This window comes from Mucispirillum schaedleri ASF457, assembly GCF_000487995.2.
GTDB lineage: Bacteria > Chrysiogenota > Deferribacteres > Deferribacterales > Mucispirillaceae > Mucispirillum > Mucispirillum schaedleri.
Window position 1 is genome coordinate 1,766,098 of record NZ_CP097562.1, and the last position, 230,686, is coordinate 1,996,783.

The window sequence follows — 230,686 nt, forward strand, 5'->3', positions numbered from 1 at the left end:
GCAAAGAAGAAAAAACAATTTTTGTTGCCTGTATGGTCAGGGGTGACCATGAAGTAAACCTTACAAAAGTTAAAAATATAGTTAAAGCAAAATCTGCAGAATTTGCAGAGCATTATGAAGTGCAGGATATGACGGGATGTGCAGTTGGTTCTCTTGGTCCAGTAAATATGCCTTTAAAAGTGTATGTTGATAATGCTTTAAAATATGTGTCAAATATAGTAGTTGGTGCAAATAAAGAAAGTTATCATATTAAAAATGTAAATTTAGACAGAGATGCAAAAATAGAAGGTTACTTTGATATCCGTAATGCTTTATCAGGGGATAAATGTCCGTTATGTGGTGCAGAGTATGAAGAAACAAGGGGTATAGAAGTAGGCCATATATTTAAGCTTGGCACAAAATATTCTGAAAGCATGGGTGCAAAAGCTCTTGATAAAAACGGTAAAAATATTCCTATTGTTATGGGCTGCTATGGTATAGGTATTGGCAGAACTGCAGCCAGTGCAATAGAGCAGAACTATGATGAATCAGGTATTATATGGCCTAAGGCTGTTGCACCTTTTGAAGCAGTTGTTGTGCCTGTTAATACAAATGATGAAGAAGTTATTAAAAAAGCTGACGAAATATATGAATGTCTTTTAAATATGGGTGTAGATGTATTAATAGATGACAGAAATGAGAGAGCAGGTGTTAAATTTAATGATGCAGATTTGATTGGATATCCTTTAAGGGTGAGTGTTGGTAAAAAAACACTATCTGATGGCAAAGTGGAAGTATTAATACGCAGAACAAAGGAAGTTATATTAATAGATGCAGATAATAGTGCTGCTGAAAAAATAAAAGAAATATTAGATACAAAAGTTTTATAAACATAAATATAAGCAAAGTATTTTCGTTTATCCTTTTTCTGCATTGTCATACTGAGCTTTAAAGGTGAAGTAATTTAATATATCCTTTATTAAAAATACTGTCCAGCTGCGGACTTTTAATTCCATCGCTACTTGCTTGGAAAGTCCTTGCTTCGCAGAAAACGCTCCCCCTGTATTTTTTAAATTACGCTCTGCCGAAGCAGGTTTGGCTATCGCTCACTTTCAGATGTCTCGTCCTGAGCCTGCTTCACTGCCATACTGAGCTTGATTTATAAGCGAAGTATCTAAACAACTAGATACTTTAAATATATTATGCACTGCTGCAATACATATAATTTAGATTTTTCGCCTGTAAAATCAGGCTCAAAATGACTTATGGTGTGAAAATGGTATGTCAATACTGAGCTTGCAATACAGCAAAGTATCTGTCATATAAACATTAAACAGTATATATAACTATTTTAGTTTATACATTATATAAACTGCACATTATATAGTGCAGTATAAACAAATTATAAATAACTTATACATTTTAAGATTTTTTGCTTGATTATTGTAAAAAAATCTGTCATAAGTAAAATGTATTGTGTTATGCTTTATAAGTAGTATGTTTTATAGTTATGGTAAGCAGGCAGTTTAAGGATATATATTATTCTCAATAAATAGTTTTTTTGAGCATAATTTTTGTAATGGCTTATATACAAGGGAGAATATAATGGCAAAAAAATATACAGTAATGATTTTTGACCCTGAGAAATATGGTAAAAGTAAAACTATTTTTATATCTAAAAGACCATTCTGGGCAGTAGGTTTTATTATATTTTTCCTTTTAGCATCTACTGGTATATCATCTTACATTGCTTATAGTTTTTACAAAGAAAGCCGTATGCAGCAGGCTGCAGTAGGCAGCGACAGCAAAAGTGCTGTTTTTAATGTGCAGTTTGCTAATTACATTCAGCAGCTTGATGAATTAAATAATAAAATGAACTCATTAGATGAGCTTGAATATAAAGTCAGGGAGCTTGTTTCCTATCAGGATGGCAGCCGTGTTGTAAAACAAGTGGCAGTTGGCGGTAAGGAAGTAGATATATTAAGAGAATATTTTGCTTTTTCAGACAGAAGAGAGCAGGAATTTTTTGACAGCTTAAATGAAACATTAGATGTAATGCGGATAGAAATCAATAAAAGAGAAGTAAGCCTTGCAAAACTTGTAGATTTTTTAGAAGAGCAGCGTCTTGTTATGCTTTCTACACCTACTATATGGCCAGTGAGAGGGTGGGTATCTTCTAAATTTGGTTTCAGGACTTCCCCATTTTCAGGAAGAAGAGTTTTTCATGAAGGTTTAGATATTGCAGCAAGGTATGGTATTCCAGTCCGTTCTACTGCAAAAGGTATAGTTTTATATGCTGGAGAAAAAGCAGGCTATGGTAAAATTGTTACTATTGACCATGGCTATGGTTATATGACAAGATACGGCCATAACAGCTCATTAACTGTAAAAGTTGGTGATAGGGTAGAAAAAGGTGATGTGATAGCCAAAGTAGGCTCTACAGGAAGAAGCACAGGTCCCCATGTTCACTATGAAGTGCTTGTAAACGGCATACCTGTAAATCCACAGAAATTTATTATTGATGAAAATGAAACTGAAATATATTAAATATAAAGCCTTATGTATACAACATAAGGCTTTTTTTTTATAGACTATCAAATTTTCTTAAATCATTCTTTATAACATGTTGTTCTGTATTTTTATAATATAGTAATGTAATTTGCAAAAAAAATATTTTAACATATAGAATGTCTATGTCTTTTTGTTATAAAATATTTTAGATTTTTGTTTTAATTTTTTGATATAACAAGAAATTTTTACTTTTTTTTAATATTACTATTTACATTTATATAAAATCATTTTATAATTTAAATAAATTAATCGAGGAGGATTAAGGATTATGAAAAAGGTTTTATTAACTTTGATTGCTGTCTTAATGGCAGTTCCTGCTTTCGCTATTGAAGTTTATAACAATGGCGAAAATGCTGTTGATATTTATGGCACACTCCGTGGCTATATTGGCTATGGACATGGTGTAGATGGTGTATCTGACACGACTGATGATAACTTTCTTTACGGGATACAAGGAAACTCTCGTATAGGTGTAAGATTAAAAGTTGGTAATTTTTCCGGACAGGTAGAATTAGGTGCTGTAGAAGCTACTCTTTATGGTCGTTCTACTGGAAGTAATGTTGGTTTAAGGCAGGCTTGGGGTGCTTATTCATTTGGTAATGCAGGTGCTCTTCTTGCAGGTAAAACTGATACTCCAACAGCAATGGGCGGTTTTATTTCTGATATTATGGATACTGACGGTGGCTTAAACGGTTTTGGAGGCAGCACTACTGGGTCAAGACGCTTTCAAATACAATACAATGTTGCAGGTTTAAGCATTGCATTAATTGAAAACGATATGGCATATGGTCCTGGTGTTAGTTACGGCTATACTGATGGCGGTGAAACTATTCCTCGTCTTGGCTTAAGTTATACATATAAAAATCCTTCTTTATTAGTTAAAGTAGCTGCTACTTACAGTGCATTAAACGGAACTATTAATGCACCTGTATCAGATACTCGTTGGGCAACTGTTCATGCTTTTGGTGTAGCTCTTGGTTTAAAACCTACTTTTATGGATGGTAAAATGTGGTTATCTGTTCTTGCAAGATATGGTATGAATGAAGAATTATATGGAGAAGCTAAAACTGTTTATAATGGCGGTTTAATGGCTCACAGCTCTATTGGTAATTATGTTGGTGTTCAAGCAGATGGAACTGTTGATAATGTTCAAAGAGCAGCTGTAGCATTAGAGTTAGGTTACAATGTTAATGATATGATAGCTGTTATAGTAGGTGGCGGTTATCAGCACAGTATGATTGATGCACTTACATATGATGTAGGCTCTTATGCAGTATTCTTACAAGCACCAATCAAAATAAGCGGTAATTTTGCTCTTATCCCACAATTTACTTATACTGGAACAAGATTAGACAGCGATAACAAAGATTCTCTTGTTTTAGCTATGCAGGCAAGAATTACTTTCTAATTTAATATTAGTTTAGTGACATAATATATAAAAGCTGCTTTTTATAAAGCAGCTTTTTTTTATGTAATAGTTATGTGATTATATTTATTATGTTATTATGAATATAGCTAATAATATATTAAGTTTAAATACTTTGCCATTATATAGCTTTAAATGATTAGATATGGTTAGAGTAGTAATAATTAAGTTTCCAGACTTATCAAAAATTTTGGAAATTGTAGAATAAGCAAAATAACTTCCAGTAAGAAATATTTTTATACTGTATTATAAAAAAGGACTTGCAGAAATTATATTCTTTAAGTATATTAAAGGCACGGGAAGGCTGGACTGATCAGCCCCCGATTCTGGTTAAAAATAACCGTTCATCTTTGGTAGTTGGGCGGTTATTTTTTTATATAAAATAAAATTATGCTTTCAAGTATTATAAAGATTATATACAAATGATATACTTCTGTTACCATAAGCACCTCCTTTCTAAGGAGGCTACCAGCCACAGCCAAACCGTGCTTATATCTTATAACACCAAAAAATAAAAAAATACAAGTAAAAATACTTATTTAACTTACCAAAAAATTTTAGGAATTGTAGAATAAGTAAAAGGACTGCCAATAAGAAATATTTTTATATGGTGTAGTAAAAAAGAACTTGCAGAAATGGCATTTTTTGATTATATTAGAAGTAGCACAGGGGACTGGTATGGTCAGCCCCTTAGTGTGAGATTTTAAAGAAATATCTTAAAATAACCACCTGCTGGGCAAAACAAGGTGGTTATTTTTTTATGTAAAAAATTATGGTTGCCGTTACCAGCACACATAATGCAAATGTGATATGATTTTCATATACCATAAGCCACCCCCTTACTTATTCCGAATGGTTAATCCTAATGGATAAAAAGAAAGGTAGCCAACCACCAGCCCGCACTGTGCTATTAGGCTTAAAGCCTAGATAGAATAAACACCAAAAAGTAAAAAAATACAAGTAAAAATACTTATCCCCAGATAATCCACAATGTTTTTTTAGTATTTTCAAGTATTTATGTTGAGCTGCTTAATGATTAAGCAGTCAAGCAGATATATAAAATTTCAGCTGCTAAAATTATATATGTTAAATTTTGCTTTTATCTGCTCTAACAGCTGCTTTATTTCCTTTTTGATTTTCTTATTTTCATTTATAATCTGATTAATATTTTTTATTAGTTACATTAAGCTTTTTTTGATTTCTTGACTTTTATAATCAACCATAATATACTTTTTATTATGAAAATTACAGTTAACGGCAAAGAATTATTTATAGAAAAGCCTTTATCCATTAAAAATTTAATACTTGAATTGAATGTAGATTCAGATATATTTATAGCAAACTCCTTCCCTGTTTCATTGTCATATAACATAAAAAATAATGATGTTATTACTTTAATAAAAAAAGGCAGCATACCTGATAAAGATTATTTAGAATATCAGCTTATCAGCAGGCAGGGTTTAAAAGAATATAATATATTAAAAAATTCATCAGTTGCAGTATGTGGACTTGGTGGGCTTGGAAGTAATGCTGCCATAAGTCTTGCAAGAGCAGGGGTTGGCAGTTTAAAACTTATTGATTTTGATATAGTTGAGCCGTCAAATATAAACAGGCAGGCTTATTTTATAGAGCATATTGGTAAAAATAAAACTGATGCCTTAAAGGAAATAATAAATAAAATATCACCTTATATTAATATAGAAACAGCAAATATTTATTTAGATGAAACAAATATTATAAATGAACTTTCAGGTTTTAATGTAATACTTGAATGTTTTGATAATATTTCTTCTAAAATGATGTTAATAGAAAAATGTGTAAATAATATGCGTGACAGTTATATTATAGGTGCATCAGGTGTGGCAGGATATTATAATACAGATAAGTTTACAAAAAAATCTTTAGGCAGTAATTGTATAATAATAGGTGATTTTGAAAATGAAGCAGGCTTTAATCAGGGGCTTTATGCTCCGCGGGTAACAGCTGCTGCAAATATTCAGGCAAATGAAACCATAAGATATTTATTAAAGGATAAATAATGCAGATAAAAGTTAACGGCATATTATATGATTTTGATGATAATATTTCACTTGAAAATATTATAAATCAGCTTAATATTTCATCAAATAATATTATAGCAGAAGTAAATGGTGAAGTAATAATAAAAAGTAAATTTAGTGAAACAATAATAGAGCATAATGCAGTAATAGAGATTGTTAAATTTGTAGGCGGCGGTTAATGGTGATAATATGAAAAAAATACTTTTGATACTTTTACTTATTCCAAATATTATAAATGCAAAAGAAACTTTTGACAGTTTTGCTGCTCGCACAGAAAGCTGGGCAAAGGGTTTAAATGGATATATTGTTTCATCTGGTCGTGATGTAACTATTGATTTAGGTAAAAATGCTAATGTGATTAAAGGTATGGAGTTTACTGTTTCAAAAGATGGTCAGGAGCTTCTGCACCCAGTAACAGGTAAATCATTAGGTAAAAAAAGAGTAGAAACAGGTAAGGTTGTAATAAATAATGTAGAAGACAAATACAGTATATGCAGTATAAAAGAAAATAAAGGCATAGTCAGGGGAAATTACATATCCCATATTTATCCTGTCCCTGTAAGTATTAAAACAAATCTTTTAGAAGAAAGTGAAACTGCTCAGTTAAGATATGCTTTATTTAAGCAGGGTGCACTTGTAGAAAATGGGTCATCTGATTACAGTATTGTATGCAGCAGAGAAAAGCATGGTGCAAACACTGCAAAATGCAGCCTTAAATTTAAAGATAATGAAATATTTTCAGATGATATAGCAGTAAAAGGTGTTAAAATCATAACAACAGCGAAAAATGTAGATAACTTAAAATCATATAAAATAGAAACTACAGCTTATAGTATGGCAATAGGCTATTTTTTAGGCAAAGAAAATGGTTATTTAGTAGCAGTTAATGAAAGGTCATCAGTAATAGTATATGAGCTTAAAAATGGTCTTCTTGTAGAAAAAACATCAGTTAATTCTATTGGAGAAAAAATAGTAAATATAGAAGCTGTTGATTTAAATAATAATGGCAAAGATGAATTATTTGTTTCAGCAGTAACAAAGAAAAATCAGCCTGTATCATATATATTTGAATATGATAACGGAGAATTTAAAATACTGCAGAAAAAAATCCCTTACTTTTTCCGCACATATTATGTGGCAGGCAGAAAACATATTATATGTCAAAGTTATACAGAAGGTGCAATGACTGGTATGATATATGGTGTGGAATATAATAAAGATGAAAATAAATATTTATTTTCAATACCTTACAGCCGCAGCTATGGTGCAGCAATATATGGATTTGGCTTAATCAAAGGCAGTGAAAACAGAGATGATGAAATAATGTTTTTTAACAGGCACGGAGAGATTAGTTTAAGTGATGGAGAAAATATTAAAATATATAAAGAATTAGACTGCGGTAATACTCCAAACTACCTTGAATATTCAGAAAAATTGAATACTGGTGTAAATGTTGCAGCATCAGGGGAAAGTGCAGGCTTTTTTGTATATGATGAGCAGAGTATAATAGTTCCTGTATACCAAAGAATAATACAAATGCCTGACGGTTCAATTATGCTTTATTCAAATAAACTTGCTAAAATGAATGTAATAGGTAAATATAAAGCTGCAAAAATTGGTTCATATTTTTTTACAGATAAAATGGTGCCTGTGTGGGAAAAAAATCTATCAGGAACAGCAGTTACAGATATTGATATAACAAGTGACGGCAGCTATTTAGCTTATATAGTATCTAATAATAAAAATGGTTTAAACAAATCATTTTTATATGTGATAGACAGCAATCTTTAATATAGAAAATACTTATATATTAAATAGATTAGAAGTAAAAAATACTACAAGGCTAAATATTTCTATTCTGAGCAAAGCGAATAAAATAAAAAGGTATATTATTATATAATACACTATAAATTTATATTTATTATTTTATAGTTCCTTCGTTTGCATAGCAAACTCAGGAAGACATTATCTAGTGTATTAAAAATTTTATAAATTAATCAAATTTTTATGTATTAATAATATATGCTATTCAATAAATTACGATAACGATTTAATGTCTATTCTGAGCAAAGCGAAGAATCTGAAAAATATTCTTGCTTTTTATTGCAATATAAATACAATATGCAAATGGAAGATAAGTTTAAATCAATAATTTTATCACATAATCAAACAGCTTCAAGTAGGAATCAATATTATATTTATATTATTACTAACTACCATAATACAGTGTTATATGTTGGTGTTACAAGCAACCTTATAAAAAGAATATATGAACATAAAAATAAGGTGGTAAAAGGTTTTACTAATACTTATAATTGCAATAAACTTGTATATTTTGAAATATTTTCAGATATACAGGAAGCAATTAAAAGAGAAAAATATATTAAAGGTAAAAAAAGAAGTTTTAAACTTGATTTAATTCAGTCATTAAATCCAAACTGGCTAGATTTATATGATATGATTACTCAATAAATATTTTATAGATTCTTCGCTTTGCTCATAATAGACAATGTTGTGGTTTGAATATTTTATCAGTTTTATTTATCTTTAATTTTTTATTTACTAAAATATTTAATAACAGGCATAGTTTTTTTGAAAGATTAATATATGTCTTCCTGAGCATGCTCCCGTGTCTTACTGAGCTTGACTTATAAGCGAAGTATCTAAAAAAATAAGATATTTTAAGTATATTATGCACTGCTGCAATATATATAATGCTAGATTTTTCGCCTTTAAAAATCAGGCTCAAAATGACAGTAGTCTAAGTTTTTCGGATAAGTCCAGATATATAATTATTACAGCATAATTAATTTAGGATACTATTTATTTCAAAAAATTTCTGTATCTGTCTAAAATACTCAAATACAATTTTTTCATAAGCTATATAGAAAAGCTGCATAGATGCAATCAGCATAAGCACACCTATTGTAATTTTTACAGGAAAGCCTATCACCATTATATTCATTTGTGGAACAAGTCTTGCAAGTATTCCCATAATTACATTTGTTATCATAAGGGCAATAAATACTGGTGCTGTAATCTGTATGGCAATAACAAATATCTTAATAAATGTAGTTAAAATAAACATTAAAGCATCTTTGTTAAAAGTAAAATCACCAACAGGCATAAAATCAAATGACTGCCCAACTGCCCGTAAAAAAATATGGTGTCCATATATGCCAAGGTATATTAATGTGCCTAAAATATTATATATCTGCCCAGTAAATGACACATTTGAGTTAGTAGATGGGTCTATAACACTTACCATACTAAAACCTATTTGATAGTCTACAAGATAACCCCCAAGCTGCAAACCAGAAAAAAGCAGGCTTGTCATACCACCTATACATATTCCTATTAATATTTCTTTTGCAACGCTTACTATAAGCCACAAAATATTAGGGTCTGTAATAGTAACAGGGTTCACAACAGGAAGTAAAAGCAAAGATATTATCAGCACTAAAATCATACGGACAGGGTTTAAAAGTGATGAACTGCTGAATACTGGTGCTGTAAAAAATAAGCCACCCATACGCATTATTATTAAAAAATATGTAAGCAGGTGGCTTGGCTCAAAAAGGTCAGTAAACCCCATAATAATTACCTAGAAATTATTATATTTCGATATATATTCCTTAATACCGTCATATATACCTTTTGCCACTTTTTTTCTATAAGTTGAAGATTTTAATTTAGAAGCATCATCATTATTTGACAAAAAGCCAGTTTCTACAAGTATGGCAGGCATAGTTGCACCAACAAGCACATAAAATGGTGCCTGTTTAACTCCAAGATTTTGTTTTGATGATGCACTAACATTTTTTACAAGACAGCTTTGCACAGAACCTGCAAGTGATACAGATTCTTCTAATTTAGAATATTTTAATATATCTTTTAGAATACCCTGCAAATCTGAAATAGATTTAGTAGTTGCCTGATTTTCAAGAGCTGCTACTTCTAATGCTGCTCTGTCATTTGTTACATTAAATACAAATGTTTCAAGTCCTGATGCAGCTTTATTTTTAGCTGCATTTGCATGGATTGATACAAAAATATCAGCTTTTAATTTATTAGCAATAGCTGTTCTTTCTTCTAATGGTATAAAAACATCTTTATTTCTTGTTAAATGTATATTCAAATCAGGGTCTGATTTTAAGTATTCATAAAGATATTTACCAATTTCAAGAACAATATCTTTTTCTTTTAATCCGTTATATACTGCTCCGGGGTCTTTTCCCCCATGCCCTGGGTCTATAACAATTGTTCTTATTTTAAGCCCTAATGCAGCACCAAGAGTAATGTCTTTTGGCAGGTCATCTGGGCGTTTTGTTTTCATATCTTTTGCTGCATTGTTTTTAGCGGTCTGGTTATTAGAAGCAATAACAGGGCGTTTCACATCTTCTTTTCTTTCAGATGAAAATACATCAACAACTATTCGGCTTGGGTTGCTCATTTGAAAAACTGTAAAATCTTTTACATTTGCAGAATCAAGCACAACACGAGTTCTTTTATCCTGCGGATGATACCCAAGACGGACAGCATTTAAAAGACCATCTTTAATAGACAAATTTTTTGAAACATTATTTCCAAGTATTGAGTTATTAATATCAATAGTTAAGCGTGGCGGTTTATGAAGTGCTGCATCTGCTTTAAGCCAGTGGCTTGAATATTCTGCATTGTTAGATAAATCTATAACTATTCTTGTATAATCTTTATCAGAAAAATATCTTATTCCATGCACATTTACTGTTTTGCCTGATGCTGTAGCTCCAGAATCCTGCCCAGCTGATACTGATACCACATCTTTATCATCTTCTTCTGCAATATTTTTAACAGGCTCTTTTAATGGCTTATTATCTTGTTTTTTTACCTGATTATCTGCTGTAATAACTGGATTTGGTCTTGTAATAGTAGAGCGGTTATTAGTGCCAAGAGAAGCAAGCTTTTTTTCAGCTTCACGGGCTTCTGCACTGTTAGGATGTTTTTGCATAAGTTTATTAAGTGTAAATTTTGCAGAAGCACTGTCGCGTCTTGCAAGAAAAATATCTGCACTTTCTAAATAAGCCCGTCTTGCAGCAGCAGAAGAAAAAGCACCCTGCACCATTCTATAATAGTTAAGGGATTTATCTAAATCTATCTGCATATTAAAACGCTCAAAAGAACGCCTGTATGCCCTTGCAGCACCTAGAAGTGCATCATCTGCATATTTGCCTGATGGATTATCTGCATAAATTTTGTAAAACTTATCACCTATTGTAGTATAAGATTTTCTGCCAATTTGAGCAGTTTTGTCAAGGAGAGTTAAGTCCTTATACATATTATCAATCTGACTGGCATACACAAAAAATGATGAAAACATAAGCCAGAAAACTACAAAAAATGGTAACTTAAATCTATCTATAATATACATTTACACCTGCATTAATACTTGTAAAATTAAATATTTATATTATCAATATTATATGAAAATATCAATTATTTATTTTGCAAGTATAATATATTTTTGCTTTATTGTAAAAGTAAATAATCAAAAAAAGTTCTTTTTCTTAAAAAACCATGCAAGCATAAATGAAACTGCAAACATGGCAAATACACTTACTGCAAACCCATGTGGAAATGATGAGAATGGTATTTTATTAAAATTCATTCCAAAAATTCCGCCTATAACCATAGGGGGCAGCATTAATGTGGAAAGCATAGTAAGTATATTTATAAATTTATTAGACTTTAACTGCATTCTTGACATATTTTCAGCATATACTGAGTGTATAGAGTCTTTACAGTATAGAACAGCTTCATTTAAATATACTGCATGCTCACACAAGTCTTCATAATAAGGCACAATATATATATTATTTTCGCTGCTGTGCTCTATGGAAAGTTTTAAAAGCTGGTTTACTACATCATAAGAAGTTCTTGTGTGCTTTGACAGGAAGTTTACATATCTTTTTAATGTAAAAAGCTGAGAAGTATCACATGGACATGTAACATCCTGTGTCATAGTATCTTCTATACTGTCAACTGATAAGTTAATATTGTTTAATATCATAATATAGCTGTCTATTACTGCATCAATTAAAGCATACAAAAGATAATCACTTCCGCGTGTATAAAATTTATTAAAATTCTTATGTATCCTTTGCAGAACAATATTAAATTCGTCACAGTGATATTCTTCAAAAGTAATTAAAAAATTATCTTTATGTATAAAAGAAATCTGGTTATCCTGCATAGTGGCATTAATGCTTAATGAACGCATAATGATAAAATTATAGTCAAAAGTATCATCAAATTTAGGGTTGTGGTATGTTTCAAAAACATCTTCTAAAGTAAGGCTGTCAATATTAAATGGCTTTAATGTTTCTATAACCTTACTGCTGTCTGAAAGACCTGTTACTCTAATCCATGTAACAGATTTATCTTTATTATCATAATCTATAACATCACTTTCTTCTACTTTGTCATGCATAATTTTACAGCATGTAATATTAGTTTGGACTGGTGCAGTATCGCCTTCATAAATTATTGTGCCGGGTGCTGCACCTTTTGATTTTAAAAAAAGTTTTTTATCCATACTGCCTGCTCTCTTACTTTAACAATAATAAGTTAAAGTGATTTAAATAATATATAAAATTTACAATATGATTTATAGTAAAGTCTGATAATAAAGTTACAGACTGTAAAAGCAGGATAAATATATTTTATAACTTACTATTTAACCTTTGGTTTAGGGGTAAAATGCATACACTGACTGCCTGAGTTTTTAAATACTTCCATTGATGGTATTATTTTAGATTTAAACCCGATAGCCTTGCAGGCATAAGGTGTTGCAGGCTGCCAAGTAATCTGTAAATGTATGCAGTCAAAACAGTTTATTCGTTTTTGATTATTTTCTTTCATACTAGGTATATAAAATAGTTATAGAAAAATTGCAAGCAGTGAATTTGAACTACGAATAAATAATATAAAATCTCTGCTGTAATCAAAACAGCAGAGATATATTTGCACGGATTATTATAATTTAAAGAAAGATGCTTCTTCCTTTAACTGCATAGAAATTGTTTCAAGTTTTTCAACTTCTTTAACATTTTCCTGCATCATACTTTGAGTATTAGATGACATATCAGCCATTTCTGCTAAATATGTTTCAATAGTATGTATACCGTTTTCCTGTTCAGTAGAAGATGTGCTTACATCTTGAGCCATAGCAAGAGAATCGTTTGCCTGTGTTTGAATTTCACTTAATATTTCACTTGTAATACCTGCAAGCTCTAAGCCTTTTTCTACCTGCGGCAGGGTCTGCTCCATAGCAGATACCGCTATTTCTATTTCTTTTTGTATTTCAGTAATCATATTAGTAATTTGTGCAGTAGTGTCGCCTGTTCTTTCTGCAAGTTTTCTCACTTCGTCTGCAACAACTGCAAACCCTCTCCCGTGTTCACCTGCTCTTGCAGCTTCAATTGCAGCATTTAATGCAAGCAGGTTTGTCTGGTCTGCAACTTCTGCAATTAAGCCTGCACTGCCGCTGATTTCTGTTGATTTATCTTTAAGATTTCTAATTTTTTCAGCAGTTTCAAGCACTGTAGAGCTTACTTTATTAATAGCTTCGGTAGTATTATTCATAGCTTCATTGCCTTTTTTAGAAAGCTCTAATGTTTTTTCAGAATTATGCTCTGTCTGCCTTGCAATTTCTGCAATTTTTGCTGTGCCTGCACTTATTATTTTTATCTGGTCTACACTTCGCATAGATGCTGCATGCTGTTCTTCTGCTGCATGCTGTGCCTGATTTGAAGAATCTGCCACAACATGAGTGCTTTTGCCTAATTCATCAGCAGAATGCTGGATATTTTTAATAACATTTCTTAAATGTCCCTGCATAAATACAATGTGGGAAAGCATACTGTCTGCATTTTTTTTGTTAGTTTTAATTTCGCGGGATAAGTCACCTTGAGAAATTGCATTAAAGCTTTTTGAAGCATCCTGCGGGTCTCCACCTAAAAGTTTAACAAGGTATCTGATAATGAAAAATGCAATAGAAAAGCCAAGTATTAAAGCTATGAAAGAGTTTAATATCATCATAAGTTTAAAATTAGCAGTGCTTTTTGTAACTATTGGAGTTACTGCTTGATTTTTTGCTTCTTCTAAGTTAATAAATTCATTAATAAATTTTAACCAGTCTACAAATAATGGACGAACTTTACTTAATTTTTCCATCATTTCTATATTGCTGCCATTCTGTTTATCATCTATTATGCCTTGAATTAATGGCATAGCAGCAGTTTCTGTATTATTAATTTTATCTAAAATAGCTTTTTCTTCACTTGTAAGCATATTATTATTAACAAAATTTTCCATCATGCGTTTTTTTGCATCTACATAAAACTGTTCTTCAAAGCGTATTTCTTCAAGATACTTGTTTAATTCTGCCTGATTATTATCTGCAAGAACTACATCTCTAACAGAGATAGAGCGGTTATGCACAGAACCCCTGTAATCAATAGCTACTCTTTGTTTTGCTGAGTTTACATTATTAATTTCAGATAAATTTCTATCAATAAAGCTTATTCTATTGATTGAAAGAATGGATATACCTAATATAATTAAAACAAGAACACCATAGCCTGCACCAATTATATTAAATATACTAATTTGCAGTTTTTCATTATTCATACTCTGCTCCAAAGTAATATTAATTCATTACTATAAACAAGTAAAACAGATAAAAATAAAAAATAATCACTTGAAAATAGTAATGATTACTACTTACTATATTTACATATATAAGTCAAGGCAAAATATATTTATCTTATACAATAAAATACTTTTCTTATGTAAAAAAATAATGTATATATAAAATATTGAATTAAAGTTTTTATGCAGACAAACTGCCATATACAGACTTATATAAGGGTTATGAATGAATAATATAAAAAGAATTTCTTTTCAAGAAGGTGTTGACTTATACAACAATGCAGATATTTTAGAGCTTGGCAGAATGGCAGATAATATCCGCAGAGAAAAACACCCAGAAAATATTGTAACATTTGTTATAGATAGAAATATTAATTATACAAATATCTGCACATGTAAATGTAAATTTTGTGCCTTTTATAAAAATGAAAATGAAGAAGGCGGATATGTCATATCAAAAGAAGAGCTTGCACAGAAAATTCAGGAAACTCTTGATTTAGGCGGCTCACAGATTTTATTACAGGGCGGTCTGCATCCTGAATATCAAATTGATTTTTATGAAGATATGCTTAAATTTATGAAAACTTTTCCTGTTTGGCTGCATGCGTTTTCGCCGCCTGAAATACACCATATTGCAAAAAAAAGCGGTTTAACTGTTGCAGAAACTATAAAAAGGTTAAGGGCTGCAGGGCTTGATTCTATTCCCGGTGGTGGTGCTGAAATATTAGATGATGAAGCCAGAAAAAATGTAAGCCCTAATAAGATTAACTCTGCTGCATGGCTTTCTGTTATGGAAGAAGCTCATAAACAGGGGCTTAAAACTACAGCAACAATGATGTTTCGTAAGCAGGATGCGGCAGAGATAATTATTGGTCATTTTGATAAAATACGCTCACTGCAAGATAAAACAGGTGGTTTTACTGCTTTTATCCCTTGGCCGTTTCAGCCGGGAAACAGTGAATTAGATGATGATTCAGTTACTGCTATAGAGTATTTGCGGGTGCTTGCTCTTGCTAGAATTTATCTTGATAATATACCAAATATTCAAGTGTCATGGGTAACCCAAGGTGCAAAAGTTGCTCAAATTGGTCTGTTTTTTGGTGGTAATGATTTTGGCAGTGTTATGATAGAAGAAAATGTTGTCCGTGCAGCAGGTGCCAATTTCCGCCTTAAAACTGAAGAAATTAAACATATTATTAAAACAGCAGGGTTTATTCCTAAAATTCGTAATATGCAGTATGATATTATAGGAGAATAATATAAACTAAATTTATTATATGGAAGTGTCATTTGAGTGGGCCGTTATTAAGTGCTTTAATTAAAATTTCTGCAGAAATAAACTCCACTATGGAGCTTGATACTCTGCTGCCTGATATTATTAAAATCACGGGCGATTATCTAAAAGTCCGCAATGCTTCCATTATGCTTATTGACTGGGATACTCTTACAATTAACTGCTATACAGAAAACTCTCTGCACCATAACTTTTTATCTGTTAAACAAGGTATAATAGGTGATGTGGCAGGCTCAGGCACAGAATATATTGTCAATAAAAAATCTTCTTCAAAATCAAGCAAATCTTTTCTTGCACTGCCTTTAAAAGCTGGCAGTAAAATATTAGGTGTTTTTTACTTAACAGATAAAGAGAAAGACTATTTTAATGACAGTGATGTTAAAACAGCAAAATATATTGCTTCTCAGTGTGCTTTAGCAATAGAAAGGCATAATTTATATAATAAAATGAGAGCTAATGAAAACCTGCAGGCAATAGGGCTTTTAAAATCTTCTGTTGCTCATGATATGTCTAATTTATTAGCTATTGCAGATGTTTATCTTGGTCTTATGGAAGAAGAAGTTGATAAATCATCTGCAATGTATGAATATGTGAAAGCTGTTAAAAGAGAAATGAAATACATAACTATACTTGCAAAAGATATGCTTGATTTATCAAAAGATAAGTTAGTGGTTCACAAGACTAAATTTAAAGTAAGTGAACTTGTTAATGAATTAAAATTATACAGCGAAGCATTTTCTAAAGATTCTAATGCTAAATGTGAGTTTAGTATAAAATATGATGATGAAATAGTGGCAGATAAAAACAGGCTTTTCAGAGTATTCTTTAATCTGCTTAATAATGCAGGGGATGCTGCAAAAGAAAATGGCAGAATAGTTTTTTCTGTTAAAAAAACAGGCACAGATGTCAGCTTTTTAGTAGCAGATAATGGCAAAGGAATACGAAAGGAAGATATTTGCAAACTTTTTCAGCCGTTTTATACATCAGGAAAAATTAAAGGCACAGGTCTTGGTCTTTCAGTAGTTCATGACATTATAGAAGCACATAATGGCAGCATTCGTGTCCGCTCTATACTAGGCTTGTATACATGTTTTCTCATAAGGATACCAAAAGATGGATAAAATAACAGTCCAGGCAGAAAAGCCACAGGAAAGAGCAAAAGATATATGCAATAAAGTATATAACCTGCGTGCAGGCGAATATGAAATAGAAGGCGGCACAGAAGACAGGGCGACAGTAATCTTTAAGTGCGATAGTAAAATTGTCAATTCAAAAGTATATCTTACAACAGATGATGGTGCTTTTACTGGATTTCTTTTTATGTATCCAGCACTAAATGAAGGCACAACCCATACATTAGAAGAAATTCTTGATTATTTAGCTGGAGAAGAGATAGAAAATATTGATAAAAATCAAATCAGCAGCCTTTTCCAAAGATTTGCAAACGGGGAAGTTATTGAAAATGAAATTATTGCTTCAGGCATTCGTCCCACTGCGGGAAAAGATGCAGAAATAACTTTACACTTTGGCACTGCTGATAAAAAGCCAAAAATTAAAGATGGTAAAGTAGACTTTAAAAATCTTGATAATATAGTAATGGTAGAAAAAGGTGATGTACTTATCACTAAAAAACCAGCAATACATGGCAGCCGTGGAAGAAATATTAAAGGTGAAGAAGTTACTCCTATACCTGCAAAAGATATTGTTATACTTCCGGGAGATGGTGCAACAGTTAATGAAGCTGGAACAATCTTTTCTGCAACAACTGACGGCTATGTAGATTTTGGAAACAAGCGTCTTGGAGTATATCCTGTTTATATGGTAAAAGGCAATGTGGATTATTCCACAGGCAATATCAGATTTAATGGCTCTGTCCATGTAAAAGGCGATATTCTTTCAGGCTTTAAAATAGAAGCTGATAAGCATATATTAGTTGACGGCATTTGTCAGGACTGTGAAATTATTGCAAAAGGCAATGTTATTTTAAGAACAGGTATAAAATGCACAGGCTCTGGGCTTGTAAGAGCTGGCGGAACTGCTGTAATAGGATATGCAGAAAAAGCAAAAATATATGCAAGAGAAAGTATAGAAATAAGAAAATATGCTTTTAACTGCGAGCTTTTTGCAGGCACTAAAATAGATGCTATGAATGGTGATGGCATTATTGCAGGCGGGCTTATTAGAGCATTTCAGGATATTTCAGTAAAACAGCTTGGAACAAATGGAAACTCTAAATTTAATGTAATTATTGGTATGAAATACTACATAGAATTTGAACTTGAAAAACTTCGCAGAGAAAAAATAAGAATTGGAGAAACCATTGAAAGAGTAGATACTGCATTATCAAGATTTAATTTAAAAAGACCAAAAGTTGCAAACCATCCTAAAATTGTAAAAATGCTTGAAGTAAAAACATCATTAAGCGATTTGATTGATGAGCTTGATAAAAGAGCAGCTAAATTAATAGAAGAAAATAAAGCTAAATCCCCTAGAATGAAAGTAAAAAATAAAGTATTTGAAGGGGTTACAGTTATGTTTTATAATGTTGGTGCCGTTGTAAAAGAGCCTATGGAAAATATGGTATTTTACTATGATGAAAAATATGGCGAAGTTGCATGGATAAGCCTTAAAAATGCCAACGCACTTGATTAATATATAATAATGAGTAATAAAATGAAAAACAGTATAATTATCCGTGGTGCAAGACAGCACAATCTTAAAAATATAGATTTAGATATACCAAAAAATTCTCTTGTAGTAATAACCGGGGTCAGTGGCTCTGGTAAATCAACACTTGCTTTTGATACTCTTTATGCAGAAGGTCAAAGAAGATATGTGGAAAGTCTTTCTTCTTATGCAAGGCAGTTTTTAGAGCTTATGGAAAAACCAGATGTGGATTTAATAGAATATTTATCTCCAGCTATCAGCATAGAGCAGAAGTCAATAAGCAAAAATCCCCGTTCAACAGTTGGCACTATTACAGAAATATATGACTATATGCGTCTTTTATTTGCAAGGGTTGGCGATGTATTCTGCCCAATCTGTAATAAAAAAATACAGTCATACACAGTGCAGAAAATAGTTGATAATGTATTAGCTTATGGGGATGGTGCCAGAATAGAAATACTTGCACCAGTTATCAGAGGGAAAAAAGGCGAATTTAAAAAATATTTTAAAGATATGCTTAAAAATGGATTTGTGAGAGCATACCTTGACGGAGAAAGTGTCCGTCTTGAAGATGATATAGAGATAGATAAAAATGTTAAACACGATGTTTCTATTTCAGTAGACAGGATAGTTATAAAAAATGATGTATCTAGAAGAATAACAGATTCCATAGAGATAGCTTTAAGAAATGCAGATGGATTAGTTGAAATATTATGCAATGGAGAAAAAACTCTTTACAGTGAAAAATTTGCATGTATTGACTGCGGTATAAGTATAGCAGAAGTAGAGCCTAGAATATTTTCTTTTAATAATCCTTTTGGAGCCTGTCCTGCATGCGAAGGCATAGGAGAACGCTCAGTATTTGATGAAGATGCTGTTATCCCTGATAAATCAAAAAGTATAAGAGATGGTGCCGTAAAAGTATGGGAGCAGTATGACAACTTCCATTTCTATAATATATTAAATGCACTTTCAGCAAAATATAATGTAGATTTAAACATTCCATGGCAGAAACTTTCACAAAAACATAAAGATATTATACTTCATGGAGTGGATGAACCTTTAGAACTTTTTACATTTAAAGGGGATAAAAAAGTTTTTTATGAAAAACATTTTCACGGTGTTTTTGGCGAGCTGCAGCAGATGTTATCATCAGGCATAATCAGTGAAATAGAAACTGCTAAAAAATATATGACATTTCGCCCATGTGAAAAATGTGGCGGCACAAGGCTTAAAAGTGAAAGCCTTTCTGTTAGAATTAATGGGCTTAATATTGCAGAAGCTGCTAAATTTAATATTAAGCAGGCAATAGGTTTCTTTTCTAAACTGGAATTTGACGGCTTTAAAAAAGAAGTGGCAGATAAGATTATTAGAGAAATATTAAGGCGTCTTAATTTTCTTAATGATGTAGGCATAGATTATATTACAATGGATAGGAAAGCATCTACCTTATCAGGTGGTGAAGCTCAAAGAATAAGGCTTGCAACACAGATTGGCTCAGGGCTTACTGGTGTGCTTTATGTTCTTGATGAGCCATCTATCGGTCTGCATCAGAGAGATAATGATATGCTTATAGCCACTCTTAAAAATTTAAGAGATATAGGCAATAGTGTAATCGTTGTTGAGCATGATGAAGATACTATTATGCAGTGCGACCAGATTATAGATATGGGAGTAGGAGCAGGCAGAAAAGGCGGGGAAGTAGTATTTCAAGGCACGCCAAAAGAATTAATGCATTCAGAGCAATCATTAACAGGCGGGTATCTTTCTGGCAGACTTAATATTGAGGTGCCAAAAGAAAGACTGAAAGTTGATAAAACTAAAATTATCTCTATAAAAGGAGCAAAAGAGCATAACTTAAAAAATATAAATGTAGATATTCCTCTTGGTTTAATCACATGTGTTACAGGTGTCAGCGGCTCAGGTAAATCCACATTAATATTAAATATATTATACCCAGAGCTTATGCGGCAGCTTTATGGTTCTACATATAAAGCAGGCGAGCATAAAGCGGTAACTGGTGTATCTTTTATTGATAAAGTTATAGATATAGACCAGACCCCAATAGGCAGAACACCGCGAAGCAACCCTGTTACTTATACAGATATATTTAAGGATATAAGAGAGCTTTTTGCAGTTATACCAGAAGCTAAAATGCGGGGATATAATGCTGGCAGATTCAGCTTTAATAAAAAAGGCGGCAGATGTGAAATATGTCAGGGGGAAGGATATATTGAAATAGAAATGCACTTTCTGCCAGATATGTTTGTAAAATGTGATGCCTGCAACGGCTCAAGATATAATAGAGATACACTTGATATTACATATAAAAATAAAAATATTGCAGAATGTCTTAATATGACAGTAAACCAGTCAGTAGAGTTTTTTGATAATATTCCAAAACTGAAAGCAAAGCTGGAAGTATTAAGAGATGTGGGGTTAGGCTATATTAAGCTTGGTCAGCCAGCTACAACATTATCTGGTGGTGAAGCTCAAAGGGTAAAACTTGCAAAAGAGTTAATGAAACGCTCAACAGGCAAAACATTATATCTTTTTGATGAGCCAACAACAGGTCTTCATTTTGATGATATTAATAAACTTGTTAAAATATTCCAAAGACTGCGGGATAACGGCAACAGTATAGTTATTATTGAGCATAATCTTGATGTCATAAAATGTGCTGATTATATAATAGATTTAGGTCCAGAAGGCGGTGACGGCGGCGGAGAAATTGTTTTTGCAGGAACACCTGAAGATTGTGTAAAATGTAAAAAATCGTATACTGGTAAATATCTAAAAAGCAAGCTGAAATAAAGTTTGTTAATATAATCATATATTTAAGGTGTAGGCAGATATGGCAGAAAATCAGGACGGAGCAGAAAAGAGCGAAGAAGCCACTTCCAAGAAAAAGGAAGATGCCAGAAAAGAAGGAAATGTCGCTAAAAGTATGGACTTATCTTCTGGTGTGCTGCTTGTAGCTGCAGTTGCAGCTATGTATGTTTATGTGCCATATATGCTTGATAATTTTGAAAATCTTGTAGAAGAATTTTTTAAATTTAATAATTTTACTATCACTAAAGAATCAGCTTCTGATTTATTTATATTTTCCATTCAGTTTATGGCAAAAACAGCACTTCCTATATTTGCTCTTTTATTTGTCCTTGCAATAGGAATAAATGCTTATCAGGTAGGGTTTTATATTTCAACAAAAGCAATAGAGCCAAAATTTAACAAGCTTAATTTCTTTGCTAATTTTATGAAAACATTTTTTAATAAACGCAAAGTTGTAGAGCTTATAAAATCGCTTTTAAAAATCTTTGTGCTTACTGCTTATGCCTGGTATCTGGTTCATAATGAGATTGATACTATTGTCAGAATGACTGATGCAGATTACAGAGACCTTATGGTATATCTTGGTCATTTAGTTTTTGATGTTGCTATTCGTATTGCTGCATTAGTGCTTGTAATAGGTATAGCAGACTATGCTTATCAAAAATGGCAGCATAATGAAGATTTAAAAATGACAAAGCAGGAAATAAAAGAAGAATATAAGCAGATGGAAGGGGACCCTATTGTAAAAAACCGTATCAGGCAGGCTCAAAGAGATGCCGCAAGACAGAGAATGATGGAAGAAGTCCCTAAATCAGATGTGGTTATAACAAACCCTACTCACTATGCTGTTGCCATAAGGTATGATATGGATGTAGACAGAGCACCAAAAGTTGTGGCAAAAGGACAGCGGCTTATGGCATTGAAAATAAAAGAGATTGCCCGTGCCAGTGGTGTAAAGATAGTGGAAGACCCGCCACTTGCTAGAACATTATATAATTCTGTAGAAGTTGATGAAGAAATACCAGAAACACTTTATAAAACTCTGGCACAAATTCTTATGACACTTGATAAGTTTAGAAAAAGATAATATTTTTTTATAGATTTTGCATATATTTATGCAAGGCATCTATTTTAAACAGATTAACAGCAATTTTTTGTTGACATTATTATCTTAATTATCTTATTATTTTATACAGTAAAATAAATGTTTTTATAGTCCTGTCAAAAAGTATATAAAAAAATATCTGTATTTTACAAAGGAGAAATCTATGAATAAAATCCATCTATCATTAAGAGCAAAACTCTTAATAGTATCTGCTGCGGCATTAATTATGACAGTATTAGTCTTAATCTCTTTTAATTATTTCAGTATGCATACAAACTTTATGAATCTCTATAAAAGTATTCAAAACAGAGTAACAGATAATATTGCTGCAATATTAGGTAAAGATTTTGATGGATATACAAGTGGAATTACTATGCTTGCAAAATCAATGAATGGATCAACTCCTGAATATTTAGTAAGAAGATATAAAACTGCTTTTGAAGAAACTAAAAATACACTTGGCGTATCAAACATTATGGCAGCATTTGATGACGGCACATTTTATTCTGTTAATGATTTAAAACTTGGAGCAGATTATGACCATAGAGTCAGGGACTGGTATAAAAATGGCTTAAACTATAATGGTGTCTTTGTTTCAAAAGCATATACTGACCAGGTTCGTCCAGATGTGCTGTGTATTACAATTAGCCATCCCATAACAGCAGAAAATGGTGTTAAAGGGCTTATTACTTTTGATGTATATCTTGATTTTACTGAACTTTATAAAAAAATGGCAAATTCAGCTGTTGAAGGAAAGTTTTATTTAGTGGAAAGTGATACAAGAATTATTTCTGCAAGTGAAAGTGACATATTAACAAAAAGGGCTGACAGTGTATTTGCTAAAGAATTAGGCGACTTTCTTAAAGGTGTTATAAATGGCTCTGTATCTTCAGACAGTTATGTATCTTATATAAGCCGCTCTGGTGACACCCGTATGGCAACAGTTTATAAAATTCCTGATTATGATTTATATATATTTTATACAATAAGCAGCAGCCTTGTTACAAAGCAGATTAGAACTGTTGCTCTGAAAAGCACTGTTTTTGGGCTTATTCTTTTAGCAGTATCACTTTTTATAGTGCTTTTTATATTAAGAATATCACTTAATTCTTTAACAGTATTTCAGCAGCAGATAACAAAAGCTGCAGAGGGAAGAGATTTAACCACTCGTATTGAAGCAAAAACTGATGATGAGTTAGGTCAGATAGCTAAAGGTGTAAATATATTTATCGCTTCTATGGAAAGTGTTATAAAAGAAGTAAGAGATTCTGTTGAAGAAGTAGCTTCTTCTAATAATCAGCTTGCAGCAACTATGGAAGAATTATCAACAACTTTTGATAATCAGGCACACCAGGTATCAGAAATGGTTGACGGCATGGGTCAGATAAGTAATATTTCTAAAAATACAAGTAATGCACTTGAAACAAATATGCAGTTTTTAGAAACTACTGCTGATAATACAAGAAAAGAAGCTGAAAATTTAGATGATGTAAGCTGTGATATGGGTGATATTGAAAAAGATACAATATCATTATCAGAGACTATCCGCCACTTATCAGAAAGCTCTGCACAGATAGGTAATATCTTAAATGTTATTAATGATATAGCTAACCAGACTAACCTGCTTGCATTAAATGCAGCAATAGAAGCAGCAAGAGCAGGTGAAGCAGGCAGAGGGTTTGCAGTTGTTGCAGATGAAGTGAGAAAACTTGCAGAAAGAACTCAGCATGCAATAGGAGAAGTAGAAACTATTATTAATGAATTATCAAAAGATTCTGAAAATGCATCTAATGCAATGAATAAATCAGTAACAAGTGTGCAGGAAGGTGCTTCTAATATTCAAAGTGTTACTGGAGAAATCAAAAGAGCAGTTGAAGATGTTACTAATCTTTATAATGATATGAAGCCTATTTCTCAGTCAGTATCAGACCAGTATGTTACAATCCAGTCAGTTGTTGATAATGCACAGGTAGTTGCAGCAGGTATTGAAGAAAGCAATGCGGCAGTAAATGAAGTGAATAATACTGTAAGCCATTTGCAGCAAAGAACAGAAAGACTGAAAAACTTAATAGAACAGTTTAAAGTTTAAAAATATTTATATAAATATTTTTGAGCTTTAATATAAACATATAAAATTTTAAATGATATTTTTATAAGTCTATAAAAACCTGTATATTTTAAATATACAGGTTTTTTATTAACTTAGACTTACCAAAAATTTTTAATAAATTCATTGTATTTTTATTCACCTGTTACAATAGTGGTTTCTTTAACATATAAACCTAAAACAGAGCTTCTTTTCTTATCAACTGTTTTAATGGCTTTAATACCACCTTGTCTGGCTGCTTCATCTATGGAACAGTTACCAGCAGCTACAATTCCAAGAACATTAATACAAGATGCTTCTCCTTTTTTACTTCCTTGAGCAGCATTTGTAGCATTGACAGGTTCTGTAACACCTGTGTATAACCAGCCATTCATACCAGTTGCAGCACATCCTGATATAGAAGCTGCAAATAGAATTAATAAAACGATTTTTTTCATACAACATTTCTCCCAATTATTTAGTGCAGCTGCATTATAAACGGGGGGGGGGATTTGTCAATAGTTTTTTAAAATATTAAGAATTATATTTTTTGGCATATTGTTTGCTAATGAAAAGATGGGTAGAGAAACAATCTCGCCTGGGAGATGGAGCTCTCGTGTCAAGCGGACAGGATGTCCGCTATTTTTTTAATATAAACTAATTAACTGTGAGCCTGCTTCTATGTTATACTGAGCCTAAAAGGCGAAGTATCTAAAAAAGCATATAACTTAAATGTATTATACATCACTGTAATATAAATAATTTAGATTTTTCGCCTTTAAAAAATCAGGCTCAAAATGACTTAATTGTAATATTTTTATTTTTCAGCGTTTCCACAGCACAATGTCTATTCTGAGCATAGCGAAGAAGCTAAATTTATCCTTATAATTTCAGTGTTTTATAATATTCTTTTAAGTCATTTAATGTAATATCATTCCATTTATCAAGGTTATTATTCCTTATTAAATCCTTTGCTGCTAAAAATGCAAGGCTTCTAGCAGTAACAGTATAATATGGATTTTCTACAACCTTTATATTATTAGAATAGCTTAAAGATCTTAATAATTTTTTTGTTTTATAGAAAATTGTTTTTATTTTAAGCATTTTATTATTTTTATCCTGCAGCACAACACCTTCAATATCCATATCTAAACTGTTATTATAATATTCAGCAGTTTTTAATAAGTCTTCTTCATTATAAATTGTATCAAGCAGTTCTTTTTTATTAAAAAGGTTTCCTGCCAAGCCATTTTTATAAACTAAATCTTCACTATTTTCTACTATATCAAGCAGCACTATTTCTGATTTTTCAGCTTTTATTGGGTGTTCATTATCTTTTATATGGATACATTCAAAAAGAAATGTTACATTATGCTTTTTGCTTATTTCTTTTATATATTCTTTCTGCTCATTATTTAATAATTCTTCAATATATCTATTATATTTTTTTCCATAAGCTATTGATTTTGTAGCATATTCTAAATCTTTTGTTGTTTTGTTATAAAATACAATACCTAAAAAACCATTATATTTTTTATAAACATAAACAGGATATTCTATATCTTTTACCCAGTTTTCTATTTTTGTATCTTCTTTTTCACCTATATTAAAAAATTTAATATATCCCCTGCCTGCTATTTCGCTGCTGTCTATATATTTATATAATCCACGGGCTTTGATTGTTATATCATTCCATATTCTTTTATGGAAAACATTTCTGGTAAAGTTTATAGATTTTATATTATGTTCTTTAAACTCTTTTTCCTGTATTATATTTTTTAGATTATTTTCTATTTTTTTATTTTTCTTAGCAGGGTTGTCATACATTTTTACTGCTTTATCTTTTAATGAAAATACTATAAGCGGGTCGCCATATTCAATATTACATTCAAGGCAGTAAGCATTATCATTAATTTTTATGCCATTTTCCAGTTTGTCAGGAAAACAATTTCTATGCCCAAAAATCTGTATAATATCAGGATGGTTTGCCTGCCAGATACCAGCAACTTTTATATAGCTTTCATAAGTATCATTATCTTCTTTATAACCATAAGTTTTTTTGCCGTTTAAAAAGCAGGCTGGAAAATGATTATCCATATATTCAATGCCTGCATGATTTAAAAAATATTTCTGTCCGTTAAATTCAAAATAAATATAGTCTTTTACAGTATTAGAGATTTTTCTAATAGATTTTTTCATATTTTCAATTTCTTTTTCACTTTTCTTTTTCTCTATTTCTTCAATAGTTTTTTTAAAATTATTACCACCGTATGGTTTATCAAAAGCCCAGTAAAAAAGTCTTAAATCATGGTTACCCATTATAAGATATACATTTTTAAGAGAAGCAAGCCATATTAATGCTTCTATCATTGATACATTATTTTCGCCTCTGTCAATATAGTCACCTAAAAATATATATGCCTTTTTAGTATCCTGCAGCATATCATTATCTTCTAAAAATTTGGAAAATACAGTATAGCTTCCATGTATATCAGGTATAACAGTTATATCTTCATACTGTTTAAATGTTTCCTGCTGTAGATAAAAAGTATCCCATTTGGCAACAGCAGAATATAAATCTGTTTCATAATCTTTATGTTTTTTCTTAAATTCAATAAGCCGTGCCTGATATTTTATTAATACATCATAAGATATGCTGTTATTATATTTCCTTGAACGAATATTATTATAACATTCATCAATGCTGTATTTATCATATACAACATAAACTACCCTGTATCTATATGCTTTTGCCATATCTAATATATTGTTTATATTATAAAGCCCAGTAGTATCTAAAATAGTTGTCTGCCCATATATCATTCTGTTTTCAAGCATCTGCATAAGCTGCTCAAAAACTATGCTGTCATAGAAACTGTCAATATTACTGCTTTTATCAATATAAGGAAATAATGTGCCGTTCATAATACGCAGAGTATCTGCAGAAATAGTTAAATGTTCTAAATTCAGTCTTTTAATATCATAACTTTTTCCAGAACCGGGAATACCTGTAAGCATAAAAAGTATTTGCATAAATCACCTTTTTTATATGATAAAATGTGTATAATATAAAAAGCAATAGCACAAATGACTAAAAAAATAAAGAAAAGATTAAAAACACATCTGTATAATTATGCCTTTCTGTTTATAATATTAATTACAAGTAATTATTGTGTTTCTATGCTAAAATACATTCAAAAAAATATGTTTTTTATAAATATTTTTAATTGACAACAGCTTTTATCAGTATTATATAAATCTCTTGTTTAAAAATATAGTGAGGTAGTATGAAAACTGCAGACATTAAAGAATTAAGTAATTTTTTACTTGATTATGCTGTTATGTTAATGCGTTCAGGAGCAAATACTGAAAGAACTGTCCGCAATGTTACAAGGATAAGTAAATCCTTTGGCTATGAAGCAGCCATAGCAATCTTTCAAAGAAATATTACAATGACTATTAAAGATACAGCAGATACTTCTAAGGGATGCACTTCTGTAAAGCAGCAGATGCAGCCCCATTTAAGCTTAAGCATAGTAAATGATTTAAGTGCATTAAGCTGGCAGTCATTTGATACTAATATGTCTTTAAAAGAAGTGAAAGAAAGGTATAGTGAAATTGTGTCAAAGGCACATTCATCTAATTTTATAGTATTGCTTTTTGCATCATTTGCCATTGCTGCATTTTGTGAGCTTTTTGGCGGTGATTATTATGCTATGCTTATAGTTTTTCTTTCTACACTTGTGGCTTTTTCTTTAAGACTTTTTCTGCTTAAATTAAAATTTGATGTAAGAGCTATGATAACAGCTGTTTCATTTACTGCATCGTTTACTGCATATTTAATTGGAACATTTCTTATATCTACAAATACATTAAATGTAGCAGTATCTACAAGTGTATTATTTTTAATACCCGGAGTTCATATAATAAATTCTGTTACAGATATACTTGACGGCCATGTTATGACAGGTATAGCAAGGGCAGTAAGCTCTATAATACTGGTTATATGTATAGCAATAGGTCTTTATGCAACATTATCTTTAACAAACTGGTTATTTTTATGATACATACAATATTATACTCATTAAATGAAGCACTTTTTGCAGCCATTGCTGCTGTTGGTTTTGCATTAATCAGCGACCCGCCTAAAAGGCTTATTATATATACAGCCATTTTGGCAGCAGCTGGCAGAGGATGCAGATATTTTTTAATAACACATTATGGGATAGGAATATCAACATCTACATTAATTGCAGCTGTTATAATAGGCTTTTTAGGGCTTTATATGGCTAATAAATTAAGATGCTCTATGGAAGTTATTTCATTTCCTGCACTTCTTCCTATGATACCGGGACTTTATGCTTATGAAACTATTTTATCCATAGTAAAATACAGTCAGGCATCAACTATTATTGCCAAACAGGAAATACTTATAAATATTTTTGATAACGGTATTACTGCATTGTTTATTATTACCGCACTGGCAGTAGGGGTTACTATCCCTCTTTTAATTTTCTATGAAAAATCATTTACAATGACAAGGAAAAAGAAAGAGAAATAATCTTTATTATTTTGGCACATCTCTTGCTAATAAATAAGCAAGTGAATTTAAAAGTGGCATTTGTATTGCTTACTAAAAAGTAAGAGGTGTGAAATGATAGGGATTTTTGATAAAACAAAAGTAAATGATTTAAACTTTGCTCTTGATACTTTATCAGTAAAAAACAACGGTATATCAAGAAACATTGCAAATCAGGATACTCCAAAATATAAAGCTGTTAAACTTGTTTTCAGTGAAGTTATGGAAGAGTATTACTCTAATGCAAATAATCCTGTATCACTTAAACGCACTAATTCAATGCACATGCCATTAGGTGACGAAGAATTAGACCCTAGGACATTAGTTCGTTTCCAAAATAACCCATCTATAAAAAATGACGGAAACGATGTTAATCTGGATTATGAAATGAGCCAGCAGGCAGAAGCAGAGTTAAGATATAAACTGCTTTCTCAAATAGCCGGCAAAAAAGTAACAGGTCTTGTTGAATTAACAAGAACACAGGCTCAGTAAGAAGTGAGAGGTAGAAAATGAGTTATTTTGATGTATTAGATGTGGCAGCCACAGGGCTTTCTGCACAAAGAATAAGAATGAGTGTATTATCTTCAAATATGGCAAATGCTAACACTACACGCACAGAAGACGGCGGACCATACAGGAAGAAAAATGTTATATTTAAACAAGTTTTAACAGGCGAGCATAAAGGCGGTGTTCAGGTGGATAAAATATATGAAGATACTAAACCACCTCGTTTGCAGTATGACCCAACCCATCCAGATGCAAACGAAGAAGGTTATGTTGCTATGCCTAACATAAGCCCTGTTGAAGAAATGGTAAACCTTTTAGAAGCAGCAAGAGCTTATGAATCAAACTTAACTATTTTGCAGTCAGCTAAACAATTATCTAATGCTGCACTGGAAATTGGACGACAATAATATAAGGAAATTTTTTCCTGATATTTAAAAACAGGAATTTTATACCATTTATATGTGGTAAAATTTTCCTGATATAGATTTATGTTGATAAGTAATTAAAAAGATTGTATATTATATATAGAAAGATAGGAGCAGAAAATGGCTGATATTAATAAACTGGATATTTTACTTCCAAACAGTCTTGAAACAAATTACAGCTCTACACAGCAGCCTTCTGTTGTGGAAGGGGACAGTTTCTCTGATATTTTGAAAACAGCACTTAATAATGTGGATTCTGCTCAGCATAATGCAACAGCAGCTATTCAGCAGGCACTTAATGGTGAAAATACTGATGTGCATGATACAATGATAGCTATGCAGAAAGCTGATACATCACTTAAAATGATGATGGAAGTCCGTAATAAATTATTATCTGCTTATCAAGAAGTTATTAAAACTCAAGTGTAGTATATAAATTTTTGCTGCACTTGATTTTCTTATCCCTTTTGTAGTATGCTGTCTTTTAACAGTGTAACTGTATAGTTACTATCTTTATATAAAAAAATAATAATGTCTTTATAAATACTTAGGTGAAAATATTGGATAAAAAATATAACTCTGAAAAAGAAAAAGTATCCTCATTGAAATTATTATGGAATTTTCTGCCTTTAAATATTAAAAGGTTTGCTGTGGTTGTTTTTATTGTTTTAATATGTTCTTCTTTTTTTGCAATATTTTTTGCAGGTGATGCAGTTAGTGAATTAAGGTCTATAAGCAGGCAGATAGATAATTATACAAAATAGTATTTGTCTTATATAAAGTTCTGCATTTATTTTAATGATATAATATAATGTGGAAGTTTTTACTGCTATTATAACAGTATATGGTTAAATTTAAAAAAATACTTGTAACTGTTAAAGAAATTTTATATATTGCAGTATATGTCACTATATTTGTGCATAGTGTAATTTTATATATAGTATAGGAGCGACCATATATGGCGGTGCGTAATTTATCCACACAGTTTTTAGATATCTGGGCAAAGCTTACAACACTTCAAAAAGTGGCGATTGGTGCTGCATCTGTTGCAGTGATTGCTGCTGTTACTGTTCTGCTTATCTGGGCTAATAAGCCAGCTTATAAACCACTTTATACTGATATGACTCAGGAAGATGTTCAGGCAGTCAGTAACAAGTTACGCCAGCAGACTGTTCCTTTTAGAGTAAACGGCACATCTATAGAAGTTCCACAAGAAAATGTATATAATGCTAGAATGATGCTTGCAGAGCAGGGGCTGCCAAAAACTCCACCTGCTGCTGGATTTGAGCTTTTTGATAAATCAAGTTTTGGTAAAACTGAATTTATGCAGAATGTAGACTATCAAAGAGCATTGCAGGGCGAATTAAGCAACACTATCGCTGCAATGGATAAAGTTTTAGAAGCAAAAGTCCATTTAAGCATCCCAAAAGAAAGGCTTTTTATTTCAGAAGAGCAGCAGGCAAAAGCATCTGTTGCATTAAAATTAAGGCAGGGGCAGGTTTTAAGCGAAGATGAAGTCCGCTCTATCAGCCATTTAGTTGCAGCAGCTGTAAAAGGGCTTGAGCCAAAAAATATTCAGGTGGTTGATACTGCTGGTAACCTGCTTAGTGCTTTTATGACAGAGGCAAATGAGCCATACAGACTTACTCAAAATCAAATAGCTTATGAAAGAGACCAGGAAAAATATATGGAAGACAGGCTTAAAAATGCACTTCTTCCTATGCTTGGTGCAGATAATCCTTTTATTGTCCGTGTAAGTGTTGCTATGGATTTCTCTCAAAGAGAAGTTATTAGTGAAAAATTTGGCGAAACACCAGTGACCCGTTCCCAAAGAACATTAGAGATTAATTCAAGGCAGACTGGTAAAGGTCCGCAGGGCATTCCCGGTGTTGAATCAAACCTTGCAGAGCCTGATATATTAGTAGATGGTATAGTCAGTGAATACAGCAAAACTGATGAAACAACTAATTATGAAATAGATAAAACGGTTACAAGGGAAAATAAAGTTGGTGGTGAGATAAAAAGGCTCACGGTTGCAGTAGTTGTAGACGATAGACAAACTATAGAGACAGTAGACGGTGCAAGACAGCTTGTGCGTAAACCTTGGACAGAAGATGAAATGACAAAACTCCGTGCTGCTGTTGCAGCTGCCGTTGGATATGATGCAGGCAGGACAGATGTTATTGAAGTAACAAATATATCTTTTGATACTACAAAAGATGAAATAGATTTAATGGCAGAAGAGAGTGCTAAGCGTATGGAAATGATAAAACAAATCGCATCTTATGTAAGTGCTGTTGTAATTATTTTTATGTTTTGGCTGCTTATTTTACGACCTATCTTTAAAAGGCTTGATAAATCTAGAGAAATTGATGAAGAAATGCTCGGAGAATCTGCTCTTGATGCTCAAATGTCAGGGCTTGATATTTCTGTTGGCGATGAAAGTGGTTTCCCTAAATCTGTTGAAGAATTAGAGCGTGAAATAGAGGCAGAGTTAGAAGAATCTACCCCTATTGATGTTGAAGCAGTAAAATCTAAAGTGATGTTGAAGAAAATTGAAGAACAGGCAAATGAGGACCCTGAGATGATAGCAAACTTAGTAAAAGCTATGATTAAAAGCGGTGGTAATCAAGGGGGAAGTAACTAATGGCTAAAGAAGATACAGCTGCCATGATGGCTGCCCTTACGGGCTTGCAGACATCACAGGGTATGAAAAAAGCTGCTATTTTAATGGTTGCATTAGGTGAAGAAATATCTTCTAAAGTTATGGCATTTCTTGATGATGAAGAAGTTTCTGATTTATCAAAAGAGATAGCTTTAACAAGGGTTGTCCCACCTGAGCAGATAGATGAAGTTGTAGAAGAATTTTACAACATGATGCTTGCGAAAAAATTTATTTCCAAAGGCGGTTTAGAGTATGCTAAATCTATCCTTGTTAAATCATTAGGACCAGAACGGGCAAGGAAGATTATTGACAGGCTTACTAAAATGCTTGAACAGTCATCTGGTTTTGAATTTTTAACTAAGATTGACCCTAAACAGCTCGCAAAATTTATTATGAATGAGCACCCGCAGACTATCGCTTTAATTCTTGCCCATTTAGACCCATCTCATGCAGCAGAATCTATGGCACAGCTGCCAGAAGATTTAAAAGCAGAAGTAGCTGTAAGAATTGCAAATCTGCAGGATATTTCTCCTGCTGTAGTTAAAACACTTTCAAAAGTATTAGAAGAAAGGTTTGAAGCCTTATCATCATATAATGTTGAAGTTGGTGGTGTGAAATCTGTTGCAGAGATATTTAACCGTATGGACAGGGTTGCAAGTAAAACTACTCTTGACAGATTAGAAAAAGATGCTCCAGAATTAGTTGCAAAAATCAGAGATATGATGTTTGTATTTGATGATATTAAAGTGCTTGGAACAGCAGCTATTCAGGAAATACTTAAAAAAGCTGATAAGAAAGTGCTTACATTTGCTCTTAAAGGAGCTGATGAAGATACTAAGAAAAAATTCTTTGAAAATATGTCTAAGCGTGCTATGGAAACCATGCAGGAAGAAATGGACTATATGGGACCTGTCCGCTTGAAAGATGTTGAAAAAGCTCAGCATGAGATTGTTGCTATCGTTAGGGAGCTTGATGAAGAAGGTGTTATTAGTATTGGTGGCGGTGAAGAAGAGCAGTTTGTTTAATTTATATATAAAATATTTTATAAAATTTATTATTGCAGGCAGGTTATTTGTCTGCAATAATTTTATAAAGAGCAGGCTTTTATTATGCTTTTTAAAGTTTGCAGGATAGGAAGTATTATTTAACTTTTTAAAATTTTAGACTAATATATAGTTTTAATTTTTCTATTAATTATGGAGCAGTTATGTCATCAAAAGTTATCAAAGAGGACAGGTCAGAGGGTGTATTTAAGATGAGAGAGTTTGCCACAGTTGAGCGTGGTGAAAGAGATTATAATTTACGCTCTTTTGCTGATGATGAAGAATTATCAGTGCAGGATATGTTTAGTGATACTGGTGAAGATGAGCCTGACACAATAGAAGAATATGAAGATGAAATTACAGAAAAGGATTACTGGCCTCCGTCCCGTCTTGCAAAGGCAGAAGACGGTATTGTTGGCGAAAAAGTAGACCTGCCTGCTGGAAAACTGGGACAGGGCTTTGTAGAAGCACCAATGTTTTCTGACGGGTTTGATAATGAGCCAAAATCTCAGGCAGTTGTGCATTCAAGAAATACTGAAAGAGAAGAAGATGATTTGCCAGCAGAAGATATTCCTTTAATGCAGAAAGTATCTGATGATAATATGCCGCATATAGAAAATAGTGGAAGCAGTATAGTTTTAAATGATGAATTTATTCCTAATCCTGAAATGTCGCCATTAATCAGTGAAAGTGAGCTTGCAGCACTGAAAAATGAACTTACATCATATAAAGAGCAGATTGAAAGCTATAAAGCACATGCAGAAGAAATGGAAGCATTAAAGCTGACTGTTGAAAAAGCATTAATGGAGCGGGATAAACAGCTTGATACAGCTAATGCAGAGCTTGAAACATTAAAAAATACAATGCCTGAGCAGCTTGCAGCAGCAAAAGAAGAAGGCAGGCAGGAAGGATTTGAGCAGGCTCGTGTAGAGTTTGAAAAACAATATGAAGCAGAAAAATCTGATTATATGGCAAAACTTGATGTATTTTATCAAGATGCACTTTCAAAAATAGAAGAAGTAAAATCAGCAGTTGATGCAATAGATGAGCAGATACCTGCAACAGTTATAGGTTTTGTAAAAACATTGATAGGGCAGGAAAGAAAAATAAATGACAGTTTTGCACTAAATATTATAAAGCAGAATTTATCAAGATTACATGAGTTTAGAGATATAAAATTTAAAGTAAATCCAGAAGATGTGGAAATAACTAAGGCAGGGCTTCCTGATTATGAAGTGATAGGGGATGTTTCTGTTGCAAAAGGAGCAGTTATTGTTGATTCTAAATCTGGCGAAATTGCTTTAAATGTAGATACTATGATTAATGATTTGGAAAAAGAAATAAATGCGCAACTTACAGCTGCTAAAAGCAGTCAAACCTAAAACTAAAATAATACTTACAGGCAGAGTTACTAAAATCGCGGGGCTTGTAGTAGAAGCTGATGGACCATTAATAAGTATTGGCAGCCGCTGCACTATTAGAACTGTTACAGGCACAGATATATATGCTGAAATCATAGGCTTTCGTGATGACAGAGTTGTGCTTATGCCTTATGGTGAAAATGAGGGTATTGCACCCGGAAGTATTGTAAGTGAAGTAAGCGACGGCAATAAAGTATTTGTAGGTGAAAGCCTTTTAGGCAGAGTTCTTGACGGATTTGGAAACCCTATGGATGGAAAAGGTCCCTTAATAGATGTGCATCCTGTTCCTATTAGTGCTGCACCGCCGCCGCCATTATTAAGGCGTGTTATTAAAACACCAATATCTACGGGGGTAAAAGCAATAGATGGTCTTTTAACATCAGGCAGCGGTCAGCGTGTTGGTATATTTGCAGGTTCTGGTGTTGGTAAAAGTGTGCTTTTAGGTATGATAGCAAGAAATACAAGTGCACAGGTAAATGTTATTGCATTAATTGGTGAACGGGGCAGAGAAGTAAGAGAGTTTATAGAGAGAGATTTAGGGGAAGAGGGTTTAAAACGAAGTGTTGTAGTTGTTGCAACCAGTGACCAGTCTGCCTTGGTGAGAAGACTTGGAGCATTTGTATCTACTGCAATAGCAGAATATTTTAGAGATAAAGGCAAAGAAGTTATGCTTATGATGGATAGTGTAACCCGCTTTGCTATGGCTCAAAGGGAGATAGGCTTAACAGTTGGCGAGCCTCCTACATCAAAAGGCTATACACCTTCAGTTTTTGGTCTTTTGCCTAAACTTTTAGAAAGAGCAGGCACAACAGAGGGTGAAGGCTCTATTACAGGGCTTTACACAGTTTTATCAGAGGGTGATGATATGAATGACCCTATTGCAGATACTGTCCGCTCTATTATTGATGGTCATATTGTTTTAGATAGAAGTCTGGGAGCAAAAAATCATTTTCCTGCAATAAATGTAATGGTGAGTGCGTCGCGTCTTATGACAGAAGTTGCTTCCCATGAGCATATTGCAATGGCTGGTAAAATCCGCGATTTAATAGCTACATATAGAGAAGCAGAAGATTTAATTAATATTGGTGCATATTCCAAAGGCTCTAATCCTAAAATTGATGAGGCAATAGCGAAAAATAATGCAGTAAACAGCTTTTTAAAACAGGGTAAAAATGAAAAATTTACTATGGAAGAAACACTTGGCATTATGCAGTCAATATCTGGAAAAGTATAAAATAATATATGAATAAAAAATTTAAACTTGAAAAAGTATTAGAATTAAGAGAAAAAGCCCTTGAAAGAGAAAAAATAACATTGGCAGATTTACAGTTAAAAGAAAAGCAGGCTTATGAAGAGATGTATGCTGTTATGGAAGATATAAAAGCAAAAAATATTGAGCTGGAGCAGGATAGAGCAAAGGGTATATTTGATTTTATAGAAATGTATAATAAATATATCGCTGTAAGGCAGGATGATTTAGCACTATGCGAAGCAAAAGTGCAGGCGGCAGTAAGAGAAACTGCAAAACAAAAAGAAGTATTAAAAAAGCATTAAATGATGTAAAGGTAATGGAAAAATTAAAAGAAAAACATTTGCTTGATTATGCTGAATATGTAAAAAAACAGGAAATGATGCAGATAGATGAAATAAATATCACAAGAGGATATAAAGAAGAATAAGGAGCAGAAGTATGAAAAAAATATTTATATTATGCCTGATATTTTTATCTGCTTTAAGTGCAGCTTATGCAGATGAGCAGAATAATAAAGTAATAGATACAACCACAATATTAAAAGAATTAAGAGAGAAAGAAAGAAATCTAAATATCCGCGAAGCAGATTTAAATGCAAAAGAGGCAAGGCTTAATGCTATGGAGCAGGACCTTCTTTCAAGAGAAAGCGATATTAAAAAGATAAGAGATGAAGTTTCATCTCAGCTTAAATCATTAAGCGAGCAGCAGAATAAAGAACTTGATAACCTTGTAAAAATATATTCCACATCAAAACCAAAATCTGTTGCTAATATTATTACTACAATGGAGATTGATACTGCTGTTGCAATTTTCAGCAGAATGACACCAAATGTGGCTGGTAAGCTTTTAAATGAGCTTGGCAAATCAAACCCAGAATATGCTTCTAAAATGGCAGAAAGGCTTACATATCAGCCAGTTTTTGGTGATGATAAAAGAAAACCTCAATAGAAATATTTTATGAATGTGTCATTTTCACCTACAATTTGCGAAGATTTTCTAAAAAATTTAGGCTCTAATGCAGATTATGAAATTTTAAGGCAGGCAGCAGAAAGAATGGGGGTGCCATCATTAGAGGAGAATGCCTGCACAGCTGTTACTAATATAGTTTCTATAAAACAGCCTGCAAAAAGTATAGATATTGGCTGCGGTATAGGGGTATCAAGCCTTGCAGTATTAAAAGGGTATCCAAATACAAATCTTACTGCAGTTGACGGCAATTTAGAAAGAGGGCTTTTTTTTCAAAACTATTTTAGAGATTATAAAAATGTATCATACTATCAAATGCGTGGAGAGCAGTTTTTAAAAACAACTGATGAAAAATATGACTTTGCATTTATTGATACAGTAAAAAGAGAATATTCTGGTATTTGGCAGCTTTTAAGACCAAGGCTTAATAAAAATGCCTGTGTTATTTTTGATGATATATTAATATACGGCTATGTAATGTGTCAGGAATGCGAAACGCCGTATAAATATCAGTCAAACAGGCGGGAAGTATTAAACTTTATATATGAAATATTTGAAGATGCCACACTTAACACTCAACTCATACCTGTAAATGGCGGTATGCTTTGTATATCTTTAAAATAATAAAATATACTGTTTAATTTTAATTTATAATAGATATAAGAAAGGCGGAATTTAAATTCCGCCTGTATTTTATTATATTAATTAAAACTATTGTAAGATTTAGTTTACAGAAAAAGGTTTTTGTATTGCATTTTCAAGTGGAGTTGTGCTGTCATTTTTCTTTTGCATTATAACAGTAGTTTTTGCATCAACAGTTATTATGCCCATTCTCATAGCATTAACAGATTTACCAACTAATGTTAAATCTATCCTTACAGAGCCATCATCTAATACTGATAAACTGTATGGACTATTTGGAAAGTCTAAAGGCTGTGCTGATGGCTTATTATTATCTGCATCATAATTCCAACCCTTTACTCCTTTTCCAGATAAACCTGTTGTTTCATAATATTCTGTAAATTGATACTTGTCGGCAGGTGCAAAAGTGTCCATTATTTGTCCTGCCAGCTGAACTCTTGAAGACATCTTTAATTTATTATTTTCTATGGATACAACAGCAATACCATCTAAAAGCTCAGCTATTCCTTTCTGAGGATTACCATCATTATCTTCAGTTGGGCATTGGTTTTTCATATTAATATCAATTATGTCAGGATATAATTCTTTAGCTTTGGCACAGTCATTTGATATATACATTAAATCTGCCATGCCTACTATCGTTTCATTATTTCCTTTTGCATTTGTAACTTGTGTTCCAAAAAAAGTAATTTCATAAGTTCCTGTAAGCTCTTTGCTATAATCAAGTGTAGTATTGCCACCTTCAGTTCCAGTGCTGCTGTTTCCACTGTTATTGTCAGAATCTTCTGAACAGCCAGTAATAATAAAAGCGGCTAACATACATGATAAAATAATAAATAAAGACTTTTTCATATCCTTACCTCCTAAAAAAATTTTTCTGATTATATCAGGGGGGGGAAATGTCAAGTATTATTTAAGGGTTATAAATAAAATTGATAATTATTGCAGCTTATACTGCATAAATTCTTTATTGTGTTTAGAATAGACAGTGTGTAGATTAATATAAAAACTGTTACAGTTATGTCTTACTGAGCCTTTTAGGCGAAGTATCTAGAATGTAAAACTGCAACGGTCTTAAAACAGCATTGATAATTGTTGAAACATATACTGTATAGATTATTCGCGATGCTCATAATGACAAATGGGGTTAAACAAAAATTTTAGATTAATCCACTAAATAAATTTTTTTCCTGTAAAAATGTAAATCCATTTTTTAGTTTTCTATATCTATTAAATTAAATTTCAACCTTATATATAATAAACAGGGGCATAAAGCCCCTGCAATACAGAGCGAGTTAAATTGTTTCGTTTACTAATTGTTTTTGAGATTGCCTGACCTTAGTTAATAAATTTAAATAAAGGTCTGAAGGATACTGCCCAATAACATGGTCCGTTTCTGTATTGACTATCTGCAAAACTGATATTTGAGTATTTTCATCAATATAATGATTTCTTTCAACATACTCTTTTCTTAAATCTTCTACCAGTTTTGATAATGCTTCTTTTTGATAATCAACATTATCTGGGTTATTCCCACTTGTCTTATCAGCAGTTTGAGCATGAAAGATGGCTGTATCTTCCTGCATACTATTGTCATTTGATACTGTGCTTTCTGCACTTGTATTAATAGCAGCATTATTTTGTGCTGTCAGACTTGCTTTATCTTTTTTTTGCGGAGCATTATTAGGCGTAGATGTTACTGCGGTTTGTCCGCTTATAATGTTTATCATATTCTACCGCCTTTAATAAGCGTATATGCTTATTTATTAATGCAAAAAAATTGTCCTTATAATATGAGACTTGATTCGCATTTGTGCATCCATGCTTTTTCTGCCCTTTAATATTTACGCACAGGCAGTTAAAGTGTTTTTTGAGATTATTTCTCTAAAATTTAGGTATGGTGCTAATATAGACTGGTGTTGTTCACCTGGACATAGATAGTCTTAAATCTTCCCTGTATTCAAGGACATCGTCACTTATAAAAGTGTATTAGCCTGCTTCCATGCAGCCAAAGGCATAAATCCATCTAAGCCATATACCTAAAGTATCATTGTTTAAACCAGACCCTCGCTCCAAAGCCTGCAATATTTACAAAAAAAGCCAAGAGAATATTATATATCCCTTGGCTTACTTATTGCAATACCTTAAACAACTTTACAATTTAAATTATATAAAAATATGTATAAAAGTCAAGAATATTAAAAAATATTTTGCAATTTTTTTATTTTATTATAATAATACTAAAATTATATTATTTTGGAGAGCATAATGGGGTTTTTTGATATTTTTAAAGTTAAAGATATTAATGGAGAGCTTGAAAAAGCAAAAACTATTGAAGGAAGTGTTATATTGGATGTCCGCACTGTTTCAGAATATAAAGGCGGTCATATCCCTAAAAGCATTAATATTCCAGTTGATGAAATAAGTAAAGTCTCTGTCAAATATCAAGATAAAGCAACGCCGTTTTTTGTTTACTGTTTGAGTGGTGCAAGAAGTGCTGGTGCTGTTAGGATAATGAATCAAATGGGCTATGAGAATGTTGTAGATATGGGCGGCATATCACGCTATTATGGAGAGATTGAACACTAAAATTTTTCTAAAATGGTAATTATTTCTTCACAGCTTTTATCTGTATTTATATCTAATATTTTTAGCCGTGAAACATGACCTGATGATATTGTAACATCAGATTTTGGTATATTTAAAAGTTTTGAAAATATTTTAATAATTTCACTGTTTGCTGCACCATCTACTGGTGGTGCTGTTATTTTTATTTTTGGCAGTCCGTCATAAAGCCCTGCATAGCCTGATTTTTTAGAATTTGGCTGTATATATACTTTAATTTTCATAATAATATCCTTATATGTTTTATTTCAAAATTCGTTTATGCTCACTAAAGAAGTCTTATCCTAAGGATTATATGTCATTCTGAGCATAGCGAAGAATCTAGAATATACAAATTTCTACTGCCAGCATCAAATTAGAGTGTGATAATTATATGCAGTATTTACAATCTAGTTCCTTCGCCTGTCTGTCAGGCTCAGGAAGACATATTTTAGTATTTCAAAAATTTATGCAGTATAAAAATGTTACTTCATTAAAAAATATACAAAGTTAAATAAAGCTCTCATACACTTCAACTTATGTCTTACTGAGCCTGAAAGGCGAAGTATCTAAAAAACAGATACTTTAAATATATCATATACTATTGCAATATATATAATTTAGATTTTTCGCTATGCTTAAAATGACAATATATTAATTATTATAATAACTATATGTAGTTTAATATAATGACTATAAGTATAAAACAACTTATTAATAATAACTATTACGGATTATTTCATACTGAGCATTTATGCGAAGTATCTAAAAAGCATACAATTTAAATATATTATTCATTATTATAATATATGTAATACAGATTTTTCGCCTCCAAAATAATTATAATATGATATTATAAATTATTGACCTTATATTTTCACAAAATGTATTATTTGCCGCACTTAATTCTATATATGCTGTATTGGATAGTTTCTAAATCTTTTGGAGTAAATTTATAGCCATTAGTGCATCTGCCACTGACAACATAGTCATTTTCAAAATTAACAACAGCATATATTTTGCCATCAGCAGAATATTTTACGGCTTTACCATGTTTTATGCCTTCTACAAAATCTACAAATAAAAAAGGTCTGCCAGTTTCTTCATCAAATACTTTTAATGTGCCATTCACAATGCCATCATTAAAGGGTATTTCTTCTGTTAATATACCTTTTTCTGTATATGACCTTTCATATCCGTGTTTTCTGCCCTGCTTATACATTCTTTCTAATTTTAATTTGCCGTTATGATAATATTTTTTGGCAGTTCCTTCTTTATAATCATTTTTGTATACAAACCTTGCACTTAATATGCCGTCCATATAATAATCTTTTCTTATACCTTCTACTTTGCCATTTTTATATGGTATTTCAGATTCTACACCACCTATTTCATAATACAATCTTTCAATGCCCTCTATTTTATCATTTTTATATGGTGTTGCTCTTAATAATGCACCGCTTGGAAAATATCTTTTTTCTATCCCATCTCTCTTGCTGTTTTTATATATGGTAGTTTCTTCTATAAAATCATCATAATAATACATAACAGCTGTGCCTTCTATTTTTCCATTTTTTATTGGGAAATAAATATTTCTGTTATCATAGTTTTTAAGGCAGGCTGTGCCAGTTGTGTTTATAGAATTATATAATTTACCTTTTCGCATTCCTGATAAGTCACTTTTAGTTATAATAAAATCACATTTTTCATCACTTAGAGAAACATTAGGATATATAAAGAGAGAAAAACATAATAAAAAGATACCAGCTAGTTTAGAGCAGCTCATCACTGCCCTTTGTTATCATCATTTTTAATTAAAACTGTGCCAAGAGAATCTATCTGAACATTATCTGCCACTTCCGTATGCGCTATAATATTAAGGCTGGGGGAATATTTTTCCACAAAGCGTCTCATAGCAAAGCGAATAGGCTATGAAACAAATAAAACTGGTGGTATACCTTTTGCTGTAACTTCTTCTGTTTTATCCATAAGCCCTGTTAAAATTTTTCTAGCAGTGGCTGGGTCTATTACAATCTCTTTGCCCTCATCTGATGGGTGCATATTTTTAATAATAAGCTGCTCAACAGGCTGCGGCAGAGCAAATACATAAAGTTTGCCATCTTGTGCTAAAAGGCTTTCTGTAATCTGTTTACGCAGTGCAAAGCGGACTTTTTCTGTTAAATACTCTATATCTTTATTCATAGTGCCATAAGTTGCAAGTGCTTCTAAAATAGTCTGTAAGTTTCTAATTGAAACACGCTCTTTTAAAAGATTTTGCAGCACTCTGTTTAATGTGCTTAAATCCAATATTCCAGGCACAACATCTTCCACTATTTTTGGATGTTTTTCTTTAAGTTTATCAAGCAAATCTTGAGTTTCCTGTCTGCCTAAAAGTTCAGCAGAGTTTTTCTTAATAACTTCTGTTAAGTGTGTAGCAATAATAGTCGCAGGGTCAACAATAGTATAGCCAGCAATTTCTGCTTTTTCTTTTTCTATTTCATCTACCCATTTTGCAGGCAGACCAAATGCTGGCTCTTTTGTAGGGATACCACTAATATCATCCATTGGACCTGCAGGGTTCATAGCCATATATCTGTCTGGCATAACACTGCCTTTTGCAGTGCGGACACCACGGAGCAGCACCACATATTCATCTGCATCAAGCTGTAAATTATCCCTTATTCTAACAGGTGGAACAATAAAACCCATTTCAAGAGCTATTTGACGCCTGATTGACTTAATTCTATTTAAAAGTGTGCCACCTTGAGCTGCATCAACAAGTGGGATAATACCAAACCCGATTTCAAGTTCCATAGTATCCATTTCAAGCAGCTCTTTAACTTCTTCTTCCTCTGGTGCAGGTGGTTTTTCTTCTTCATTTTCACTGCCTTCTTCATCATCAAGAGTATCGCCTTTTTTCTCTTTACGCAGCATAAGATAACCAACACCAACAGCAACTAAACCAAGAAAAATAAAAGCAAGTTTTGGCATACCCGGCACTATTGCAAAGAAAAGCAAAAGACCACCAGTTATAAAAAGCACTTTTGCCTGTGGAAAGAGCTGTTTTGTAAGCTGTTTTGCTAATGAGCCAGAATCGTTGCCTGCCCTTGTTACAATTATACCTGCGGATGTAGAAATAATAAGAGCAGGAATTTGACCAACAAGACCATCACCAATTGTTAATATTGTATATGTAGAAGCAGCTTCAGAAACAGAAAGCCCATGCTGTAACATACCCAGTGCTAAACCACCTATAATATTTATAGCTGTAATAATTAAACCTGCAACAGCATCACCGCGGACAAACTTAGAAGCACCATCCATACTTCCATAAAAATCAGCCTCTCTTCTAACATCTTCCCTGCGTTTTCTTGCCTCATCTTCATTAATTATACCAGCATTTAAGTCTGCATCAATAGCCATCTGTTTACCAGGCATAGCATCTAATGTAAAGCGGGCAGCAACCTCTGCAACTCTGCCGGAACCTTTTGTAATAACCATAAAGTTAATTAAAACAAGTATGATAAATACAATAATACCAACAGCATAGTTACCACCTACAACAAACTGACCAAATGCACGGATAATTTCACCTGCTGCATCTGGACCTTCATGACCATGGAGAAGAATTGTTCTTGTGGTAGATACATTTAATGAAAGCCTGAAAAGTGTTGTTAAAAGCAGCACAAATGGAAAAGATGAAAAATCAAGTGGTCTTTCTGCATATAATGATACAAGCAAAATAATTATACTTAAAGATACACTGACAGTAAGAAAAAAGTCTAATAAAATAGATGGTATAGGTATAATCATTATAACAAGTATAAACATTACACCTAGTGCCAAAGCAATATCTGTCTGCTTTGCGATTTTTTTTATAATGGAAGATGCTGTGACTTTTGTATCTGCTGCCATATTTATCCTTAAAATATTTAATTATGGATATAGTATATATATTATAAAGATTATTATATCCATACCCTTTTGATATTATATAAAATTTATATTATTTTTTCCATAAGAAAATAAAAAAGGCGGGATATAAATATACCCCGCATAAAAAATAACTGAATTATTTATTTGTTTTAAACTGCTCAATTAAGTTTTTCAGCTTTTCTGTTCTCTGCTGAATATGGCTTACTGTATTATTTACTTCATTTACTGCCGCATTACTTTCTTCAATACCTGCAGCAATTACCTGTGTATTATCCACAACTGTCTGAATTGTTGCATACTGCTCAGATACTGCGTCTGATACTGGGCTCATTGCCTGATAAAGAATTGTAACATTTTCTACTGCTTTTTTAATTTCAGTTGTAACATTTGTAATGTTCGTTGTTCCTTCATGAACACTTGTTACTGATTTATCCATAGCATTAGAAGCATTATCTGCATCTTTTAAAAGCTCACTGATAATGTTTTCAATCTCTTTTGTAGCTCCTTGAGTTCTTTCTGCAAGTTTTCTCACTTCATCTGCAACAACTGCAAACCCTCTGCCTGCTTCCCCTGCCCTTGCTGCTTCTATCGCTGCATTTAATGCAAGCAGGTTAGTCTGGTTAGCTATATCATTAATAACATTTAATATATTGCCTATCTGTGCAGAGCTTTCTGATAAGTGGCGGATAGTTTCTGAAAGATTTACTGTATCCTGTTCAATTACTGTCATTTTTTCACTTACATTATCAAGTTTTTCAGTTTCATGTCTTGTTGCATTTGCAGTAGTTTCAAGTGACAGCATATTTTCTGAAAGTGCATCACTTGTTCTTTTTGAAATACCGCTTACATTTTCCATTCCCTCTACCATAGAAGATACTTGTTGTGACTGAGAGTTAAATGTAGCTGATAATTCTTCCATAGTAGCTGCAAGCTGATTATTAGCAGAAGCTACTTCTATAATAGATGAACGAACTTCGCTTACAACATCCTCTGTGGACTGATTAAGGGTATTAATAGCTTTTAAGATAAAGCCAAGCTCATCATTATTATGAATTTGCAGTTTTACAGATAAATCTTTATTTTCTGCCATTTTATATATTTCATTAGCAAATACACCAAGTGGATTTAATATTTTACGCAGTAAGAAGTAAAGAACTATAACACCCATAATTGATATAACAAGTATAATTATTGCTATTTCTAAAGCTAAAAAAGCAATATCTTTTGCAAGAGTGTTTTTATCCACACCGTAAAGAATCACAAAATCATAGTCTCTTACAGGCATTACCTGACCAAGCCTTGTAGAGCCGCTGACACTGTTATATTCCTGTGGTTCACTAAAAGCCATTGAGCGTGTTTGAATTTTTTCATTAATATAATTTACAAGTGCAGTGTCATATAATTGTGTAACATTTTTCATTAAATGCTCTTTATTTAAAGCAGAAGCAATAATACCGCTGTTATGAACAACATATAAACGACCATCTAATCGTTCATTTGGAAGATTTTTTAAATACTGGTTTACATTTAGAACAAAGTCCACACTCATTAATCCTTTAACTCCACCTTCTTTTTTAATAGGGTATGTTAAAGTTAAACATATTTCACCAGTTGTTGTATCCTGATATGGCTCAGAAAAATATATATCAGCAACTTTCATGCCCTCAATATACCAGTCTCTCACTTTATGGTCATAATCTTCTGAAATTGAATTAATTGATGCTGTATCAACAGTAAACTCACCATCTTCATAGGCAAGTGATACATTCAGCACACCATTAATGCTTTTAAATTCTTCTAAAACAGCACTAAGTTTTACTCTGTCTTCGTTTGGATTAAAACTATTAACAAATGATTTGACAGCTAAACTTCTTGACCTTAACTCTTCATAAACAATATCAGAAAGAAATGATGCTACTCTATACTGTGTTAATTTAGAAGTTGCAAAAATGTTCTTATAAAAAATATTATAACTTGAAATAATTGCAGCAATAGTGATAATTGCAATAATAACTGAAACAACAATTATTACCTTGCTTTTAATAGTAATGTTTTTGCCCATGATAATCTCCGCATAACATATAATCAAAAATTTATTCAAATTATTTAATAACTATTATATAGACAGCTGTAAATGGCTTTATTAAAATATATACTTAACTGATATATGTCAAGCTATATTATGAAAAAAATTAAAACATCTATTTTTATCTTAAATATTTATATAACTTATCTTAATTTATACTTTATTAAAAAATACATTCATATATTTTTTAAATCAAACTCTGCTGAAGCAAGTTCATTTCTTAAGGCCTTATTAAATAAGTTTTTTTCTATAAATCATGAAGCAGAAAATTATCCTTTTCATATACTTAACTTATAAGATATAATATGGCAAATAAAAAGCAGTATATGCTGCAATAAAAAAGATTATTGTATTTAACTATTTTTTCATTAAAAATATATGGAATATTTTAGTATGCATGTCAGGATAAAAATCATTTAAATATATTCATGTTAATATAAATTATTGATATTAAAGGTTAAATCAAATAATTTTAAAAAATATAAAAAAATATTAAAGTATTACTTTTTACTTCCGATAACTATTATACAAGGGGCAGAGAAAAAGAAAAGCCCAAAAATAAAAAAGATAAGTTTTAAAAAAATGTTAAAGTAAATTAAAACTTATCCGATAAGAAAAATGTGATAGAGATTAGGAAACAAAAGCTTACTTAAAACAAGGAGCATTTCCTAAAACACATTTAAAAATTTAATAAGATGTATAAAGTGGAAATTATATATCTTAAATTATTATAAGGTATCAAAATAGTTGAGCCCATAAGGAAATATCCTTGTGGGCTTTTTTTATTACCTTATTAAAAAATTAAAATTTAGTATATTAAAAATAAGTGTATATATTTTTAATGTAACAGCTTAAACAGGTATCAAGATAATTGAGCCGATAAGGATATACTTATCGGCTTTTTTTTGTTCCTGAAAGGCTTTATGCAAGGACGAATAATTTTGGTTATATTTTATTAATATAGTTGTGTAAAAAGGAAGTGGAGAGCCTGCAATCGTATTATAAAATTCATAACCGCACAAAACATTAACTTTTTAAAATGGTGCAAAATTTTAACAATAGAATTGCATCTGAAAAAAGAAAAAACAAAATTAAAGGCACAAAACACTTATCTATAAATTGTTTGGAGAGATAATTTATAGTAAAACTGGAGGAAAATTATGGCACTTTCAATCGTTAACAACCCAACAGCAATAGGCGCACAAGGCGGCGTAAACAGCGTAAACAGCAAACTTGCAAAAACAATAAAATCATTATCAACTGGTTTAAGAATAAATACTGCAGCAGATGATGCATCAGGTTTAGCAGTATCAGAAAAATTAAGAGCACAGATTTCTGGTTTAAACAAAGCAGCAACAAATGCTCAAGATGCAATAAGTATGTTACAGACAGCAGAGGGAGCAATGGGCTCAATGACATCTATGGTTCAGCGTATAAGAGAACTTGCAGTTCAGGCAGGCGACCCAGCTTATACAACTAATGACAGAGCAATGTTACAGCTTGAAGTAGACCAGTTAAAAGAAGAAATAGACAGAGTTTCTAATTCAACAGAATTTAACACTAAAAAACTTTTAAATGGTGATGCAGCTGCATTATGGTCAGCATCTACTGATAATATAGAAGCAGTAGTTAAAGGCACAGCAGTAGAAGGCAACTACAAATTATCTTATGATGTAGACCCTGGCAAAAACTCAGTATATAAATCAAATATTATGCGTCTTGGTGAAGGTGCAATGTCTTATGACATAAATACAAACGGCACAAGCATAACTAAATTTGATAATATTAAAGGTATGATGCGTGAAAGCAACACTCAAATTAAAGTTCAAGGCACAGCAGCAACAACAGCTTCAGCAGCATTTACTGGCGGAACAGGCGGCATGAACTCTGCTGCAATGACAGCAGCTGGCTTTGAAACAGCAAGTGCAGCAGCAACTGGTGCAAACTCATATTCAATAGAGTTTGAAGCAGTAGGCGACAGGACAGCAAGCGGCACAGGTCAAATCCGTTTCCGTGTAATGAATACTAAAACTGGTGAAATCAGTGAGTGGGCAACAGCAGCAGTAAATAGTGCAGGGGCAGTATTAAATGCATCAGCCATATCAACTGGTTTAGTAGGTATTAGTAAAGCAGTGTTGTCATCAGCTGCTGCAACTTTTACAGCAACAGCAGCTTGGACAAATGGAGATAAAATGCTTGTGAGTGTTGCAGGTGCAAGAGCAGCAAACTCAGCTGGTGCATCAATACAAATAGGCTCAACAGGCTCTACTTTACATATTACTGCAGGTGCTACAAGTGAGGATAAACAGCTTACTCATGTAATACACACAGCACAGATGGATAAAGCTGGTAATGTATACTATGGACAAATGGATATAACTCTTGAAAGAGGCAAAGTGGTATCTGGAACAGGAACAATAGATATTCTTGGCACAGGTGATGTTGCTTCTAAATATACAAAACTTTCTCAGCTGGCACAGTTTACTAACTCAGATGGTAGAATGATTTTAAGTAATACACAAGAAATCAGCATATATGCAGGCAATGGTAAAACAGCAAAAATTACTCTTGAAGGCAGCGATACAATAGCAGATTTAGAAAGCAAATTAACAGCAGCTTTAGTTGAACAGTTAGATATGGGGGCAGATAATACAAATACAGCAGCAACTACAGTTAATAATAACTTAGTAAAATATGTAGAAACTCCAACAGGTGGAGACCATGCAGTAGAAGGCACATTTGTAATACAAAGTGCAGTGCTTGGTGAAAAATCTAACTTAACATTTGTAGGTGATGAGGCTGTGTTATCAGCATTAGGTATCACTCAAATTCAGGAAGCTGCAGACTCTGCATTAAATGTAAGAGTAACAGATGCCCACACTGGTGAGTTTATTGGCGAAGATGTAGTTACAGATAACAGATTAAGAAATGTTATACAAGGTGTAGATGTTATCATTAATCCAGAATCTGCTGCAGATGTAAACTTTATAAATGGTAAAATGGTGTTTACAGATAAACTTGGTGCAGAAGAGGCATTCCTGCATATTAAAGATAACTCCACAAAAGCAGCAGTTGGTGCAAATGAAGGACAAGTGATTGATATATCAATAGGCAGATTAGACACAGTAGGTATGGGAATTGATGGCATAAATGTAGCAACATTTAATGATGCACAAAAAGCAATAACAAAATTAGACATGGCATTAGAGCAAATCTCAGCTGCAAGAGCGATAGCTGGTGCACAAATGAACAGGTTAGAGTATACAATTACTAACTTAAATACAACAAGAGAAAATATGGTATCAGCAGAAAGCCGTATAAGAGATTTAGATATAGCTCAAGCATCAAGCGATTTAGCAGCACAGCAAGTATTACTTCAGTCTGCAACAGCAATGCTTGCACAAGCTAACCAAATTCCAAGCTATGCAGCACAATTATTACAATAACTATAAAACTCCCCCTTTTAAAAGGGGGAGTATAAAAAAACTTTGGCTTTTGCAAAATAGTTTTAAGAAAATATTTTACAAAATCCAAAGATATACAAAGCATCTCTCCACAGCTTTGTATATTCCATAAAAAGTGTAGTGCCAATACACAAAAAAAATGGTTTAGGTCCTCCAGCCTAAACCATTTTTTTATTTTCATGTATGCTTATATGAAAAAATTTATTGATTATTTATCCAAATATCTGCCCAATTATTTTTTATGTATTGTTTAAATTCAAATACTGCTTTATTAATATCATTCATATTTTCCTTAAACATAGTGCATTTGGCTGGTATATTATCTTGACAGTATTTAGGATTACCGCATTTTTTATATAGTATACATATAGGTGGTTCATCCATTAAATCATTTTTTGCCTGCCATTTGCAAAGCTGACAACTTTTCTTTAAATACCCAGCATGATATGCCATGGCTTGTCCCATAGTGTAAAGCGAACCACAATCAAAAAACATTGGTATACAGTCATCATATGGAATACTTATTTCATATATTCCTTTTCTTATTTTATCATAGTTTTTACAAGTATATGAAACTTTATCAACATGACTTTTAAGTGAAGGAAATAGTATATATTTTTGTATATCTTGTTTAGTATTATATGTAGTATCTTCTTGTCTTTTAAAATTGTATAGTTGAATATTTTGGTTTTCAATTAATTCTGATGAATTTATAATATTTATTATATCTTCTTCTGATTGTATTCGCAGCTCAATAATATGAATTCCTGAATTTTTCTTTTCTAGACTACATTCATGTGTTACATATATTTCTATAAAAATAGGAGCAGACTTATGTTCACAATATATATCTGCAACAAAACCATTATATTTATGTTCAAGTATACATTTTTTGTAATATTTTTTTAAATCAAATGTTTTTTTTATTGGTATACTGCAAATATCTTTATTATATATTTTACATTTTTCATATTTTCTACATTTATTTTCACAGTTCAATTTCAATGTGATATGCTCATTATTATTAAACCAATCAGCAATCATTTTTTTTGCAATAGAGTGTAAATAACTATCATATGAACATTTATTTGTTTTATGGGCAAAGTGCCATTGGCGTATTTGTCCGCGTTTTAATATCATTTTAGCATGACAATTAGGACAATAATACTTATTATTATCAACTGTATTTTTTATATCAACAATATTATTATCTTGGTCAAGTGCAAAATGTTGATATTTATGAGAATTTCTTTTCATAACAAACTTTTATTATATAGAATAATTTCCTTTATATTATAGTCAATAATATAATAAATCAATATAGTTTAATTCTTTTGGATAAGTTCATATAATTTAAATATATCATACACTGCTGCAATATATATAATTTAGATTTTTTGCCTGTAAAAATCAGGCTCAAAATGACTTAACAAATTTATATTAAAAAATACTTTCCAGCTACGGACTTTTAATTCATTGCTACTCACTCGGAAAGTTCTTGTGTCGCAGAAGATGCTCCCCATGTATTTTTTTAATAATGCTCTGCCGAAACAAGTTCGGCTATCGCTCACTAAATATTGGACTTCCTGTCCCTGTATTAGTCATACTGAGCCATCTAGGCGAAGTATCTAAAAAATAGATACTTTAAATATATTATTCACTTTTTTATATATATAATTTATTTTTTCACCTTTAAAATCAGGCTTAAAATAACTGCTGCACAGAATTTTGGATACTTCTATATTGTTTCAAAAAATTTGCTTATATTTTAGTTATCTTTTTCTCTGATTTCTACACGCCTTATTTTACCACTTATTGTTTTAGGCAGCTTGTCAACTATTTCTACTATTCGCGGATATTTATAAGGTGCAGTAGTTTTTTTCACATAGTCTTGAATATCTTTTATCATTTCTTCATGGTGGCAGTTTTTATATTCATCTGCAAGCACGACTGTTGCTTTAACTACCTGCCCCCTTAATTCATCAGGTGCAGCAGTAACAGCACATTCTACAACTGCTTTATGTGTCATCAATACACTTTCTACTTCAAAAGGGCTTATTCTGTAACCTGAGCTTTTTATAATATCATCAGCTCTTCCAACAAACCAAAAATAGCCGTCTTTATCACGCCATGCAATATCTCCGGTATAATAAATATCATTATTCCACACAGCATCTGTTTTTTCTTTATCTTTATAATATTCTTTAAAAAGTCCAAGTGGTTTCTTTTTATCTGTCCTTATAATAATCTGACCATGTTCACCAACATCTGCCACTTTGCCGTCACTTGTAATAATATCTACATTATACTGCGGGTTAGGAAGCCCCATAGAGCCCGGTTTTGGCTCAATCCATGGCAGAGTAACAACAGTCAAAGTTGTTTCTGTTTGTCCAAACCCTTCTCGTAATTTTATGCCTGTCATTTCATAAAAGGTATCATATACAGCAGGGTTTAATGCTTCACCTGCAATAGTGCACCATTTAAGAGAAGAAAGGTCGGTATTCATAATATCTTCCCTTATTAAAAAGCGAAAAACAGTAGGGGGGGCACAAAAAGATGTTATTTTATATTTTTCAATAGCTTTTAATATTTCTGCTGGTGTAAATTTTTCATGGTCATATACAAAAATATTAGCACCTGCTATCCACTGTCCATAAAGCTTACCCCATACAGCTTTTCCCCAGCCAGTATCAGATATAGTTAAATGCAGACTGTTTTCATCAAGATTATGCCAGTATTTGCCTGTTATAATATGTCCAAGTGGGTATAAAAAATCATGAGCTGCCATTTTAGGGTTTGCAGTTGTGCCTGATGTAAAATAAATTAATGATATATCATCATTATTATTAACATGAGCAGGACGCTCAAATTCTGGTGCTTCATTTATTTCTTTATGAAAATTTTCCCAGCCATCTGGTATTTCTGGACCAATAGATACAGTATATTCTAATGTAGGGGATGCATGTTTTGACTTATTTACATGCTCTATAATTTGCTTATCTCCACAGGCAACTATCATTTTAACATCAGCTGCATTATTTCTGTAAATAATATCTTTATCAGTTAAAAGGTGTGTGGCTGGTATTGCTATTGCACCAAGCTTATGCAGACCAAGCATAGAAAACCAAAACTCAAACCTTCGTTTAAGTATCAGCATAACAGTATCGCCTTTTTTTATACCAAGTTTGGCAAAGAAAGAGGCTGTCATATCTGAGAATTTTTTAAAATCAGCAAATGTAAAATCAAACCGTTTGCCTTCATCATCTGTCCACAGCATTGCTTTTTTATTTGGTTCTTCTAACGCCCATGCATCTACCACATCATAGGCAAAATTAAAATTTTCAGGAACAAGAACTTCATAATTATCAGCAAAATCCTGCTGTGAAGTAAAAGAAATTTGTTTTAAAAATTTTTTAAGCATTTTTTCACTTCTTTCCAAGAATAATAATTTATAGTATACTAATATAACTTTTTTCTTTCAAGTTATTTTTTGATTTACTCTAATTTGTTGTAATGAATATATGCTTTTGCCTTAATTTTTAATGTAAAATAAATATGAAGAAAGTATGTAAATAAAAAGTTTATATATTGAAGAATGGATGTAATTTAAATAAGATAATTTTGGTATAAAATAAAAGAGGTGTGTAATGAATACAGTTACATTTAAAGGAAATGTGTTTCATTTAGAAGGTGAAATGCCTGCACTTAATTCTAAAATTAAAGCTTTCTCATTACTTGCTAATGATTTATCTGCTAAAACTCAAAAAGATTATGAAGGTAAAGTATTAGTGCTTGTTGCTGTTCCGTCACTTGATACTGGTGTATGTGATATGGAAGTCAGAAAATTTAATGAAAAAGCAGCATCTTTATCTGATGATGTCAGGATAGTTGCTGTAAGTTTAGACCTTCCATTTGCTCAAAGCAGATGGTGTGGTGCAGCTGGTGTGAAAAATGTTGAAACTTTATCAGACCATTACAGTGCAGAATTTGGTAAAACTTATGGTGTATTAATAAAAGAATTAAGGCTTTTAGCAAGAAGTATATTTGTTTATGATAAAACTGGTATGTTAGTTTATTATGAGCTTGTGCCTGAAGTAACTAATGAACCAAACTATGATGCAGCAATAGATGCTGTAAAGAAAGCATTATAATAAAAATATTAATCATTTTAAGGGCAGTGTAAAGCTGCCCTTTTTAGTAAAATAAGTATTGATAAAATTTATTATAATATCTATATGTTTTATTAAATTTTTTACTTTTTTGAACATATTTCATTTTTTATTTTATTTTAAAACTTTTTTATGATAAAAAAAGTCATTTATAATATATCACAGTAAAAGGGTAAATATGAAATACTTATGTAGTGCATTAATAATAATTTTGCTTTCTGGCTGTATTCATACAATAACTGATGATGAAATAAAATCATCATACAACATGCCTGAAAATTTCCGAAATGCATTATATATTAAAGATTTAAATGACAATAAAACAATATCATCATATAAAGAGCCTTTGGAAGAGATAAAATCTATGCTTCCAGATAACAGCTTTATTTCAATTTTAGATACTGCATCAAAAGAAAACCCTGATTTACTTATACTTCTTTCAAAAATAAAGCAGGCACGCTATCAGCTAAAAAGTGCAACAGGTGCTATGATACCAAAGATTTCAGGCTCTCTTGATTATTCTTATGGAGAAAATAGTGACGGCTTAAACGGCAGCCTTAGTCTATCATGGGAAGTAGATATTTATGGTAAACTTGATGCTCTAAGAAAATCTAAAAAGGAATTAATCAAATATGCAGAAGAAAATTATGTAAATGGTCAGGTAACTTTGGCAGCAGATACTGCATCATATTATTTTTCCATTAGAAAATCAGCAGCACAGCTTTTTTTTGCAAATCAAATACTGAAAAATCATAAAACAATAGTGGATATTTATACGCAGATGCAGAATTCAGGTCTTATGGATGAATCAGAGTATATTTCTGCATCAATGGATTATTTAAATGCTCAGAATAGTGTTCAGCAGTATCAGGTGGAAGTGGAGCAAAATAAAAATGCACTATATGCACTTATTAATAATAAAGATATAAATATTACAATAGATATGGTATATGACACATCGTTTGCTCCAACTATTCCAAAAATAAATGATATACCAATGGATGTAATATTAAACAGACCTGATGTCCGAGCATCAGTTTATACATTAAACAGTGAACTTTATAACCATTATAATAAAAAAATGTCTCTGCTTCCAAGCCTTTCTATTAATGGAAACTTAGGGCAGCTGCTTGCATCATCAACTGGTATTGGTGATTTTATCTGGCAGATTGTTATGTCTCTTACAGCACCTTTATTAAACAGACAGGAGCTTTATGCTCAGCTTAAAATACAGGAAGAAACTGTAAATCAGGCAGAGTTATCTTTGCAAAAATCAATAAACACTGCTGTAAGTGATATAGAGAATACAAGTTTTGCTATGCTTTCATCTAATAAATCTTACGGCAATACAAAAGATATTTTAGAAAGTGCAAAAATATCCATGGATATATTAGAATCTCGCTGGAAAGCAGGCTTAATAGATGATGTGGAATATTTAAAAGCACAAAATGATTTTTTAAATGCATATATATCATTTTATTCTGCATGGTATGAAAATATTTCGTCATCAATAATGCTTTATAAAGCTTTTGGCGGAAGTTTTTCACCAAAGCAGTCAAATGGAGAATTATAATGCTTACTACAGAAGAAATGTATAAAACACTTCGTCCTAAAAGGACTAAAAAATCTATTATTATTACTTTATTTATTGTTGTTTTAATAATATCTGCAATTTTTTATTATATATTCAGAGATAAAGGCCCTGCATATATTTATACTACAGAAAAAGCAGGCATTGGCAATGTGGCATCACTTGTAAGTGCTACTGGCACAATTTCTGCAACTAATGAAGTATTAATAGGCAGTCAGGTTTCAGGCACAATTTCTGCTGTATTTGTAGAAGAAAATGATGCAGTGAAAAAAGGCGATATTTTAGCAGTTATCAACCCAGATACAATAAACCAGACAATAGCACGATATGAAGCACAGCTTAATTCTGCAAAAGCATCATTTAATGCTTCAAAAGTGCAGTATAATAATAAAAAGTTAAATTATAACAGGTTAAAGCATGTTTATGATGCTACTGGTGGTAAATCACCGTCAAGAACTGAGCTGGATAATGCTCAAATGGAATTTTCTACGGCTCAGGCTGAGATGTATGTAAAAGAAGCATCTATTTTAGAAGCGGAAACAAACTTGAATAGTGCAAAAATTGACTTAAAAAATTCAATTATTACAAGCCCTATTGATGGAGTTGTCCTAACAAGAAGTATAGATGCAGGTCAGACTGTTGCAGCATCATTTTCTACACCAGAACTTTTTGTAATTGCAGAAAATTTAGAAAAAATGAAGCTTGTTGTTAATATATCAGAAGCAGATGTGGGAAAAGTTGCAGAAAATCAAAAAGTTCGCTTTACTGTTGATACTTTTCCAGATGATGAGTTTGTATCAACAATATACAGGGTAAATAAAGGCTCTACAAAGTCAAATGATAATATTGTAAGCTATGAAACAACTATTTATATAGATAATAATAATTTAAAACTTCGTTCAGGAATGAGTGCAACAGCAGATATTGAAACAGACAGTGCAGAAAATGCTGTGCTTATACCTGTTGCTGCTCTATTTTTCCAGCCACTTATAGAAGATACATCTGAAGCTGGCAAAAGACCTGCTATGCTGCAAGGTCCACCGGGAAGAAGACCAAAGTCTGCTAAGGAAGTAAATACTGATATTTCAAAAAACGCTTCAATTTATGTGCTTGTCAATGGGAAACCAGAACTTAGGCATATTGTTACAGGTGTAAGCGATGGTAAAAATATACAGGTTATTGAAGGCATCAGTAGTGAAGATGATATTATTACAAGTATGAAAAGAATATGAGTGATTTTATTAAGCTGAGAAATATTGTAAAAGTATATGGAAGTGGGGCAAATTCATTCCTTGCATTAAAAGGTATTGATTTAGATATTAATAAAGGTGAGTTTGTTGCACTTATGGGTCCGTCAGGCAGTGGCAAATCTACTATGGCTAATATTTTAGGCTGTCTTGATAAAGCAACAAAAGGCTCATACTTTTTTAATGGTGTAGATGTATTTTCACTTAACAGGAATGAAACAGCACTTTTAAGAAGAAACTATATTGGGTTTATTTTTCAAGGCTTTAATCTGCTGGCAAGAACTACTGCTCTTGAAAATGTGGAGCTTCCATTATTATATAGGGGTATGCCTAAAAAGCAAAGGCGGGAAAAAGCAAGACAGGCTCTTAATATGGTAGGGCTTTTAGAATGGGAAAAGCATACAAGTGCCCAGCTTTCAGGTGGACAGCAGCAGCGTGTGGCAATAGCAAGAGCTATTGCATCAAACCCATTATTTTTACTTGCTGATGAACCAACTGGAAACTTAGATACAAAACGAAGTGTTGAGATTATGGATATACTTTCTAATTTAAATAAAGAGTTAGGCATTACTATTTTAATGGTTACTCATGAGCCTGAAATGGCACAGTATGCATCAAGAGAAGTGCATTTTAGAGATGGAGAAGTAAATGCAGCGGAGGCTGTTTTAAGATGATATTTAATGCTGTATTTTTGGCTTTAAGGCAGATAAGCAGAAACTATTTAAGAGCATTTTTAACCATGCTTGGTGTAATTATTGGTGTTGGTGCTGTTATTATTATGATTAATTTAGGTAATGGAACACAGGCTATGATTAAATCAGCTATTGAAAGTTTAGGCAGTAATCTTTTAATGATACATGCTCCGCCGCATTTAAATCCGGGCGGCACAACAAAAAGCCGTTATTTTACTATGAAAGAAGTAGAAACCATTGAAGACAGAGTGGCGGGGATTAAGGCTGTTGCTCCTACTAATATGTCATCAGTAGTTGCAAAATATATGAATAAAAATGTGCAGACTTCTATATCAGGTGTAACAGAGGGTTATTTTACTGCAGTTGACTGGAAAATAGCAGAGGGTAGAAGTTTTGAAAATAAAGAATATATAGCAGGCACAAATACATGTATTATAGGGGAGAGTGTCCGTAAAAATCTGCTTGGCAGCACCCCTGCTGCTGGCACTAGATTAAAAGTAGGCTCAGTAGTATGTGATGTGGTAGGTGTTTTAGAAAGCAAGGGACAGGGTGGCAGAGGAAATGACCAGGATGATATAATACTTATGCCATTAAAAGCATTCCAAAGAAGCATAAGCCCAAGTAATCCTATATATAATATTAAAATTATAATGGTATCTTTGAATGAAGATGTTGATTATAAGGCAGCATCAGAGCAGATTGCTGTAATATTAAGACATATGCGTAATATTTATGATAAATCAAAAGATACTTTTGAAATACAAAGCACAAAAGAAATACAGGAGACGGTAGAAAAATCTATTGGTAGTCTGACAGTATTCATTGGTGCAGTGGCAGGAGTAAGTCTGCTTGTTGGCGGCATTGGTATTATGAATATTATGCTTGTATCAGTAACAGAAAGGACAAGAGAGATAGGCACACGGCTTGCAATTGGTGCATTAGAAAAAGAAGTCCTTTTACAGTTTTTAGTAGAGAGTGCAACAATTAGTGCTGTTGGCGGGTTTATCGGCATAATATTTGGTTTTTTTATGACACTGCTGCTTTCTGCAAAACTGCATATCCCATTTACATTTGATGTAAAAATTGCAACAGTATCTTTTATTTTTTCAGGATTTATTGGCATAGTTTTTGGCTACCTGCCTGCAAGAAAAGCATCACGCCTAAACCCAATAGATGCATTGCATCATGAGTGATAAAAAGAACATAATTTAGTAATATTCGCAGGTAACTTCTACTCCGTTTTCCCAATTTAGAAGTTCAGCTTTTGTCCATTTTCTACCGTTTCCACAAATACCGCTGACTGGTTTATCATCTTTATATGTTATTGTAGCCCATAATGCACCTTTTTCACTATATCGCTCAGTATTTCCATTCCTAAGACCATTTTTATAATGTCTTTCTTCCTGTAATGCTCCACTTTCAAAATAGTATCTTGCTATACCATCTATTATACTATTTTTAAATTTTGCTTCTAAGAATAAATTGCCATTATCATAGTAATATTCAGCTGTATTTTGTTCTAAATCAGTATACATATTTATATGATTTTTAATATAATGACTCATTGTTTTAAATTCATAATCTATTGAATATTGACTATCACTTGCATAGTGTGTGTATGTATCTACTTTACCGTTATTCACCTTACAAATACTTGTTAGTTTGCCATTTGTTTTATTGTTCTCTATTATATTTCCGTGAATTACTCCGTTAATAATATCAGCATAAACTTTTGAACTGTTTGTTTCAAAACATGCTGTTCCTGTTATATTATCTTTAATGGGTAAGAATGAAATATTTTCTCTATCTAATACAGGCAACATTTTATTTACAAGTATATCTAATGATGATAGCATCATAAAATAGGCTAATTCGTCTGCAAAGCTAGAAAAAGAAAGATTATCTTTTGTATATAAATTATCAATGATAATATCACATTTATAATTTTGTTTACTTTTATATATTTGATTTTCCGTGAGATTAGTATAAGTACAACCATTTATAATTGTAATTGTTATAAATGATAAAATAAATAAATAATTTCTCATTAATTCGCCTTATAAGATTTTGTTTTCAAAGATTAGCATAGTTATACTAATAAATCAAACAAAAATATTAGTTTTTTGCTAATGTTTATATAATACAGCTTTCACATTATAAGTCATTTTGAGCCTGATTTTTAGGCGAAGTATGAACTTACCCAAAAATTTTGAACTAAGCCACTAAATAAATTTCTTTTTCCTGTAAAGGTGTAAGTCCATTAGCTTTTATTCTGTAATTATTATAGAAATCAATATATTTTTCAAGTTCATATTTAAACTGTTCTATATTTTTGAATTTGTTAATATAAACCAATTCACATTTTAAAGTAGCAAAGAAACTTTCCATAACAGCATTATCATAGCAGTTGCCACGCCTTGACATACTCTGCTCTATATTATTTTCCTTTAATAACTTTCTAAATTGATTAGCCTGATATAATATACCCTGGTCTGAATGTATCATTAACCCTGTTGTATCTTTTGTTTTATCTATTGCCTGTTTTAAATTATCTATTACCATTTCTTCATTATTATATTTGCTTACACTGTATGCTGTTATTTCTCTGTTATACAAATCCATTATTGCTGATAAATACACCTTTTCATTATTAATTTTTATCTCTGCCACATCTGTTACCCATTTTAAACATGGTTTCTCACTTGTAAAGGCTCTGTTTAATTTATTGCTGCATATATGACTTACTCTGCCTTGTTTATACCTTTTCTTAACCCTGATTATTGATGAAATATTTAATTCCTTCATTAATTTTGCTACTGTCTTCCTGTCATAAGTATAACCCAGTTTCTCTAATGCCTTTGTTATTCTTGGATAGCCGTAAGTCTTGTTAGATTTTTCATATATTTCTAATATATATGCCTTGACTTCTGCATATTTATCTAATGCAGCAGGCTTTTTAACATTATAATAGTAAGTGCTTCTTTTCATATTACTCACAGACAACAGGATATCCAAACTGTAATACAGCCTTAATGCAGTTATTATTTGTGCTTTTTCTGTTGAACTCTCTGTTCCTTTGACTGCATTAAGGCTTCCAGCTTTTTTAAATATGCATTCTCCGCTGACTTGTAATAAAGCTCTTTTTCAAGCTCTGATATTCTCTCTTTTAATTGTCTTACTTCTTCACTATCATCTGATTTAGTGAGTTTAATATCAGTAGAGTTTGAGTGTTTACTCTTTTTACTGTTCGGGATATTCTTATCTGACATATTATCTCCAATAAACTTACTGCAAAACTTATTCCAGTCATATATTACTGATGCTGATGGTATATTAAAATATAGTGCTGTCTGCTCATAACTTAAATTATTTGATGCCTTATAAGTTAACACATTTAATTTAAAATCTCTACTATATTCATTGCGGGTAAAGCTATGATGTAAACTTGATTCGCCTGAATGCTTATATCTGTTATAGATATTACATATTACTCCTTTATGAATTTTACAGCATCTTGATAATTCACTGGCACTCATTATTCCATTTTCTATGACTGTTACTAGATATTTCTTAAACTCATAGCTGTATTTTCTTGCCATATACACTCCTTATATGGTTAGTACAACTTTTTCGGGTAAGTTCATTTAGATACTTCGCCTTTGGCTCAGTATGACTAGAATAGGGACAGGAAGTCCCGCTTGAAAGTAAGCGACTGGAGCATTTACTGCGACCAAGTGTGTTTTTTCAAATTCAAGGGTAGTGTTTTTTTGCGACACAAGGACTTTCCGAGCAAGTAGCGATGTAATTAAAAGTCCGTAGCTGGATAGAGTTTGAAAATAAAGTATATATTAAGATATTTCTCTATAAATCAAACTTAATATTATACAGCTTTCACAACACTTTATTTTTTATCCTAATTAATTATTGCATACATATATTATATAATATATAATCAAGACAAATATCATTTTAAATATTTTAATTAATAACTATATTTTTTGTTACGAGGGTAAGATGTTCTTTTCTAAAAAAAGTTATACTGTAAGTATACCAGACAGAAATATTGTTTTAGAAGCAAAATCAGGCACAAATCTGTATAAACTTCTAATTGATGAAAATCTTATAAACCCTACATTATGCAATGGTGCAGGTCAGTGCGGCAAATGTAAAATGCGTTATATCAGCCCAAATATTCCAAAACCTGTATATAAAGAAACACTGATACTTGCAAAAGTAAATATTGATGCTGGCTACCGCCTTGCATGCCAGCAGGTAATAAAAAAGAATATTGAAATAGATATAAGTGAAATATCATCATCTGCTAAATTTTTTAATACTGAAAATAAATCAGAAACTAAAAAAGATGAGACAGAAAATAATAATACAGTGGAAAATAATCAGAATTTAACAGCAGAAAATGCCAAGCTGCATGAAAAAATAGATGAAACGGTATCTATTAATGATTTCAGTCCAGAGCAGAGTTATAAAAGCTCTTTTGATATAAGAAAAGAAGAAGGACCTACTGACGGCATACTTCTTATTCAGCAAAGAAGCGGCATTAGATATTACTGCTATTCTGCAGCTATTGATAACATTGTATCTGAAGGCACCCATCCGTATAATGAGCCTTTAAGAGATATTATAGATAATGATATGCTGCCAGATTTTTTATATTCTGAGCTTAAAATAAGGGATATAGAAAGGGTTATGGTGCTGATTGATGGCAATGACAGCTACGGAGCAGAAACAAAAATGGATATGTTTAGGTATCTTAATTTTGAAATAGGCACACAGCAGTATGAAATGATTATGCCACGAGGCAGCAAAAGCTATGATATTGCACACTTTTTCAGGCTTTTAAATGCAGATAAGGCAAACCAGTTAATTTTTTCTCTTGATATGCTTAACCGCTGCCACTATGCAACACCAAAACTTTTTACTGATATGCACTTTCCATTTTTAAGAAATAATAATCTTGTAGCAGTAAAACCAAGGGGATTAAATCCTATTACATCTTTTAATGATAAATTAGAGCCTGCAGCTACCCAGAATAAAGAAAAAGATATTGACGGCATAACATTAACAGCACTTCTTCAGTTTGTAAAATTAATGATGAAACAAGGTATTATTAATAATAAATTTCAATTAAAACCTAGAAATGAGCTTTCAAAACAAAATGTGCCACTTGGCTTATCAGTAAGAGTATATGGTCAGGAAACTCCAGAAGGTTATTATATATACAGGGATAGATTTGCAGAAATTGTTATTACTCAAAATGAGCTTAATGAACTTTATCAAATAAGGTCATATATCCGCTCTGTAATAGACTACACAAGAGAGTGTATAGGTGTTGTAAACGGGCTTATTTTTTATACTACTCAAACCCATGATGATTTAATAAATTTAATGTTTGACTTAGAGTTTATACCAAAAGAATTTGCAAATAAAGTAATATACCGCCCCGGAGAAGCCACTGTGCAGGCAATTAAATTATTTAAGGAAAAAGATGTGCCTGCATTTTTACATGTCCATTTTAATAATATAAAAAGAATAGATTTACTTGAAGATGCAGACTTTCAAAAAGCTGCTGTATCAAATTTTTTAGAAGTATAAAAAAAGGAGTTTATTTATGAGTAACCCAGTATTTAGTGAAACTACATTTGAGAAAGCTGGTTACAGTCCTAATGCAGACCATATGACTGTAAACGGCTCAATTATGAAAACTTTTATTTTAGGACTTGTGTTTATCATGACAAGTTTTGCAGTTATCGCTTATGCACCTAATTTTTATGGCTCTATAAGGGAAGTAATTATAGTATCTGTCATAGCTGCTTTTGTTGTTGGAATGATTATATCTTTTAAGCCGACAACTGCACCAGTTTTATCTGTAGTATATGCAGTATTAGAAAGTATTTTTGTTACTGTGCTTTCAATACTTCTTAATCAGCAGTATAATGGTATTGTTTTTGAAGCAGTTACTTATACAATGATTGCATTTTTTACAATGCTTATTCTTTATAGAATAGGTGTAATTAAAGCGACAGAAACATTTAAATCAGTTATAATTACAGCAACTGCTGCAATAGCGGTATCATATCTTATTTTATTTATATGTTCATTTTTTGGTATCCGTCCATATTGGTTTTATGGCAATTCTTCATTAAGCATTGGTATTAATGCTGTTATAATAGTTGTGGCGGCTTTAAATTTAATTCTTGATTTTGATTTTATAGAAAAAGGCTCATCAATGCAGATGCCAAAATATATGGAATGGTATGCAGCTTTTGGATTAATTGTAACAATTATATGGCTTTATCTTGAAATATTAAGAATATTAAGCAAAATAAAAAGCAGATAATATTTATTTAATTAGGATATTTGTAAAATAAAATATCATATAAATAACCCAAATTGATAATTATATCAGTCTGGGTTATTTTTTACAAAATCATTTATAATATAAGTAATTACTTATGATATACTGTCTGCTATTTGTTTTGCACTGCCTATATCTAATGGTTTGTTATGATTTTTATAATATCTTGCTGATTCTTCCGGGTCTAAATGAAATTGGGCGATATTTTCAGGTGTTTTATCTATTTCCATAAATCTATCTAATAACTGCTGATACATATTATTTTTATATTCTTCACTTAAACTGTCGTCTGCCCACATTCTAGCATTTAATAAAATAATATCGGTTAAAGAATCTACTGATTTAATGTAATTTAAGCCTTCTTCATAATTCATATTTGCAGTAATATCAGTATAACACATTTCTTGTGATTTCTGCTCTGTCTGCATAAATCTTACAGCATCTTCTATTGTTACTTTTACATATTCTCCAGCATGTGCTGCAAAAGCTCTCATTGCAGCTATTTCATTATAGCCATTAGCATATAAATCATCTAAATTTGGATATTTATTTTCTATGTCTATTTGCATACTTTCTAACTGATGTAATAATGCCTTATTTTCAGGTAATACACCATCTTTATGTGGCAAATCTCCATTTATTCTTCCATTTAATAATGCAAGCATTTCTCCTTCTGTATAATCACTTGCTTTATCTGATTTCAAAATTTCATTTGTTGATTTTATTTCTTTTGCATCACTATTATTAGAGATTTGAGCAAGCTTTACTGCTTCTTCTGATATATTTATTTTATCCATATCAGAAGACTGATTTTCATTTTGAGATACTATTTTAGTGGAACTTTTCTCCACACTATTCACTGAATATAATGCATATAATGAATTTAAAGAATTTATTTCCATAATATACCACATAATGTATGATATATGTTTTGATACAGCAATGAATATGCCAATATTTTCTTTGTTGTTTATGTTAGGTTGTTTTATATCAGCTGTTTTCGCGGAGACTCCTGCGATATTTGCAAATATATCTAACACTGATGGTGTTTCTGTTATGACTGATGAAGATATGTCTAATGTATCTGCTATAATATAATAAATATATTGCGATGATGTCATACATAGCCTGTAAAGCGAAGTATCTATGGACTTTATTTACATGCTTCTTTATATCCTAATTTACATGCTTTATTAAGGTAGCTGTGTGCCATATCATGATTTTTCATAATACCATATCTGCCTGTATTTAAAAGGTATCCGATAGTATAGCAGCCTGAAGCATAGTCCATTTTGCATGATTTTTCAAAGAAACTGACTGCTTTACTTGTATCATGCGGCACTCCCCTGCTGTATAAATATAAAGCTCCAGCATAAAGGCATGATTCAGGATTTCCTGCATTACATTCTTTTGTAAGTATTTTATTTGATTTTCTGTAATATGCTTCTGACTGGTCAATATCTTCTGGTATAATTCTGCTTTCAGAATAAAGCTTTCCCATCATATAACATGCTCTACCGTTTCCTATTTCGCATGATATAATATAGTATCTTGCAGCTTTTACATGATCTATATGATGAGAAAGCCCCATATAATATATATTTGCAAGAATATAGCATGCTTCGCCGTTTTTTTCTCTGCATCCTTTTTCTGATAAAGCAAATGCTGTAATATAGTCTTTATTTTTATATGCAGAAATACCATCATCTTGATTATTTTTATTACATGCTGATATTAAAGAAAATAAGACAATAATTAAAATACACTTTTTCATTTTATCACCATGTATATTACTTTAAAGTGCAGGCGGCAGTAAAGCCCAGCTGGCATGCTTTATCATAATATCTTAAAGCAGAGCCTTCATTTTCTGCAACACCATAGCCAATAGAATACATATCCCCAAGCAGCTTGCAGCCATAAGGGTTATTAAAATCGCATGAAGAGAAAATATAATCGTAACTTTTTTCTTTATCTATTCTTGAAATTCTAGTGTATCGCTTATACATATTGCCAAGATATACACACAGATTAGATGCACCGCTTTTACACATTTTTTCTGACTGAGCAATAATATTTTTAGCATTATTAAGCTCTGTAAATTTGTAAGTATTATACATATCTATTAATTTCAAACAGCCTTCAGGATTATGGTTTGCACATGCTTTTTCATAGAAAGAAAATGCTTCTGTTTTATTATCCATATTATAAAAATAATAATCACCTGCAGCAGCACATCCTTTTCCATAACCCATAGAGCATGATTTTTTAATATAATTTAAGCCTTCTTCGTAAGGGTCATATATATAGTTGTTTAGATACATAAGACCAAGCTGCATACAGTCGCTGCTTTTATTATCCTGACAGTTTTTTAAAAAATCAGTAGAAGCCATTTGATAATATGTATCTCTTTTTTTATCATTTATATTTACAGCTCTGCCTTCATCATACATTTTACCAAGATATAAACATGATGCTGGGTATTTATTAACACACCCTTTTGCAAAAAGCCTTAATGCAGTGCTGTCGCTTTGGCTAGTATATTTTCCTTCAAGAGACATTATACCCAGCAGATTACAGCTTTCAAAATCTAAATTATCGCATTTTTTTTTGGCAATCATTAGTGCTGCAGATATATTGCCATTATCATAGGCAGATTGTGCACTGTTTAAATAGTATTCTGGGATATATAAATAGGCATCAGCACCTTTAAATTTGGCACAGCTTGAAACAAAAACAATAAAAAATATTAAAAATATAAAAATTTTACTTTTCATTTTTCCTACTTTTGGTTAAAGATATATAATAAGTGTATAATAAAAGATATAATTTATCAATTATAAAGATTGCTTTATAGAAATTTTTGAGGAGCTGATGAAAAAAATAATTGTAATGATTGTATTTGTTTTATTTTTTAATCCAATACAGTCATTTTGCAAGCCAATTTTTAATATTTTAGACAGTGAATGTATTGTATTTATTCAAGGCTCTAAACTTGCAAGCAATATCAGTGCGCCTTTAGAAGTATTTTTAAATACAGTAAATAAAGCTAATCTTCAAGTGTGGTATATTAAAAGCGACCAGTATTCTCGCATAAAATTTAATAATAATACATATTTAGAGCTTGATAATTATCCAGATAATGTATCAAATATCTTTTTGTATAAAAAAGGCAGGTCTTATTACAATGTGGATTTAAATGATGAGAATTTAGATGTAAAAGTAAATAAATACTTTGGAAGACAGGTATTTCCTGTATTTGATAAACGAAGTAAAATAATATATGAAAAAGAATATCAGGGTGCAATTTATATAGATTACAGTGAGCAGGAGATTTATGAACTTTCTAATGGATATCTTGATGAGCAGGAGTATGAAGTTTATATGCAGGCTCAAAGGCAGATGAAAAATAAATTAAGAACTAATATGCAGATATTAAAAATTCCATATAAAGAAGTTCAAGGAAATGTTAAAACTATTACATTTCCAAACAGATACAGTGTAGATTTAGAAGCTAAGGGCGGTAATGTAATATTATTTATTCAAGGCAGTGAGCCTTTTATTATGCCGCTTTCATCTATAGATATTACAACCTTAAATCAATTTTTCAGCAAGGGCAGATAGTATGGTATCTTTATTTAAAATGAGTAAATCAGTAAACCATTTTGTAAAAGCACATTGTAAAGATGGTGAAATAGTTACAGGGTTTGTTGTGTCTTATACAAGACCTGAAGATAATCCTAATGAAAGAACCGGCTATATAGAAGTTGATAAAAAAAGCCACTATATAGTTTTAAAACAGTATGAACTAGATATTCTTGAAGTCTATGATTCAACAGGCAGAGCTGTAAATACAGAGCCTGCTGCATTTGATAAGTTGAAATATTTTATGCTTGGTAGAGATATAAATAAATAACAAAAGGAGTTATAATGAAAAAAATTATTGTTATGGGAGTTGGCAACTATATATTATCTGATGAAGGTGTAGGTATACATGTTATAAAAGAGCTTGAAAAAATGCAGTGGCCTGAAAATGTAGAAATATACGACTGTGGAACTACTGGTATATTATCTTTTCATAAATTTGTAGAAGCAGATATTTTAATAGCAGTTGATGCGATAGCTTTAAAAGAAGAGCCCGGCACAATTAAAGTATATAATAAAGATGATATTATGCTGTCTCGTGTGCCAATGAAAATATCACCGCACCAGATAGGCTTTCAAGAAACACTTTTTCAGGCAGAGCTTCATTCCCATGCTCCAGAAGTTGTTACATTAATAGGTGTTGTGCCAGAATCTTATGCAGCAGGAACAGAACTTTCTGAATGTATTGCAGAAAAACTGCCCGAAATCATAGAAATAACTGCTCAATATATTAATAGATATATTGAAGAATATAAGGTATGCTAATTTTGAGCAATATATACAGCATTAACTGCCTTCTGCAGTTTACTATATTCTTTTAATACTTTATTGCTGTATGCTTTTGGCAGTCTGTTTTCTCTTTTTGCCCTAAACATATTAGCAGGTCCCATATTATAGGCAGCAAGAGCATATTCAAGATTGCCTTTTGTTTTGTTTAAAAGGTATTCCATATATGCAGTGCCAAGAGTAATATTTGTTTCTGTATCAAAAAGATTACTGTTTTCAGGCATACCCTGACCAGTTTTTTTATTAATATATCGTGCAGTATCTGGTAAAAGCTGCATTAGACCTTTTGCCCCTTTATGAGACTGAGCATAAGGATTAAAAGTGCTTTCAACCTGTATAAGTGCAATAATAAGCAGTGGGTCAAGGTTATGAAGTTTTGCCTGCTCTGTAATTATAGAAGCAAGCTCTATACGCTCTTTAGAGCTTAATCTTTTTGCAGAACACTGCCGTAGAGCATAGTCAGTCATAAGTATTGTTTGCTGGTCTGTAATAGTTTTGTTTTTCTCATATATTTCAAGAGAAAGATTGTTAAGACGCATAGTTTCCTGCATAAGTGAGATTTTATATTCGTCATTTTTTTTATCAATATATGGCGAAATAAGCATAGGCAGGACTGTTAAACAGCCAAGTATTACAGCTGTCAGATAAAATGGCGGAGTAATATGAAAGAAAAAATTTTCTAATTTTGATAAAAAGGATTTAATTTTCATAATCATATAAGTTAATATAAAATCATTTAGTGTCAAGTGAAAATGTGAAGTATTAGACTAATTTACACATTTTATATATTTTTTAAGGAGCAGCAGTGGAATATACATTTAACAGTATGATTTTTAATGATGTAACAATATGTCAGCTTAAAAATAATGGCTTTCGCTTTGGCTGTGATTCGCTTGTGTTAGCATGGTTTACTCATGCAAGGCAAAAGTGGCATATAGCGGATGCAGGCAGTGGAAGTGGTGTTATTGCTGCATTAATTGCAAAAGCATATAAATCAAAAGTAACTGCCATAGAAATGCAAAATGAAATGTTTGAATGCTTAAAGCAGACTGTATCATTATGCAATATGCATGATAAAATAACACTTGTTAATCAAGATATAAGGCAAATGAAAAAAGAAAAACTTTATGACGCAGTAGTATGCAACCCGCCATACAGACATGCAGGTACAGGCAGAACAGCTGAAAATGAAGTAGCAAATAAAGCACGCTTTACAATAACTATGAATATAGAAGATGTTGTAAAATTTGCAAAAGGCAGTTTAAAGCATAATGGCAGGCTGTTTTTTTCATACGATGCAGATATGCTTATAGAAGCACTGTATATATGTAAAATAAATAATTTACAGCCTAAAAGAATGTTATATCTGCATAAGGATATATCATCAAAAGCAAAACTGGTTTTTGTAGAATGTATTTTGGCAGGTGGCGAAGAACTGTGTATTGAGCCGCCACTTTTTCAGCAGGGAAAAGAAGATGAAACAAAAAGATATAATGACATATTTAAAGGAATATGGGAAAGTTAGAGAAAAATTTTAAAAAAATATTCTAATCAATTATAGACATGGCATTATAGAAAAGCAGGATTTAAATGAGAATGCAGTTATTTTGCAAAAAATAGATTTAATAAATAATGATTTTAAAACAACTTAAAATATTATTATATATTATGCAATATATTATATATTTATACTTCATATTTTTGGATAACTGCTTATGAAAAATTGTATATAAAAATATTTATTGCTTGACAAAAATCATATAATAAGACTAGTATATAATAAACCTAAAATATCGTTTTATAATTGTAAAAATGGGGGCTTATATGCGTGGGGAAAAAAATAAAATTAAAAGAGAAAAGTCTGAGTATGCTGTTCAGGCTGTAAGCAATGCAATAGATATTTTAGAGCTTTTAGGTAACTGCGAGCATGAGCTTTCCATGAGTGAAATAGTCTCTACATTAGAGCTTACAAAAAGCAATGTTAATAAACTTTTAGCTAATCTTGAAAGATATGGTTATGTGGAGCATAATAAATATACAGGCAACTTCCGTCTAGGTGTTAAAACATTTCAGATTTCGCAGGCATATATTAATAAGTTAAATTTAATAGATATTTCTCATCAGGTATTAACTGATTTAAAAAATAAATTAAATGAATCTACATATATAGGTGTTCTTCGTCATGGTAATGTGGTTTATTTAAATGTTATAGAAACAGATGAGCCTGTCAGAGTAATGCCAAGGATTGGTAATGTAGGTCCAGCTTATGCAACTGCTATTGGTAAGGCACAGCTTTCCACACTTGGTAATAAAGAGATTACAGCACTTTATGAAAATAAAGAGTTTAGAAAGTTAACTGATAAAACTATTTCTGATATAGATGCACTTTTAAAAGATATTTCAAATGTGAGAGAGTGCAGATATGCTCTTGATATAGAAGAATATGAAAATGATGTTCATTGTGTAGCTGCTCCAGTGCTTGATTTTATGGGTAAAGTAATTGCAGGTATTAGTGTATCTGGTCCAAAAGTCCGTATGAGTATGGAAAGAATAGAAAATGAAATAGCACCGCTTCTAATAGAAGCAGCTCAAATCTTATCAGGTAAGTTTGGATATATGGGGTATGATGCATCAGCAGAATAACCATAAAGCTGTAATATAAAAATTATAATTTTTTTAAACTTATGCCTTATAAAGAAAAAATACATTTATTTAGTGGCTTAGCCATAATTTTTGGGCAAATTCATGTTTTGTCACTGCATAGTCTTACTGAGCCTTTTAGGCGAAATATCTAAAAATGATATAATTTAAATATATTATACATTTCTGTAATTATATAATCTAGATTTTTCGCCTTTAAAAAATCAAGCTCAAAATGATTTATGGTATGCAAACCTGTATGACTGCAATACATAATTTTAGTAAGTCCAAAATAGTCATATATTAATATAAACAATAATACTTTTATCTAAAAAGTATCTGTTTTAAAATAAATGTTTTATTTAATTTAATTAAAATTCAATGTTATAAGATATAATTTTTAGTGAAAAAAGTTTTTTTATGTATTATATGTCTTAATATGAAATAAATATTCTTTCATACATCTTGAAAAATACTAATAAATTGTTAAAATGTGTAATATTGTCTGCTTTTTCTTGTATATTATAAAATATAACAATGTTTTATAATATTTAAAAAAATAAAAATATGTTTATAAATAAAAACGAAATTTATGGTATAATATATTGATAAATAAGCAGTTATAATGAAAGATATATATTTTTCTATATATAATGAGACTAATTTTATCTTGTAATAATAAAAAATATGTGATAATATAGAAATAAGGAAAAAGATTGTTTTTGAATATTTATACAGCAATCAGATTTTCTACCTTTATTGAAGTTAAATATGCTAAGCATTCTTTTATCCAAGTAATATTGGGAGGTGCTACTTTGAAAGTAAGCAGAAGAACATTACTTAAAACTACAGCTGCAGGAGCAGGTCTTTCACTGGCAGGCTTTGGTTTTAATATCCCATCTGTAAAAGCAGCAGTCAAAGGCTTTAAGCTTGATGATGCACAAGAATACACATCTATTTGTACATTCTGTGCCTGTGGATGCGGCATGGTTGGTTATGTTAAAAACGGAAAAATGATTAATCTGGAGGGTGACTCTGACCACATAGTTAATGAGGGCGGTCTTTGCAGTAAAGGTGCTTCAATGTCTGTAATACCAAACTCTGAAAACCGTAATTTAACTCCTAAATACAGAGCTCCAAAAAGCGACAAATGGGTTGATATTTCTTGGGATGAAGCTCTTGACAAAATCGCATCAAAAATTAAGCAGGTTCGTGATGATAACTGGATATCTCAGGAAACAGAAAATGGCAAAACTTATAATGTAAACAGGTGTGATGCTTTAAGTTTTGTTGGCGGAGCACAGGTGCATAATGAAGAATGCTATCTTATTGCTAAAATGACAAAAATGCTGGGTGTTGCTTTTTTAGAGCATCAGGCTCGTCTTTGTCACTCATCAACAGTGCCTGCATTATCAACAGCTTTTGGCAGAGGGGCTATGACAAATACATGGCAGGATTTAAAAAATGCTAAAGTTATTTTGATAGAAGGCTCTAATGCTGCTGAAAACCACCCAATGAGTGCTAAATGGATTATGAGAGCTAAAGACAAGGGTGCTGTTGTTATTCATGTAGACCCACGATATACTAGAACATCAAAATTAGCAGATATTCATGCTCAAATCCGTCCTGGAACAGATATTGCATTTCTTGGGGCAATTATTAACTATATTCTTGAAACAGAAAGCTATGATAAAGATTATCTTTTAACACATACAAATGCAGCAATGCTTGTTTCAAAAGATTATGATTTTAATGATGGCTTATTTTCAGGCTATAATGAAGCAACACATTCTTATGATAAGAAAAAATGGGCTTATCAGCTTGATGCTAATGGTAAACCTGTTGTTGATTCTCTTACTCATCCAGACAGTGTTATGATGAAAATGCGTGAGTTTTATAAACGCTATGATTTACAAACTGCTTCAAATATTACAGGTATTCCTGCAGAAGATATTAAAAAAATTGCAGAAGTTATGATAAATAACCGTCCTGGAACAGTTATGTATGCACTTGGTATGACTCAGCATACAGTTGGTGTTCAAAATATCCGCAGTTTTACAGTTATGCAGTTTTTACTTGGCAATGTGGGTAAACCGGGCACAGGTATTAATGCTCTTCGTGGTGAGCCAAATGTTCAAGGTTCTACAGATTTTGCTGTTTTATTTAACTACTATCCTGGTTATTTAAACACTCCAAACCACAGACAGCAGACTTTATATGACTGGACACAAAGTTCAGGAACTTTCCGTAGAAAGTTTATGGTAAATTTAATGAAATCATGGTTTGGTGAAAATGCAAATGCTGAAAATGATTTCTGCTATCCTCTTTTACCAAAAATAAATGCAGGGCAAAACTATTCTATATATAGGATTTTTGAAACAGCTTTAGAAAAGAAAATGAAATTCTTATATATTACAGGTCAAAATCCGCTTGTTACAAGCCCTAACTTAAATATTGTTCAAGCTGGTCTTGAAAATTTAGAAATGCTTGTTTGTGCTGACCCATTTGAAACAGAAACTTCATGTTTTTGGCAGAAAAGAGAAGGTGTAGACCCTAGCACAATAGATACAGAAGTTATTTTACTGCCTGCTGCATCATTTTTAGAAAAAGAAGGAACATTGATTAACTCAAGCCGTCTTGTTCAGTGGCGTTATGCTGGTTTAAAACCACTTGGTGATGCTAAACAAGATATAGAAATAATTGACCTGCTTTTCCAAAAAATCAGAGAAAAATATGCTGATTCAACAGAAGAAAAAGATAAAATCTTTAAACTTGTTAAATGGGATTATCCTGCTGATAACAGGTCTGATTCTGTATTAAAAGAAATTAACGGATATAATCATAAAACTGGTGAGCTTCTTAAAAGCATAGGCGAAATTCAGGCAGATGGTTCTACTTCAACTGGCTGCTGGGTATATGCAGGAATTTATGCAAACGGAGAAAACCAGACTTTAAGAAAAGATTTTCAAACAGACCCGGGCAATCTTGGTATATTCCCAAGATATGCATGGACATGGCCTGGCAATATCCATATTCTTTATAACAGAGCATCATGTGATAAAAATGGCAGACCTTATGATGAAAATAATAAACTTGTATGGTGGGATGAAAATGCTGGAAGATGGACAGGATATGATGTTCCTGATGTTCCATCAGCAGTAGACGGCCCTGATACAGCAAATGGTCAAAAACCTTTCCGTATGTCAGGTGAAGGTGTAGGGCGTATTTTTGGTGCTGTTTATGCGGACCCTGAAGCACAAGGATCTTTACCTCGTGATGTATCATATACTCCGGGTGATGGTCCGTTCCCTGAATTTTATGAGCCTGTAGAAAGTCCTACTAAAAATATTCTGCATGAAAATGTGGCATCTAACCCATGCTTGATTTATCCTAGGGTAAAAGGATTTCAAGAAATAGGCGATAAAAAAGATTTCCCTTATGTTCTTTGCACATCAGCAGTTTCTGAACACTGGTGTTCTGGTGCATATACAAGAAATGTGCCATGGCTTAATGAGCTTGTAAAAGAAACATTTATAGAAATGCCTGTCTCTTTAGCAGAAAAACTTGGTGTAAAAAATGGTGAAAAAGTTAAAGTTAATTCTGCAAGGGGTGAAGTGGTAGTTAAAGCAATGGTAACAAACCGTATCCATACATTAAATATTAATGGTGAGGAATGCACTGTTGTTTGGATGCCTTATAACTGGGGCTTTAAAGGATTAAGCAGTGCTGCAAGCACAAACCTTTTAACTATTGATGCAGGGGACCCAAATACCTGGATACAGGAAACTAAAGCATGCCTTGTTAATGTAGTAAAAGCAGGAGCATAGAAATAATGGGAAATGCATTAGAAGCAGTAGAAAAATGGGTGAAAAGCCATCCTTATTTAGAAGATATTGCTGCTTTAAATACTGTTTTTGAAAAAATGCTTGAAAACTGTGATACTTTAACGGAAGTGCATAATATGGATTCTATTAAAGAGCAGTTTATGTCAGGCACACCTTTATTTTTAACCGATATTGATTTTGGTATAGAAAATAAGGCTGGAGCAGTATTTTATACAATATGTAAAAACAATGATAAAAGCCTTACTGCTGAGCTTCCTGAAGAAGTGCAGAATTTTTTTGAAGCTGTAAAAGAGTTATCTCAAGATAAATGCAGCAGCATAATAAAAGCAGTTCTTGAAGATGATGACAAATTTCTTAATGAAATGGCAGAGAATTTAGGTGCTGCAAAAGAGCAGCTTGAATATTTTGCATGGGTATCAATAAGGAAAGCATTAAGTGGAATAAAGGCAGACATTGAAAAATTTATCAGTGATAATCTGTGGCAGAAAGGAATATGTCCTGTATGTGGTAAAATGGCATCTACTGCATTTTTTAAGCATACTAAAAGGGGCAGACAGCGTTTTCTGCACTGTGACCACTGTGGCACAGAATGGGTTTATAAAAGAATAGGCTGCCCATACTGTGAAAACATTGACCAGAAAAAGATGAGTATAAAAGACAGTGATGATGAACCTGATATGCGTATTGACTTATGCCATAAATGTAACAGTTACTTAAAAACATATATTGGCGAAGATAATAACAGTGCAGGTAAAGAAGGCTGGGCATCTATTCATCTTGACATATTAATGAAAGATACAGGCTTTGCTGCAAAAGGAAGCCTCGTGAAACCATAATGATATACTTAGATAATGCTGCGACAAGTTTTCCAAAGCCTTTTAATGTAGGCAGGAAAGTAATAGAAATACTTTCAGAAGGCACTGGCACACCAGGCAGAGGCAGCCATAACACAGCTGCAAAAGCATTAAATGGAGTGCAGGCAGTGAGAAAAGGTTTTATAGATTTTTTTAACCTGCTGGAAGATTTTCGCATAATATTTACTTACAGTGCAACAGATGCTTTAAATATGGCTTTAAAAGGTTTCCTAAATAAAGGCGACCATGTAGTCATAACATCAACAGAGCATAACTCTGTATCAAGACCTTTAAAGGCAATGGCAAGGGATGGTATCATAAGTTTAGATATAGCCCCTTGTGATAGATATGGTTATGTGATAATTGATGAATTTAAAAAACTTGTAACTGAGAAAACAAAACTTGCAGTAGTATGTCACAGCTCAAATGTAACTGGAGCTTTGCAGCCTGTGGAAACATTAGGGCAGATAGTCAGAGAAAAAGGCGGCTATTTGCTTTTAGATGCAGCCCAGACTGCAGGAATTGTGCCTATTGATATGCGCAATATGCCAGTAGATATGCTTGCAGCAGCAGGACATAAAAGCCTGTATGGACTGCAGGGAACAGGAATATTAGTGCTGGGAGAAAGAATATTTAAACTTCGTCCTTTTAGAGAGGGCGGCACAGGGTTTGATTCCAGTTCTGAATATCAGCCTGTAAACTGGCCTGAAGCCTTTGAAGCAGGCACTCATAATGTTCCAGGTATTATCTCTATGGGAGAAGGGCTGAAATTTATAAATGAAACGGGCATAAAAAATATAGCTGAAAGAGAGCTTTATCACATTGAAAGACTGTGGGAATATTTATCTCACTTTGATAATATAACACTTTATGGTCCAAAGCCTGATATGGCAAGGACTGCGGTGCTTTCTTTTAATGTGTCAGGGTGGGATGCAGAAGATGTTGGGGCAGTATTAAACCAAAACTATGATATACAGACAAGGTCTGGACTGCAATGCTCCCCTTTAACTCATCAGTTTTTAGGAACTTTTCCGCAAGGGACAGTAAGGCTTAGCCCGGGATATTTTACAACAGATAAAGATATTGATACATTTTGTAATGCAATACGCCGTATAGCACAGGTTGATGTGCCGGTGTATGAATAATTTAGGAGGATAATATGGCCGTAGAAATTGCTATGCTGCATGATGTGGAGAAATGCTCTGCATGCAGAGGCTGCTCAGTAGCCTGCAAACAGTGGAAAAACCTGCCTGCTGATAAAACCCCTTTTGATGGTGATTATCAGTCACATAAGGATTTAAGCAGTAAAACATACACTTTAATCCGTATGAAAGAAAATATGGTAAATGACAAAGTAAGATGGGATTTCCTTAAATTTCAGTGTATGCACTGTGGTATTGCGGGCTGCGTTCTTGGCTGCCCAACAAATGCACTTCAAAAAGAGGAAACAGGTATTGTTTCTCATGATATAGACAAATGCATAGGGTGCGGATATTGTGAAATAAACTGCACTTTTGGTGTGCCGCATGTAGATAAAGAAACTAAAAAATCTACTAAATGTAACTTATGTATAGACAGGGTTGCAAAATATATTGAAAACGGATATGACAGGAAATATATGCCATCATGTTCTAAAACATGCACAGCAGATGCTATACTTTTTGGCACTCGTGAAGAGATGGTGAAAATAGCTAATGAAAGACTTGCAGTATTAAAAGCAAAATATCCTGATGCATGCACATATAATGTAGAAACTGATAATTCTATAAAAGGCGGAGCGATGATGTATGTGCTTCCTTATAAACCATCTGTTTATGGTCTGCCTGATGAGCCTCAGCTTGCTCCAAGCTTAAATGTATGGAAAGATAAAATACAGCCTGCTGGCAAAGTATTAATAGGAGCTGCTGTTGTGGCAGTTGCTGGTGCTGCTATTGTAAATACTGTAACAGGCGGCTCAAAACATGGAGGAGATGACCATGAGTAATGAAAGATATATACAAAGATTTAGCAAATTTATTGTGATAGCACACTGGACTAATGCAATCAGTTTCATTATGCTTGTATTAACAGGGCTTCCATTATTTTTAGGAGTTAAAGTGCCTGAAATTCTTCAAATAGTGCATAGAGTTTTTGCTGTTACTTTTTTACTTCCAACACCTTTTATGATATTAATGGATAGAAAAGGCTTTTTGCAGTGGACTAAAAGTGCATTTAGCTGGAGTAAGCGTGATTTCCAATTTTTAGCAGTTTTTCCATTAGAATTAATTGGTAAAGCTAAAAATATTCCTAAACAGGATTATTTTAACGGCGGTCAAAAACTTAATTCTGTCCTTACTATTTTTGGTGCTGTTGTTATGGTTGTTACTGGCTTCATGATGTGGTTTAAAGAGCTGTTCCCAGTAGAGGTTGTAAGGTGGGCATACCCTGTGCATGATGCTGGCATGGCAATAATGGTTGCAGTCATTATCGGACATATTTATTTAAGTGTAGGTCATCCTGCAAGCCGTCCATCTTTTATGGGTATGACAAAAGGAGTTGTTCCTGAAAGCTATGCAAAAGCGCACCATGGCAGATGGTATGATGAATTAAAAGAGAAAAAAGAAATATAATTATTAAGAGCGGGTTAATACCCGCTCTTATATTATTTGTTACATTTGAAATATTCATATTATCACCTAACCAAATTTTATATTTTTTAAAAATTAAATGCAGCTAAATCTATAATAATTAGTGTGTTTTCATATTGTAACTATGTATATTGCTATAATAGTTTTACACTATTTATCAAGAATATTATTTCTGTATTACAAACCCCGACTGTTTTTAATCACTACTTTTATATTATAATTTTGCTGCTGAAAATATGAAAGTGAATCGGCATTACTTATTTCATATCTGAATAGATTATAAAACTATTTTTAAAATACAATACATTTATGAATAATTTGTATACTGTTTCAGCCTTTACAAATATAAAATATAATTTTACAATAAATGATTATATTAATTCAATAATATTAAGCTGGATTAATGCTATTTCACTTAATATATTTTAAAAAACTGTTTAATATTTATCTTATTTTTGAGTGTAAATTTTGTATAAAAAAGTAATTTCATATAATTTCAGCCTGTTTTTTATGTTAATTTTTTATGTCAGTGCAGAAGCATCAGAATTCATACCTTATAAAAAACATACTATCTATGGTATGTGGGAAAATGATAAAATAAGTTTTATACATACCGATAGAAATTATACAAATGGTATCCGCTTTGGATACACATCTAAAGAATATGATTATTTTACAGAAGATAATAAAATGAGCTGGGCAAAAAATGTATCCATTGTTAATTATAATAAACTGCACTTTACAAGATTTCATTTAAGTATAAATCAGGAAATGTATACACCAGACTATATAGGCACTTATGTGCCTGAAAATGAGCACCCATACGGAGGTTTTCTATATTTTAATGCGGGTATTTATAACAGAACTCCAAATACATTAGAGCATATAGGTATAAAAGTAGGTATTACAGGACCTTATGCACTGGGGGAAGAAGCCCAGTCATTTATACATATAATGTTTGATAAGGGTCTTTTTTATGGCTGGGATAACCAGATAGGCACAGAATTTATCATAAATCCATATTACCAGTGGACAGGCAGAGCATATATATTTAAAACTGATTATTTTTCAATGGATTTTTTAGGCACTTTGGATGTGGCTCTTGGAAATGCAGATACTCATATAGGGGCTTACGGCACATTTCGGATAGGGTATAATTTAGATAATGATTTTGGAGTGCAGAAAATTAATGCTTTAACAGATGCAGCACCAGTGCACAGCGATAAATTATCTGTATATATTTTTGCAGGTGGCGGACCAAGAGTTGTGCTTTATAATCTTTTTGTATCAGGTAATAACAGCACAAGTGATTTTGGATATAATACTAATATATTAAGGTGGGATGCTGCCTGTGGTATTGTGGTATCATATTATGGTATAAGGGCAGGTTATATATGGACAGTCTATACAAAGGAATATACTACTCAGCCCTACGGACATACTTATGGAAACTTATTTATAGAAATCGCTTTTTAAAAGCATTGTGTATCAGTCTTTGTGCCTGATTTTAAAGGCGAAAAATCTAAATTATTTCTTATTACATCAGTATATAATATATTTTAATTATATGTGTTTTTAGATACTTGGCCTTATCACTTTCAATATGATATTAATAAATTTGATAAAATTATAAAAACTATAATATAACACTATTATAAATAATACTGAATTAAGTTTTTAATTGATATAAAAATAGTAGGATTTATAAAATTAAAAGTCATAGTTAAAGGGTAGAATATATCTATAATAATGCAAATATTTCTTGATATATATAGTAAAAAGCTATGATTAAGGAATTATAATAATGTATTATTTTATATTGATTTTTATTTCAAAAAAGAATAAGTTAAATAAAATGATAGATGGTCTACAACATTTATCCACTTTCTACATTATCAAGACTTTAATACAGTAGAAGTTTATATGCAGTTTATGTTCTAATCAGCTAAAAATATAAGGAGTAGATGCTCCATAAAATATGATGAGGTGAATTATGAAAAAAATCGCACTTGTAGTATTAGCAACATTTGCAGCTGCCAGCTTTGCTTTCGCAGCTCCACAATCAGGAACAGTAGTTTCTGTAGATGGTGACAAAGTTACTATTGAAGTAAAAGGTAACAAATTTAAAGCTGGTGATGCAGTTTCTGTTGATGCAGAAAAAGCAAAAAAAGCTAAAAAACCAAGAGTGTCTGGCTGCTAGTTTGCAGTAGTTTTAGATGTTTATATTTTAGGGGGAAGCAGCGCTTCCCCTTAGAAATATTATACTTTGCAGTTTATTTTAATAAGTAATTAATATCAAGTTTTAAAATAATGTTTATTCATTCAAAAATTAAATTTAAAGTCTTTAAAATTATACTCTTTCTTACATCTATATTTATATTATAGTAAAAAATACTATTGCTTAATAAATGGTTGTAAAATGATAATTTTTAATGAAAAAAATATAAATTAGTAGTATTATTAATTATGAAAAAAATAGTGTTTTTAATATTAATGCTGCTGTTTGTTTTTGCAGTTGTTTATTATTTTTTTATTGATAATAATAAAGAAATATCGTCATGTATATCATGCCATGATGGCATAGAAACTGTTTCATCATCCCATCTTGATTTATCCTGCACAGACTGCCATGGTGGCAGTTCTTTAACCATGGATAAAGATAATGCCCATAAAAATATGTATGGAAGAAATAATCCGTCAGACCCGTCTGTATGGATGCAGACTTGCGGCAGATGCCATGAATATGAAGTAAAAAGAGCATCATCTTCTTTAATGCTTACAAATACTGGTATTATAAAAAATACCCTTGCTGCATGGGGTGAAGAAAATGGCAGGCTTTATTCTCAAAATAATAATGATAAAGCATACGATAAACACGGAAATATTATCACAATAGATAATATTTCAGAATATGATACAATTTCTGCAGATATGTATAGAAAATTCTGTTCTGCATGCCATGTTGGTCAGGCAGCAGATATGGGGTATCAAGGAGTTCATTCATCAGGCTGCTCCGCATGCCATTTTCCTTATGGGGATTTTGGAGAATATTCTGGAAATGATAAATCAATGCAGGGAAAAAGCATACATTCTGTTACTCATGAAATGAAAACTCTGCCAGATGATACAGTATGCCTTGCATGCCACAATAGAAGCGGCAGAATTGCCTTATCTTATAAAGGAGAGTATGATGGTAATAATGCACTTGTGCCGTTAAAAGATGGTATTCCAGGACCAAACCTTACAAGCGGTTTAAGAAACACCCGTCATTTCCAAGATGATATTCACCATGCAAAAGGTATGGAATGTATAGACTGCCATACAACTATGGAAATAATGGGGGACGGATATTATTATGAAAATATGTATGAGCAGATAGAAGTAAGCTGTGAAAGCTGCCACGGCTCTTATACTGAAAAACCAGAAACTGCCCCTGCTGTTAAAGAAAATATGGTGCCTTATTTAAAAGGCACATCATATATTGATAAAATAGAATACGGCAGCAGTATGGTGCTTACAGATAAAGGCAGACCTTATTCTAATGTATATGAAAAAGATAATAAAATAATATTAATGAGTAAAAGAACAGGTAAAGAAAGAGAAGTAAAAGTAATTACAGGAACTATGGAGCATAATATTGCAGGACACAGTAGAATGGAATGTTATACATGCCATTCTGCTAATGTGATACAGTGCTATGGCTGCCATGTGGAATATAATGAAACTAAAACTATGTATGACTTTGTTAAAAATAAAGAAACAGTTGGACAGTTTGTAGAAACAGAAGATTTAAGAACATTTTATCCGTTTCCTTTAGCCTTTAACCAGAAAGGAAAAATAGCCCCTGTTACTCCCGGCTGTCAGACATTTTTAACACATATTGATAAAAACGGCAATATTGTATCAAATGATAAAATGGTAGATTTCAGGGGAAAACCACAGATGAAATATGCTCCATTTTATGGTCATAATACAGGTAGAAAAGCAGTCCAATGTGAAAACTGCCACTCTACACTGTTTTTCTATGGATTTGGTGACGGGCTGTTTTCAGCTCAAGATGACACTTTAACATCAGCTGTAAGGTGTGATAACTGCCCAGTGCCGCTAAATTCTATATATGCAGTGGAAAATGGTAAGTTTAAATCAAAATCAGATATTGTGCGTTCTGGCTCAAGCCCATTAAGCAGAAATGAAATAGTAAAGGCAGTAGATGTAATGAAGTGCATTGTATGCCACAGTGAAAAAGACAGTAAATATTATCAGCAGGATATAGATTATGAAAAAATACTTAATGATGATGTTCATAAGCCTTTTATTCGCTAGTGCAGTTTATGCAGAGCATCCAGAATATAACAAAAAACAGGTATGTTTAGACTGTCATACAGAATGCAGTATTGATGATATAGTGATGACTGGTAAAAATAAAGAAAAAGCCTTTATAGATAAAACTTTTCGCCAGTTTGATGAGGAGTTTGGTGAAAAACACTGCTATAATTCATGCCATATATCTAAATGCGAAGACTGCCATAAAGGAAGCGGTAAAAATATATCAAAACCTAAAATTGATGACTGCCTTACATGCCATAAAGATACATATACAGGGATAGAATATACAGGGCTTGGAATAAGGGAAGACCATGAAAGATATAAAAGAGGTATACAAAAAGATGGCGAATACTATTTAAAAATGCTGACCGATGTTCATTATGAAGCAGGCATGCAGTGTATAGACTGCCATTCAAAAAATAATATACAGGGCAGTGAAAAAGCAAAAGACTGCCTTTCCTGCCATACTTATGATATAAGCATTATAGAGCACAGCATAAAAGGTCATGATAAAGTTGCTTGTATTTCATGCCATGCAGCTTATTCCCCTATGGAGCTTGGTACATTTTATTTAAGGTTTAGAGAAAGCTCATATTCTGAATTTGTAAAAGAGCTGCCACAGATAAGCGAAGAATATTTTAAAAGCAGCTTTATGCGTGTAAATGAAAGACCGCCGCTTGTGATAGATAATGATACTGGAAAATATATGCCTGCAAAACCGTCTAAAATTATATTTACTACAAATACATATAAAGATTTAGTTACAGGTCAGGAAAATAATATGATTGCAAACAGATGGAAAGTAACTTATCCACATACTGTCCGAAAAGAAACTGTTTTATGCTCATCATGTCATGATAAAGAAAGAGCATTCTTGTTAGAAAGTGATGAAAATAGAATATTATACCCAGATAAAGACGGACTTGCTGTAAAATCATTTTATAATAGTTCTGGTTTTTCAATAGATAATGCCCGATTTGTTACAAGAAAAGAATATGAAGAAAAAATAAATATTAAATCAAAAAAATATTTGCAGAAATATTTTGAAAAATTAGACCAGTTAAAAGCACTGATTAATAAAACAGTGCCTTAAAAGAAATAGTGAGAGCCTGTGAAACAAAGTCTGTAAATATAAATTTATTTAAGAAATTATATATATGTTATGATTTTATTTTTATTGTATCGTTTTATAATGGTTTAATAAAGTTTGGACTGACCTAAAATTTTGTGCCATAGTCATTTTGAGCCTGATTTCACAGGCGAAAAATCTAAATTAAATATATTATATATTAGTTTGTAATATATTTAACTGATATTTTCTTTTAGATACTTCGCCTTTCAGGCTCAGTATGACATGATAATGTATAATTAATATTGAATTTTTCGTTGTGTTTTTTTGTCATATATATTAATTTAGTTGTAGTAGTCAATATGGAGTTAATGTGGTTAAAAAGTATATAATTTTAATAATATCTATTTTTTTATATGCAGGCAGTAGTTTTGCTCAGAATATTTCAGATGATTATTTTGAAGAAGATGACGGTTATACAGCAGCACATCAGGAAATATCAGCAAACCATACAGCAGAAGATGCTAGTGGTGGTTATCAGTTTAAAAATGATACTTTACTAACAGACAAAGAAAATCAGCTTGTTCAAGCAGTTTTTAATGGAGAGCTGGATATTGTAAAACTTCTACTTGATAACGGCACTAATCCAAATATTTTATATAGTGTTATTAAAGATAATGAAACTATAGGTAAAACAACTCTGATGCACATTGCCATTGCAGGCAGAGAAAATGATATATTTAAACTATTGCTTTCAAGTAAAGACATTAATATAAATCAGCTTGGATTAGTTTCTCTAAAAGAAAATAATATTAATAACTATAAAGAAATTACACCACTTGCTTATGCATTTTACTTAAATCATATTGATATGGCAGAAGTGCTTTTAGAAAAAGGGGCAGACCCAAATAAATATCCTGCAGTATTTTTTGCATCTAATGAAAATGCTCTTAATCTTTTAAAAAAGTATCGTGCAGATATGAATATATTAAATGATAACGAAAGCCGTCCGCTTTTTGAAGCTGTGAAAGCAAATAAAAGCCAGCTTGTTTCTCTGCTTATAAAAAATGGTGCAGATATTAATAAACCTGATGGCAGTAATAACACATTACTCTATACTGCTATTTCCCTTGGTTATTTTGATATGGCAAGGTTTTTAATAGATAATGGTGCAGATATTAATTCTCATTCTGGAAAGGATAAGATAACACCATTAATGGCTGCTCTTGCAAGACCAGACCATGATGCTGGTTTTTTAAGATATATTTTATTTAAAGGTGCAGATATTTATAGAAGAGATGCAGGCAAAAGAACACCGCTTTTTTATGTATATCAGTATACTGATGCAATAAGTATGGCTAATGTAAAAGAAAGTATCAGCATATTAATGGAAAATAAAGCAGATATTAATGCAAAAGACAGTAACGGCAATACAATTCTGCATATTAAACCACAGGACTATTATCAAATATATTCTTCCTATAAGCCTGATATTAATATTCAGAATATAGATGGTGATACACCACTACATATTGCAGCTGCAAAAGATAATGTTAAATCTATTTTAACAGGCAGTCCTGATAGAAAATTGAAAAATAAAAAAGGTATGACAGCATTAGATATTGCAAAAGCAAATCATTTTGATAATACCACTGCTTATTTAGAGCTTTCAGATAAAGAAAGCCTTTTAATGCTTGGTGCAGAATTTGGAGATGCTGGACTTGTAGAAAAAGCAGTCGCAGCTAATCTTGATGTTAATAAAAAGATACAGGGACATTATCCAGTTTATTATGCAGCAATAGGCGGCAATCCTGATGTATTTATGAAACTAATATTAGGTGGTGCAAAAATAAGCCTTGAGCCTGATTTAATATATTATGTAATAAATAGTTTTGACCAGTCAAAAGACCAGACAAACAGGGTGCGGCTTGCAAATATTTTCATAGAAAAGCAGGCATCCCTTAACTGGGATAAATATAACAGCCTGCTTCACATACTTGTAAAAGAACAAAGTAATGAAAATAAAGGGCAGGGTTATATTCGCAGTGTGGTAAACTTTGCGATAGCTAATAAAGCAGACCCAAATGTAAAAGATAATGACAGCAGAACACCTTTACATATTGCAGCAGGTGGCAAATATGAAAGTTATGATTTAGTGCTTGAATTAATAAGCGGTGGAGCAGATGTAGATATTAGAGATAAAGATAATAATACAGCACTTTTTTATTGTGCCAGTGTTCCTTATAATAAAAATGATGTATTTGCAGCACTGCTTGATAATACACAAACAGATATTAATGCACGGTATGGGGATAAGCATAATACTCTTTTAATGGAAGCAGCAGCAAATGGAAATAAAATAATTACAATGATGTTAATTGCTCGTGGAGCTGATGACAGCCTTGTAAATAAAGATAATAAAACTGCTTTAATGCTTGCAAAAGAGAAACTTGCTTTATTTGATACATCATTAGTTGATGTGCAAAACAGTATTGATTTTCATAACTATAAAGATATTGCAGATAAATTTTTATCAGATAAGAATGTGATTGCAGAATGCAGAAGTGGTATTAATGAAGAATGTAAAAAATATTATAAACCTGTGGAAATAATCAAAACCAGCGAATAGATATGGATACAATTTGATAAATATATAATTTTTGACTGCTGTAATAAGGGGTAATTAAGATTTTTGGATAAGTTCAGTATCTTAAAACTATACAATTTAAAATATATTATGCCCCCTTGCAATATGTATAATTTAGATTTTTCACCTTATAAATTCAGGCTCAAAATGACTGCAATGTGAGAACTCTATTTCATACTGAGCTTGAAAAGCGAAGTATCTAAAAATAAATAATTTAGATATATTATGTGCTAATGTTATAATATTTGAATATATGCTAAATCTGAAAAATAAATCTTTGATATAAATTAGTATTCAATATACCTTTTTATGCCTATTATACCTTTACTTTTTTATTGTATTTTTCTTTTGCATATTCATAAGATTCATTAATAAACTGCTTTATATTATAAAAAGAATTTTTATCAGGGTTTAATATGGATACCCATGCCATCCATGCATATACTGGGTGTGGAAGAAGCATATTTAATGTTGAAAAATCATACTGCATATCAACAGTATTCCCTTTTAAAGGTCTTGCAGGTATGAAGCCAAATTTATTTATAAATGTATTTTTTGTAACTCCAAAATTTATACGGAATATACCTTCTCTATTTAGATTAGAGCTTTTATCATTATTTCCGTCTTTTTCTTTTATGGTTAATACATATATTCCATGTTTCAGTTTATTTTCAGGATTATAAAATATACATTTTTCTCCGTAACAGGAATGAAAAACTGTTCCAGATAGATTTTCAAGACAATATTGTAATATTTCATCTGATGTAAGTTTATCCATAATAATTATACCCCATTGCAGCAGTGCCTAATATATTTAAATCATCGGTTCACTCATATTATACTGCTTTTTTATAATATTATCTTAATGAAACCTGTATTGTAAAATCTCCAATTTCTGTTGAAAATGGAACACATATATATGGTGCATATTCTACTTCTTTAAAAAGTCTTGTTCCTTTTCCTAAGATAAATGCAGGTGTGCTTAGTTTGAAAGTAAATCCAAGCTCTGTAAGTTTTCCTTTTGCACTTCCTGAAATCATATTAATAATTTCACCAATAGCATCCATAACATCTTTATCAAGAAACTGCTTCTCTTCCATGATTAAAGCACTTGCCATTTTTTTTGCATCATCTTCACTAAGTGCAAGAACAAATGCCCCTTTTTTATCTCCAGCCATTCTGATAACAGCAGAAAGATGGTTTAAGTTTATATCATAATGATACACATAAGGCTTGCCTTTTTTACATTCTACATGAAAGCACTGGTCTATCACATCTAATACACCAGACATTACACAGTTAAGGTATTCTGCTTTCATACAATTTACTCCTTCATTAATATGTTTCAGCATACAGTAACATCAAACCCGGCTTTTTTCAAGGAAATAACAATCTGCTCTATATGCTCCATACTTTTTGTTTCAAGCTCTAAATTTACCCTTGAAAATCCAATGGGAAGTCCAGCCCCAAACCTGTCATGGCGTATGTCTAATATATTGGCACCAACATCAGCTAAAAAGGTAGTAATGTGGGCAAGTGAGCCGGGTATATCTTTAAGATTAAGTGTTATTTCCAAAAATCTGCCTGATGTAGACATACCTTTACTGATAATTCTTGAAATCATATTAATATCAATATTTCCGCCTGAAACTATCAAGACATTCTTTTTATTATTATAGTCAATACTTCTAGACATAATTGCAGCAAGTGGAGCAGCACCTGCACCTTCTACAACAAGTTTAGCTTTTTCCATATATTCAAGGATTGATGCTGCAATAATATTTTCTGAAACTGTAACTATATCATCAAGATATTTAGAGCATATATCATAAGTAATATCACCGGGTGTTTTTACAGAAATACCTTCTGCAATAATTGATGAGCCAGTAACTCTTACCATTCTTCTTTTGCGAAGTGATGCAGCCATACCGCTCACTGCTTCAGACTGGACACCTATTATTTTCGCAGAACTTCCGCATTCTTTTAAATATGCAGCAATACCAGAAGCAAGACCACCGCCTCCAACTGGTATAATAATATTATCAGCATCCTGCATTTCTTTTAAAAATTCTACTGCAATAGTGCCTTGTCCAGCTATAACATCAATATTGTTAAAAGGATGTATTAAATAAAGCCCTTTTTCTTCTGCAAGTATTTCTGCCATAGTTGCTGCATCATCATAAGTATCTCCATGAAGCACAACTTCTGCACCGTAAGATTTTGTATTATTTATTTTAACAAGTGGAGTATGGACAGGCATAACTATCACAGCTTTTACACCAATTAATTTTGCACTAAATGCAACACCTTGTGCATGGTTTCCTGCACTGGCAGTTATAACACCATTTGCACATTTTTCTTTATTTTTCAGTATTGCATTTAATGCTCCACGCACTTTAAAAGAGCCTGTTCTTTGTAGATTTTCAAGTTTAAAATAAATATCTGCTCTATAATTTTCTGAAAATGAAGCAGAATGATAAAGCGGAATATTTTTTATATAAGGAGAAACTGCTTCATAAGCTGCTTCAATATCTTTTTTTAGATTATTAACCATATTTTATACCTTATTCTTACTTTTAATGCATTATAATATTTGAATTATTATTTAAATTAATATTTATTGCATCACCATTATTATTAATTTGTGGCTCATCTACTACCATATACTGACGAAGCAGAGCAATAATATGGTCATGTCCAAATTTTCTTGCATGGTCTAATACATTTTCTCCACTCTTATCTTTAATAGAAGTATCTGCCCCGTTATCTAAAAGCAGCTTAGCTGTATTATATCTTCCACTTTCTGAAGCAAGCATTAGTGCAGTTAAGCCGTCATTATTCTGGCTGTTTAAATCTGCCCCATAGTCTATAAGCATGCCAAGAGCTTTCTGGTTGCCGTTGATAGCTGCTTTCATAAGTGGTGTGTTGCCATAATTATCTTGTATATTAATATCTGCCCCATAGTCTAAAAATTTTGTCAGCACATCAATATTGCCGTCAAAAGCAGCTGCAGAAACAGGTGTTTCTCCATCATTGCCTACTACATTTATATCTGCGCCTTTTGAAAGAAAATAGTTTACCATATTTGCATTGCCATATTTAGCAGCATACATTATAGCAGTATGTCCCCATCTGTCTTGAAAGTTAATATCAGCACCTTTATTGATTATCACTTCTGCAATGCTTGTATCATCTCTAAAAGCTGAATACATAAGGGGAGTTCTGCCTGTAACATCAAAAATATCAACATTATCAGTAGATTCTATGGCTTTTAATATATCTTCTTTTGTTCCTTTTCTAAAAGCTTCAAAAATAGGGTTGTCATTTGATACATACTGAGAATCAAACTTAGTAACAGGCACATCAAGAGGGGCACCAAGCTCATCAAAATCTTTTGATGCATTATAATCTGCAGTAATATACTTTTTAACTTTTTCAGGAATTTTTGACATTACAGTTTCTGGAATACGCGGTGTAATGTATTTTTTTATAAGATTAAAATCAGTAAAATATAAATAAGCACCGCCGCCAGCTAAAAGCCCTAAAAAGAATAATAAAAATAAAATTTTTTTCATAACCTACCAGTGTATTTTATATAATAAATTCAGTATAAATCAACTATTATTTTTTATTTAGCAAAATTCGTGCCTTGCATAGAATTATCCCAGTCTTTTAATACTGGGTCAAAGCCAAGTTTTTTTACTGCACTGCAAAATTCTTCAACAGACCTGTTATCTTCTATGGAAAACTGAGCAGCATCATCCTGAGCAGCACTGTATCCGCCGGGCTCTGTTTTTGAGCCTGCACTCATTATTGTTGCACCAAGGTATATAAGTTTATCTCTTAATACGGCAGGCTCTCTTGTAGATATATTTATTCCTGCATCATGGAGAAACATTCTGTATGCAAAAATAAGCTGCAATAAATTTTTATCACTTACATTATATTCTGGCTTATATTCTCCAGCTGCATGCCTTATACGCGGAAAAGATGAAGATATATGGCTCCGCCAGTATTTTTTTGATAAATACTCTGCATGCAGGCACATATAAAAAGTATCTATTCTATAATCTGTTAAACCAAGCAGTGAACCAAGACCAATAGAACGCATACCAGCCTGAGCAGCTTTTTCTGGAGTTTCAAGCCTGTATAAATAATCTGCTTTTGGACCAGTCGGGTGAAATGCAGGATATAAGTTTTCAATATAAGTTTCCTGAAACATTGTAAGCCCGTCCGCTCCTGCATTATGCAGCTCTTCATACTGTTCAAAAGTAAGAGACGGAACTTCTATTGAAATAAATGGAAAATATTCTGTGCATAGTTTTACAGACTGCAAAAGCATATCAAAAGAAAACTTTTTCATATTATCCCCGGTTACAAGAATAATATTTTTTATACCAGATGAGGCAACTATTTCAGCTTCTTTTTTTATACTATCTAGTGATAATGCAACCCGCGGTATACTGTTTTTACGGTTAAAACCACAGTATATACAGCTGTTTGTGCAGAAGTTTGAAAGATATATTGGTGCATATATCCTGATAGTTTTACCAAATCGCTGTAAAGTAATATTGTGGGAAATTTCTGCCATTTCTTCTAAATAACTTTCTGATTTTGGGCTTAAAAGATATGCTAAATCTTTCTCTGTAAGTTTTTCTTTATAAAGAGCATTTTTTATATATTTTTCATCAGCATTATATATTAAATCTTTTACATATTCATACGAGTATTTTTTAATAACTTCATAAAAACTCATTATAATATATCCTTTAATAATCCTTTAACAGGGCTTGATGGATTTGCATAGTTAGAAACAGGGGCGGGGCATGCACTAACAGCAAGGCAGGCAGCCTGCACAGCATATTTAAAGGCTTCTGCCATTTTTACAGGGTCAGCAGCAGCTGCTATTGCAGTATTTACAAGAACAGCATCAGCACCTAATTCTATTGCTTCTGCAGCATGGCTGGGAAGACCAAGACCAGCATCTATGACAACTGGAACAGACGCATTTTCTATAATTATTTTTACCATTTCTATAGTTTTTATTCCTTTATTTGTTCCAATAGGGGCAGCAAGCGGCATAACTGTAACACATCCTGCTTCTTCTAAATGTTTTGCTAAAACTGGGTCTGCATTGATATAAGGCATAACATTAAATCCATCTTTTACAAGTATTTCTGCAGCCTTTAAAGTTTCTACTGGGTCTGGCAGCAGATGATATGGGTCTGGTGTTACTTCTAATTTTATCCATGGCTCGCATCCTGCTGCACGGGCAAGTCGTGCAAGACGCACTGCTTCTTCTGCATTAGATGCACCGGAAGTGTTTGGTAAAAGCAGATATTTATTTTTATCAATATGGTTTAATATATCATCATTATCGTCATTAATATCAACACGCCTTAGTGCAACAGTTACAATTTCAGCTTCTGAAGCATTTAATGCCTGCTCCATTATAACAGATGACTGGAATTTGCCAGTTCCAACCATAAGCCTGCTTTTAAACTGTCTGCCAGCTATTTTTAAATTATTCATAATATCCTCAATAAAACATAATCAATCAATTATAATTTAATACATCTATAATAAATTGTCTGAACTTACCCAAAAATTTTGAACTAAGCCACTAAATAAATTTCTTTTTCCTGTAAAGGTGTAAGTCCATTAGCTTTTATTCTGTAATTATTATAGAAATCAATATATTTTTCAAGTTCATATTTAAACTGTTCTATATTTTTGAATTTGTTAATATAAACCAATTCACATTTTAAAGTAGCAAAGAAACTTTCCATAACAGCATTATCATAGCAGTTGCCACGCCTTGACATACTCTGCTCTATATTATTTTCCTTTAATAACTTTCTAAATTGATTAGCCTGATATAATATACCCTGGTCTGAATGTATCATTAACCCTGTTGTATCTTTTGTTTTATCTATTGCCTGTTTTAAATTATCTATTACCATTTCTTCATTATTATATTTGCTTACACTGTATGCTGTTATTTCTCTGTTATACAAATCCATTATTGCTGATAAATACACCTTTTCATTATTAATTTTTATCTCTGCCACATCTGTTACCCATTTTAAACATGGTCTCTCACTTGTAAAGGCTCTGTTTAATTTATTGCTGCATATATGACTTACTCTGCCTTGTTTATACCTTTTCTTAACCCTGATTAGTGATGAAATTTTTAGTTCTTTCATCAATTTATACACTGTCTTCCTGTCATAAGTATAACCCAGTTTCTCTAATACCTTTGATATTCTTGGATAACCATAAGTCTTGTTAGATTTTTCATATATTTCTAATATAGATGTCTTGACTTCTGCATATTTATCTAATGCAGCAGGCTTTTTAACATTATAATAGTAAGTGCTTCTTTTCATATTACTCACAGACAACAGGATATCCAAACTGTAATACAGCCTTAATGCAGTTATTATTTGTGCTTTTTCTGTTGAACTCTCTGTTCCTTTGACTGCATTAAGGCTTCCAGCTTTTTTAAATATGCATTCTCCGCTGACTTGTAATAAAGCTCTTTTTCAAGCTCTGATATTCTCTCTTTTAATTGTCTTACTTCTTCACTATCATCTGATTTAGTGAGTTTAATATCAGTAGAGTTTGAGTGTTTACTCTTTTTACTGTTCGGGATATTCTTATCTGACATATTATCTCCAATAAACTTACTGCAAAACTTATTCCAGTCATATATTACTGATGCTGATGGTATATTAAAATATAGTGCTGTCTGCTCATAACTTAAATTATTTGATGCCTTATAAGTTAACACATTTAATTTAAAATCTCTACTATATTCATTGCGGGTAAAGCTATGATGTAAACTTGATTCGCCTGAATGCTTATATCTGTTATAGATATTACATATTACTCCTTTATGAATTTTACAGCATCTTGATAATTCACTGGCACTCATTATACCGCTTTCTAAGACTGTTACTATAAACTTCTTAAACTCATAGCTGTATTTTCTTGCCATATACACTCCTTATATGGCTCGTCCAACTTTTTTGGGTAAGTTCAATTTGTAAACTGAGTTAAATCTGATAATTTTGTGTCTTTTGTTGCCGGACCGCTGTCTCTTACATTTACAGTAGTAACTCCAGAAATAAGTAAACCTGCTGTTGGGGTAGTTACTCCTGCCTGTTCTTCTCTAAACTCTACTGTTAAGCTGCCATAATCTACAACACCTGTTTTTGGGTCCATTGTAGCTATATGGTATTTTACTTCATTATAGTCAATTTTTTCATCACCATTATCTGCTTTAACTAAACTGCCTGCTGCAGAAAATGTTAATACTGGTCCGTTATCTATCTGTAATGAGCCAGAGCCACTTGCTGCCCCATTAAATGCTGTAGAATTTGCATCAAATATTGATACTATTTTATCTCCCGGCTGTATTGTTGAACCAGCACCCGGAAATCTTAATGTCATTTGTGCACTTGCACCACCTGCTGGAACATCACCAAGGTTTAAAGTAACTATTGCTGTATCACTAGCTGTAGCTGTTGCTTCTACCCATGCACTCATTTTACCAGTTTTACTATCCATATAACGATAGCGATATGTAAAACCAGCACTTACTGTGCCATTTGTAGTATCTACAATTTCCATTTCATAATAGCCAGACATTATGTTGTCACCATTTGTAAATGTAGCTGATGATACTCTCCAGTTAGACTGAGTGCCTGCTGCACCATGATAAGTCTGCATAGCAGATAATGTATGAGCAGCGTTTGATGCGTCATCAATTGTATCTGTCTGACCTTTCACAGTTATTGACATACCAGCAGTATTTGTAACAGGTATATTGTTTGGCTCTCTTACACTTGTAACAGATGCTGAAGCTGGGTTTGCATTAGTTACTTCTGATACTAATACACCTTCTTTTACCTGCATAATTTGTGATTTATATACATTATTTTGTCCCGGCTGCACTGATGAATCTACTTTATAGTTACCTTCTGCAACTTCTGGACCTTTAATTACTGCACCTAAATATTTTTCTGTGGAGCTCCATAAAGCGGTGCCGCTTCCGTCAAGCAGTTTTTTAGTATTAAATTCTGATGTTTGAGAAATACGGTTTATTTCATCTTTTAACTGGTCTACTTCTAACTGTAACATTTCTCTGTCGTTAGTTGTATAAGTGCCATTACCTGCCTGAACTGCAAGTTCACGCATACGCTGAAGCATAGAAGTAACAGATGCCATTGCACCTTCAGCAGTTTGCAGGTAAGAAATACCGTCTTGAGCATTCATACTTGCTCTTTTCATACCGCTGATTTGACCGCGTAATTTTTCTGATATTGCCAGTCCTGAAGCGTCATCTGCTGCTGTATTTATTCTTAATCCTGAGGATAATCTTTGTAATGATTTCGTTTGTGCATTATTTGCAATGTTTAAATATTTCTGTGCACCTAAGCTGGTCACATTATTATAAATTGATAAAGCCATGTCATACCTCCGTGTAAGTGCTTTACTGCGGGGCTTCCTTGCCCGAAATTCCTGTTGTAACTCTTTTTAATTTAAAATTTGTCCTTGCATTTTGGTCGGTTATGATTTCTTGGATTTTTAAGAAATCTTATAAATCGCTTTTCTCATAATGTCTTCTCCTTGGTCTTATGACCAGTTTGTCGACATACGATTTAAAAGATTAGTGATTTTTCGTCATGCCGACCTGATTGTTTCAGTATCTTCTTTTTATAAGGAAGCTTCTCTTAAGTCTGCTGATGCCTTTGGAGGTCAAAAGCGACCTGTTTGTTAGAGTAAGCTCCTTCATAAGCTATATCGTCAAATAGATTATAAAACTTTAGAAAAAATTTAATATTTTTTAAATTTCTTCTTTTTATTCTTTTTCTAATGCTTTCTTATAGATATTATCGGCATAATAAAAAATATCTTTATATAAAACTATCATTTTTCTAGAATATTTTTTTTATATATAGTATATAGATATATTATGAGGTGATATATGCTTACTGTTATTATACTTGCAGCTGGTAAAGGCACTAGAATGAAATCAGAAAATCCAAAAGTTTTATTTAGTGCTGCCGGCAAACCTATGATAGATTATTCAATAGATTTAAGCAGACAGTTAAACCCAGAAAGAATTGTTGTTGTAACTGGTGCCGGTGCTGAAAAAGTAAGAGAACATTTACAAAATTCATCAGTTGAATTTGCCACTCAAAAAGAGCAGCACGGCACAGCTGATGCAGTAATGGCAGCTATTGATTTTATTTCTGATAAAGGCAAAACATTAATTTTATGCGGCGATATGCCTTTGATGAAATATGATACTTTAAATAATTTCATAAATACTGTAAAACAGGATATAGCTTTTATAAGTGTAAAAATGAAAAACCCAAAAGGATATGGCAGAATTGTCCGCTCATCAAACGGCTCTGTTTTAAAAATAGTTGAAGAAAAAGATGCCAATGACAATGAAAAGAAAATAAATGAAGTAAATACTGGTGTTTATTTATGCTCATCTACTGAATTAAAAAAACGGCTTATGAATATAAATAATAATAATGCTCAAAATGAATATTATTTAACAGATATTGTTAATGGCGGTGCAGAAGCATTTTTAGCAGATAATGAAATGGAGTTTTTAGGTGTTAATGACAGAGTGCAGTTAAGCTTTGCTTCAAAAATACTCTGGAAAGAACGAGCAGAATCTTATATGAAAGATGGCGTTTCTATTATAGACCCATCATCAGTATATATTGATTTAGATGTTATCATCGGCAAAGATACTATGATATATCCAAATGTATTTATAGAAAACGGCTCTCGTATAGAAAAAAATGTTATTATTCGTTCAGGATGCAGGCTTAACAAAGCTGTTATAGAAGAAAATGTTGAAATTAAAGATAATTCATTAATAGAAGATTCTTTTGTAGGTGCATTTTCATCAGTCGGACCTATGGCTCATCTTCGCCCCGGCTCTCATTTAGCAGGTGAAAATAAAATAGGCAATTTTGTTGAACTTAAAAAAGCCACTATGGGTAAAGGCTCAAAAGCAAGCCATTTAACTTATTTAGGTGATTCAGAGTTAGGCGAAAATGTAAATATTGGCTGCGGCACGATTACATGCAATTATGATGGCTTTAATAAATATAAAACTATCATAGGTAATAATGTCTTTGTTGGCAGTGATACTCAGTTTGTAGCACCTGTTACTGTTGGAGATAATGTATTAATCGCAGCAGGCAGCACTATCACAAAAGATATTAATACAAATGATTTAGCAATAGCCAGAACACAGCAGTTAAACATTGAAAATAAAGGCAAAGAAATAATGGAAATAAATAAAGCCAAAAAAAATAGTAAAGGTAAATAAACCTTGAAAATAAGAAGTTATTTCAGCTTAAAATTCAGCAGCCTGATTACAAAATATGAAGATGTTGTGATAATTGCTGTAGCTGTTGCAATAGGTATGGCAGCAGGTGTTGGAAATATAATATTTAGAACACTTATTCATTTTCTGCAGAAAAATCTATACAGTGTTGAAAGTGAAGTTATGCTTTATAATCTGCAGGATACTGCTAAATGGAAACTGATATTAATTCCAGCATTAGGCGGCTTGGCTGTTGGGCTCATTACTACACTTTTTAAATCGAATGTTCATTCTGTGGCTGATGTTATAAAATCAATATCGCTGCATAGAACATTATCTCCCGTAACTGCTGTGCTGAAAACTATAACTTCTGCTATAACTCTTGGCACAGGCGGTTCAGCTGGCAGAGAAGGTCCTATTGTGATGATTGGTGCCTCTCTTGGCTCTGCTGTTGGTCAGTTTTTCAAATTTTCTCACACAAGAATAAGCAGTGCAACTGCATGCGGAGCAGCCGGTGGTATTGCTGCCACATTTAATGCACCTATGGGTGGAGCAATGTTTGCAGCAGAAGTGCTGCTTGGAAAATATGGTGTTAGAACATTCAGCCCGCTGATTATTTCTGCTGTCACTGCCACAGTTATAAGCCGTGCTTATTTTGGCGATGAAATAACTATTCAATCCCCAGATTATGTTTTAAAAAGTGCAGCAGAACTGCCCCTTTATGCCATTATGGGTATATTTATTGCATTAATAAGTGTGTTTTTTATAAGATTTTTCTATAAAGTTAGTGATGCTTTTGCATTTCTGCCTCTTCCAAAATGGCTGAAACCTGCCATAGGCGGACTTTTAATGGGCATACTTGGTGCATTCTGCATAAATATTATGGGTGTAGGTTATGGCACTATTATTGAAATCCTGCAGAATAAAATACCATGGTATATATTAATAGTATTCGTATTTTTAAAAATTGTAGCAACATCCCTTACACTAGGCTCTGGCGGTTCAGGTGGTCAGCTTGTGCCAAGCCTTTTTATAGGGGCAGCAGCTGGCGGCTTTTTTGGCGGACTTATGCAGTATATTTTTCCAAGCATTGCAGGCAACCCTGAAACATATGCACTTGTTGGCATGGGTGCTATGCTTGCAGCCGTTATTCGTGCACCTATTACATCTATATTAATACTTTTTGAAATAACTCAAAGTTATCATATTGTGCTTCCTGTAATGATTACATGTATTATAGCTAATATGATTTCTGCCAGCATTGAAAAGGATAGTATTTTTACATGGACTTTAACCCGTGCAGGCTTTAATATTAACCATGGTATAGACAAAAGCATACTTGAATCAGTAAAAGTAAAAGATATTATGCTTACAGATATTATTGCATTTAATGATAACACATCTATTCTTGATATAAAAAAATCTATTGAAAAAAAACCACATGCTTATTTTCCTGTTGTAAATGATGAAGGATACTTAACAGGTGTTATATCCTTAAATGATTTAAAGGAAGAGATTTTCAGCGGAAAAAATTTGGAAACTACATTAGCAAAAGACTTTGGTGCAAGACGGAATATAATCACAGTATCACCTGAGGAAACTCTGGAACAGGCAATGAGAGATTTTGGTATTAAAGAAGTTGGCGACCTGCCTGTTGTAGAAATAGAAGAAAAAGGTATGAAACTTGTAGGACTTTTAAGAAGAAGCGATATTATTATTGCTTATAATAAAAAAGTTGTAGATTTTGAGCCTGATAAATAAGGAGGCATAATATTCTTAATATTGATGAAGCATTAAATGAAAGGCAGGCAGAAGCTGTAAAAACTACGGAAGGACCCGTTTTAGTGCTTGCTGGTGCTGGCACTGGCAAAACAAGAGTTATTACTTACCGCATAGCCCATTTGATTGTTAATAAAGAAGTATCAGCTGGAAATATTTTAGCTGTTACTTTTACTAATAAAGCAGCAGGCGAAATGAAAAGCAGACTGCATGAATTAATAGGCGGACTTGCAAATGGTGTATGGATGGGAACATTTCACTCAATATGTTTAGGTATACTTCGTAATGAAACAGAATATGCAGGACTTCCAAAATCCTTTTCTATTGTAGACCAGGAAGACAGGCTTGCAATCATCAGGCAGATTATAAAATCACTGAATATTGACCCTAAACAGTTCAGCCCAAAATCTTATCTGCAAGCTATAAGTTCATATAAAAATACAGAAAATTATGTGAAAAATGAGCCAATAGAAGAAACATTTCATCTGCTTAAAACTGTTTATGAAACATACAAACGAGAGTTAGAGCTGCAAAGGCTTGTAGATTTTGATGATATGATAGCTCTCTGTGTCCGCATTTTTGCAAACTATCCTGATATACTGAAAAAATATCAAGATATTTATAAATATATATTAGTTGATGAATATCAGGATACTAATGCTGTGCAGTTCAGGCTTTTATATATGCTTGCAGGTATAAGCGGCAATTTATGTGTTGTTGGAGATGATGACCAGTCAATATATGGCTGGCGTGGAGCAGAAGTCCGCAATATATTAGAGTTTGATAAAGTTTTTGAAAATGTAAAAGAAATTAAGTTAGAGGGAAATTACAGAAGCGGCAAAAGTATATTATCTATTGCAAACAGATTAATAGAAAATAACACATACCGCAGGGGTAAAACATTAGAAGCAAGTGCAGATAAACAATCAGAAGTTAAAAAATATGAATTTTATAATGATTTAGAAGAAGCCAGTTTTACAGCAAAAACTATACTTGATAAACATGATGATGGTATAAGCTATGATGATATGGCTATACTTTACAGAACAAATGCTCAGTCATTAAATTTTGAAAGAGCATTAAAAATGGCAAATATTCCGCACAAGGTAATAGGCAACATTGGTTTTTATCAAAGAAGAGAAGTTAAAGATATTTTAGCTTATTTAAAATTTTCTGATAACCCAAAAGATGAGCAGGCATTTTTTAGAAGTATATCTGTGCCAAAAAGGGGTATAGGCAACTCTACTAATGATAAAATAATATCTTATGCAGAAGAAAATGATATTACTATACTTGAAACACTGGAAACAGACTTAAAATTTCTTTCAAAAAGCAGAGCAGCTGTTGACAGATATATTCAGCTTATACATGATATTATAAAATGCGAAAGCATTAGAGATAAAATAGAACTTATACTTAATACTATAAAATATAAAGAGTATCTGCAAAGTTTAGGCGAAGAGCCAGATATAATAGATAGAAAAATGGAAAATATTGATGAGCTTATTTCAGATGCTGTGCGTTTTGAAGAACAAAACGGCTCATCACTTTCTGACTTTTTAGCTAGTGCTGCCCTTGTTTCTTCTAACGATGAAGAAGATATTGAAGGGTCTGTTAAATTAATGACTATGCATGCTGCCAAAGGGCTTGAATTTAAACTTGTTTTTTTAACAGGTCTTGAAGAAGGTCTTTTCCCACTTGGTAATGAAGATGGTGAAGCAAATATTGAAGAAGAAAGAAGACTTTGTTATGTGGGTGTTACTCGTGCTATGGAAACCCTTTATATAACAAGAGCAAGAAGCAGAATTCGCGGGGGCAGGCATAATCAGTCTCCAGAATCTAGATTTTTAAGCGAATTACAGTTTGGCAGGTCTTTTAAATTTAATAAAGGCTCAACAAATAATACATTTAAAAACAGGTCTGGAAATTATGCAGATTATATTAAAAATTCTTCCAATTATGAAAAGAAAGAGTATAATGATGACAATACTGCATCTTTTAAAGCATCATCAAAAGTATATCACTCAGTTTTTGGGGAAGGAACAGTGCTTTTCAGTGAAGGAAGCGGAGAAAATGAAAAAGTAACTGTTCATTTTAAAAAAGAAGGTGTTAAAAAAATAATTGCAAATTTTTTAGAAAAAGCATAATTACATATAGATTTATTTAAAGCAGAAAAACTTATATTGCAGGTTTATATTTTTTATTAAATAACCTAAGAATATATAATAAAATTATATTATAAATTTTTGTAACAGATAAAATAAATAAAAAATGGAGGATATTATGTTACTAAACAAAATTAATCACATAGGCGTAGCAGTGAAATCAATAGAAGCTGCTCTTCCTTTTTACAAAGCAATGGGTGCAGATATTAACCATATTGAAGAAGTTCCAAGCCAGAAAGTAAAAACTGCTTTTATTAAAGTTGGTGAAACTACTATTGAGCTTGTAGAAGCTACTTCTCCAGAAAGCCCTATTGCTAAATACCTTGAAAAAAATAGAGAAGGCTTACATCATATTTGCTTTGAAGTAGATGATGTGGCAGCCTGCCTTGCAGAGCTTAAAAAAGCAGAAGTTCCGCTTATTGATAATGAGCCAAAAGTTGGTGCACATAATATGCTTGTAGCATTTGTTCACCCAAAAGGCAATAATGGTGTATTAACTGAACTTGCACAGTATCAAAAATAATGATAATTAAAAAGCGGTAGAAATTATCATTTTTACCGCTTTAATTATTTTAATATTCTTCTAAACAACTCTTAATTTATTATACAACACTACTGCTGTTATTATGATTATAAGTATAAAACAACTTATTCACAATAATAACTATTACAATTATGTCTTACTGAGCTTGATTTTTAAGCGAAGTATCTAAAATATACAAACTGCAATAATAATAAAAATAGTATGTATAGTTATTGAAAATTATACTATATAGATTTTTCGCCTTTAAAATCAGGTTCAAAATAACTGCAATATAAAATTTTTGGATAAGTTCAGACTATACCATAGCCATTATAAGCAGAGAATAAATTGAAATGATATAATTTTATGACACTATCTATTTATTCTCAAATGCTTTATTTATTGTTTCAAGCATTTGGTTTCTGCTTTCTTCTATGCTTGAAGTAATTTCTTTTTTATATTCTTCTCTGTTTACTGTTTCTTCTAATTTTAAAAGCCCTTTATCTATAGCAATTCCTGCGGCAGTTCCAATGGCTGCACCGCCTGCTGGAGAAGTAAAAACTGATGAAACAATACCAGCAGCAACTCCGGCAGCTGCACTTACTGTCTTTCCTGCCGCCGCTTTTGCTGCTGCTTTTGCAGCTGTTTTAAATCCAGTTTTTGCGGCAACTTTGCCTGCTATTGTGCCAACTATTGCACCAGCTGCTAAACCGCCTCCAGTTGAAGCTATTACTCTCTTTTTTAAATCAATAAGTGGCTGAATTTCTGCCAGACTGTATATATTTTCTACATTAATATTTGTTTGAACTGAATAAACAGCATTTTTCTCTGTTATTTTATTCTTATCTAGTATTTTATTTATATCATTTTGCAGTTTTGCAATATTCATATCTGCTGCATTAAAGTTAAGATTAGCTGAAATATTATCCATAAGATTTTCTTTTAATTTATCTGCCATATATTCTTCAATAGAGCCTGTTATTAGTTTAAAAAGTCTGCTGTATTCTGCTGATAAACTGTAATACCAGTCCAGATATTTATCAGTATTTAAAAGTATCTCATCATACATTTTATTTACTTCTTTTATCATGTCATCTTTTGCAGCACCGTATGCAATATCTGATGCAATCTGTATCTCATTTAATGTGCCTGCTTTATACATTATGCCATTTATAACTTCTACTGCAACAGTATTTGCCTTAACAGTATTTTCTACAATTTCCTGTTTTGCAGCAGCAATATATGTAACAGCTGCAAAAACAGATGGATATATAAATACTGCAAGCAGAGTAATAATAAATGATGCAATAAATTTATTAATTTTAGTTGTTTCGTCATTTTTAACTGGCATAAACACTTTTGCAAGATTTTCTTTTTTTATAAAGAAAAAACTTATAAAGCTGATTATACCATAAAAAAGAAATCCACCGCCGCTTAATACTATTAAAAGCATACCAACAAACCAAAGGGGAGCAGATTTCACCACTTCTGCATCAAGTATTGTATTTGTTATAGTATCAAAAAAATTTAAGAAGCTGCCTGTCATATATGCGGCATAGTTATACTGTAAAGATATTAAATCATTATCTAAAAATGGGATATGTATATTAATATCTTTTAAGCTGTATGAAAGAACAGGGAAAATCACAGCTGTAAAAAAAGCTGTTAAAATATATACAAGGCTTTCAATTTTATATGGTGCAAACTTGTTATTATATATTGCAAGAATTATTTTTGTGCTTAAAAACCTTGAAAGCAAAAGCAGCGGGAAAATAATAAGCAGGCATAAAAACTCCATACTTGAAAATAAATATATTCTTACTGGTATAATAAAAGCAAGTATTAATGCAGTTATAATTATAATAATATATCCAAAAGTTTTACCAGAAAGAAGTTTATAAAATTTTTTACTTTCTTCATATTCTATTAACTTTATTTCTTTTTTCAGGCTGAAACGAGCAGCATTATTTAATACTATTGGCACAGCAATAATTAATACACTTAAAGCATATATAACCATACCAAAAAGGTTAATAAATACTGAAACTAAGTATAAAGTAATAAAACCTGTTAAAAACTTTAAAAATAGTAAACTTATCTTTTTCATAAATATAATGTAATAAAGATGAATAAATATGTCTAGTCTAATTTGTTATTGATATTTTAAATATGTTATGCAGTAAGTTGTGTTTTTTTATGAGACGGGAGCAGGAAATAATAAGCATGCAGTTATAAATATGGGCTTATCCAAAAATTTTGTTTTAAGTCATTCTAAGCCTGAATTTATAAGGCGAAAAATCTAAATTATCTTTTCTTACTTATCAATCATGCACAGTGTGATATTATTTCAATTTAAAAAAGGGGATTTTTTGTATATTAAATATATTTCTATTGCTTTTTTTCCAGTGAATAAATATTATATATTAAATATTTTAATGGAGTATATTATGAAAACAGCAGAAAATATGTTAGAATTAATAGGCAATACCCCTATTGTGAAAATCAATAAATTAAACAATACTGATGCATTTATATATGCAAAACTGGAATCATTTAATCCGTTTTCCAGTGTAAAAGACAGGGTTGGGCTTGCTATGATAGAGCAGGCAGAGCATGACGGATTATTAAAAAAAGGTGGTGTTATTGTTGAGCCAACAAGTGGAAATACGGGTATTGGTCTTGCTGGTGCTGCCGCAATAAAAGGCTACCGATTAATACTTACTATGCCAGAAACTATGAGTATAGAAAGGCGTAAACTTCTTAAAGCATTTGGTGCAGAAATAGTGTTAACAGAGGGCAGTAAAGGTATGAGCGGAGCTGTTGCAAGAGCAGAAGAACTTGTAAAAGAAATAGATGGTGCATTTATGCCGCAGCAGTTTAAAAACAAGGCTAACAGCAGTATTCATAAAGCATCTACTGCAAAAGAGTTATATAATGATATGGATGGAAAAATTGATATTTTTATTTCAGCAGTAGGCACAGGCGGCACAATTACTGGAGTTGGTGAATATTTAAAGGAAAAAAACAGTAATATAAAGGTTATTGCAGTTGAGCCATCGTCATCGCCTGTTTTATCTGGCGGCAAAGCAGGACCACATAAAATACAAGGCATAGGTGCAGGTTTTGTGCCTGATGTATTAAATACTGAAATATATGATGAAGTAGTGCAGGTTACAGATGATGAAGCATATAATATGGCAATAGATTTGGCAAAAAAAGAAAGTATTTTAGCTGGAATATCATCAGGTGCGGTAGTGGCAGCAGCTTTAAAAGTAGCAGCAAGGAAAGAAAATGCAGGTAAAAATATTGCTGTTTTATTAGCAGATACTGGTGAAAGGTATCTTTCTGTTTTAGCAGAATAGTTTAAGGATATTATTTTGGATAATAAATTACGAAGAAAAGCATTAAGTATATTAGTAAAATTTCCAAGTATTTCTTCTTATGAACTTGCAGGTATTTTATGTATTGATGAAAGACAGGCTCGCAAACTTATTAAAAATCTGCCACAGGATATTATTGAAGAAAATATAAGAAAAATAAAACAAGAAAAGAAAGAAGAAAAGCAGGAAGATAAAGCAGATAAAAAAAGCCAGATTGGAGCAACACTTAAAGGCTCTGTCTCTATACATAAAGATGGATATGGTTTTTTTGTACCTGATGATAAAAATATAGAAGATGCTTTTATTCATCCTAAAAAGTTGAAAGGTGCAAGCCATAATGATGTATGCCTTGCTCGTATTGGTATATATAAAGGCAGGCGTGAAGCAGAAGTTATGCAGATAATAGAGCGTGGTATAGAGCAGGTAGTGGGAGTAGTTGAAAAATACAGAAATAACTATCGCATAATACCTTTTTCTAGAAACTTTCAAGGCCATATTATAATCAAAAACAGCAGTAAAGAATTATGTAATGATGATGTTGTAATCTGCAAAATAGAAAAATATCCATCGCAGAATAATTTTGCAGCTGGCAGAATAATAGAAAAAATAGGCACTTTAAGCGATAAAGATATAGATAATAAAATAGTAATGTATAAGTATGCTTTGTCTCATGAATTTCCTGAAAAAGTAATGCAGGAATGTGAGAGCATTGAAAACGGCACATTTAAAATCAGTAAGAAAAACCTTACTGATTTTAGAGAGCTTTATACTGTTACAATAGACGGGATGAGTGCAAGAGATTTTGATGATGCAATAAGTATATCTAAAAAAGGTCTAAATTATGAGCTTTATGTGCATATTGCTGATGTTTCAAGATATGTAGAGCGTGGAAGTTATTTAAATAAAGAAGCTGTAGCAAGGGGCACAAGTGTATATTTTCCAGAGTTTGCAATACCTATGCTTCCAGAAGTGCTTTCAAATGGTGTATGCAGCCTTGTGCCGCATGAAGACAGATATACTGTTACATGCAGAATGGTTTTTGATAAATCAGGCAATAAAAAAGAAGCTGAGTTTTACCGCTCTGTAATCAATTCTAACCACAGGCTTACATATAACTATGTTAATGATATATTTGATAATATGGCAGAAAGCGAAGATAAAGAACTTTTGCCTTTTCTGAATACAGCTAAAGAATTGACTAATATACTGCTTGTAAAACGGGAAAAAGATGGTGTTATTGATTTTGATTTACCAGAAGCTGAATTTTTCTTTGATAGTAAAGGCGAAATTATAGATATTAAGCCAAGAGAGAGGGGCTATGCAGAAAGGCTTATAGAATGTTTTATGATTGCAGCAAACGAATCTGCAGCAGAATATTTTGACAAGCATGATTTAAAAGGCATATACAGAGTGCACGGAGAGCCAGATGTTAAAAAAATAGATGACTGGATAGAAATGGCAAGAAATTTTGGCTTAAAAGTGCCTCCTGTTGAATACCCAGTTACACCAGAAACTGTATCAGAATTAAGTAAAATCGCATCATCGTCAAAGCATGCAGACCTTTTAGGCTCTTTGCTTATCCGCAGCATGATGCGTGCAGAATATACAACAGAAAATCAGGGACATTTTGGACTTGCTTCCACTGCTTATACACATTTTACAAGCCCTATTAGACGCTATCCTGATTTATTAGTCCACAGGGCATTACTTTCTGGGCTTAAGTTGGGAAGCATAAGTGAGCCGCTTGAAGAATTAAAAGAGCTTGCTGCCCACTGCTCAAAAAGAGAAAGGCTTGCTCAAGATGCAGAGCATGATATAAGTGTTTTTAAAAAACTGGAATATATTTCAAGCCATTATGATGATGTGTTTACTGGCTATATTAATAGAATTACAGGAAACGGCATATTTATATATATAGAAAAACTTATGATGACAGGATATATTGATTATTCATATATTGATTTTGATATTTTTTATAAATATGGAGAATCAGCCATAGGGGACAAAAGCGGTGAAAGATACAGAGTGGGGGATAAAATAAGAGTAGTTCCTTACAAGCTTGATATTTATTCTTTGCAGGCAGATTTTACAATATACAGAAAAAAAGTCAGAAAAAAGTAATAAAGCTAAAAAATATAACTGAATTATCCCTGCTTTATTATAATAGTTTTTCATAATGAGTCATTTTGAGCCTGATTTTTAAAGGCGAAAAATCTAAATTATTTATATTGCAATAGTGTATAATAGATTTTAAATTAAATGCTCTTTTATATACTTCGTTTAAAAGCTTAGTTTGACATATAAGTTCATATCTTGCTATAATTTTATTATTTTAATAATAAAAAATAGGGATAATGTAGAAAACATAAGATTTTGAAATCAAATAAATATAAATTCTATCTTATTTCAAACCTTTCATCTGCATTTACTTCAAATATAGGAATCATAATTTCATCAGCATCTTCTAAATCTTCTATTTTTTTGCCTTCAGCTATTATGCTGTTAATAGAAAAACTCATACTGATAAATTTATTATAAATTATATCTCTTTTTTCTGTATCTTCATAACTGTCAAATATTTCCCATACAGCTCTGTATATTCTGCTGTAATCTGCAAACTGAGTATAGTTAATAGATAAAGGCTCTTCTTCATCCTGCATATAAATAATTATACTTTCAGGAAAAGCAATACCATCATACAGATTAGCTGCAAATATTTCAGGAATAAATATTAAAGCTTCAATACATAATGTAAAATCATGAACCATATCATCAAGTTCGTTTATAAGATAAAAGAAAGCGTCTTCTATATCTTCATAGTCTTCTTCATCAAATGGTTTTAGGTCATAAATAACATCGCATATTTTTTTCAGGTTGTTTTTTAACTCTATATATCCTTCTTTGTTTTCATATTTATAAGGCAGCCTTGTGTCTTCATGCTGTGTAAGTATTATATACTGCCTGATAGTATAAAAACTGTCTTTGGTATTAAGTGAATTATCAATATAGTCGCCTATTATATTGCTAAGTTCATTGATATAAATATCATCAATACAGCATTCACTGATAATATTGCCTGCAAATTTTGCAGCATATATTTTTATACAGACAGATTTTTGGTTGCCAAGATATTTATGCAGTATGTTTTCTATCTGATTCCAGAAAATTAAATCATCCAGCCTGTCAGACTGCATTTCATCTCTTGCAACAAGAAGTGGATTGTAATATACATTCCAGTTATGATAGTGGCTGTTAAATTCAGAAGAATATGTAAATTTTGCAGGATTATTTGATAAGATATTTTTTACTGTTTGCAGTAAAGAAGCAGTAAAAGTGCCAACAGCAATAAAAACAGCTTCATATAAATTTTCACCAGCTCCAAAAGTTAATTCTTTTATGCTGTTATCAAACACAGGGCAAGTAATATTCCATTCTATTTCTATTTTTTCATTATCAAAATCAATAATTAAAGGTCTGATAACAAGCATCCATTCAGGAATATATATACTGTTATCTGTAACAAAATCTTCCTGAGGCAGACTTCTATGCAGCAGATTAAAAAGAATGAAATTAAGAGTGTCTTCTTTAGATGCCTTTTTTCCAGTGCCAAACTTATCTTTTATTTTTTTAGCTTTTAAAATATCTTCACATTCGCCTATGAAATATCCAATATTAAAGTCACGCCATTTTACAGCACTTTCTTTTGTTTTTGGTATAAGTTCAACTGCTTTTTTGAAATGTATTAATGCTTCTTCTTCCTTATCTGCATAAAAATATGCAAAACCAGTGCGATAATGCCAAAGTGGGTCATTTTCTCCCATATCTTTTACAGAAAGTAAAAGAGAAAGCCCTTTATTTATATAATCATTGTCATTATTTGCCATAACAGGCATATTGCAGTATGCTCTTGCTAAAAGGCATGTAAGTTCATAATCATGCACTTCATTAGTCTTTTCAAGAAAACTTATAATTTCTGCATGTCTTTCTTCAGCATGCAGCTTTTCAATTTGTTTTAAAATAGTTTTTTTCATAGAGCTATTTGCAGTGCTCCATAAAATCTTTGTTAATTATACATACAAACTTATTAATAGCATCAGCAATACCATTTTCATAGGTATTTGCATCTCCGTCTATATGGTATGTCTGATAGTAGTTATCAGGATACATTATTTTAAAAAAGAGTGTTGCACCGCTTCTATGAAGATGATTTATTTCAATTTGTAATTTAATATCATATTTTGGAAAAAAGACTTCAATATTATTATCTTTTATATTGCTTATAGATATTTTATCGTCTTTTGAAGCTTCTTTTAAAGTAATAAAAATAACTGCTAATGCTCTTTCATATAAATATTCTTTGCAGCTGTCTATAAAATACTGCATATTTATTAATTCTTTAAATTCTTTATCTTTTTTAAAAATTCTTGCTATTTTATCAAAATATTCAATAGCATATTCTTCCTTATTGATTGTAAAATAAATTTTACCAATTAGATAAAGCCATTTTAAATCACACTCTCCCTGGTCAGCTATTTTTTTAAGTATTTTTAGTGCATGATGCTGGTTATCATCATCGTTGCCTTCAAGATTATAACTATAAGATAGTGCAAGAAGGTAAAGAAGATTATAAGTTTGCTGTTCTTCTGGAAGTGACTGTATTAGTGAAATAATCTGGCTATATTCTCCAATATTATAAAGAGTTTCTGCTTTTGTAAGTAATTCTTCTTGTGTCATAAATAAACCTGATAAAATTTTTATATTTTAGTGATTATAGCGAGTATTAAGAAAAATGCAATAGTTGATTAATTGTTTTAAACTTTTTCTTTCCTGCCTGCATATTTTTTGTATGCAGGCAGGAAAATATATATATACTTTAAATTTAAAATTTTAATATTAAACTTTAAACTGACCTACAAGTATTTTTAAAGCTTCTGTTCTTTCCTGCAGGTGGTCAACAGTAATAGAAATTTCATTTACAGCCGCATTACTTTCTTCAATACCACTTGCAATAACCTGTGTTTTATCATTAACATTTTGCACTGTCTGGTGCTGAATATTAAAGCCTTCCATTAATTGATAAGTAGTATTAGCCACATTGCTTACACCATTAACTACTTTAGAAAAAGATGTTGTAGTTGTTTCTATTACTTCTACACCATTTGTAACACTGATAGATGCTGAAGACATTTCCTGAGAAGCGCGTTCTGATTCGTTTTGCAATGTAGAGATAATATTTTCTATTTCACTTGTAGCTTTAGTAGTTCTTTCTGCTAATTTTCTAACTTCATCAGCAACCACTGCAAACCCCCTGCCTGCTTCTCCCGCTCTTGCAGCTTCTATTGCAGCATTAAGAGCTAAAAGGTTAGTCTGGTCTGCAATATCATTAATAACTGTTAATATTTCTCCAATCTGTGAGGAGCTTTCTAAAAGTTTATTAATAGTATCTGATAAATGTGTAGTTTTTGTATTAATATCAAGCATAGTATTTTTAATTTCACCTAATGAGTTCTGCCCCTGTGTAGTGGATTCCGCAGTGGTATTAATAACCTGCAGTGCAGAATTTAATTCATTAGTAGCATCCTGAGACTGGTTTGTAATGTCATTCATATCTACTACAATACTGTTTACCTGCTCAGTTTGAGAGTTAAATGTAGCAGAAAGCTCTTCAATAGTTGCAGCAAGCTGACTGTTGCCTGAAGCAACTTCATTGGTAGAGTTTCTTACTTCAGTAACAATTTCCTGCACATTAATAATAAAATTATTGAAACTTTTTGCTAAATCAGAAAGCTCATCATTATTAATTGTTTGCAATCTTATAGTTAAATCTCTATCACCGCTTGTTAAGTCTCTTGAAGCAGCAACAAAAGAATGTAAAGGTTTTATTATAGATGTATAGGTAATAAGAATTGCTGCAGCAATAACTGCTACTGTAATAAGCAGTATTGTAATAATAACATAAATAGCTGAAGTTAAAGAAGTCTCTGCATAAGCAGTTTTTTCTTGTATAATAGTATTAATAGAATTTGAAGTTTGCTGAGAAATACCTAAAAAAAGGTTTGTGGCGTCAACTCTTTGTTTATTAACTGAAGCTCGTGATTCATAAGCTGCTACTATTTCTTTATATATTTTCTCGTTTTTTGCTATATTATCAAGCATTTTATCAATTATATTAAGAGAAGCTCTTTGCACAATATTATTTTTTATAGTTACCAGTTCATTATTTACTTCTACCATTAATTTCTGTATCTTTGCAAGCTCTTCAACATTTCCTGTATATCTTACAGTTTGAAATATTTCATATACAAGTGCAGTATCTACTGAAATAGTTGCAATGCGAGAATAGTTTTCAAAATATCTAAGAGTTACTTCACTGTTATCAATATTATTTTTAATTACATTTGTAATGGTTTTTCTTAAATTTTCAGATTCTGTTAAAAATTCATCTACAGCCTTAATAAATTCCTTTTCTTTAGGCACTATATTATTACGAACTTCAACTTGATGTGTTGCAGCAGTAAGATATGTATTAACTGCTTCTTTATATTCAGGAAAAATAGCTGTTATTTCTGGCACAATAGAGGCTTTATATTTGTCTGCAAGAAGTGTTTCCAGTTTATTTAAGTTATCTTCTGCATCAGTTTTTAATTGTTTTAAATTGTCATATTTATCTTGTGAAGGGCTTAATACATAGTCTCTAAAAGATATACGAATCTCTGCTATTTTACTGTTTAGGGAATTATCATATTGATATAAGTCTAAATATACATTACTAATATCTTGAGCAACTTTTCTGCCATTCTTAATGGCAACAAAAGAATAAATACCCATAACAAAAGCAGCTATGGTTATTACAGACAATATAGCTAATATTTTTGCTGTAATGGTAATCCTAAGTTTAGAACGCATAAAATACTCTCCTTAACATGCTGAAAAAAGTGACAAAAAAGAAAAAATATTAATATCTTTTTTATACACATAAAAATATGCAAAATATATTACATTATTATATCTTATCTTAATAATATGTCAAGAAAATAAATTTGCAGGATAAGTTATTTAAAGTTTTATTTATCCTTTTTCGTGTTATACTGAGCCTAAAAGGCGAAGTATTTAAAATATACAAACTACAATAATCATAAAATATAGTATGTATAGTTATTGAAACTCATACCATATAGATTTTTCTCTTTGCTCAAAATGACAATGTGTGAATTATTATAATAACTGTTATAGTTATGTCATACTGAGCCTGATAAGGCGAAGTATCTAAAATATACAAACTACAATAATCATAGAATATAGTATGTATAGTTATTTTAAACTCATACCATATAGATTTTTCGCTTTGCTCAAAATGATAATATGTGAATTATTATAATAGCTGTTATAGTTATGTCATACTGAGCCTGATAAGGCGAAGTATCTAAAATATACAAACTACAATAATCATAAAATATAGTATGTATAGTTATTTTAAACTCATACCATATAGATTTTTCGCTTTGCTCAAAATGACAATGTGTGAATTATTATAACAGCTGTTACAATTATATCATCCTGAGCTTTTAAGCATATCCTTTGATTTGGTCGTAAAGAATACTTTTTTGGTTACCAAAAAAGATAATTTAAATATATTATACACTGCTGCAATATATATAATCTATATTTTTTGTCTTTAGAAATCAGGCTCAAAATGACTGATACACAAAATTTTTGGGTAAATTCAATCATTTCTATAATGTATTACATATTTACTTTATAAAAATTATATATTATAAACAGTTTTAAGGACTTATCTATGAAAAATAATAATCGTAAAATTGACGGCAGATTTTGGCTTACAAATAATGGTGAATATTTTGCAGGCAGAGGTCGTATAGAGCTTTTAAAACATATTAAAGAAACAGGCTCTATTGCTCGTGCTGCAAAAGTTATGAAAATGAGTTACAAAGCAGCATGGGACAGTGTTGATGCTATGAATAAAATGACTGGTCAGACTCTTGTGATTAGAACAAGCGGCGGCAGAGATGGAGGCGGAAGTAAAATTACAGATGCAGGTTTAGAATTTATTGAAAGATATGATAAATATACAGAAACTTTTGAAAAAGTGCTTTCTATTATTGATAATAATCCTGATATTGAAAGTTTTGTTAACAGCTTTGATATAAAATCATCTGCTGATAATTCTTTTAATGGTAAAGTATTAAGTATTAATGAGGGTGCAGTATATTCAATAGTAGAGATAGACGGCTTATCTTTTAAAATATATGCTTCTATATCAAAGAGCAGTATAGAGCGAATGGGGCTTTTAAATGGTGATACTGTTACTGCATTAATTAATTCTAACCAGCTTGTTTTATCTATTGATGAAAGCATACAGTTAAGCTGCAGAAATAAGTTTACAGGAAAAGTTAATTCTGTTAAAAAAGGTGCAGTAAACAGTGAAGTCTTTATTAATTTAGATAACAGTAATAAGTTATGTGTTATGGTAACTAATGAAAGTATAGACAGTATGAATATTACTTATGGAAGCAGAGTATCAGCTTTTTGTAAAGCATCATCTGTTTTAATAGTAAAACGAGTATAAAGTGAAAAAATATATTATTTTGTTTTTTTGCATTTTTTTATCACTGCAAAGCTTATCGTATGCTGAAATATCTATAGATAATAATGATGCTGAATATTTAAAGCCATATAAAAAGCATAAAGTTGTGCTGCTGTCTGATAATGATGCTTATGTGGATATATACAGTGATAAATATTATTCAGCTGCACACAGAATATCATATATTTCTCCAGAGTGGAATTTCCATGGTGAAGATAATGAAAGCAAGGCATCATGGCTTGGCAAAATATCAGTTTATCCTAAAAATAATGTAACAAGTTATTTTGTAAGTATTTCTCAGGAAATATATACTCCAGATGATAAATCAGAAAATGTAAGCCCATTAGACCATCCTTATGCAGGCGGACTTTATTTATCTATTGGTGTAAACCAAAGACGAGATATATCTTTTGAGCGTATATGGCTGGATATTGGGGTAGTTGGTAAATATTCTTTTGCACAAAATGTTCAGAATGGCATTCATACATCAGTGAATACTGACCATAATTCAGTTCTTCCATGGAGTAATCAGGTAGGTGACGAATTTATTATGAATCTGCATTACAGCTGGACAGGAAAGCTGCGTGTAATTAATACAAATATCATCAGTGCCCATCTGCTTCCATCTGCTGCCATATCATTAGGGAATGGCTCCACATTTCTTGACTTAAATATGCGTTTAAAAATAGGTCATAATTTAGATGCTTCTTTTGGCACTCCAAAAATGAATTTTGGTCAGGATTTTAACGGTGTTATAAGTGATGATTTTTCTATTTATGTGTATGGCGGCATAGGATACCGTTTCACATTAAGAAATATATACATTCAAGGTAACACTTGGGAAGACCCTTTCAGACAGGATTTAGACCCATTTGTTAATTATTTTGAAGGCGGGCTGGCTTTAGCTTATAAAGGTTTTGAACTTTCATACAGCGTAACTTATAAAAGCAGGGAATATATAGGCCAGCCTTTAAACCATACTTTTGGCTCAATAATGATTAGCTTTGCAATATAGCTATTCATTGTAGATGATAATATTTATATTGCATATAATTGCTAATTATAATAGCATACTTTATATATTATTAATAGAGAGCAGATAATGACTTTTATAGATTTTTGTGCTGGTATTGGTGGAGGAAGACTAGGATTAGAGTTAAATGGTCTTCAGTGTATAGGATACAGCGAAATAGATAAAGAAGCAGTTAAAACATATAAAAAGTTGCATGATGCTGAAAATGAAATAAATTTTGGCGATATAACAAAAATTAACCCTGCTTTACTCCCTGATTTTGATTTACTAATAGCAGGATTTCCTTGTCAAACATTTAGTATTGTTGGAAAGAGAGAAGGGCTAAAAAATGACAAAGAAGGACAGATAATATATTATTTAGCTGAAATACTAAGAATAAAACAACCTCAATATTTTATTTTAGAAAATGTTAAAGGTCTTGTAAATCATAATGGTGGTAAAACTTTTCAAGAAGTTTTAAAGCTACTGGAATATGCAGGATATAATGTTTATTTTGATGTTATTAATTCTATAAATTTTTTGCCACAGAGTAGAGAACGAATATATTTTATAGGTATAAAACATAGTGCTAGAATAAAATATTCTTATTCTGAATTAAACAATATGTTGTTTAGTAATATTAGTAGTAAAACAGAATATAGTTTAAAAACATTTTTAAATCCTACAGAAGAAAATTTATTTGCAGAAGTATCTGCTTCTTATAAAACTTTTTTAAAATATCTAAATAATAAGTATAATAAGGGTAAATTTTGTATAAATGAACTTCTACGAAAAGACTATTTAATTATTGATATAAGGCAAAGTGATTTAAGATTATATGAAAATAGAGTTCCAACTTTGAGACGCAATAGACAAGGTATATTATATGTATATAAAAATCAATTTTATACATTGGGTGCTTTAGATGCATTAAGGTTGCAGGGATTTGATAAAATAAAAAATTTGGAAAATAAAATAATAGGTCTAAAAAAGCAAGATATTTTAAAACAGTGTGGTAATGCTATGAGTGTAAATGTTATTGAAAATTTAGCTTTTAATTTGTTGAGGATATGAAAATGAATTCAATTGAATTAGGCTCAAAAACTGCAAAAGATGGATTTAATAATGAATATTTTGTTGTAAGTATTTTCAATGATTGGAAAAATAATGAGCTTGCTAAAAATTGGTTGAAAGCTATGGGATACAAAATAGATGAAATTGAAGAAGTTAATGCATATAAAATAAAGGGCAGTTTTAAAGCTGATGTTCAAGTTGTAATTCTTATTCAAGTAAAACTTCAACAAATACAGGATATTCAAAATATACAAGTAAAATTGGTATCTAATGCTAACGGATATAATCAAATAGATAAACGATGGCTTAAATCATATAAAGAGTTATGGACTATACCAGATAATGTATATACTACTTTACAGTATTTTACTGGTGAAATGGAACCTAAAATAGATAATCCAAAAGATGCAAGGCGTATGTTTTTTTATGAATTTGATGATTTAGAGCAAAAAAATATTTTAAATTTTTTTCATGAAAATCAGCCATTGATTGTAAGTGATATTATAAAAGGTAGAGGTAAATTTGCAAGTGAATGGTTTTTAGTGATTTTAAGAAAAAAAGAAAAAAGTGAAGTTAAATGGATATTAAAGCCAATAAATGAAGTAATTAATTTTTACAGTGGTAATGTAGAATTTAGTCCGCAGGGTAGTTTAAAAATTGGAAAAATAACTATGCAGAGAAAAGGTGGTGATGGAGGAAGAGATACAGCAAAAATGCTCCAATTTAAAATTAACCCGTGCGAATTATTTTATTAGCTTTGCAATATAGCTATGAATGGTTTATAATAAGCACATCATCATTTTCAATAACAGTATTGCCCCGTGGTATAATAACAGTATTATTTCTTTGTATCATCACTATAAGCATATTTTCCTCTGCTTTTAATTCTGCAACTTTTTTGCCTATAAGTCCACTTGTTTCATCAATATGTTTTTCAGATATTTTAACACCTTCTATATTATCGCCAGCTTTTGCACAAAGTATTAAAATATCATCAGTTTTAAGGACAGTAGAGCCTTTTGGCACTATTTTTTTTAAGCCTCTTTGCAGCATAGCAATAATAGTATCAGGCGGCAGTGTAATATCTTTTACTGCCTTTTCATTCCAAGGGTGTCCTTCAGATATGGAGCTTCTAATAAACTTAACAGGCACTTCATCTGAATAGTCGGTAAATGTTTTCATAACATCTTCACTGTTATCTATCATATTCAGCTTTTTAGCAGCATAAGGGATAAGTGAGCCTTGAAAAAGGATAGAAAAAAGAACTATTAAAAATACAATATTAAGTATATCATTACCTGCATATTCTGTATTTGAAGCAAGTCCGTTTTTTGCCATTATCGCAAATACAATAGATGCAGCCCCCCTAAGTCCTGAAAAAGCAACAAGAGACTGCTGGTTAAAACTTGCTTTAAGTGGAGTAAGCAGTGCAAAAACAGATGCAGGTCTTGCGATAAATGTTAAAAATAAAGCAATAATTAAGGCAGGCAGTATATATTTTGGAAACTGTGACGGAAATGATAAAAGCCCAAGCAGGAAGAAAAGCAGCATCTGCATAAGGTCTGTTACACCATCAAAGAAATATACAAGTGGTTTTTTATCATTAAATTTAGTATTGCCAAGCACAATGCCTACAATATAAGCACTTAAAAAACCATTGCCGCCAATAAAGGCAGGCAGAGAATATGAAAGCAGTGCAACTGCTACAACAAAAATCATTCTCATTCCGCCTGAAGAAAAATGATATTTTTGGATAACTTTCACTGCTCCATACGATATTGCAGCACCAGCAGCAATGCCATAAACAACCTGAGCAAAAAGCATATATACAAAAGAGCCTGCATTAAAATCGCCAGTAATCATAGTGATAAGTATAATAGTAAGCATATAGGCAGCAGGGTCGTTACTTCCGCTTTCAAGCTCTAATAATGGGGCAGTGCCTTCTTTTAAGTTCAATCTTTTTGAGCGAAGTATGGAAAAAACAGAGGCAGCATCTGTTGAGCTGATAACTGAGCCAAGTAGAAAGCTGACAAGAATTGACATACCTATTACATAATGGCAGAAAAGCCCAATAAGTGCAGCAGTCATCACAACACCAAGTGTTGAAAGTATTGCAGCTTTTGCCACCACAGGTTTTGCTGTCGCCCATTTTGTGCCAAAACCGCCATAAAATATAATAAAAATAAGAGCGATTGTTGCAATCTGCTCCATAATAACATAATTATCAAAAGGAATTTTAAAAATACCATCAGAGCCAAAAAGCATACCAAGAATTATAAATGCCAGCAGCATAGGCATACCAAGTCTGCTGGATACTTTTGTAAGCATAATACATAATATTAAAACAAATGATAAAATTAAAAGTGTTGATGTCATAATATACCTTATTTTATAGATTTTTCATAAGTCTTATCATATTTTTTAAAATAATTCCATTATCAATAACTGGAAACTCATAATTTTTTACAAAAAAATCTTTTATTGTTTTATTATATTTATATCCTAATTTTTCATAATATTTTACAAGATGTTCTGTAGTGCCTATTTCTATACATTTATATCCGCAAAGCAGAGCCTGATTTTCTGCCATAGAAATAAGTGATTTGCCAATAGATTTGTTTTGATATTTTTCTAATACTGCCAGATTAATAATTTCAGCAGTATTTTTATGAAAGATTAAAAGGCATTCTCCAGCAAGCTCTGCATTATAGAACGCACCAAATAATATTCCGCAGGACAAATATTTATCAACTAACTTTTTAGAAGGGTCAGCATCAAGCAGCAGATGATAAGGTATTTCCATTTCATGCGGGTATTGTTTAATTATAAGCATTATTCATCTACAAGCTGTTTTTTATTCTCTTATCTTTGATATAAATCTGTTTAATATTTGGTGCTCTTTCATCTTTTCTTTCATCTATTTCAAAAAGCTGTATAGATTTTACCAAATCTTTAAGTTTTGCATATCCATAGTTACGGGCATCAAATTCTGGTGACTGTTTTGTAATATGCTGTCCAACTTCGCCTAAAAAAGCCCAGCCGTTTTCATCCATTGATGCAATTACAGCAGAACGAAGCAGATTTACAAGGCGGGTATCCATTTTAAGCTCGTTTGTAGTTTTTCTTTTTACATGCTGCTGTTTTTTATCTTTATCATTATTTTCACTGTCTGTTTCGTCATCTAATTCCTGCAGGATTTCTGTATATATAAATTTATCACATGCACTGATAAAAGGCTGTGGAGTTTTCTGCTCTCCAAATCCGTAAACATTTAATCCACCTTCTCGTATGCGGGAAGCAAGGCGTGTAAAATCGCTGTCGCTTGATACTATACAAAAGCCGTCAAATTTGCTGCTGTATAGTAAATCCATAGCATCAATAATCATGGCACTGTCTGTTGAGTTTTTTCCTTTTGTATAGCCAAACTGCTGCACTGGCTGCAAAGCATGTTCTAAAAGAATATCTTTCCAGCCTTTTAGATTAGGGCTTGTCCAGTCGCCATATATTCTTTTAACATGGGCAGTGCCGTATTTTGCAATTTCTGCCATAAGTCCGTATATTATACTTGGAGATGCATTATCTGCATCTATTAAAACAACTAATTTCTGCTGTGAGTTATTAATATCTTTTGTCATCATATTTCATTTAAAAATTTCACACCATAGCTTGTATATATTGTTGCAAACTGCAGTGCTCGTTTTAGTTTCTCCTGATAAAATAGTGATAATGAAGCAGGTGAAATGTAACTTGTTACTTTCTGGTTATTTACTGACTGATTTACCTGCTCATTTATTAAAGTTTCTGTAATAGTATCAAAAGCAATAATTGCCTGAGTAGCAAGTTCTTCTGATATAATTTTTTTTCTTTCTAAATGTTCTATGCGTTCTATTGTTCCCATATCTGTAATACCTGCATAGATTGCTAAAAGCCTTGTAATATTTACTATATAAGAAAGAGCTTGTGTTTTTAAGTTAAACATTCCTTCATATTCACCATCTTTTTCCACAATAAAACTGCCAAACTGGGAAACTGGTATTTTAATTGCAGGATACTGTTTAACTAGTGCAGAAAGAATAGCAGGTCTGTCGGCTGCTTTTCTTAATATATAGTTTCTAATAGACCATGCAAGTTTAATATCCCCTTCAAGGGCAGCAATATCAATAAGCATTGCAAAAGCATATTTTTTATCAGACTTATTGCTTTTTGATGCCCAGCCATCTATTTCTTCTATCCATTTAGAATATTTAAGCACCATATTTATAGTCATCACATCATCATTACTGTTATGTGGATAATAGCCTATGTTAACAAGATTTTCATGGTATTTAGCTGCAAATTCTATAAATATTTTTTCTGCTTCTTCTGGCACATCATCTGCTAAAATGAAAGCATTGTTTATCTGTGGACGCAAATCCATTTCACGCCTTGCACCTGCTCCTAAAAGCAGATAGCAGTATGAATAATCAGTTAATTTAAAGTTTTTTTCAGTCTTAAAAGCATCACTTGTAAGCTGGAATGCTTTTTTATGTATAGCTCTGTGTATAGATGACAGTGCAGTTAATTCTTCCCGTGATACTCTTGATGATGTAGCAAGAGTTTTTGCAGCTCTGTATATTTGAGTAAAGACTATTTTCAATTCTTCAAATTTAGTCATATTATCAATATGGGTGCAGTATAGATGAGAGTTTTCAAAAAGCATTGTAGAAATATTATGTATAGAAACAATGCCTGCAGGTTTTGAATTCTGCATAACTACACCATGTGTTTTGCCTGCTATTTGAAGCTCATTAAGAGCTTCTACAATAGGAAATTCAGGCGGGAATGTTACAGGCTCTAAATCCATATAGTTCTCCACATCCTGATTATTAATATTATTTTCTAAATCTACTAAAAATTTTCTAGTAAGGTCAGTTGATGTAACAAGACCTTTTACTATCTGCTTTCTGTTTACAACTAAAAGGCTGCTTATTTTATGCTCTTTCATAAGGTTTGCTGCTTTTACAACAGATTTGCCTGTTTGTATAGTTATAACAGGGGAGCTCATAACACCAGATACTGTCTGATAAATAGACTGCATTAAAAAAGTGTTTGATGAATTTTCAAGATGAGTAAGCCTTACTTGAATATCTTTAATCAGTTTTGTTCTAAAATCATCAGAAAGCTCCATAAGCCTGTATATACAAAGCTCATGAACAAATAATAAATCGCAGTCAGCCTGAGCAACAGCATTCATAGTATACATTGTTTTGCCTAGAAATGTAGAAAGTCCAACAGGACAGTTACTGCATGATATATTTATTGATGAATTAGGATTTGAAAGTGATATTTCACCATTAAGCAGAAAATATATACCTTTATGATACCGTTCACCTTTTCTAAAAACAAGTTCTCCTGTAAGAATATGTATTTCTGCAAATCTTGTAATAGCTGATTTAATATCTTCACTTGAAAGATTTTCAAAAAGATGCTGTGTTTTTAGCTTTTCAATAATAGTATTTGATAGTGTCATTGATTCTTCAATCATATTTCACCTGCTGCATATAAAAATACAGTTTTATACTGTAAATATAAAATAATAACATAGTTATATTATAACTAACTCTAATGTAGTAGACCATATATACAGTAAAAAAGCAATAGAAATATGACTTATATATTTTATATTTATAGCATTCTAATAAAATGACGGATTTATTTTTTTGCTTTTTTTAATGTTCTATACATTAGCAGCAGCCAGCTCTTTTAATATCCGTTATTAATTTTCAAAAACAATAATATTAGCAATTTTCTATATTAATTGTGTGTAAAATTGTGATTTCATTTAAGTTGTTATATTTTTGCCTTGTTTTATTTTTAAAAAATATATAATATCTGCTAGATTATATTATAGTATTAAGGTGAAAGTCTTGTTAAACAGTGCAGCATACAGATATATAAATGGTGTTTTAGAAGAAGCTGTTGTAGAAAGTGATATAAGTTTAGATGAACTTTTAGCAGTAACTGATAATGTTTGCCTTGCTGATAAAAATATAGCTTCATTTGTATCAGGTGGTCCATGCTTAAATATGCTTTTATGGGGTGAAAAGGGCAGTGGCAAATCTACTCTTTTAAGGCTGCTTGCTTTAAAATATGCTTCATCTGGACTTGTTACTATTGAGTTTATTGATGAAACTTCTGGTGCAGTTTATGGTCTTTATAAAATAATAAGGGAAAACAGTGATAAAAAATTTCTTTTATTTTTTGATGATATATCATTTAAAGATGATGATACATCATACAGACGGTTTAAATCAGCTATTGAGGGCGGCTTAGAATCAAAACCTGCAAATGTTATATTTGCAGCCACATCTAATAAACGGCAGATTGTTTCTGTATCATCATCAGATACTGGAGATATTTATGACAGAGATGAGGCATCAGAGCAGACTTCTTTGCAGGCAAGGTTTGGCTTGTCTATAGGATTTTATTCTCTTAATAAAAATGATTATTTAGAAATTGTAAAAATGTATTTACAAAAATACAATATAAGTATGATTGATGGGTGGGAGAAAATGGCAGAAAGCTATGCAATAGACAGGGGCGGTAGAAGTGGACGCCTTGCAAAGCAGTTTGCTGCCTATTTATATCTCACTATACAATAAGGGGGAAAAATGTATATTGAAATCAATTTATCTATTGAGAAATCTGGTGGGGAAGAAAACCTTCCAAAAGTGATTAATGCTGTTTCAGAAGCTGTAAAAGAAAAGTTTCCAGAAGCAGAAGTTATTGTCCGCAAAGGTTTTTTTAAAACTATTGATGGTGTATATTCTGATGATTTATATGCAGAAGGAGAAGTCAGGCAGCTTATAAACACTGTTAGAGAAAGAGTTTTAAATTAAAAATGCGTCTATTGTTATCTTTTGTTACATTATTAATGCTTGCTGTAAACATTTATGCAGATGATAATATGACTGCATTTGATGAAGCAGTATATGATAATGTAACAAATGATACTGAAAAATCAAAAACGAACATTAAGCCAAAACTTGTTCCTGATAGATTAATTAATGATAAAAATACTTTTATGAAAGATTTTGGATTTCCAGCAAGAGAAGAATTTAAAATCAATCAAAATCTTGATGCAGCAGGAAAAGATGTTTATAAAGATGTAGAACTTTCTATGAAAAACAGATGGTCTAAAACAAATATCTGGGGCAGGGACTTTTTATATATAGAGGGTATGTTGTCAGGTGGAGTTTATGGCTTTAATATGTTTTCAATAAAACCTGCAAATGCTTCTCAAAAAGAATATGTTATACCTTATGGTGCTTTGTCATTAAAATTATTCAGCGGCACAGTCTTTTCGCCAGAATTAACCATAAAAGATTCAAAATTTATATTTTCAGAAAATGGTGCATCTATTGATGAGCAGGAAGATAACTATAATTATTATTACTTAAAACTTCCACTTGGTTTTTATATTCCTTTTTTTGGCTGGAAATCAGAGATGTATATAGACGGCAGTTATTCAAGCCTTAATAATAATTTTTCAGTGAAAAGCAGCTTAATGGTGGAAAATAGTATATTAGAAAGCGGCAGTAGTTTTCATTTATCATCATCTTACTGGAATGTCCGACTTTATTTAGATACCCCTGTGGTTTTAAAGCCATCTATTACAGAATATGCTTATTTTGGCTTATATTATGAAGAAATAAGAAGTGCAAGAACAGCTTTGCCCGGAAACGATTATATTAATGGAAATACTCTTTTAGTAAATTATACTTCTCGTTCAGGTGGTATTTTTTATGAAATGAGACAGGATTTATATAAAGGCTTAATGTTTGGTATTAATGTATATGCTGGCATTGGAGATATTGAAACAAGTAGAAAATATAATGTAACTTATGGCAATACTGAAGGTCTTGTGGCTTATAAAGCAGAAATAACCCTTGGTTATCAGCATATTTTTAAGCAGCAGGGAGTAGGTGTTGCTTTTGATGCGGGTGTAAGCTATGCAGGGTTTGTGGAGTTTTTTTATGGTAAAAAAGATGGTCCATACAGTTTGACACTTGACGGTGATTTAAGATATTTTGCTGAGATTAGGTTTTTATTTGGTTATTAATCAGCCTTATTTTAACTTTATATTAGATTATTTACTTTATTTATAATGATAAATAGTTTTAAATAATATCTTAATAATTTCGCAATATTTGTTACTGAGAATAAGTATATATGCAATAAAATATATAACTATTTCGCCGCTGATAAACTCATAATGTTCTGAATCTTTTAGGATGCTATTTTATATAGTCAAATCTAAAAATAATTGTAAAAATTGAAGCAGAAGCATATAGATTTTACAATATTTTTCTTTTCTTTATTTCAGTATTGCAAAAATATTTATTATAATATAAAATGTTCTGTTATATTATAAATCTTTATACAAGGGTTGTATATGAATAATGATGAATTAAAAAAAGCTTCAGAATTTGAGGAAGAAATTGAAAAAAGTTCTTCTCTTGATGAGTTAAACAGTATCCGTATTAAATATATGGGAAAAAAAGGAATGATAAGCCTTTTAAATAAAGTATTAGGCACTCTTTCAAATGAAGAACGCCCAAAAATGGGTGAAGCTATCCAAAATTTAAGAAATAATTTTGAAACAAAATTTACTGAAAAAGCAAATACTATTAAAAAAGCACTGAAAGATGCGGCTTTATCTCAAAAATATATAGATGTTACTTTAAGTCCTTATCCTTTTAATAAAGGCTCACTACATCCTGTTAAAAAAATATATGATGAAATAGTTGATGTATTTACTGCTGCAGGTTATTCTGTGGCACAAGGACCTGAAATAGAAGATGATTTCCATAACTTTGAAGCATTAAATCTGCCTAAAAGTCATCCGGCAAGAGATATGCAGGATACTTTTTATATAGACGAAAATAATATTGTGCTTAGAACACACACTTCTCCTGTGCAGGTGCGTGTAATGGAAAGCCAGAAACCACCTGTAAAAATTATTGCTCCGGGCACAGTTTACAGGTGCGATTACGACCAGACACATTCTCCAATGTTTCATCAAATAGAAGGGCTTGTAGTTGATAAAGGTATCACTATGGCAGACTTAAAAGGCACATTAAAGCTTTTTATTTCCCGTATATTTGGTGATGATTTAGATGTTCGTCTTCGTCCAAGTTTTTTCCCATTTACAGAGCCGTCTGCAGAAGTTGATATGGGCTGTGTTCATTGCAGAGGCAAAGGCTGCAGAATGTGTAAAGGCACTGGCTGGATAGAAATAGCAGGCTGCGGTATGGTAAACCCTGCAGTATTTAAACATGTGGGTATTGACCCAGAAGTATACAGCGGCTTTGCTTTTGGTATGGGTATTGAGCGTATTGCACTGCTGAAATATGGAATTGATGATATACGCTTGTTTTATGAAAACTCTCTTAAATTTTTAAAACAATTTTAGGTGTTAATATGAATGTTAGTATAAACTGGTTAAAAGAATATATTGATTTAAATGATAAATCCGTTAAAGAAATAGCTGATGGGTTAACATTAGCAGGTTTAGAAGCTGAAGGCTTTTATGAGATTTCTGCCCTTTCAAATGTGGTAACTGCAAAAGTAATTAAGTTAGAAAAACATCCAAATGCTGATAAATTAAGGATATGTATAGTAACAGACGGAAAAGAAAATTATCAGGTTGTATGCGGTGCTCCAAATGTGGCAGCAGGGCAGATTGTGCCGTTTGCAAAAATTGGTGCTGTGCTTGGTGATATAAAAATAAAGGAAGCAAAACTTCGCGGAGTAGATTCTTTTGGTATGATTTGCTCTGAAAGAGAGCTTGGCTTAACTGATGAACATAATGGTATTATGGTGCTGCCTGAAGATACACCACTTGGGGCAGATATTAACAGTATTGCAGGCACAGGCGATACTATTGTAGAGTTTAATGCTACTCCAAACAGACCAGACTGGCTTTCTGTTATAGGTATTGCAAGGGAAGCTGCAGCAGTATTTCAAAGACCTTTAAAACTGCCTGAATGCAGCACAGCAGAAAGCAGTGAAAATGTTTATGATTTAATAAGAGTAGATATTGAAGAAAAAGAAAAATGTCCAATATATTTTGCCCGTATAATAAAAGGTGTTAAAATTGCACCATCTCCATTATGGATGCAGGCAAAATTAAGAGCAGCAGGTGTTAGACCTATTAACAATATAGTAGATGTTACAAACTATATATTAATGGAATGGGGACAGCCGCTGCATGCTTTTGATATAAGAAATATTGATAAAAGCATTATTGTTAGAAATGCTTTTGATAATGAAAAAATCACAGCTCTTGATGGCAAAGAATATACATTAAATAAAGATATGCTTGTAATTGCAGATATTTCCAAACCATTAGCCATTGCAGGTATTATGGGTGGCGAATATACATCAGTTATGAGTGATACAGACACTGTTGTATTAGAATGTGCTTATTTTGAGCCGTCAGTTGTCCGCAAAACAAGTAAAAAACTTGGTCTGACTTCAGATTCATCATACAGATATGAGCGTGGTATAGATTATGGTGCTACTGAAAAATTAGCAGACTATGCAGCAAACTTAATTGCAGAAATCTGCGGCGGTAAAGTATTAAAAGGAAAAGTCGGCTCAAATAATCTAAAAATAGAAGAAAGAAATGTTACTTCATCATGCAGCAGAATAAATAAACTTTTAGGCTCTAATTATAATATAGAAGATATGAAAAATATTTTAAACAGCCTTTCTATAAAAACAGAAACAGATGGCGATAAATTAATATCTCATATCCCTACATTCAGAAATGATGTTGCTTTAGAATGTGATATTGCAGAAGAAGTTGCAAGAATTATGGGCTATGATAAAATAAGCTGCACTATGCCTAAAATGGATAATGAAATAGATATTCAAAGCCCAAAAGTCAGATACAGCAGAACAGCAAGAAATGTTTTAGAAAATTTAGGCTATAATGAAGTATTAAACTTTTCATTTTCAGGTGCAGAATATTTATCTATTTTTGATACTAATGAAGAACATTTTGTAAAACTTTTGAACCCTATTTCTCAGGATATGGCATGGATGAGAACATATATTTTCCCATCTATTATTAAAAATATGCAGACAAATAAAAATATGGGTTATTCAAGCATTAAACTTTTTGAGCTTTCAAATGTATATATATCAAACGGCAAGTCAAATCTGGCTCAGGAAAAGCTGCATTTATCACTTGGTGTTATGGGCAGCTATTATGATGATACATGGATAAATATGCCAAAACTTGATACTTTTTACTACTTAAAAGGTGCTCTTGATAATGTGCTTTGCAAGTTTGATATGGCAGCAGAATATATAAGATTAGAAGACTGCCATTTTCTTCATCCCGGAAAATCTGCTTCTGTACTTATAAATGGCAAATATGCAGGCTTTATTGGTGCATTACACCCTGATATATTAGAAAAACTTGATATAAAAAATGACTGTTATGTGGCAGAAATTGATTTTTCTTTATTAATTGATGAAGCATATAATAAAAATGAAGCTTCAAAATCAAGTATGCGTTATACTAAATTTTCAAGATATCCATCTATCCAGAGAGATTTAGCATTAATTGTAAAAAGCAGAGTGAGTGCAGCTGATTTAATAAATACAGTAAAATCAATAAGCCCTATAATTACAGATACAGTTGTGTTTGATGTATTTGAAGGCAAACCTATAAATTTTGGATATAAAAGTATAGCCATCCGCATAACTTTTACTGATATTGAAAAAACATTAAGAGATGATGATATTAATCCGATAATAGATAATATCTTAAAAGCCCTTGAAAAAGAACATGGGGCAGTTCTCAGGTAGCAGCATGATACCTGACTAAGTTTTTTATTGTGTTTGTTTAATACTAATTATTTTTACATATAAAAAATAGAAATGATTATAAAAAGTCTGCATAATTATTGTATTTTTATATAATTTATGCAGTATATGTTATTAACTGCTTGAAAGTTTAAAAAAATTATGGTTAAAATAATTTTTTAAGCATACTTGTCGGAGCGATTATGAATAAAAAAATAATCTTACTTGTTACTATAATATTAATGTTATTTACCTGCACAGTTTATGCAGTTGAACCTTATTTAAATACACAGCTTTTAGAATCAGCATCTGTTGGAGATGCAGATGCAGTGCGTGACGCACTATATAATGGTGCTGATGTTGATGCAAGAGACAGGCTTGGAAACACTTCCCTTATTCTTGCAGCAGACGGCGGTTATCAGGAAGTAGTAAGAATGCTTATTGCATATAAGGCATCAGTAAATGCAGTAAATAAGTTTGGTTATACTCCACTGATGTCTGCTGTTACTAATTCCCACAGATATATTGCATCTCTGCTTATAAAAGCAGGTGCAGACCCAAAACTTCCTAATAAATATGGCACTACTCCAGAAATGTATATTAAAGCTCAGGGTTTTTTTACAATGAATGAATATATCAGCGATGAAAAACCTGTTATTACTTCCCGCATAGACGACAGACCAGCAAGACGAGGCACTATGGCAGCAATTCACAGTGCTCCATGGAGAGAAGAATTTAATCAGCTTATATCTCTTGGCAAAACAAATGAAGCTGCTGAGCTTTTAGTCGGCTATGCTAATACAAAAAATCCTGAAGCATGCTATCTTTTAGGCACATTATTTTTATCAAAAGGCAATACTGAACAGGGTATTTTCTGGGTTAAGCAGGCTGCTGCCCTTGGAGATTCTATGATGAAATACCGTGCTGCAAAATCTATTATAGATAATGGTGCAGGAATTGGTATGAAAGAAGCAGTAGCAATGCTTAAAGAAGCTATTGCAGAGGGTAATAATTTTGCTAAAACTGAATATGCGAAAGCACTGCTTTTTGGCAATGGAGTTCCAAAAGATAATGCTAATGCTTATGCTTTATTTAAAGATGCAGCTTCTTATGATTTACCTGAAGCAGTATACTATACTGGTATGCTTGAATATACTGGCAGAGGCACTGTAAAAGATGAAACAAAAGGCTCTGCTAAAATTCAAATGGCAGCAGATATGGGGTTTTATGAAGCAGAACAGTTTATTGATAAATTAAATGCTCAAAAACATATAAATCTATTAGTTAATTCAAAAGTAGGCGATAGAGCAACAGTGAAAGCATATCTTATTTCTATGGGTGCACCTATTAATATAGATAACCCAGAATGTGATGTTTATAAAATAGGCAGTGCATGGAATGATGCTTATAAAATATCAACTGTTAAAATGTGCTATCCGGGGGACGGCACAGTAGAAGCTAAATTTATACTAGGTGAAGCAATAGATAATATTGAATTTACATACTTAAAAGGATTATATCCATCGGCTGAATTCAGTATGCCTTCAATGTATGATAATACGCCTGTTCAAGTAAACAAAGAGAAGATAAATGCTTATGATTTAGATATTGCAGGTGATAATAACTCTCTTGATAATATAAGCATATATGACAATACACAGGATAATATTACAGGTAATAAAGAGAATATAGATTTTTCTAAACCTGTATCTTCTGATATTAAAAACAGTAATAACTAGGCAGCATGAAAAAACATATATTAATTTTATTTATATTATTAATCCCATTACAAATTTTTGGAGCTGATTTAGAAAGCACTGTTAGAGATGCTTTTGAGCTATACTCTGTTAATAACTTTGCTGAGGCTGCCCCTATGTTTGAAGAAGCATATTATATGGCAAAGAAAAATACTCCAAAAGATATATCAAGCAGATTTCGCACTTCCTTATATACAGGTCTTTGTTACAGAGGTATGAATGAATATCAGCAGGCAGCAGCTTGGTTTGCTGTCAGTCTTGCACTGGCTGAAAAAGTAAATGATTTATATGATATTCCTACACTTATTGCTTATATTGCAGAAGCAGAAAGAATGGCGGGTAATGTAAAACAGGCAGAAGAATATTATGCAAAGGCACTGCTTTATGCAGATTTAACGGATAAAGACAAGGCAGTATTATATTATGGAATGGCTGAAAGCAGGCGTATTAATGAAAACTATTCAGGTTCAAAAGAAAGCTGTGATGAAGCACTAAAATATGCAGGTAATTTAAAACTGTATAAAATATTGTCTTCATGTGATATAATATATGGAGAATATTATAGAGTTAATAAAGACTATGCAAAGGCAATGTATTATTTTACAAGGGCTCATGATACATCTCGTGCAAAAAAGTATGCAGATATTTTAGTGCCAGCATTAAATGGAATGGGGCTTACATCAGAAGCTCTACACCGCTCTGATGCAGCACGGGAATATTTTGAGCAGGCTTTTTTTGCAGCAGTAGAAAATGGTGCAGTAGATAATACTGATATAATATATAAAAAAATAATAGACTATATGCCTGAAAAAGGCAGTTTTAAATATCAGGGAGATAAAGCCTTAGAGCTTGCATCATTAGATTTTTTAGATGATGAAACATCACTTCTTTTATACAGTCTTTCTGCACTTTATTACAGAAATGGTGGAAGATATGAAGAATTATATCCTGCTGCAGAAACAGGTTATAATCTGGCAGTTAATCTTTCAGAGCAGAATCAGGCTGCAGAATTTTTATATGATATGGCACTTTCTCTTTTTAAATCAGAAGAGTATGAAGAATGTGCTGCAAGAAGTGAAGAAGCTGTGTCTCGCTTAAAATCTACAGATAGAAAACATCTTCTTAAAGATGCATATTTAGTCAGGTCAGAATGTTTATATAACTTAGGACTTTACAGACAGTCTTATGAGATGGCAGAACATGCACTAAATTATGCAAAACTTGCAGAACATGATAAAATTAATGCAAGAATTGCAGAAATTAAAGAAAAATTAATATAGAAGAATTGAAATAATAATATACTGTTGCAAAAAAGCAATAATATATGGTTATATAAAGTTTTAATAGCATGTAATGTTTGAAAGTGTGTTAATAAGTAACAAAAGAAATCTTTAATATTTATTATGAATACAGCAAGATAATTTAAAGTAAATGCGGTATTACTGAGCCTAAAAGGTGAAGTATCTAAAAAAAGAATGTCAATGCTGAGCTTGATGTTTAAGCGAAGTATCTAAAAACAATAGATAGTTTAAATATATTATACATTACTGTCATATCAATCATTTAAATTTTTCGCCTTTAAAAATCAGGCTCAAAATGACATAATTGTAATATTTTTATTTATTCATAGTTACAGCAATACAATGTCTATTCTGAGCGTAGTGAAAAATCATAATATATCTTTTATTTTCAAATTCATTATATATTTATTTTTAGTAATAAATATTACGAAATTAATTTGAGTATCAAATATTTATACCCCTGCAATTTTAGCTGTAACTTTTCCTAATATAGTAATTGTTTCATCCTGCATTTCTGCAGCAGAATATATTTGTGTTTCATAATTTTTATTATCAGAAATAACTTTTAAATTGCCGTCTTTATCTTTATCAAGTCTTTTTACTCTAAGTCCATTAATATTATCTTTTATTACATATACACCATTTAAAGAAATAGAAAAATTTTTGTCTATTACAACTAAATCATTATCGTTCAAAGTAGGTGCCATACTGTCTCCATTTACTTTAACAATTAAAGCATTTTCCGGAGCAATACCTTTGGAATGTAGAAAAGATAAAGGAATAGGGAAAGACAATATCTGACCGTCACTGTCCCATTCAAGCCCGTGACCTGCAGAAACCCCAATATCTCTATAAAAGCTGATATATGCAATATCGCTTCCTGTAATAATTTCTGCACTGTTGCATGAAGTCTTTTTTAATTCCTGTATAAATCTATCCATAGGCTCATTATAATATGCTGCAATTTTTTGAATAGTTTCAATATTAAGGCTTTTGATTTCTCTCAATATAAACCGTGTTATTGTGCTTGTATTAACACAGCCTACCTTTGCAATGGTATTGGCACTTATATTTTTTTCTTTCATAAAATTATTAAGATTTTGTGCAATATTATCATTGATACCCATATATTTCCCCATAAATTAAATTTTAAGCAAAAAAATGCTTGACTTTGTTGTTAATAAGCAATATATATAATTATAGTTACTTTTAAAGAAAAAATCAAGATAAATTTTGTGTGTTTTAGCAATATTATATTGCTGCAAGAAATATATTATAAGCAGTATATGAGCTGAAAATACATATAAAAATAATATTATAATACATTTTGGGGGGAATTATATGTATGAGAGTTTTGTGGATGAAATAATGAATACTATTCCACAGTTTAAGCAAATGCTTACCGTAGACTATATTGCAAGAAAAATTGATTTAAGCGATAGAACAGTCCGCAGATATATTGAAAATGGTAAGCTTGAAGCATTAAATTTCAGTCATGAAGGCAGGTCAGTTTACAGAGTGCCGCGAACTGCATTCAGGCGGTTTTTAGAAACATATTACACCATGAGCGACTGCTTATAAATTTAAATTAAACTGGGCTTGTAATGTTATCAAGTTCAGTTTTTTTATTGATTTTTAAGCTATTCATTATAGACAATCAAATAAAATTTATGTATATTTAAACAAATAATAATGATTTGTAGAGGTGTTTTATGAAGTTTATAAGCGATATTGTATCTTATTTGCAAAGCCATATTTATTTCAATAATACTCTTTTTAACTATATTGTTGCAGTATTGATTTTTATATCTATAGTTTTTGCAATCACATTATTTATTAAATTTGTCATTAAAAAAATTCCAATAGAGCAAAGCATATCTAATGTTTTTTTTGCATCAGTTATAGAAATATTTCGCAAGCGTCTTATATATATTTCCTATGCTGTAGCTGTTTATGCTGCTCTTACATATTTGACGATACCTGAAAAGGTAACACAGATTATACATAATGCTGTAATGGTATATATATCTATAATAGTTGTGCTTGCAATAACAGATATATTAAAAAACATAAATACAGAAAGCCTTGCAAAAACAGGTGTAAATAAAATACCAGCAGGTATTCTTACATTATTAAAAACTCTTATTTGGATTGCAGCCCTGCTTTTTATATTCTCAAATTTAGGTTATAATGTATCAACATTTGTTACTGGTCTTGGTATTGGTGGTATAGCAGTTGCCCTTGCCGCTCAAAATATACTGGGTGATTTATTTAACTATATCGTTATTATTTTTGATAAACCTTTTGTAAAGGGCGATTTAATTCAGTTTAATTCATTTTCTGGCAGGGTGGAATATATTGGTATTAAAAGCACAAGGATAAGGGGCTCTAATGGGGAGATGTTATCTGTTTCTAATACTGACCTTACAAAAAGTGTTATACAAAACTTTGAAATGGCTTTAAAACGAAGAAATGTATCTATTATCGGAGTAGAATACGAAACAAATATTGAGCTTGTGCATAAAATGCCAGAACTTTTAGAGCAGGCAGTCAAATCAGTTGACAATGTAGAATTTGCACGGGTGCATTTATCTTCCTTTAATACATCAAGTATTGATTTTGAACTTGTATATTATGTATTATCAAATGACTATGTAGAATATACAAAAGGTGTGCAGGCAGTTAATTTTGCAATACTTGATATTTTTGGGAAAGAAGGTGTAAATTTTGCATATCCAGCACAAAGAATGATAAGCAAATAATAATATTTGCTTGACGATTTATTTATATTGTTTTAGTTTATCGGCAGAGTTATATTAAAAATTTAAGAATGAGCCATCGCACAGGCTGAAAGCAACAGCCGAATTTATTTCCGCAGCAGTGTGGTTTTAAAAATTCATGGAAGAATTTTTAAATAAAAGTTTAAAGGCTCAGGATGAGCCGTCGCATAGCGCGAACGGTTTTTGTGAGGACTGCCGATTTCCTGAGCGAGTAGTGAAGAATAAGAAATCGCACAGGCTGAAAGCAACAGCCGAATTTATTTCCGCAGCAGCGTGGTTTTAAAAATTCATGGAAGAATTTTTAAATAAAAGTTTAAAGGCTCAGGATGAGCCGTCGCATAGCGTAAGCAGCAAGGAATTTATTTCCGCAGCAGCGTGGTTTTAAAAATTCATGGAAGAATTTTTAAATAAAAGTTTAAAGAGGTTTTATGTCATATTTAGCACTTGCCCGTAAGTATAGACCACAAACATTTTCAGAAGTATTATCTCAGGATTTTATCACTTCTACTCTGCAGAATGCTATTAATATGGGCAGAGTTACACATGCATATCTTTTTACAGGTCCAAGAGGTGTGGGCAAAACATCTACAGCCCGTATTTTTGCAAAAGCATTAAACTGTCAAAATCCAGTAAATGCAGCTCCCTGTGGCGAATGTGATAACTGTCTTGAAATTACAGGCGGCACATCTCTTGATGTGATAGAAATAGATGGTGCATCAAACAGAGGGGTGGAAGAAATCCGCTCTTTAAGGGAAGCCGTAAAATTTGTGCCTGTAAAAAGCAAATATAAAGTGATAATAGTAGATGAAGTGCATATGTTGACTGAGCAGGCTTTTAATGCTCTTTTAAAAACATTAGAGGAACCACCTGAATATGTCATATTTATATTTGCTACAACTGACCAGCATAAAATACCTGTAACTATACTTTCCAGATGCCAAAGATATGAGTTTAAAAAAATCTCTTATGAAGAAATGAACTCTAATCTGAAAAATATACTTGTAAAAGAAAATATAGAGTATGAAGAAGATGCATTAAATTATATTATCCGCAATTCTGATGGCTGTATGAGAGATGCTCTTTCACTGTTGGACCAGATAATAGCTTATGGTGGTGGAAAAATAACATTAGAAGATACAGCATATCTTTTAGGCATAACAGATTCATATTTATCTAATGATATTTTTAGTGCAATATTAAAAGAAGAAGCTGAAAAACTTGCTGATTTAGTAAGTATGGCAGATGAAAAAGGCATAGATTATAAATATATGACAGAGTGCCTTATTGAGCATTGCAGAAATATGATGATTTACAGCATATCTAATAAACTGCCAAGCAGGGATTTTACAAGCAGAGAAGAGGAATATTATTTATTACTAAAAGAATATGGGGAAAAAGCTAAGCTTTACAGCTTGTTTCAAATACTTACAAAGCTTATAAATGATTTAAAATATTCTGATTTTGCAAGATATGTTTTTGAATTTGCAGTTATAAAGGCAGCAAATATATCATCTCTTATCAATTTATTAGATGGAGAAAGTCATGCTGCTGCACCTGTAAAAAAAGAAGTATCTGCACCAGTTAAAGCAAGTGAAAATGCAGATAGACCAGTAAAACAGGAAACTATATCTCAGGAAAAATCAGCTGATAATGAGCCTGCCCCTGTTCTTAAAGGTAGTAATGAGGGTATATGGACAAGGATATTAAATATAGCTTCATCAAAAAATCCTATGATATATGCTATGCTGCAGCATGCAAGGCTTATAGAAGATACAGCTGAACATTTATCTATCAGTTTTCCACTAGAGCGTAAGTTTCAGTATAATCAGTTAAAGTCTGGCAACTCAAAAGATATATTTGAAAATATTGTTTTTATGGTAAGTGAAAAACATACTAAAATAGATATTGAGCTTGACAGCAGCATAGAAAACAGTAAAAAAAAAGCTCTGATTTAAAAGACAGTAACAGTATGCAAGCAAGTGTGGAAACACCTTTAAAAAGAGTGCAGTCAAATAAAATAGAAAGTTTTGCCATGCAGAAAATGAAAGAAGAAGTAAAAGATAATCTATTTTTAAAAAAGGCAGAAAAAGAGTTAGGCTGCCAGATAATTAATATAGAAAAGAATTAATATAAATAATATGAGGTGAATATTATGAATATGCAGCAGATTATGCGTCAGGCACAAAAAATGCAGAAGAAAATGGAAGAAGCTCAAGCAGAAGCAGCTGCTCAAGTTGTAGAAGCAAGTGCTGGCGGTGGTATGGTCTCTGTTAAAGTAAATGGCAAACAGGAACTTTTAGAAGTAGTGATAGAAAAAGATGTTGTAAATCCAGATGATGTGGAAATGCTGCAGGATTTAATTGTAGCAGCGGTTAATGAAGGTATGAAAAAAGCACAGCTGCTTATGCAGGATAAACTTCAAGGCATTACTGGCGGTTTAAATATTCCGGGAATGTTTTAATAAAGGGATAATATTTTAATGCAGAATATCCAAGTTTTTGATGACTGTGTTCATGAGCTTTCAAGACTTCCGGGAGTTGGCAGGAAAACGGCTGTCCGCCTTGCACTGCATATATTAAAAATCAAGCCTGAACAGGCATATAAACTTTCTGATGCAATTAAAAAGCTGAAAGATAATATTAAATTTTGCAAAGAGTGTGGTTCTATTGCAGAAGGTGATGTATGTAAAGTATGCAGTGACAGCCACAGAAATAAAGAAATAATATGTATAGTTGAAGAAGCAAAAGATGTTTTCTTTATTGAAAATACTGGCAGATTTAACGGGCTTTATCATGTATTAGGCGGTAAAATATCACCCCTTGATGGTATAGGTCCATCAGATTTAAGTTTTAATAAATTAATAGAAAGAGTAGAAAAACTTTATATAAAAGAAGTTATTATAGCCACAAATCCAGATGCAGATGGTGAAACAACTGCATCATACATAGGAAAAATACTTCAAAATGTATCTAACCTGAAAGTTACAAAACTTGCAAGCGGTATTCCTATTGGTTCTCATTTAGAATATGCTGATGAAATCACTGTTTTAAGAGCCTTGGAGAATAGAGTAAACTTATAAAGAGACAGGCTTAGGATAAGCCTGCTTTAGTAAGCAGGCATACGGATTTATTCCGTGCCTGCGTGATTTCAAAATTTCATGGACGAGTGATTTTTACGAGAGATGCCTTTTCCCGCCCGAGTAGGAAGGAAAAAGAAAAGCATCTTTAGAAATTTTGAATAAAAATTTAATGATTTTAAGAGCTTTGGAGAACAGAGTAAATTTATAAAGAGACAGGCTTAGGATAAGCCTGCTTTAGTAAGCAGGCATACGGATTTATTCCGTGCCTGCGTGATTTCAAAATTTCATGGATGAGTGATTTTTACAAGAGATGCCTTTTCCTGCCAGAGTAGGAAGGAAAAAGAAAAGCAGCTTTAGAAATTTTGAATAAAAATTTGATAATATCAGGAAATTTAATATAATGAATAGTATATGGAAAAGTGAAAATAATATAAAAATTAATCAAAAAAATAAATATAATGGAATAGATTTACTTGATAATTTAAAAGAAAACAGTGTGAAAGTATTTTTTTTTGACCCGCAGTATAGGGGGATTTTAAATAAACTTTCTTATGGTAATGAGGGTGTAAGCCGTGGCAGAGCTAGAAGCAGTCTTCCACAAATGAGTGAAGTTCTAATTTATGAATTTATATCTAAAATAGAAAAAGTGCTTATGCCCAGCGGTTATTTATTTTTATGGGTAGACAAATTCCATCTAGTAGAAGGGGTTTCTTCTTGGTTTGGTAATATTTCCACACTTTCACTTGTAGATATGATTACATGGAATAAAGAGAAAATGGGTATGGGATATAGAACAAGAAGGCAGGCAGAATATTTAGTAGTGATTCAAAAAGAGCCTAAAAAGGCAAAGTCTACATGGACTATTCATAATATACCTGATATTTGGTCTGAAAAGGTAGAGAAAAGACACCCACATTCTAAGCCAATAAACCTGCAAAAAAAATTAATTGAGGCGACAACCTGTGAAGGTGACATTGTATGCGACCCTGCAAGCGGAGGATATTCAGTATTAGAGTGTTGTATAGATTTGAATAGGACTTTTATTGGCTGTGATTTAGTTTTTGGAGAAGATAATTATATCGTGACGAGATAAAAAACACAGAATTTGTAAGATTGTTGAATTAAAAGACGGAGATACTTTTGATACAAAAAAAGCAGCAGGAGAAAAAGAACATTTAATAACATTTTCAAAAGAGTTTGGGAGTAAAATTCCTTTTAGAACAGAAATATATATTTGTTTTTTTAACCAAAATGATATTAATGCAATAAAGACTGGTTTAAAAAATACTTTTAAAAAAGAAGAAATTTTAACAGGCAGGGCATTTTGTGATATACTTCATATAGATTATGATAGTATAATTAAATCACGCTTAGAAGATGCAGAAGATAATTTTAATTATTTTATAGAAGAACTTATAAAAATAGAGCAGGTAAAAAGCAAAATATTAAGTTTATTAGATAAATAATTACTTATATATACTTTATTAAACAATAAGTAGCAGTGATGTATTTTTAACAGGAGATTATATGTCTAAAGAAATACTCATAAATTCGGGAATACGGGAAGTGCGTGCTGCTGTATTAACAGGCGGTAATGTATCAGAAATTTTTATAGAAAGAGCAAATAAAAAAAGTGCAGCAGGTAATATATATAAAGGCAAGGTAGTAAAAGTGCTGCCCGGAATGCAGTCTGCCTTTGTAGAAATTGGTCTGCAGCGGGCTGCTTTTTTGCATATTGCAGATATTTATACAGGCAGCAGTGATGATATAAGCTATGAAGAAAATATTCAAGATGATGACAGCGAAGAAAGTGAAAACTATGATAAAGAAAACAATGAAACAAGAGTAAATGAAGAAATACATTCAGAGCAGCACTATGCACCTATTGCAGAAATATTAACAGAAGGGCAGGAAATAATTGTGCAGGTAGCAAAAGATGCAATCGCTGCAAAAGGTGCAAGGCTAACTACTCATCTTACAATTCCAGGCAGATACCTTGTTTTAATGCCCGGTTATGAGCATATTGGTGTATCAAGAAAAATAGAAAATGAAACAGAAAGAGAACGGTTAAAAGATATATTGATTAAACTCCGTCCAGAAGGTATGGGGCTTATTGCAAGAACAGTAAGTGATGGTTTAAGTTTAGAAGAATTAGCGGCAGATTTAGAATATATAAAAGGTGTATGGGCGGGAGTAGAAGCAGTTACTCACTCATCTACTGCACCATTTCTTTTATATGAAGACCACAATTTAATATATAAAATTCTTCGTGATGTGGTAACCGCTGATACCAGTAGAATATTAATAGATAATAAAGCGGATTATGAAAAAATGCAGGAGTTTTTTATTAACCATTTATCTAATCTTGATTTAAAAATAGAGTATTATCAAGGAGATGAGCCGCTTTTTGATTTGTATAATGTGGAAATAGAAGTTAACAGGCTTCTTGATAAAAAGGTATGGCTTCGCTCAGGCGGCTCTATTGTTATAGACCAGGCGGAAGCATTAACAGTGATAGATGTAAATACTGGTAAATATGTAGGTCGTCATAATTTTGATGATACTATTTTAAAAACAAATTTAGAAGCATCAAAAGAAATAGCACACCAGCTGAAAATGAGAAATATTGGTGGCATTATTATTGTAGATTTTATAGATATGGAAAGACTTGAAGACAGGGAAAAAGTTCTTACCACTTTGGAGCAGTATTTAAAAGAAGACAGAGCAAAAACATCAGTTGTTAATATATCACCATTAGGACTTGTGGAAATTACAAGAAAAAGAGTGAGGGACAGTGTAACAAGAATAATCAGTGAGCCTTGCCCATACTGCGAAGGCAGGGGAGTGATTAAATCAAAAATCACAGTATGCTATGAAATAATGCGTCAGCTTACTCAGCTGGCAGCTCATCATAAAGGTGCAAATATATTAATAGAAGCTAATGTTGATGTGGCAAACTTAATATTAGAGCATGAAAGAGAATCTATTGATAATATGGAAAATCAGTATGGAGTGCATATAGAAATACAGCAAAATAACAGTGGAATTTTTGAAAGGTATAAGTTAAAAATAACAGGTTATAAACATTAGATATGTTGAATGCTTTGCAGATATAAATATACTGCATTTATGTCATACTGAGCCTTAAAGGCGAAGTATCTATAAATGTATGCGGATAAGATTTTTTGCTTTATTTAGAATAAACATCTTGTAATATATACTTGTGTTTTAATTGCTTAAAATGTTATATATTTAAGAAAAAGTATGCTGTAAAGATATGATAAAATATAATTTTTGTATTGTAAAATAAGTTTTACTAATAAATTAATAAAAGCAGGATAATTTAATGGCAGTATATAACAGAAAAGACAGTTATTATAAGAAAGCAAAGCAGGAAGGTTATAAATCTCGTGCAGCTTATAAATTAAAAGAGTTGAATACTAAATATAAGATTATTAAAAATGGGTATAAAGTTCTGGACTGTGGTGCAGCTCCTGGCGGCTGGAGTCAGGTAGCTTTGGAAATAGTGAGTGATAAAGGTTTTGTTGTTGGTGTTGATTTAAACCCGATTACTGGTATAAATAACAAGAATTTTATAAGTATTGCAGGTGATTTTACAACTGATGAAATATTAAATCAGGTGCTTAATGTATGTCCGTTATATGATGCTGTAATTTCTGATATTGCACCACATACAATAGGAATTAGAGATGCAGACCATACTAACTCTTTAGAATTAGTAGAAAAAGTATATGATTTTACAATAAAAACATTAAAAAAAGGCGGCTCATTTTTATTTAAACTTTTTGAAGGTGAAGGCAGAAAAGGCTTAGTAGAAAGGCTTAAAAAAGATTTTAAAGATGTCCGAATAATCAAGCCTGATGCAACAAGGCAGGGCTCTATGGAAATATATATTGCAGCTTTAAACAAAGTAAATTAATGATATGGAGAATTAGTATGTTAGATAAAGGTGAATTAGAAGATTTATTAGTAAAATTAAGGCTTGGCACTATCTCAATAGAAAGTGCTGTCAGTGAAATAGAGCAGAATTTTTATTCAGTAGATGATAATGATAATTTAACCGTATGGCAGAAAGTTGGCTGTCCTTTTGATGAGATGACAGAATGCAGCGGCAAAGATGCTCATTATATAGAAATGCTTATTCAGCAGCTGCATAAAAAATATCATAATTTCATATTAACTAATGTTGATGAAAATATAATGAGAGAGCTTGCTCCAAAGTTTAATAAATGTATTTTTTTATATGATGCCGGTATAATTACATATATAGAAAAAGAGAGGGAAATAAAATATGATAAACCAGTTGCGGTTATTACTTCTCTATCTGTTGATGATAAAATAATAAAAGAGCTGGAAGCAATGTTTAATATTTTAGGTATACCTGTTGAAATATGCAGTATATCAGAATATGAAACAGTTTCTATGCAGGTTGTAAAAAATTATATTTCAAAAGCAAAAGTTGTAATTGCTGCATACGATAATGATATAAGGCTTACATCAATTATATCAAACATAACCAAAAAACCAGTAATACTGCTTAGCAAAAATAAAAATTCTACAAGATATATGCTTTCAAATGGTGCTTTGCTTGCAAAACCGGGAAGTGCAGTATCAGCAGCTATGGCAGTAGCAAGAATTATTTGATAAATTAAAGTGATTAATTTTTATAATACAAACAATTATAAAATAAGTGCTGTATTTGTAAATGTATTTTACTGTCTTAAAAAAATCAAAATTAATAAAATAGGTGTTTTATGAAAAACAAGTTAATTTCTGCATTAATTCCTGCTTATAATGAAGAAGAATGTTTGCATGAGCTTTATAAAAGAGTAACTGCTGTTTTATCAAAGCTTGAAAATTATGATTATGAAATACTTATAATAAATGATGGCTCAAAAGATAAAACATTAGAAATATTGCAGGAACTGCACGATAAAGACAACCATATTCAGTATGTAAATCTTGCAAGAAATTATGGGAAAGAAATAGCAATGGCAGCAGGTTTTGATTATGTAAAAGGCGATGTGGTGGTTATTTTAGATGCTGATTTACAAGACCCGCCAGAATTAATACCAGATATGATTTCTTATTATGAAGCAGGTTATGATGATATATATGGCAGAAGAAAATCAAGAAAAGGTGAGACATGGTTAAAAAAAACTACGGCAAAACTTTTTTATAAACTTCTGCAAAAATCTACAAGAGTGGATATTTTAAAAGATACTGGTGATTTCAGGCTTTTAAGTCGCAGGGCAGTGGAAGCATTAAAGAAGTATAAAGAGCAGAGAAGATATACAAAAGGTTTTTTTGCTTTAATTGGCTTTAAAAAGAAAGAATTTTTATATGATAGAGATTCGCGGGTTGCAGGGCAGAGCAAATGGAATTATTTTAATCTTTTTAACCTTGCAATAGAAGGGATTACATCATTTTCTAACTTCCCTTTGCGTTTAAGCTCATTTTTAGGCATTATTGTTGCAGCTTTTGGGTTTATTTATATTGTATTTTTAGTTTTAAAAACTTTGATTTTTGGTGAGCCAGTTCGTGGCTATCCAACATTATTATCAGTAATAATATTTTTAGGTGGTATTCAGCTTTTATCACTTGGTGTAATTGGTGAATATTTGGGAAGAATTTTTGATGAAGTAAAAAACAGACCACTTTATTTTGTAGAAAAATACAGCGGTGATGAAGAATAAATGCAGTTTTTAAAAATATTTTATGATAAAACATTTTTAAAATTTATAATAGTAGGTGTGATAAATACCATAGTTGGAGCAGGTGTAATGTTTGCATTATATAATATTTTTCACTTCTCTTACTGGGTATCATCTATTATGAATTATGTTACAGGCAGCATTGTAAGTTTTTTCTTAAATAAATATTTCACATTTAAAAGCAGCTCTTTTTCTTTTAAAGAAGTTATTTATTTTATAATAAATATTGCTGTATGTTTGTTTATTGCTTACTCGCTTGCAAAACCATTTGCTGTGTATTTATTAAGTGGATATTCAGTCAGTGTGCAGGAAAATACAGCCATGTTTACAGGTATGGTAATATTTACAGGTTTAAATTATTTATCACAGAGGTTTATTGTATTTAGTAAAATACAGCTGTAAAAGTGATTTTTTATATATTTGCAATGCTTCAGGGGAACAAATATGTATAGCTTTTTTAAAAAGTATATTGATTTATTTACAGGCAGGCAGTATTTAGCCTATGGTTTTCTTTTTCTGTTATGTTTTTTAATCATGACAGGGCAGAATTTCAGGCTGGTGCCTGGAAATGATGATATTGTTCATACTATACTTATAGATAAATACGGCAGTGCATTAAATTTTATGATAGAGCAGTATAAAGTATGGAACAGCCGTTATTTTACATCTCTTATAATGGCATATATTATGGATAAAAATGTATGGCTTTGGAGAATATTGAATACATTTGCATTATTTTTACTATTTGTTTATTCTGCAAATATAATAAAAGCATTATATCGTTTAGATATTCAAAAATATATAATAGTTTTATATGGCATATTTGCTTCATTTGCTCTTTTATCATCAGGTATATGGAGATGGAGCATCACATGGGCTACAGGTTCGTTTAATTATTTATGGCCTGATTCTGCTCTTGCAATATCTTTTTATTATTTATTAAATTCTATGCTTAATAAAGAAAAAATCAAATTATTTCAGTGTGTAGTTTTAATTCCTGTTGTCCTTTTTGCATGTAATACAGAGCAGACTGCTTTAATATGTATTACAATGTATAGTATTGTAATATTATATTATATATTAAAAGAAAAATATTTTGATAAATATATATTAATATTATACTTATTTATTACTGCTTCTACATTAATTGTTTTTTTGGCTCCATCTGTTCCTTTAAGATATGCAGCAGAAGTTAAAACATGGTATCCTATGTTTAATGATATATCATTAATCAAAAAGGCAGTATATGGCTATGCTTACACTGTGATATATGGCTTTTTATTATATAATTATATGAATACTATTTTATTATCTGCATTATTATTTATTATATTAAAAAAACAGTATAATAATATAATATTGAATATTATCAGCTTACTGCCATTATTGTATTCTTTACTGCATTATATTATAATTCAATCTAAATGGGTATTTTTTCGTTTATTTTATAATGTAAATGCTTTTTCTAAAAGTATAATTTTAAATAATTATAATGAGCCATTTATATCTGTGATAACAGGCACTTTGATGATTTTAATTATTATATACTGTATATTTAAAATTAAATGGCAAAGTATGGAAATAAAATATTTAACTCTGTTGTTTTTATCAGCAGGGTTAATGTCTGCATTTATATTAAGTTTTTCACCAACAATATATGCTTCTGGAGAGAGAATATGGCTTATACCATATACTATGTATATTTTATCCATCGCTGCGGTATTTATGGAATTATTGCGTTATATAGATATAAGCTCAAAAAAATTTATTTTTATTTTTTCTTTATATTTTATTGCAGGGTTAGTTGATTTATTTGGCAAGGTATATAGATAATGTCATTTGTAATAATTATCCCCACATATAATGCTGAAAAGGCAGGTATAGAAATGCTTTTAAAATCAATTAAAGAGCAGAGCATTTATCCTGAAAAAATATGTATTATAGATTCATCATCTACTGACTGCACTGTGGAAATATGCAGAAAATACGGCTGTGAAATTACTATAATAGAAAAGAGCAGCTTTAATCATGGCTTAACAAGGCAGCTGGGGATAGATAATAATAAAAATTATGATTATGCAGTATTTATGACACAGGATATTCGTTTAAAAGATACGAATACATTAAAAACACTGCTTTCATCGTTTAATCAGGAAAATACTGCTGCTGCTTACGGCAGGCAGTTAACAGATGAAACATCATCATTTATAGAAAAAATCAGCAGAAGTTTTAATTATCCGCCATATTCTATTATAAAATCAAAAAATGATATTGAAAAATATGGCATTTCTACGGCATTTTGTTCAGACAGCTTTGCTGCATATAAAATATCAGATTTGCTTGCTGCTGGCGGTTTTCCAAAAACTGATTTTGCAGAAGATATGCTTGCAGCTGCACAAATCATACTATCTGGTAAGTTAGTTTATTATAATGCAGAAGCTGAAGTATTTCACAGCCACCCATATTCTATAAAAAGTGAGTATGCAAGGGGCAAAGCAATAGGCAGAATGCATAAAGAAAATAAATGGCTTATTGATACTTTTGGCAGAGCAGAAAATAAAGGGAAAGAGCTTTTACACTCTCTTTCTTTTCACAAAAAAATATTATACATATTACAGGCTCTTCCAAAACTTATAGGATATAAAACAGGCAGATTATTTTGACAGTATATATTTTTCTCAAATATTAATAATAAATCTTCTATTTTAATCCATTACATAATAGTTTAATTTATAATATTTTTTTAAGCTTATATTTTAAATATTTTTATATTTTCAGCCGATTATTTTATGTTATCAATTTTATCTCAATAAAAATAAGGTTAGATAATCTGTATAAATATAATATTAACATAATCATTATAAATGTCTAGTTTTGAAATATTTTTATTGTTACAGATATTTATAGTAAAAATATAAAGTAATTTACTATGTTTTTAAGTATTAGGGGGGGGAAATTGTGTTGACAACTAATAAGATAGCTATTATCTTATAAAATCAGTTATGATGTTTTAAAATTTAAAAGGAGTTTTTACTATGAAAAGAGGTATTGTTTTTATTTTTTTATTACTTTTTGTTTCCTCTTTTATTTTTTCATGCTCAAGTAGTAGTGAAAACAAAAGTTCTGGCGGCATCAGGCATATTTATGAAGAGTCTGAAAAAAATGCAGCAGAAGTTACCGGTATTAAAATTGCAGGTAACTACATTGAACTTGCAAAAGAGAATGGGGGGGGGACACCTTTGCATTACAATATAGGTGCATCCGCTCAACCAAGCAGTGCAAAGAATAAAGCTCTGCTTTATACTTCCAGCGACCCTGAATTAGCTGAAGTATCAGATGATGGTATTGTTACCATTAAAGATTTAGGCACATTTTCCATAACTATTCAATCTGCATCCAGAGAAGATATTTGGCAGAAAGTGGATTTTTATGTTAGGGAAAATATTAGAACGGATTTAGATATTGTAAATAATCCTTTATCTTTTTTTGGTTCATATTCAATTAGTCAGTATGGTATAAACAAAAGCCCTGATACTAATGTGGGTGGCAGTTTTTCCATTAATGCAGATAAAAAATCTATCAATAATCAGTTATCTGCATCTCTGCTGTTTAACGGCTTGGATATTCCTATTGATTTAAGTATTGAAGATGTAGCAGGTATGTCTTATGATGAAACTGCAAAAGCTGTTTTCAGCTATTTAGATGGTAAAATTAAAGACAGTAAAACAGTTATTATTCGTTTAAAAGCAGAAGAACATAGTAAGTTAGTTGAAAATCATATTGTTAAAGATGGTGATATTCTTTATCTTACTATTAAAAAAGAATACGATTTAGTTACAGGTCAAAGTCATGTTGATACTCATCCCGTTCAGGTTACTAAAATTGAAGTAGAAGATGAGCATAGAATGGACAGGCGGACAGATACTTATAAAATGCTTGCCCCTGTTATATATCCTGTTAATGCCAGCAACAAAGCAGTAGTATATTCAACAAGTGATGAGCAGACAGTTAAAGTTTCACCAACAGGTGTTATTACTCCCTTAAAAGAAGGAGCTGCGGAAATTACTGTAACATCAGTATCAGATAGAGAAGTAACAAGCACAACAAAAGTTCATATTACAGACAGCACAGTAAGAGTTAATGAGATAGTATTTGATAATATTGATAATCAAATATATATAGGACATCCTGTTACTGTAAATGCAGCAGCACTTCCTGAAAATGCAACATATAGAGATATTACTTATTATTCTAAAAATCCTTCTGTTGCAACTGTTAATAGTGCAACAGGTGTAGTTATTCCAAGACACAAAGGCACTGTTGAGATTGCTGCTGTTTCAGATAAAGGCAGTTTTGAAGAATCAGTAATATTAAATGTGGGGGTATATCAACCATCAGAGCCAGTGAAAGCTATTGTTAATATACCATCTAAACTTGATATTTCTCTTGAATCAGACAGAAAGATAGAACTTAATGGTAAAGCTGTGCCAACTTATGCAGATAATGTTACACTATTATACAAGGCTGATGAAAGTGGCTGTGTATCTGTAGATGAAAATGGGATTGTAACACCATTAAAAGAGGGCACTGGTATTGTAACAGTATATTCTGCGAAATATCCTGAAATTAAAAAGGATGTAATAATTGCAGTAAGAGAAAAAGAAGAAAAAGTATATGTTACAGAAATAAATGTAAATCAAGCACCATCTACTCTATATATTGGTCATACACACCATACTTTTATTCCAGAGATTATACCTGCTGATGCTAATATTGATAATGAACTAACAGTAAGTGCAGATGATAATAGTATAGTTAAGATTGAGAAAATAGGAAGTGAATATAAAGTTGAGCCATTAAGGGAAGGCTCTGTTATTATAACTTTTCAAACAGCTAATGGGGTTACTAATGAAGTTTCATTAAATGTAGGAAAAGTTATGAATGTAAAAGGATACTATGCTATTGATAGAGTAGAATATACTCTGGCAGATAAAACTGAAATATTTACTCCACAAAAAGATAACCTGCAGGGTGAATTTGCAATTAATTTATTAGAAGATAAATATTTAGTGCAGGGCAGGTTGCAGTATACTCCAGCAAATCCATTTATTTCTTATACTTTTAATAACTGGCGTTATATTTATGAAAATAGAGAAATCATGCTTGATACAGATGATAAATATTATAATCAAACTAAGGAAATGTTATCAGCACAAAATATTAAAGTAACAAGTGCAAATACAATAGAATATACATATACTCAGGATAGTTTTAAAGCAGTTATTCATTTAACAAAAGTAAATGATGAAGTAAAAGAAATACTTGACAGGACAATGTATATGACACCTGTTGATATGGCAAAAGACCCGCATAGTGCAGAAGGTTATTATGAAATGACATGGTTTTATGGCAATTCCTTTAATACTGCAATGTTAGAAAGGTATCCTGCGATATATTCTACTTCTAAAAGTGAAATGCCACAGTCAAGCAGTATTGGGACAAAATACCATAAAGAATGTCCTGATAAAACAGCTTGGTATGACTGGTCTGCCTGCTATGGTGGCGGTGGTGGAGAAAATAGTTCTGTAACTTACTATAAAGGTGCATTTACTGTAAAAGTTGACGGCACAGCTGATGAAGCACAAGTCAGCTCTATAATGAAAGTCCAAACACAAGGTCATCAAAACTATAATCTTCAATCTTGGGCTAAATATATGCATGGTTCTTTTAACCCGCTTACAATATACCAAAATCAAGCCCACAGTGGAAATATTGTTAATAATTCTTTAAAAGCGACCATTAAAACTTATAAGTCAAACGAAGGCTCAAAAGATGCGGCAATAGCTTATACTTGGCAGAATGATAATATAATGCAGTATGAAGTATTCTTTAATCTTAATTTTGAATACAGATTTATGTATCGTGCAAAAAAAGTAAGCGACAGGTATATTGATTTGCCAACTGATAAATTTGTAAATGGCGATGTCAGTGATAGAACACCGCCAGAAGTGCCAGACCTTGCTCAAATTGTGCCAGTAGAAGATTTTAAAGGTCTAGTAACAGCTATTGAGTAGCTTATAATATTTCAGCCTGCTTAAAAATTATGCAGGCAGTGAAAAAAGAGTGATAATATGAAAAAATATAAAATATATAGTAAATTATTGCTTATCTTTGTTGTTATTGCAGGTATTTTTGGCTGCACAACATCAGAAGATAAGAGCGGTGGTGGTGTTCAGGTAATATACCACACTGCTGAGACAAAACCACAGATATCTGTTTATTCTAAATATATACCTGTAAATATTGGTAAAAAACAAAATATCAGTATAAATGCTTCTGTTATTCCAGAAGCAGAAGCATCATCTGCACTTATTTATTCAAGCAGTAATAATGCTGTTGCTGCTGTTTCTAATGACGGCACAGTTACTGTTAATAAAGCTGGTATAGCTGTGATAAATATTGCCCTTGAAAAAGATAAATCTGTTAATAATCAGGTGATTATTAATGCATTCAATAAAACAGCTGATGTGGAAAATAGTCCAGCAGTTATGGCAGTTGCAGTTGATGAAACATATCTTAAAATCAAAAAAGGAAAAGGGCTTGCCATATTTCCAAGTGTTCGTCCGGGTAATGCAGTAAATAAAGAGCTGGCATATCTTTCTACTAATGCTAATGTGGCAGAAGTTAAAGACGGCTTTATAAAGGCAAAAAATTACGGCAGTGCGGGAATAATAATTTATTCTAAATCAAACCCTGAAAAATATGCTTTTATAAATGTGGATGTAGTAAATGAAGAAAGCAGTAACAGCGGCTCAGGCAGCTTTACAGCACCAGATGGCACTGCTCCAATTGATTTAAATAAAGACCCTATGTCATTGATTGCGAAATATCAAATCCTTGATTATTCAATAAATGGCGATAAAGCAAAAACAGCAGATTCAGCAAGCAGCCTGCGTGTAAATGTTAATTTAGATGGTCTTGGTGCAGGTATTGTAAAAATATTAATGTATATTAATTTAAATGGTAGGGAAGCCCGCCTTATTCAAAAGAAAAATATAAGTAATTATGGCAGTATTCCTGATATTTTTACATCTCTTGGTGCAAAAATAACAGGCGACTATACTATGGAGTTTACTCTTGACCCTGTTAATTATACAGAGCTTGCAAGACAGGGTATAGTAAATAAAGGCGATACTCTTGTATTAAATATTGGTAAAATTCAGGCATTTGCACCTGCCGGTGGTTTGGGAAGCGATATTATTTTTGATGAAAAATCTGTGCCTGTTGAAGGTGAAAATACAGATGACAGCAATACAGAAACACCTGAAACACCAGAAGATAATAATAAACCAGATGAAATACAGGTAAAAAGCATTAAATTTGATTTAGAAGAGTTCAGCCCTGTTGCAGTTAATGAAACAATACAGATTAATGCAGAAATCTATCCTGATAATGCAGCTAATAAAACTCTTGTATGGAAAAGCTCTAATGAAAGTGTTGCAACAGTAAATAAAAATGGGCTTGTTACAATACATAAAAATGGCTCATCTGTAATAACTGCACAATCTTCAAATGGGATAAAAGCAGAAATGCAAATTGTGCCTGCAGCAGCAGTTTATAGTTTTAATCTTAACAGTGATAAGATAGAATTAACAATGAATATAGATGCAGAAGCAAATATATCATATCAAGTTTATCCTGAAATATTAAATAATTCAAATCATAATGCAGAATATTTTGCTGATGATACTAATATAGTATCAGTTGATAATACAGGTAAAATAACTGCTTTATCAGCGGGTGAAACATTTATCCGTGTAACCATTAATGATATTGTAAGAGAATGCCATATTATAGTGAAGCCTGAGCCTGAAAATGTTATCACAGTAGAACAAATTGTATTACCATCTGGCAGTGAAGGCAGATATGAATTATCATTAGGCTCATTTACTTTGGAAACTAACATTATTCCTGAAAATGCTTCTAATAAAAGGCTGAAATATCAGTCATCAAATCCACAAGTTGCAGAGATAAATGCAGCTGGCATCGTAACATTAAAAAATACAGGTGAAACAAATATTACAATTACATCTTCTAGTAATCCTGATATTAATGCAGTATATAAAGTTATTGTAGAAACACTGCCAAAAAATGTAGTATTTGAAAGATTTGATTACGGGGTTGCAGTTGGTGAGACTTCTAAAATTATTCCAGTATATGAAGGCAGTCCGTCTAACACTAATACAGTATTTAAAATATTAGATAATCACAGCATTGCAGAAGTAAATGAAAAAACAGGTGCAGTAACTGGGTTATCTTCTGGCACAGCTTTATTAGAAGCGGTTACAGAAAATGGTAAAAAAGCAACAACGATTATTACAGTCTATACACCTGTTGTAAAAGGTAATGTGCATTCATTGCAGGGAACATACCAGATAATAGATTTTAGCCAGTATAACGGCACTCTTAATGTTGGAACAAATGATTATGGTGGTGTGGAACGCATGATAGGGGAGATGACTATTGAAGTTAATGGCAATAATGTAAAAATAAAAAGTAAAATCCAAATGGACAGCAGTGCAATGAATAATTTTGGTGGTATTTTAGGACAAGGTAAAGAAGAAGCAAGAAAAGGTCAGTTTCAATATACTGAATACACTGAAGCTGCATATAATGCTTCAGGGTTTGGGACAGCAGGCAAAACAAGTGCAAAAGTTACTCATGACAATGATATGTTAAAATTATATCAAGAATGGAAAGAAATGAATATTGCAACAGTGCAGGTAAATACTTGGATTAAGAAAAAATCTGATACTATTAAAGACTTGAAAAAAGATTATTTCCATTGGAGTAAAAATGGTGCAAATTATGATGCACCAGCAAATGCAGTGGCTCATCACCCAGCTGTAAAAGCTCCAGAAAAAGAGCCATATTATACTTATGGTTTAATTACAAAATAACTTTAAATAAAAAGTGCGGGCATAAAAACCCGCATTTTTTATACATATTCAGGCATAACAGGAAAAATCACATTATCAGGAAAATCAAGCTGTTTTGTAATATCTCTTAAATTCTGCTTATACTGTAAAAGTGCAGTGTAGTATTCATTATTTTCTTCTATTACATTAAGATATACCTGTTCTTGATATTTCATAAGCATAATATCTGCCTGCTTTAAAAGTTCATCTCTTTTACTGCGAATATTTTCTTCCATATTATCATCAATTATTTTATATACTTTTTGTATATGTGTATTCACTTTAATATTATTTTTCTTAATATATTCTTCTACTGCATTATATTCCTGCCTGTATTCATCATTATATGGTATATGGCATGGAATATTGTTTCTTATCACAATATATGAGCCGTCATCTTTTTTCTCTATTTTACTAATTTCGTTTATAAATAAAGTTTCATCAAACATATTTTATCTCGCTTTTTATGAAATTTTTGTAAGTATATAAATAAAATCATACTGGTTATTAGTATCAAGCATTGTTCCGCCTGCAACAATTCCTGTTCCACCTAATTCAATTCTGCATATTCCTGTGCCTTTTGTATATACAAAAGTAAGTATGTGCCAAGAACCGCCTGATGGGACATACTGATTTACAGCACTGCTTCCGTAAGAATATCTGTATATAACATCACCTGATTTATAATTACTTCCGTTTGGCTGTGCTGGTGCAAGACGGTGTGAAATATTTGGTCTGCCTAATGCACCGTGAGTAAGCCCTGTGCCGCCTATTTTTTCAGGTATAGAGCCGTCATTATTACGCAGCACTTTCCATTCTTCCCACAAGCCGTTACTAAAAACTCTGCCAAAATATTTTAACAAACCATTATTAGAAATACCGGCAGGATAAAACCTTTGCCAGCCGCGATTATTAGATGTATCTATATATGTTATATACTCTCCAGTTTGAGCACCACCGGGGAAGTTTGTATGGTCAAAGCCAGTTAAATTCATACACATTTTATTTTTTATATAAATGCTGTTATCATTTAAATCTGCCTTATTTGGCAGCTGATTTTGAGCAAATGTTCCTAAATTTTTTCTTGCTTCATCTATATTTGATGAGCCGGTTCCGCCTTTACTGACTGGCAGTATTCCTGTTATGGCATTATCAGTAAGTGCAATATTATCAAGCTGGGCAAAGGCACCTAAATTTTTGCTTAAATTGTCTGCATTAATTTTGCCATTACTGTTTATAATTTTAAGCCAGAAAGAAGATGATGATACTGGGTCTTGTGGGTCAGATGAGCTGTTTGCTTTTATGCAGTAATAAAGAGCATTATCACTGCCTAAAACAAAAGCACCAATTTTATAGTCTGCTTTTTCATGCCAAAAAACATTATTTCCTGCCATAAGGTTTAGGGCATTATTTACATTTTCATTTATGCTTTCATCAAGTTCATCTTTACTAAATTTTGTTAAGCTGCCATTTTCTTCTGCTATAATGTTTGTTATATCAGAATATGATGAAGTTAATGATACATTTATTTTATTATCAGATAAATCAATATTTTCTATATTTTCCTGTTTTATAAGTTTTTGCTGCCAGCTGCTCCATATATTACTGCTAAACTGGCGAATATAACCTGTATTAAATAAATAATCAGGGCTTATAAACTGATGTATTTTATTATTTTCTTTCTGCACAAGTAAACAGCCTGTTTCTATATCAGAGCTGTTATTCAGCTGCTTTTCTATTATATATATTCCTGCTGTTGTAATGCTGTTATAATCTTCTATACTGCTGTTGCTGTCTATGTTTGTGATTTTTATCTGCCTTGTATCAAGGCTGGTGCATTCAATAAGCAAATCATCGCTGTATACTGGATACTGAGAATTATTTTTGCCAGTTCTATATGCAAGATAATCTTTTAAAGTTTTGGGATTTACTGCTTTATCTACATCTTCATTTTCTATTATTTCATGTAAGCTTGCAAACATAATGCCAGTAAGTCCGCCATTAGATGAGCGAATTGCATTTAAGTTATTTTCTTCATCAGCTGTTGAAAATATCATAAAAAAGTAATCTGTTCTTAAAATATTATTCCATGCTCCATAATGGCATGGTGTTTTTATCCACCTGATACCGTCAAAGCTTGCAAGAGTAACCCCAGTTGATGAAGCAAGGGTATATACATTTGCTCCGCAGCTTATATCTTTCCAAGGCTCATTATAATTTAAACTAATTTTCTGCCATACTGGGTTTTTATTAAGTATATCTTTTTCAAGACAGTAAACAAGGCGGGTTTCTCCATCATAAGCACATGCTGTAAACCTGCCATTACCATAAGTTAAAGATATCCATGATGATAAAGGCATATTTATTTCATTCCATGTTAAGCCGCCATCTGTGCTGTATATTGAACGAGTGTTTCCAGATACTCCAACTGCCATTATAATATTTGAAGAAGAAAATGATATTTTTGAAATCTGTATACTGCTGTATTCGCATACTTTTCTCCAGCTTTTGCAATAATCTTCTGATATATATATTTTGCCAGATACTGTGCCTGCGATAAATTTATTATTGTTATATGTAATACATGAAAAATTATCTTCTGCTATTATGCTTTCTTCCCATAAGTTACCATTATCCGTGCTTTTAAAGCATTTGCCAGTATTAGAAAGCAGGATAAATATTCCACTGCCATAAGTTATAGCAGTTAATTTATTATTTATCTGTTTTTCTTCCCAGTCTGCTCCATAATTATAAGACAAACATATCTTCCCGTCAGCTGCTGCTGCAATAATAGTATTACCGCCATAGGCAGAAGATATCCATAATCCTTTTGGCATATATACTGCGTCCCATGGTGCATATTTTATTTCTGCAGCTTTAAGATTTAGTGCATTATGAAGCCATGATATATCTATCTGTCCGTTAAAATCAGCAGGTTTTTCAGATAATATATCATTAAGAGAAAGTTTTCCTTTTTCCTGCACATAAACTGGGCTTGTTCTGTTTTCTGGTGTATTTTTAGACACTTCTACTGAAATATAAGCTGTATTATTCATTTACATAACCTTTACTGCTAGATATTTTTGCATAATGAAGTGCAGAATAAAGCCCATTTTCCACAGGTATATTTAAAGGACTGCATGCCCATTTTTTGCTTAAATCTGCATATTTTTTACACTCATCTGTTTTAGAAGATACTGCATTAATATATTTATTATAAATATTATCCATATTTAAGCGGACAGCCATATATTTTGCAGCCACTTTATTTTCTGCCTGCTCCATAAGGTCTGATATATTCACTTGTGCTTTATTAAAAGAAAACTCAGCTTCTTTTATTTTTGTATCAGTATCTTTCTGAAAAAGTGAAAGAGTTTCTTTATATTTTTTTGTTTCTTCCTGTATAGACTTTCTATATTCTTCTGCTTGATTTATAATTTTAATATATTCATTTTTTAAGTTTTCTATTTCCTGCATACTTTTTTTTATTTCTTTAAGCTCATTTAAAGAGTTTTCTGCTGTTTCATATATATTTATTAAATTCTCTGTTTTCTCTGCTACAATATCTTTTATATCATTTGTAACCATTTCTATATTGTCAGATACTGCCTTTAACTCTTGAATATTAAAAATACTGCCTAAATTAGTGTAGTGACTGCTGTTAAAAAGATGTGCTTTATCATCACTTACTAAGAAAAATGGTGATATTGCTTTTATTTTTCCATTATCATTTACCTGTATTTTTTGTGTATTCCACGAATATAGTTTCATATTTTCCTCCATTTTTAAAAAATGGTAGCATATATAAAAACAGGTATGTCTGATAAAAGCAAAAAAGTCCGTAAAGTCCAAAAAAATATGATTTTTTATAAATTGCAAAATAATACTTGACAAATCCCCCCCCCCGTATTTTTTAAACCATGCTCTGCCAAAACAAGTTCAGTTATCGCTTACTTTCAGACGGCTCATCTTGAGCCTGATTTCGTTGCACAAATTGCAAAGACAATAATAAATTTTCCTTTTAATAAGAAATGTATTATGCTATATATAATTTGTATTAGATATAGAGGTATAATTCATTGGAATTTAAAATATCATCAGAGTATGAACCAGCAGGAGACCAGATAGAAGCTATAGAGCAGATTGTATCATCATATAAAGCAGGTGCAAAGCGGCAGGTGTTATTAGGTGTTACAGGTTCAGGCAAAACATTTACTATGGCAAATGTTATAGAAAGGTTGCAGGTGCCTACATTAATTATAGCACACAATAAAACTCTTGCTGCTCAGCTTTATGGTGAGTTTCTTAAATTTTTCCCAGATAATGCAGTAGAATATTTTGTAAGTTATTATGATTATTATCAGCCTGAAGCATATATTCCATCAAGTGATACATATATAGAAAAAGATTCTGCAATTAATGAAGAAATAGAAAAGCTAAGGAATAGAGCAACCCGCTCATTAATAGAAAGGCGTGATGTTATTATTGTTGCATCAGTTTCATGTATATATGGGCTTGGCTCTCCAGAAACTTATGCAACTATGATACAGCATTTTGAAGCAGGAAATGATTATAATTTTGATGATGTATTAATGAAGCTTGTGCAGGTCAGGTATGAAAGAAATGATATAGACTTTCACAGGGGAGTATACAGAGTAAAAGGGGATACTATTGAGATATTTCCAAGTCATGAAGATGAAACTGCATACAGGCTTGAATTTTTTGGCGATACTCTTGATAGAATAAGTGAATTTAATGCAATTACAGGCAAAACATTAAATGAGCTTACAGAGCTTTCTGTATATCCTAACACCCACTATGTAACAAATACCATTACAGTAGACAGTGTTATAGAGCAGATGAAAAAAGACCTGCTTGAAAGATGTGCTGAATTTGTAAGCCAGAATAAACTGCTGGAAGAACAAAGGCTTACTCAAAGAACTATGTTTGATATAGAAATGATTAAGGAGACCGGCTACTGCACAGGCATAGAAAACTATTCCAGATATTTTGACGGCAGAGCAGCAGGCTCAACACCTTATACATTAATAAGCTATCTTCCAAAAGATGCACTTGTTATAATAGATGAAAGCCATATTACAATACCACAGGTGCGGGGCATGTATAATGGGGACAGGTCTAGAAAAATGACATTAGTTGATTTTGGTTTTCGTCTGCCTGTTGCTCTTGATAACAGACCTTTAAAGTTTGATGAGTTTGACAGCAGAGTAAATAATGTTTTATATGTAAGTGCAACACCAGACAGGTATGAAATAGAGCAGGCTCAAGGGGTAATTGCAGAGCAGATTATCAGGCCGACAGGACTTATGGACCCAGAGATAGAAGTGCGGCCTGCAAGAACTCAGGTAGATGACTTGTATGCAGAAATATTAAAGGTAACAGGTGAAGGTGGCAGAGTGCTTGTTACTACACTAACTAAGCGAATGGCAGAAGAGCTGACAAGATACTATAAAGATATGGGTATAAAAGTGGAATACCTGCACTCTGAAATAGATACTTTGCAGCGGATAAAAATAATAACATCACTTCGTCTTGGTGAATTTGATGTGCTTGTAGGCATTAACCTTTTGCGGGAAGGCTTAGATATTCCAGAAGTAAAACTTGTGGCTATACTTGATGCTGATAAAGAAGGGTTTCTTCGCTCTACAAAGTCACTTATTCAGACAATAGGAAGAGCTGCCAGAAATGCAGAGGGCAGAGCTATTTTTTATGGTGATAAAATAAGTGGAGCAATGCAGCAGACAATAGATGAAACGGTAAGACGCAGAGCAAAACAGCAGGCATATAATGACGCACATGGCATTACACCTGAAACTGTTAAAAGTGCAATAAGTGATATTTTATCATCTATTTATGAAAAAGATTATTTTACTGTTGAAGTCAATGATAGTTTTGATGTAAAATTAAGTGGTAAAACAGATAAAGATATTGAAATGCTTGAAAAGAAAATGTATAAAGCATCAGAAGATTTGGATTTTGAAACAGCTGCTAAGCTGAGAGATTTAATATTTGAGCTGAAAGCTAAAAAATAGATAATATGGAGTAGATAATGTCAGAAAATAAGCTGGATAATAGTGAAGATAATATTCCAAATTTGTCAGAAGAGTTAAGTAATATTGCTAATAATGATGACAATAATAATAAAAAGCAGAAAAAACGCTCTAAACTGCGTATAATTTTATATATTATAGGTGCTGTGTCTGCGTTTGGAGTAATAGGATTTGTATCTATTATAGTATATGTTTATATTCTCAGTCTGCAGCTGCCGTCAACTGATGAGTTCAGTAAATTTAAATATACAGAGCCAATGGTGGTATATGATGCAAAAGGTAATATTATAGCAGAGCTTGGAGCAGAAAGACGCTATCCTATATCTATTGAGCAAATGCCCCCGTATGTGTATCAGTCAGTGGTAGCTGTTGAAGATGCAAGGTTTTATGAGCACAGTGGCATTGACCCATTGGGTATAGCTAGGGCTATGGTGTCAAACATCAAGGCAGGCAAAATGGTAGAAGGTGGCTCCACATTAACTCAGCAGCTTGTAAAAGTAATATACCTTTCTCCAGAAAGAAAAGTAAAGCGTAAAATAAAAGAAGCAATTATTGCATACAGACTTGATAAAGAGTTAAGTAAGGATAAAATATTAGAATTATACTTAAATCAGGTAAACTTTGGCCGTGGTGCTTATGGTATTCAGGCAGCAGCAATAAACTATTTTGGTAAAGAAGATGTAAAAGATTTAACTATTGCAGAAGCTGCTATGATTGCAGGTATTCCAAAAGGTCCTTCAATTTATGCACCACACTTAAATATGAAAAGAGCAGTCGCTAGGCGAAACCATGTGTTAAAAAGAATGTTAGAAGTAAAATATATTACTCAGGAAGAATATAATGCAGCTGTGAATGAAACTGTAAAACTTTCAGAAAGTATTCCTTTACGACTTCGCCATGCTGGTTACTTTATGGATTTTGTTCATAAATATATAGAAGAAGATTTGAAAATTGAAGATGCACAAAATAAAGGTATTAAAGTTTTTACTACATTAAATTTAGACTATCAGATAGCGGCAGAAGATGCATTGATTAAAAACTTAATGAGTATTGCAAAAAGAGAAGGATATAAAGGCACACTTGGTAAAATCTTAATAGAAGATGATACAGATGTGGAGCAGATTGAAGATATTATAGATAATGCAGTAGTAAGCGAAGAAAATGATAACAATACTGTTAAATATGTGCGTCTTGATAATGATGTGCCTAGCTATTTAAAAGATTTAGGGTATCAAAAGGCTGTTATTACAGAAGCAGAAAAAAATACTTTAAAAATTAAATTAAGTGACGGCTCAGAAGGTACCATTAATTTTAAAGATAATAACTGGATAACAAATGCTAAAAATGCCAGAGCAAAATCATTTTTAGATGTTTTTGCTATTGATGATATGATATATGTTTCGCCTGTATTGAAAGATAATATTTCAACAGGTGTATATATGATAGAACAAAATCCAGACTTAGAAGGGGCTGTTGTATCTATAAACCCACAGACTGGTGAAATATATGCTATGGCTGGTGGTATGTCATATTTTAAATCATTTTTTAATAGAGCAGTGCAGGCAAGAAGACAGGTAGGCAGCACATTTAAGCCACTGGTTTATGCAGCAGCTTATGAAAGTGGATATTATCCTATGAGTGTATTTTATGATACACCTGTTATTCAGAAAAGTGTAAAACAAGGCGAAGAAGACTGGCGTCCTAAAAACTTTGACGGTCAGTTTATGGGGGAAATGACACTTGAAAGAGCGTTACAATTATCAAATAACTCTATAACTATAAAACTTGCACAGGCAATAGGCATTAAGAAAATTATAAGATATGCACAAATGTTTGGTTTTACAGGAGAAATTCCTGCTGATTTATCTGTAAGTATTGGCAGCCTTTCTGCATCTCCGCTTGAGCTTGCTGTTGCTTATTCTACTTTTTCAAATCAAGGCATGAGACCTTCAAAACCATTTTTTGTTACAAGGGTAGCAGATATAGATAATAAAACTTTATTTGAATTCCAAAAACCTGAAATGACTCGTGTGCTTGATGAAAAATCTGCATCGTTAATTACAGACAGTTTAGTAAAAGTTGTGGAAAAAGGTGGTGCATGGAAAAGCAGAAATGCAGTAAACAGAATACTTGGTGGAAAAACTGGCACATCAAATGATTCAAAAGACGGCTGGTTTGCTGGAGTGCTTCCAAACTTTGTAACTGTTGCATGGGTTGGTTATGATGATTATAGAAAAATGGGAAGTTATGCTGTTGGGGGAAATACTGCCCAGAATATATTTATAGATTACTTTAAAAGCATAAATGAAAAAGTGCCACTTGCTCTTTTTAAAGCTCCAGCAGGTGCATCTTATTTTAAAGTAAATAATGATATGCATGAGATAACTGACTCGCTTATTGGAAATCTTGGATATTCTATTTATCCAGTTGACAGCAGCAACAATCCAACAGTATATGATTTTAAAAAGTAGTGCTTATGTATAATGAAAATATAGAAAATATTAATAAATTTAATTTGCAGAAAACAGCAGAAGAGCAGCAGCATGCAAAATATAAGAGCAGAAGCATTGCAAATAGTTCTGCAAAAATGAAAAGAATATATGATTTAGTGGAAGTTGTTGCACCTATTGATGTAAGCATACATATTACAGGAGAAGATGGCTGCGGCAAAGACAAGCTGGCAGAATATATCCACAGTCAAAGCGGAAGAACTGGCAATTTTATAATAATTAACCCTGTAGAATTAAATGATATAGTTGGGTCTCTTGGTTTCAGTAAAGTATATGATTACTTTAAAAAGGCAGAAAAAGGCACGCTCTATATTTCAGATATTGCCTCAGCTAATGCAAAACTTCAGGAATACCTGCTTAATTCTATTATTAAAATAGAACAGGAATTAGGTATGTTTTCTCCAAGATTTATTTCTTCTACCAATAGAAACTTAACTGAGCTTTCCCGCCAGCAAAGGTTTAACCAAAGGTTAAGGGACAGTTTTGCTATTATCATAAATATACCACCTTTAAGAGAAAGAAAAGAAGATATAGTAGATTTAATACGAATAATTATGCGTGATTTAGGATATTTTGGTCAGAAAAGCATACCAATATCTGAAGAAGCAGAAGAAATGCTGCAAAGCTACGACTGGCCGGGTAATGTCCGACAGCTTGTAAATACAATATATCATGCAGTAAATCATACAAGCAGTGGTATGATAGTGCTGTCATCTTTACCTAAAGATGTTAGGAAAAAACAGGGATTTGTTGAAGCAGAAATAAACACTATTAATGAACTTTATAAATTTGCCCGCGGATTAATAGAAAGCGGCATTCATTCAGAAGCTATTAATCCTTATGAAGAATACTGCAAAACTATAGAAAGGCCCTTAATACAGGCAGCTCTTGATATGACAAAAGGCAACAGGTCTCAAGCAGCTCAGCTTATCAGAATAAATAGAAATACACTGCATAAAAAAATACAAACTTATGATATGGAAGAGTAATTGATGAAATATATAAAATTAATAATGATTATATTACTGCTTTTTCAGAGTATGTGTGTTTTTGCAGAAGATGAAAGAGTTATAATGGTGCTTGAAGTAAATAATATTGAAAAATCAACAGGAAATATTATGATACATTTATGCAGAAATCAGCAGGAGTTTTCAGGCAGTGTGCCTGTGGCGTATGCTTTTTTCTTCCCAGCAAAAAAGAATACTGTTACTGCAAAAATAAATATTCCTAAGGGGATGTATGCTGTAAAAGTTTTCCATGATGAAAATGAAAATAAAATACTTGATTTAAATGCAGCAAACCACCCAATAGAAAAATTTGGATTTTCTAATAATTTTTTTGGCTCATATTCAGAACTTCCACCTTATGATAAAGTGCTTATAAATATTGATAAGGCAGAAAATTTTGTAAGAATTAATTTAAGATAATAATATAATGATATAATTATACAAAAATTAAATTTTACTCTTGTATTATTTTATAAAAAGAGTATATTCAGACAAAAGAAGTCTTTTTAATAAGATTATGTGGAAGTGATAAAATGAGTGAAATACAAAATAACACAAGTTCTTCTCGTTTACAGTTTTTTCCTGTTATGATGTTTGCTGTTATAATGGGGTTTTCAGGTATTACACTGGCTTATAAAAAAGCAAGTGAAGTTTTTTTACTGCCTGAAATAATATATCAGATATTATCATATATTACTGCATGTATTGCTGTAATAATCACATTTATATATCTTTTGAAACTGATAAAATACCCAAATGAAGTAAGACAAGAAATAAAACATCCTGTAAGGGTCAATTTTTTTGCAGCAATATCTATTTCCATGCTTCTGATTTCTACTGTTTTCCATGAATATGAAAATATTGCATTACCTTTATTTATATTCGGAGCAGGTATGCAGACATTTTTTACATTTTATACTATTACATACTGGCTTAATAAAAATATTGAACTTGCTCACTCAAATCCAGCATGGTTTATTCCAGTTGTAGGCAATCTTATAGTGCCTATTGCAGGTGATGGGTTTGCTGATATTTATCTGCTTGATTTCTTTTTTTCTCTAGGTATTTTCTTTTGGATAATATTAACTGCTATCCTTTTTAACAGAATTATTTTTCATGGCATGCTTGCTCAAAAATTTTTGCCAACACTTGCAATATTTATTGCTCCCCCGTCTGTTGGAATGTTAAGTTACTTAAAATTACAGGGTGCTTATGATATGTTTGCAGTTATACTTTTTAATGTGGCTTTAACTTTTGGTTTAATACTTTTAGCATTAATAAAAAATTTCTATAAAATTAAATTTTTCATATCTTGGTGGGCATTTACTTTCCCAATGGCAGCATTAACTATGGCAATTATTACTGTATATGAAAAAACAAGTTTTGAATATTTAACATTTAAACTGCTTGGCTATGTTTCCCTGATTATGACATCTATTTTAATATTAATTGTATTGATAAGAACAATAATTGCAGTTAAAAATGGCGAAATATGTGTAAAAGAATAAAATAGGGTAATTTTAAAATCAGACTGTGGGATAAATCCAGATATTTTAAATATATTATACATCACTGTAATATAAATAATTTAGATTTTTCGCCTTTAAAAATCAGGCTCAAAATGACATAATTGTAATAGTTTTATTGTTTAGATTTGCCGCTGCAAAATGTCTATTCTGAGCATAGCGAAGAATCTAAAATATACAAACGACAATAATCATAAAAATAGTATGTATATTTATTGAAACTTATCCTATATATATTTTTCGCTTTGCTTAAAATGACAATATGTGAATTATTGTGATAACTGTATATGGTTCAACATAATAACTATGAATATAAAACAACTTATTCATGATAATAATTATTACGATTATGTCATACTGAGCCAAAGGCGAAGTATCTACAAAACATATTTTAACTTTTTAGAACATTATCCTTTTCTTTATCTTTTTACTTGACAAATTAAGCTATTCATATACATATATCATAATATTATTTTATTGGAGGATTACTATGGCTCATATTGTAAACCAAGATATCTGTACTTTTTGCACTTCCTGCATGGAAGTATGTCCTGTTAGTGCAATAAGTGAAAAAAATGATAAAGCATGGATAGATGCTGATATTTGCATTGACTGCGGTGCTTGTGCTGAAGAATGTCCAGTTGAAGCTATATCACCAGAAGACTAATTATGTAATATACAGGAAATATTTTCTTTATATATTAAATCAGTTTTCTAGTAGTAATTTTACAAAAATGGGCTTGCCCATTAATTTATATATTGACTTATTACATTAGTAATGGTTATTATATATTCATAACTTGAAACAAGTGTAGTTTTAAGGTTATTTAATTGTGCAAAATAGGGGTATAGTTTTCTGCTATACCCTATTTTTAGACAATAATAGTCTAGTTTAGCGGTATATTTTATGACAGTTTTTAAAACATTATATGAAGATATTAAGACAGTTTTAGAGAGAGACCCTGCAGCAAGAAGTGCATTAGAAGTATTTTGCTGCTATTCTGGTTTCCATGCTTTAACTATGCATAGAGTTTCTCACTGGCTTTGGCATCATAAACTAAAATCATTTGCCCGTTTTAATGCTATGCTTGCCCGTTTTTTTACAGGTGTAGAGATACACCCTGCAGCTAAAATTGGCAGGCATTTTTTTATTGACCATGGTATGGGTGTAGTAATTGGTGAAACTGCAGAAGTAGGCGATGATGTCACTATTTATCATGGGGTAACATTAGGCGGTGTTTCTTTAAAAAAAGAAAAACGCCACCCAACAATAGGCAATAATGTTGTTATAGGTGCTGGTGCTAAAGTATTAGGACCTTTTAGAGTAGGGGATAGAGTGCGTATTGGTGCAAATTCTGTTGTGCTGCATGAAGTGCCAGATGATGCTACTGTTGTAGGTGTGCCGGGCAGGATTACTGGGGACATTAAAAGGCAGGATATGTTTAACCATACTGAGCTTCCAGACCCAGTTGCTAATGCTTTTAACTGTATTGTTGACAGGATTGTGGAAATGGAAAAAGAAATTCAAACAATCAAAAAAAATGATAGATAACGGGGTGGCTTATGAAAATTACAACTAAAAGCAGATATGCTATCAGAGCTATATATGCCCTTTGTATGCTTGGTGGAGATAAACATCCTGTAAGCATATTAAGAATACTAGAGTTTGAAGACATTTCTAAAAAATATTTAGAGCAGATTTTTACAAAACTAAAGCATGTAAATATTATAATAGGTTCCCGCGGTGTTGGCGGCGGCTATATGCTTGCTAGAAACCCAAACCAGATAAATTTAAAAGAAATAGTTAACACAATGGATGGACCGCTTAAAACAGAAGACTGTGGAGCAGAGGGCGATTGCCGTAATTTTTCATCATGTGCTGTAAACTGGCTTTGGGCAGGGCTTGAAAAGGCATGTGATGATTATTTAGAAAAAATTACAATTGCTGATATGATGAAGCAGTCAGCAGCTCATTTTGCAGTTTAAAATACAGGATAATATATCAGTATGCCTTAAACAAATTGTTTATGGCAGATTATGGGAGGATAATATGGCTATTTATTTTGATAACAGTGCAACAACCAGAGTTGACCCTGAAGTTGTTAAGGCAATGCTGCCTTTTTTTAGTGAATATTATGGTAATATTTCAAGTATCCACTTAATAGGCAGGCAGGTGCATCCCTATGAAGAACAGGCAAGAAAATCAGTTGCAAAATTAATAAATGCATCACCAGATGAAATTGTTTTTACTGCCAGTGGCTCAGAATCAGATAACCTTGCAATTATAGCAGCAGCAAGAGCATATAAACATAAAGGAAAACATATAATAACATCTTCTATTGAGCATAAAGCAGTGCTTGAAACATTTAAGTTTTTAGAAAATTATGAAGGCTTTGAAGTAACATATCTTCCAGTTGATAAATACGGCTTAATAGATATGGATTATTATAAAAATGCTGTAAGAGATGATACTATACTTGTAAGCTGCATGCTTGCTAACAATGAAATAGGCACTATTGAACCTGTTAAAGAAATGGCAGCTTTTGCAAACAGTAAAGGTATTATATTTCATACAGATGCTGTGCAGGCAGCTGGCAAAATACATATAGATGTTAATGAGTTAGGTATAGATTTACTCACCTTTTCAGGCCATAAAATATATGCACCAAAAGGAATAGGTGTTCTTTATGTAGATATTGAATTAAGAGAAAAATTAAAACCTATTATCCACGGTGGTCAGCAGGAAAGAGGGCTTAGAGCAGGCACAGAAAATATTCCTTATATTATTGGTCTTGGTAAAGCCTGCGATATTATTATGGAAAGGCAGGATACAGAAATACTGCATATTAAAAAGTTAAGAGATACTTTTGAAAAGAAAGTTTTAGAAAATATACCAGATACTTATGTGAATGGTCATCATAGATTAAGAGTGCCTTCTATAAGCGATATAGTTTTTAGATATATTGAGGGAGAAGCATTAATGGTATATGCACAGGAAGTGTGCTGCAGTGCAGGAAGTGCATGCACATCTGCAGCAACTAACCCGTCACATGTATTATCTGCAATCAAAGTGAACGATGTAGATATTCATGGTGCACTTCGTTTCAGCTTTGGCAGATTTAACACTATGGAAGAAGTAAATAGAGCTGTGGAAGTTTTAAAAGACAGTGTTGAAAAGCTAAGAAAAATGTCACCATTATATAACAAATAATATGGCAAAAAATACTAAAAAAAATCTGCTTTTAGAGCTTGAAGAGCTGGCACAAAAAGCAGGCATTAAAGTCCGATATGAAAAAACAGAAGCAAGAGGTGGAATGTGCACATTTCAAGGCAACCCGCTTATTATTATTGATAGAAAAGCTGCTGATGATTACAAAATAGCAGTGATTGCTGAAAATATTAAAAAAATGGATTTGCGGGATATATATATAAGCCCTAAAATGCGAGAAGTTTTAGATAGTTTTGAATGATTAATATTTTTGGATAAATTCAGGTAAGTATTTAAAGTAAAAGTGAAAAAGGTGTTATATGTCTAGTGCATTTGCATTGATTGTGATAAGTGCAGTATTCCATGCAGCATGGAATTTATTAGTTAAGACATCAGCTGATAAAGTGGCTTATAATGTCCATATACAAGTAGCAACAGCTGTATTTATCACAAGTTATACAGTATTGTTTTTCCCAGAAGCTTTTTATTTTCATAAACCTACTTTTATATATGCACTGCTTTCATCATTCTTTTTTGCCCTTTATCAGCATTTTACAGCAATAAGCTATAAATATGCAGATGTATCATTAGTTTATCCAATCACTACTTCATCGCCTTTTTTTATTATGATTTGGGCATATTTTATTTTAGATGAGCATGTTACTCCATTTGGTATTCTTGGTATTGTGTTAGTGCTTGCTGGCTGTTATATAATGAATATAACAAAAGGCAAAGGCAATAAATCAGGTTTATATGGCATATTGACTGCTCTTCTTGCTGCTTTTTTATACTCGTTTGGTGCAATGGCAGATAAAATGGGGGTAGAATCAGTTAATACCCATCTATATATTATGCTTATGGCAGATTTTATGTCATTTTATTCTGTCCTATTTACAATAATAAGCCATCGTAAATCAGTAACACTTCATAGAAAAGTCAGTGTCCCTGTTCAGTGGAAATTAGTTATTCTTGGGGGGCTTGCAATGTCTGCATCTACTATTACATACAGATTAGGGCTTATTGACATGCAGATTTCGTATTCATCAGCTTTAAGACAGTTAAGCTCATTATTTGGTGTGCTAATGGGATTGTTTTTTTTGAAAGAATCTTACGGCTTGCAAAGAATAGTAGGAAGTATGGTAATTGTGGCAGGAATAATGCTTATTCGTTTAAATATGTAGTATACGGAGTATTATTTTTCATTACTACTTCGTTGTTTAAAAAAACAGCTCAGTCATTTACTATTATGCAAACTCCTGTCATAAAATTTTCTATTCGCCTTGTCTAACTTAAAAATCTTAAAACCTTGCTGTAATCATAACTTTCGCTGTTTTTATTTATATTTCATTTTATCACATAAATTTTTCATTTTGCTCAGAAATGAAAATAGATACTTTTTTGTAAAAAACTTAAATTAATTTTTATAAATTATTTTTCGCAGTGATGTTTCTGATAGATTATATTTTTTGCGAAGCTGGAATAAACTGACCCATTTTTAAAAAATGGTAGCATATATAAAAACATGTATGTCTGATAAAAGCAAAAAAGTCCGTAAAGTCCAAAAAAATATGATTTTTTATAAATTGTAAAATAATACTTGACAAATCCCCCCCCCCCGAATATAATGCCCCTATCTTTTTTTGTATAGGAGGATTTTATGAAAAAGTCTTTATTACTTATTTTAGCAAGTCTTTTTGCTGTTTTTTCACTTACTGCTTGTGCAGATGAAGACAAAAACGATACAGCGGGGGAAGTAAACGGTGGAACACCAGTAGTAAACCCAGCAAGTGAATATGTGGGAACTTACGATGTTACATTTTTTGCAACAAAACCTTATGATTCAAATAATCATGCAATGGATATGTTAGTAACTACAGGCAATATGTCAACAGATTGCACAATGGCAGATACCTTAGGTATTTTGAAAAAGGTAGATGGTCAAGCAAATGTTCAAGATGGTGAATGTGCCGCAGATGGTTCAAATGATGCTAAAATAATTGGTAAACAGGCAGTAATTAATTATAATGACGATGGTCTTGTTTTAGAAACAAAACTTCAAATGTGGAGTAGTGTTTTTTCATTTTCTCAAGATGATGTTTATCAATACACTAAATATACAGCTGTTCCATCTTCATCTGTTACATCTAATGCAATTAATAATGTTGCTAATCCTGTATTAGGGGTAAGCGGCAGAAATTTAACCACAAAAACATTAAATCCTAAATCTACTTTTAAAATAACTAAAAGAGATGATGGCACATTATATGTTGAATTAGAATTAATGGAGAAATCTGTATTAAACGGTCAATTAAAAGCTAATGCTCCTACTTATGTTATTTTAAAGAAAAAATTAGATAAACCTGAACCTGTTGACCCTAATACTCTTTTTACAACTACTTCAGGTAATGATACAGCTGATGGCATTTATGCAAAATTTAAACCAACACCAGATGAAGCAGCACAGTAATTGCATATGAACTTACCCAAAAATTTTGAACTAAGCCACTAAATAAATTTCTTTTTCCTGTAAAGGTGTAAGTCCATTAGCTTTTATTCTGTAATTATTATAGAAATCAATATATTTTTCAAGTTCATATTTAAACTGTTCTATATTTTTGAATTTGTTAATATAATGTAAGAGTATAAGACATATGTTACAAAAATAAGTATAACAAAATACCTCTTAGTATATAGTATAAAATTAAGCAAAAAACTAAACTAAACTAAGAGGTATAACAATGAATAAAGTGATAATAACAGAAGAAATGCGATTTCGTCAACGGTTATGTGAGTATGCATTAAAAAAAGGAGCAACGAAAGCAGCCCGCAAATATCAAGTGAACCGTATGTTTGTATACAGGCATTTAAAGAAATATGATGGAACAGTTCAGAGTTTATCTTTTAAAAGTCGTAGACCAAGAACCAGTCCAAATAAGCATAGTAAAGAAGAGCTTGATTTAATATTTAACACATATGCCGAGCATGGTTTGTATGGTAATGCGGAGGTATATGTCAGACTTCTAGAAATTGGTTATAATCGTAGTTTTGGCAGTATGTGTATGCAGATAAGGAAGAAAGGCTTAAAGTCATTAAACAAGTCAAAAAAGAGCTATACAAGATATGAACCAATAACAGGTCAGTATATAGGCGACAAGGTTCAGATAGATATAAAATATGTTCCACAGGAATGTATAATGTTTTCCAGCTATGGTAAAAAATATTATCAGATAACAGCGATAGATGAATACAGCAGAATGAGAATATTAGAAATAGTAGAAGAAAAAAGCACATTTGAAACAGGTAAGTTTTTAGACGAACTGGAAAGTAAATTTGGCTTTCCACTAAAAACAATTCAAGTGGATAATGGCTATGAGTTTGTAAATGATAAGGAAGTTACAAACAAGAAAAGCTATTTTGAAGAGACAGCTGAAAAGAAAGGATATACTATTAAACGAATAAGACCTTATTCACCTTGGCAGAATGGAAAGGTGGAAAGAAGTCATAGAGAGGATGGAAAAATTTTATATGCAAATAATAAATTCTATTCCAAAGATGAATTAATTAAGGCTCTTAAACAGCATGAAGATAGATATAATAATACTGCTAAAACATGCTTAAATTTTAAATCTCCATATGAGATTGTTATTGAAAATAAATTATTGCTTGATTTATATTAAATTAAGATTTATTTTTTATTAAAAATGTAACATATGTCCTGTTAGTTAAGACTATATTTTTGAATTTGTTAATATAAACCAATTCACATTTTAAAGTAGCAAAGAAACTTTCCATAACAGCATTATCATAGCAGTTGCCACGCCTTGACATACTCTGCTCTATATTATTTTCCTTTAATAACTTTCTAAATTGATTAGCCTGATATAATATACCCTGGTCTGAATGTATCATTAACCCTGTTGTATCTTTTGTTTTATCTATTGCCTGTTTTAAATTATCTATTACCATTTCTTCATTATTATATTTGCTTACACTGTATGCTGTTATTTCTCTGTTATACAAATCCATTATTGCTGATAAATACACCTTTTCATTATTAATTTTTATCTCTGCCACATCTGTTACCCATTTTAAACATGGTTTCTCACTTGTAAAGGCTCTGTTTAATTTATTGCTGCATATATGACTTACTCTGCCTTGTTTATACCTTTTCTTAACCCTGATTATTGATGAAATATTTAATTCCTTCATTAATTTTGCTACTGTCTTCCTGTCATAAGTATAACCCAGTTTCTCTAATGCCTTTGTTATTCTTGGATAGCCGTAAGTCTTGTTAGATTTTTCATATATTTCTAATATATATGCCTTGACTTCTGCATATTTATCTAATGCAGCAGGCTTTTTAACATTATAATAGTAAGTGCTTCTTTTCATATTACTCACAGACAACAGGATATCCAAACTGTAATACAGCCTTAATGCAGTTATTATTTGTGCTTTTTCTGTTGAACTCTCTGTTCCTTTGACTGCATTAAGGCTTCCAGCTTTTTTAAATATGCATTCTCCGCTGACTTGTAATAAAGCTCTTTTTCAAGCTCTGATATTCTCTCTTTTAATTGTCTTACTTCTTCACTATCATCTGATTTAGTGAGTTTAATATCAGTAGAGTTTGAGTGTTTACTCTTTTTACTGTTCGGGATATTCTTATCTGACATATTATCTCCAATAAACTTACTGCAAAACTTATTCCAGTCATATATTACTGATGCTGATGGTATATTAAAATATAGTGCTGTCTGCTCATAACTTAAATTATTTGATGCCTTATAAGTTAACACATTTAATTTAAAATCTCTACTATATTCATTGCGGGTAAAGCTATGATGTAAACTTGATTCGCCTGAATGCTTATATCTGTTATAGATATTACATATTACTCCTTTATGAATTTTACAGCATCTTGATAATTCACTGGCACTCATTATTCCATTTTCTATGACTGTTACTAGATATTTCTTAAACTCATAGCTGTATTTTCTTGCCATATACACTCCTTATATGGCTAGTACAACTTTTTCGGGTAAGTTCAGTATCTTAAAAACATACAAATCTCTTTAACCTATAACAGGTTCAACAGTGATACATATACAACCTATATTAAGTTAACATACTTTTAAAAAATATGTATTTTATAAATAAAAACCCCGATATATTAAATATCAGGGTTTATTCATTGCCACTATTTAGGCATTAAGTTTAATACATCTGATTTTAATTAGTGTTTTTCCACATCATTTTAGCAAGCTCTATAATATCTTCTGATGGGAAAGCATCTACTAAATTATCAGCTTTTTCTCCGTCAAGATTTTTTATGACATTTTTTAACTCTTTATTAACTTCTTCAACACTTTCAAGTTTAAATTCGCTTGAATTTCTATTCATTTGAGCAGAAAGAAGTCTTATGTCATAAATATCACTAAAGCTTACTTTTTCAGCTTTGTTTCTCTCCACTTTTTTATCGTTTTGAGACCCGCGGTATGCGGAATCACTCAAACTTGTATCTATTTTAGATACTTTGTTAATATTATCCATAAGCATACCCGCCCTTTTATATTACTTAACCTAAATGGTATAAGTTTGAAACATATACCATTTATTATTTATTATGCTAATAAAGTCATTGCATAATTAGGGATTTGGTTAGCCTGTGCAAGCATTGCAGTAGCTGACTGCATTAATACCTGCTGTGCTGCTAAATCACTAGATGCAGTAGCAATATCTAAGTCACGGATACGGCTTTCAGCAGCAATCATATTTTCCCTTGTAGTATTAAGGTTAGTAATAGTGTATTCCAGCCTGTTTATTTGAGCACCTGCTGTTGCTCTTGATTTTGAGATTTGTTCAAGTGCTAAATCAAGTTTAGTAATAGATGACTGTGCGTCATCAAAAGTTGCAACATTAACATCATTAATACCCATAGATTTAGTATCAAGCCTGCCAATAGATATATCTAATGTCTGACCTTCGTTTGCACCTATTGCTGCTTTTGTTGCATTATCTGTAATATGCAGGAATGTGCTGTTTGTGCCTGATTTTGCTTTAAATTCCATAGTGTTAGAAGCAGTATTAAATATAATATCTGCAGCAGATGATGGAGTAATATCAATATCTACACCTTCTATTACATTACGAAGTCTGCCGTCAGTAATAGTATCTTCTCCAACAAAAGCGCCAGTATTAGCATTTTGAACAGATACTGTTAATGCTGAGTCTGTTGCTTTTTGAGTTTGAGTAACACCAAGTGCATTTAAAATACCTTCATCACCAACAAATGTTAAATTAGAATCTTTTCCTAATACTGCACCTTGAATTGTGAATGAGCCAGCACTTGCACCATTTGTGCCATCATTTTCAGTAAACTGAACTAAATTTTTATTAACAGATGCAGAAGCAGAACTGCCATTTGGAGCACCCATGTTAAGCTGGTCAATAATAGCAGAATTTAATTTATTTTTTAAATCTTCTATTGTATCACTGCCTTCAAGGATAACTTTTGCCACATTACCATTTCCGCCATATATACTGATTTCTTGTGTATTATCAAGCACCATTCTACCGTCTGCATTGGTAAACTGTGCAAGCTGAGAAAGTTTTGTATATTTAGAAGCTACATCACCTTCGCCTAATATATCTATTGTGGCTGTGCCTGATACTATTTTGCCTTTTTCAAGTGTTACATCCATTGAGCCGTAATATACATTTCCTGCTTTATCCATTTGTGAAGTATAAATTGTATGAGTTGTTGCAGTAGCAGAGTTTGTTGCACCAGCTGTAATATGTAATGTGGAGCCTGTTGAACCAACTTTGATTGTTGCTCCACTTGTTGAGCCTGCTCTACCAGCTGCTACATTTACAAGCATTTTATCTCCGTCATTCCATGCAGCAGTTCCAAATGTTGCTGTGCCGCTGCCTGCAAAAATCCTGCTTGCTATTCCTGCAAGATTACTAAATGAGTTTGAGCTTGTAACGCCAGCAACACCACCAGTGGAAGCTACATTTGCAGAAGCCCATTCACTTAATTCACCAGTTTTTGTATTCATTACACGGAAACGGATTTGACCTGTGCCATTTGCTGACCTGTCTCCTACTGCTTCTATTTCTATTGAATATGAGTTTGCACCAGTTGCTGCAGCACTAGCAGAAGCAAAGCTTGTTACAGTTATGTTTGACATACCGCCTGTTCCCCCAGTAAGTGAAGCAGAACCTGCTGTTACTGCTCCTGAGCCTTTAACTGTTACTGTAATACCTGCTGTTGACATATCAACAGTTCTAAGCATACCTTGAATGTTATCAAATTTTGTTATGCTTGTGCCGTTTGTTGTAATATCGTATGACATATTGCCTTTGCCAAGTGTCATCATATTAGATTTGTAAACTGAGTTTTTACCGGGGTCTAATGTATAATTTATTTTATAATCACCGGCAGCAGGAGCACCTTTAATAATTGCTTCAATATCGCCGCTTGATGCTGACCAGATAGCTGCTGCATCACCATTTAAAAGTTTTTTAGTGTTGAACTCTGTTGATGATGATACACGGTCAATTTCCTGTTTCAACTGGTCTACTTCAAGCTGTAACATTGCTCTATCATTAGAAGTATAAGCTGGGTCGCCTGCCTGAACTGCAAGCTCTCTTATACGCTGAACCATAGATGTCATTGAGCCCATTGCACCCTCTGCTGTCTGTAACATACTTATTGCATCTTGAGAGTTTGTTGCTGCTTTTGCAAGACCAGAAATCTGTCCTCTTAATTTTTCTGATACTGCCAAGCCTGAAGCATCATCTGAAGCTGAGTTTATTCTTAAACCAGTAGATAATGCTTTTAATGTTTTTGTTAAACTGTTATTAGCATTGTTAACGCTGCTTTGAGCGCCTATTGCTGTTGAGTTATTGATAATTGAAATAGCCATATTAATATCCTCCGTGAATACAGCTTATACAAACTTTACATATTCATCCTTGATATGTAAGCTGCATTTTATTTAGTAAAAAATGCCCGCCAAAGCATATTTTTACTAATATTTTCCTTGCATAGATATTGTATAGTAATATCAGACTTAGAGTATTATTTTACTTTTCTTTCTTCTCATCTCCTTAACAAAACAAAAAAAGCCGCATCAGTGTTAACTAATGCGGCTCAATTGTGTTGATACATACATTTATATTTATAAATATTCAATAATAAATGTTTCAACAGCTTTATCATATATATAATATGTATAACTAACTATGCTTAAATATTTTATTTATATGCAGATAAATATGAATAATATACATACTTCATAAACAAATACTGATTAAAGCATAGTGATTAAACATAAAAAAAACCAAGACACAGGGTATAATCCTGCCTTGGCTCATATATTTTGATACCATATTTCAATGTAATATAAGCTATTCATCCACTAATAACTTACAATGCTAAGCTGTTTAAACAAACTTAGCGAAAGAAACCCCCTGATTTCACTGGCAGGTTCTTATTCGCTCCATATATATATGCAGTTTACGCACATGCTGCATATTTTAAACATATTATACACACGCATAGTATAATATATATAATATTTTATATATTTTTTTATAAATTGCAATATTTTTTTTGGTGATACCAGTATATTTTTTTAAATCCACTCATTTTTAAGATACTTTGCTTAAAAATCAAGTTCAGCATGACATAAGTTGAAGTGTATAAATGCTCTATTTAACTTTGTATATTTTTTAATGCAAAAGTATTTTTATATTGTATATATTTTTGATATACTAAAATATGTATTCCTGAGTGAGTATCAACGAGCGAAGGAACTATTAATATTATAGATTATACTATTTTAGATACTTCGCCTTTGGTTCAGCATTGACATAATTTTTTTAAAAAAATTCTAAAGTATTTTTTTTATATACCGATAAATAAGCCATAAAGGGAATATATAGTTTATAAAACCTTTAAAAAAATAATAAAAAATACTAAACTTATTTAAAATATTTCCGATAAAGAAAATGTGTAAGGAAATTATAAAGAATTAAAAATTGATTTTAACATAAAGGCATCAAAAAAATTGAGCTGGTAGAGATTATCTCTTTATCAGCTCTTTTTTTTTAAACAGTCAGTATTATTGTTAAATAGATAGTTATTATTCTTAATGTGATGTTTTTTATATTTTAAATATGATTATATCGGTATTAAACCAATTAAGCCGGCTTTATGTTTTTGCATAATGTCGGCTTTTTTTATTTATAAATATTGGTGTATTCAGGTTTTATCAATAAGGTTTTTCAAAACCTTATTAATAAGGCTTGATGTATAAGCTTTTTCCTTTTGAGCATGCTTTTCAGCAGTGTGAGCAGCTGCTGGTAAGCGAATGTAATTTGTGTATATGCAGTATGATACATGAATAAGTATTAATGAGAGAATTAATAGAGCTGTTTAAGTTATTTTCAGGCTGAAAAGCCACTTGCGCGGAAAATCAACAAAAGCAGCGGGCTATATTATTTTAGAGAGGTGAGAATAAATTAAAGAAATTTTAGTTTAATTTCAGGTTTATAAGTTATCCATAAACTTTAGTGCAAGGACAAATTTTTATACAGTAAAGTAAGGAAGAATATGCCTGAAAATATATGCAGTGTAGATAATATAAAATACTCATGCAGCAGTATATTTTTAGGATAAGAACCATATCTTTATGTATAAGAACATTATGTTATACCTTATGTTTATAAGGTAAATAATAACATTTTATGGCATATAAATATGCTATTATGTAATTAACAACTAAAAAATTTTTTTAGCAGACAAATTTAAATTTAGATAGGATGAAATATAAGAACACGGATGTTCTTATAAAGCTTTTCATTATAGTTGGAAGGATAATGATTAAGCATATTTCATGGAGGATAAAATTATGGCTCTTTCAATAGTTAATAACTCAACAGCAATAGGCGCTCAAAGCAGCGTTAACAATGCTAATAATAACTTAACAAAAACAATTAAATCATTATCAACTGGTTTAAGAATTAACTCTGCATCAGACGACGCATCAGGTTTAGCAGTATCAGAAAAATTAAGAGCACAGATTTCTGGTTTAAACAAAGCAGCAACAAATGCTCAAGATGCAATAAGTATGTTACAGACAGCAGAGGGAGCAATGGGCTCAATGACATCTATGGTTCAGCGTATAAGAGAGCTTGCAGTTCAGGCAGGCGACCCAGCTTATACTTCTAATGATAGAGCAATGTTACAGCTTGAAGTAGACCAGTTGAAACAGGAAATTGACCGTGTATCATCATCAACAGAGTTTAACACTAAAAAACTTTTAAATGGTGATGCAGCTGCATTATGGTCAGCATCTAATGGTGATATTGAAGCTATTATTAAAGGTGCCGCAGCAGAAGGCAACTATAAAATATCTTATGATGTAGACCCAGGTCAAAACTCAGTATATAAATCAAATATTATGCGTCTTGGCGAAGGTGAAATGTCATATGACATAAATACAAATGGCACAAGCATAACAAAATTTGATAATATTCAAGGTATGCTTCGTGGCAGTGATATGACTATTAAAGTTAAAGGCACAGCAGCAACAACAGCTTCAGCAGTATTTACTGGTGGAACAGGCGGCATGAATTCTGCTGCAATGACAGCAGCTGGCTTTACATCAACAGCATTAGCAACAGTAACTGGTGGAAACTCATATTCAATAGAATTTGAAGCAGTAGGAGACAGGTCAGCAAGCGGCACAGGTCAAATCCGTTTCCGTGTAATGAATACTAAAACTGGCGAATTAAGTGAGTGGAAAACAGCATCAGTTAATAGTGCAGGGGCAGTGCTAAATGCATCAGCAATATCAACTGGTTTAGCAGGTCTTGATAAACCTGTTCTGACATCAGCTGCTACAACTTTTACAGCAACAGCAGCTTGGACAAGTGGAGATAAAATGCTTGTAAATGTTGCAGGTGTAAGAGCTTCAAGCTCAACTTCAGCAACTATTCAGATAGGCTCAACAGGCTCTACTTTACATATTAATGCAGATGCAACTAATTCTGCTACTGCTACAACCCATACTGTTTACACATCCCAAATGGATAATGCAGGTAATGTATATTACGGCTCAATGGATATAAAATTTGAAAAAGGTGCTATAGTATCAGGCACAGCATCAATAGATATATTAGGCGAAGGTGATGTGGCTTCTAAATATACAAAACTTTCTCAGCTTGCACAGTTTACTAATGCAGATGGCAGAATGGTTCTTGATAATACACAAGAAATCAGCATATATGCAGGCAATGGCAAAACAGCTAAAGTTACACTTGAAGGCAGCGACACAATAGCAGATTTAGAAAGCAAATTAACAGCAGCGTTAGTTGACCAGCTTGGTATGGGAGCAGATGTAACAAATACAAGTGCAACAACAGTTAATAACAACCTTGTAAAATTTGTAGAAGATACAAGTTCTGGAGACAGGGCAGTAGCTGGCACATTTGTAATACAAGGTGCAGTATTAGGTAGTGACTCTAATCTTACATTTGTAGGTGATGAAGGTGTGCTTAATGCGTTAGGTATCACTCAAATCCAAAAAGCAAGCGACTCAGCATTAAATGTAAGAGTGCAGGATGCCCACACTGGAGCATTTATAGGTGAAGATACAGTAACAGATGGAAGACTTCGTAATGTCATACAAGGTGTAGATATTGATATTAAACCAGAATCTGCAACTAATATATCATTTGATACAGCAAGCAATACAATGAAATTTCTTGCTAAAGGCGAGCCAACAGTAGCATATCTTCACATTAAAGATAACTCAACAGTGGCAGCAATAGGTGCTAATGAAGGTCAAACATTAGATATATCTATAGGCAGACTTGATACAAAATCTATGGAAATAGATGGTATCACAGTAGCTACACTGGAAGATTCGCAAAAAGCAATAACAAAACTTGATATGGCATTAGAGCAAATATCAAAAGCAAGAGCAACAGCAGGTGCTCAAATGAATAGGTTAGAATATACTATCAGCAACCTGAATACAACAAGGGAAAACATGGTAGCAGCAGAAAGCCGTATCCGTGACTTAGATATAGCTGTAGCTTCTACTAATTTAGCGGCACAACAGGTAGTTCTCCAATCAGCAACTGCAATGCTTGCGCAGGCTAACCAAATCCCAAGCTATGCAATGCAGTTATTAGGCTAGTAAAGGAATACAAATATAAAGGTGGGGATATTTATCCCTGCCTTTTAATATTTTTATTAAGTATTTTATCAAAATGTTTAATAAAGATATTAGTTTTAATATTAATAATAAATAGGATAATGTTTTAAACAGTTTGCAGGTTCTATTAATTATAACTTGTGGCAATCGCAATACTGTATAAAATTATTGTAGTTTATATATTATAGATACTTCGCCTTTCAGGCTCAGTATGACCGTGCAGTGTATTTATTATTTGTAAAATATTTCACACTTGTTGTCTATTCTGAGCAAAGCGAAGAATCTGATGCTTGTAAACTGTAATTAGAGCTGCAAACTTTTTGGGACACTATAATTTTAAAAGCGGAGGGTTATGTTATGGATAACGAATATAAAGTATCATGGATAGATACCAATCCGCAAAACTCATCATACAAAAATGAGTATTTTGCAAAAATAAAAACAGAGAAAAAAAGTTTATCTCAAGATTTAAAAGATAAATATGAGCATCGTTTACAAAAAGGTGAATTTACTGTATTAGATAATATTGAAGCAAAATCAAAACTGGAAAATGTGCTATCGTTTTTACCAAATATTAATCCTGATGGACTTGTTGATAATATTTCTTATGATTTTGTTTCATACTGCAGCAGTTTTTAAAAGCAATATATAAGTATATGTTTACACACAGAGCCTTATTTATATTATATCTGCTTGAATATGCAAGGGATATAATGTATTGCTGGTGTAAATTTTAGATTTTTGTATCAAAATAATTGGGCTGAAAAACTAACTTGTTTTATCAGTCTTTTTTTGTTGACAAAATTATATATAAGGATTATAAGTAAATTAATATCGGTTATGATATTAAGAAACTTTAATAAAAATAATGCTTTGCATGAAAATATGACGACCAAAGTATTTAAAATATAGTCACTCTGAATGAAGTGAAGAGACTAAAATTTATATTAAACTGTGAAATTTAGATTCTTTGCCTTTTTTAAAGGCTAAGAATGATATACAAGTAGTTAATAATAAGAGTTGCAAGGACAAAATTTTTAATAAAAGTTATAAAATTTAAAATGGTATTAATACAATTAAGCCACTATCAAGGTTATCCTTTTTAGTGGTTTTTTTATTTAAATTATTTATAGATTTTTGCTGTATGATTAGAATAGATATTCTACTTTAATAGTATATTACTTTCTATTCATGCGAAAAAAATCTAAAATTAATATAATATTAATAATTAATGAGGTGAAAGAAAAAAGGATACACTTACTTTTTATCAAGGTTTAGCTTTTTACCATAAAATAAGCAAATGAAAGGACGAGTTTTTAAGCCTTACTGTATGAAGAATATATGTATTTTGAATATGCACTTTATAATAAAGCATGAAAGCCCTGCTGGCTTTATCAAAATAAGCAAAATAACATACAGTAAATGTGTATTAAGGGTAGTTTATTCCATTGTAAATTAAATACACTTGGCTTTTAAGTATCCATATTTGGCGGTATGGTGCTTAAAGAAACATACAGGCATGGAAGCCTGTATAAAAAAGAGTTTATCAGGGAGGATAATATTATGGCTCTTTCAATTATTAACAACTCAACAGCAATAGGTGCTCAAAGCAGCGTTAACAATGCTAATAATAATTTAACCAAAACGATTAAAGCTTTATCTACTGGTTTAAGAATCAATTCTGCATCAGATGATGCATCAGGTTTAGCAGTATCTGAAAAATTAAGAGCACAGATTTCTGGTTTAAACAAAGCAGCAACAAATGCTCAAGATGCAATAAGTATGTTACAGACAGCAGAAGGAGCAATGGGCTCAATGACATCTATGGTTCAGCGTATAAGAGAGCTTGCAGTTCAGGCAGGCGACCCAGCTTATACTTCTAATGACCGTGCAATGCTTCAGCTTGAAGTAGACCAGTTGAAACAAGAAATTGACCGTGTATCAACATCAACAGAATTTAACACTAAAAAACTTTTAAATGGTGACGCAGCTGCATTATGGTCAGCATCTAATGGTAATATTGAAGCTATTGTAAAAGGTGCTGCAGCAGAAGGCAACTATAAAGTATCTTACGATTTAGACCCAGGTAGAAATGCAGTATACAAATCAAATATTATGCGTCTTGGCGAAGGTGAAATGTCATATAATATTGACACAAACGGCACAAGCATAACAAAATTTGATAATATTCAAGGTATGCTTCGTGGCAGTGATATGACTATTAAAGTTAAAGGCACAGCGGCGACAACAGCATCAGCAGTATTTACTGGCGGAACAGGCGGCATGAATTCTGCTGCAATGACAGCAGCTGGCTTTACATCAACAGCATTAGCAACAGTAACTGGTGGAAACTCATATTCAATAGAATTTGAAGCATTAGGTAAAAGAACAGCAAGCGGCACAGGTCAAATCCGTTTCCGTGTAATGAATACTAAAACTGGCGAATTAAGTGAGTGGAAAACAGCATCAGTTAATAGTGCAGGGGCAGTGCTAAATGCATCAGCAATATCAACTGGTTTAGCAGGTCTTGATAAACCTGTTCTGACATCAGCTGCTACAACTTTTACAGCAACAGCAGCTTGGATAAGTGGAGATAAAATGCTTGTGAATGTTGCAGGTGTAAGAGCTTCAAGCTCAACTTCAGCAACCATTCAGATAGGCTCAACAGGCTCTACTTTACATATTAATGCAGATGCAACCAATTCTGCTACTGCTACAACACATACTGTTTATACATCTCAAATGGATGATGCAGGTAATGTATATTACGGCTCAATGGATATAAAACTTGAAAAAGGTGATGTAGTATCAGGCACAGCATCAATAGATATATTGGGTGCAGGCGATGTAGCTTCTAAATATACAAAACTTTCTCAGCTTGCACAGTTTACCAATGCAGACGGCAGAATGGTTCTTGATAATACACAAGAAATCAGCATATATGCAGGCAATGGCAAAACAGCTAAAGTTACACTTGAAGGCAGCGACACAATAGCAGATTTAGAAAGCAAATTAACAGCAGCGTTAGTTGACCAGCTTGGTATGGGAGCAGATGTAACAAATACAAGTGCAACAACAGTTAATAATAACCTTGTAAAATTTGTAGAAACAAAAGGCACAGGCGATAGAGCGGTGGCTGGCACATTTGTAATACAAGGTGCAGTATTAGGCGATTCTTCTAACCTTACATTTGTAGGTGATGAAGGTGTGCTTAATGCATTAGGTATAAACCAAATCCAAAAAGCAACCGATTCTGCATTAAATGTTAGAGTGCAGGATGCCCACACTGGAGCATTTATAGGTGAAGATACAGTAACAGACGGCAGACTTCGCAATATCATAGAAGGTGTAGATATTGATATCATTCCATCTTCAGCTGCTGATATTGCATTTGATACAGCAACAAATACAATGAAATTTCTTGCTAAAGCTGAGCCAGAAGTAGCATATCTTCATATTAAAGATAACTCAACAGTAGCTGCAATAGGTGCCAATGAAGGTCAAACATTAGATATATCTATAGGCAGACTTGACACAAAATCTATGGGTATTGATGGTGTTAATGTTGCAACTTTTGATGATGCACAAAGCTCTATCACAAAACTTGATATGGCATTAGAGCAAATATCAAAAGCAAGAGCAACAGCAGGTGCTCAAATGAACAGGTTAGAATATACTATCAGCAACCTGAATACAACAAGAGAAAATATGGTAGCAGCAGAAAGCCGTATCCGTGACTTAGATATAGCTGTGGCTTCTACTAATTTAGCTGCACAACAGGTATTAATGCAGTCAGCAACTGCAATGCTTGCGCAGGCTAACCAAATCCCAAGTTATGCAATGCAGTTATTAGGATAATATAAACAGGGTCTGGTTTTCATGACCAGACTCTTATAACTACCTGTATGTAAAACATAAGGAATAAGTGTTTTAATGCGCAAAAAAAGGCAGGTGATTTATGGGTAATATATTTAAAGTATCATCTATTGATGCACAGTTAAACAATACACCACATAATCCCATGCCCCATAATAAAAAAGAAATGGAGCGGGCTAAAAACAACAGTAATGCTGATTTTAGCGATATTTATGAAGTAAGGCAGCAGTGTTTAAAGTTTAATAAAGCATGTTTAATGAGTAAAACTGAAAGTATAGCAGCTATTAGGCAGGAAATGCAGGATGTAGTGCATAATATCAGGTTTTCTGGAATGTTTATTATAAAAGATATATCTTTTAATGAACAGATACAGGCTCGTAGACTTTTAGAAAGCTGACTTATATTCTTTTCATATGCGTCATTCTACCCAAAAAGTAGATAAAGCTTCACTAATTGTATGTGGGGCATTACAAATTATACAACTGCTCCCTTAAAAAAGGAGCAGTTTTTTTATAAATGTAGATTAATATAAAAGTGTGGGTAAGTTCAAAAAAAATATTTTAAATATATTATGCACTGCTGCAACATATATAATTTAGATTTTTCTCCTTTAAAATCAGGCTCAAAATGACTTGTAGTGTGAAAACCGTATGTCAATGCTGAGAGTGATAAGGCGAAGTATCTAGAATATATAACCTGCAACAGTTATAGAAATTGTATGTATAATCATTGCAGCTTATATTATCTAGATTATTCACATTCATTCATAATAACACAGTGTTGTATGATTATAATGATACAGTTGTTATGATTATATCAAAAACAGAAACAGTTTTTTATAAAAGCATTGAACAGCAGTGTTTTATATGGTATAATAAAAAAGTATATAAAAGTATTTATTATTTATAAAAATTGTAATATTATATGAGTATAATGGGGTGTATTATGAAAACATATTCAGACCTTATCCAGCTGCTTCAAGCAAAAGGATTTACAGCAGAAGAAGCAGAAAGTTTTGTAAAAATTGAAAAAAATATGAAAGGTGCTTCAGGAGCTGATAATTCTGCAGAATGTGGTGATGATGTGTATGCTTTTTATGAAAGCCGTTCAATGCTTGAAATAGACCCTGCAAAAGCATGGTAATCCACATAAAAAGCAAAAATATCATTTTATTTAAAGTTTTGATTTTAACTTTATTTTTTTCAGCCTTATTCTTGCAGGTAAAAATGAAAGATTAATTAAATTTCTTCATAATTTAAGTTATACCCTGCACAGTATCATATTCTGTTTTTGTAATTGCTTGTAAAACAAATTTTTTTATGCTAAACTTTATATTATTCACTAAATCTAAATATTTTTAAATAATTTAATATGCTGTTGTATATTTTTTGATAATATATAAGCTTGTAAAAAGCTTAAAAAGAGGTGTTATATGAAGAAAATATTTTATGCAGTATTATTTGTCCTATTACTTGCAGGATTGTTTGGCTGTAAAAGTAATAATAATGTATCAAGCGAGGCTGATATGAGTAATGGAAAATTAGAAAAAACTATTATTGCTCATCGTGGGGCAAGTGGTTATATTCCAGAGCATACTCTTGCATCAAAAGCTCTGGCTTATCAAATGGGTGTTCCATTTTTAGAGCAGGATTTAGCTATGACAAAAGATAATCGTCTTGTAGTTATTCATGACCATTTTCTTGACAGAGTAACAGATGTGGCAGATAAATTTCCGGGCAGGACAAGAGATGACGGCAGATATTATGTTATAGATTTTACACTTGATGAGATAAAAAGCTTAAATTTTATGGAAGGCTTTACTGTAAAAGACGGCAGGCGTGTGCAGGATTATCCAGACAGGTTTCCAATGGGTAAATCTACTTTTGAAATACATACATTTGAAGAAGAAATAGAATTTATTCAAGGCTTAAATAAGACACTTGGAAAAGATGTTGGCTTGTATGTAGAAACAAAGGCACCATGGTTTCATAAACAGGAAGGTAAAGATATTTCTAAAGCCACATTAGAAGTGTTGAAAAAATACGGCTATACAACAAAAGATAGTAATGTATATTTTCAAACATTTGATTTTCCTGATTTAGTGTATGTAAGAGAAAAATTAATGCCTGAAATGGATATGGATTTAAAAACAGTTATGCTTTTTGCAGAAAATTCATGGAATGAAACATACGAAAAAACAGATGACGGTTTATGGGTGCCGTTTGATTTTGATAAACTTAGAACTCCTGACGGTATGGCACTTGTTGCTAAATTTGCAGATGGTGCAGGTCCAAGTAATGATATGGTTATAGATAAAACATTATCTAAAAAAGGAAATATTGTTATAACTGATTTTGTAAAACTTGCTCATGATAATAATATGGTTGTTCATCCATATACAGCTAGAAAAGATAAACTGCCAGCTTATGTTGATAATATAGACGAGCTTTATGAAGCAATATTATATCAGGCAGGGGCTGATGGGTTGTTTACAGATTTCCCTGATTTAGGGCTTAATTTCGTAAAAAATCATAAATAAAGAAAATATACTTTAATATTATACAGGCAGGTTAATTTATCTGCCTGTTTTTTAAAGGCGAAAAATCTAAATTATTTATTATTACAGCATTGATATATAAGAAGAATATATTACGGAGAGAGAGGGATTCGAACCCTCGATACCGGTTTCCCAGTATACTCGCTTAGCAGGCGAGCGCCTTCGACCATACTCGGCCATCTCTCCATCATATTATATTAGAGATAATTATATACTTGAATTATTTTATAATGTCAAATAAAAAATACATTTTTTACAAAAAAGCTGTTAAGTATGTTTTATTTGTGTTTCTATGCCATTCTGCTGTGCAAACATTACTCCTCTGCCACACATTGGTGCTGAAAGCTCGCATCTTCTTGAGCATAGTGGGCAGTTGGTTGGTGCACTGCTTAAAATAGTATCTGATTTTTCTTCCTTTTTATGCTGCTCTTCCAGCTCTTTAAAATATTTATCCATATCCATACAAATACCCTTTAATATAATAAGTGTAGTGAAAAACTAATATATAAATTTTTTGATTTTTGCAAGAAAAGATTTAGTGATTAATATAAAAACTACAAAAAAGCTCCAGTTTTTATCTGGAGCTTTATATATTTTAGTAAATAAAATTTGCCAGAAGATAGCCTATAATAGTGGAAACTGTAACAGAAATCAAGCCAGGTATCATAAATGAGTGGTTTAAAAGATATTTACCAATAACCGTTGTACCAGACCGGTCAAAATTGACCGTTGCAATATCTGATGGATAGTTTGGTATGAAGAAGTAACCATAAACTGATGGAAGAACACCTAAAAGAACATACCAAGGTATACCTAAATCATAAGCCAGTGGCATAATTGCAAGAACAACACCACCTTGAGTATTAATTAATACTGATACTGCAAAAAGAACGAATGCGATTGCCCAAGGGTATGCATTAACTATATCTTTCATAGCTGTCATCATTTCTCCTTTATATGCTGCAAAATAAGTATCTGAAAGCCATGCAATACCATAAATTGCAACTACCGCAACCATACCAGCCTGCCATACTGAGCCTGAAACAACTTTTTTCGGCTCTGCTTTACATGTAAGAATCATCAAACCTGCAACTGTAAGCATAACTATTTGAATAACTAAATTCATTTTTAATGGTTTGCCATCATAATGTGGCAAAAGTGCTGGGAATGTTGCAAGTATTACAATTACTGCAAGTGCTGTTAAAAACAGTAATACTGAAGCTTTTGCAGTTGCAGGAAGTTTTTTATCAAGAGTAGTTGCTGTTGAACCAAACATATATTCTTTTAACTCAGGGTCAGCAAGTCTTGCCTGATATTTAGGGTCTTTGTCTAAATCAAGACCTCTTTTAGATGAAAACAATGCAGCTGCAAAAATGCCACATAAACATGCAGGAATGGTTATCATTAATACCTGCGGAATAGTCAGTCCAAGTTCTGGCATTTTAGTATTAGTAATAGTGACAAACGATACAACTGCTGCAGCAATAGGTGAGCATGTGATACCAACTTGTGATGCAACAGATGCAACAGCACATGGTCTTTCAGGTCTAATTCCTTTTTTTAAAGAAATATCTGCAATGATTGGCATAAGTGTATAAACTACATGACCTGTGCCAACTAAAACTGTTAAAAAGAATGTGCAGAAAGGGGCATAAAAAGTAATTCTTTCAGGATGGGCTCTTAAGAATTTTTCTGTTATTTGTATCATAAAGTCCATTCCCCCTCCCGCCTGTAATACACCTGCACAGGTAACAGCTGCAATAATAATATATATAACATCTGTTGGTGGTGTGCCAGGTTTTAAGCCAAAAGCAAAAACTAAAACAGCTAAACCAATACCTGAAATAACACCAAGTGCAATGCTGCCATAGCGGGAGCCTACATACAATGCTAGTAAAACGATTAATAACTGAACAATAATCATCTTATCCTCCATATAAGTATTTTTAAAAAAGATATATTAATAAAATGCTAAAATCAAGCATAACATATCTTTAAAGTAAAAATTTTTTATAAAAATAAAATTATGTTTTATAAAAAATATGGTTTAGCTCCCTTTTTGAGTTATTTCTTACTTTTGTAGTTTCAATAGTTTACTATATTTAAAAAATATTATGTATTATAAACTTTTATAAAATAATATATTGTTTTATCTATATATATCTTTCTAGCAGCATCTGTAATATAAAAAGCAATATGAATATTATTGGTTACATTTTTTAATATTATCTATCTTGACAGTTAGTAGAGAAGGGAGTAAATTTAGCTGGATATTTTTCAAATAAATAGAATGTCAGGCTGTATTTTATTCTAATTTTATGGGGTTTTTATGCACTATTTACATATTCATTCTGGTGTTGTAACTGTATGTATGCTTATTCTATCAAATGTTTTTATGACATTTGCATGGTATGCTCATTTAAAAAATCTGTCATCTATGCCTTGGTTTGGTGCAGCTCTTGCAAGCTGGGGGATAGCTTTTTTTGAATATATGATACAGGTGCCTGCAAATAGAATTGGATATACAGTTTTTACTCTGCCACAGCTTAAAATTATGCAGGAAGTTATAGCATTAGGTGTATTTATTCCTTTTGTTACATTATATATGGGTAAGCCTTTGAATTTAAACTTTTTATGGGCTTCTCTATGCCTTTTAGGTGCAGTATATTTTATGTTTAAATGATTTGATATACTTCTCGCAGAGTTTTTACAGGTGTTTTATCTCTGCTTAATGAAAGTGCATTTTTAGGACAGTGATGAATGCACCTGTAACAGTTTTCACATCTTGCTTTAATAAAGGCAGGGTAGTTTTCCTTATTTTTATAAAGAGCATGATGTGGGCAGTCATTTATACATTTGTCGCATTTTACACATTTATCTTGATGAATGTATATATTAAAGGTCATAAGATGTCCAATAAGTTTGTTTGGTGCATTAAAAATAGATGATATTTTAAAATGTGGGATATATCCTGTATATTCTTCATTAATTATAGATACAAATTTGTTACAATCTGCATTTATTTTTTCATATATATTTTTTTCAAATTCAAAAAATCTTTTAATAAATGGAGTAATAAGAGTGCCGTCGCTTGCAGGGCTTCTGTATGCTGTATCATATATTGTTATTATATTTTTTTCTCTTATTATTTTTGCAGTAATTCTATTTGTATTGCATGACCATAATGAATAAGAATTAAAAACCATTGTAGGTTTAGTATTTATAAGTTTTGACAGTTTTTGAAAAAATGAAATTAATGTAAGGCATGGGGCACAGTGATAACATGGAGTCCCTATAATTAAAGCATCATAATTATTAATATTTTCTTCTAAATCATTTTCCATTGAATGAATATATGCTGAACAGCCTGTTATATTATTAATGCAGGTTTGCATATATTTTATAGAATTAAGTGTTGCTCCAGCACCAGAGAAATATAAAATCAGAATTTTTTTCATAATAACATACTTTTATATTATATTATAATGACAGTCAATATAAATCAATAATACTACACATTTATATTATTGTGGAATTGTATAGAATATAATTTTTTTTAAAAAAACTCTTGACACTTTTCACTGTGATTACTAAATTAGTTCTAGCACTCAATGATTGTGAGTGCTAACAAATGAGGTATAATAAATGGATATGCGTTTCTTAAATGAGCGTGAAGAGCTTGTTTTAAGGACAATAATTGATGAATATGTAGATACCAGTGAGCCTGTTGGTTCTCGTAATGTTTCAAAAGTAGGACCTTTAAAAATGTCCCCTGCTACTATAAGAAATATTATGAGTGATTTGGTAGAAAAGGGTTTTATTGCTCAGCCTCATACATCAGCTGGCAGGGTGCCAACAGACAGCGGATATAGATACTATATTGATAAATTTGTAAAAATACAAAATATATCAGAAAATTTTATAGAAAATATTTACAGGGAAATGAGTATTGACCCAGTGAATGTGATGAATCTTTTTCGTCATTTTTCTAAAAAAATGGGGGATATGACACATGCTGTTGGGTTTGTAGTATCCCCTAAAATGAATACTATAAACTTAAAACATATAGAGTTTATAAGAATAAATCGGGAAACAGTGCTTGCTGTGATTGTTTCAAAAACAGGCATGGTGCAGAATGTGCTGCTGAGAGTTGATAATAGTATTAAAGATAATGACCTTGTGCGAATGAGTAATTTTATAAACAGTAATTATGAAGGAGCAAATCTTTATGAAGTGCAGCGTATGCTTTTACAGGAGCTGCAGGCAGCAGAAGGCGAAATAAGGCGTCTTGCAGAACAGGCTGTTAAATTAAGCGAGGCAGTAGTTAAAAGCCCAGTATTTGATGAAGAATTTATTTTTGAAGGCACAAAAAATATTATAGATATACCAGAGCTTAGGCAGAATGGCAAATTAACTGATGTATTGCGGGCTTTTGAAGAAAAAAGCCATATCTGTGCTCTGCTTGAGAGCTGTATGAAAGAAGACAGTGTGCAGATATTTATAGGTTCGGAAATAGGGCTTAATCATACAGATGAGCTTGGGATGGTTATAAAACCATACCACAGGGGCGGAAATATAGTAGGAACAATGGGTGTGATAGGTCCCAAAAGAATGAAATATTCACAAGTAGTTTCTATTGTAGATTATTCCTCAAAAATAATATCAAAAATGCTTAATGAATACTACGAGGGAGATAAGTAATGAGCGAAGAAAACAAAGAAAATATGCAGCAGAACGAGGGAGTAAAAATTAATATAAAATCACCGGAAGCAGAAGTTGCTGAAAATGCTGAAGAATTGCAGGAAGCAGAAAATCAGGCAGAAGAAACAGATATGGGCGGCGGTGAAATTGGCATATTAAAAAAACAGGTGGAAAATTTAGAAAATATATTAAAAGAAAAAAATGAAGAAATTCTTCGCCGTGCTGCTGATTTAGATAATTACAGAAAAAGGCTTACAAAAGAAACTGAAGATAAAGTCCGCTTTGCTAATCAGGCAGTTGTAAAAGACTTTCTGCCTGTTATTGATAATATAGAGATGGCTTTGCAGCATACTGAGGAAGGCTCACCTTTAAGAGAAGGGATAATGCTTACTATCAAATCATTTAAAGATGTGTTAAGCCGCCACGGTGTCACTGAAATAAACTCAGAAATTGGCACAGTTTTTGACCCGGCAGTTCATGAAGCAATAATGATGGATAATTTAGCAGAATATGAAAATAATACTGTAACTTTATGTGTTCAAAAGGGGTATATATTAAATGACAGAGTAATACGCCCTGCAAAAGTGAAAGTAAATAAAATATAAATATAATAAATATATAACAGTTAAAGCTGTTTTGGAGGAACAATGGCTCAAGGAAAAGTTATAGGTATTGACTTAGGAACAACTAACTCAGTTGTTTCTGTAATGGAAAATGGTCAGCCTAAAGTTATAGTAAATGCAGAAGGTATGACAACAACACCATCTATAGTAGGGTTTACAGATGGGGACAGACTTGTTGGTATACTTGCTAAGCGTCAGGCAGTAACTAACCCTGAAAATACAATTTTTAGTATTAAAAGATTAATAGGCAGAAAAGCAGATTCAGCTGAAACTGCAAATGCAAAAAAACACCTGCCATATAAAATAGTGCCAGCAGATAACGGCGATGCATGGGTAGAAATTAAAGGCAAAAAATATGCTCCACAGGAAATATCTGCAATGATATTACAGAAATTAAAACAAACTGCAGAAGATTATCTTGGCGAAACTGTTACAGATGCAGTAATTACAGTTCCTGCATATTTTAATGATGCACAGCGTCAGGCAACAAAAGATGCCGGTAAAATTGCAGGCTTAAATGTTCAGCGTATTATCAATGAACCAACAGCAGCAGCACTTGCTTATGGTTTAGAGAGAAAAGGCGAAGAAAAAATAGTTGTATATGATTTAGGTGGCGGAACATTTGATGTATCTATCCTTGAACTTGGCGATGGTGTATTTGAAGTTAAAGCTACAAATGGCGATACTTTCTTAGGTGGTGATGATTTTGATGAAAGAATAGTTAAATGGTTATGCGAAGAGTTTATGAAAGACAACGGCATAGACTTAGCTAATGATAAAATGGCTCTTCAAAGGTTAAAAGAAGCTGCTGAAAAAGCAAAACATGAGCTTTCTGGCACAACTGAAACTGAAATCAATCTGCCATATATTACAGCAGACCAAACAGGACCTAAACACTTAGTTAAAAAATTAAGCAGGGCAAAATTTGAAGCATTAGTTTCTGATTTAGTTGAAAAAACATTAGAACCATGCAAAAAAGCTTTAAATGATGCAGGGCTTACAACTTCTGATATTAATGAAGTTATACTTGTTGGTGGTATGACTCGTATGCCGCTTGTGCAGCAGAAAGTAAAAGAATTTTTTGGCAAAGAGCCGCATAAAGGTATCAACCCTGATGAAGTTGTTGCAATAGGTGCAGCAGTGCAGGGCGGTGTATTAATGGGAGATGTTAAAGATGTGCTTCTTCTTGATGTAACTCCGCTTTCATTAGGTATTGAAACTATGGGCGGTGTAATGAATAAAATCATTATGAGAAATACAACAATACCTGCAAAAAAAAGCCAGATATATACAACTGCTGCTGATAACCAGCCGTCAGTTACTATTCAGGTGCTTCAAGGCGAAAGGGAAATGGCAAGTGATAATAAACTTATAGGTCAGTTTGATTTATCAGGCATTGCACCGGCTCCAAGAGGTGTGCCTCAAATTGAAGTTACTTTTGATATAGATGCAAACGGTATATTACATGTTTCTGCAAAAGATAAAGGCACTGGCAAAGAGCAGTCTATTGTTATTAAAGATTCTTCAGGTTTATCAGAAGATGAAATTGATAGAATGGTGCATGATGCAGAAGCCCATGCAGAAGATGATAAACGCAAAAAAGAATTAGCAGATGTAAGAAATCAGGCTGATACTCTAGTATATACTACTGAAAAATCATTAAAAGAGCATGGTGATAAACTTGAAGCTGCTGTAAAAGAAAACATTGAAAAAGAAATGGAAAATTTAAAACAAAAATTAACCAGTGAAAATGTTGGCGAAATAAAAGAAGGTATTGATAAACTTTCAGCTGCAGCACAAAAGCTGGCAGAAGTTTTATATGCTCAAAATAATCAGAGTGGCGATGCTTCTCAGGCTGGCAGTGCTTATGCTCAGGAAGAAACAGCTAAAAAAGATGAAAATGTGGTAGATGCTGATTTTGAAGAAGTAAAAGACGATAAAAAATAAGCATAAATATAAAATACAGGCGTTCTCAAATTAATCTTTGGGAACGCTTTTTAATTTATCCAAATAGATAAAGCCACGAAAATTAGTATAAACCTATATAAAATTTTAGATAAGCTTTTTTTTTTATTGCTTATGCATAATAAATATTTTATAATATGCTAAAATATTTAAGGCAGGTATATTATGGCATCACTTACTTCTATGAAAAATATAGGCAAAAATATTGCAAAAAAACTTTCAACAGTAGGTATCAATACTTCTGAAGAACTTATTGAAATAGGCTCTAAACGGGCATTTAAAAGAATGAAAGAAGTATATCCAAAAATCTGCTCTGTTTATATATATACTCTTGAAGGTGCCATAACTGATACAGATTATAATAAACTGCCTGAAAATACTAAAAAAGAATTAAAAGCTTACAGTGATTCTTTAAAATTTGAATTACACCAAAATATATAAATATTTCTAAATTAATATATCAAAATCTTTATAATAATACCTAATATGCTTTAATAACTATATCATGAAGTTGTTTAAAAAATGATAGTAACTAAGAATGGAAAGGCAGCAAAAAGTCATAAAAAATAATGAAAAACTTATTATTTTTGCTTGCAAAATCATATATAAAATATTAAAGTAATCATTCAAAAAATTTTAAGGACGGATAAAGTTGGCTAGAGATTATTATGAAATATTAGGTGTGGAACGCACTGCAACAGATGTTGAAATAAAAAAAGCATATAGAAAATTAGCATTACAGTATCATCCTGATAAAAACCCTGATGATAAAGAAGCTGCTGAAAAATTTAGAGAAGCTGCTGAGGCATATAGTGTGCTTTCAGACCCAGATAAGAAAAACCAGTATGATACTTATGGCAGGGTAATGGATGACAGTATGGGCGGTTTCAGTTCTACTGGCAGTGTATTTGATGATTTACTAGGAGATGTTTTTGGTGAGTTTTTTGGAACATCTTCTTCACGACGCTCACGGAACAGACCAACTAAGGGTCAGTCTATAGAAATGTATCAAGAGCTTACATTTGAAGAATCAGTTTTTGGGGTAGAAAAAGAATTAACTATTAAAAAACGAGAAAACTGTAAAAGATGTGATGGCACAGGTGCTGAACCCGGTGGTATGAAAACCTGCGAAAAATGTAATGGTCAGGGCGTATTTACCCAAAGAAATGGTATATTTGCAGTGCGTTCAACATGCCCAGCATGTAACGGAAGTGGTCAGGTTATAAAAGAAACCTGCACAGAATGTAAAGGTAAAGGCAGCCATACAATAGAAAAACAAATAAAAGTAAAAATTCCTGCCGGCATTGATGATGGTATGATTATGCGTGTTAGTGGTGAAGGTAATGCAGGAAGCCATGGCGGACCTTCTGGCGATTTACTTTTGCATATTAAGGTAAAAGAGCATAAAATATTTAAGCGTGTAGATAATGACCTGCATTTAATGCTGCCTGTTACTGTTTTTGATGCTGTATTAGGCAACGAGTTTGAAATAGAATTAATAGATGGCTCAAAAGAAACAATAAAAGTTAAGCCGGGCACTCAGGTAGGCGAACGGATAACATTAAAAGGAAAGGGTGTGCCTTCTGTTAAAGGCTATAATGTAGGTAATATGTATGTAGATTTGCAGATACTTATACCGACTAACCTTTCAAAAGAGCAGAAAGAAGTTTTAGAAAAAATGAGAGAAGAAGCCAAAGAAAATGATATGTTTGGCTCTAAATTAAAAAATATATTAGAAAGATTTAAAGAGTTTATAAAAGGCTCAAAATAGATTTATCAAAAAATATTTATCCCTTAACTTGTAAAAGTTAAGGGATTTTTTAACTATTTATTTATAAATAGTTGTAATTACTCAAAAATTTTTATTACATTCATTTTAAGTTTGATTTTGAAAGCGAAGTATCTAAATTATCTTACTTTTTAGATACTTCGCCTTTGGCTCAGCATGACCTACAGCTTTCACAATATAAGTCATTTTGGGCCTGATTTTACAGGCAAAAAATCTAAATGATATATATTACAGCAGTGCATAATATATTTAAAATATCTATTTTTAGATACTTTGCCCTATGACATGAAAGAAGGTTCAGTATGAACTTATCCAAAAAATATTGGTATGCCTATATACACAAATTAATACTTAATATTTGGATGATGTATAATAAAAGCAGATGTAGAATATTCTGGGTGCATTTGGTGAGACTGGCTTAATGTAACCCCTATCCTTTCACTTTGCAGCATATTTGCAATAATAGTATTGTTTTCAATATCAGGGCACAGCGGATATCCAAAGCTGAACCGTTTGCTTCTGTATTTTCCTGCAACTGCATTTTCTGGGGTGTCACTGCTTTTATCAATAAGATTTAATTCTTTTCTTATTATCCTGTGGGTATATTCTGCCAGACTTTCAGTAAGTTCAGTAAAAAGTCCATGAGCCATATAGTAGTTTTTATAATCATTATTTTTAAAAAGCTCTGCACAATACTGGGCTGGTTTTTCCCCTAATGTTACAATCTGTATAGGAAGAACATCATAATATTCTTCACTGTTTGAAATATAGTCAGCAAGGCAGTATTTTGGCACAGCTTTACTGTCTGGGAAATTAAAAGTATGGAGCAAAGCATCATCTTTTGAATAAACTTCAATAGAGTTATTTATACTTCTGCATTTAAAATATCCATATATTGCTTTTGGTGAAACAGCATTTTTATTAGTAATATTTTTAAATAAACTTTTAAGCTCATGCATAGCTGTTTCATTTATTAAAAATTCATATTCTTCGCAGCTTAAATCTCTTTTCTTATAGCCCCATATATTTGAGAATAAAAAGTTTTTGTTAAGATATTTATACACATCAAAAATATTTGCATCAATAACTTTTGTGCCGTAAAATGGTGGTGTTGGTATATCTTTTTTATCAAGTTTTAATATATCTGCTCTTTCTTCTTTTTTAACATTAAATTCTTCTATAATTTCTATAACTGGTTTTTTGTTTTCACTTTTTACTGCTGCTTTTTTAGAGCCATCCATTGCAGCAATATTATCAAAAGCATCTTTGCAGTAAAAAACTTTATATGGCATAATTTCAGCACAGCTTTCGTTTACAAATTTAGAATTTAAGGCTGCACCGCCAAGCATAATTTTTATATCAGGCAGTTCTTTTGCAATTTCTTTTATATTTTCTTTCATAATAAGTGTAGATTTTACAAGCAGTCCGCTCATACCAATAGCTTTGGCACCTGTTTCTTTTGCTTTTTGTATCATTTGGGCAGCTGGCACCTTTATACCAAGGTTATGCACTTTAAAGCCGTTATTACTCATAATAATATCTACTAAATTTTTACCAATATCATGCACATCGCCTGCTACTGTTGCAATAACTATTTCGCCTTTTGATGCTCCAGCTGATTTTTCAAGATAAGGCTCTAATATAGAGACTGCTGCTTTCATAGTTTCTGCAGATTTTAATACAAAAGGCAGGAGCATTTTTCCTTCGCCAAACATATCTCCAACCTGCTGCATTGCAGGAAAAAGTATGTTGTTAATAATATCTTCTGCCTTATGGCTTTCCAAAAGAGATGAAATTATGGTTTCAAGCTCAGTTTTATCGCCTTTTATAATTTTTAAAGGAAGTATTTCAAAAGGCGGCAAATCTTTATTTATTTCATCAGTTTCTACTTTTGCATTTGCAAAATGTTCTATAAAATTAGGCAGTGCATTATCACGGGCATATATTAAATCAAGGCAGTAATCTACATCATCTTGTGACATACTTGCAATAGGTGTTAATTTAGATGCATGAACTATTGCTGTATCAAGCCCGGCTTTTACTGCTTCATGTAAAAATACAGAGTTTAATATCTGCCTTGAAGCAGGGGATAAGCCAAAAGATACATTGCTTACTCCAAGAGTAGTTTTTACACCTTTTAGATTTTCTTTAATCATTTTAACTGCTTTTAATGTTTCTAGTGCTGCATTAGTTAAAGTAACATCTCCTGAACCAATAGAAAATGTAAGAGTATCTATTATTAAATCTTCTGCCCTGAATTTATACTCATGGACCCATACATCATAAAGTCTTTTAGCTATTTGAAACTTTTTATCAGCTGTTGCAGCCATACCATCTTCATCAATAGTTAGAGCTACAACACATGCGGGGTGTTCTTTTACAATATCAAGCATTTTATATAGTTTTGTGCCGCCATCTTCAAAATTGACTGAGTTAATAATAGGTTTTCCAGAATATCTTTCAAGGCTTGCTTTAACAGTTTTCGGGTCAGTAGAATCTATTACAAGGGGTGCCATAAGCAGAGAATTTAATACAGGCACAATTTTTTTATAGTCTTCTATTTCATCTCTTGAAGCATAAGCAAGTGATAAATCTATAAAATGGGCACTATCTTCTTGATTTTTGCACAGGGCTGTTATTCCATCAATATCTTCTGCTAAAAGCATTTCTCTAAATGCTTTTGAACCTGTTGCATTTGCTCTTTCACCAATCATGGCTGGTTTTGGGTTCTGCTCTAATGCGACAGCAGTAAAAAGGCTGGCAGCTTCTCCATAATATGGTTTTTCTTCTCTTTTTGGCACTGGTCTGTCTTTTGCCATTTCACTTAACATTTTTATATGTGTTTTATCTGTTCCACAGCAGCCGCCTGCCATAGATACTGGATATTTATCCATTATACTTTTCATAATGGCAGTAAACTTTTCGTCATTCATAGGGTATATAGTTTTGCCATCAATAGTTTCAGGCATACCAGCATTAGGCGATATATAAATATTTCCCTGCCATATATTAGATAATGAAGCAACAGCAGGCTCCATCATATCAGGACCCATTGCACAGTTAAGCCCAAGAGCAAATATCGGCATGCCTGCCATAACTGCGGAAATCGCAGAAATATCTGAGCCAGTTAAAAGTATATAGTTATTTTCAACAGTAAATGATACAAGTATTGGCGTATCCGTATTTTTACGCCTGTTAGCTTCAGTGCATGCATTAACAGCAGCTTTTAACTGTAAAATATCCTGTGCAGTTTCTATATTATATAAATCCACATCAACACATTCTGCCTGCTGCAAATACTGCTCATAAAGATACTGGTAGCTGGTATGTCCTAAACTTGCAAGTTTTGTTCCCGGCCCCATTGATAATGAAACAAAAGTATTTTTTCTGCCAGCAGCTGCACGCCTTGCAATCTCAACTGCTTCCCTGTTTATTTCAACAACTTTGTCTTCTAAGCCATATTCTGATAAAACAGAAGCAATAGCTCCAAATGTATTTGTAACAGCAACATTTGCACCAGCATCAAAATAGCCTTTATGTATGTCATATATAATTTCAGGATAAGAAATACACAAAAACTCATTGCAGCCATTTTTACCCTGCCATTTATTTTCATCAATATTTATTTTTTGGATAGATGTTCCCATAGCACCATCAAAGACAACTATGTTGTTTTTTGCAAACTCTTTTAATGACACAGCTATACCCTCATGTAAATAATTGTTTAACTATATATAAAAATAAGATTTTTGCAAGAACATATTGTGTTATAAGGCAATTTTTCAAATATACTTATTCTCATTAACAAATACTGCAAACTTATTAAAGATTATTTAAAAATACAGCATTATACATATATTTTTTGCAGAATTTTATATTTTTATAATAATATATTGCAGTGGTATTAAATTTTATATATAATCTTTACAGTCCAATATGACAAGGAGAGCCTTTTTTGGTTACGGATTTGAAAGAAACTGCATCAATAAATTATACACAAAAGGTTTTTTTAAAACACAGCTTTTTTAATACAATTATAATATTTAAACTCGTTGTAAAAGATTTTCTAAAATATTTTTTATTCAAAATCAAGCCGTTTTCAAGATATGAAGCTTGGTGTTATTTTACTGCAAGTGCTACTATATTATTTTTTACAGGTTCTGTATTAATTCTTATCAGCTTTGCTGTTCCAGTTATTTCACCTATTGCAGAGTTTATTTTTTATGTATGTGTAATTATTTCTGCTTTAATGTCGCTGCGTGTATTTGCTGGCAGGCTTATAAATGCAAAAGATTATGTTGATTATGTAAGCCTTATACCAAATAAACAGAAGTTATTTGATAAACTTGAAAAATTTTTCCTTAATATTTTTTTCAGCATTTCTTTATTTTATACGGCAGCTTTTTTAAAAATTATTCTTTTATCTATATATTTATTTGGGCATTTTTTTTATGGTGCAGGAAGAATAGAGCTTGTTGATGAGCTTTATAAAATAACATTTATTGATTTTACTGTATTTGCACTTAAAGCTATGGGTGCTGTTTATTTTGTATTTTTTATTTCTCCATCTGTTCACAGGTTTGATTATTTAGAAAAAAGTGGTGTAGAGTATTTTACTGTTTCTAAATATTATACATGGTATTCAAAAGAGTATATTGTAGATTATTTATCTTTATTATCTAGTTTATTTGTTGTTATATCCATAGGTTATATTTTTATTGTAGGCTATTCTTTGCTGCTGCATATAGTTATATGTATAGCTGTTATTGTGCAGAGTGCGGCTCTAATGTTTTCAGGCAGATTTTTATCTGCTGTTATGGGTTTAGGAAGTATACTGGTTATTATATATGCAAATGCAGTAGTTGTTTTTCATGGTTTTGAATATATTTTTATATCATATGATGCAGTATATTTTATGATTAATTATTATAAAATCTCTATTGCCATGATTTTTTTTGGTATGCTTTATATTACCACATTTGACAGAGATATAATAAAAATACTTGCAGTTATTAGTTTTTTCTTATCAGCTTTATTTGTGTTTGAAGATATTTCTGCATTTAAAGGTTTAATAGTTTATGATGTCAGCTCATTTAATATAACTTTTTATGCTTTTATTGAGCTGGTATCTATTTTTATATTTTTAAGCAGGGTTGCATATAATAAAGGCACTTATCAGTCTGATAAAAAATATGCTGCAATGCTTTGGTATGATTTTAGAGAAATAGTTAATTTTATAAAGCTGAAACACATATATATGGTATTATATTATTCATCAATAGCTATGGTTATATATTCATTATTCATGTGGCTTCTTCCTTTTGTATTTAATATAACAGCTTATAAGCAGATAGATGAAGATATTATGACAACTTTCTTAAATTTAAAGCATATAATAGCTTTTTATGTTTTTTTAGGTCTTTTTCTGCTTTTTAAAAACTACAATGATGTATTCCCTATGTTTATTATTTCCGCAGTTATACTTGGAGAAATATATATATTACTTTTTAATTCTATGAATATACTGATTACAGATTTAAGAATATATCCTGTTGAATATGTTTATGTATTTTTATATACAGTAATGTTTGTGATTGCTGTATGTATTAATAGATATAATAATTATATAGCAGCTGGATTTTCTCTATCAATTATATTAGTTTTAATAACAGTTTTAGATATTTTATTTAATGAAGGTTTTAAAACTAATATATTTGTATATAATTTATTTTTCTTTACTTTAATTATAAGCAATTTGTTTGTAGTAATAGGCACTTATAAGAAAATAAAGGAAGAAAAAAGGATGGAGTTAGAATAATATGCAAAATAATAGTATTTTATCTCTTGAAAATGTAAGTAAATATTTTTATACATCGTCTAATTTTTTTCGTAAAAATGAATATTTTGCAGCACTTAATAATGTTTCATTAAATATAGCTTCTGGCTCATCTCTTGGCATAGTTGGAGAATCTGGCAGTGGCAAAACAACTATTGCAAGGCTTATGTGCAGCATATATAAGGCAGATAAAGGTAAAGTGCTATACTGCGGCAAAGATATATCAGCTTTATCAAAAGCAGATAGGCAGGAATATACAAAAAATGTGCAGATGGTTTTTCAAGACCCTAATAATACACTAAATCCAAAACTAACAATAAAATCTGCATTAAGTGATGGTATAAAGCAGCATATTACAAAAGATAAATATGAAATACAGGCGAAATTAGAGCATCTTATGGAAATGGTTGGGCTGCCAGCAGCATATTTAGAAAGGTATCCACATGAGTTTTCAGGCGGACAAAGGCAGCGTATATCAATTGCAAGAGCAATATCTATTAATCCAAAAGTGATTATTGCAGATGAGCCTGTCAGCTCCCTTGATGTGTCAGTGCAGGCACAGATTTTAAATTTAATGAAAGCCTTGCAAAAAAATGGAATTACCCTTATATTAATATCCCATAGTTTAGCAGTTGTTTCAAACTTATGTGAAAATATAGCAGTTATCAAAAAAGGCTGTCTGGAAGAATATGGAAACACTTTGGAAGTGCTTTCAAATCCAAAATCAGAATATACAAAAAGTCTTTTAGCATCATCACTGTATGCTGTTATGAATAATAATAAAATAATGGAGAATATATGAATATCATACTTTATAATACAATGACTTCAAAAAAAGAAGAGTTCAAACCTATTGTTGAAGGAAAAGTGGGTATGTATGTATGCGGTGTTACTGTATATGATTATACCCACATAGGACATGGCAGAAGTTCTGTTGCTTTTGATGTGATTAGAAGATTTTTTGAATATAAGGGCTATGATGTTACCTTTGTGAAAAATTTTACAGATGTTGATGATAAAATAATTAACCGTGCTAATGAAAACCATGAATTATGGAGCGAGCTTTCTGAAAGGTTTATAAAGGAACATGATGCAGATATGGACAGCCTTTATATTAAAAGACCAACATATACTCCAATGGCTACAAAATATATAGAAAAAATGATAGACTACTGCGAAAGATTAATAGAAAAAGGCAATGCTTATGCAGTAGACGGTGATGTATATTTTAGAGTAAATTCTTTTAAAGAGTATGGCAGACTTTCAGGTAGAAATCTGGAAGATATGATAGCTGGAGCAAGAGTAGATGTAAATGATAAAAAGGAAAACCCACTTGATTTTGCTTTATGGAAAGCTGCAAAACCGGATGAGCCGTCATGGAAATCGCCATGGGGGCAGGGCAGACCGGGCTGGCATATAGAATGCAGTGTTATGAGTGAAGCTATTTTAGGCAGTAATATTGATATTCACGGAGGCGGTCAGGATTTAATATTTCCACATCATGAAAATGAAATAGCACAGTCAGAAGCAATATCATGCTCTACTTTTGCAAACTACTGGATACATAACGGGTTTGTAAATATTAATAAAGAAAAAATGTCAAAATCATTAAATAACTTTTTTACTATCCGTGATATTTTAAAAATATGTCATCCGGAAGCATTAAGGCTTTTATTTTTAATGACACATTACAGACAGCCGCTTGAATATTCTGAAGATAAGCTGAAAGAAGCATCATCAGCACTGCATAGAATATATATTTTCCTTGATGAAGCTGCTCATTTAACCGGCTCTAAAAAAGGTAAAAATTTAAAGCAGGAAATAGGCGATATGAAAAGCCATTTTATTAAAGAGTTTGAAGAATCTATGAATGATGATTTTAACACTCCAAAAGCAGTTGCTGCAATTTTTGAGATTGTTAGAATGGGTAATACTATTATTGCAGGAAAACCTGATACTGAAAGTGCAGAACATTTAAAAGAAGTAAGCAGCTACATTTTTGATATAGTATCAAAAGTGCTTGGTATTATTAACCACAGTGCAGATGAGTGGTATAAAAGCAACTTAAAAATACCAGTTCAAGAAGTGGAAGCATTAATATTAAAAAGAGCAGAAGCTAGAAAAAATAAAGATTTTGCTCTTGCAGACAGTGTCCGTGCAGAATTAACAGAAAAGGGTATTGAAATTATAGATACACTTGATGGCACAAGGTTTAGAACACTTGTGTAAAAATTTATGATGATTATATAATATGGCGGCTTGTTTATTATTGATAAGCAGCCTTTATATTTTAAAAAGGTGTAAAAGCTAATGAATGTAAATCAGTTAAATAATAAATGCGGTGATTATCGCTTAATATTTGATAATGTGTCACTTTATGCTGGGGACAAAGTAATATTAGAGCAGGAATGCTTTAATATAACATATTCTAATATAGTTATTTTAAAAGGGCAGATAGGAAGTGGGAAAAGCACAATATTAAAAGCAATAGCAGGTATAAATAAATTAAACAGCGGCAGCATTTTTTCCTATAATAAAAATAATGAAAATGCAGGTGCAGTTTATGTTCATTCACAGCCTGAGCTTAATTTTTTAACAGGCTATATAAAAGATGAATTAAAAATATTAGGCATAAAAGATTATTCTCCATTTGAAAAATATTTAAATAAATCAATTTATGAGCTTTCAGGTGGAGCGTTAAAGAAAATATCACTGCTTATGGCACTGCATATAAGCAGCGGAAGAATAATTTTATCAGATGAACCCCTTGATATGCTTGATGATATAGAAGCAGAAAATTTATCAAAAGTTATTATAGAATATTCTAAACATACACCATTTATAATAGCAACTCATGATAAGCATTTTGATAAATATGCTGATGTATTAATAAGTTTATAAAAAAATATTAAAATTTTTTATGATATGTTTATACTGTCTGCAATAAGTTTTTATTCTGTTTTTTGAACTTGATGGGTAATTCTATCTTGTAAAAAGTTATTGAATATTTCAAATGGGTTAATATTAAGTTCAGTATTATTAATTTCTTTAACTATTTTTATTGCAGGGTGTTTTTTTAAATTTACAAGTTCTATTTTTTCAGGGCTGTCTTTTGGCATCATTAATATTTTTGGTCTTGCCTGATCCTGCTTATTTACTTCGCATACTATACCTATTGCACCATTGCTTAATGTTACTGCTGTCCCTACAGGATATACCCCCATTATAGATACAAAAGTTTTCACAATATCAGCCTGATATTTTTTGCCAGCTTCTGCATATATTTTTTTTATAGCATCAGTGTTATTAAATGCTCTTGGAAACTCTGGGCTGTATGTAAGTATAGTGTTGTATGCTTCTGCAATGGCTAATACTTTTGATGGTTTTAATATATATTGAGCATTAATACCTGATGGATAGCCTGAGCCGTCACAGCATTCATGGTGCTGGTATATAATATTTATTACATCTTCACCAATGTTATCATACCTTTGGAGCACCTGCCCTGCATATTCAGGGTGTCTTTTTAATGCTGCCATTTCATATTCTGAAAGGTTAGCTTTTTTATTTAATATCTGCTCTGGCACTCTTACTTTGCCTATATCATGCAGAAGTCCTGCCAGCCCTAAATCGTGAAGCTCTTTTCCTTTGATACCAACTGCCTGACCGAGAGATACTGCATTAATACATACATTAAGTCCATGGGTATATTCATCTTTTGTCATACCTTCACTTAAAGCAATTTTAGTGAAAACTTCAGGATTATCGCTAGTCATAAATATAATATCAGAAACCACATCTACAATAGCAGGAGTATCTATAGCTTTTCCCATTTTGAGTCCTGCCATAGATTCTGTAAAGTTTTCTTTAAGCATGTGGACAAGTTCTGCAGCAGATGATAATAATATGGCATTAACATCATCATCTTTTGCAACCTTATATTCTACAGCTTTTGTTTTGTCATCTTTTTTAGCTGCTTCCTTTTTTTCAGTGCTTTCAGTTTCGCTCCATATATAAACATGTTCTACCCCATAATCATGCAGGCTGTGTATATAACCTAAGTTTGACAGGGGACGGCCATATTCATTAAATGGAACACCAGCTTTATCGCATTTGACAATAACCATACCAAGCTGTATATCCCACACACCTATTCTTTTAAGTGCTGCCATTTATTTTCGCTGCTCCAAATTATAAATTTTCATCTGCTATCAACTGTGCAATAGCATAAGTATTATCGGCTATTTTTTCAAGAGTATTTAGTAAATCAATAAATGCAAGCCCAGCAGGAAGTGAACATATACCAGCATCCAGCCGTTTTAAATGATTTTTCTTATATGTTTTGCGTATTTGGTCAATTCTTTCTTCATTTTCTGCAAAAAGATTTATTTCTTTCAGTTTATTCCCAGAAATATATAATTTTTCCACTTGATGACAGAATTCTTCCACTAATTTAATAATATTATTTAATTCTTCTGAAGCATCAGAAGAAAAGATAATATTTTTATCGTTCATTTTATTTTTAGTTTTAATAAGTTTAACACTTCTGTCGCCTATTTGGTTTATTTCTTCCACAGCAGTGCTTATATTATGTATAATTCTTAATGACCGTGCGGAAATTGATTTTGCAGAAAGTTTTGTTAAAAAAGCATTGATTTCATCATTAAATATATCTAGTGTTTTAGATATGGATTTTCCCTCAGCTGCTGCTTTCATATCGTTTTCAATAACTGCTTTTTTAGCACAGTTAAAAATATTAAGCGCATATTCATACATTCTGATAGCTTCTTTTTGAGTTAATCCAACAGCTATTTCTGGAGTAGAAAGCATTTCGTTGGATAAATGCACAACTTTTGTTTCTATTTCTTCTTTTTTATCATCTTTTATAATTTTTTCGCAGAGTTTAGCTAAAATAGGTAAAAATGGCAGAAATATTAATGTGTTGATAATATTAAACATAGTATGCAGGTTTGCGATATGTCTGCCAATATTTGGATATATTACTTCTGTCCCCTGCTGCACAGAATAAGCCACATCACCCGGTGTTATATAGTTAATAAATGACATAAAAGGGTGCAGGAAAATAAGCATATAAGTAACACCTATAAGATTAAAAAGAAAATGCCCAAGTGCTGCCTGCTTTGCTGTGCGACTGGCATTTAAAGCTGCTATATTTGCGGTGATAGTTGTTCCTATATTTTCACCAAGCACAAGAGCAACAGCAGCAGAGAAATCAATAATACCTGCTGTTGCAAGTGCTATTGTAATACCCATTGTTGCAGAAGAGCTTTGCACAATAAGTGTTGTTAATGCACCTGCAAGCACTGCCATTACAGGATTATGAGAAAAGTATATAAATATAGATTTAAATTCTTCTGAATGAGAAAGCGGCTTGAATGCATTTGTCATAGTATCCATACCAAGAAAAATCAAACCAAAGCCTAATATAATCTGCCCTAAATAAACTATGGCAGGGCGTTTGAAAAATATATATAAAACAGCACCTATGCCAATGCAGGGAAGAGCAGCAGCAGAAATTTTAAATGCGATAATCTGCCCGGTAATAGTTGTGCCAATATTTGCACCTAAAATTACACTTAATGCCTGTGTCAAACTCATAAGCCCTGCACTAACAAACCCTACCACCATTACTGTGGTTGCTGAAGAGCTTTGGATAACTGCTGTAACAATAGCACCAACCCCTGTGCCTATAATTCTGTTTGTGGTAAGTTTTTCAAGGATTTTTTTTAAGCTGTCCCCTGATGATTTTTGCAGTCCTTCAGACATAAACTGCATACCAGTAAGAAATAAACCCAGTCCGCCTATAAGCTGGAAGATAATTAGTGTTACATTAATATTCTCCACAAGCATTCCCTCATATTATTTTTAAATATAAATATATATTATATAAATATTATGAATTATAGTGAATGTCAAATATTCTTTTTAAAGGTGTTTATAAATTCTGTTATAATTTTATATTGCATTGATGATGAAAAAATTTTATATTAGGACTTCAAAAGTATAAAAAATAAAATTTTATATAATAAATATTTTGAGGTGATAATATATGACAGAAAAAAAAGTTCCTTTTACAAAAGAAGAAATAGAAAAAATAATTGAAAAATATCCTACACCTTTTCATATATATGATGAAAAAGCAATATTAGATAATGCAAAAGCATTTCTTGACGCTTTTAAATGGGCTTCAGGTTTTAAAGAATATTTTGCAGTAAAAGCTCTGCCTAACCCTGCAGTTTTAAAACTTTTAGCAGGTTTAGGCATAGGTGCAGACTGTTCATCTATTGCAGAGCTTTATTTAGCAGAAATGGCAGGTATCAGGGGAGAAGATATAATGTTTACTTCTAACGATACACCAGCTCATGAGTTTAAAAAAGCTTGTGAAATGGGTGCAGTTATTAACCTTGATGATATTACACATATTGAGTTTTTAGAAAAATCTCTTGGTCATCTCCCAGAGCTTTTATGTTTCAGATATAATCCCGGTCCATTAAAAGGCGGTAATGATATAATAGGTAAACCGCAGGAAGCAAAATACGGCTTAACAAGGCAGCAGATGATAGATGCTTATAAAATATCAAAAGCAAAAGGTGTGAAACGCTTTGCAATGCACACGATGGTTGCATCAAATGAATTAAACCCAGAATATTTTGCAGAGACTGCCATTATTCTTTTTCAGCTTGCAGCAGATATTTATAAAGAAACAGGTATTGAAATGGAATTTATTAATCTTGGCGGTGGTGTTGGTATACCATACAAACAAGAGCAGGATAGAATAGAGTGGGAAGATTTATCTGCACTAATAAAAAAAGCATACGAAGATGTATTTAATCAATTAGGTTATAATCCAAAAATATATTTTGAATTAGGCAGAGCAATAACAGGACCTTATGGCTATCTTGTTACAAAAGCAATACATGAAAAACATATTTATAAAGAATATATTGGGCTTGATGCCTGTATGGCAAACTTAATGCGTCCTGCTTTATATGGTGCATATCATCATATTACAGTTATGGGGAAAGAAAATGCACCGTGTGATTATATGTATGATATATCTGGCTCACTTTGCGAAAATAATGATAAATTTGCAGTAGACAGGAAACTTCCAAAAATAGAAATTGGTGATATTATAGTTATTCATGATACAGGAGCTCATGGTCATGCAATGGGCTTTAACTATAATGGTAAACTTCGTTCTAGTGAACTGCTTTTAAAACAAGATGGCTCAGTGGAAATGATTAGAAGAGCAGAAACACTGGAAGATTTATTTGCAACACTAAAATTTTAACATCAATAAGGGTGGTGGGTATGAAAAAAGAATCATTTTTCAAAAATATACTTTTTTTAAATAAAATGTATATGCCTAAAATTATAAATATATTATACATTTTATCAGTTATTGCATCAATTATATTTGGTTTATTTCATTGTTCTTTTGGAATATTGTATCTTACTGATTATGAAATGAAAGTATTTGTAGTTCAAGGCATTGCACTTATTATTTTAGGTCCTGTTGTATCCCGTATTTGTGCAGAACAGCTTGTAATTCTTTTTAAAATTAATGAGCAGATTGAAAAACTTGCAGATATGAATATATCAGAAAATAAGCAGAATAATATTAATGGCTAGTGATAGTATGAAAAATATTTTTACCTTAAATAAGTTTATTTTGCCAAAAGTCATAAATATTTTATATATTTTGGCAGTAATTTTTTCAATATTATTTGGTATATCTATTATTTATGATGCAGCATGTATATTTCTGCCATTATATTACCATCCGTGTATAATATTTACTACTTATAATGATTTAATAATAGATAATATCTTTTTTTTCGTTGAAAATGATGGCTTAGCTGTAGCAGCAGCATTATCTGTTGGTTTGTTTTTTATTTTTATTATGCCATTTATTATACGCATATATGCTGAAATGCTTTTTGTTTGGTATAAAATATATAAAAAAATGCAGCTGATTTCAGAATTAAAAGAGAAAAAATTAAAAAGAGAAAATGCAGGAGTGTAGAAACATGAATATTACAGACATTTTATTTTTAAATAAACTTTATACACCTAAATTAATTAATGTAATATACTGGGTCTCTGCAGTATTATATACTTTAACAGGTTTATTTTTAATCATAGCAGGCTATGATGCAGAAGAAAGGATTAATGGCTTATTCTTATTTATTTTTGGAATTGTCATTGCAAGAATAATGGCGGAATTAACAGTTATTCCATTTAAAATATATGCAAAAGTTTCTAAAATAGCTGATACTATGCTTACTGATGAAGAAAAACACAGCTCAGAAAATAATATGCAGGCAGTGGTAAAAGAAACTGAATAGCAAAACACTATAAAATAATAGAGTTTTAATAAAAATATTGTAAACAGTCTGTGAATAAAACATGGCTTGTTTTTATCAAAGTATAATTAATTAGATAAAGTATACAGGTGGGGGATAAAAATGATAAAAAAATTTTAGTATTATCATTTCTCTATCTTTATATTATGAATATGATAGTGGATTTTAATTTTGGACTACAGTCATTTTGAGCCTGATTTTTACAGGCGAAAAATCTAAATCATATATATTGCAGTATCATATTGATATATTTAAAGTATTTATTTAAATAAATTATAAGCTCATTATATATCTTTATCTAATTTTTTTCTAGTAAGTCCAAAAATTATATTTATTAAAAAATATTTAATATTTATACATCAAATGGTTATAAAAGTTATTATAAAAAATGGGGTCATGTAGTCTTAAAATTATCTTGTATTTTTTAATAATCTAAACTAAAATTTATAAAATATATTAAACAAGGAGAAGTTAATGGATAAACAAAAAGTAATTCTTCTTATTCTTGACGGATGGGGTTATAGAAAAGATACAGAGCATAATGCAGTATCAGCAGCAGACCCTGTTAATTTTAAATCACTTATGCAGGATAATAAATGGACATTAATTGATGCTTCTGAAGAACGAGTTGGGCTTCCAAGCGGTCAAATGGGTAATTCAGAAGTAGGGCACACAAATATAGGTGCAGGTCGTATTGTATATCAAGACCTGCTTCGTATTTCTAATGATATTAAATCAGGGGAAGCAAAAAACAACTCTGTAATTAAAAAATTAATGGAAGATACTAAAAATGGCAGTGGCAGACTGCATCTTTTAGGGCTTATATCTGACGGCGGTGTTCATTCTCATATAGAGCATTTTAAAGGAATATGCTTAATAGCTAAAGAGTATGGTATAAAAGAAGTATATATCCATGCTTTTACTGATGGCAGAGATACTCCACCTAACAGTGGTTTAGGCTATATTACTGATTTAGATAACTTCCTAAAAGAAAACAATGCTGGGCAAATATCTGATATTACAGGCAGATTTTATGCTATGGATAGAGATAAACGCTGGGACAGGGTAGAAAAAGCATGGAACCTGCTTAAAAACGGCATTGGAGAAAGTGAAGCTGCCTCACCAGTTGAAGCTATGAAAACAGGCACAGAAACAGATGAATTTGTAAAACCAGTGAAAATTACTGGGGTAGATGGCACATTAAAAGATGGTGATAATGTATTTATGATGAATTTCAGAGCAGACAGAGTTCGTGAAATTGTAAGCATTATGATACAGGATAATTTTGACGGATTTGACCGTGGTGCAAAACCAAACCTTAATGTAGTTACTATGACAGAGTATGAAAAATCATTTGGACTGCCTATTGCTTATCCACCTGAAGATTTAGTGAATATTTTAGGTGAAGTTATCAGTAACAGCGGTTTAAAACAGTTAAGAATTGCTGAAACTGAAAAATATGCCCATGTAACATATTTCTTTAACGGCGGCAGAGAAGAGCCTTTTAAAAATGAAGAAAGAGCGTTAATAGCATCTCCACGAGATGTTGCAACTTATGATTTAAAGCCACAGATGAGTGTATATGAAGTGGAATCAAAATTTGAAGAGCTTTTTAGAAAAGGCGATATAGATGTGGTTATTATGAATTTTGCAAATCCTGATATGGTAGGTCATACTGGTGTAGAAGAAGCTGCTGTAAATGCATGTAAAGCAGTAGATGACTGTTTAGGTAAAGTCATGCAGACAGCAAAAGATATGAATGCAGCTCTTTTTGTTACAGCAGACCATGGCAACTCTGAGCAAATGTGGGATTATGAAAATAACCAGCCACATACAGCTCACACATTAAACCCTGTAGTTTTTGCAGTATATAACTATCAAGGAAACTTAAACGGTATCCATGGCAAACTGGCTGATATTGCACCAACAATATTAAAAGTATTAAATATTTCTCAGCCAAAAGAGATGACTGGAGAAAGCCTTTTAGCTTAAATTATGCTTAATGAAATATTTTCAGGCAAATGCCCTGCATGCAGCGGGGCAGCTGCCATTAATGCAGCACTTTGTGATGAGTGTATGTCTTTGCTGCATCCATTTAATTATTTTTGCGGCAGATGTGCCTTTCCTTTATTATGGCCCGGGGCTTCCTGCTACAGGTGCAAAGGTAAACTTTCCAAAAGAATAACTAATATTTATGCTTTATATCATTATGATAAGGTAGTGAGAAATATGATACTTCAAATGAAATTTCACTATCATATCAGGCTTAAATATACATTAAAGCAGTTAATCTTTCTTCCAAACTTTATAACAAAGTATGATGGAATAGTTACTGTTCCAAGCCATTTTTTAAGGCATTTTGTCAGATTTTATCACCCTGCAGATATTTTAGCAGAATATGCTGCATACAAACTAAATATTCCCATTTTACATAATCTTAAAAGAGTGCGGTATACTAAATTTCAGTCACATATTTTAAGAGCAGACAGAAAAGAAAATGTTAAAAAAGCATTTTACTGCAAAAAGTTTAAAAGTCATATTAAAAATATTCTTCTTGTAGATGATATATTAACAACAGGTGCTACAATTAATGAATGTGTAAATGAGCTGTATACCGCAGGTGCAGGAAGAATAGATGTGTTAGTATTTGCAAAGTAAAAATATTTGAAAAAATCTTGTAAAACATAATTTACTATATTATAATATTGTCAGGTAAAAATATGTTTATAGGCAGGCAGAAAGAATTAGCCATATTGAACAAACATTATCAGATTAATATATTATAAGAAGCTGGACTTACACTATTACAGGAAAAAGAAATTTATTTAGTGGCTTAGTACAAAATTTTTGGGTAAGTTTAGTATCTAAAATATACAAATACAATAATCATAAAATATAGTATTTATAGTTATTGAAACTTATACTATTTAGATTTTTGCCTTTAAAAATCAGGTTCAAAATTACTGCAATATAAAATTTTTATGTAAGTCCAATTTAAATTTATATGATTTTCTATTTACAAATTTATATTTTTCGTGCAATATTTACTGAAAATTTAATTTATGGAGTATAGTATTAATGAGCATTTCAAATATTTTAAATACAAGAAACCCTTCTATTTCTTTTGAATTTTTTCCACCTAAAACTTTAGTTATAGAAAAAGTGCTTTTTGATACTATAGATTCTTTGCAGGAAGAGCATGCAGATTTTTCATCAGTTACTTTTGGAGCAGGGGGCAGCACTGCAGATAAAACTTTAGACTGGATAAATTATATTAAGGATACATGCAGATATGAAACAATGATGCATATTACATGTGTTGGTTTTGATAAAGTTACACTTGATAATATACTGGAAAAACTTGAAAATGCAGGTATAGAAAATGTGCTTGCACTTCGTGGCGATATACCAAAAGGAAGCGATTTAAAACAGGGTGATTTTAAGTATGCTTCTGATTTGGTAAGCTATATTGCAAAACGGGGTAAGTTTTGTATAGGTGTGGCAGGCTATCCTGAAAGACATCCTGAATCACCAGATTTTGAAAAAGATATAGAGATGCTGAAATATAAAGTAGATATGGGTGCATCATTTATTATTACTCAGTTATTTTTTGATAATGAATATTTTTACAGATTTAGAGAAAGAGCAGAAAAAGCAGGAATAAAAGTGCCTATTGTGGCAGGAATAATGCCTATTGTAAATTTTTCTCAGATAGAAAGATTTAAAGTAATGTGTTCAAGCAATATACCTGAAAATTTAATAAAATCTATGCAAGGCAAAAGCGAGGAAGATATTGCATCTATTGGCATAGATTATGCAGTTAATCAGTGTGAAGATTTAGTTAAAAATCAGGTGGCAGGGCTGCACTTTTATACATTAAACAGGTCTCATGCTACAAAACGCATATTAGATAAACTCCATTTTTTATAATAATTAGATGAATTTTAGTGCAGTGTATATTAGCTGCTTCCAGTTTCTTTATTTTATTTATTCAATTTTTTCGTAATCGTTTTTAGATTTTACAAACTAGGGGAGTATTTAAACTTTTCATTGAGAAATATTGAAAAGTATGGTAACATATCTCTTTAATATATATTAAGGATTATATTTATGGATAGTTTTGTATCATATTTAAATAGTTTTAGAGATATAGTATGGGGAGTGCCTATGATTTTACTGCTTTTAGGCACGCATATTTATCTTACATATAAAACAGGATTTATTCAAAGAAAAGTGCCATTAGGCATAAAACTTTCCATAACAAAAGATGACAGTTCTGCAGGTGATGTAAGTCAGTTTCAGGCATTGACTACAGCCCTTGCTTCTACAATAGGCACAGGCAATATCATAGGTGTAGGCACAGCAGTATATTTAGGTGGACCGGGTGCAGTTTTCTGGTGCTGGATAACTGGTGTATTTGGTATTGCTACAAAATATGCAGAATCATTAATAAGTGTAAAATATAGAGTTCAGTCAAAAGACGGCAGAATGTTAGGCGGTGCAATGTATGCTCTTGAAAGGGGCTTAAATATGAAAAAAATGGCAGTTGCATTTGCTCTTTTTGCTATGATTGCATCATTTGGCATAGGATGTGCAACTCAAATTAATGCTATTGCAGAAGTATTTGACTCTAACTTTGCTTTTGCAGGTGTTCCACGCATTTATATTGGCATAATTTTTGGCATTTTAACAGCTTTTATTATTATTGGTGGTATTAAATCTATTGCAAGAGTATGTGCAAACTTAGTGCCTTTTATGGCAGTCTTTTATATTTTAGCAAGTATTTATATACTGTTTTTAAACTATGACTATCTTTTTCCTGCATTAAAATCAATTATAACTCTTGCTTTTGCTCCCGGCTCTGTGGAAGGCGGTTTAATAGGTCAGGGTATTATAATTGCTGCAAGGTTTGGTATTGCAAGGGGGCTTTTTTCAAACGAATCAGGTCTTGGCTCTGCTCCGCTTGTAGCCTCAGCTGCTCAAACTAAAAATCCTGTCAGGCAGGCTCTTGTTTCTGCAACAGGCACATTCTGGGATACTGTTGTTTTCTGCCTTATAACTGGTATAATTATAGTTTCAACAGTTATGAAATACCCAGAAGTGAATATGATAAATTTCCAAAATGGCGGGCAGATGACTACTGCGGCTTTTAATCAGATACCATATTTTGGCTCGTTTATATTAATTATTGCATTAACAACTTTTGCTTATTCTACAATTTTAGGCTGGTCATATTACGGTGAACGATGTGCAGAATATTTATTTGGCAGAAAAGCTATACTGCCTTATAAACTTTTATATATTGCAGTATTAATATTTGCACCAGTGCTTGCTCTTGATATGGTATGGACTATTGCAGATATTCTGAATGCTTTTATGGCAGTGCCAAACTTGATTGCTGTGCTGCTTCTTTCATCACAAATATCAAATGATACTAAATTTTATATAGATAACATTGACCATACACATAAGGAAGAAATACCAGTGGTGGATAAATAATAAATTAAAAAAATATACTTGATAAACAGATTAAAAAATAATACTATCAAAACAGTTTTTTATATAAGGGAAGAATAATGGTTAATGCGGTTTTTATTGAAGGCTTGATTTATGCAATGATGGTTCTAGGAGTTTTTATGACTTTTAGAATTCTTGATTTTCCAGATATGACGGTAGATGGTTCTTTTGCAACAGGTGCATGTGTTGCAGCTATGTTTATTACTAATGGTTCTGATTTATATCTAGGTTTAGTCGTTGCAATTATTGCAGGTATGACAGCAGGTATTTTTACTGCTCTTTTGCATACTTTATTAAAAATTCCAAACCTTTTAGCTGGTATTATTACCATGACTATGCTTTATTCTATAAATACACGCATAACTAATGGCAGCAGCTTTGTACCGCTTCCTAATAATAAATATGATACTGCAGTTACAAATGCAGATAATGCAATTACTGGCTTTTTTGGCAGTTTTGGTTTAGAAATAAGCTCAAGTATAAGCATACTTATATTTTTCCTGCTTTTACTTATTTATATAAAAATTCTTATAGACATATTTTTCAGAACAGATTTAGGTATATCTCTTGGTGCTTTAGGCTCTAATGAGCAGATGATATTATCTCAGGGCATGAATCCTAATGTATTAAAAGTATTAGGTGTTGGTATGTCTAACGGTCTTGTAGCATTAAGCGGTGCAATGTATGCTCAGTTTACAGGCAGTGCATCAGTGCAGAGCGGTCAGGGTATAATAGTTGTTGGTCTTGCTGCTGTTATGATTGGGGAGTTTTTAATCCGCTCTAATAAAATATGGCTTATAACTTTTGGAGTAATAATTGGCTCTATTATATATAAAGCAATTATTTATTTCGGCTTAAAATATGGCTATGACATAGGTCTTGGACCTAATGATTTAAAACTTATTTCTGGTATATTAATAATATTAATTATTGTTGCAAGTAAACTGCAGAAAAAGAAAGGCGGCAGTAAAAAAATGGCAGTTGAAAAATCAAGCCCTGTTGTTGCCAGCATATCTTTTGTAGACGGCTTTATTAATAAAACATATCCATTTTGGTTTTTGTCATTATATTTAATGCTTTTTATATACCCTATGGTATTGTTTTTTAAATACTGTAAAAATAGTGATAATTCAGTATGGATGCTGATTTTTGCTCTTACAGTGCTGTTTTTAGTATTTATACATATTAAAGTATTCTTAATGAGTAAATTTGGTGCAGAAAGCAAGATTAATATGGCATTTAAAAAAGTATCTTTTGGTATAAATAAACGCAGTAAATCAGTAGCTGGAGCAAATACTCTTGAAGATGATTATAAAGGTGATAATGTTTTAGTTTTGCAGAATGTATCAAAAAGTTTTTTTGAAGGTACACCAGATGAAAAACATGTATTAAAAAATCTATCTTTAACAGTGAATAAAGGCGATTTTATTACAATAATTGGCTCAAATGGAGCAGGTAAATCAACACTATTTAATGTTATAGCTGGCACATATAAAGCATCATCAGGTAATATTATATATAAAATGAAAAATATTACAAAAATGCCTGAATACTTAAAAGCTGTGTTTATTGGCAGAATATTCCAAAACCCACTGCTTGGAACAAGCGGTGATATGGCATTAGAAGATAATATGATATTATGCCGTAAAAAAGGCTTTAAACTGCCAGTGATAAGCCTTAATAAAAAAGTAAGAAAAGAGTTTGCAGACCATGCTGCTCGTCTAAATATGGGGCTTGAAAAAAGACTTGGAGATAATGTAGGACTTTTTTCCGGTGGTCAAAGACAGGCACTTACTCTGCTTATGACAGCTATGAGCCACCCTGAACTTGTGCTTTTAGATGAACATACTGCAGCTCTTGACCCAGATAACTCTAACAGGGTAATGGAGCTTACTTTACAGTTAAGAGAAGAATACGGGCTTACAATGATGATGATTACTCATAATATGCAGCATGCTATAAAGTATGGCAACAGGCTTTTAATGATGGATAATGGCGAAATAATTATGGATATATCAGGTAAAGAAAAAGAAAACTTAACTGTTGAAGCTATTATGGAAAAATTTAAAGCTATTAGAAAAGATGAATTAACAGATGAAAAACTGCTGCTTGCAAGATAGGTAAATATGGTATTAACCGATTTTATTCAGGGATTTTTACTAGAGCTTGGCTTAGTTATGACTGTTGGGCTGCAAAGTGCTTTTATATTAAAGCAGGGTATCCGCAGAGAGTATGTTATAGTTGCTGTTCTTACATGTTTTTTCAGTGAAACACTGCTTGTAGTAACAGGCATTGCTGGTATGGGAGCCGTTGTCCGCTCTATACCACATTTATATGAAATCATAACTGGTGCAGGTATTGTTTTTCTATTTTTCTATGCAGGCAGGTCATTATATGCAGCAGTCAGGAAAAATGATTACATAGTTATAGATAATGAAGAAAAAGGTCTTGTTTCTAAAAAAGAAGTGCTGCTTTCAGGGCTTGCATTTGCACTGTTTAACCCGCATGTTATTATTGATACTACCATAATGGGCTCTTTGGCAGCTAACTTTTATCCACATCATTGGATATTTGGTTTAGGTGTTATATGTGCAGCATTTGTATGGTATTCTTTTTTAGGAACAGTGGGTGCTGCTCTTGCAAAACCATTAAGCCATCCAAAAACTTGGAAAATAATTAATGTAATTATTGCCGCCCTTTGTATCTATATGGCATCTCAATTTATACATAACTTTAATAACCCAAATCATGACCATAGTCATATTAACTTATTTGGTGTGCATGATGATTTATTTGAAAACAGTCATAATCACGGTATAGATAGATAAAAATATCAGACATTATTTTTTAAGTCTTTTTATAATATCACTTACTGTTATAATTAAGGCAAATAATGCAGGGAAAGTATTAATAAGCAGTTTGTTTATGTTATCAATATCTGTTATGATAAAATGAATAATAAGCAGCAGCTCAAACAGACCTAAAATATATATTTGTTTAAAAATAATATTATATAATATTTCTTTTAAATGGTTATTTTTCTGAGTTTCTTTTGTCTCTTTTATGTTTTCTTTTATTATTTTTTCTTTTGTTTCATCACTTAATTCATCTGCATTAGCATAAGTGAGCCTGTATCTGTTATCAAATAAAAGCAGTAAATATATAAATAAGCATATAAGCACTAAACATGAGAAAAAGCATACTGCAAAAAAAAGTATATTATAATCTCTACGGAATATATACTCTGCCAAAAAAAATATTGTAAATACTGCAATCAAAGTAACAGCTGTATTTTTTAAATTAAATCTATATTTCATATTATTAATATAAAAGAAAATTTGTAAAAGTAAATAGTTTGCTTTATTTTATATCTAAATTAAATAATCATAATTTTTTAGTATTAAATAAAGGTATAATTTGTTTTGCAAGTTTGTTGGACTTATTCAAAAAATTTAGATTACTGTCATTTTGAGCCTGATTTTACAGGCGAAAAATCTAAATTATCTATGTTATATTATAATATATTTAAATTATATTCTCTTTTAGATACTTCGCTATAAATCAAGCTCAGTATGACCTAATTTGCTTTAAATTCTCTTGCTGTATTCATTATATGGATTAGTCTAAGTTTTTTGGGTAAGTCTATATTGTTATTGAATTATTCGTGGTATGGATTGTTTGCTTTGCTCACAATAAGATAGCTATGGTTATGCTAAACATAATTACACACATATATAAATTATTTTAACTTTTTTAAAAATTTCTCTTGACAAAATCCCCCCCCCGTTATAATGGCATAAATTTTTAATTGGTAGATTAATAATGAAAAAAAATTTATTACTTATTTTTGTATTGTCTTTAATGACAATATTATTTGCTGGCTGTGCTGATGATAAAGGGGAACCAAATATTATTTATGAAAAAGATGATAACACAGATACTGGAACAGACATACCAGAGAACATAACTTACAATATTACTGTTACTTCAGTATCTAATATTGATAAAACAGATAATACAAGTGCATGGAGATTTGAGCCTTATAGTGCCGACGATGCATTAGAAGCAGTATTTGCTGATATACTTGGAAGACCAGATAGCGAGAGTGATAAGACAATGATTGCTGATATTAACAGTTCACATTTGGAAGGGGAATATTATAAAGATGCATTTGGTTCTGGTTATTATGGTAATACATATTTAAATGTAATGTTTAGAAGTAGTGATTATGTTGATTATGGGGATGCAATTTATACTATAACTATTAATAATAGTTCATATCCATATATCAATAATTATGAAATATTGTTTAATTATGTTAAAGAACAAATTTTAAATAATCCCTATAAAAACAGATATATGGAAGCTGATACAATCACAGTAAAAAACAATTAAATAATCAGGTGATTTTATGATAAATTTAAACCGTCCACTATATGATTATATAGTTAAAAATTTGGGAGCATATTGGCATAAAAGAACATGGGATGCAGTGAGTAATCTGCATAATGATGAAAAAGAAAATCAAGGATATTTAGGAACATACTTTATACGATCATATATTGAATCTTATCATATTTTTAGGCATAATATAAATACATTGATGAAACATGGATATTTGAATAATGACAAAATTAGAATACTATGTCTTGGTTCGGGAACAGGGGGAGATTTATTTGGGTTACTGCATGTATTGGAAGAAATAATAACAAAACCTATAACTATAGAAGTAATATCAGTTGATGGTAATAGTATTGCCATTAATTTACAAGAAAATATATTTAAAAATTTTTGGAAACCTAAAAGCAGGCATAATATAACAATTGATTATAGATTAGAAATTTTTGAAAGCAGTGATTTATTGTGTAACTATATAATGCAGTTTAGTAATATAGATATAGGTCTTTCATTTAAATTTTTAAGTGAGATGCTTAAATATGATGAAAATATATATTATAAAGTGTTAAAAACTATGCAACCGATATTGATACCAAACGGTATTTTATGTCTTAATGATGTTGTTTGCCCTATAGAAACTTACGGAAGTGGAAAAACATTTATACCTGTGACATTGAATAATAATATTAGAAATTATATTAGAAACAATAGCGATGATGATAGATTGGTTTTGTTATTTCCATATTGTTGTGCTAAAAATATAAAAAAATGTGGAAATGATATTTGTTTTACTAAATTTCAGTTGCCGTTAAAATATTTTAGTGCTTATATGCGAATAACTAATACAAAAATTTTCTTTGATTTTAGATTATTCTTAAAAAAGGGTGATTTACTGTCTCAATTAAGACCATTAGTGCAGTGTATTGATGCGAAATGCAGCATAAGTGAATGTAGGAATATGAATAATGATGAAAAATGTCCCCACCTATTATGCAGTTGGAATTGGACAACAGATGATTAATATATAAGGTGTAATTATGATTTTAAGTGTTTCTAGAAGAACAGATATACCAGCATTTTATGCTGAATGGTTTATGAATAGATTGAAAGCTGGGTTTGTATATGTTCGTAACCCTTTCAATATTTATCAAGTGTCAGAAGTTCCTTTAACACCTGATAATGTAGATGCAATAGTTTTTTGGACAAAAAATTCAAAACCGCTTCATCAGTATTTATCTGAAATAGATAATATGGGTTATAAATATTATTTTCAGTTCACTATTACGCCTTATGGTAAAGAAATAGAAGAAAATATAGAAAAGAAAGAAAAAATAGTAGAAACATTTAAAAATTTATCTGAAAAAACAGGTAAAGAAAAAGTTATTCTGCGATATGACCCAGTTATATTAAATGATAAATATACAATAGATTTTCACATTAAATCTTTTGAAAGGTTATGCAGTATATTATCAAGCTATACTGAAAAAGTTGTTATAAGCTTCCTAGATGATTATAAAAAAATATCAAAAAATATTAAATGTCAGAATATCAAAGAAATAACAGAAGATGAGATGAATATTATAGCTGAAAATTTTTCAGATATTGCGGGCAGATATAATTTGATATTAGAAAGCTGTGCAGAAGAAATAAACTTGAAAAAATACAATATTAATCATGGCAAATGTATTGATGATGAGCTTATAGGAAAAATAACTAATTCTGTATTAGATGTGTCAAAAGATGGGCAGCGAACAGCCTGCGGTTGTGTGAAATGTATTGACATTGGCGAATATAATACCTGCCTGCATAAGTGTTTATACTGCTATGCAAATATTGATAAAGAAAGTGCATTTGAAAATTATAGACGGCATGATAAATATTCCCCTGTTTTAATAGGCAGTATAGACAGGATAAAAGATAAAATTACTAAAAGAAATCAAAAAGATACCAAAAGTTTAAAAAAGGTAGATGAAGTAATAGCAAAACAAGGCAGTATTGAAGATATGCTGAATATTTAAAAATAGTATAGTAGCATCTAAACTTCATAAACTGCATTTTTTGGGCATTTGTAATTATTGAGTAATACATAGTTTAGATTATTTGCATTGCCTGCAATAACATACCTGATATTATACCTAGAAACAATATACACAAGTAATAATTGATTTTTTACAAAATTATGGATAATATATTGAACATTTTATATGATATATTTGCATAGTATGAGAAAATTATGTGTAAAAAAATAAAAAATTATTTTAATAATCTATACAGATACTGCTATTTAAAATTAATTATTCCCATAAAAAAAGAGCGACATAATCCTAAATATATTGCATGGGGCACAGCTGTTGGGCTTTTCTGCGGGTTTACACCTATTGTATGGCAGATGAATATAGTGCTGCTTATATGGTTTATTGCTAGATTCTTTAAGTTTTATTTCAGTCTGCCGATAGGTCTTGCCTGGACATGGGTAAGCAACTCTTTTACAAATCTGCCGCTTTTTTATTTGTATTATATAACTGGCTCTTTTATTATGGGGCAGGAAACAGGTGGATATAATGAATTTATAAGTTTTTTTGAAAATGGATTAATGGAAGGCATAAAACAGACCTTTATATTCTGGGGCAAACCGATAATACTGGGTAGTTTTGCTTTTATGATGTTTTTCTCTATTACAGGATATTTTATAAGTTACAGGTATGCTTGTAAATTAAGGGATAATTGGAATGTAAAAAAAATGAAGAATAAACTTTTAGAAGAAGTATTATAATAAGTTTTATTATAAAGTAAAACTTATTATGATTTATAAGAAAATTATATGTGATATATTGCATAGTCAAAATAAAAGCCGTCTAAATGCTACCAGACGGCTTGTTCTCCATAATTAATTTATATAAAGTGCCAATAATTAATTTTATACTTTTGCATCATATTTTTGAATACCATCGCTGTAGCCTGCATGTTTTTGAATAAGCTTTCCTGTTTCAAGCTCAACAATATCTCCATTTGCTTTTCTAATCTCTGTAACAGGCTCACTGCCGCTTATCTGTGATGTTTCAATAGTAATAACAGCCTGCACACCTATTGCAAGCATTGCATTAGAATTCCTTTCCTCATCAGTTAATTCTTTACTGCCATTATTGCCTATTTGAATGCTGGATTGATACATTGCAAAGCCATATTTAATTGTCAAAGAGCTGCTGTTTGAACTGCCTTTACTGTTATCAGGTGTATCCAGTGCATTTTCATCATTTGCAGCTTCTGGCAGAGTGTTTGTTACACTGTAACTTTCTGTTCGGACATAAGAATGTATAATATTTCCATTTTCATCCATTGAAACAGCCATTTGTTGAGAGATAACACTATATTCTGTGCCATCATCTAATGTGCCGCTTTCTTTTTTTGCGGAGTTAAAAAAATCTTCTAATTTTGCATTAATTTCTTTTGCAAACTCTGGGTCTGCTTCCATTTTTTCCTGTAATTTTTCAGGCAGATATACAGCATAAGAGCATTCTTCTATATTCATTGTGTTTCCGCCAAAAAGTATATTGGAAGTATTTTCCCAGTCGCCTAATTTAAAATCAGGGAGATAGCCATCTTTTGTTGTATTATATTTCCAGTCAAATTTAGGTTTTTCTATAACTTCTGCTTCAACTTCTTCTATTTCTTGCGAGCCTGTAATATCAATATTATCCATATCAGCTGGCAGTGTTGCAGGAATATTACTAGAAGAATTTGCAGCTGATGGGCTGTCGTTGTTATTATCTGCAGCATCTACATCATTACTAGGATTTTGTAGAGTATTTAAATAATTAAGATACATGCTGTTATTTATTATCATAAAAAGCCTCCGCTTTGGTTATAACGACTTTATAGCAAGCACTGTGCCAAAAATAATAAATATATTATGTATGCAATATATTACATACAAATATATAAAAAAGGTGGGATTTTTATTACATCTACTATCTTTTAATCTTAATCTAAAAAATTATCATTTTAGTATGCTGTTCAAAGTAAATGGAAAAATATCATATTATTTTATAAACAAAAGAATTGTAGAAGATTATAAAAACAGGGAAACTCTAATCCTGTATTATATTAACCATATATAAAGTAATCATTTAAGCATAGTATAAATATCAGACTTTTACTCATTTTTCTTATAACTTATAACAGCAAGTGTATTTAACACTACTGCAAATATTCCTAAAATTATAAGTTCTCTATACATATCAGAAAAAACTGCACCTTTTAAGTATATACTTCTGACTGCATGACCATAATATTTAAGGGGATTAAATGCTGCAATCCACTGTGCCCATTCTGGCATATAGGCAGCAGGTGTAAAAAGATTACTCATAAAGAATAATATCATTACAAAGAAAAACATTACAAACATTGCCTGCTGCATAGAATAAGAATAGTTTGATATTATAAGCCCAAGCCCTGAAGAAACAAATACATAGACAAATGTAAAAATATATAGAGAAATAATACCGCCTTTTGTATCAAGATTATATAAAAATTTTGCAATAATAATACATATAGTAAAAACAACTATACCCATTATAAGATAAGGTATTAGTTTAGAAAGTATAAATATAAATTTATTTACAGGTGTTACATTGATTTGCTCCATAGTGCCTTTTTCCTTTTCGCTTACAATATTTAAGGTAGGCAGAAAGCATGTAATCATTGTTACAAGCATAACCATAATGGCTGGTATCATAAAGTTTTTATAGTTTAATGTCTGATTAAATTCATTAAGCGGGATAATATTTATAGCATGGGCAGAGTTAATAAGAGCAAGTTTTTCCTGCAGCTCTAAGGTATAGCCATATATTATATTTGAAAGATAGCTTGCACCCATACTGCCTTTAAACATATCAACAGCATTAGCTGAAATAATCACATTTGCAGAGCCTTCTTTTACAATATTTTTTTCAAAATCTTTTTCTATTTCAAGTATAATATAGGCATCGCCTTTTTCTACACTTTTTAAAGCAGTGCTGTAATTGCTGCTGTAATCCGCAAGTATAAAATAGCCTGATGATGTAATCTTATTTACAAGTTCCATAGAATACTGGCTTTTATCGTTATCTACAATAGAAATCGTAATATCCTGCACCTGTCTGTTTGTTGCAAGCGGGAAAACTATCATCATAACAAGCGGCATAATCAAAACCATTCTTGGCATGACTGGGTTTCGTATAAACTGTTTAAATTCTTTTTCAAGCAAATATTTCAGCATAATATTACCCTAAATGCACTTTAAATTTTTTAATACTTGCTATAATTAAAACAGCAAGCATAATAGTTAATATAGTAATTTCTTTTATAATATTCATAAGTCCCTGTCCTTCTATCATGACTTTTTTAACAGCAGTAAAATACCATGATGCAGGCACAAAATCAGAAATTACTTGTAGAAATTTTGGCATACTATCCAGTGGAAAAAGCATACCTGAAAGCAGCATAACAGGCATCATCATACCCATGCCAGCAATAAGCATTGCAGCTGCCTGATTTGATACAAGGGAAGATATAAATATTCCAACAGTAAGGGAAACAAATATAAATAAAAATGACACCCCCATAAGCAGTATAAAACTGCCCCTGACAGGCATATCAAGCAGCATGGCTGCTAATACAATAATTGTCAGCAGATTTATAGTTGAAATAATAAAATATGGCACAATTTTAGAGATTATTATATATGCAGGTTTCATAGGGGAAACAAGCAAAAGCTCCATTGTGCCAAATTCTTTTTCTCTTACTATTGAAATAGATGTCATCATAGCACATATTAATGTAAGCACAAGAGCCATAACACCGGGCACAAAGTTATATGAGCCTTTAAGCTCTGGATTATAAAGCATTTTTAATTCAGTATTAATGCGTATAGGGCTGTTTGTTATTGCAAGTTCGTTTTGAAATGATGATATAATAGCGGAAATATAACTTGTAATAGTGCTTGCTTGATTTGGGTCTGATGCATCATTAATAATCTGCACAGCAGCAATACCGCCTTTATGTATTTCGTTTGAAAAACCGTCACTAAATACAATAATAGTATCAATTTTTTCCTTTTTAAAAAAAGAAGAAATATCTAATGGATTATTTATTGTTTTTACAATATTAAAATATTCGCTGGCACTAATTCTTGCAATTATTTTTTCTGCCCAATCATCACCATACTGGTAAGATACTGCAACTTTAATATTTTTTACTTCCATAGTCATAGCAAATCCAAAAAGCATTATCTGCACAACAGGCATAATAAGAAGTATTAATATTGTCCTTTTATCTCTTAATATATGCAGCACTTCTTTTTTTATAAATGATAAAAGCTGTTTCATATCTATTCCTGATTAAAAGTGCCAGCAACTAATTTTCTGAATACTTCATCCATGGTTACTGCATTATATTCTTTTTTCATATCTTTTGGGGCTGCAAGGGCTGCAATTTTGCCATGAACCATAATAGATATTCTGTCGCAGTATTCAGCTTCGTCCATATAGTGAGTAGTTACAAATATAGTAATACCATTATCTGCTGCTTCATATATCATTTCCCAAAACTGCCTTCTTGCTTCTGGGTCAACACCGCCTGTCGGCTCATCAAGAAACACTATTTTTGGCTCATGAAAAACAGCCACAGAAAAGGCAAGTTTTTGCTTCCAGCCTATGGGAATATATTTTACAAGTGTATCTTTTTTGTCAGCTAATTCAAGCCTTTCAAGAATAATTGCAGATTTTTCTTTTATTTTTCTTAAAGGCATACCATAAATCCCTGCAAAAAGTTTTATATTTTCAGCTACCGTTAAATCTTCATAAAGAGAAAATTTTTGGCTCATATATCCTATATTTTTTTTAATTTTTTCATATTCCTTTGATATATCACAACCTGCCACACTTCCAGTGCCTGATGTAGGCTTTGACAGACCGCAAAGCATACGCATAGCTGTTGTTTTTCCTGCCCCGTTTGCACCAAGAAAGCCGAATATTTCGCCTTTATTCACATAAAAGCTTATATTATCAACTGCTGTAAAAGAGCCAAATTTTTTTGTAAGATTATTAGTTTTTATTACCTGCTCCATATATAACAGTCCTCAATGTTTGGTGCAATCTTATATATTTCTATATTTTTATGATTAAGGTTTTGCAAGTGAATATTTACATGCTCTATACTTTTACTGTTATCTACTATTGCATGAATTTCAGCTCCAAAAGCAAATGCACTTTGTATCTGCCTGCATTTTCTAACATCTTTTAATAAAAGCCGCATATTATCAGCTTTTAGAGATATTAAAGTTTTATCAAAATTATTTATAATATTTTTTGGAGTGTCTACATCTATAAATGCTCCATTTTTAATTAATGCAATTCTGTCACATCTTGAAGCTTCGTCCATATATGGAGTAGAAACTATAATTGTTATTCCCATATTTTTAAGCTCATAAAGCATATCCCAGAATTCTTTTCTAGATACAGGGTCCACACCAGTTGTAGGCTCATCTAAAAAAAGCACTTCTGGTTTATGAATTAATGCACAGCTTAAAGCAAGTTTTTGTTTCATACCCCCTGAAAGTTTTCCTGCCTTTCTGTCTTTAAATGGAGCAATATGGCTGTATATGCCTTTTATTAAATGGTAGTTTTCTTCTATTGTTGTATTAAAAACAGATGCAAAAAAGTTTAAATTTTCTTCCACAGTTAAATCCTGATAAAGAGCAAATTTACCGGGCATATAGCCAATATTTTTCCTTATTTCCATATAATCATTAAAAATACTTCTATTGTTAATAAATACAGTGCCATTATCTGGTATAGTTAAAGTAGTCATTATGCGAAAAAGAGTGGTTTTGCCTGCACCATCAGGCCCAATTATACCAAAAAGTTCCCCTTTTTCAGCATGAAATGATACATTATTTACAGCCTGCACTTTTTTAAATGCTTTTGAAATATTTTCAACTTTTACCATATTTATTCTGCATTAATATTATTAAATCTTACTTCTCCATACATTCCTTTACGAAGATATCCATCATTTTTTACTTGTATTTTAACGGCATATACAAGGTTTGAGCGTTCATCTCTTGTAGGAATAGTTTTTGGAGTAAATTCTGCTTTATCTGAAATCCATATAATATTTCCAGTATATTTTTGCATACTTTCTTTGCCAAAATCTGCCATAATTTCTGCTTTGTCGCCAAGTTTAACCTGAGTTAAAATATCAGCAGTAACATAAGCTCTTAAAATAAGGCTTGAAACATCTGCCATTTTAAAAAGCGGCTTGCCAGTCTGTGCAAATTCAAAAGCATTAGCATATTTTGTAAGCACAACACCATCTATCGGAGCTTTAATATATGATTTCTGGATATTATCTTCAATTTGTGCTATCTGTATTTTTAAGCCATTTATTTCATTTTCTATAGCTTTATTGTTTTTCTGCATAGTATCAAGGGATGCGGAATATTTTTTTTGTGTGGCAGTATATGCAGAATTTATATCATCAAGTTGTTTTTGATTAGCCGCATTTGATTTTACAAGGTTAGTAAAGCGGGCAGCTTCTTTTTTATATTTTAGCACTTCTTCTGCAACAGGTGCAATCTGTGTTTCAATATTTATAAGTTTTGTTTCAGCAGAATAAACTGCATTTTGTAAATGTAATTTTTTAAGCTGCAGTTGTTTATCATCAATCTTTCCTACTACTATACCTTTTTTTAATATAGAGCCTTCTTCCACATCAAACTTTATAATTTCACCAGCTGCAAGTGCAGAAACAATTACATCTTCTGTTTCAAATACACCTGAAGCATGGCTTGTATTATTTTCTTTGCTGCAGCCTGTAATAAATACTAAAAATATTAATAAAGCAATTTGACGCATAATCTCTCCTTTTTTATTGATTAATTATATTTTTCATTTCATATACTGCCTGCAAAAGCTCTATTTCATGGAGTATTTTGCCTTGCTTTGCAAGATTTTCAGCAGTTACTTCCCGCATATAATCATTAACAGTTATTGTGCCTCGTTTCATTTTTATTTCAGATGATGTTTTTATATTTGTTCTAAGCTTTACTATCTCATCATCGTAAGACATTGTGTCTTTAATCTGCTTAATTTTAGCCTGCTGGTTTTGAATATCTATATTTGTGTTAAATAAAAATGTCTGCTTTTCAAGCTCTAATGTTTTTTTATTTAATTCTATAATCTTTTTATTTCTTTCGCCTGTATAAAATCCTGCAATAGTCCAGTCCATTTTAATCCCTGCAATATAATATGGCTGAAAATTATCATCTAACATATCAAGCCCGGGCCTGCCATATCCTGCTGAGAAAAATAAATCAAATGTTGGCATATATGATACATTAATATTTTTTTTGCTGGTTTCAAGAAGATTAATTTTATCACTGAAATAAGTAAGTTCTGGTCTTTTTACTGTGTAGTCATTAATTTCGGTATATTCTGGCTTAATAAGCCCGTTATTTATATTTGTGCCTGTTAACATTTCAAGAGCATTAATGTAGCTTTCTTTTACTGCTTCTATTTTTGCTTTATTCTGTTTCGTTTTTACCTGCTCTAATGCAACAGCATCTAAATCAGACGAATTTGCAACACCATTTTTTACACTTTGTTTTATCATATTATATGTCCGCTCTAAATCCTGATTATATAAATCATTCTGCTTTAACTGTTCATCCAGCAAAAGTATACTGAAAAAAAGCTGGTTTACTCTGTATTTAAGGTTATAAAGCTGCACTTCAAGTGAACTTTCTTCGCTTTTTGACTGAGCTTTTATATTTTCCTTTTCTGCTTCTATTTTGCCGCCGTCCCATATTGGCTGCACAATATCTAGGGAAATTTTATACTGGTCTTTTGGCAGAACAGGTATATTAATATTAGATAATATTGGTAAATTATCAAAAGGCATTTTTGTAACATCTGATTGATAGCTTGCACGGGCTGAAAAAAGCACTTTTGGAATATAGCCCATATTGGCATTAGTTATGCTGTAATCTTTTGTTTTTGTGATTAAATCTGCCTTTTTTATCTGTGGATAATTATTTTTTGCTAAAACATAACATTCTTCCAGTGATATTTGAGCACAAACAGTGCCTGCATTAAGTAGTATAAAGATAAAAGCAAGTAACAGTTTATTCATTTTCAATACCCTTTAAAATAAATGATTTAATGTGTTTTATTTGGTTATCGTTATTTTTATCATCAAGCAGGAAATCAAAAGCATGCATACATATAAAAACATTACTTACAATATAGGGGTACACAAGATTTGGATGCAGATTTTTATTTATAAGCCCATCTTTTTGTCCCTGCTTAAGTTTATTAGAAAAAATATTTATCTTATCAAAAGGAATATAAGGCAGCATATATTTTGAAAGCATGCTGTCATGATTAAGAATATTTTTGCTCCATGTCTTTGCTATATAAGGATGTTTTTCTGCAAGTGATATAATATTATCTATAATAGTTTTTACCATATCAAGTGGGTTTTCTTTATCAATAGCAGGTTGAAATATTTCCAAAAAAACAGGGATAAGGAAATCTTCAGCAATATTTTTTATAAGGTTTTCTTTTGAACCAAAATAATAATGCACCATTGCACTTGTTGTATTACAGTATTTGGCAATATCTTTTAATGACACAGCATTAAAATCATTATCTGCAAAAAGTTTAATGGCTGAAATCAGCAAATCATGTTTTATGTTTTTATTATTTCCTGCTGGTCTGCCAGATGTATGTTTTTTCATTATATCTCTCAACTTATATTAATTAATTAACCGATTAATTAATTATTATCAAGTAAAAACATACTAATAACTGGGTAAGCCTGCTCAAAGAATATGAATAAAACTTGCTTTTAGCCTTATATTATGATATAAAAAAAGTGAAAACATTAAGAAAATATGTTTTATTTATATATGATAACTAAAAAAATAATAAAAGGTGAAAATAATGAGTAAAATTAAAGTATGTGTTCATGGTCTTGGTAATATTGGCAAATATTCTATTGAAGCAATAGAAGCTGCATCAGATATGGAATGTGTTGGTGTTGTTCGCAGACCGTCATCTATTGGTAAAAATAAAGTAGATTTAAGAGAAGTTGATGAATTTTCTTCTATTGAAGATTTAATAAAAGCTAAAGGTAAACCAGATGTATGTTTAATAGCTACTCCATCTCGCCATGCTTTTGATGATGATTCTCTATATTTAAAATATGGTATACATACTGTTGATAGTTTTGATATACATACAGAAATTCCAGAAATTGTGGAAAAATTAGAAAAAGTTGCAAAAGAGAATAATGCTGTATCTGTTACAGCAGCAGGATGGGATCCGGGCAGTGATTCTGTTATAAGAGCTATGCTTGAAGCTATGATGCCAGTTGGTGTTACATTTACTAACTTTGGCAGGGGCAGAAGTATGGGGCATTCAGCAGCAGCAAGAGCAGTAGATGGCATTAAAGATGCTGTCTCTATCACTATTCCTATGGGTGGCGGCAGGCATTCAAGGCTTGTATATGTTGTTTTAGAAGATGGTGTTTCTCTAGAAACTGCTAAAAAACGCCTTGCAGCAGATGACTATTTTGCCCATGACCCACTTGATGTTAAAGCTGTTGCAGATTCAGATGAGCTTGCAATGGTATGTGATTCTTCTCATGGTGTTTTAATGGAAAGGCAGGGTGCATCAGGCTTAACAGATAACCAAAGAATGATATTTAAAATGGATATTAATAACCCAGCTCTTACTTCTCAAATTATGGTTTCATGTGCTAGAGCTGCAACTAGATTAAGTGCAGGCTGCTATACTATGATTGATATACCGCCAGTATTATACTTAAATATGGATAGAAAAACAGCGATAAAAAAATTAGTTTGATTTTAGCTTTTTAAATATAAATAAATTAAGTGTGTAGTGAATAACTGCACACTTTTTTATCATAGAAAAGATGATATTTGTGAAATGATATTGAAAGGTGCTTTTTACTATCATTATGACGAAAATTTTTTATACACTGTCATATATACATAAAATGTTGGGCATTATGAAAGATAACCCATTTTCAAAAGAGATTAAATGAGATATTAAAAGATATAGTATATAAACTATTGATATTATAGTAAAAATAATTTTTTTAAAAATATTTAAAAAAATATATTGACAATATAAAAAAGTTTTGTTATATATACTTTCCCTTGATACAGAAGCTGCTGATATTCTTGGTTTAATATAGAAAGATGTGGCTTTAATATTGTTTTAAGAATTTTTATATAAAGTTTTGAGTAACTTATTTAAAAAAGTTCTTGACAATAATGAAAAAAAGTATTAGGTTATGTGACCCTGTTTATATTTAAGGGATTATGTATTGACAACAGAATAGGTTAAATTGTGATAGACAGCTTAAGTAATTAGTTAGGTAAGAATTTTTTTGGAATACAATAAATTGTATGGAGAGTTTGATCCTGGCTCAGAACGAACGCTGGCGGCGTGCTTAACACATGCAAGTCAGGGAGAAAGTCTCTTCGGGGATGATTAAACCGGCGCACGGGTGAGTAACACGTGAGTGACCTGCCTTTTAGACTGGAACAACTTACCGAAAGGTGAGCTAATGCCGGATGAGTTATATAAGTGCATGTTTATATAGGAAAAGTTGGGGAGACCTGACGCTGAAAGATGGACTCGCGTCCCATTAGCTAGTTGGTAGGGTAATGGCCTACCAAGGCGACGATGGGTAGCCGGCCTGAGAGGGTGGCCGGCCACACTGGGACTGAGACACGGCCCAGACTCCTACGGGAGGCAGCAGTGGGGAATTTTGCGCAATGCTCGTAAGAGTGACGCAGCGACGCCGCGTGAATGACGAAGGCCTTCGGGTCGTAAAGTTCTTTCGACAGGGAAGAAAATGCCTATAAGTAACTGTGTATGTATTGACGGTACCTGTATAAGCAGCCCCGGCTAACTCCGTGCCAGCAGCCGCGGTAATACGGAGGGGGCGAGCGTTGTTCGGAGTGACTGGGCGTAAAGAGCACGTAGGCGGTGTTGTAAGTCATTAGTCAAAGACTAGAGCTCAACTTTAGTAAGGCTAGTGATACTATAATACTAGAGTATCAGAGAGGATTGCAGAATTCCTGGTGTAGCGGTGAAATGCGTAGATATCAGGAGGAATACCGTTAGCGAAGGCGGCAATCTGGCTGGAAACTGACGCTGAGGTGCGAAAGCGTGGGTAGCAAACAGGATTAGATACCCTGGTAGTCCACGCTG

187 protein-coding genes, 1 tRNA gene, 1 rRNA gene and 2 pseudogenes (2 of these 191 running past the window's edge) are annotated in these 230,686 nt (G+C 31.7%); 128 read left to right on the forward strand and 63 right to left on the reverse strand.

Translation table 11 applies throughout. The features are described 5' to 3' along the window. From N508_RS08295 to N508_RS08325, 7 genes are all read left to right on the forward strand, one after another. Positions 1–869 carry the final stretch of a proline--tRNA ligase gene (locus N508_RS08295; protein ID WP_023275952.1) on the forward strand. Its footprint begins 871 nt before the window's first position, so only the last 869 of its 1,740 coding nucleotides appear in the window; the start codon falls outside the window, past its left edge; its stop codon occupies positions 867–869. Between the two features lie 715 nt (positions 870–1,584). Next, complete coding sequence (locus tag N508_RS08300; RefSeq protein ID WP_023275953.1) at positions 1,585–2,526, forward strand: M23 family metallopeptidase; 942 nt, start codon at positions 1,585–1,587, stop codon at positions 2,524–2,526. 292 nt (positions 2,527–2,818) lie between these two features. Next, the gene (locus N508_RS08305; protein ID WP_023275954.1) at positions 2,819–3,958 is read left to right on the forward strand and encodes a porin family protein; all 1,140 of its coding nucleotides are present in this window, start codon (positions 2,819–2,821) and stop codon (positions 3,956–3,958) included. A gap of 1,256 nt (positions 3,959–5,214) precedes the next feature. Beyond that, the gene (thiF, locus tag N508_RS08310) at positions 5,215–6,015 is read left to right on the forward strand and encodes a sulfur carrier protein ThiS adenylyltransferase ThiF (protein WP_023275955.1); all 801 of its coding nucleotides are present in this window, start codon (positions 5,215–5,217) and stop codon (positions 6,013–6,015) included. Beyond that, a complete protein-coding gene (gene thiS, locus N508_RS08315) occupies positions 6,015–6,215 on the forward strand; it encodes a sulfur carrier protein ThiS (RefSeq protein WP_023275956.1) in 201 nt (66 codons plus the stop codon). Before thiF ends, thiS begins: the two co-directional genes overlap by 1 nt. A gap of 10 nt (positions 6,216–6,225) precedes the next feature. Then, the gene (locus N508_RS08320; RefSeq protein ID WP_023275957.1) at positions 6,226–7,827 is read left to right on the forward strand and encodes a hypothetical protein; all 1,602 of its coding nucleotides are present in this window, start codon (positions 6,226–6,228) and stop codon (positions 7,825–7,827) included. Positions 7,828–8,163: 336 nt separating this feature from the next. Further along, positions 8,164–8,508: a GIY-YIG nuclease family protein gene (locus N508_RS08325; RefSeq protein ID WP_023275958.1), complete on the forward strand. Its 345-nt coding sequence runs from the start codon at positions 8,164–8,166 to the stop codon at positions 8,506–8,508. 334 nt (positions 8,509–8,842) lie between these two features. Here the strand turns inward: N508_RS08325 and fliR are convergent, their stop codons facing one another. From fliR to N508_RS08350, 5 genes are all read right to left on the reverse strand, one after another. Next, entirely contained in the window at positions 8,843–9,631 is a 789-nt protein-coding gene (gene fliR, locus N508_RS08330) for a flagellar biosynthetic protein FliR (protein ID WP_023275959.1), read from the reverse strand. A 9-nt stretch (positions 9,632–9,640) separates the two neighbouring features. Beyond that, on the reverse strand, positions 9,641–11,446 hold the full coding sequence (locus N508_RS08335) for an N-acetylmuramoyl-L-alanine amidase (RefSeq protein ID WP_023275960.1): 1,806 nt from the start codon (positions 11,444–11,446) through the stop codon (positions 9,641–9,643). A 117-nt stretch (positions 11,447–11,563) separates the two neighbouring features. Continuing rightward, positions 11,564–12,610: a CorA family divalent cation transporter gene (locus N508_RS08340; protein WP_023275961.1), complete on the reverse strand. Its 1,047-nt coding sequence runs from the start codon at positions 12,608–12,610 to the stop codon at positions 11,564–11,566. A 137-nt stretch (positions 12,611–12,747) separates the two neighbouring features. Then, positions 12,748–12,936, reverse strand: a complete 189-nt coding sequence (locus N508_RS08345) for a hypothetical protein (RefSeq protein WP_040636877.1) — start codon at positions 12,934–12,936, stop codon at positions 12,748–12,750. Positions 12,937–13,050: 114 nt separating this feature from the next. Then, entirely contained in the window at positions 13,051–14,706 is a 1,656-nt protein-coding gene (locus N508_RS08350; RefSeq protein ID WP_023275962.1) for a methyl-accepting chemotaxis protein, read from the reverse strand. 247 nt (positions 14,707–14,953) lie between these two features. Here N508_RS08350 and mqnC point away from each other — a divergent pair, with 247 nt between their 5' ends. The 6 genes from mqnC to N508_RS08380 all read left to right on the forward strand — a co-directional run bounded on the left by mqnC (position 14,954) and on the right by N508_RS08380 (position 24,714). Then, on the forward strand, positions 14,954–15,985 hold the full coding sequence (gene mqnC, locus N508_RS08355) for a cyclic dehypoxanthinyl futalosine synthase (protein WP_023275963.1): 1,032 nt from the start codon (positions 14,954–14,956) through the stop codon (positions 15,983–15,985). Positions 15,986–16,017: 32 nt separating this feature from the next. Then, complete coding sequence (locus tag N508_RS08360; RefSeq protein WP_023275964.1) at positions 16,018–17,142, forward strand: GAF domain-containing sensor histidine kinase; 1,125 nt, start codon at positions 16,018–16,020, stop codon at positions 17,140–17,142. After that, positions 17,135–18,673: a flagellar assembly protein A gene (locus tag N508_RS08365; RefSeq protein ID WP_023275965.1), complete on the forward strand. Its 1,539-nt coding sequence runs from the start codon at positions 17,135–17,137 to the stop codon at positions 18,671–18,673. The genes N508_RS08360 and N508_RS08365 overlap by 8 nt, the downstream gene beginning before the upstream one ends. 21 nt (positions 18,674–18,694) lie before the next feature. Continuing rightward, positions 18,695–21,502: an excinuclease ABC subunit UvrA gene (gene uvrA, locus N508_RS08370; RefSeq protein WP_023275966.1), complete on the forward strand. Its 2,808-nt coding sequence runs from the start codon at positions 18,695–18,697 to the stop codon at positions 21,500–21,502. A gap of 40 nt (positions 21,503–21,542) precedes the next feature. Beyond that, complete coding sequence (gene flhB, locus N508_RS08375) at positions 21,543–22,607, forward strand: flagellar biosynthesis protein FlhB (protein WP_023275967.1); 1,065 nt, start codon at positions 21,543–21,545, stop codon at positions 22,605–22,607. Positions 22,608–22,788: 181 nt separating this feature from the next. After that, a complete protein-coding gene (locus N508_RS08380) occupies positions 22,789–24,714 on the forward strand; it encodes a methyl-accepting chemotaxis protein (protein WP_023275968.1) in 1,926 nt (641 codons plus the stop codon). 152 nt (positions 24,715–24,866) lie between these two features. Here N508_RS08380 and N508_RS08385 read toward each other — a convergent pair whose 3' ends face one another. Then, positions 24,867–25,169, reverse strand: coding sequence for a TRL-like family protein (locus tag N508_RS08385; RefSeq protein WP_023275969.1), 303 nt, complete (start codon positions 25,167–25,169; stop codon positions 24,867–24,869). 424 nt (positions 25,170–25,593) lie between these two features. Next, positions 25,594–27,744 carry an RNA ligase gene (locus N508_RS08390; protein WP_023275970.1) on the reverse strand — a complete coding sequence of 717 codons (2,151 nt, stop codon included), beginning with the start codon at positions 27,742–27,744 and terminating at the stop codon, positions 25,594–25,596. A gap of 254 nt (positions 27,745–27,998) precedes the next feature. Between N508_RS08390 and N508_RS08395 the strand changes: the two genes are divergently transcribed. The 13 genes from N508_RS08395 (at position 27,999) to N508_RS08455 (ending at position 38,193) form a co-directional block, all read left to right on the forward strand. Further along, positions 27,999–28,775 (forward strand): threonine/serine exporter family protein, encoded by a 777-nt coding sequence (locus tag N508_RS08395; RefSeq protein ID WP_023275971.1) that lies wholly within the window; start codon positions 27,999–28,001, stop codon positions 28,773–28,775. Beyond that, on the forward strand, positions 28,772–29,272 hold the full coding sequence (locus N508_RS08400) for a threonine/serine exporter family protein (RefSeq protein WP_023275972.1): 501 nt from the start codon (positions 28,772–28,774) through the stop codon (positions 29,270–29,272). The genes N508_RS08395 and N508_RS08400 overlap by 4 nt, the downstream gene beginning before the upstream one ends. A 93-nt stretch (positions 29,273–29,365) precedes the next feature. Beyond that, positions 29,366–29,782 carry a flagellar basal body rod protein FlgB gene (flgB, locus tag N508_RS08405; protein WP_023275973.1) on the forward strand — a complete coding sequence of 139 codons (417 nt, stop codon included), beginning with the start codon at positions 29,366–29,368 and terminating at the stop codon, positions 29,780–29,782. A 17-nt stretch (positions 29,783–29,799) separates the two neighbouring features. Beyond that, entirely contained in the window at positions 29,800–30,204 is a 405-nt protein-coding gene (flgC, locus tag N508_RS08410) for a flagellar basal body rod protein FlgC (RefSeq protein ID WP_023275974.1), read from the forward strand. Positions 30,205–30,342: 138 nt separating this feature from the next. Further along, the gene (gene fliE, locus N508_RS08415; protein WP_023275975.1) at positions 30,343–30,651 is read left to right on the forward strand and encodes a flagellar hook-basal body complex protein FliE; all 309 of its coding nucleotides are present in this window, start codon (positions 30,343–30,345) and stop codon (positions 30,649–30,651) included. Between the two features lie 131 nt (positions 30,652–30,782). Continuing rightward, the gene (locus N508_RS08420; protein ID WP_023275976.1) at positions 30,783–30,986 is read left to right on the forward strand and encodes a hypothetical protein; all 204 of its coding nucleotides are present in this window, start codon (positions 30,783–30,785) and stop codon (positions 30,984–30,986) included. Between the two features lie 194 nt (positions 30,987–31,180). Then, positions 31,181–32,869 carry a flagellar basal-body MS-ring/collar protein FliF gene (fliF, locus tag N508_RS08425; protein WP_023275977.1) on the forward strand — a complete coding sequence of 563 codons (1,689 nt, stop codon included), beginning with the start codon at positions 31,181–31,183 and terminating at the stop codon, positions 32,867–32,869. Then, complete coding sequence (gene fliG / locus N508_RS08430; protein ID WP_023275978.1) at positions 32,869–33,912, forward strand: flagellar motor switch protein FliG; 1,044 nt, start codon at positions 32,869–32,871, stop codon at positions 33,910–33,912. The genes fliF and fliG overlap by 1 nt, the downstream gene beginning before the upstream one ends. A gap of 182 nt (positions 33,913–34,094) precedes the next feature. Continuing rightward, the gene (locus N508_RS08435; RefSeq protein ID WP_023275979.1) at positions 34,095–35,312 is read left to right on the forward strand and encodes a FliH/SctL family protein; all 1,218 of its coding nucleotides are present in this window, start codon (positions 34,095–34,097) and stop codon (positions 35,310–35,312) included. Then, positions 35,275–36,585, forward strand: a complete 1,311-nt coding sequence (fliI, locus tag N508_RS08440; protein ID WP_023275980.1) for a flagellar protein export ATPase FliI — start codon at positions 35,275–35,277, stop codon at positions 36,583–36,585. The genes N508_RS08435 and fliI overlap by 38 nt, the downstream gene beginning before the upstream one ends. An 8-nt stretch (positions 36,586–36,593) precedes the next feature. Then, positions 36,594–36,905, forward strand: coding sequence for a hypothetical protein (locus tag N508_RS08445; RefSeq protein ID WP_251930605.1), 312 nt, complete (start codon positions 36,594–36,596; stop codon positions 36,903–36,905). Positions 36,906–37,041: 136 nt separating this feature from the next. Beyond that, positions 37,042–37,551, forward strand: a complete 510-nt coding sequence (locus N508_RS08450) for a MotE family protein (protein WP_023275982.1) — start codon at positions 37,042–37,044, stop codon at positions 37,549–37,551. 9 nt (positions 37,552–37,560) lie between these two features. Next, positions 37,561–38,193 carry an O-methyltransferase gene (locus N508_RS08455; protein WP_023275983.1) on the forward strand — a complete coding sequence of 211 codons (633 nt, stop codon included), beginning with the start codon at positions 37,561–37,563 and terminating at the stop codon, positions 38,191–38,193. A 99-nt stretch (positions 38,194–38,292) separates the two neighbouring features. Here the strand turns inward: N508_RS08455 and N508_RS08460 are convergent, their stop codons facing one another. Both N508_RS08460 and N508_RS08465 read right to left on the reverse strand, forming a co-directional pair. Next, positions 38,293–39,063, reverse strand: coding sequence for a hypothetical protein (locus N508_RS08460; RefSeq protein WP_023275984.1), 771 nt, complete (start codon positions 39,061–39,063; stop codon positions 38,293–38,295). Between the two features lie 443 nt (positions 39,064–39,506). After that, complete coding sequence (locus N508_RS08465) at positions 39,507–39,941, reverse strand: flagellar protein FlaG (RefSeq protein WP_023275985.1); 435 nt, start codon at positions 39,939–39,941, stop codon at positions 39,507–39,509. 538 nt (positions 39,942–40,479) lie between these two features. Between N508_RS08465 and N508_RS08470 the strand changes: the two genes are divergently transcribed. Next, on the forward strand, positions 40,480–40,800 hold the full coding sequence (locus tag N508_RS08470) for a rhodanese-like domain-containing protein (RefSeq protein WP_023275986.1): 321 nt from the start codon (positions 40,480–40,482) through the stop codon (positions 40,798–40,800). Here N508_RS08470 and N508_RS08475 read toward each other — a convergent pair. The 4 genes from N508_RS08475 to N508_RS08490 all read right to left on the reverse strand — a co-directional run bounded on the left by N508_RS08475 (position 40,797) and on the right by N508_RS08490 (position 46,813). Beyond that, a complete protein-coding gene (locus N508_RS08475) occupies positions 40,797–41,060 on the reverse strand; it encodes a DUF167 domain-containing protein (protein ID WP_023275987.1) in 264 nt (87 codons plus the stop codon). The genes N508_RS08470 and N508_RS08475 overlap by 4 nt on opposite strands. A 644-nt stretch (positions 41,061–41,704) precedes the next feature. Beyond that, complete coding sequence (locus N508_RS08480) at positions 41,705–42,601, reverse strand: toxin-antitoxin system YwqK family antitoxin (protein WP_023275988.1); 897 nt, start codon at positions 42,599–42,601, stop codon at positions 41,705–41,707. Positions 42,602–42,744: 143 nt separating this feature from the next. Beyond that, entirely contained in the window at positions 42,745–44,730 is a 1,986-nt protein-coding gene (gene flhA / locus N508_RS08485) for a flagellar biosynthesis protein FlhA (protein WP_023275989.1), read from the reverse strand. Between the two features lie 157 nt (positions 44,731–44,887). Beyond that, complete coding sequence (locus N508_RS08490) at positions 44,888–46,813, reverse strand: methyl-accepting chemotaxis protein (protein WP_023275990.1); 1,926 nt, start codon at positions 46,811–46,813, stop codon at positions 44,888–44,890. Positions 46,814–47,997: 1,184 nt separating this feature from the next. Here N508_RS08490 and N508_RS08495 point away from each other — a divergent pair. Next, positions 47,998–50,283, forward strand: coding sequence for a flagellin N-terminal helical domain-containing protein (locus N508_RS08495; protein ID WP_023275991.1), 2,286 nt, complete (start codon positions 47,998–48,000; stop codon positions 50,281–50,283). Between the two features lie 219 nt (positions 50,284–50,502). On the opposite strand, the gene N508_RS08500 is transcribed toward N508_RS08495, so the two are convergent. Beyond that, positions 50,503–51,558 carry a competence protein CoiA family protein gene (locus N508_RS08500; RefSeq protein WP_023275992.1) on the reverse strand — a complete coding sequence of 352 codons (1,056 nt, stop codon included), beginning with the start codon at positions 51,556–51,558 and terminating at the stop codon, positions 50,503–50,505. 511 nt (positions 51,559–52,069) lie between these two features. Next, entirely contained in the window at positions 52,070–53,722 is a 1,653-nt protein-coding gene (locus N508_RS08505) for an AMP-binding protein (RefSeq protein ID WP_023275993.1), read from the reverse strand. Positions 53,723–53,948: 226 nt separating this feature from the next. On the opposite strand from N508_RS08505, the gene tpx reads away from it, so the two are divergent. From tpx to N508_RS08530, 5 genes are all read left to right on the forward strand, one after another. Further along, on the forward strand, positions 53,949–54,452 hold the full coding sequence (gene tpx, locus N508_RS08510; protein ID WP_023275994.1) for a thiol peroxidase: 504 nt from the start codon (positions 53,949–53,951) through the stop codon (positions 54,450–54,452). 196 nt (positions 54,453–54,648) lie between these two features. Further along, positions 54,649–56,043, forward strand: coding sequence for a TolC family protein (locus N508_RS08515; protein ID WP_023275995.1), 1,395 nt, complete (start codon positions 54,649–54,651; stop codon positions 56,041–56,043). After that, positions 56,043–57,293 carry an efflux RND transporter periplasmic adaptor subunit gene (locus tag N508_RS08520; RefSeq protein WP_023275996.1) on the forward strand — a complete coding sequence of 417 codons (1,251 nt, stop codon included), beginning with the start codon at positions 56,043–56,045 and terminating at the stop codon, positions 57,291–57,293. Before N508_RS08515 ends, N508_RS08520 begins: the two co-directional genes overlap by 1 nt. Next, the gene (locus tag N508_RS08525; RefSeq protein ID WP_023275997.1) at positions 57,290–57,982 is read left to right on the forward strand and encodes an ABC transporter ATP-binding protein; all 693 of its coding nucleotides are present in this window, start codon (positions 57,290–57,292) and stop codon (positions 57,980–57,982) included. Before N508_RS08520 ends, N508_RS08525 begins: the two co-directional genes overlap by 4 nt. Next, the gene (locus tag N508_RS08530) at positions 57,979–59,193 is read left to right on the forward strand and encodes an ABC transporter permease (RefSeq protein ID WP_023275998.1); all 1,215 of its coding nucleotides are present in this window, start codon (positions 57,979–57,981) and stop codon (positions 59,191–59,193) included. Before N508_RS08525 ends, N508_RS08530 begins: the two co-directional genes overlap by 4 nt. 15 nt (positions 59,194–59,208) lie before the next feature. Here N508_RS08530 and N508_RS08535 read toward each other — a convergent pair whose 3' ends face one another. The 3 genes from N508_RS08535 to N508_RS08545 form a co-directional block, all read right to left on the reverse strand. After that, positions 59,209–60,048, reverse strand: a complete 840-nt coding sequence (locus tag N508_RS08535; protein ID WP_023275999.1) for a toxin-antitoxin system YwqK family antitoxin — start codon at positions 60,046–60,048, stop codon at positions 59,209–59,211. A gap of 166 nt (positions 60,049–60,214) precedes the next feature. After that, positions 60,215–61,111 carry an IS3 family transposase gene (locus N508_RS08540; protein ID WP_155944386.1) on the reverse strand — a complete coding sequence of 299 codons (897 nt, stop codon included), beginning with the start codon at positions 61,109–61,111 and terminating at the stop codon, positions 60,215–60,217. After that, the gene (locus tag N508_RS08545; protein WP_023274985.1) at positions 61,042–61,599 is read right to left on the reverse strand and encodes a hypothetical protein; all 558 of its coding nucleotides are present in this window, start codon (positions 61,597–61,599) and stop codon (positions 61,042–61,044) included. The genes N508_RS08540 and N508_RS08545 overlap by 70 nt, the downstream gene beginning before the upstream one ends. Positions 61,600–62,014: 415 nt before the next feature. On the opposite strand from N508_RS08545, the gene N508_RS08550 reads away from it, so the two are divergent. After that, positions 62,015–63,613: a 2Fe-2S iron-sulfur cluster-binding protein gene (locus tag N508_RS08550; RefSeq protein ID WP_023276002.1), complete on the forward strand. Its 1,599-nt coding sequence runs from the start codon at positions 62,015–62,017 to the stop codon at positions 63,611–63,613. A gap of 16 nt (positions 63,614–63,629) precedes the next feature. After that, a complete protein-coding gene (locus tag N508_RS08555; RefSeq protein ID WP_023276003.1) occupies positions 63,630–64,358 on the forward strand; it encodes a Bax inhibitor-1/YccA family protein in 729 nt (242 codons plus the stop codon). Positions 64,359–64,471: 113 nt separating this feature from the next. Here the strand turns inward: N508_RS08555 and N508_RS08560 are convergent, their stop codons facing one another. The 3 genes from N508_RS08560 to N508_RS08570 are packed head-to-tail and all read right to left on the reverse strand — an operon-like array spanning position 64,472 to position 67,150. Next, a complete protein-coding gene (locus tag N508_RS08560; protein WP_023276004.1) occupies positions 64,472–65,497 on the reverse strand; it encodes a hypothetical protein in 1,026 nt (341 codons plus the stop codon). A gap of 32 nt (positions 65,498–65,529) precedes the next feature. Next, positions 65,530–66,150, reverse strand: a complete 621-nt coding sequence (locus N508_RS08565; protein WP_023276005.1) for a tetratricopeptide repeat protein — start codon at positions 66,148–66,150, stop codon at positions 65,530–65,532. A 16-nt stretch (positions 66,151–66,166) separates the two neighbouring features. Further along, positions 66,167–67,150, reverse strand: a complete 984-nt coding sequence (locus N508_RS08570) for a tetratricopeptide repeat protein (protein WP_023276006.1) — start codon at positions 67,148–67,150, stop codon at positions 66,167–66,169. A 97-nt stretch (positions 67,151–67,247) separates the two neighbouring features. On the opposite strand from N508_RS08570, the gene N508_RS08575 reads away from it, so the two are divergent. From N508_RS08575 to N508_RS08585, 3 genes are read left to right on the forward strand one after another with little or no spacing between them, the layout of a single operon-like run. Next, on the forward strand, positions 67,248–67,997 hold the full coding sequence (locus tag N508_RS08575; RefSeq protein ID WP_023276007.1) for a hypothetical protein: 750 nt from the start codon (positions 67,248–67,250) through the stop codon (positions 67,995–67,997). Between the two features lies 1 nt (position 67,998). Beyond that, entirely contained in the window at positions 67,999–68,289 is a 291-nt protein-coding gene (locus N508_RS08580; RefSeq protein WP_023276008.1) for a hypothetical protein, read from the forward strand. 14 nt (positions 68,290–68,303) lie between these two features. Next, positions 68,304–68,783 (forward strand): HyaD/HybD family hydrogenase maturation endopeptidase, encoded by a 480-nt coding sequence (locus N508_RS08585; protein WP_023276009.1) that lies wholly within the window; start codon positions 68,304–68,306, stop codon positions 68,781–68,783. Here the strand turns inward: N508_RS08585 and N508_RS08590 are convergent. Beyond that, a complete protein-coding gene (locus N508_RS08590; RefSeq protein WP_023276010.1) occupies positions 68,780–69,514 on the reverse strand; it encodes a lytic transglycosylase domain-containing protein in 735 nt (244 codons plus the stop codon). The genes N508_RS08585 and N508_RS08590 overlap by 4 nt on opposite strands. Before the next feature lie 95 nt (positions 69,515–69,609). Here N508_RS08590 and N508_RS08595 point away from each other — a divergent pair, with 95 nt between their 5' ends. The 12 genes from N508_RS08595 (at position 69,610) to N508_RS08650 (ending at position 86,794) form a co-directional block, all read left to right on the forward strand. Beyond that, positions 69,610–70,329: a tRNA1(Val) (adenine(37)-N6)-methyltransferase gene (locus N508_RS08595; RefSeq protein ID WP_023276011.1), complete on the forward strand. Its 720-nt coding sequence runs from the start codon at positions 69,610–69,612 to the stop codon at positions 70,327–70,329. 299 nt (positions 70,330–70,628) lie between these two features. Then, positions 70,629–71,447, forward strand: coding sequence for an IclR family transcriptional regulator (locus N508_RS08600; RefSeq protein ID WP_023276012.1), 819 nt, complete (start codon positions 70,629–70,631; stop codon positions 71,445–71,447). Between the two features lie 812 nt (positions 71,448–72,259). Further along, the gene (fdnG, locus tag N508_RS08605) at positions 72,260–75,271 is read left to right on the forward strand and encodes a formate dehydrogenase-N subunit alpha (RefSeq protein ID WP_040636886.1); all 3,012 of its coding nucleotides are present in this window, start codon (positions 72,260–72,262) and stop codon (positions 75,269–75,271) included. Positions 75,272–75,276: 5 nt separating this feature from the next. Further along, complete coding sequence (locus N508_RS08610; protein WP_023276014.1) at positions 75,277–76,125, forward strand: formate dehydrogenase accessory protein FdhE; 849 nt, start codon at positions 75,277–75,279, stop codon at positions 76,123–76,125. Then, complete coding sequence (locus N508_RS08615) at positions 76,125–77,288, forward strand: aminotransferase class V-fold PLP-dependent enzyme (protein WP_023276015.1); 1,164 nt, start codon at positions 76,125–76,127, stop codon at positions 77,286–77,288. Before N508_RS08610 ends, N508_RS08615 begins: the two co-directional genes overlap by 1 nt. Positions 77,289–77,302: 14 nt before the next feature. Continuing rightward, positions 77,303–78,127, forward strand: coding sequence for a 4Fe-4S dicluster domain-containing protein (locus N508_RS08620; RefSeq protein ID WP_023276016.1), 825 nt, complete (start codon positions 77,303–77,305; stop codon positions 78,125–78,127). After that, positions 78,120–78,752: a formate dehydrogenase subunit gamma gene (locus N508_RS08625; RefSeq protein ID WP_023276017.1), complete on the forward strand. Its 633-nt coding sequence runs from the start codon at positions 78,120–78,122 to the stop codon at positions 78,750–78,752. The genes N508_RS08620 and N508_RS08625 overlap by 8 nt, the downstream gene beginning before the upstream one ends. 528 nt (positions 78,753–79,280) lie before the next feature. After that, positions 79,281–80,246 carry a lipid A deacylase LpxR family protein gene (locus tag N508_RS08630; protein WP_143815596.1) on the forward strand — a complete coding sequence of 322 codons (966 nt, stop codon included), beginning with the start codon at positions 79,281–79,283 and terminating at the stop codon, positions 80,244–80,246. A gap of 517 nt (positions 80,247–80,763) precedes the next feature. Next, on the forward strand, positions 80,764–80,970 hold the full coding sequence (gene extJ, locus N508_RS08635) for a selenite/tellurite reduction operon protein ExtJ (protein ID WP_023276019.1): 207 nt from the start codon (positions 80,764–80,766) through the stop codon (positions 80,968–80,970). A 266-nt stretch (positions 80,971–81,236) separates the two neighbouring features. Continuing rightward, positions 81,237–83,093 (forward strand): selenite/tellurite reduction operon c-type cytochrome ExtM, encoded by a 1,857-nt coding sequence (extM, locus tag N508_RS08640; RefSeq protein ID WP_023276020.1) that lies wholly within the window; start codon positions 81,237–81,239, stop codon positions 83,091–83,093. Next, entirely contained in the window at positions 83,047–84,189 is a 1,143-nt protein-coding gene (extO, locus tag N508_RS08645; RefSeq protein ID WP_023276021.1) for a selenite/tellurite reduction operon b-type cytochrome iron-sulfur cluster-binding subunit ExtO, read from the forward strand. Before extM ends, extO begins: the two co-directional genes overlap by 47 nt. A gap of 349 nt (positions 84,190–84,538) precedes the next feature. Next, positions 84,539–86,794 carry an ankyrin repeat domain-containing protein gene (locus tag N508_RS08650; protein ID WP_023276022.1) on the forward strand — a complete coding sequence of 752 codons (2,256 nt, stop codon included), beginning with the start codon at positions 84,539–84,541 and terminating at the stop codon, positions 86,792–86,794. Between the two features lie 334 nt (positions 86,795–87,128). Here the strand turns inward: N508_RS08650 and N508_RS08655 are convergent, their stop codons facing one another. From N508_RS08655 to N508_RS08695, 9 genes are all read right to left on the reverse strand, one after another. Beyond that, a complete protein-coding gene (locus N508_RS08655; protein ID WP_023276023.1) occupies positions 87,129–87,590 on the reverse strand; it encodes a DUF6194 family protein in 462 nt (153 codons plus the stop codon). Positions 87,591–87,669: 79 nt separating this feature from the next. Further along, on the reverse strand, positions 87,670–88,131 hold the full coding sequence (locus N508_RS08660; RefSeq protein ID WP_023276024.1) for a chemotaxis protein CheX: 462 nt from the start codon (positions 88,129–88,131) through the stop codon (positions 87,670–87,672). 26 nt (positions 88,132–88,157) lie between these two features. After that, complete coding sequence (gene ilvA / locus N508_RS08665; RefSeq protein ID WP_023276025.1) at positions 88,158–89,366, reverse strand: threonine ammonia-lyase; 1,209 nt, start codon at positions 89,364–89,366, stop codon at positions 88,158–88,160. A gap of 22 nt (positions 89,367–89,388) precedes the next feature. Continuing rightward, positions 89,389–90,387, reverse strand: coding sequence for an ankyrin repeat domain-containing protein (locus N508_RS08670; RefSeq protein ID WP_023276026.1), 999 nt, complete (start codon positions 90,385–90,387; stop codon positions 89,389–89,391). 53 nt (positions 90,388–90,440) lie between these two features. Next, the gene (gene thiH, locus N508_RS08675) at positions 90,441–91,568 is read right to left on the reverse strand and encodes a 2-iminoacetate synthase ThiH (RefSeq protein WP_023276027.1); all 1,128 of its coding nucleotides are present in this window, start codon (positions 91,566–91,568) and stop codon (positions 90,441–90,443) included. After that, on the reverse strand, positions 91,568–92,344 hold the full coding sequence (locus N508_RS08680; protein WP_023276028.1) for a thiazole synthase: 777 nt from the start codon (positions 92,342–92,344) through the stop codon (positions 91,568–91,570). The genes thiH and N508_RS08680 overlap by 1 nt, the downstream gene beginning before the upstream one ends. Positions 92,345–92,427: 83 nt before the next feature. Further along, entirely contained in the window at positions 92,428–93,324 is an 897-nt protein-coding gene (locus N508_RS08685) for an IS3 family transposase (RefSeq protein WP_143815552.1), read from the reverse strand. Next, a complete protein-coding gene (locus N508_RS08690) occupies positions 93,255–93,812 on the reverse strand; it encodes a hypothetical protein (protein ID WP_023275779.1) in 558 nt (185 codons plus the stop codon). Before N508_RS08690 ends, N508_RS08685 begins: the two co-directional genes overlap by 70 nt. A 41-nt stretch (positions 93,813–93,853) precedes the next feature. Further along, entirely contained in the window at positions 93,854–95,287 is a 1,434-nt protein-coding gene (locus tag N508_RS08695; protein ID WP_023276029.1) for a flagellin N-terminal helical domain-containing protein, read from the reverse strand. A gap of 517 nt (positions 95,288–95,804) precedes the next feature. On the opposite strand from N508_RS08695, the gene glmU reads away from it, so the two are divergent. The 4 genes from glmU (at position 95,805) to mce (ending at position 101,639) form a co-directional block, all read left to right on the forward strand. Next, entirely contained in the window at positions 95,805–97,175 is a 1,371-nt protein-coding gene (gene glmU / locus N508_RS08700; RefSeq protein WP_023276030.1) for a bifunctional UDP-N-acetylglucosamine diphosphorylase/glucosamine-1-phosphate N-acetyltransferase GlmU, read from the forward strand. Between the two features lie 3 nt (positions 97,176–97,178). After that, positions 97,179–98,933 (forward strand): chloride channel protein, encoded by a 1,755-nt coding sequence (locus N508_RS08705; protein WP_023276031.1) that lies wholly within the window; start codon positions 97,179–97,181, stop codon positions 98,931–98,933. A gap of 20 nt (positions 98,934–98,953) precedes the next feature. Next, a complete protein-coding gene (locus tag N508_RS08710; protein WP_283805229.1) occupies positions 98,954–101,098 on the forward strand; it encodes an ATP-dependent helicase in 2,145 nt (714 codons plus the stop codon). A gap of 136 nt (positions 101,099–101,234) precedes the next feature. After that, a complete protein-coding gene (gene mce, locus N508_RS08715; RefSeq protein WP_023276033.1) occupies positions 101,235–101,639 on the forward strand; it encodes a methylmalonyl-CoA epimerase in 405 nt (134 codons plus the stop codon). Between the two features lie 376 nt (positions 101,640–102,015). Here the strand turns inward: mce and N508_RS08720 are convergent, their stop codons facing one another. Continuing rightward, on the reverse strand, positions 102,016–103,746 hold the full coding sequence (locus N508_RS08720) for a hypothetical protein (protein WP_023276034.1): 1,731 nt from the start codon (positions 103,744–103,746) through the stop codon (positions 102,016–102,018). Between the two features lie 340 nt (positions 103,747–104,086). Here N508_RS08720 and cysK point away from each other — a divergent pair, with 340 nt between their 5' ends. Together cysK and rnr are read left to right on the forward strand one after the other, a co-directional pair. Continuing rightward, positions 104,087–105,001 (forward strand): cysteine synthase A, encoded by a 915-nt coding sequence (gene cysK, locus N508_RS08725; RefSeq protein WP_023276035.1) that lies wholly within the window; start codon positions 104,087–104,089, stop codon positions 104,999–105,001. 15 nt (positions 105,002–105,016) lie between these two features. Continuing rightward, entirely contained in the window at positions 105,017–107,140 is a 2,124-nt protein-coding gene (rnr, locus tag N508_RS08730) for a ribonuclease R (RefSeq protein ID WP_023276036.1), read from the forward strand. A gap of 275 nt (positions 107,141–107,415) precedes the next feature. Here the strand turns inward: rnr and N508_RS08735 are convergent, their stop codons facing one another. From N508_RS08735 to N508_RS08745, 3 genes are all read right to left on the reverse strand, one after another. Beyond that, the gene (locus N508_RS08735; protein WP_023276037.1) at positions 107,416–109,050 is read right to left on the reverse strand and encodes a DUF6348 family protein; all 1,635 of its coding nucleotides are present in this window, start codon (positions 109,048–109,050) and stop codon (positions 107,416–107,418) included. Between the two features lie 4 nt (positions 109,051–109,054). Then, positions 109,055–109,753: a hypothetical protein gene (locus N508_RS08740; RefSeq protein ID WP_023276038.1), complete on the reverse strand. Its 699-nt coding sequence runs from the start codon at positions 109,751–109,753 to the stop codon at positions 109,055–109,057. A 159-nt stretch (positions 109,754–109,912) separates the two neighbouring features. Then, positions 109,913–111,925: a HAMP domain-containing methyl-accepting chemotaxis protein gene (locus N508_RS08745; RefSeq protein WP_023276039.1), complete on the reverse strand. Its 2,013-nt coding sequence runs from the start codon at positions 111,923–111,925 to the stop codon at positions 109,913–109,915. An 892-nt stretch (positions 111,926–112,817) separates the two neighbouring features. Between N508_RS08745 and N508_RS08750 the strand changes: the two genes are divergently transcribed. From N508_RS08750 to N508_RS08765, 4 genes are all read left to right on the forward strand, one after another. Beyond that, positions 112,818–113,606 (forward strand): TOBE domain-containing protein, encoded by a 789-nt coding sequence (locus N508_RS08750; RefSeq protein ID WP_023276040.1) that lies wholly within the window; start codon positions 112,818–112,820, stop codon positions 113,604–113,606. Between the two features lies 1 nt (position 113,607). Then, positions 113,608–114,639, forward strand: a complete 1,032-nt coding sequence (locus N508_RS08755; RefSeq protein WP_023276041.1) for a lipid A deacylase LpxR family protein — start codon at positions 113,608–113,610, stop codon at positions 114,637–114,639. An 87-nt stretch (positions 114,640–114,726) separates the two neighbouring features. Continuing rightward, positions 114,727–115,710: a DNA (cytosine-5-)-methyltransferase gene (dcm, locus tag N508_RS08760; RefSeq protein WP_023276042.1), complete on the forward strand. Its 984-nt coding sequence runs from the start codon at positions 114,727–114,729 to the stop codon at positions 115,708–115,710. 2 nt (positions 115,711–115,712) lie between these two features. Next, positions 115,713–116,465 carry a PDDEXK family nuclease gene (locus N508_RS08765; protein WP_023276043.1) on the forward strand — a complete coding sequence of 251 codons (753 nt, stop codon included), beginning with the start codon at positions 115,713–115,715 and terminating at the stop codon, positions 116,463–116,465. A 13-nt stretch (positions 116,466–116,478) separates the two neighbouring features. On the opposite strand, the gene N508_RS08770 is transcribed toward N508_RS08765, so the two are convergent. Genes N508_RS08770 through N508_RS08785 form a run of 4 tightly spaced genes read right to left on the reverse strand, consistent with a single transcriptional unit; the run spans position 116,479 to position 121,234 of the window. After that, on the reverse strand, positions 116,479–118,086 hold the full coding sequence (locus N508_RS08770; protein WP_023276044.1) for a potassium/proton antiporter: 1,608 nt from the start codon (positions 118,084–118,086) through the stop codon (positions 116,479–116,481). 13 nt (positions 118,087–118,099) lie between these two features. Then, positions 118,100–118,543: a GNAT family N-acetyltransferase gene (locus N508_RS08775; RefSeq protein WP_023276045.1), complete on the reverse strand. Its 444-nt coding sequence runs from the start codon at positions 118,541–118,543 to the stop codon at positions 118,100–118,102. 7 nt (positions 118,544–118,550) lie between these two features. After that, positions 118,551–119,345, reverse strand: coding sequence for an NYN domain-containing protein (locus N508_RS08780; RefSeq protein ID WP_040636892.1), 795 nt, complete (start codon positions 119,343–119,345; stop codon positions 118,551–118,553). Further along, positions 119,345–121,234 (reverse strand): putative nucleotidyltransferase substrate binding domain-containing protein, encoded by a 1,890-nt coding sequence (locus N508_RS08785; RefSeq protein WP_023276047.1) that lies wholly within the window; start codon positions 121,232–121,234, stop codon positions 119,345–119,347. The genes N508_RS08780 and N508_RS08785 overlap by 1 nt, the downstream gene beginning before the upstream one ends. A gap of 382 nt (positions 121,235–121,616) precedes the next feature. On the opposite strand from N508_RS08785, the gene N508_RS08790 reads away from it, so the two are divergent. From N508_RS08790 to N508_RS08820, 7 genes are all read left to right on the forward strand, one after another. Next, the gene (locus tag N508_RS08790; protein WP_023276048.1) at positions 121,617–122,351 is read left to right on the forward strand and encodes a DUF815 domain-containing protein; all 735 of its coding nucleotides are present in this window, start codon (positions 121,617–121,619) and stop codon (positions 122,349–122,351) included. Positions 122,352–122,360: 9 nt separating this feature from the next. Next, complete coding sequence (locus tag N508_RS08795; protein WP_023276049.1) at positions 122,361–122,588, forward strand: hypothetical protein; 228 nt, start codon at positions 122,361–122,363, stop codon at positions 122,586–122,588. Between the two features lie 2 nt (positions 122,589–122,590). Beyond that, positions 122,591–123,811, forward strand: coding sequence for a hypothetical protein (locus N508_RS08800; protein ID WP_023276050.1), 1,221 nt, complete (start codon positions 122,591–122,593; stop codon positions 123,809–123,811). A gap of 333 nt (positions 123,812–124,144) precedes the next feature. Further along, positions 124,145–125,164: a phenylalanine--tRNA ligase subunit alpha gene (gene pheS, locus N508_RS08805; protein ID WP_023276051.1), complete on the forward strand. Its 1,020-nt coding sequence runs from the start codon at positions 124,145–124,147 to the stop codon at positions 125,162–125,164. A gap of 8 nt (positions 125,165–125,172) precedes the next feature. Next, entirely contained in the window at positions 125,173–127,572 is a 2,400-nt protein-coding gene (gene pheT / locus N508_RS08810) for a phenylalanine--tRNA ligase subunit beta (RefSeq protein WP_023276052.1), read from the forward strand. Positions 127,573–127,772: 200 nt separating this feature from the next. Next, positions 127,773–129,308, forward strand: a complete 1,536-nt coding sequence (locus tag N508_RS08815) for an ankyrin repeat domain-containing protein (protein ID WP_023276053.1) — start codon at positions 127,773–127,775, stop codon at positions 129,306–129,308. Between the two features lie 5 nt (positions 129,309–129,313). Then, positions 129,314–130,606 (forward strand): hypothetical protein, encoded by a 1,293-nt coding sequence (locus N508_RS08820; protein ID WP_251930608.1) that lies wholly within the window; start codon positions 129,314–129,316, stop codon positions 130,604–130,606. 473 nt (positions 130,607–131,079) lie between these two features. On the opposite strand, the gene N508_RS08825 is transcribed toward N508_RS08820, so the two are convergent. Further along, a complete protein-coding gene (locus tag N508_RS08825; RefSeq protein ID WP_023276055.1) occupies positions 131,080–131,754 on the reverse strand; it encodes a S24 family peptidase in 675 nt (224 codons plus the stop codon). A gap of 214 nt (positions 131,755–131,968) precedes the next feature. Between N508_RS08825 and N508_RS08830 the strand changes: the two genes are divergently transcribed. From N508_RS08830 to N508_RS08905, 16 genes are all read left to right on the forward strand, one after another. Next, positions 131,969–132,208 carry a helix-turn-helix domain-containing protein gene (locus N508_RS08830; RefSeq protein WP_023276056.1) on the forward strand — a complete coding sequence of 80 codons (240 nt, stop codon included), beginning with the start codon at positions 131,969–131,971 and terminating at the stop codon, positions 132,206–132,208. Between the two features lie 131 nt (positions 132,209–132,339). Next, on the forward strand, positions 132,340–133,389 hold the full coding sequence (locus tag N508_RS08835; RefSeq protein WP_023276057.1) for a mechanosensitive ion channel family protein: 1,050 nt from the start codon (positions 132,340–132,342) through the stop codon (positions 133,387–133,389). 446 nt (positions 133,390–133,835) lie between these two features. Then, on the forward strand, positions 133,836–135,362 hold the full coding sequence (gene dnaX, locus N508_RS08840; protein ID WP_023276058.1) for a DNA polymerase III subunit gamma/tau: 1,527 nt from the start codon (positions 133,836–133,838) through the stop codon (positions 135,360–135,362). A gap of 14 nt (positions 135,363–135,376) precedes the next feature. After that, positions 135,377–135,535, forward strand: coding sequence for a hypothetical protein (locus tag N508_RS08845; protein WP_023276059.1), 159 nt, complete (start codon positions 135,377–135,379; stop codon positions 135,533–135,535). A 24-nt stretch (positions 135,536–135,559) separates the two neighbouring features. Further along, positions 135,560–135,868, forward strand: coding sequence for a YbaB/EbfC family nucleoid-associated protein (locus N508_RS08850; protein ID WP_023276060.1), 309 nt, complete (start codon positions 135,560–135,562; stop codon positions 135,866–135,868). An 18-nt stretch (positions 135,869–135,886) separates the two neighbouring features. Then, positions 135,887–136,486 carry a recombination mediator RecR gene (recR, locus tag N508_RS08855; RefSeq protein ID WP_023276061.1) on the forward strand — a complete coding sequence of 200 codons (600 nt, stop codon included), beginning with the start codon at positions 135,887–135,889 and terminating at the stop codon, positions 136,484–136,486. Between the two features lie 400 nt (positions 136,487–136,886). Continuing rightward, entirely contained in the window at positions 136,887–137,579 is a 693-nt protein-coding gene (locus tag N508_RS08860; RefSeq protein ID WP_023276062.1) for a DNA methyltransferase, read from the forward strand. A 434-nt stretch (positions 137,580–138,013) separates the two neighbouring features. Continuing rightward, the gene (locus tag N508_RS08865) at positions 138,014–139,576 is read left to right on the forward strand and encodes an Rne/Rng family ribonuclease (protein ID WP_023276063.1); all 1,563 of its coding nucleotides are present in this window, start codon (positions 138,014–138,016) and stop codon (positions 139,574–139,576) included. 256 nt (positions 139,577–139,832) lie between these two features. Continuing rightward, a complete protein-coding gene (locus tag N508_RS08870) occupies positions 139,833–140,426 on the forward strand; it encodes an RlmE family RNA methyltransferase (RefSeq protein ID WP_023276064.1) in 594 nt (197 codons plus the stop codon). A 17-nt stretch (positions 140,427–140,443) separates the two neighbouring features. Next, positions 140,444–141,151, forward strand: coding sequence for a hypothetical protein (locus tag N508_RS08875; protein WP_023276065.1), 708 nt, complete (start codon positions 140,444–140,446; stop codon positions 141,149–141,151). Positions 141,152–141,261: 110 nt separating this feature from the next. Then, on the forward strand, positions 141,262–142,203 hold the full coding sequence (locus N508_RS08880) for a glycosyltransferase (RefSeq protein ID WP_023276066.1): 942 nt from the start codon (positions 141,262–141,264) through the stop codon (positions 142,201–142,203). Then, positions 142,204–142,623: a GtrA family protein gene (locus tag N508_RS08885; protein WP_023276067.1), complete on the forward strand. Its 420-nt coding sequence runs from the start codon at positions 142,204–142,206 to the stop codon at positions 142,621–142,623. Between the two features lie 42 nt (positions 142,624–142,665). Further along, the gene (locus N508_RS08890) at positions 142,666–144,054 is read left to right on the forward strand and encodes a DUF6056 family protein (RefSeq protein WP_023276068.1); all 1,389 of its coding nucleotides are present in this window, start codon (positions 142,666–142,668) and stop codon (positions 144,052–144,054) included. Continuing rightward, a complete protein-coding gene (locus N508_RS08895) occupies positions 144,054–144,884 on the forward strand; it encodes a glycosyltransferase family 2 protein (RefSeq protein WP_023276069.1) in 831 nt (276 codons plus the stop codon). Before N508_RS08890 ends, N508_RS08895 begins: the two co-directional genes overlap by 1 nt. Before the next feature lie 372 nt (positions 144,885–145,256). Beyond that, on the forward strand, positions 145,257–148,295 hold the full coding sequence (locus N508_RS08900; protein WP_023276070.1) for an Ig-like domain-containing protein: 3,039 nt from the start codon (positions 145,257–145,259) through the stop codon (positions 148,293–148,295). A gap of 57 nt (positions 148,296–148,352) precedes the next feature. Continuing rightward, positions 148,353–151,181: an Ig-like domain-containing protein gene (locus N508_RS08905; RefSeq protein ID WP_023276071.1), complete on the forward strand. Its 2,829-nt coding sequence runs from the start codon at positions 148,353–148,355 to the stop codon at positions 151,179–151,181. A gap of 38 nt (positions 151,182–151,219) precedes the next feature. On the opposite strand, the gene N508_RS08910 is transcribed toward N508_RS08905, so the two are convergent. From N508_RS08910 to N508_RS08920, 3 genes are read right to left on the reverse strand one after another with little or no spacing between them, the layout of a single operon-like run. Continuing rightward, the gene (locus N508_RS08910) at positions 151,220–151,648 is read right to left on the reverse strand and encodes a phage tail assembly chaperone (protein WP_023276072.1); all 429 of its coding nucleotides are present in this window, start codon (positions 151,646–151,648) and stop codon (positions 151,220–151,222) included. Positions 151,649–151,663: 15 nt separating this feature from the next. Next, on the reverse strand, positions 151,664–154,255 hold the full coding sequence (locus tag N508_RS08915) for a WD40/YVTN/BNR-like repeat-containing protein (protein WP_023276073.1): 2,592 nt from the start codon (positions 154,253–154,255) through the stop codon (positions 151,664–151,666). Then, positions 154,248–154,970 carry a hypothetical protein gene (locus tag N508_RS08920; RefSeq protein WP_023276074.1) on the reverse strand — a complete coding sequence of 241 codons (723 nt, stop codon included), beginning with the start codon at positions 154,968–154,970 and terminating at the stop codon, positions 154,248–154,250. Before N508_RS08920 ends, N508_RS08915 begins: the two co-directional genes overlap by 8 nt. 308 nt (positions 154,971–155,278) lie before the next feature. On the opposite strand from N508_RS08920, the gene uvrB reads away from it, so the two are divergent. From uvrB to N508_RS08980, 12 genes are all read left to right on the forward strand, one after another. Next, complete coding sequence (gene uvrB, locus N508_RS08925; protein ID WP_023276075.1) at positions 155,279–157,252, forward strand: excinuclease ABC subunit UvrB; 1,974 nt, start codon at positions 155,279–155,281, stop codon at positions 157,250–157,252. A gap of 17 nt (positions 157,253–157,269) precedes the next feature. Continuing rightward, the gene (locus tag N508_RS08930) at positions 157,270–159,741 is read left to right on the forward strand and encodes a penicillin-binding protein 1A (RefSeq protein ID WP_023276076.1); all 2,472 of its coding nucleotides are present in this window, start codon (positions 157,270–157,272) and stop codon (positions 159,739–159,741) included. Between the two features lie 5 nt (positions 159,742–159,746). After that, positions 159,747–160,769, forward strand: coding sequence for a sigma-54-dependent transcriptional regulator (locus N508_RS08935; RefSeq protein ID WP_023276077.1), 1,023 nt, complete (start codon positions 159,747–159,749; stop codon positions 160,767–160,769). Positions 160,770–160,772: 3 nt separating this feature from the next. After that, positions 160,773–161,207 (forward strand): DUF2141 domain-containing protein, encoded by a 435-nt coding sequence (locus tag N508_RS08940; protein WP_023276078.1) that lies wholly within the window; start codon positions 160,773–160,775, stop codon positions 161,205–161,207. A gap of 113 nt (positions 161,208–161,320) precedes the next feature. After that, positions 161,321–162,295, forward strand: a complete 975-nt coding sequence (locus N508_RS08945; RefSeq protein ID WP_023276079.1) for an SLAC1 anion channel family protein — start codon at positions 161,321–161,323, stop codon at positions 162,293–162,295. Positions 162,296–162,803: 508 nt separating this feature from the next. After that, on the forward strand, positions 162,804–162,980 hold the full coding sequence (fdxA, locus tag N508_RS08950) for a 4Fe-4S ferredoxin (protein ID WP_023276080.1): 177 nt from the start codon (positions 162,804–162,806) through the stop codon (positions 162,978–162,980). 240 nt (positions 162,981–163,220) lie between these two features. Further along, positions 163,221–163,865, forward strand: coding sequence for a serine O-acetyltransferase (cysE, locus tag N508_RS08955; RefSeq protein WP_023276081.1), 645 nt, complete (start codon positions 163,221–163,223; stop codon positions 163,863–163,865). 11 nt (positions 163,866–163,876) lie between these two features. Continuing rightward, a complete protein-coding gene (locus N508_RS08960; protein ID WP_023276082.1) occupies positions 163,877–164,299 on the forward strand; it encodes an RrF2 family transcriptional regulator in 423 nt (140 codons plus the stop codon). Between the two features lie 64 nt (positions 164,300–164,363). After that, a complete protein-coding gene (locus N508_RS08965; protein ID WP_023276083.1) occupies positions 164,364–165,524 on the forward strand; it encodes a cysteine desulfurase family protein in 1,161 nt (386 codons plus the stop codon). A 1-nt stretch (position 165,525) separates the two neighbouring features. Further along, a complete protein-coding gene (locus N508_RS08970) occupies positions 165,526–165,783 on the forward strand; it encodes a hypothetical protein (protein WP_023276084.1) in 258 nt (85 codons plus the stop codon). A gap of 58 nt (positions 165,784–165,841) precedes the next feature. Then, positions 165,842–166,702, forward strand: coding sequence for a DMT family transporter (locus N508_RS08975; RefSeq protein ID WP_023276085.1), 861 nt, complete (start codon positions 165,842–165,844; stop codon positions 166,700–166,702). Positions 166,703–167,178: 476 nt separating this feature from the next. Then, positions 167,179–167,988: a hypothetical protein gene (locus N508_RS08980; protein ID WP_023276086.1), complete on the forward strand. Its 810-nt coding sequence runs from the start codon at positions 167,179–167,181 to the stop codon at positions 167,986–167,988. A gap of 30 nt (positions 167,989–168,018) precedes the next feature. Here N508_RS08980 and N508_RS10985 read toward each other — a convergent pair. Next, a pseudogene (locus tag N508_RS10985) lies at positions 168,019–168,153 on the reverse strand (IS3 family transposase); the annotation flags it as partial. 106 nt (positions 168,154–168,259) lie between these two features. Between N508_RS10985 and N508_RS08985 the strand changes: the two are divergent. Next, positions 168,260–169,198, forward strand: coding sequence for a DDE-type integrase/transposase/recombinase (locus N508_RS08985; RefSeq protein WP_023276087.1), 939 nt, complete (start codon positions 168,260–168,262; stop codon positions 169,196–169,198). A 1-nt stretch (position 169,199) separates the two neighbouring features. Here the strand turns inward: N508_RS08985 and N508_RS08990 are convergent, their stop codons facing one another. The 4 genes from N508_RS08990 to N508_RS09005 all read right to left on the reverse strand — a co-directional run bounded on the left by N508_RS08990 (position 169,200) and on the right by N508_RS09005 (position 173,449). Then, entirely contained in the window at positions 169,200–170,036 is an 837-nt protein-coding gene (locus N508_RS08990) for an IS3 family transposase (RefSeq protein ID WP_076653984.1), read from the reverse strand. Next, positions 169,967–170,524, reverse strand: coding sequence for a hypothetical protein (locus tag N508_RS08995; protein ID WP_023274985.1), 558 nt, complete (start codon positions 170,522–170,524; stop codon positions 169,967–169,969). Before N508_RS08995 ends, N508_RS08990 begins: the two co-directional genes overlap by 70 nt. A gap of 226 nt (positions 170,525–170,750) precedes the next feature. Beyond that, entirely contained in the window at positions 170,751–171,071 is a 321-nt protein-coding gene (locus N508_RS09000; RefSeq protein WP_023276089.1) for a hypothetical protein, read from the reverse strand. A gap of 71 nt (positions 171,072–171,142) precedes the next feature. Further along, a complete protein-coding gene (locus N508_RS09005) occupies positions 171,143–173,449 on the reverse strand; it encodes a flagellin N-terminal helical domain-containing protein (protein WP_023276090.1) in 2,307 nt (768 codons plus the stop codon). A gap of 1,989 nt (positions 173,450–175,438) precedes the next feature. Here N508_RS09005 and N508_RS09010 point away from each other — a divergent pair. The 6 genes from N508_RS09010 to glpQ all read left to right on the forward strand — a co-directional run bounded on the left by N508_RS09010 (position 175,439) and on the right by glpQ (position 184,166). Then, on the forward strand, positions 175,439–177,733 hold the full coding sequence (locus tag N508_RS09010) for a flagellin N-terminal helical domain-containing protein (protein ID WP_023276091.1): 2,295 nt from the start codon (positions 175,439–175,441) through the stop codon (positions 177,731–177,733). A 375-nt stretch (positions 177,734–178,108) separates the two neighbouring features. Next, positions 178,109–178,390: a hypothetical protein gene (locus tag N508_RS09015; RefSeq protein ID WP_023276092.1), complete on the forward strand. Its 282-nt coding sequence runs from the start codon at positions 178,109–178,111 to the stop codon at positions 178,388–178,390. Positions 178,391–179,245: 855 nt separating this feature from the next. Beyond that, positions 179,246–181,609, forward strand: a complete 2,364-nt coding sequence (locus N508_RS09020) for a flagellin N-terminal helical domain-containing protein (RefSeq protein ID WP_081700812.1) — start codon at positions 179,246–179,248, stop codon at positions 181,607–181,609. 100 nt (positions 181,610–181,709) lie between these two features. Then, positions 181,710–182,024 carry a hypothetical protein gene (locus N508_RS09025; RefSeq protein ID WP_023276095.1) on the forward strand — a complete coding sequence of 105 codons (315 nt, stop codon included), beginning with the start codon at positions 181,710–181,712 and terminating at the stop codon, positions 182,022–182,024. A gap of 548 nt (positions 182,025–182,572) precedes the next feature. After that, on the forward strand, positions 182,573–182,770 hold the full coding sequence (locus N508_RS09030) for a hypothetical protein (RefSeq protein WP_040636901.1): 198 nt from the start codon (positions 182,573–182,575) through the stop codon (positions 182,768–182,770). A gap of 289 nt (positions 182,771–183,059) precedes the next feature. Beyond that, entirely contained in the window at positions 183,060–184,166 is a 1,107-nt protein-coding gene (gene glpQ, locus N508_RS09035) for a glycerophosphodiester phosphodiesterase (protein ID WP_023276097.1), read from the forward strand. A 113-nt stretch (positions 184,167–184,279) separates the two neighbouring features. Here glpQ and N508_RS09040 read toward each other — a convergent pair. The 3 genes from N508_RS09040 to N508_RS09050 all read right to left on the reverse strand — a co-directional run bounded on the left by N508_RS09040 (position 184,280) and on the right by N508_RS09050 (position 186,108). Further along, positions 184,280–184,370: transfer RNA gene (locus N508_RS09040), tRNA-Ser, on the reverse strand. Positions 184,371–184,451: 81 nt separating this feature from the next. Next, positions 184,452–184,646, reverse strand: a complete 195-nt coding sequence (locus tag N508_RS09045) for a hypothetical protein (protein WP_023276098.1) — start codon at positions 184,644–184,646, stop codon at positions 184,452–184,454. A gap of 133 nt (positions 184,647–184,779) precedes the next feature. Next, a complete protein-coding gene (locus tag N508_RS09050) occupies positions 184,780–186,108 on the reverse strand; it encodes an anaerobic C4-dicarboxylate transporter (protein WP_023276099.1) in 1,329 nt (442 codons plus the stop codon). 405 nt (positions 186,109–186,513) lie between these two features. Between N508_RS09050 and N508_RS09055 the strand changes: the two genes are divergently transcribed. Continuing rightward, a complete protein-coding gene (locus N508_RS09055) occupies positions 186,514–186,867 on the forward strand; it encodes a DMT family protein (protein WP_023276100.1) in 354 nt (117 codons plus the stop codon). Here N508_RS09055 and N508_RS09060 read toward each other — a convergent pair. Continuing rightward, complete coding sequence (locus N508_RS09060; protein WP_023276101.1) at positions 186,860–187,642, reverse strand: EFR1 family ferrodoxin; 783 nt, start codon at positions 187,640–187,642, stop codon at positions 186,860–186,862. The two genes, N508_RS09055 and N508_RS09060, sit on opposite strands and share 8 nt — an antisense overlap. A 187-nt stretch (positions 187,643–187,829) precedes the next feature. Between N508_RS09060 and hrcA the strand changes: the two genes are divergently transcribed. The 5 genes from hrcA (at position 187,830) to dnaJ (ending at position 193,244) form a co-directional block, all read left to right on the forward strand. Beyond that, positions 187,830–188,885, forward strand: a complete 1,056-nt coding sequence (gene hrcA, locus N508_RS09065; protein WP_023276102.1) for a heat-inducible transcriptional repressor HrcA — start codon at positions 187,830–187,832, stop codon at positions 188,883–188,885. Further along, the gene (gene grpE / locus N508_RS09070; RefSeq protein ID WP_023276103.1) at positions 188,885–189,490 is read left to right on the forward strand and encodes a nucleotide exchange factor GrpE; all 606 of its coding nucleotides are present in this window, start codon (positions 188,885–188,887) and stop codon (positions 189,488–189,490) included. Before hrcA ends, grpE begins: the two co-directional genes overlap by 1 nt. A gap of 42 nt (positions 189,491–189,532) precedes the next feature. Further along, complete coding sequence (dnaK, locus tag N508_RS09075; RefSeq protein ID WP_023276104.1) at positions 189,533–191,455, forward strand: molecular chaperone DnaK; 1,923 nt, start codon at positions 189,533–189,535, stop codon at positions 191,453–191,455. A gap of 183 nt (positions 191,456–191,638) precedes the next feature. After that, complete coding sequence (locus N508_RS09080) at positions 191,639–191,914, forward strand: TfoX/Sxy family DNA transformation protein (protein WP_023276105.1); 276 nt, start codon at positions 191,639–191,641, stop codon at positions 191,912–191,914. Between the two features lie 211 nt (positions 191,915–192,125). Beyond that, positions 192,126–193,244, forward strand: coding sequence for a molecular chaperone DnaJ (gene dnaJ / locus N508_RS09085; RefSeq protein ID WP_023276106.1), 1,119 nt, complete (start codon positions 192,126–192,128; stop codon positions 193,242–193,244). Positions 193,245–193,606: 362 nt separating this feature from the next. Here the strand turns inward: dnaJ and N508_RS09090 are convergent, their stop codons facing one another. After that, positions 193,607–196,960 (reverse strand): methionine synthase, encoded by a 3,354-nt coding sequence (locus tag N508_RS09090; protein ID WP_023276107.1) that lies wholly within the window; start codon positions 196,958–196,960, stop codon positions 193,607–193,609. A 257-nt stretch (positions 196,961–197,217) separates the two neighbouring features. Between N508_RS09090 and N508_RS09095 the strand changes: the two genes are divergently transcribed. The 4 genes from N508_RS09095 to N508_RS09110 all read left to right on the forward strand — a co-directional run bounded on the left by N508_RS09095 (position 197,218) and on the right by N508_RS09110 (position 201,999). Next, positions 197,218–199,080 carry a hypothetical protein gene (locus tag N508_RS09095; protein WP_023276108.1) on the forward strand — a complete coding sequence of 621 codons (1,863 nt, stop codon included), beginning with the start codon at positions 197,218–197,220 and terminating at the stop codon, positions 199,078–199,080. 1 nt (position 199,081) lies between these two features. Continuing rightward, positions 199,082–199,900 carry an ABC transporter ATP-binding protein gene (locus N508_RS09100; RefSeq protein ID WP_023276109.1) on the forward strand — a complete coding sequence of 273 codons (819 nt, stop codon included), beginning with the start codon at positions 199,082–199,084 and terminating at the stop codon, positions 199,898–199,900. Then, positions 199,897–201,327, forward strand: coding sequence for a cysteine--tRNA ligase (gene cysS / locus N508_RS09105; protein ID WP_023276110.1), 1,431 nt, complete (start codon positions 199,897–199,899; stop codon positions 201,325–201,327). Before N508_RS09100 ends, cysS begins: the two co-directional genes overlap by 4 nt. Before the next feature lie 81 nt (positions 201,328–201,408). Next, a complete protein-coding gene (locus N508_RS09110; protein WP_023276111.1) occupies positions 201,409–201,999 on the forward strand; it encodes an ATP-binding cassette domain-containing protein in 591 nt (196 codons plus the stop codon). Between the two features lie 50 nt (positions 202,000–202,049). Here the strand turns inward: N508_RS09110 and N508_RS09115 are convergent, their stop codons facing one another. Beyond that, a complete protein-coding gene (locus N508_RS09115) occupies positions 202,050–203,270 on the reverse strand; it encodes a cyclic di-GMP phosphodiesterase (RefSeq protein WP_023276112.1) in 1,221 nt (406 codons plus the stop codon). 19 nt (positions 203,271–203,289) lie between these two features. After that, positions 203,290–204,969, reverse strand: coding sequence for a Na/Pi cotransporter family protein (locus tag N508_RS09120; RefSeq protein ID WP_040636904.1), 1,680 nt, complete (start codon positions 204,967–204,969; stop codon positions 203,290–203,292). Positions 204,970–205,168: 199 nt separating this feature from the next. On the opposite strand from N508_RS09120, the gene N508_RS09125 reads away from it, so the two are divergent. The 10 genes from N508_RS09125 (at position 205,169) to N508_RS09170 (ending at position 215,830) form a co-directional block, all read left to right on the forward strand. After that, positions 205,169–206,410, forward strand: coding sequence for a diaminopimelate decarboxylase (locus N508_RS09125; protein WP_023276114.1), 1,242 nt, complete (start codon positions 205,169–205,171; stop codon positions 206,408–206,410). 20 nt (positions 206,411–206,430) lie between these two features. After that, on the forward strand, positions 206,431–206,751 hold the full coding sequence (locus N508_RS09130) for a DUF4282 domain-containing protein (RefSeq protein WP_023276115.1): 321 nt from the start codon (positions 206,431–206,433) through the stop codon (positions 206,749–206,751). Continuing rightward, complete coding sequence (locus N508_RS09135; protein WP_023276116.1) at positions 206,744–207,145, forward strand: DUF4282 domain-containing protein; 402 nt, start codon at positions 206,744–206,746, stop codon at positions 207,143–207,145. The genes N508_RS09130 and N508_RS09135 overlap by 8 nt, the downstream gene beginning before the upstream one ends. Positions 207,146–207,149: 4 nt before the next feature. Then, complete coding sequence (locus tag N508_RS09140) at positions 207,150–207,467, forward strand: DUF4282 domain-containing protein (RefSeq protein ID WP_023276117.1); 318 nt, start codon at positions 207,150–207,152, stop codon at positions 207,465–207,467. A 492-nt stretch (positions 207,468–207,959) separates the two neighbouring features. Then, positions 207,960–209,477 (forward strand): 2,3-bisphosphoglycerate-independent phosphoglycerate mutase, encoded by a 1,518-nt coding sequence (gene gpmI, locus N508_RS09145; protein WP_023276118.1) that lies wholly within the window; start codon positions 207,960–207,962, stop codon positions 209,475–209,477. Between the two features lie 3 nt (positions 209,478–209,480). Continuing rightward, positions 209,481–210,143, forward strand: coding sequence for a ComF family protein (locus N508_RS09150; RefSeq protein WP_023276119.1), 663 nt, complete (start codon positions 209,481–209,483; stop codon positions 210,141–210,143). 420 nt (positions 210,144–210,563) lie between these two features. Next, the gene (metF, locus tag N508_RS09155) at positions 210,564–211,415 is read left to right on the forward strand and encodes a methylenetetrahydrofolate reductase [NAD(P)H] (RefSeq protein WP_023276120.1); all 852 of its coding nucleotides are present in this window, start codon (positions 210,564–210,566) and stop codon (positions 211,413–211,415) included. A 180-nt stretch (positions 211,416–211,595) separates the two neighbouring features. Next, positions 211,596–212,984: an alanine/glycine:cation symporter family protein gene (locus N508_RS09160; RefSeq protein ID WP_023276121.1), complete on the forward strand. Its 1,389-nt coding sequence runs from the start codon at positions 211,596–211,598 to the stop codon at positions 212,982–212,984. Between the two features lie 77 nt (positions 212,985–213,061). Next, on the forward strand, positions 213,062–215,122 hold the full coding sequence (locus tag N508_RS09165) for an ATP-binding cassette domain-containing protein (RefSeq protein WP_023276122.1): 2,061 nt from the start codon (positions 213,062–213,064) through the stop codon (positions 215,120–215,122). A 6-nt stretch (positions 215,123–215,128) separates the two neighbouring features. Further along, positions 215,129–215,830 (forward strand): LysE/ArgO family amino acid transporter, encoded by a 702-nt coding sequence (locus N508_RS09170; RefSeq protein WP_023276123.1) that lies wholly within the window; start codon positions 215,129–215,131, stop codon positions 215,828–215,830. Positions 215,831–215,842: 12 nt separating this feature from the next. Here the strand turns inward: N508_RS09170 and N508_RS09175 are convergent, their stop codons facing one another. Continuing rightward, complete coding sequence (locus N508_RS09175; RefSeq protein WP_040636906.1) at positions 215,843–216,280, reverse strand: hypothetical protein; 438 nt, start codon at positions 216,278–216,280, stop codon at positions 215,843–215,845. A gap of 544 nt (positions 216,281–216,824) precedes the next feature. Here N508_RS09175 and N508_RS09180 point away from each other — a divergent pair. From N508_RS09180 to N508_RS09195, 4 genes are all read left to right on the forward strand, one after another. After that, positions 216,825–217,397 carry a hypothetical protein gene (locus tag N508_RS09180; protein WP_040636908.1) on the forward strand — a complete coding sequence of 191 codons (573 nt, stop codon included), beginning with the start codon at positions 216,825–216,827 and terminating at the stop codon, positions 217,395–217,397. Positions 217,398–217,413: 16 nt separating this feature from the next. Further along, on the forward strand, positions 217,414–218,421 hold the full coding sequence (locus tag N508_RS09185) for a hypothetical protein (protein WP_023276126.1): 1,008 nt from the start codon (positions 217,414–217,416) through the stop codon (positions 218,419–218,421). Between the two features lie 16 nt (positions 218,422–218,437). Next, positions 218,438–219,418 carry a DUF1848 domain-containing protein gene (locus N508_RS09190; protein ID WP_023276127.1) on the forward strand — a complete coding sequence of 327 codons (981 nt, stop codon included), beginning with the start codon at positions 218,438–218,440 and terminating at the stop codon, positions 219,416–219,418. A gap of 215 nt (positions 219,419–219,633) precedes the next feature. After that, positions 219,634–220,173, forward strand: coding sequence for a DUF2062 domain-containing protein (locus N508_RS09195; protein ID WP_023276128.1), 540 nt, complete (start codon positions 219,634–219,636; stop codon positions 220,171–220,173). Between the two features lie 144 nt (positions 220,174–220,317). Here N508_RS09195 and N508_RS09200 read toward each other — a convergent pair whose 3' ends face one another. The 7 genes and pseudogenes from N508_RS09200 to N508_RS09235 form a co-directional block, all read right to left on the reverse strand. Further along, complete coding sequence (locus tag N508_RS09200) at positions 220,318–221,244, reverse strand: hypothetical protein (protein WP_023276129.1); 927 nt, start codon at positions 221,242–221,244, stop codon at positions 220,318–220,320. A 309-nt stretch (positions 221,245–221,553) separates the two neighbouring features. Continuing rightward, positions 221,554–222,657, reverse strand: a complete 1,104-nt coding sequence (locus N508_RS09205) for an ABC transporter permease (RefSeq protein ID WP_023276130.1) — start codon at positions 222,655–222,657, stop codon at positions 221,554–221,556. Positions 222,658–222,661: 4 nt separating this feature from the next. Then, on the reverse strand, positions 222,662–223,765 hold the full coding sequence (locus N508_RS09210; RefSeq protein ID WP_023276131.1) for an ABC transporter permease: 1,104 nt from the start codon (positions 223,763–223,765) through the stop codon (positions 222,662–222,664). A gap of 2 nt (positions 223,766–223,767) precedes the next feature. Next, positions 223,768–225,386: pseudogene (locus N508_RS11010) on the reverse strand (ATP-binding cassette domain-containing protein). A gap of 2 nt (positions 225,387–225,388) precedes the next feature. Beyond that, positions 225,389–226,294, reverse strand: a complete 906-nt coding sequence (locus tag N508_RS09225) for an HlyD family secretion protein (RefSeq protein ID WP_023276134.1) — start codon at positions 226,292–226,294, stop codon at positions 225,389–225,391. Positions 226,295–226,307: 13 nt separating this feature from the next. Then, on the reverse strand, positions 226,308–227,570 hold the full coding sequence (locus tag N508_RS09230; protein WP_023276135.1) for a TolC family protein: 1,263 nt from the start codon (positions 227,568–227,570) through the stop codon (positions 226,308–226,310). Further along, a complete protein-coding gene (locus tag N508_RS09235; protein ID WP_023276136.1) occupies positions 227,563–228,177 on the reverse strand; it encodes a TetR/AcrR family transcriptional regulator in 615 nt (204 codons plus the stop codon). Before N508_RS09235 ends, N508_RS09230 begins: the two co-directional genes overlap by 8 nt. 205 nt (positions 228,178–228,382) lie before the next feature. Here N508_RS09235 and N508_RS09240 point away from each other — a divergent pair, with 205 nt between their 5' ends. Next, positions 228,383–229,306 carry a diaminopimelate dehydrogenase gene (locus N508_RS09240; RefSeq protein WP_023276137.1) on the forward strand — a complete coding sequence of 308 codons (924 nt, stop codon included), beginning with the start codon at positions 228,383–228,385 and terminating at the stop codon, positions 229,304–229,306. Between the two features lie 566 nt (positions 229,307–229,872). Then, positions 229,873–230,686, forward strand: a 16S ribosomal RNA gene (locus N508_RS09245); it runs 735 nt beyond the window's last position.

Bases quoted from the DNA above. Each gene is read 5' to 3' on its own strand.
- N508_RS08300 (WP_023275953.1), top strand. From the start codon at position 1,585: ATGGCAAAAAAATATACAGTAATGATTTTTGACCCTGAGAAATATGGT.
- N508_RS08305 (WP_023275954.1), top strand. From the start codon at position 2,819: ATGAAAAAGGTTTTATTAACTTTGATTGCTGTCTTAATGGCAGTTCCT.
- thiF (WP_023275955.1), top strand. From the start codon at position 5,215: ATGAAAATTACAGTTAACGGCAAAGAATTATTTATAGAAAAGCCTTTA.
- thiS (WP_023275956.1), top strand. From the start codon at position 6,015: ATGCAGATAAAAGTTAACGGCATATTATATGATTTTGATGATAATATT.
- N508_RS08320 (WP_023275957.1), top strand. From the start codon at position 6,226: ATGAAAAAAATACTTTTGATACTTTTACTTATTCCAAATATTATAAAT.
- N508_RS08325 (WP_023275958.1), top strand. From the start codon at position 8,164: ATGGAAGATAAGTTTAAATCAATAATTTTATCACATAATCAAACAGCT.
- fliR (WP_023275959.1), bottom strand. From the start codon at position 9,631: ATGGGGTTTACTGACCTTTTTGAGCCAAGCCACCTGCTTACATATTTT.
- N508_RS08335 (WP_023275960.1), bottom strand. From the start codon at position 11,446: ATGTATATTATAGATAGATTTAAGTTACCATTTTTTGTAGTTTTCTGG.
- N508_RS08340 (WP_023275961.1), bottom strand. From the start codon at position 12,610: ATGGATAAAAAACTTTTTTTAAAATCAAAAGGTGCAGCACCCGGCACA.
- N508_RS08345 (WP_040636877.1), bottom strand. From the start codon at position 12,936: ATGAAAGAAAATAATCAAAAACGAATAAACTGTTTTGACTGCATACAT.
- N508_RS08350 (WP_023275962.1), bottom strand. From the start codon at position 14,706: ATGAATAATGAAAAACTGCAAATTAGTATATTTAATATAATTGGTGCA.
- mqnC (WP_023275963.1), top strand. From the start codon at position 14,954: ATGAATAATATAAAAAGAATTTCTTTTCAAGAAGGTGTTGACTTATAC.
- N508_RS08365 (WP_023275965.1), top strand. From the start codon at position 17,135: ATGGATAAAATAACAGTCCAGGCAGAAAAGCCACAGGAAAGAGCAAAA.
- uvrA (WP_023275966.1), top strand. From the start codon at position 18,695: ATGAAAAACAGTATAATTATCCGTGGTGCAAGACAGCACAATCTTAAA.
- flhB (WP_023275967.1), top strand. From the start codon at position 21,543: ATGGCAGAAAATCAGGACGGAGCAGAAAAGAGCGAAGAAGCCACTTCC.
- N508_RS08380 (WP_023275968.1), top strand. From the start codon at position 22,789: ATGAATAAAATCCATCTATCATTAAGAGCAAAACTCTTAATAGTATCT.
- N508_RS08385 (WP_023275969.1), bottom strand. From the start codon at position 25,169: ATGAAAAAAATCGTTTTATTAATTCTATTTGCAGCTTCTATATCAGGA.
- N508_RS08390 (WP_023275970.1), bottom strand. From the start codon at position 27,744: ATGCAAATACTTTTTATGCTTACAGGTATTCCCGGTTCTGGAAAAAGT.
- N508_RS08395 (WP_023275971.1), top strand. From the start codon at position 27,999: ATGAAAACTGCAGACATTAAAGAATTAAGTAATTTTTTACTTGATTAT.
- N508_RS08400 (WP_023275972.1), top strand. From the start codon at position 28,772: ATGATACATACAATATTATACTCATTAAATGAAGCACTTTTTGCAGCC.
- flgB (WP_023275973.1), top strand. From the start codon at position 29,366: ATGATAGGGATTTTTGATAAAACAAAAGTAAATGATTTAAACTTTGCT.
- flgC (WP_023275974.1), top strand. From the start codon at position 29,800: ATGAGTTATTTTGATGTATTAGATGTGGCAGCCACAGGGCTTTCTGCA.
- fliE (WP_023275975.1), top strand. From the start codon at position 30,343: ATGGCTGATATTAATAAACTGGATATTTTACTTCCAAACAGTCTTGAA.
- fliF (WP_023275977.1), top strand. From the start codon at position 31,181: ATGGCGGTGCGTAATTTATCCACACAGTTTTTAGATATCTGGGCAAAG.
- fliG (WP_023275978.1), top strand. From the start codon at position 32,869: ATGGCTAAAGAAGATACAGCTGCCATGATGGCTGCCCTTACGGGCTTG.
- N508_RS08435 (WP_023275979.1), top strand. From the start codon at position 34,095: ATGTCATCAAAAGTTATCAAAGAGGACAGGTCAGAGGGTGTATTTAAG.
- fliI (WP_023275980.1), top strand. From the start codon at position 35,275: ATGCGCAACTTACAGCTGCTAAAAGCAGTCAAACCTAAAACTAAAATA.
- N508_RS08445 (WP_251930605.1), top strand. From the start codon at position 36,594: ATGAATAAAAAATTTAAACTTGAAAAAGTATTAGAATTAAGAGAAAAA.
- N508_RS08450 (WP_023275982.1), top strand. From the start codon at position 37,042: ATGAAAAAAATATTTATATTATGCCTGATATTTTTATCTGCTTTAAGT.
- N508_RS08455 (WP_023275983.1), top strand. From the start codon at position 37,561: ATGAATGTGTCATTTTCACCTACAATTTGCGAAGATTTTCTAAAAAAT.
- N508_RS08460 (WP_023275984.1), bottom strand. From the start codon at position 39,063: ATGAAAAAGTCTTTATTTATTATTTTATCATGTATGTTAGCCGCTTTT.
- N508_RS08465 (WP_023275985.1), bottom strand. From the start codon at position 39,941: ATGATAAACATTATAAGCGGACAAACCGCAGTAACATCTACGCCTAAT.
- N508_RS08470 (WP_023275986.1), top strand. From the start codon at position 40,480: ATGGGGTTTTTTGATATTTTTAAAGTTAAAGATATTAATGGAGAGCTT.
- N508_RS08475 (WP_023275987.1), bottom strand. From the start codon at position 41,060: ATGAAAATTAAAGTATATATACAGCCAAATTCTAAAAAATCAGGCTAT.
- N508_RS08480 (WP_023275988.1), bottom strand. From the start codon at position 42,601: ATGAGCTGCTCTAAACTAGCTGGTATCTTTTTATTATGTTTTTCTCTC.
- flhA (WP_023275989.1), bottom strand. From the start codon at position 44,730: ATGGCAGCAGATACAAAAGTCACAGCATCTTCCATTATAAAAAAAATC.
- N508_RS08490 (WP_023275990.1), bottom strand. From the start codon at position 46,813: ATGGGCAAAAACATTACTATTAAAAGCAAGGTAATAATTGTTGTTTCA.
- N508_RS08495 (WP_023275991.1), top strand. From the start codon at position 47,998: ATGGCACTTTCAATCGTTAACAACCCAACAGCAATAGGCGCACAAGGC.
- N508_RS08500 (WP_023275992.1), bottom strand. From the start codon at position 51,558: ATGAAAAGAAATTCTCATAAATATCAACATTTTGCACTTGACCAAGAT.
- N508_RS08505 (WP_023275993.1), bottom strand. From the start codon at position 53,722: ATGCTTAAAAAATTTTTAAAACAAATTTCTTTTACTTCACAGCAGGAT.
- tpx (WP_023275994.1), top strand. From the start codon at position 53,949: ATGAATACAGTTACATTTAAAGGAAATGTGTTTCATTTAGAAGGTGAA.
- N508_RS08515 (WP_023275995.1), top strand. From the start codon at position 54,649: ATGAAATACTTATGTAGTGCATTAATAATAATTTTGCTTTCTGGCTGT.
- N508_RS08520 (WP_023275996.1), top strand. From the start codon at position 56,043: ATGCTTACTACAGAAGAAATGTATAAAACACTTCGTCCTAAAAGGACT.
- N508_RS08525 (WP_023275997.1), top strand. From the start codon at position 57,290: ATGAGTGATTTTATTAAGCTGAGAAATATTGTAAAAGTATATGGAAGT.
- N508_RS08530 (WP_023275998.1), top strand. From the start codon at position 57,979: ATGATATTTAATGCTGTATTTTTGGCTTTAAGGCAGATAAGCAGAAAC.
- N508_RS08535 (WP_023275999.1), bottom strand. From the start codon at position 60,048: ATGAGAAATTATTTATTTATTTTATCATTTATAACAATTACAATTATA.
- N508_RS08545 (WP_023274985.1), bottom strand. From the start codon at position 61,599: ATGGCAAGAAAATACAGCTATGAGTTTAAGAAATATCTAGTAACAGTC.
- N508_RS08550 (WP_023276002.1), top strand. From the start codon at position 62,015: ATGTTCTTTTCTAAAAAAAGTTATACTGTAAGTATACCAGACAGAAAT.
- N508_RS08555 (WP_023276003.1), top strand. From the start codon at position 63,630: ATGAGTAACCCAGTATTTAGTGAAACTACATTTGAGAAAGCTGGTTAC.
- N508_RS08560 (WP_023276004.1), bottom strand. From the start codon at position 65,497: ATGACATCATCGCAATATATTTATTATATTATAGCAGATACATTAGAC.
- N508_RS08565 (WP_023276005.1), bottom strand. From the start codon at position 66,150: ATGAAAAAGTGTATTTTAATTATTGTCTTATTTTCTTTAATATCAGCA.
- N508_RS08570 (WP_023276006.1), bottom strand. From the start codon at position 67,150: ATGAAAAGTAAAATTTTTATATTTTTAATATTTTTTATTGTTTTTGTT.
- N508_RS08575 (WP_023276007.1), top strand. From the start codon at position 67,248: ATGAAAAAAATAATTGTAATGATTGTATTTGTTTTATTTTTTAATCCA.
- N508_RS08580 (WP_023276008.1), top strand. From the start codon at position 67,999: ATGGTATCTTTATTTAAAATGAGTAAATCAGTAAACCATTTTGTAAAA.
- N508_RS08585 (WP_023276009.1), top strand. From the start codon at position 68,304: ATGAAAAAAATTATTGTTATGGGAGTTGGCAACTATATATTATCTGAT.
- N508_RS08590 (WP_023276010.1), bottom strand. From the start codon at position 69,514: ATGAAAATTAAATCCTTTTTATCAAAATTAGAAAATTTTTTCTTTCAT.
- N508_RS08600 (WP_023276012.1), top strand. From the start codon at position 70,629: ATGCGTGGGGAAAAAAATAAAATTAAAAGAGAAAAGTCTGAGTATGCT.
- N508_RS08610 (WP_023276014.1), top strand. From the start codon at position 75,277: ATGGGAAATGCATTAGAAGCAGTAGAAAAATGGGTGAAAAGCCATCCT.
- N508_RS08615 (WP_023276015.1), top strand. From the start codon at position 76,125: ATGATATACTTAGATAATGCTGCGACAAGTTTTCCAAAGCCTTTTAAT.
- N508_RS08620 (WP_023276016.1), top strand. From the start codon at position 77,303: ATGGCCGTAGAAATTGCTATGCTGCATGATGTGGAGAAATGCTCTGCA.
- N508_RS08625 (WP_023276017.1), top strand. From the start codon at position 78,120: ATGAGTAATGAAAGATATATACAAAGATTTAGCAAATTTATTGTGATA.
- N508_RS08630 (WP_143815596.1), top strand. From the start codon at position 79,281: ATGTTAATTTTTTATGTCAGTGCAGAAGCATCAGAATTCATACCTTAT.
- extJ (WP_023276019.1), top strand. From the start codon at position 80,764: ATGAAAAAAATCGCACTTGTAGTATTAGCAACATTTGCAGCTGCCAGC.
- extM (WP_023276020.1), top strand. From the start codon at position 81,237: ATGAAAAAAATAGTGTTTTTAATATTAATGCTGCTGTTTGTTTTTGCA.
- extO (WP_023276021.1), top strand. From the start codon at position 83,047: ATGAAAAAATACTTAATGATGATGTTCATAAGCCTTTTATTCGCTAGT.
- N508_RS08655 (WP_023276023.1), bottom strand. From the start codon at position 87,590: ATGGATAAACTTACATCAGATGAAATATTACAATATTGTCTTGAAAAT.
- N508_RS08660 (WP_023276024.1), bottom strand. From the start codon at position 88,131: ATGAAAGCAGAATACCTTAACTGTGTAATGTCTGGTGTATTAGATGTG.
- ilvA (WP_023276025.1), bottom strand. From the start codon at position 89,366: ATGGTTAATAATCTAAAAAAAGATATTGAAGCAGCTTATGAAGCAGTT.
- N508_RS08670 (WP_023276026.1), bottom strand. From the start codon at position 90,387: ATGAAAAAAATTTTATTTTTATTATTCTTTTTAGGGCTTTTAGCTGGC.
- thiH (WP_023276027.1), bottom strand. From the start codon at position 91,568: ATGAGTTTTTATGAAGTTATTAAAAAATACTCGTATGAATATGTAAAA.
- N508_RS08680 (WP_023276028.1), bottom strand. From the start codon at position 92,344: ATGAATAATTTAAAAATAGCTGGCAGACAGTTTAAAAGCAGGCTTATG.
- N508_RS08690 (WP_023275779.1), bottom strand. From the start codon at position 93,812: ATGGCAAGAAAATACAGCTATGAGTTTAAGAAGTTTATAGTAACAGTC.
- N508_RS08695 (WP_023276029.1), bottom strand. From the start codon at position 95,287: ATGGCTTTATCAATTTATAATAATGTGACCAGCTTAGGTGCACAGAAA.
- glmU (WP_023276030.1), top strand. From the start codon at position 95,805: ATGCTTACTGTTATTATACTTGCAGCTGGTAAAGGCACTAGAATGAAA.
- mce (WP_023276033.1), top strand. From the start codon at position 101,235: ATGTTACTAAACAAAATTAATCACATAGGCGTAGCAGTGAAATCAATA.
- N508_RS08720 (WP_023276034.1), bottom strand. From the start codon at position 103,746: ATGAAAAAGATAAGTTTACTATTTTTAAAGTTTTTAACAGGTTTTATT.
- cysK (WP_023276035.1), top strand. From the start codon at position 104,087: ATGAAAACAGCAGAAAATATGTTAGAATTAATAGGCAATACCCCTATT.
- N508_RS08735 (WP_023276037.1), bottom strand. From the start codon at position 109,050: ATGAAAAAAACTATTTTAAAACAAATTGAAAAGCTGCATGCTGAAGAA.
- N508_RS08740 (WP_023276038.1), bottom strand. From the start codon at position 109,753: ATGACACAAGAAGAATTACTTACAAAAGCAGAAACTCTTTATAATATT.
- N508_RS08745 (WP_023276039.1), bottom strand. From the start codon at position 111,925: ATGCGTTCTAAACTTAGGATTACCATTACAGCAAAAATATTAGCTATA.
- N508_RS08750 (WP_023276040.1), top strand. From the start codon at position 112,818: ATGAAAAATAATAATCGTAAAATTGACGGCAGATTTTGGCTTACAAAT.
- dcm (WP_023276042.1), top strand. From the start codon at position 114,727: ATGACTTTTATAGATTTTTGTGCTGGTATTGGTGGAGGAAGACTAGGA.
- N508_RS08765 (WP_023276043.1), top strand. From the start codon at position 115,713: ATGAATTCAATTGAATTAGGCTCAAAAACTGCAAAAGATGGATTTAAT.
- N508_RS08770 (WP_023276044.1), bottom strand. From the start codon at position 118,086: ATGACATCAACACTTTTAATTTTATCATTTGTTTTAATATTATGTATT.
- N508_RS08775 (WP_023276045.1), bottom strand. From the start codon at position 118,543: ATGCTTATAATTAAACAATACCCGCATGAAATGGAAATACCTTATCAT.
- N508_RS08780 (WP_040636892.1), bottom strand. From the start codon at position 119,345: ATGACAAAAGATATTAATAACTCACAGCAGAAATTAGTTGTTTTAATA.
- N508_RS08785 (WP_023276047.1), bottom strand. From the start codon at position 121,234: ATGATTGAAGAATCAATGACACTATCAAATACTATTATTGAAAAGCTA.
- N508_RS08795 (WP_023276049.1), top strand. From the start codon at position 122,361: ATGTATATTGAAATCAATTTATCTATTGAGAAATCTGGTGGGGAAGAA.
- N508_RS08800 (WP_023276050.1), top strand. From the start codon at position 122,591: ATGCGTCTATTGTTATCTTTTGTTACATTATTAATGCTTGCTGTAAAC.
- pheS (WP_023276051.1), top strand. From the start codon at position 124,145: ATGAATAATGATGAATTAAAAAAAGCTTCAGAATTTGAGGAAGAAATT.
- pheT (WP_023276052.1), top strand. From the start codon at position 125,173: ATGAATGTTAGTATAAACTGGTTAAAAGAATATATTGATTTAAATGAT.
- N508_RS08815 (WP_023276053.1), top strand. From the start codon at position 127,773: ATGAATAAAAAAATAATCTTACTTGTTACTATAATATTAATGTTATTT.
- N508_RS08820 (WP_251930608.1), top strand. From the start codon at position 129,314: ATGAAAAAACATATATTAATTTTATTTATATTATTAATCCCATTACAA.
- N508_RS08825 (WP_023276055.1), bottom strand. From the start codon at position 131,754: ATGGGTATCAATGATAATATTGCACAAAATCTTAATAATTTTATGAAA.
- N508_RS08830 (WP_023276056.1), top strand. From the start codon at position 131,969: ATGTATGAGAGTTTTGTGGATGAAATAATGAATACTATTCCACAGTTT.
- N508_RS08835 (WP_023276057.1), top strand. From the start codon at position 132,340: ATGAAGTTTATAAGCGATATTGTATCTTATTTGCAAAGCCATATTTAT.
- dnaX (WP_023276058.1), top strand. From the start codon at position 133,836: ATGTCATATTTAGCACTTGCCCGTAAGTATAGACCACAAACATTTTCA.
- N508_RS08845 (WP_023276059.1), top strand. From the start codon at position 135,377: ATGCAAGCAAGTGTGGAAACACCTTTAAAAAGAGTGCAGTCAAATAAA.
- N508_RS08850 (WP_023276060.1), top strand. From the start codon at position 135,560: ATGAATATGCAGCAGATTATGCGTCAGGCACAAAAAATGCAGAAGAAA.
- recR (WP_023276061.1), top strand. From the start codon at position 135,887: ATGCAGAATATCCAAGTTTTTGATGACTGTGTTCATGAGCTTTCAAGA.
- N508_RS08860 (WP_023276062.1), top strand. From the start codon at position 136,887: ATGAATAGTATATGGAAAAGTGAAAATAATATAAAAATTAATCAAAAA.
- N508_RS08865 (WP_023276063.1), top strand. From the start codon at position 138,014: ATGTCTAAAGAAATACTCATAAATTCGGGAATACGGGAAGTGCGTGCT.
- N508_RS08870 (WP_023276064.1), top strand. From the start codon at position 139,833: ATGGCAGTATATAACAGAAAAGACAGTTATTATAAGAAAGCAAAGCAG.
- N508_RS08875 (WP_023276065.1), top strand. From the start codon at position 140,444: ATGTTAGATAAAGGTGAATTAGAAGATTTATTAGTAAAATTAAGGCTT.
- N508_RS08880 (WP_023276066.1), top strand. From the start codon at position 141,262: ATGAAAAACAAGTTAATTTCTGCATTAATTCCTGCTTATAATGAAGAA.
- N508_RS08885 (WP_023276067.1), top strand. From the start codon at position 142,204: ATGCAGTTTTTAAAAATATTTTATGATAAAACATTTTTAAAATTTATA.
- N508_RS08890 (WP_023276068.1), top strand. From the start codon at position 142,666: ATGTATAGCTTTTTTAAAAAGTATATTGATTTATTTACAGGCAGGCAG.
- N508_RS08895 (WP_023276069.1), top strand. From the start codon at position 144,054: ATGTCATTTGTAATAATTATCCCCACATATAATGCTGAAAAGGCAGGT.
- N508_RS08900 (WP_023276070.1), top strand. From the start codon at position 145,257: ATGAAAAGAGGTATTGTTTTTATTTTTTTATTACTTTTTGTTTCCTCT.
- N508_RS08905 (WP_023276071.1), top strand. From the start codon at position 148,353: ATGAAAAAATATAAAATATATAGTAAATTATTGCTTATCTTTGTTGTT.
- N508_RS08910 (WP_023276072.1), bottom strand. From the start codon at position 151,648: ATGTTTGATGAAACTTTATTTATAAACGAAATTAGTAAAATAGAGAAA.
- N508_RS08915 (WP_023276073.1), bottom strand. From the start codon at position 154,255: ATGAATAATACAGCTTATATTTCAGTAGAAGTGTCTAAAAATACACCA.
- N508_RS08920 (WP_023276074.1), bottom strand. From the start codon at position 154,970: ATGAAACTATATTCGTGGAATACACAAAAAATACAGGTAAATGATAAT.
- N508_RS08930 (WP_023276076.1), top strand. From the start codon at position 157,270: ATGTCAGAAAATAAGCTGGATAATAGTGAAGATAATATTCCAAATTTG.
- N508_RS08935 (WP_023276077.1), top strand. From the start codon at position 159,747: ATGTATAATGAAAATATAGAAAATATTAATAAATTTAATTTGCAGAAA.
- N508_RS08940 (WP_023276078.1), top strand. From the start codon at position 160,773: ATGAAATATATAAAATTAATAATGATTATATTACTGCTTTTTCAGAGT.
- N508_RS08945 (WP_023276079.1), top strand. From the start codon at position 161,321: ATGAGTGAAATACAAAATAACACAAGTTCTTCTCGTTTACAGTTTTTT.
- fdxA (WP_023276080.1), top strand. From the start codon at position 162,804: ATGGCTCATATTGTAAACCAAGATATCTGTACTTTTTGCACTTCCTGC.
- cysE (WP_023276081.1), top strand. From the start codon at position 163,221: ATGACAGTTTTTAAAACATTATATGAAGATATTAAGACAGTTTTAGAG.
- N508_RS08960 (WP_023276082.1), top strand. From the start codon at position 163,877: ATGAAAATTACAACTAAAAGCAGATATGCTATCAGAGCTATATATGCC.
- N508_RS08965 (WP_023276083.1), top strand. From the start codon at position 164,364: ATGGCTATTTATTTTGATAACAGTGCAACAACCAGAGTTGACCCTGAA.
- N508_RS08970 (WP_023276084.1), top strand. From the start codon at position 165,526: ATGGCAAAAAATACTAAAAAAAATCTGCTTTTAGAGCTTGAAGAGCTG.
- N508_RS08975 (WP_023276085.1), top strand. From the start codon at position 165,842: ATGTCTAGTGCATTTGCATTGATTGTGATAAGTGCAGTATTCCATGCA.
- N508_RS08980 (WP_023276086.1), top strand. From the start codon at position 167,179: ATGAAAAAGTCTTTATTACTTATTTTAGCAAGTCTTTTTGCTGTTTTT.
- N508_RS08985 (WP_023276087.1), top strand. From the start codon at position 168,260: ATGAATAAAGTGATAATAACAGAAGAAATGCGATTTCGTCAACGGTTA.
- N508_RS08995 (WP_023274985.1), bottom strand. From the start codon at position 170,524: ATGGCAAGAAAATACAGCTATGAGTTTAAGAAATATCTAGTAACAGTC.
- N508_RS09000 (WP_023276089.1), bottom strand. From the start codon at position 171,071: ATGGATAATATTAACAAAGTATCTAAAATAGATACAAGTTTGAGTGAT.
- N508_RS09005 (WP_023276090.1), bottom strand. From the start codon at position 173,449: ATGGCTATTTCAATTATCAATAACTCAACAGCAATAGGCGCTCAAAGC.
- N508_RS09010 (WP_023276091.1), top strand. From the start codon at position 175,439: ATGGCTCTTTCAATAGTTAATAACTCAACAGCAATAGGCGCTCAAAGC.
- N508_RS09015 (WP_023276092.1), top strand. From the start codon at position 178,109: ATGGATAACGAATATAAAGTATCATGGATAGATACCAATCCGCAAAAC.
- N508_RS09020 (WP_081700812.1), top strand. From the start codon at position 179,246: ATGGTGCTTAAAGAAACATACAGGCATGGAAGCCTGTATAAAAAAGAG.
- N508_RS09025 (WP_023276095.1), top strand. From the start codon at position 181,710: ATGGGTAATATATTTAAAGTATCATCTATTGATGCACAGTTAAACAAT.
- N508_RS09030 (WP_040636901.1), top strand. From the start codon at position 182,573: ATGAAAACATATTCAGACCTTATCCAGCTGCTTCAAGCAAAAGGATTT.
- glpQ (WP_023276097.1), top strand. From the start codon at position 183,060: ATGAAGAAAATATTTTATGCAGTATTATTTGTCCTATTACTTGCAGGA.
- N508_RS09045 (WP_023276098.1), bottom strand. From the start codon at position 184,646: ATGGATATGGATAAATATTTTAAAGAGCTGGAAGAGCAGCATAAAAAG.
- N508_RS09050 (WP_023276099.1), bottom strand. From the start codon at position 186,108: ATGATTATTGTTCAGTTATTAATCGTTTTACTAGCATTGTATGTAGGC.
- N508_RS09055 (WP_023276100.1), top strand. From the start codon at position 186,514: ATGCACTATTTACATATTCATTCTGGTGTTGTAACTGTATGTATGCTT.
- N508_RS09060 (WP_023276101.1), bottom strand. From the start codon at position 187,642: ATGAAAAAAATTCTGATTTTATATTTCTCTGGTGCTGGAGCAACACTT.
- hrcA (WP_023276102.1), top strand. From the start codon at position 187,830: ATGGATATGCGTTTCTTAAATGAGCGTGAAGAGCTTGTTTTAAGGACA.
- grpE (WP_023276103.1), top strand. From the start codon at position 188,885: ATGAGCGAAGAAAACAAAGAAAATATGCAGCAGAACGAGGGAGTAAAA.
- dnaK (WP_023276104.1), top strand. From the start codon at position 189,533: ATGGCTCAAGGAAAAGTTATAGGTATTGACTTAGGAACAACTAACTCA.
- N508_RS09080 (WP_023276105.1), top strand. From the start codon at position 191,639: ATGGCATCACTTACTTCTATGAAAAATATAGGCAAAAATATTGCAAAA.
- N508_RS09100 (WP_023276109.1), top strand. From the start codon at position 199,082: ATGCAAAATAATAGTATTTTATCTCTTGAAAATGTAAGTAAATATTTT.
- cysS (WP_023276110.1), top strand. From the start codon at position 199,897: ATGAATATCATACTTTATAATACAATGACTTCAAAAAAAGAAGAGTTC.
- N508_RS09110 (WP_023276111.1), top strand. From the start codon at position 201,409: ATGAATGTAAATCAGTTAAATAATAAATGCGGTGATTATCGCTTAATA.
- N508_RS09115 (WP_023276112.1), bottom strand. From the start codon at position 203,270: ATGGCAGCACTTAAAAGAATAGGTGTGTGGGATATACAGCTTGGTATG.
- N508_RS09120 (WP_040636904.1), bottom strand. From the start codon at position 204,969: ATGCTTGTGGAGAATATTAATGTAACACTAATTATCTTCCAGCTTATA.
- N508_RS09125 (WP_023276114.1), top strand. From the start codon at position 205,169: ATGACAGAAAAAAAAGTTCCTTTTACAAAAGAAGAAATAGAAAAAATA.
- N508_RS09130 (WP_023276115.1), top strand. From the start codon at position 206,431: ATGAAAAAAGAATCATTTTTCAAAAATATACTTTTTTTAAATAAAATG.
- N508_RS09135 (WP_023276116.1), top strand. From the start codon at position 206,744: ATGGCTAGTGATAGTATGAAAAATATTTTTACCTTAAATAAGTTTATT.
- N508_RS09140 (WP_023276117.1), top strand. From the start codon at position 207,150: ATGAATATTACAGACATTTTATTTTTAAATAAACTTTATACACCTAAA.
- gpmI (WP_023276118.1), top strand. From the start codon at position 207,960: ATGGATAAACAAAAAGTAATTCTTCTTATTCTTGACGGATGGGGTTAT.
- N508_RS09150 (WP_023276119.1), top strand. From the start codon at position 209,481: ATGCTTAATGAAATATTTTCAGGCAAATGCCCTGCATGCAGCGGGGCA.
- metF (WP_023276120.1), top strand. From the start codon at position 210,564: ATGAGCATTTCAAATATTTTAAATACAAGAAACCCTTCTATTTCTTTT.
- N508_RS09160 (WP_023276121.1), top strand. From the start codon at position 211,596: ATGGATAGTTTTGTATCATATTTAAATAGTTTTAGAGATATAGTATGG.
- N508_RS09165 (WP_023276122.1), top strand. From the start codon at position 213,062: ATGGTTAATGCGGTTTTTATTGAAGGCTTGATTTATGCAATGATGGTT.
- N508_RS09170 (WP_023276123.1), top strand. From the start codon at position 215,129: ATGGTATTAACCGATTTTATTCAGGGATTTTTACTAGAGCTTGGCTTA.
- N508_RS09180 (WP_040636908.1), top strand. From the start codon at position 216,825: ATGAAAAAAAATTTATTACTTATTTTTGTATTGTCTTTAATGACAATA.
- N508_RS09185 (WP_023276126.1), top strand. From the start codon at position 217,414: ATGATAAATTTAAACCGTCCACTATATGATTATATAGTTAAAAATTTG.
- N508_RS09190 (WP_023276127.1), top strand. From the start codon at position 218,438: ATGATTTTAAGTGTTTCTAGAAGAACAGATATACCAGCATTTTATGCT.
- N508_RS09195 (WP_023276128.1), top strand. From the start codon at position 219,634: ATGTGTAAAAAAATAAAAAATTATTTTAATAATCTATACAGATACTGC.
- N508_RS09200 (WP_023276129.1), bottom strand. From the start codon at position 221,244: ATGATAATAAATAACAGCATGTATCTTAATTATTTAAATACTCTACAA.
- N508_RS09205 (WP_023276130.1), bottom strand. From the start codon at position 222,657: ATGCTGAAATATTTGCTTGAAAAAGAATTTAAACAGTTTATACGAAAC.
- N508_RS09210 (WP_023276131.1), bottom strand. From the start codon at position 223,765: ATGAAACAGCTTTTATCATTTATAAAAAAAGAAGTGCTGCATATATTA.
- N508_RS09225 (WP_023276134.1), bottom strand. From the start codon at position 226,294: ATGCGTCAAATTGCTTTATTAATATTTTTAGTATTTATTACAGGCTGC.
- N508_RS09230 (WP_023276135.1), bottom strand. From the start codon at position 227,570: ATGAATAAACTGTTACTTGCTTTTATCTTTATACTACTTAATGCAGGC.
- N508_RS09235 (WP_023276136.1), bottom strand. From the start codon at position 228,177: ATGAAAAAACATACATCTGGCAGACCAGCAGGAAATAATAAAAACATA.
- N508_RS09240 (WP_023276137.1), top strand. From the start codon at position 228,383: ATGAGTAAAATTAAAGTATGTGTTCATGGTCTTGGTAATATTGGCAAA.